Genomic DNA, 200,293 nt, shown 5'->3' with positions numbered 1-200,293 from the left:
TGGCCAATATCTTCAATTTCACTCAGGTCTGAGCCAAGTTTGCTGAATTTCCCCCAAAAATGGTGTTTTTCCGCCGTTTCAACTTCATTTTCTCTTGTGCGCCCGTCAAAAAGGCGCACTATGCCCTTGTCAGGTTTCACGGAGACTTCGCCCGGCTAGTGCGAGAGCATACAGATTGGCGCAGGCAAACATGGCATACAGCCGGTTTTTATTCTTTTTCAATCCGCGGTACCGGGTCTTTTGATACCCAAACTGACATTTGATAATGCGGAAAGCATGTTCCACTTTGCAACGTACAGAAGATTTGCGATGTTCGATCATACGCTCCCAGTCCAGAAAAGGCTCGCGATCCGGAGATGTACTAAACGAAGAAAGGATGGGTTCTTCGACAGTCTGAGAGCCCAACAGGTACCGCCTGTGGGACTCTTTTTATAATGGGACAAAAAATTCTTTAAATTTTCTAAACTTTTCAGAAATTGTACCGACATATATAAATGTAAGTAACTTACAGTAAAAGTGTTTTCACTTCCTCTTTGATGGGCCCGTCAAGAGGGGAAATGGAATCCCCAATAAGGAACAGGGAAGTTCTTTAAAACGCACACAGTTATACAACTGTGAACAAAAATTCAGGAGGAATTATTATGCGTATACAACACAATATATCTGCTTTAAATGCAAACAGAATGCTGGGCATTAATAACGATAAGGTCAGCAAGAACCTTGAGAAACTGTCTTCCGGTTACAAGATTAACCGCGCTGGCGACGACGCTGCAGGCCTTGCGATTTCCGAAAAAATGCGCGGCCAGATCCGCGGCCTTGACCAGGCGACCAACAACGCGAACGACGGTATCTCCCTTGTACAGACTGCTGAAGGCGCTCTGAATGAGACTGCTTCCATTCTGCAAAGAATGAAAGAACTGGCAACACAGTCTTCCAACGGTACCTATCAGAATGCTGTTGACCGTGAAAATATCAGCAAAGAAGTCGAATCTCTGAAGAGTGAAATTACCAGAATCGCTACATCGACGAACTTCAACAAGATTAACCTGTTGGATGGCTCTTTGGATTTAGGATCAACAGCTACAGCTACTATTGGGACAACGAAAGTTACTCTCAATGGTGTGGCGAAATTATCAACAACAACTCCTGTTACAGGAGCAAGTGCTGCAGCTACAGTAACATTTGCAGATGGTAAGGACAACGCTTCCGGTTCCATTACGGCGGCTTTCAACGATGCAACAGGCGGACTCACCATTACGCTTGGTACAAAAGACACGGAAGCTTCCTTTACCGCAGAACAGATTACAGCTGCCGTTCGTGCAGCAGCTGCTGCTTATGCAAATGGAGGTACAACAAATGCTCTTGAAATCTCCAAAGCATATAGCAGCTTTGAAGTTAAATTTGAAGGCACAATTACAGGTACTGCAGGTTCTTCATTAACTGCGGCTGCGGCTACGATGGCTGCAAGTACAGGTAATAACGGACTCACTCTGCAAATTGGGGCAAGTTATTCAGCGGATCAGCAGGTAAACCTGAAGATCGGAAATATGTCGACAGCAGGTTTAGGTCTTACTAGTGTCAAAGTCGATACACAGGAAAATGCGTTAGCTGCTATTTCTACAATTGACGCAGCAATCAACATAGTTTCTGGCACAAGAGCTGACCTTGGTGCTCTGCAGAACAGACTTGAGCACACCGTTAGCAACCTCGGCGTAACAAGTGAGAACTTGACCTCCGCTGAGAGCCGTATCCGCGATGTTGACATGGCAAAGGAAATGATGGACATGACCAAGAACAATGTTCTTGCTCAGGCCGCTCAGTCCATGCTCGCTCAGGCGAATCAGCAGCCGCAGAACGTTCTCAAGCTCTTACAGTAATTTGTTTTCAGTTTCAAACTGTATTTTTCGAAAGCCCATGCAGGGTTTCCCTGTATGGGCTTTCCTTATTGTATAACAAAAACTCCCGGCACAGCCGGGAGTTCCGAAGAGCATTAGCGCTGACCAAAATGCGGATTAAATCTTACCCACAATCCCGCTGTTTCGCTTTTGAAGAGAAGCTAGGCGGCATTCGAGAAACGGGTAGAGCTTGGTAAGGGGGAGGGGGGGCGCAGCCCCTTCCCGTATTGGCCGACTTCCGCACCGAAATGCTCTCGTTTTTTCACCTTGCTTTCGTGTGCAGAAAAGGACAAGGGGGGGAGTAGACCGTCGCAAGCGTAGGAAAAAAGCCCCCGAGCTACTTGAAGCGTTCCAGTAAGAACGCAAAGGATTTTAGCGCATAGAAAGCCCCCGGTTGTGCCGGGAGCAACGATTGGAGAATGTAAAAAAACAAAGGAGTTATTTTAATAGCTTCTTCAGCTTGTCGAGGGTCTGTTTTTGCGGGATAACGCTTGCTTCTTCGTTCAGATTACGCGTTTCCACAAGCTCTTTGCGGAGAATAGGGACTTCCTTTGGCGCTTTTATGCAGATTTTTGCACGGTCGCCGCTGATTTCGGACAGCATAATTTCTATATTGTCCCCGATAAGAATAGATTCGGAGACTTTTCGGCTGATTACTAACACCGGAAATTCCCCCCCTATTCTTTATCTTCTTGATCTTGAAATAATTTATAACGGATCGGATAATCTGAGTTTTCCAGAATGATCTGCTTTGCTTTTTTCGTATTTACGTCGATAATAATCGGCGCTTTTAGGTTGATTACGGAATCCTTTAGATTCGGTTTAATGACAGCCACAACCAGTACACATAGGTTGTTGGTGTCTGTTTCGCCGAAATAGCGCAAGTCATCCGGCGTAAGTTCCGGGCTGTAATTACTGACAATCGGATACGGGTCAATCACAACAAAGGATGGAATTTCGGAATTTGCGGCCTGCAGATTCCAGATAACGCCGTCATCGTCTTCGTGATAAAGAAGATAGTCCTTAATATCTTCAAAACCTGGAATACCTTCGTCAAAATGGATGATATTTTGTTTTGAAGTCTGATTTTCAATTTGATTATCCATTTAGAAACCTCCTCCATGAAGTTAGCGTTCTTGTAAAAAACGCAGCCTCCGAAAGGGGGCTGCGTTATTGTTTCAGGCTGTGGCATCCAGCTTCGGCGGTTCGTAATCCGGACTTGCTGAAGGCGGAATATATTGCGGCTTGCCAAGATATTTAAATTCCACATGGGCATAGCCTTTGATAACATATTCTATACTGGCCGGGATAAACTTCAGCTTTGCCTTATTTTGTGTCAACCAGTCGAAAGTCTGCCTGTCGGATTCATACTGATTTGAAACCTGTTGTGAATCCCAATGAAAATCGGTGGGGTAAGAGGGAATACCAATTGCACTTTGCAGGGTTGGCTGCACATGCTGAATCGCAAGGTCGACCAGAGAACTGGTTTTTTCCTGCGCACTCATGAGCAAACTTCCTTTCCATGTATAATCCGCAATATCTGTCATAGACGATAGAATTTGATATTCATTTGCATAGGTTGCATATTGGTAAGAGTCCGCTTCCGTCTTCGTTTTAACCTTATTTTTGTAACCGTTTGTTTCGATAAAAAGATGGTCGCTATAAGGTATCAGATAATTGGAATCCATCGGGTCTGGCTGTGAGGGTTGAAAAGACGTATCAACCTCAAACTTTGCACGATGGACAATCATCTCAATGGAAATCGGAACGACTTTCATATCCAGCAATGGTTCCATCATGATTCACCTCTTACAGGAATCTTATTTCATGAAATCAAGGAATGTTGGTTGCAAAATTTGGTTGCCGATTTTCAAAGCAGCATTATAAGCGAATGCCTGCATACTATAATTGATCCAAGCATCTGTAAAATCAATAAATTCCGTATTGTCGTCTTTTTCCAATATCCGGTCGCCAAGATCCTCCAAATTTGTTTGTGTTGTTGTCAGGAAAGTGAAGCTGCAGTCGGTTTCCGTCATTTTTGAAATGACCTTATTTTGTTGCTGTGTAAATTGATCAAGATAAGGCTGTATCGTGTCTATAGAATAGGTGTATCCATTTTTTCCCTCTAATTGATCGGCAATTTGCCCCATTAGGTTATAGATATTGTTTGACATTCCCGTTCCGGATCCATCTACGGTTCCAAAGCCAATTACAGAAATACCGGGAACGGCAATATTGAAGACGCTTTGCTCAGTAATTGCACTTTCATTCGCGCCTGCCCCTGTATTTACCCTTAACCCTAATCCGATGTTGGAAAAGACCTGTTCATCAGCAAGCTTTTGTAGCCCATCAAGACCGATGGTGTCCGTTGCGGTTTCTGTCTGAACTCCGGTATCAACCGGACGGTTTTGGTCGCCGGAAAGGGAAACTTTCGAAAGATTATAGGTAACTGTACCATCCGTGCTGGTTAGGGAGGGATTTGCTTTCAGCGCGGCAAGTACGTCGCTGTTTTTCGCTCCGGTTGGAAGATTTACGGTCAGGATTTTATTGGTTGCGTCTGCTGAAATGGAAGGGGTTACTCCATCAGCGGTTGTAACTTGGATCTTATAGCCGTTGAAATTGCTGTCGCCCAATGTGATTTGTGCGCCGTTGTAGCTTAAAGTAGATCCGGCTTCAATTTTTCCTGTGTTCACATCAATACCGCGGTAAAGTAAATTACCGTTCGCACCGACGCTGAAGGGGGGATTTTCCGTCTCGGCTCCTCCGAAGATATATTTATCACCAAATTTCGTATTTAAAGAAGTTAAAATAGTTTTTTGCAATCCGCGAATCTTTTCTGCATATATTTTGCGGTCGTCTGCGTTGTTCGTACCGTTTATTGCCCCAAGGCAGCTTCCGGACGATGCTTCCGAAAGTACTTTAACAATCGATTGGATGGTGCTGTGCACGGTATCCATCTGATCTTTTGCATCGCCGACTTCACTTTGGTAACTGTTGTTATATGCATATTCCATTCTGAGCCGTGCGGCTTTTGCTGCGGAAAACGGATCTTCGGAAGCTGTATCGTATCTACGCTGGCTTATTTCCCGGTCGCTTGCCTTGTTTAGCTCATCGAGCGAACTGTTTAAGCTGGTCGCGTATTTTTTCATAATCATGGACATTGTGATTCTCATTTTCCAATTACCTCCTTCTTATTAAATTATCTTCCGACGATGCCCATTCTGTTAATAATGGTATCTATTGCTTCATCTAAAGTAGTCATAAAGCGGGAAGAAGCAGTTAAAGCCTGATTATACATAATCAAATTAATTCCTTCTTCATTTACATCAACGGACGATGTAGCCGCACGTTTTGTATCAATTTCGTTCAGAGTGGCGTTACATGTAGCGTCGCGGCGATTAACATCCGCTTTTTGAAGAGCCAAGATCGAAACGGAAATATCCGAAACAAAAGATTGAATGGAAGAGGTTAAGAGGGTGTTCCCTCCAACGTTGTTGTCATTGGTTGTAAAGGTTTTTGTCTCGGCAAGTTTGCTTACCATTAATAAAATATTATCTTTTGAAGTGGTAGTATCCCCGCTGGAAGAAGTTTGTTTCGTAGGAGTTAAGTAATTGCTTGTTGCTTTATACCAGGCATTGGAAAGGGAAATGTTTGCAGCGGTGATTCCGGTTGTTGTCGTCCCGTCGGCCTGGGTGAAAAGAGGTTTATTGTCTCCTTCCGGATTTGTGCTGTTTAGCGCATTCATTGTGTCTGCAAAATAAGCGGCTAATTTATCTAAAACCTTTTCGTAGTAACCGATGCCGCGCTCTGCTTCGCCTGCGGAATCATATTCTCCGCTCTCGTTTAGCATGGACAAATAGGCAGAAAATGATCCTTGCGTAATATCTTTATTACTTATGGCGTCGGTTCCGTCCGTCACATCTGCTCCGGTGGAATCCTTGAGCGTCAGATTGATTGTGCCGTCCGCTTCGGTCGTTGTGCCGAAAGTACTGTAATTGTTGTTTGAAACCAAGTTGAACTTTTTGCTGCCGGATACGAGATCAATCTGTAATTCGGAAACCGTGCGGTTTGATCCGACAGACACGGTTTTAGTTGAAACCTCAATATTTACGTATTGGGACAATTCGTCGATCGCCGTATTGCGCTGATCCATTAGTTCCAGAGCAGGGGTGCCGGAAATATCCGCGCTCTTAATTTCTTCATTTAAATGCGCAATTGTCTGCAGAAGCTGATTCGCTTTCTTAATGGAATCATTTTGAAATTCCTCTGTTACTGTTTTGCGTATGGTTGACAACTGCTGCGATGCAGTATTAAAAGCATGCGCCAGGAGACGCGCGGAACTTTTAAGGGAATTTTCATCCATTGTACTGGAGGAAGCCAGTGAATTGAGCTGCTTTAGAAAATCGGTAAAATTTGTAGTGATACCATCTTTTTTGGTTTCATCAAAGATATTTTCCAGCTCGCCTAATATATTCGCTTCCGTACCGGTTTTTCCAGTCAATGCACGTTCGGTCCGGTAACGAATATCCAGATACGGGTCACGGATTTGGCTCACTCTGTCACAGCTAACGCCTCCGCCAATCCCGATTTCACCGCTTGCATAACGCATGTTGCTTGAGTTTGGCCCAACCGTTGAACAATCCACACGCTGCCTTGTATAGCCGGTAGTGTTCACGTTTGTCATGTTTTGGCCGGTTATCTGTAAACTTGCGCGAGCGGCCTGGATACCGCTTTTAGCAACATAATATCCCGAGAAAGTTGATGACATTTTGTAAGTTCCTCCTTAAATTTTCATTGAAAGGACACTTGGAGGGATTTTTCCTTCCTTGGCTTTTGCGTTGTACATATTTTGCAGTTCCGGGTTGTTTTTTATCTTATTAAGAGTTACCTCAACGTTATGCAATTTAATTTCCGTAAGGTAATTGCAGCGGCGGTTCATTTCTCTTAGATCCAGCAGCACATTGGAAAGCTCATCATATATTGCTTTTATTTCTTTACGGTATGGTTCGTCAAACAGAGGGATTAGCTGGCGGAAGGTCGTTTTCGGGTCGCCTGTTTTTCCGACCAGCTTCTCGCGTTCTATTTCCAACCCTCTTAATTTTAACAAATAGGCTTGTTCCTGCTTAACCCGATCATCTAACGAACGAAGGTTATTGCGGGATAAATCTTCAAATTTTTCTGCCTCGATTGAAAGAAACTCTTTATAAAACAGAAGATAGTTCTGAAAAAAATGAAGAAGCTGTTCTGAAAGTTGTCCATTTATCATAAGATTTCCACTTCCAATTGCAATTTATCATTAAAAAAGTACATCTGCATGCTATAATTATTTTCAATTATTTTCTGTACCATTTATAAGCATTGTTTTTGCCAATTCAAATGGATTTAAATCGTACTGATTGCTGCTAATTTGTACCTTCAGATACTCGAGATATTTCGGATCTTTATCGGTTTTTAAATCGGAAATAATTTTATCGCGTGTATCCGATAAGGAAGGAATATTTGCCGTTTTGCGTTTCGAGAGGTTTATTGTATCTACTTTATGGGCATTTGTAGCCTTGTTTAATTCATTGCTGAAAGACGAATTTATACTGCTTTGAAGGGCGTCTGCCTTCTCCGTTTTTTTACCGATATAAGGACTGGATATATAATTTAATTTCGAATTTACATTCTTAATAACCATACCTAATTCACCTCGAATAATATATCGGCAACTGATAGAAAATCTTTAGTTCCCAATTTTAAAATTGAGTTTATTAATTATTTTTTTTTAAAAAAATGTTGAAATATATATTTTTTTATTGACATTTGACTTAATTTGTATAATAATTATGTAAATATTACTAAACAATATATAAATTGTGACTCATTTTTTACCGGTCATAAAAACAATGTTTAGTAGATTTCAATAACAAAATAGCGAGAAAAGTAAGACTATAATTACACATTGAGAAAAAAGGTGTTAGAACATGGATTGGTTAAACAACGTAACCTCCAGCTTATTAAGCAAAGATTTGGATGGGCTTTGGGTGAGGCAAAAGGAGATTTCAAATAATTTGTCAAATCTCGAAACCCCGGGCTATAAAAGCCGTACCGTCAGCTTTGAAGATCAACTGCAATCGCTTATGTCGAATTCCGATAAAACCGACATGGAGCAGATAAACGAAATTAACAAGGTTCAGCCGCGGACAACCATATCCGACGACCTATCGATGCGATTGGATGGCAATAATGTGGATGTGGAAAAGGAAAATATAGAGCTGGCTAGAACGCAAATCAATTATTGGTATTCTTTAAGAACACTTTCCGATTATTTTGCACGTCTTAAAACAGCGATTGACAGTAAAGCTTAAGCTGTTTTACTGATGAATATAATAAGGAGGAATATGAGTGTCTTTTCTAAGTTCATTGAACATCAGCGGATCCGGTCTTACCGCGAGCAGATTGAGAATGGATGTCATTTCTGAAAACATTTCCAATGCTACCACCACCAGAACAGAGAATGGTGGGCCTTACCGCAGGAAGATGGTTATTTATGAACCTGCAGAGCAATCGCCTTTTCAGCGTATATTTGCGTCAAAGCTGCAGCAGAGCGGGGAACAGCGAGGGGTAAAGGTTACACAAATCGCAGAAGATCAAAGTGATTTTGTCCCTGTATATGACCCCAGCCATCCGGATGCGAATGCGCAGGGTTATGTGATGATGCCGAATGTCGATCCCATTAAGGAAACCATCGATATGATGTCGGCAACAAGGGCTTATGATGCAAACCTGACTGCTTTTAATGCCGTAAAGGGCATGGCTGTTAAGGCATTAGAATTAGGGAGGTAACAGAAATTGACGATTACACCGATTGAAAGTGTAAATTCCATTGCAAAGCTAAATGATTCCGATAAAGTATCCTCGTCCCAGTCATCCGGTCTACCGTTTCAATCGCTTTTTCAGGATGCTATCCAGAATGTGAAGGATACAGATTCTGTTTTAGATCAAGAACTAGTCAAGTTAACAACCGGGCAGTCCGATAATTTGCATGACATTATCATTGCTTCAACAAAGGCCAGTCTTTCCGTCCAAATGCTTGTTCAGCTTCGCAATAAAGCGTTAGATGCTTACAATGAGGTTATGAGGATGGGCGTATAGCCTCCAGCAGAAAGAAAAGGGTGATTGCGGGTTGAACGAATGAATATTCAAATTAATAAATACATAGAACCGGTTAAAAACTATTGGGGTTCTTTGACGAAGAAGAAAAAAATAATATCATGCAGCATTCTTGGCGGAATTGTCCTTGTTTCGGTTATTGCTGGAATTTTATTAAATAGACAGCCTTATGTGATCCTTTATCCGGGTTTGGACCACTCGGAAGCCGTAGAAGTGATGAACGAACTCAAGGAACGGAATGTAAGCTTTAAGGAAGACAATGGAACGATTTATGTACCGAAGGATCAGGAAAATGCGTTAAGAATGGATCTTTCGAATGAAGGGCACCCGAAAACAGCGCCGAATTACGATTTCTTCACGAAAAATATCGGAATCATGACAACCGATTATGAAAAGAAAATCATTGAGCAATATCAACTTAATCAGCGTTTGGAAGCGGTTATCAAAACGATTGATACCATTAAAAATGCAAATGTAACAATTAGTATCCCCGACAGCAGCGGATACGCTTTGGATGATAACGCGGAAAAGCCGACTGCTTCTGTCACCGTAACTTTAGACAATGGAAAGACCCTGTCGTCCTCACAGGTAAATGGAATTAAGCAATTGGTTTCGAAAAGTGTGCCGAACATGAAAGCAGAGGATGTTGCCGTTATTGACACGGCTACAGGAGATGAATTAAGCGGTAATTCAGAAAATGGAACGCAGATTAATATAACCCAGTTTAAGCTCCAAATTGAAAAAGAATATGAAAAAGATGTTGAAAAAAATATACTTAAAGTATTAACACCTGTTTTTGGAACAAACAATGTAAAAGTTACCGTAAAAAGCATAATGGATGTTGATAAAAAAGTACAAGAGATCATCACCTATAATCCATCGAAGGATAGCTCCGGAAATCCTACGGATAAAGGTGTGCTAAGCGATTCACATACGATAAAGGAACAGGAAACAAGCGGTAAAACGGCAGGAGGAGCGGCCGGAACCCAATCCAACGCCCAGACGACGACGTATCCCGGCGTTACTGTTAACGGAGATGTGATTTACACAAAGGATGATCAGACATACAAATATCTGGTCAGCCAGGTTAAGCAGCAGATTCAGGGCGATGCAGCTAGTGTGCAGGATATGACGATCTCAGTCGTAATAAATAAAGATATGATCGCCGACAGCCAAAAACAGCAGATTGCACAGCTAGTGGCCAATGCTGCAGCGGTTAAGCCGGAGAAGGTCGCTATTTATAATGGTACTTTTGCTACTTCAACACAGCCTACCAATGCACAGGCGTCCGGAACTCTGCCTTTGAATACGATTGTAATCATTGGAGGAGTTGTACTGCTTACATTATTTATTGTGGGGCTGATTATTTTCTTAGTGGCACGAGCAAAGAAAAAGAAAGAATTTGCCATGGGTTTGGCGGAACAGGAATTCCAGGAAGACGGTACGCCTTTGAAAGACCGTCTGCAGAATGAATTTTCTGAAGAAGAGCCCGAAAAGGAGAAAGTTGTTATCCCTGCAATAGAAGATGCCCGTGCGCAAAAGGCGACGAAGGAAGAAGCATTAACAAAGGAAATACAAGAATTCACTTCCCAAAATCCAGAAATCGCAGCTCAACTGATCCGATCCTGGCTGAAAGGAGAAGACAACGATGGCTAAAAATCAACTGAGCGGCCAGCAGAAAGCCGCTGCGGTTATTATATCCATTGGAGCTGAGACCGCTTCCAAGATTTATAAATATTTAAAGGAAGACGAAGTCGAACAGTTAACCTATGAAATAGCAAGAATGTCGCATATGTCTACCGAGCAGCAGGAAGAAATTCTGGAAAACTTCTATCAGATATGCCTGACGCAGAAGGTTATCACGGAAGGCGGCATAGAATATGCGAGAAATGTTCTTGAAAAAGCGTATGGCGCCCAAACGGCGGCTTCACTTCTTGAACGTGTTACGAAGTCGCTTCGAACCAAGGCATTTGAGTTTATCCGTAAGACGGACTATAAAAACCTCATGACGATGATTCAAAACGAACATCCGCAGACCATCGCGCTGATTTTGTCTTATGCAAGGGCGGATCAGGCGGCCATGATCATTGCGGAACTGCCGAAGGAAATCCGGCTTGAGGTAGTCGAGCGGATTGCAAATATGGACAGAACCTCTCCCGAAATTATTCATATTGTGGAAAGCAATCTGGAGAACAAATTCTCGTCCCTCATGTCTTTGGACTTCATGGAATTTGGCGGCGTAAACTACATTGCGGATATTATGAACAACATGGATCGTTCGAACGAGAAATATATCTTCGACGAACTCGCCCGCAAGGACGCAGAGCTTTGCGACGAGATCAAAAAGAGAATGTTTGTCTTCGAAGATATCACCTGTCTGGACGATATGTCCATCCAGCGCTTCCTGCGCGAGGTCGACTCCAAGGATCTGGTTTTCGCGCTCAAAGGCGCAAACAAGGAAGTTGCCGATGTTATCTTCAAGAATATGTCCAACCGTACAATGGAAACCATCAAATCCGATCTCGAATTTACGCATAATGTCCGTCTTAGAGACGTCGAAGAAGCGCAGCAGCGTATTGTGGGCGTTATCAGGCGTCTTGAAAGCGAGGGCGAGTTAATTATTTCGAAGGGCGGAAAGGATGAGGTTATTGCCTAAAATCATTAAGGCATCCGAATATGTCACAATTAAAAACGGCAATGCCTTTCCTTCCAATAACTCTTCTTTAAAGAAACCGTCTGAAGCTAAAGCGGCCAAACCGGACCCCGAAGAGGAACACAGAGCGATTTTAAACCATGCATTCCAAAAAGCGCAGCAAATCATGGAGGCGGCACAGAATTACAGCGCGAACAAGGTAAAGGAGTCCACTGAGCGCATGAATGGAGAGGCCGCTTTGTTGATGGCGCGGAGCAGGGAAGAAGGATATAGGAAAGGATTTGCCGAAGGAAGAACAAAAGGCAGCGAACAAGGTTACCGGGAAGGTTATCAGGATGGCTTTCAAAAAGCAGAAAATGATAATAAGGCAGTCTTGGACGAACTTTCCGGTATGCTTGAAACTGTGGAAGCAAGGAAGGAGGAAATCCTTCAGCGGTTTGAGAGCGATATAACGCGGCTTTCCTTAGCCATTGCAGAGAAGATTATTAAAAAGGAAATAAGCCTTGATGCAAAAGCGATCCAGTCGATCATAATCAAGGCGATTGATTCCTACCGGAATCAGGAGTGGGTTCGTATTTATGTTTCTCCCAACACCAAGACCTTGCTTGCCGACACTACCCTGATAAAGGATCTGCAGGAGGTATCTGATAATGTCAAAATTGAAGCATCCGCTGAAATGAAGGACGGCGACTGCAAAATTGAAATGCCGAACCAAATGATAGACGCGGGTGTGGATACACAGTTAAACAATATAAAGAACGAGTTGCAAATATAACCGAATTCAAAAGTGGAGCGTGAGACATTGAATTTCGAAGAAGCCTATGAAGTTTTGGCAAAAGTTAATCCGCTCTGTTACATGGGTAAGGTTAAAAATATTGTCGGGATGATGATTGAAACAGCCGGATTAAAAGCGAATGTCGGCGATATCTGTTATATTCAGAATTCCGACAATGAGAAAACCGTTATGGCCGAAGTTGTCGGTTTTAAAAACAGCGAAGTCCTCTTGATGGCATATGGCGATATTAAGGGAATCGGTCCAGGCAGTTTCGTTCGTTCCACCGGACGAAAGCTGCGGGTTCCCGTCGGCGACTTTTTAATTGGCAGGACGATTGATGCGACCGGAATGCCAATCGACGGGAAGGGAAGTTTTGAGGCCAAGCAGTTTTATGATGTGGATGCTACATACACGAACCCGTTGGAACGCCCTAGAATCAGCCAGCGTTTGACCTTTGGCATTAAGGCCATCGACGGAATGCTTACCATCGGCAAAGGGCAAAGAATGGGAATATTCGCAGGAAGCGGTGTCGGTAAGAGCACCCTGCTTGGCATGATTGCGAAAAATGTAAAAACCGATATCAATGTAATCGCGCTTGTCGGAGAAAGAGGCCGTGAAGTTACCGAGTTTATTGAAAAAGACTTGGGCAAAGAAGGGCTGGCGCGTTCGGTATTGGTTGTTGCAACCTCCGATCAGCCGGCTATGTACCGGGCAAAATGCGCAACGGTTGCTACGGCGATTGCTGAGTATTTCAGGGATCAGGGAAAGGATGTCCTGCTGATGATGGATTCCCTTACCCGGTTCGCAATGGCGGAACGGGAAATCGGGCTGGCTGCCGGGGAACCCCCCATCGCCAGAGGATATACGCCGTCCATCTACGCGGAACTGCCGAAGCTTCTGGAACGAAGCGGAAATTTCAAGGAAGGTTCCATCACCGGGATTTATACTGTGTTGGTAGAAGGGGACGATACCAATGAACCGATATCCGATACTGTCCGGGGAATTATCGACGGACACATTGTTTTGTCACGTACATTGGCACATAAAAACCATTATCCCGCCATTGACACGAACGCGAGCATTTCCAGACTGATGAACGATATCGTTACGGAAGAGCACCGGCTTTTGGCCGCCAAAATACGGGATATTCTCGCGATTTACAATCAGAATTCCGATCTAATATCCATCGGGGCGTATAAACCGGGTATGAATCATAAATTGGACGAAGCGGTGAAAAAGATGGATTCTGTCAACGCTTTTTTGTGTCAGAGAACCGATGAAAGTTTCTCTTTTGAGGAAACTTTGAATCTTATGGAAGGTTTATAAGAATGAAAAAGTTTATTTTTAGCCTTGAAAAGGTCCTTAGCTTCAAGCAGCAGACGCTGGATATTCAAAAAAATGAGCTTTTACAGATGCAAACAAAGTTGGCGGAAATTGAAAAGGAAATCAATACTTTAAATACTCTGTTTGCGGAGACGAATCAAAAGATGAAGAAAGAGCTGCAAACAGGCCTGAACGCAAGCGACATGAGCATTTATAAAACCTATTTTAATACATTAAATCAGAAAATATTGCGGTTGGTGGAAGACAAAAGCAAGATGTTGGAAGCCATTACGCAAAAGAAAGCAGATATCATAGCCTTGAACAGCGATATCTCCGGGCTTGAAAAATTACGCGACAAACAGCTCGAGGCATATTTAGAAGCCTTTAGGAAACGAGAAGAACTTGCAATCGATGAGTTCGTCAATCGCACACGCAGCGCAGCGAATTAAATGCTTATAAATTCTTTTATTATAGAATTTATAAAATAAATATTAAATAATGGAGGTGAAAATGTGATACAGCAAATAACTACGAACGTGGCCTCAAGCGCCGCTCTGCAGAAAACAAAAACGGCCCAAGCCAAAAAGGATGGCACAGGCAGTATTTTTGAAAGCTTGTTGCAGCAGTCTGGGAAAACAATAACCAAAGAGAATTCAAAGCAGACATCTTCCGTTCCCCCTAAGGATGAAAAAAATCTGGATAACATCACGGGAATGAATCAGCAAACGATCCAGCCGAACATAACGCCATTTGCACCAATCTGCCAAGCTCCTGCTTTTGCAGATGTCCCAGATGTGCTGCAGCCACAAGTCGGAACGCAGGCGGTGTCTTTCTTGCCCGCTTCCGGTTTACAAGCAGATTCGAAACAGGTTGTCATGGTGCACTCCATGGAAACGCAGCCAGCTTTCCTGCAATCCGTCGGAACACAGGCTGAAAATGCGATATCAGAAAAGGTTGCAGTCGGAAATGGATTTCTGCAGAGCAATGGAAAACCGGATGCCCCGGTTGCGCAGTTAGCAAGTTCCAATCCGACAGCCGCGAAAGCGGAAGTTCCGGTGCAGCCGTCAAATTCAGTATTTACCAACACACAGAATTCCACTTTGCAAAAAGAGCCGGCTGTAGCAATGGAGCCTTCCATGAATGGCTTTAATCGGCCTACGGCGGCGCAGGCCGAGCTTCCTAAACAGGACGGCAAAGTGCTTCCTAAGCAGGAATCCGCTTTTGCTGTTGGAAAATTGGATCAGGTTAAACCGGAAAAGCAAGCGGCAACGGAATTGCCTTCCGCTGAAAGCGATAAATTGCCGATGACAGCCGAGGACAAAAAAGAAACCATACCGATTCATACGGCGTCCCAGAGCAATGCGCGTCTTTCCAGTCTCTATGAGAATGGGAACGTGGTCATTAAGATTTCTGATGCAAAAGCTTCGGGGAAGGCCCTGTCCACTCAGCTTACTGACAAAGTCCTTTACAACTATAAGCAAGGGAACCATCAGTTTACAATGGAGCTTTATCCGAAAAATTTAGGCAAAGTTTCTATTAAGCTGGCGATGCAGGACGGTGTTCTGAGTGTGACCATTCAGGCGGCGAATCCCAAAACGCAGAGCTTGCTGTTGGAAAACAGCGCTGATATTAAAGCAATTCTGCAAACCTCTGTAAACCAGCCGGTTCAAATTAACGAAGCAGCACATGATCGCGCATGGTATGAACAAGGCCAGCAGAATCAACAAAATCAGCCGCAGCAGGAAAGAGAGCAAAAGCAGAACGTTCGGCTTCCATTGGATGACTCGAACGGCAGCACAGATGACTTTATAACTGTGATGCAGCAGCTCAGGAATCAGGTTTCAGCAATGTAAGAGAAAGGAGGAGTATTTTGAATCAGATTTATCCATATAGTCTTAGCGGGACCGCCAGAACTTCCATAAATACTACATCTGGCGCCACGGAATTAAAGACCGGTAAGTCCTCTTTGGAAATGACGGATTTTATGAAACTTTTAGCGGCGCAGATGTCTAATCAGGATCCGACAAATCCTACGGATAACAATGAGTTCATTGGCCAGATGGCACAATTTGCCTCGTTACAGGCTATGCAGGATTTAAGACAGCTTTCTTTAGAGCAGTACGGTGCTTCTCTTGTCGGGAAAAAAGTGGTTGTTGCCAGCTATGACGCCAATGGAAAGTATGTTGAAGATACGGGTGTTGTAGATTATGTTAACTATTCATCCGGTTCGCCTTGTGTGGTTGTGAACGGAAAAGCATACGATTTATATTCCGTTATGCAAGTCAATTCCGATACTTACAAGTCTCCGGAAACATCACCTGAATTGACAGTCCCGGAAGATTCAAATTAGGCTATCCGCTGTACGAACGGAATCGTCTTTACAGTTAGGAGTTTAGTCATGGATGATATTCAATTTAAAAAGAGCTATTCTGCGTTTATCAATCCGAATTACAACGTAACGCCGGCAAAAAGCAATCAGACCCCAAAGACAAACCCGGCTGATAGTGAATTCGGAAAGATATTCCAGAATGCTATTGAACAAAAGCAGCAACTTACGTTTTCCAAACATGCGCTGCAGCGAATGGATTCCCGGAATATTCCGGTATCCGGGCAGTTGCTGTCCCAAATTAACAGCGCAGTAACAAAGGCAAGGGCAAAGGGAATTAAAGACGCGCTGATCTTAAGTGGGCAGACGGCCTTTATCGTGAATATTCCCAGCAGCACAGTCGTTACAACTATGAATGGTCAGGAATTGACCGACAACATTTTCACAAATATTGATGGAGCTGTAATCATATAACCGGACCTCTTGAGGAAGTTATTTGAGTCTCGAATGACAGAAAGGCTCATGCGGTTCCAAATAGAAAAGGAGAGAATTGTTTTATGAGTACAGGAATGTACTGCGGTATCTCAGGCGTAAAAGCGTATCAGACCGGTATTGATGTCATCGGTAACAATATTGCAAACGTTAATACCTACGGTTTTAAATCTTCCCGCGTGACTTATCGTGATGTTTTTTATCAGACACTTGCGAGTTCTTCTAAATCCGATGCGACGAACAGTATCGGCGGCGCAAATCCCTCCCAAGTTGGTTATGGTGCTACTGCAGCAACAATTGATGTGCTGAATACCCGTGCCGGAATGGCAACCACCGGAAACAGCAAGGACTGCTATATTAACGGCGAAGGATATTTTGTAGTAAAGGATGGGAACGGTTACCTTTACACACGCGTTGGCTCCTTCGGGTTTGACGGAGATGGCAATCTTGTCGATGGGAATAAAAAATTAGTTTGCGGTACGAATGGGGCAACAAAACCGACAGGTGCGATAAGTACTTGCGAGCCGATTAAGGTTGAAGATTATTCAACTTATAAAAACATTTCAATCGGCAGCGACGGAGCAATAACTGGTGAAAAAGATGGAGAAATTAAAACCTTGGGCTATATAGCTTTAGCGAATATCCCGAACCCTTCTGGCCTTACACAGCAGGGCGGTTCGTACTATAAAGCTGAAAACAATGTTGCAAATGATAGTCATCCCATCAAGTATTATACTCCTGGAGTCGGTGAGACCGGGAGCTTGGTAACAAGCGCTCTGGAAGCTTCCAACACCGACCTTGCCACCGAACTGACCCAGATGATTATCAATGAAAGAGGATTCCAGGCGAATACCAAAATCATTACCGTTAGCGACGAAATGATGGAAACTCTCGTAAATATGAAGAGATAAGGATTCTATAGCTGCCGTTTCTGGAACTGAAAACGGTTTCAGAAACGGTCAGTTGTGAAAAAGGGGTATTGAGATGATAACTGTCACCAATTTGAACGGCACTTCTTTTGTCGTTAATTCAAACCTTATTGAAACAATCGAAAGTATTCCAGAAACAAAAATAACATTAACAACAGGAAAATATTTTTTAGTTGCGGAGAATAGTGAGGAAATTGTTCAAAAAGTAATTCTTTATAATCGTGAAATTTTTAAAAATACAGTTAAGCTGAAGGACTAAAAATTATTATTATCGCAAGGATGTGTTTGTGTGGATTTTACAAGCATCGTGGGGTTTATAGCCGGGCTTGCGCTGGTAATATTCGGCATTGTATTTGATCAGTCAGCCGGTGTTATTTGGTCTACAATTTGGAACTTTGTTGATTATCCAAGTATGGCGATTACTTTCGGCGGCACAATTGCGGCAACTGTTATTTCTTTCCCGATTTCCTATTTCAAGGGAATACCAAAGCATATGAAGGTTATTATGCGGGGAAATCAATACAAGCCACAGGAGTATATCGATACAATTGTAGACTTTGCGCAAGAAGCCAGACGAAAGGGATTACTTTCTCTGGAAGATAAAGCAAGCCAGTTAAAAGATACATTTATGCAGGACAGTATAATGCTGATTGTGGATGCGATAGACCCTGCAAAAGTAAAGGAGATTCTTGAAGACAAACTGAATGGCCTGGAAGACCGGCATTCGCATGTCTGGCAATTCTACGAGAGATTTTCAACTTATGCCCCCGCGTTTGGTATGATTGGTACGCTGATTGGCTTGATTAATATGCTTGCCAATATGGATATGAATTCCGACGGTGGCGCGACAAAAATGGCACGCGGTATGTCAACAGCGTTGATAACCACTTTCTATGGTTCTATGATTTCCAACCTTTTGCTGACTCCGCTGGCACATAAATTACATATGCTTCATGATGAGGAAATGGTTTGTAAAGAGATTGTTGTGGAAGGCGTTGTGGCAATACAGGCGGGCGATAATCCGAAACATATTGAAGAACGTTTGAATGCCTACGTCAATGAAAGCAAAAGGATCCAGAAGGTTGGGACTTTTGCGGGCGCTTCCTCCAGCAGCAACGATAAAAAAACAAAAGGAAAGCATTAATACAAAGCAATCCAGGGGAATTTTCCCGTAAGATATAAAACTGAAGGGGTGATGTAATGGCAAGAAAGCGGGCAAATCCCGGAAGCGGAGGCCCGAACTGGCTTGATACTTATTCCGATATGGTGACGCTTTTGCTTACCTTCTTTGTTATGCTGTTTGCCATGTCTACCATGGATGCCGGCAAATGGGAAAAGCTTGTCAAAGCATTTTCCGCTAATAAACAGGCTAGTGCAGTCACACAGGAGGCTGCGCAGGAAAATATCCAAATTGCTGCCAACAGTACAAGCCTGCCTTCTTCCGGTTCAGAATCCGAAACATCCAGTAGTAAAGCAGGAAATTCCGATGACGGGAAAGTCACAGATTTTGACAGTCTGTATAAATATTTGGTCGATTATGTAAATCGAAATGGTTTACAGGATTCTGTGCATGTACATAAAGGGAAAAACTACACTTTCCTTACGTTTCAAAACAGCGTGTTTTTCTCCGGAGATAGTGCGGAATTACGCGATCAAGGAAAAAAGATATTGGACTTTCTTTGTGACGGAATAAAAAATATACCGGATCAAATTGGAGAGATTCGTTTTTACGGGCATACGGCCCGCGCGAACAACTCAACTTCCGTTACCGCCCAAGCCTTCGACCGTGCACTTTCTTCGGACAGGGCCAAGAACGTCCTGCTGTATGTTCAGTTGAAAAATATTATCAATCCGGCTAAAATGGTTTCCGAGGGGTATGGAGAATACAGGCCCATTGTTCCCCATGATGGAACAGAAGCTACCCGGGCCAAAAACAGGCGAGTGGAAATTTATATTTCGAAAGCCGGACAGAGCAGTTCTGTTTTGGATCAGGTATATGAAGATATTAATAATGCAGACAAGAATACAGACAAAAAATAATCCAACGCAAATAACGAGCTCTTACGTAAGCAGCGTTTTGTTTTCCGCATAGGATGAAACGTTTTAAATTTTAATATGCGGGAGTAGGAGGTCCTATGGCAGAAGTATTGTCTCAAAAGCAAATTGACGAATTATTGGGAAGCCTGCAAAGCGGACATGTAGACTTTAAGGAAATCGAAGAACAAACCGCCGGCCCTAAAGTAAAAGAATACGACTTTATGTCCCCAAAGAAGTTCACAAAGGAGCAGTTGAAGCTACTGGACAACGTTTTTGACAGCGTTTCACGAATGTTCAGTCTTCAGCTCGCCGGAATGCTCCGCTCCGCCTGCCAAATGGAGATTTTGCAAGTGGAAGAAGAAGAGTTCCGCGAGTTCAACAATGCCCTTGGCGATTCCATACTGGTTGCCATTATCGGTATGAACAGCGAAGAAAACCGGATTGACGACAAACCCGTTTTGGTTGAAATGTCACGCCAGATTTCTTTTTCCATTATGGATCGATTGTTGGGCGGAAATGGCATGGGGTATGAAATTGAAAGAGATTATACCGACATTGAGCTTTCTTTATTGGAGTATGTGTTTAAACAGCTTTTACCCCTGATGGATAATGCATGGGGCAATTATATGGAAATCCATCATACCTTAGACATGATTGAAACGAATTCCAGACTGATGCAACTGGTGCAGCCCGATGAAGCGGTCGCAATCATTGCCATTGAAGTAACGATTGAAAATTTAAAAGGGAATATCAACGTTTGTCTTCCGGCTTCCTCGCTTGAGGAAGTATTCCGAGTTTTCAATTCGAAATATGTTAAATTGCCCAAGAAGGAAGATCCTTCAGTGGAACAACAGCGTAAGTTTGGAATTATGCACACACTAAAGAATTCTCCGCTGACTATTAGCGCAATGTTAGGTAAAACAGAAATCAGCCTGAAAGATTTGCTTAATTTGCAGGCAGGCGATATTATTCCACTCAATACCCGGGTGGATCAAGATTCAATTGTTTTGGAAGTAGAGGGCTTGCCATGGTTTACAGGTGTTATAGGAACAAAGCAGAAAAAATACGCCGTTAAAATCAACAAATCTCTACAATAAATAAGAAAGGTGATTTCTATGGAGCCGAATAACGAAGAAATCTTTTCTGCTATGGACATTGACGCTATAGGAGAAATTCTGAATATCAGTTTGGGTTCTTCAGCGACCTCCGTTTCGGAAATGCTGGAACAGCGTGTGAATATTACAACCCCCCGCGTTGAAGTGATGCCTTCGAAGGATGTTCATTTTGAATCGATGGAACCGGCAATTGCGGTTGAAATCAATTACGTAAGCGGATTGGACGGAAAGAATATTTTGATTTTAAAAGAATCCGATGTAAAAGTAATTGTTGGTTTACTGCTTCATACCGATTATTCTGAGCAGGAATTCGTGATGGATGAAATGAGTATTGGGGCAATTTGTGAAGTTATGAACATGATGATGGGCGCTTCCGCTACGGCGCTTTCACAGTTCCTGAACATGGCTATTAACATTTCACCTCCGACATCTTTCCCAATTAATGATTCCGAGCAGTTTAAAAGTAAATATTTTGAAACCGAAGAAAATGTTGTTACAGTACATTTCAATTTAATGATCGGCGATATGGTAAACAGCGAGTTTATCAGCCTAATGAAAGCAGATCTGGCGAAAGAACTCATCCGCTCCTTTAATTTTGGGGCGCCTGCCGCAGCAGAGCAACCGGCAGAGGAACCTGTTCCGCCAAAACCGCAGCCGGCTCCATCAAAGCCGCAGCCCGCGCCTTCCAAACCACAGCCGGTACAGCAGCAAAAACCGGCGCCGGTGGCAAGCAAACCTGCTCCTGTAGTAGAAGCAGTATCAAGTTACGAACAGCCGCAGAATTACAATGTGGGACATGTTGCGTATCAGAGCTTTGATGCGGAAGATACCGTGCTAACGAACGATCAAAACAATAACCTGAATATGATTATGTCCGTTCCGCTTCAAATTACGGTTGAAATCGGCCGTACCCAAAAGCCGATTAAAGATATTCTGGATTTTACATCAGGGACCATTATAGAATTGGATAAGCAAGCCGGTTCTCAGGTCGATGTCTTTGTAAACGGCAAACGTATCGCAAAGGGGGATGTTGTCGTTGTAGACGATTTTTATGGTGTACGAATTACAGAAGTATTAAGCAATAGTGAAATCATGAAATTAATTTAACACGCACCGCAGGGTGCAAATAGGAGGAACAGAAATGAGTAAGAAGATTATGTTGGTCGACGATGCAGCTTTTATGCGGATGATGATAAAAAACACCCTTCAGCAAAACGGTTATACGGATATTATTGAAGCCGAAAACGGGGAAAAGGCGATTGCGCTTTATAACGCGGAAAAGCCGGATCTAATCCTTATGGATATTACGATGCCTGTTATGGATGGGCTGGAAGCTTTAAAAAATCTGAAGGAGATAGACGAATCCGTACAGGTCGTTATGTGTTCCGCTATGGGCCAGGAGGCAATGGTTGTTGAGGCGCTGAAGCTTGGCGCAAAAGACTTCATCGTGAAGCCCTTTAAGCCGGATCGTATCATGAAAACAGTAAACGGAATTCTGGGATAATCCTGTTTGCCGTAGGGGAGGAAATGCGTTGAAATTTCTTATGGTGGCTGTTTTGCCGCTTCTGAGCTTTTTTAGTGATATATTACCGCTTTTCTTTTCTTTGGCTGCCATTATTTTGGTTTTATACCTTTGTTCTAAATTTAGCCAGTTTATGGTAAAGCGCGTGAACAATATATCAAATTCAAACAATATGAAAGTCATAGAACGCTTAGCTTTAACGCAGGACAAGGGCCTTGCAATTGTTGAGGTTTGCAAAAAGTTATATCTTATCGGCTTTTCGAGCAATTCCGTTGAAATCCTGAAGGAACTGGATGAATCGGAAATGCATATCTTGGAAACCGTCCCCAAGGATGGTTTTCTGGAAACTTTAAATTCAACGTTAAAATCAGGATGGGATGTGAAATTGAGTGACGCAGTTTTCAGCAAGGCCAGAAAAACTGACAATGCCGAAGATGAGAAAGAACAAAAATAAAATCGGTAAAAAAACCTTGCTTCTGGTTACACTGTCCCTCGTGATGCTTTTTCTTCTTCCCTTACAGGCTTCTGCGGCTTCCGTTGGTGTGAATGTGAATGGCAAGAGCATGAATACGCTCGAGATTATCGAGATGTTCACGATTTTGGCTCTGATCCCATCCATTCTCATTATGACAACCTGCTTTACCAGGATTGTGATCGTGCTTTCCTTTTTGCGGAACGCACTTGGACTTCAGCAAACGCCGCCGAATCAGGTTTTGATCAGCATTGCACTATTCCTGTCTCTGTTTATTATGACGCCTGTTGTGAATGAAGTGAATACGCAGGCGTACCAGCCGTATAAAGAACAGAAAATTACGCAGGAGCAATTTCTACATAAGGCAGCCGTGCCGATGAAGACGTTTATGCTGAAAAATACAAAGAAGGAGGATTTAAACTTATTTGTTAATCTTTCAAAAGCCAAGCCGGTAAAATCCGTGAATGAGCTATCCATTACGGTTGTTATTCCCGCTTTTATGACAAGTGAATTAAAAAGGGCGTTTCTGATTGGCTTTTTGATTTTTATTCCATTTTTAATTATTGACATGATCGTATCCAGCACCTTGATGTCAATGGGTATGATTATGCTTCCTCCATCCATGATTTCTCTTCCGTTCAAGCTTTTGCTCTTCGTGCTTGTGGATGGCTGGGGACTGTTGTTTAAAACCCTGGCCGCAAGCTTTAATGTTTAGTCGAAACAGGAAAGGATTACGCTGCTTATGACAATATCGCAGATTAACGAGGTTTTACAGGCGGCGATGCTTGTGGCGCTGAAGGTTGCCGCACCCATTTTGATCGTCAGTATATCATTGGGGTTGATTGTTTCTATTTTACAGGCGGCAACCCAAATTCACGAGCAGACGCTTACCTTTGTACCGAAGTTAGTGGCAATTGGCGTAATTTTGGTGATTTTGGGACCATGGATGTTTGAGACGATGAACGATTTTACCATGTATATCTTTCGCATGATCGCGAAATTAAGTTAAGAGATAAAAGTTGGAAGGTGTGATCATAAGCTTTTTATGAATATGGATTATGATTTTACCCTTCTGCTTTTCATATTTATGAGGATGTCGGGCTGTATCCTGTTCAACCCGATACTGGGCAGAAAGAACCTGCCGGTAATTCTCAAAGTCGGGCTTACCCTGATGCTTTCGTTTTTTTCTTATCATCTCGTCCCGGCACAGACCATCCATATCGCGTCCTTTCTCGTGCTCTCCATCAGTTTGTTAAAGGAATTGCTCATCGGATATATTGTCGGGTATATCATCCAGTTGTTTTTATCCGTCATCATGATCGGCGGTGAAAATATGGACATGCAGATCGGCATATCCATGTCGAGGATTTACGATCCGCAAAGCAATATTTCCATGCCGCTGTCCGCGTCCCTTATGAATTTGACGTTTGTTCTGATCTTTTTTGCGGTGAACGGGCACTTGACTTTGATTCAGATTTTTACAAAGTTAAGCGTGATGATTCCCTACGATCAGTTTGAGCTGAAGCCGGAAATGACGCAGCATCTGGTCAGCTTATTTTCCCTCATTCTGATTTATGCGGTTAAATTGGCGCTTCCTGTTCTGGCGGCGGAGTTCATTGCAGAAATCGCTGTTGGACTGATTATGAAAGCCGTTCCGCAGATTGATGTTTTTGTAATTAACATTCAGGTAAAAGTAATCCTTGGATTCCTGGTTTTTTTGATTATGGTGCCGTCTCTTTCTACCTTCCTTGAAAGACTGATTACTTTAATGTTCGATAATATCAGTCAGGTTTTTGTAATGCTGAAATAGCCTTCAGATCGACTTGCATCCGGTTTAAGGGGGGATGATATGGCGGACAGCAGCAAGACAGAAAAAGCCACCCCGAAACGGCGGGAAGACGAACGTAAAAAGGGGAATATTTTTCAAAGCAACGATGTAATCAGCGCACTTTCTATCCTATCGCTCTTTACAATACTAAAAATAATCTTTCCATTTATTTATCATTATCTTTCAAACTTTTTTTTCAGGTATATCACTTACACAAAAACCGTTCACGAACTTTCCGAATCCTTTACAACCGATGTCATGCGGGATGTTCTCATTTCCATCCTGTTATTGGCCGGTCCGGTAATGCTGACTTCCGTTGCGGTGAGTATCATTGGTACCGCCATGCAGACGAAACTGAAAGTTTCCAAGGAGAATTTAAAGTTCAAATTTTCCAGAATCAGTCCCATTCAGGGAATGAAAAGGCTTTTTTCCCTTCGTTCCATCGCGGAGCTTGTGAAAGCATTGATCAAAATATCGGTTATTTTTTATGTCTTATACACCGCGTTCACAGATATAGCGGCATCTTTCACAAAGTTAATGTTTCAAGATGTTTCCCAGGCGGTTTCGTTTATTTTGAATTCCCTGATGGATATTGTTATACGACTTTCCATCGCCTTTATTTTTATAGCGGCTTTGGACTATCTGTACCAGTGGTGGGAATACGAAAGAAGCATCCGCATGTCAAAACAGGAAATTAAGGAGGAATATAAGCAACTCGAAGGTGATCCGTTTATTAAGGGACAGATTAAGGAGAGACAGCGCAAGGCATCCATGCAGCGAATGATGCAGCAGGTGCCGACCGCGGATGTTATCGTTCGAAATCCAACCCACTTTGCAGTTGCTCTGAAATATGATATTGAAAAAAATAATGCCCCAATTGTTGTCGCGAAAGGGCAGGATTATATGGCGCTGAGAATTATTGACATCGCTGAAAAATACAATATACCCATGACGGAAAACCGTCCGCTCGCCCGGGCATTGTATGAAACTGTAGAGGTTGATAAGGAAATTCCCGAGCAGTTTTATGTAGTTGTTGCCGAGGTTATGGCGTGGGTTTACTCAATGAAGAAGGAGACGAAGCAATATTGAAGATCCGTGATAACGCAGTTGCGATTTTTGTAGTCATCATTATCGGATTTATCATCATTCCTTTGCCTGCTCCTTTGTTGGATATGATGTTTATCATAAATATATCCCTTTCCATTATGGTCCTTCTGATGACCATGTATGTAAAAAACGCATTGCAGTTTTCCATTTTCCCATCTATGCTGTTAATGACCACAATTTTACGGTTGGCTTTGAACATCTCCTCCACAAGACTCATCCTCACGCAATCCGGAAAAGCAGGCCAGGTGATTCAAACCTTCGGAGAATTCGTTTTAAGAGGAAACGTCGTTGTTGGTTTTATTGTCTTTATCATCATTGTTATCGTAAATTTTATGGTTATTACGAAGGGTTCCGAACGTGTTTCGGAAGTGTCGGCAAGATTTAAGCTGGATGCTATGCCCGGTAAGCAAATGGCGATTGACGCCGATCTGAATTCCGGTATTATCGATGAATCCATGGCACGCCAGCGCAGAGAAGATATCCAGCGTGAAGCGGAGTTTTACGGCGCTATGGATGGTGCTACCAAGTTTGTTAAGGGCGACGCCATTGCCAGTATCATTATCACCTTCATCAATTTTCTTGGTGGAACCGTGATTGGTATGGTGCAGGGCGGAAGCTCTTTTACAGAGGTTCTGAATATTTATTCGATTGCGACTGTCGGCGACGGCTTGGTTTCACAATTGCCCGCGCTGATGATCTCCACCGCAACCGGTATGATTGTTACACGCGCCGCGTCGGATTCCAGCCTGAGCATTGATGTTACCAAACAGTTTTTATCCCGTCCGATTGTCATTATCATTGCGGGATTTACGCTGATTTGCCTTTGCTTTATTCCTGGAATGCCGGTTGTGCAAATTCTGATTTTAGCCATCGGCCTGTTAGCGGCGGGTTTCAATTTGAAAAAGAGAAACGATATTGTTGCTGAAGCCCAGAAAGCCAATGTGCCGGAGGCAGCCGCGGCGGAGCAGGATGAAACCAGCTACTATAAAAATATTGACAACATTTATGACCTCCTACAAATTGATGCGATCGAAATGGAATTCGGCTACAGCCTGATTCCATTGGTCGATGAAAACAGCGGAAGCAGCTTTATTGAAAGGTTGGTTACCTTCCGCAAACAGTTTGCTTTGGAAATGGGCATGGTTATTCCGGCAGTCCGCCTGCGAGACAATGGGATGCTGAACCCGAACCAATATGTGATTAAAATTAAAGGAGAGGAAGTCAGCCGGGGCGAGATTCTGGTCGATTATTATCTCGCGCTTGACCCCGGGAATCTGACGGGAGAAATTGACGGAATTGAAACCATTGAACCGGCTTACGGAATCCCAAGTAAATGGATTACCAAGGACAAAAAGGAAATTGCTGAGATTTACGGCTACACGGTTATTGATCCGCTCTCCGTGGTTGTCACCCATTTATCCGAAACCGTGCGCAAACATGCGTATGAGCTGCTTTCCAGACAGGATTTGAACCAGCTGCTGGATACGATTCGGAAAACCGGTTCTACGCTTGTGGACGATGTTGTGCCCAATATGATTTCCTTTTCCGGTTTGCAAAAGATTCTTTGCAACCTGTTGAAAGAAGGCGTTCCGATCCGGGACATGGAAACAATACTCGAAACCATTTCGGATCATGCCGCGAATGTGCATGATCCGGAGGTCTTAACCGAATATGTCAGACAGGCGCTGAAGCGCACGATTACTCGCAAGTGGTCGGACGGCGGACAGATCAGGGTTATTACGCTGGACAGCGAGGTGGAGAGACTGATTGTAAATTCCATCAGCAAAAACGATCAGGGCACCTATCTTTCGCTTGATCCGCAAACAACGCAGAAGATCGTATCAAAGCTGCTTGACTGCATTACCAGGGTAAAAGAAGTGATCAATGTACCGATTATACTCACTTCGCCCGTTGTTCGAATTTATTTCAGCAAAATGCTTGAACAGTTCTATCCAAATGCAGTAGTTTTGTCATTCAACGAGCTGAATTCCGATGTACAGATTCAGGCGGTTGCGAATGTAACGATCGAATGATGGACATGCTGAAATCAATTTATCTTTGAAGGGAGGGACGGCTGAATTGAGAAATTTGGAAACAGAACAGGTTTCAACTGTGGATTTATGGAAGCAATACCATGAGACAAAGGATCAGGAAATCCGAAATCTGCTTGTTATACAATACAGCTATATCGTAAAATGCATCGCGCTCAAGACAGTTGGCCGCTACCAGTATTTTAACTACATGGAGGATATCGTCAATGAAGGTCTGATCGCGTTATTGGACGCGGTAGAAAAATTTGACGCGGAAAAGAATGTAAAGTTCGAAACCTACGCATCCATTAAAGTACGCGGTGCCATGATTGATTACATACGGAAGCAGGATTGTTTTCCAAGAAGACTGAAACGGATTGCCAAGGATATTAGCGAGGCGGAAAATGCTTTAAGCCATCGTTTAGGCCGTGGCCCGACCGATGAAGAAATGGCCGAATACTTGAATGTGAGTTTATCGGAATATGAAAAAATGCAGGCGGAAACCTGCGTATTGAATATGCTTTCCTTCGAAGAGATGATCTATGAAAAGGGAGTCGAAAATATTCAGGTAAGCCAGTCCAGCGATTCCATTCACGGCCCGGAACAGGTCGTAGCCGAAAAGGAGCTTCAGGATGTCCTTGCCGAGGATATTAAGCTTTTAAATCAGAAGGAACAGGTTGTCATTTCGCTGTATTATAAGGAACAGCTGAAAATCAAGGAGATATCGAGTGTCATGGAAATCAGCGAGTCGAGGGTTTCCCAAATTCATTCCAGCGCGCTCCGCAAATTAAAGAAATATTTGGCTGAATATTTGAATCAGTAAAGGAGAAGGAAAATGGACAGAGGTTTTTATTCCCTCGCTTCCGGTATGCTGACGCAGAGCAGGGTTTTAACCGGAATCAGTAATAATCTTGCGAATATTGAAACTCCCGGATATAAAAAGAAATTGGTAACCACTTCTACATTTGGGAATTTGATGATAAACCGGTTGGATACACAGCGGACAGAACTCGGAAGTGTGAGTTTAATAACTGTGGCAGATAAAACAAATACCATCCATACGGAGGGTGTTTTGAAGAATACCAACCGGGCGCTGGACTTTGCGATTAAGGGCGACGGATTTTTCGCGGTTCAGGGAACCAACGGTACGGTTTATACCCGCAACGGCAGCTTTAATGTTGACAGCGAGGGTTATCTTACCCTGAACAATGTCGGGCGGGTTTTAGGCGCCAACGGCCCGATTCGGGTGGGAACGGACCAAATCGAGGCGGACGAGCAGGGAAATCTGTTTGCGAATGGTAGAAATGTTGGCAGAATAGCGGTTTACAATTTCGCGGATTATACTGCTTTGCAAGCTGCCGGAGAAGGGATGTTTTCTTACACCGGCGGAGCGCCTGCGCTTATGCAGAATCCAAGCATTCTTTGGAAAACAGTAGAAGGTTCCAATGTGAATGCGGTGGAAGAAATGACAAGAGCAATTTCCGCGCAGCGGAATCTGCAAAATTGCTCTCAGGCGTTAAAAATGTATGACCAAGTACTTACCAATTCGGTAACCAATATTGCAAAAATATAAGAGCAGAGGGTGATATGGTATGATCAATTCTTTTTACACGGCCGCGGCCGGCACGATTAATTTGCAAAACGGGATTGACGTTACGGCAAATAATGTTGCGAATCTTGCAACAACAGGCTATAAGGCGTCTACTGCCACGTTTTCCGATCTCCTGTATACGAACATCCAGTACGGAAATCAGCAATTGAAAAGCGGGCATGGCACCAGGCTTCAGAAAACGGATACGCTGTTTGAACAGGGGGCTCCGAAGCAGACCGGCCGTGCCTTGGACTATTGTTTGATGCAGCCCGACGCTTTTTTTGCCGTACAGACCAAAGATGGCGTACAATACACCCGCAACGGGAATTTCCATATTTCTCTGGAACATGACAAGGGCTATCTCGTTGATTCCGCTGGAAATCATGTGTTGGACGCCAATGGGCATCCCATTTCTGTGGCAAGCGAAAATGAAAGCCCCACGGTTGGCGTCTTTTCGTTCTCAAATACAGGCGGACTTGAACGTGCGGGAAATACCTGTTTTAAGGCGACTACGCTGTCCGGAAATGCCAGCGTAGTGAGAAATCCGGAGGTGAAAAACGGATTTCTTGAGGATTCCTCCGTTGATAATGCAGATCAAATGGTTTCCATGATCGAATATCAGCGTGCGTTCCAGTTTAACTCGAAAATTGTACAGATTTCCGATGACATCATGCAGACGGTGAATTCTTTAAGATAAAATCATATGGGGATTGAGAGGAGATAAAAATGAGTTTGGATTCGGATTCGCATTTGGAAGAACAAGAAGCGCAAAAAGAAGAGCCAAAGCCTCAGTTTGATCTTACGGTTTCGGTTGACAGCATGGCTGCCTACTTAAGAGTAAAGCCGGCTGCTGCCGATCAAGTCGTTACATATGACGAAGTGCTCAATTACCTTACGGAAAAAGAAGTTACGTATGGCATCCGCGAAGCGGCAATACGCGATTTTTGCGACGGGAAAAAGTACTATATGGAACTCCTTTGTGCCCAGGGAGATCCGCCGGTGGACGGGGAAGACGGATATATTACCTACAACTTCGACACGGATACGGATTTTCGTCCGAAAGAAAGAGAAGACGGTACTGTGGATTTCCGTGATTTGGGTACAGTAAAAAATATCTCGAAAGGGGAAGAACTTTGCCGTATTGTTCCTCCGACTCCCGGAAAAGACGGAAGGGATGTTTATAACCGGGAGGTTTCTTTTAAGCCCGGGCGTTCTCCGGTCCTTCCTGCGGGACTCAATACCGAGGTTTCCGAAGATGGGCTCGCTCTGGTTGCCGGAGTGGATGGCTGCATCGAATTTAAAAAATCCAGAATTGATGTAAATGAAGTTTTTATTGTTCGCGGAGACGTTAATAGTGCTTCCGGGAATATTAAGGCGATCGGATCCGTAATTGTACAGGGAGATGTCCGGGAAGGGTTTTCCGTAACAGCGGGGAAAGACATCACCATCCGCGGCATGGCGGAAGGAGCCTTCATAGAAGCGCAGGGGAACATAACCATATCCAACGGCATGAACGGAATGGGAAGAGGGACATTAAAAGCCGGCGGTAACATTGTCGGGAAATATTTCGAAAATGCGGTTCTGGAGGCAGAGGGAGACATCTATGCGGATGTGCTGATGACCTGCAGGGCGAAGGCGGGCGGATCTATCATTCTAAAAGGGAGAAAAGCTTCCTTAATCGGGGGAAAATATGAGGCCGGTCAGAAGATCGTGGCACGAAATATTGGAACAGGAACCTCTGGAAAGACGGCGGTTTCCATTCAGTCGAGCACACTCAATGATTTGCTTACCGCCAATTCCGATCAAGAGAGTAAGGAAGCTTTGGAACAGCAGTTAACCAACGCGGAAAACGATCTGGAGGATTTCCAGAACAAGTTTTCAGAATTAAGGGTACATATTAAAGCGGATAGTCAGTTAAATCCGGAACAGAAAAACCAGATGATTAAGGCTGCAATTCTAAGGAAAGCAAAAATGGCTGAAGAAATACAGGAGATCAAGGATAAAATTAAACAGACAGACGAGAAAAGAAACAGCCTTTTCCAATTTAAGATTGTCGGAACTGGCGTTGTGTATATTGGTACAAAAATGTCAATCGGTCCCTATAATCTTACGCTGACGGCTGATTACAGCAATATGAAATTCTATATAAATTCTGACCAAATCGTATTTAACCCTGTTTTGCCTTCGGATTTCTGACTTTATATCAAATGCAGCCTCAGAAGGTTGGAAATTTTGGTTTATTGCCGAAATACGGCGGAATGGAGAAATGAGATGACAATTTTAAATTTAGAACAACTCAACGACATGCACATTGACGTATTAAAAGAACTAGGAAATATAGGAGCGGGAAACGCTGCTACATCCCTTTCGCAGATGCTGAATACAGAAGTGGACATGTCAACACCGATTGTTAAGATATTGGATATCAGCGATGCGGCAAATTTGCTGGGCGGTCCGGAGAATGTGGTTATTGGCATTTTGTCAAAACTGAGCGGCGATATTGAAGGGATTATGATGTTCATTATTGAACAGGATTTTGCTAAAACCATTTTGACATCCCTTCTTGGGGTCAAGGAAGTAAGTTGTGATAAGTTGTCGGATATGGAGCTTTCGGCCATTTCCGAAATCGGAAATATTATGATTGCAGCATATACCGGTTCAATTGGAACGCTGTCTCAGATGAATTTAAAAACGACGGTGCCCGCGATTACAGTTGATATGGTGGGTGCTCTTTTAAGCGTCCCGGCACTTGAAATGGGTTCTGTTTCCGATAAAATTATTTTTATCGAAGATGACTTCCTCAGTGGAACGAAAGACGTTACGGCGAATATGTTGCTGGTACCTTCGATCGATTCCTTAAATAGATTAATGGAGAAATTGGGTATTGCGTTATGAGTAATTTATTTACAATCGGGATATCGGATATGAAGATCGTAAAATTTGATGATTCGCTGGTAACTTATGCGCTTGGTTCCTGCGTAGGGATTTGTTTATATGATCCGGTGTTGAAAATCGGCGGCTTGGGGCATATCATGCTGCCAAATTATCCGGTTAATAATCCTAAAGAAAATCGAAACCGTTTTGCCGATACTTGTATTCCGGACATGGTGCAGCAAATGGAAAGATTAGGTTGCAGCCGCAGAAGAATCATTGCAAAAATAGCCGGTGGAGCAAAAATGTTCGACGTGGCGGGCGATTCCTCTTTCGGAAATATTGGCCAGCGCAATGTTGCCTCTGTTAAAAATTGTTTGGCGCAGCTTCAAATCCGAATTTGCGCGGAGGATACAGGATTAAATTATGGCAGGACGGTTTATTTTTATACAGAGGACGGACGTATGGTTGTCAAATCCTTTTCAAACGGCGTTAAGACGTTTTAAAAGGATACAAGGAAAGACTTTCTTGTGTAACAGGAAGAAAGCCTTTCCTTGTATTGCTTTTGCGAACAATAACCGCTGGCTTGGCCGGTGGGAAAGAAAACCTCCTTTTGCTTTTTATGCGGTTCAAACCTGCATATTTTCGCAAAAGGAGATTTTTGTTGCATGACCGGAATACAAAGCCTATCTCGTACAAAGCGGAGCACAGTTTATGGGCGATTAAAGGAAAGGGCTGTTGAGGTATAAGAATAAAAAGTCCTTAGTGTGGCTTAGCAGGTGGAATTATAGAAGGAAAAAAGGAATCTGGATTCTTTTTAAATTCTTGAACCAGGTCAATCTCTTCCTTTTTAGGTTCCGCCAATTTGTATTTCGGTGCATTTGAAATGTGGATTCTATTTGGATTTGTACAGTTGTATTTATTCATCTCCATGTCATTCTCTCCCGTACAATTTATTTCTATATGGTTAGTTACCGAAAATAGGATGCTCAATTGGAAAGGCATAAGCCTCAAAATCCCAACCCTTTATTTTCCGGTATAGACGATTTGGCCACAGGCTATTTTGGTTCCGGAATTTCCGGACGGCTGGGTTGTAAAATCATCCGGTTTCAAGTGCACAACGATTGTACGCCCGGTTACTTCCCGTATTGTGAATCGATCGGTAAAGAACGCCATGAAAGCGTACCCCATATTGCCGAACAGCGGCAGCAAATCACCGGCATGCGCGGGATGCGGGCAATTCCCTGGATTATAATGTGAACCTGTGTTTGCAAACGGGTCTTCGGCATTTCCGGTACAGGGGCTTCCTTCGTGAATATGGAAACCGTATATGTTCGCTGCACATTCTTCGGCATTGTGGGGCAAACCCTGCACTTCTGCTAACAATAAAACACCGGTACTTAACTGGTACATCAGCACGACGCCGTTTATATTGGGATAGCTCGCGCTGCCTTTTATAATAGCCTGAGCCTCCGGTGGACGATTCAAGATATACGCTAATTGACTGAATTGAGGATCTGAGTACAATGAAACCGCCTCCTGAGCTCATTGTATGATATAGAATATAGAATGGTTCCTACGGCTGAAATATCCTCATTGCCGGACAACCGATACGGGATTTTTCCATCAGGTAAGATGATTACGTATATAGAGGAAAACACATGGCAAACTACATTGACAAACATAGTAATATGTGTTATGATGTTCATCGAGGTGAGAAGCGTGGGCGGCAGGATTAGCAGCGATTTAATACGGGGGCATATTGATACAATGATCCTTCGTGTTCTGTATGAAAATGATAATTACGGATATGAAATCATGAAGGCGATTTATCGCAACAGCGACGAAAATTACGATTTAAAAGAACCCTCCCTCTATACAAGCCTAAAGCGGCTGGAATCGCAAAAAATGATTTCGTCCTATTGGGGGGATGAAAGCCAGGGAGGGCGCAGGAAGTATTACAAAATTACTCCGTTAGGGCTGAAAGCCTATCATTCGGCGGTTGAAGAATGGAATATTGCCCGGGATTTAATCGATAAGCTGATTAAAGGAGGAAACTGCAATGAATAAATTAAAAGAGTATGTTGACTCTCTATTTAGAAAATATCGCCAGACTTCAAAAATACGTGATTTAAAAGAAGAAGTCTACACAAACCTGGAAGCAAAAAGAATGGATTTAATTGCCGCGGGATTCAGCCCGGACGAAGCATTTGATCAAGTCCGGAACAGCATCACAGAGGTGGACAGCCTGATTGAAGGAAATATAAAAATTGACCGCTTTTCCTTCTGCCGCGAACGTATGCAGTGGATGTTAATTTCTCTTCTGTCGGTTTGGGTGATAACAATTCCTCTGCGCGTATTTTATTCTGTATTTGCATTATCCTATCTATTGGCTTTTGTCATTCTAATTGCGGGTGTCTATTATATCTATTTTTTAAAGCAAAGAGGAAAACAATGCCAAAAGCAAACGGTGTATGTAAACATACTGTATTACAGAAAAGTGAAAAGGGTTGTTTGGGTTCTTTGGTCGATGTATTTCCTGTTCTCTTTCGTTATGACCACCTGTGTTTATTTCGGAAGCAATTTATGGTTTTCAAGGCCGGTTCATATTGACGGCCCGTATGCTTTGGGAAATATGTTGGTAAATTATTTTTTGCCGCTTTTAACAATTGTCATTCCGTTCATTTTTGGCTTGAATGAACGGCTGGCATTAAAGTATGAGGTTGAGTGAAATGAAAACGAGAGATAGGATTATTATTGCGCTGGGGATTATCGGTATTCTTTTTGTTTTTGCAACTATACAAATCCGAAACAAACAGTATCAGGTGGAAAAAGCTTATGCTCAGGCGCAGCAGGAAGTAACTTCGCATGATTTGCAAAGCATTTTACCCTATAAAAATAAATATATGGGGAACGCTCCAAACAATATCAATCTGTTTTCTCATTTACCGCTTAGTGACTATCCCCGCAATTATAGCCAAAATCCGGATACCTTTACCTTTGAAATCCATTTTGAAGGAACCGCTTCGGGAATGGGAAAAAACAGGCTGCAAAAGGAGATTTTATACAGTTCCGTTGCCGGGTTCGCGTTGATTGACAATTTGCAGTCGTTAAAATATGACTTTACAGATCAGTGTTTTACGGTACGGCGAAAGGACATTGAAAAACAGTATGGGGACCTGAAAGTTCTGCTAAATGAATCGAGCTGGCACGCTATGCAGGAAAAGCTCAAGAAGACGGGCGATGTGGAAAGAATATTTACGGAAGTTACCCTTAGACAGAAAAAAGAAGGAATGTCCGGTTGACGGACATTCCTTTTTCCTTATAATTATTTCGTTTATACCTCGCAAGCACAGGATTCGCATCCCGGAATTTCACCGACAATTGGCAAGGGGTCAATCCCTTTCCTCTTATAATAATCGGAAACCGCTGCCTTAATCGCTTGTTCCGCCAATACGGAGCAATGTACTTTAACCGGCGGCAAACCATCTAGTGCTTCCATTACCGCCTTGTTGGTCAGCTTTAAAGCATCTTCAATTTTCTTGCCCTTAATCAGTTCGGTGGCCATGGAGCTTGTAGCGATTGCGGCACCGCAACCGAAGGTTTTAAACTTTACGTCGGAGATAACATCTCCGTTGACCTTGATGTACATGCGCATAATATCGCCGCATTTGGGGTTTCCAACTTCGCCGACACCATCTGCGTCCGGAATTTCACCAACATTGCGCGGGTTGGCGAAATGATCCATTACTTTTTCACTATATGCCATGATCGATTCCCTCTCTTACTATCGTAAATTTAAGCAAATTTCTTTTGCCCTTTGACAATTTCCTCCCAAAGAGGAGACATGGAGCGAAGGCGCTCAATAATTGGAGGGAGAACCTCGAGAATATAATCGATGTCTTCCTCGGTGTTTTGATCGCTGAGGGTAATCCTGAGCGACCCGTGGGCGATTTCATGCGGAAGGCCAATTGCGAGCAGCACATGGCTTGGGTCAAGCGAGCCGGAGGTGCAGGCGGAACCGGAAGATACGCAGATGCCCTGCAGGTCGAGGCTGAGCAGCAGGGACTCACCCTCTATGCCTTCGAAGCACATATTCACATTACCGGGTAGGCGCTTTACGCGATCACCGTTGACGCGGGAGCGTTCGATTTTCAGTAATCCGTCGATCAGCCTGTCCCGCATCTTTGAGAGGCGTTGCGCATTTGCGTCGATATTTTTGCAGGCTTCTTCAAGCGCAACGCTCATTCCTACAATGCTTGCGACGTTTTCCGTGCCTGCTCTGCGCCCGCGTTCCTGCGCGCCGCCGTCAATCAGATTCGGGCAACGGATGCCGCTGCGGATATAGATTGCTCCAATGCCCTTGGGACCGTGGAATTTATGTGCGGAAAGAGAAAGAATATCAATGTTCTGCTCTTTTACATTGATGTGAACATGACCGACGGCCTGAACCGCATCGGTGTGGAAAACAACGCCGTGCTTTTTGCAGATCGCTCCGATTTCCGGGATAGGCTGAATCGTTCCGATTTCGTTGTTCGCGTACATAATCGTGACGAGGGCGGTATCTTCACGGATGGCTGCTTCCAGCTCCTCTGGCCTTACCAAGCCGTTTTCATGCACGTCGAGGTAAGTAACTTCAAAACCTTCCCTTTCTAGTGCTTCACAGGAATGTAAAACAGCGTGGTGCTCAAATTTTGAAGTGATAATATGCTTTTTGCCCTTTTTGGACTGCTCGTGGGCTACGCCTTTGATTGCCCAGTTGTCCCCTTCACTTCCGCCGGAAGTAAAGTAAATTTCGTTGGGTTTCGCGCCAAGGCATTGCGCGACTTTCTCACGTGCGAGTTCAAGCGGTTTTTTGGCTGCCCGGCCAACCGAATAAAGACTGGAAGGGTTTCCATAATATTGCGTATAGAAAGGCTCCATCGCCTCTAAAACGGCTTTTGAGACAGGCGTGGTCGCGGCGTTGTCCGCGTATACAAAACGTCCCAATGTTATCACCTTAACTTATCTTGAAATTACAGATTTTCTGCGATTTATAATATACACCTTTTTGGTATATGTTTCAATAGGCAAACTTCAACTTACTTAAATTTTTCAATTGCGGCAACGGCAAGGCGGTCGCACCGTTCGTTTTCCGGGTGTCCCACATGCCCTTTCACCCAGTGAATCGTGACATTATGCTGCTCTAGAAGCTGTAAAAGGGTCTCCCACAAATCCGCGTTCAGAGCGGGCTTTTTGTCGGCTTTGCGCCAGCCGTTTCTGCGCCAGCTTTGCGCCCAGCCCTTAGTAATCGCGTCACAGACATATTTTGAGTCGCTGCAAAGCACCACTTCACAGGGCTCTTTTAAAAGACGAAGCGCTTCGATTACACCTCTCAGCTCCATACGGTTGTTGGTTGTGTTTGTTTCGCCGCCGCTGATTTCTTTTTCAACGCCGTTATAGCGAAGGATTGCGCCGAAACCGCCGGGACCCGGATTCCCGCTGCATGCGCCGTCGGTGAATATTTCTACGTGCTTCATTTTTATCACCCTTAATTTTTCCAAACTTATAACTTTTATTATAGCATGAGCGCTTTTTACAAACAATGCAAATTTTGTTTACGTAGGTCTTTTCGGGCAATAATATATTTGCCGGGAAAGGCACGGTATCTTGACAGTAGTTGTGAATCAAGGTACAATGGTGGTAATATTTGTGTCCGGATTTTTTTAAAAGCATTATATTTAGACATAAAATATACTTTGAACCGCAAATTATGCGGTTTCCTTTTGTCTTTTTGCAGCTGCCCGTGTAGTGCGAAAGGATAATGCAGCGATTTTACGACAATTTTATATGGATACGCCTATGCCCGCTTCGGCACCGTTTGCCGGCGGACTTTATTGGTTGTACCCTAATTAATAATGGAGGTTTATTACGTGACAGAAAAAAATCAAACAAAGTCCGCAGATTCCGAAAATTCAGGGAAGCTGCAAGTTGGCGCGATTGGAGAAGGCCACTCAACGCTTTATCAAAAGGTGGTGCTTCCCGTGGCACAGGGGCATAGAACGGAAACGGCAGAGGACAACAAAGCGCCAAAACCTGCGGAACAGGCAACGGAAGGCAGTGCCGCAGCTGTGGACGAACCGGCATCCCCGGCAAAACAGCACAAATCGCGGCGTCAGTCGCAAAAAAAGGCGCAGCAGTCAAAAGCCCCGCAAGTAATGGCGCAGTTGAGCAAGGCGAAATCTTCAAAATCGGCAGATCAGCCCGGGCAGCCGAAGCAGACGCGTGCAAAACGGCAAACACAGCGCCAACAGAGCAAACGCGGCAAACAGCAGAAACCATCGATCCGGGTTTATTTTTTGGGCGGCTTGAACGAGATCGGAAAAAACTTTACGCTGTTTGAATGTGAAAACGATATGGTTATTGTGGACTGCGGCATGGCATTCCCCGACGGCGATATGCTCGGGGTTGATCTGGTTCTGCCGGATTTCACTTTTGTGGAGCGCAATGTGGGCAAAATACGCGGCGTTGTGCTGACTCACGGCCACGAGGATCATATCGGTGCAATCCCTTATCTTCTGAAGAAAATCAATGTACCGGTTTATGGTACGCCGCTGACGCTTGGCCTTGTGGAAGGCAAGCTGAAAGAGCATGGTTTGCATGGAAAAGCAAAAATGCATGTGGTTCGCCCCGGCGGGCAGGTGAAGCTAGGCTGCCTGAATGTGGAGTTTATCCACGTAAACCATTCCATACCAGACTCTGTCGGACTTGCCATCCATTCTCCGGCAGGTACGGTTATTCATACCGGTGACTTTAAAATCGACTGTACGCCCGCACAGGGGGAAATGATTGACCTATCCCGCTTTGCCCAGTTGGGGCAGGAGGGCGTTCTTGCCCTGCTTGCGGATTCCACCAATGCGGAGCGGCCGGGCTATACGATGACCGAAAGCAAAGTCAATGATTCCTTTGAGCGCCTTTTTAAACGGGCGGAGAACAGCAGAATCATTATAGCAACATTTGCTTCCAATATCAGCCGCGTGCAGCAGATTATTAACTGCGCGGTGAAATACGGGCGGAAGGTTGCGCTTTCAGGCCGCAGCATGATCAACGTGATGGGTATCGGCGTGGAGATGGGCTATCTGGATGTCCCGGACGGCGTTTTAATCGATCTGGATCTCATTAACCGTTATCCGAAGGAAAAGGTTGTTTTGGTTACAACGGGTAGCCAGGGTGAGCCGATGAGCGCCCTGACGCGCATGGCGTTTGCCGACCATCGCAAGGTGGAGGTAGGCCCAGGCGATTTCATAATTATTTCGGCAAGACCGATTCCGGGCAACGAAAAAACGGTCGGAACGGTAATCGACGAGCTGATGAAACGCGGCTGCGAAGTTGTGTATGAATCCATGTACGAAGTGCATGTTTCCGGCCATGCCTGCCAGGAAGAATTGAAACTTATGCAGGGAATTACGAAACCGAAGTATGTTATCCCTGTCCACGGCGAGCAGAAACACCTGCGCAAGCACGCCAGACTGGCCTATGCGATGGGCAAAACAGACTCGGAAGTGTATATCGGCGATATCGGAGACGTATTGGAACTGAATCAGGATTATATGAAAAAGCTTCCTTCTGTTCCTGCCGGCCGTGTGCTGGTGGATGGCCTTGGAGTCGGAGATGTGGGCAGCATTGTCCTTCGGGACCGCAAGCACCTTGCGGAGGACGGGTTGATTGTCGTGGTTTGTACCATTGCGCAGGAGGACGGGCATGTTATTTCCGGCCCGGACGTGGTTTCGCGCGGATTTGTCTATGTGCGTGAATCGGAGCCGCTGATGGATGAAGCGAAGGAACTTGTTAACGCTGTTCTGGAAAATTGTGCAGACAACAATGTGCATGACTGGGGAACGCTGAAAACAAGAATTAAAGACGAGCTTTCCCGCATGCTTTATGACCGGACAAAGCGTAATCCGATGATTCTGCCGATCATAATGGAAGTTTAAGCACCAAAGGGGTAATTGTTTTGAAAAGAAGAGTATGGGTATCATCACCGGTATTCTTTGTAATCACCGCTGTTATGCTCATCATGGCCTGTATCAGCTATTTTTACAATCCGATTTTGTCTTACGCTGAAATGGCGCTTGCGGTCTGTTCCGTCGTTGCGGTCATCCTTTTGACGGAACAGTTCAAGGCGCATGTTGCTACCGCAGTAAAAAGCGCCCAGAAAATCCTTTCCGGGGATGAATACCGCGCGTTAATGGATTTCACCATGCCGGTGGCGGTGGTGGGAGAAGCGGGCGATATCATCTGGGTAAACAGCGCCTTTACCGCTAAAGTCGGAGGAAAGCATGAATGCAGGGGAGAAAATATTTTAAAATTCATTTACCCCAAAACCGTTAATCAGATCATGGGCAACAGCGGCACAGATATTACTGTCGGCGACCGGGATTTTACGGTCTTTGCCGCAAAAACCGAATACGGAAGTATTCTGTATTTTATTGATGACACGTATTACAAGGAAATCAACCGCGAATATATTGAACAGCGGCCGGTCGTTATGATCGCCTGCTTCGACAATCGGGAGGAGCTTGCTCGCGATTCCAGCGGAAGCGAAGACACCCGCATTGCCTCGGAGGTTGAAAGCGCCCTGATCAATTGGGCGCAGAATATGAACGGTTTCTTTAAAAAGCTGAGCGGCGCACGGTATCTTATTCTGGCAGATGAAGCCCATTTGCGGGAAGCGATGGGCAAACGCTTTGAAATTCTGGATACGATTCGCGGTATTAAAGCCGGGGAGCGCCGTAGTGCCACAATTTCCATTGGCGTCGGGCGCGGAGCCGATTCCTTGATGGAAGCAGAGGAATGGGCGCGCAAAGCGCTTGATATGGCGCTGGGACGCGGCGGGGATCAGGTAGCCGTCAAACAAAAGGACGATACATATGAGTTCTTTGGCGGCCTTTCCAAAGGAGTTGAAAAGCGCGACAAGGTGCGTACCCGCGTTATTGCCGCTACTCTTTCCGATCACATCAAAAACAGCGACAATGTTTTGATCATGGGGCATAAATATTCCGATTTGGACAGCGTGGGCGCGGCCGTTGGGCTTTGGAGCGCAGTAACGAAATCGCTGAAGAAGCCGGCTTTTGTGGTTTTAAACCGTTCCCAGACCCTTGCGTCGCCGCTTGTAGCATCAATGGACGCCACCGGGCAGGATGTCTTTCGCTCCCCGATGGACGCCATGGCTCTTGTAAACCCAAAAACCATGCTGATCGTTGTCGATACGCATTCGCAGGATTTTGTGGAAAGCGCGGAGCTTTTAAACGCGATCCCGCGGGTGGTGGTTATTGATCATCACCGGATGATGGTGAAGCATGTTGAAAATGCGCTCGTCTTTTACCATGAGCCCTATGCAAGCTCCACTTCGGAAATGGTTGCGGAGCTTGTGCAGTATATCGGCGACAATACGCTGGGTCAGACGGAGGCCGAAGGGCTTTTGTCGGGCATTATGCTGGACACCAAGAATTTCGTTCTGAAAACCGGTGTCCGCACGTTTGAAGCGGCCGCGTATCTGCGCCGGCGCGGCGCAGATACGGTGGAAGTAAAGCGAATGTTTTCCGACACAATTGATACTTATAAGGCAAAATATCAGATTGTTTCCGGCGCGGAGATTTTGAACGAGTGCGCGATAGCCTCCGCCGACCGGGAATTTCCGGATATCCGCATCACATCGGCGCAGGCGGCGGACGAGCTTTTATCCATTCAGGGGGTAAATGCGTCGTTTGTCCTTTTCCCGACCGGAAACGTTGTGAATGTTTCCGCCCGGTCGCTGGGCGAAATCAACGTTCAGCTCATTATGGAAGCGCTGGGCGGCGGGGGCCATCTTACAATGGCGGGCGCGCAGCTTTCCGGCATGACGGTTCAGCAGGCCCGTGAAAAGCTGATTTCCGTGATTCAGGACACCATGGCAAAAGCAGTTCAATAATATAGTGGAGGGAATAGAAATGAAAGTCGTATTGCTGGAAGATATTAAAGGAAGCGGGAAAAAAGGCGAGTTAATCAATGTCAGCGACGGTTACGCCCGGAATTACCTTTTCCCGCGGAAGCTTGCGAAAGAAGCGAATGCGCAGGCGTTAAACGAGTTGAAAAACGCGGAGGCGGCCAAAGCCTATAAAATAAAAACCGAAAAAGAAGCCGCGCAGAAGATCGCAGACACGATTAACGAAAAAAGCGTGAAGCTGTATGCCAAAGCAGGGCAGGGCGGCCGCTTGTTCGGCTCAGTAACGGCGAAAGAAATCGCAGAGGAATTGAAACGCCAGTATGGAGTGGACATTGACAAGCGTAAAATTGTGATGGACGGCGATATCAAGGCCTTTGGAACCTATGAATGCGAAGTAAAGCTGTATAACGGAATTACAGCTAAGATCTTCGCCGTTGTCGGTGAAAAAGAGTAAGTTTTAACATAGCGAGAGGAGGGAACAGGCATGAGTGAGACGGCAATAGGCGGATACAGTGCCTTGAATCTTCCTTTCAGCCCGGAGGCGGAACAATCCGTTTTAGGCGCTGTGCTTCTGGATTCTTCCTGTCTTGACCGTGTAGCGGAAATTCTGCCGCGTCCGGAATATTTTTATCAGACCAATAACAGCTTGATTTACGGCACGATGCTGGAGATGTTCACGGCGGGACAGCCGGTGGACTTTGTTACCGTTCTGGAGAAACTGAAGGAGAACGCAAGTTTTGATGAAGCGGCCGGGAAGACGTACCTGCTTCAGCTTGCACAAATTGTACCGTCTATTTCCAATGTGGAATCCTATGCGCGTATCGTGCGGGATAAATACGATATACGTACCTTAATCACCACCTCGCGCGATATCATTGAGGAAGCGTCGGAGGGGACGGTGGATGCCGCTACCCTTCTGGATTCCGCGGAGCAGCGGATTTTTGATATCCGCCGCGGGAAAAATATGCAGGGGTTGCAGCGTATTGACGAAATCATTGTGCAGACCTTTGACCGGCTGGATCTGTTGAATTCCCCCGACGCTGACCAATACAAGGGTGTGCCGACGGGCATTTCCGAGCTGGATGAAACGATTACTGGCCTGAACCGTTCGGACCTCATTTTGCTTGGCGCCCGCCCGGGTATGGGAAAAACCAGCTTTGCTTTAAATATTGCCCGGCACGCGGCGGTCAAGGCGAATAAAAAAATCGCCTTTTTTTCGTTGGAAATGAGCAAGGAACAGCTTGCTTCCCGCCTGCTTTCCACTGAGGCCATGGTTAGCGGTACGAAGCTGCGCACCGGCAAGCTGAGCGAGGACGAATGGGTGCGTATTGTAGAAGCTGGTGATATCCTTTCCAAGACCCAAATGTATTTTGACGATAACCCGTCGATTACCGTAGGGGAAATGAAGGCAAAAATTCGCCGGCTGAAAGACGTTGACCTGGTGGTGGTGGACTATCTGCAATTAATGAGCTCTGCAGGAAAAGTCGACAACCGTGTACAGGAAATCTCAAAAATCACGCGGAATATGAAAATTATGGCAAAGGAGCTGAATGTACCGGTTCTGGTGCTTTCCCAGCTTGCCCGTGACAGCGAAAAGCGTACTAACCACCGTCCGGTTTTGTCCGATTTGCGTGATTCCGGTTCAATTGAACAGGATGCGGATATCGTATTGTTTTTGTATCGTGAGGATTATTATCAGGACAGCGAAACACCGAATGAGAACGCGGACAGGAACAGCGGCGAATGTATCATTGCCAAAAACCGCCATGGCGAAACCAAGACCGTTCCGCTGCACTGGCAGGGCGAATTCATGCGTTTTACCGCACAGGAGGTAGTCCGCAGTGAATGATCAAATTCAAAGAATACAGAAAAAGATCGAAGGGGCAATCGCCGATTGGAACATGCTCCCGCAGGGATGCTCCGTTGTGGTCGGGCTTTCCGGCGGCGCGGATTCCATCGCGCTTGCTCATTTTCTTTTAAATTATGCTGCAAAACATCATATTCCGATTATGGCGGCACATATTAACCATGGGCTGCGCGGCGTGGAAGCGGACCGCGACGAACGTTTTGTTGCGGACTGGTGCCGGAAAAGCAATATGGAATTGAAGGTACTTCATGTGGACGTGCGTGCTTTGGCCGCGGAGAAATCCAAAGGAATAGAGGAGTGCGGTCGAAATGTGCGGTACACTTTTTTTCGGAGCCTTTGTGGAGAAAACACGAAAATTGCTACTGCGCACACGCTTTCCGACAGCGCGGAAACCGTCCTTCTCAATTTGGCGAAAGGCACGGGGGCGCGCGGCCTTTGCGGAATCCCTGCCGTCCGCGGGAATATTATCCGGCCCCTTATTTCTGTTACACGCGAAGAGGTCGAAGCGTACTGCGCTTACTACAATTTGGATTATGTGACGGATAGCACCAATTTTTCCGAGGATTATACGCGGAACAAAATCCGTTTAGGGGTCGTTCCGGTTTTGAAGGCGATTAACCCGGCCTTTGAAACAGCGGTTTTCACGATGACTTCGCATTTGAAAGAAGACGAAGACTGCCTGTGCTCCATCGCGGAGGAAAAATTAAAAGAGGCAGCTTGCCCCCACGGTTACTGGCTGTCCGTTTTGAATTCCCTTCCGGATGCGATTCTGAACCGCGCCGTTTCTGTTGCGATAAAGAAGGAAAGTCAGGCACGGCTGGCGGGAGGGCATATCGAAGCGGTTGCAGGAATTGTGCGTGCCGGTGCAGGATCTGTTACGGTAGCCGGAGGAATACAATGCTTTGCACAGGGCAATACTCTCTTTATTGCCAAATCCGATCAAAAATCGGCGGATCATCCGTGGTGCGTGCCGCTTAATTTGCCGGAAACCGTTTTGCCGGACGGAAGAAGGTTTACGGTAAGTCGGCTTTCGCGGCCGGAATTCGAAAAACGCCGTAAAATTAATAATTTGTTATTTAATAATTTCATCAACTATGATACAATAAACTGTACTACCTCGGTTCGAAACAGACGCTGCGGCGATATTTTCCGCCCATACGGACGCGGGGTTACAAAAAGCCTAAAAAAGCTTTTCAATGAAGCAAAAATTGCGCCAATCCTTCGCGGAAACTTGGCGATGCTTGAAAGCGGCGGAAAAATTATTTGGATTGAGAATTTTGGTGCCTCGCAGGATGCCTGTGTGGATGAAAATACGCAAAATGTAGCAGAAATTAAAATTATTTAAGGAGTACTAAACATGAGAAATGACATTCAATCGGTTCTATTCAGCGAAGAAAAGCTCGCTGAAATCGTACAGTCGATCGGCAAGCGCATTAGTGAGGATTACAAGGACAAAAACCTCCTGATGGTCAGCGTGCTGAAAGGCTCGGTAGTCTTTATGGCCGATTTGATGCGCGCAATCACTATCCCTTGCAGCATTGACTTCATGTCTGTTTCAAGCTATGGTTCCGGTACGAAAACCTCTGGGGTGGTAAAAATTATTAAGGATTTGGACATTAATCTGGAAGGTTATGACCTTTTGGTCGTTGAGGATATACTGGACAGCGGTTTGACTTTACACTACATACTCGAGCTGCTGCAATCCCGTTCCCCAAGAAGCATCAAGGTTTGTACGCTGTTCGATAAGCCGGATAGACGTACGGCAGATATTAAAGCGGATTACGTAGGAACGGTCGTTCCAGATGAATTTATCGTTGGTTACGGCCTGGATTATGCGGAAAAATATAGAAATCTTCCCTTTGTCGGTATTCTCAAGCCAGAGGTTTACCAGAAAGAGATGGAAAATTAAGAAGCAGCCCAAGTAAGGAGTGAACTTCATTTGGATAATAAAAAAACGCTCAAAAATATAGCTCTGTTTATCGGAGTTCCCATATTGCTGTTTATCCTGATCGCGATGATTTATGGCAGCCGCCCCCAGAAGACTTTTAATTACTCTGATATCCTGCACGATTTTAAAAACCAGCAGGTTACGGAATTTTCCATGGATATGGGTAGCGGCGAAATGATCATCAAGCTTAAGGATAAGACGCAGATTTCCTATGTGGCTCCGAATGCGGAACTGCTTTACAGGGATATTAAGCCATACCTTGAGCAATACGATAAAGACCATCCGGACAGCCCCATGATTTATAATCTGAAGCATCCGGCGGAGACATCCTGGCTTGCCAGCATGCTTCCGATGCTTGTCACGCTGGGCGTCATGGTTTTGTTCTGGTGGTTTATGATGAAGCGCCTGAACTCCAGCATGGGCGACGCTGGTAAGCAGATGAATTTCGGCAAGGCGAAAATCAAGCAGATGGCCGATGAAAAGCGTAAAACCACCTTTGCGGACGTAGCCGGTGCGGACGAGGAAAAGGAGGAGTTGCGCGAAATTGTCGAGTTTTTGAAAAACCCGAAGAAGTATAACGAGCTTGGCGCGCGTATCCCCAAGGGCGTGCTGCTCGTAGGCCCTCCGGGCACCGGAAAAACGTTGCTGGCCAGAGCTGTTGCGGGGGAAGCCGGCGTGCCGTTCTTCTCGATTTCTGGCTCCGACTTTGTCGAAATGTTTGTCGGCGTCGGCGCATCCCGTGTGCGCGATCTGTTCGAACAGGCGAAAAAAAATTCTCCCTGCATTATCTTTATTGATGAAATTGACGCGGTCGGCCGTCAGCGCGGCGCCGGGCTCGGCGGCGGGCACGATGAACGCGAGCAGACATTGAACCAGCTGCTCGTGGAAATGGACGGCTTTGGAGCGAACGAAGGCGTTATTATGATTGCCGCAACCAACCGCCCGGACATCCTTGACCCTGCTTTAATGCGTCCGGGACGTTTTGACCGTCAGGTTATGGTCGGTTATCCGGATATTAAGGGTCGCGAGGAGATTTTAAAGGTGCATGCCCGCGGCAAGCCGATTGCGCCGGATGTCGAGCTGAAAACCATTGCGAAATCTACTGCTGGCTTTACCGGTGCGGATTTGGAAAACCTTTTGAACGAGGCGGCGCTTCTGGCCGCCAGAAGGAGCCTGAAAGCCATTACGATGGCGGAAATTGAAGAAGCGACTATTAAGGTTGTCGTCGGTACGGAAAAGAAGAGCCACGTCATGACCGAAAAGGAAAAAAGGCTTACCGCCTATCATGAAGGCGGGCATGCGGTTGCCGCTTATTTCTGTCCGACACAGGATCCGGTTCACCAGATTTCGATTATTCCGCGCGGTATGGCGGGCGGATATACCATGCATCTTCCTACGGAGGATCGTTCTTACAAGACGAGGAGGGAAATGCAGGAAGAACTCATCAGCCTGCTTGGAGGGCGTGTCGCAGAAGCCCTTACGCTGGACGATATTTCGACCGGAGCTTCCAATGATATTGAACGTGCGACAAAGCTGGCTCGGGGCATGGTTACCAAGTACGGCATGACGGAAGCACTTGGCCCGATCACCTATGGGCAGGATGACGGAGAACCGTTCCTTGGCCGCGATATGGGTCACATACGGAATTATTCCGAAACAACCGCTTCTGCGATTGATCAGGAAATCCGAAAATTAATGATAACCGCTTACAACCGTACGGAAAGTATTCTCAAAGAGCATATGGATAAGCTGCATGAGGTAGCCCAGTACCTTTACCAGCACGAAAAGATGAGCGGCGAACAGTTTCGGGCTTTAATGGAGGAGCACAAGCCCGAAATTCAAGCTGAACTGTCCAAGGACGCACAGCCGGCGAATCCTTCAGAAGAATAGTGATCAGGGGGAATGTTACTGCATTTCCCCTTTTTGATGTGATTTATTATAAGCATATACCCGGTTTCTATTTGGCGTTCTGTTCGTTGTGGCAGTACGATGCTTGGCAATTCTGCCGGATGGCAGGATGTTTTCGATTATCCCGGGTGCTGCCGGACGGATCAGCCGCGGCTTAAGCTTTTAAGTTTTTGCGATGAAACCCTTTTGCCGGCGCGCCGTCCCGATTGGCGGCGCAATCCAGAAGCAAATGCGATATTTGACGGTGTTAAGATTCTTGCGCCGGAAACTGCAAAAGCCACATTGCCGTTTCTGGGCGGTTGTCCGTGTTCCGCGCAGCGGACGGACGATGTGTCGAAGCCGCTTTTCACCAAAGTATGCTTCGGTGTTTGACGGAGTGGAATTTCGATTATGCAATTTAGGAGCGAATAGTAAATGAAGAAAAAAGCGGAATATGGAAATGAAAGCATTTCATCCCTGAAAGGCGCCGACCGTGTGCGACGCCGCCCGGCGGTTATCTTTGGATCGGACGGAATAGAGGGCTGTGAACATTCCATCTTTGAAATACTGTCCAACTCCATAGACGAGGCGCGCGAGGGTTATGGCAAGCAGATTGTGATAACTCGTTTCAGCGACAATTCGGTTCAGGTGGAGGATCATGGTCGGGGATGTCCGGTCGATTTCAATCCAAAGGAGCAACGGTATAACTGGGAGCTGGCGTTTTGTGAGCTTTACGCCGGCGGAAAATACAATAATGATTCCGATGAGAGCTATGAGTATTCTCTCGGCTTAAACGGTCTAGGGCTTTGTTCAACGCAATATGCCTCCGAATACATGGATGTGGAGGTGCGGCGCGACGGTTTCCGTTACACCCTCCATTTTGAGCACGGCGAAAACATAGGGGGACTGCATAAGGAACCGTATCATAAAAAGGATACCGGTTCCATTATTCGCTGGAAACCGGATATTCAGGTTTTTACCGACATCAACGTCCCGGTTGAATATTACCTGGATGTCCTGAAACGGCAGGCGATTGTAAACGATGGTATCAGTTTTTTATTTCGAAACCAGGTGGGCGATAAATTTGAGGAAACCGAGTTCCTTTACCAGAATGGAATTGTCGACCATGTGAAGGAAGTTGCCGGGGAGGACAGCCTGACGCCGGTGCAGTTCTGGCAAACGGAGAAGAAGGTTCGCGACCGTGCGGACAAGCCGGAATATAGGACGAAAATCAATGTTGCGCTGGCTTTTTCCAACCGGAATAAAATGCTTGAATATTATCACAATTCCAGTTGGCTGGAGCACGGCGGCGCGCCGGATAAAGCAGTGCGCAATGCCTTTGTTTATCAGATCGATTCCTATTTGAGGCAAATGGGAAAGTACAATAAAAACGAGAGTAAAATTACGTTTCCCGACGTAGAAGACTGTCTGATCCTTGTTATTTCCTCATTCTCCAATCGCACCTCGTATGAAAACCAGACAAAGAAAGCGATTACGAACAAGGGAATCCAGGAAGCAATGACGGAAATGCTTCGCCATCAGCTTGAAGTCTATTTCATTGAAAATCCGGCGGACGCGGAAAAGATTGCGATGCAGGTGCTCATCAATAAGAGAAGCCGCGAGGATGCGGAGAAAACGCGCCTGAACATAAAGAAAAAGCTTACCACCAATATGGATTTTACCAACCGCGTTGCGAAATTCGTGGACTGCCGTTCCCGCGACGTAAACGAGCGGGAAATTTTCATTGTGGAGGGCGATTCCGCTCTCGGCGCGTGCAAACAGGCGCGTGACCCGAATTTTCAAGCGATTATGCCAATACGCGGCAAAATTTTGAATTGCCTGAAGGCGGATTACAATAAAATTTTCAAGAATGACATCATAACGGATTTGATTAAGGTACTGGGCTGCGGCGTACAGGTGAAATCCAAGGCGAACAAGGACCTTTCCTCTTTTGATATGTCCCTGTTACGCTGGAATAAAATTATCCTGTGCACGGATGCCGATGTGGACGGCTTTCAGATTCGGACGCTGCTTTTAACGATGCTTTACCGCCTTACGCCCGCGCTGATTGAACAGGGGAAGGTGTTCATTGCCGAATCCCCTCTGTTTGAAATTACTACGAAGGACGAAACCTACTTTGCTTATACGGAGAAGGAAAAGGAAGAAGTTCTAAAGAAGCTGGGAACGAAGAAGTTTACGGTTCAGCGTTCCAAGGGACTTGGCGAAAATGAGCCGGACATGATGAATTTAACCACGATGAATCCCGCCACGCGCCGCTTGATTAAGGTTATGCCTACCGATGCGAAGCGGACAAGCGAAATGTTTGATTTGCTTTTGGGTGATAACTTGAGCGGTCGGAAGGATTTTATTGCGGAAAACGGATACTGTTATATTGACACAGCGGATGTCAGCTAAATTGAATACGGAAAAATAGTAATGAATGTGGGTGTATTTAGAGGATGCCGAAAAAAAGAAATGAACAGACAGATGCTCCACGGGCACGCGGCGTGATTGAAGGCGCAGGAGCGATCGTTGAGCAGAAAATCACCGATACGCTGGAAACGAACTATATGCCGTATGCGATGAGCGTTATTTTATCCCGTGCGATTCCGGAGATTGACGGCTTTAAGCCGTCCCATCGCAAGTTGTTGTATACCATGTACAAAATGGGGCTTTTGGGTTCCGCACGAACCAAAAGCGCCAATATCGTAGGCCAGACGATGAAGCTGAATCCGCATAGCGATTCCGCGATTTACGATACCATGGTGCGCCTGAGCCGCGGATACGAAGCGCTTTTGCATCCATATGTGGATTCCAAAGGGAACTTCGGTAAGTTTTTCTCCCGCGATATGGCGTGGGCGGCCTCCCGTTACACGGAGGCGCGTCTGGACAATATCTGCGAGGAACTTTTCCGCGATATTGATAAAGATACCGTCGATTTTGTCGACAATTACGATAATACCTTAAAGGAGCCGAAGCTTCTGCCGGCGGCATTCCCGACGATTCTGGTGAATGCTAACACAGGAATCGCCGTTGGCATGGCAAGCTCCATCTGCCCCTTTAATTTGAACGAAGTATGCCAGACAACCGTTGCCTTGTTGCGCAATCCGGAGCATGAAATTTCCTCCACGCTTTTGGCGCCGGATTTTCCCGGCGGCGGGCAGTTGATTTACGATCGCAAAGCCATAGAGGAAATTTACCGCACAGGACGCGGCAGCGTGCGTATCCGTTCGCGTTATTCCTACGATAAAAGCGCAAACTGCATTGATATTACACAGATTCCGCCGACAACCACAGTAGAAGCAATCGTGGAAAAAATCGTCGATCTGGTAAAGCAGGGGAAAATCAAGGAAATTTCGGATATTCGCGACGAAACGGGTCTTGGCGGACTGAAAATTACCATCGACCTTAAGCGCGGTACGGAACCGGAAAAGCTTATGCAGCGCCTTTTCAAGCTCACTCCCTTAGAAGACAGCTTTTCCTGCAATTTCAACGTGCTTATCGCCGGGACACCGCGTGTCCTGGGCGTGCGCGAGCTGCTGGAAGAATGGACGGCCTTCCGGATTGAATGTGTTCGCCGCAGAACCTTCTATGATTTGACGAAGAAAAAAGATAAGCTCCATTTGCTTAAGGGCCTGCGGTCAATCCTGCTCGATATCGACAAAGCGGTTGCGATTATCCGCAAAACCGAAGAGGAAGCGGAGGTCGTGCCAAACCTGATGATCGGTTTCGGAATTGACGAATTACAGGCGGAATATGTTGCGGAAATCAAGCTCCGCCATTTGAACCGGGAATACATTCTGAAACGCACGGAAGAAATCAGCCAGCTTGAAAAGGATATTGCGGAGCTACAGTCCATTCTGGATAGTAAATCCAAAGTGAAAAACGTGATTATTTCAGAGCTGGGCGAGATCGCAAAAAAATATGGCCAGCCGCGCAAAACAATGATTATTTATCAGGATGAAATCGAGGAATATTCCGAGGAAGAGGATATACCGGATTATCCTGTAAACCTGTTCTTCACAAAGGAAGGCTATTTCAAGAAAATTACCCCGCAGTCCCTGCGCATGAGCGGGGACCAAAAACTGAAAGAGGACGATGAGGTAACCCAGCATTTGGAGGATACCAATACCGCTGACCTTCTTTTCTTTACCGACCGTTGTCAGGTTTATAAAGCTAAGGCCAGCGATTTTGGCGATACCAAGGCAAGTGTCCTAGGGGAGTATATTCCGGCGAAGCTTGGGATGGACGAAGGGGAAAATGCGGTTTACATGGCGGTAACCCACGAATATAACGGCTATATGCTGTTCTTTTTTGCAAACGGGAAGATTGCCAAGGTGGATATGTCCGCTTATGCCACCAAAACCAACCGCCGCAAGCTCTTAAATGCGTATAGTGATAAATCCCCTCTGGTAGCAATCGAATATGTAGAGGAAGATTGCGAATTCCTTCTCACGTCCTTACAGGGGCGCATCCTTTTGGTGCACACCGGGGCCATTCAAAGCAAAACCATGCGCAATACGCAGGGTGTATCCGTTATGACGCTTCGCAAAGGCAGCAGATTGCTGAAGGCGGAACGTTTCCACGAGGATATGCTGGTAAATCCAAACCGGTACCGTAAAAATATCCCGGCGGCCGGTTCCATTCCCGCCGCAGAGGAAACAGCGGGGGAACAACTCAAACTGTAAACGGGAACGGGCGGGTAAAAAAAATAAAACGCCGCTGAAAAGCCAATAGCAATCCAGCAGCGGGTCCTGTCAAAGCAGCAAACGCAAACACTTCGGCAGGTCCATCAATAGATTACCCGTTATTTCGCCCGATATGCATAAATCTCGCCGTATCACATAAAATATGCTTGCAATGAAGCGCATTATGTGATACTATAAATAAAGTTGTTATGTAGTATTTTCGGAGGTGCGCTATGACAGTCGTTGAAGTCATATTCGGAGTTATTCTATTATTATTTTCACTTGCAATAACAGTAATCGTTCTTCTTCAGGAAGGGCATCAGCAGCAACTTGGGGCAATTACAGGCGGTGCGGATACTTTCCTTTCAAAGAATAGCGCCCGTTCGGTGGATTCGTTCCTTGCCCGATGGACAAAAGTGATTGCGATTGGCTTTTTCTTACTTGTAATCGGCGTGAACGCTTACATGTATTTTAAGTAAAATTGTTAAAAGCCCCGCTTTGTGCGGGGCTTTTCTTGTTTAAATCAGGGCGGACAGATGCCGGAACGTTTTGCTTGAGATGGGGGAAAAGAGTGGAAGATTTAAAAATTAAAATACTGGAGCATTTCCAGCACTATCCAGAAAGTATTACTTCCCGGGGACTAATGAAAAAGCTGAAGATAAAAAATAAAAAAGGCTTTTACAATGCCCTGAATCAATTGAAATGCGAGGGGGCGGTTTCGGTTAGCAAAAAACACCGGATCCGGCCTGTGGAAAAAAAGAAAACCATAAAGGCGAAGATTGTTTCTTTGTCGAAGGGCTTTGCTTTTGCGCGCCCGGAAGACGGCGGCGAGGACCTGTTTATCCACGTGAATCATTTAAATAAAGCCTTTATTGGGGATACGGTTTTATTGAAAAATGTTAAAGAAAGCGCAAAAGGGCCGAGCGCCGACGTTCATTCGATTTCGGAAAAGAGCAGCCGTACCATTACCGGAACATTGTCCTGCGGTGCAGGCCTTTGCGAATTGATCCCGGACGGCGCCATACGCTACCGTCTGCCGGTAGAGAAAAATTCCGCGAAGCATTTGAAGGATGGGGATAAGGTACAGGCAGAAATCCATCGGACGCCTAAAACTTCCCGGTTGTCTGCCCGGATTGTCAAAGCTTACGGCAGTTCTGGAAGCGCCAAAATCTGCGCGGACGCAATTATTGACCAGTACGGAATCAAAAGCCGTTTTCCCGAAGAGGTTCTGGAAGAGGCAAGAAAGATTTCCGGTCAGGTTATTACAGAACAGGATTTAAAGGGAAGGCTGGACTTAAGGAAAACCAATATCTGTACAATCGACGGCGCGGATGCAAAGGATCTGGACGACGCAATTTTTGTAAGCAGGACGAAAAAGGGTTACAAGCTTGGCGTGCATATCGCGGATGTAAGCCATTATGTCAAGGAAGGCAGCGCGCTGGATACCGAGGCGCTGGAGCGGGGTACGTCTGTTTATTTTGCCGACCGTGTGATTCCCATGCTCCCGAAAGAGCTTTCCAACGGCGTGTGCTCCCTGAACGCAGGGGAGGACAAGCTGACGTTTTCTGCGATCATCGAGCTGGACAAAACAGGGACGATTTTATCTTACCAGTTTAAAAAGAGTGTGATTAATTCTAAAGTACGCGGCGTTTATTCCGAGGTGAATCAGTTATTTAATAAAACTGCCGATGCGGAATTGCGTAAAAAATACGCGCCGGTTATCCGTTCCTTGAATGCGGCGCGAGAATTGGCCAATATTCTGAAAGCGCGTTCTATTAAAAACGGCACAGTAGATTTGGAAAGCACGGAATCGAAATTCACGCTGAATGAAGAAGGCATCTGTATTGGTGTGGAATCGCGTGAAACGGGCGAGGCCGAACAGATGATTGAGCAATTGATGATTACGGCCAACCAAGCGGCCGCGAAGTTTGCAAAAGAAAACGGAATCCCGTTTGTATACCGCGTGCATGAACAGCCGGATCCGGAGCGCGTGGCAGCTTTGGCGGATCTTGTCGGCGCGCTCGGATTGAACGCACAGCGGCTGAAGAAAGACGGGGAGATAAGGACTGCCGATTTTGCCGATATTATGCGTCAGGCAAGCGGGACGCCCGCACAAAAGGTGATTTCCCATCAACTTCTGCGAACCATGGCGAAAGCGCGCTACGATACCGCGCCAATCGGCCATTTCGGGCTTGCGCTTGCGGATTACTGCCATTTTACCTCGCCGATCCGGCGGTATCCGGATACCGCAATCCATCGCATCCTTTCCGCTATGTTAAAAACGAAAGATAAAAAGGAGCTGGTTCGGCGGTACGAGGCGTTTGCAAAGGTGGCGGCGTCAGAATCTTCGGCAGCGGAAGTGCGGGCCATGCAGGCCGAACGAAGCGCGGAAAGCTGTTACATGGCGGAATATATGACCCAGCATATTGGTGAATGCTACGACGGCATTATCAGCGGGGTAACCCAGCGCGGCGTATTTGTCGAGCTTCCGAATTCCGTCGAAGGCTTTGTTCCGGTTGACAGCTTTGAGGGGGCAAAATTCCATTTTGACGGGGTGATTACGCAGGTTGATGAAAACACCGGCCGGAGGCTTACCATCGGCCAGCCTTTATCCGTGCAGGTTGTGGCGGCGGATGTCGCGAGCGGTAGAATCGACTTTGTTCCTAATATTGGAGCGACGGAATAACAATAAAAGGATAAAAATAGAGTAATTGGTATATTTTTTGGAATAAATGCTCATCATACTAACATAATATTAACCGAAAGGCGGTAATGTTGGTATGGAATCTGTTTTAAAGCTTGTACAGCATGTTGACTGCACAGCCGTTCAGGAAAATCAAGATAAAGACAGAATCATGGATGAAATCAAGGAAGTATGCCGTCTAATGGCCTGCAACGAAAGCTGGTTTGCATTAGAAAGCGATGAGAACCTGATTGAAGCCTGTATTTATCAACGGGAATCGCTGAAGTCCCGTTACCGTTACTTACTGAAACAGGCGCGGCTTAAAGGTATCAATGCGCCCCTTATCTGCAAGGGACAGGGGGGATAACCATTGCCTAACTGGGTTGTTCCGCTTAGCTTGTGCGGTGTTTTCGCGCTTTTGGTACTGATTCAGGTCATCGTAAAAGCGCCCAAGCCGGTGCAGCGTGCCGCCGGAGGAGTCCTGACAGGGCTTTGCGCCCTTGCGGCTGTGAATCTGACCGGATTTTTTACCGGTGTCAGCCTGCCGTTAAGCCCGCTGACCATTGGCGTTTCGGGAGCCGCAGGTATTCCCGGGGTTACCATGCTCCTCCTGCTCAATTTAATTATCAAATGACGGTAAAAAAAGAACGGGCGATTTTGCCCGTTCTATTTTTGTGCAGGTTTTAGCTTTGCGCCGAGGATGCCTGCAGCCATTTCGCGGTCATTTGTGACCAGCGCCAGCAGCATCCGGTATACGTCTTCGGGGGATTGGTGAAAATTATTCTTAACCATGTTTGCTTGGTACAGATCGGGAACATGCAGGGTAAAATTCATTAAGTCCATTTTTCCGCCGGAGATATGGCAAGTTACGTTATAACCCCGTTCCGTTTTTATAATTTCTACTTTGTTTTCGCGTTCTCTTTTTGTCTTTGCCAGCAGGCGGATTGCCGCCGCGACTGCTTTGTCCCGTACCACCGGGGGAAGATCCTTATCGAGCTGTTTGGCTATTAAGCGCCCGGTTTGGCTTACGGAATACAGATCGTTGTTTTCTCCGCTTATAACCAGGTTTCCCTTTTCCACAAGTTCGGCCAGCGAGTCCGTTACTTCAAAATAATTTGCCAACCCATTATCCTGTATTATATTTAAAATATCGGTTTTAGACAGGGGGACATCCACGCTTGACAGAAGATAACAGATTAAAATACGAATTTCATTTTTATTTCTGAGTCCGCCCGGCTCGATACCTCCGGTAAAGGCGTTATAATCCATAACAAGCACCTCCGATTTGTTTCTATGCAAAAAAAGCCAAAGCGACCTAGCTCCGCCAATTATCGGAGCAGGGATATGCTTTGACTCCTATTTTCACACTATTCTTATTTTATCATATTAACAAAGTACTTTCAATCTTGTTTTTTGTTATGTGGCTTCTTTTTCAATATGTTTTTGATGTAAGCCATAATCTTTTTCTGCCCTTCCACAGAGCATGATCGGAAAGCCCCGACGAGAATTCGTTCATCACTAGAAAGTTCGTAAATATGACTCGAATTTTTTTTGCTTTGGATGTAATTCGTTTTCAATTCGCTGTCAGATACAATTTCCTGTGAACCCTCGTCGGAGAGTAAGTTTTCAATTGGAATATTGAATACTTTTGCTAGCGTTATTAAGACGGTCACATCGGGCGTTGTCTTACCAATTTCATAATAAGAGTATGTAGAACGGTCAATATTTAATATCTCCGCAATTTGCACCTGCGTGTAACCGCTTTTTATTCTTAGCTCTCGAAGTCTTTCATTAATATGAATCTTTTCAATAATTGGTAACACCACTTTTCTAAAGTAATGAAAGTAATGAAAACGTCTGTTCATTTTAGATTATATAATTTTATACATGAATAATAATAATAACGTGACAATAATTCACCTTAATTAACGTTTTTCTGCTTAAAATCTAAAAAGGGGCTTGACGATTCCGATTTGATTTTGTATAATAACTTAGTCAGCGATTGAGACAGATGTTAAAATCTCACATTTTGCTACTGTGGCTCAATGGTAGAGCAGCTCATTCGTAATGAGCAGGTTGTCAGTTCGATTCTGACCAGTAGCTCCAGACTCCCGTTTTTCGAAAACGGGAGTCTTTTTATATATTTTTATATACCATAAAAATAAAATTTGTTTCTTACTCAAATATAATTATGTTTATTTCATTCGAGTTTTTACAATATATCATATATTTGCAGTTATAGTTAAAATTATTAGAAATTTGAGAAAATTTCCAGAATACTTCGTTTGAATACAAAAATGTGCTATAATCGGGTTGAAAAATCGCATACTGGAAAAACTATTTTCAGTGAAAAGGGGCGACGGAATGACAACGTTTAATGAATTGTACAATCGTCTTGTAAAAGCGTCCGTAGAAAACAGACAGTCTGAAGAACTTGAAAATCTTCACAAGGAAGATTTTGACCCGCATCATCTGGACTGCCTGTTATATCCCAAAAAGTATGCGCCGGTCATACGGATCAACGACTGCGACTGTCCTGAATACGGTCAGAATTGCGGGGTAAAATGCCTTTTTGACGCACTTTACCGAAATGATAAGGGCAATTTGGAGATTGATCCCAGCCGTTGCGTGGGCTGCTCCGAGTGCATCGATCAATGTAAGATGAAAAACCTTACAGCCAGCCGCGATATTCTTCCGGCGCTGGCGGCCGTGCATGCTTCAAAGGCGCCTGTGTATGCAATGATCGCCCCGGCTTTCATCAGCCAGTTCAGCAAAGAGGTAACACCCGGAAAGCTCCGCACCGCTTTCAAAATGCTTGGGTTTGCCGGAATGATCGAGGTAGCTCTTTTTGCGGATATTTTGACTTTGAAGGAAGCGCTTGAGTTTAACAAGAATATTGTGAAGGAAAGCGATTTTCAGCTTACCAGTTGCTGTTGCCCCATGTGGATTTCGATGATCCGAAAGGTTTATCATGAATTGCTTCCGCATGTTCCGGGCGCAGTATCGCCGATGGTTGCGTGCGGCAGGGCAATTAAGCTTCTTCATCCCGACGCGCTTACGGTTTTTATCGGTCCCTGCCTTGCCAAAAAGGCGGAAGCGCGCGAATCGGATGTGTCCGATTCGACCGATTATGTACTTACCTTTCAAGAAATGAAGGATGTGTTCGATTTTGCCCAAATAAACCTGGCGGATTTACCAGAGGATGAACGTGACCATTCATCACGGGCGGGCAGAATATACGCGAGGAGCGGGGGAGTTAGTGAAGCGGTTCAAAGTACATCCAAGCGTCTCAGCCCCGAGCGCAAAATTACGGTACGCGCGTGTAAGGCGGACGGCGTACCCGCCTGCAAGGCAATGATTAATGATCTGCTAGCCGGCAAAATCGATGCGAATTTTCTGGAAGGGATGGGCTGCGTCGGCGGCTGTGTCGGCGGGCCGAGAATTTTGATTTCCCGCGAGGAAGGTAGAGAAAACGTAAATAAATATGGTGAAAAAGCCGCGTATCAAACGCCGATCGACAATCCCTATGTTATTGAGCTTTTGAACCGGCTTGGCTTTGATACAGTAGAAAGCCTGTTGGAAGACAATCGTATTTTTACAAGGAAATTCTAAAATACAGTTGAATTGCTGGGAATGCCCCCGAATCTATGTTATAATGAGTCCAATTAATAATTTAAAGTTGAAAGCGGAAGCAGCCGTTGCTTTGCCGGGCTGAAATTGGGAAAGCAGCGGGCAGCTTGGAAATTATTAATTCGATAATTTACAACATACATATGGGGGCATTTTCATGGGATTTAAGGAAGAGTTTGAAGAAATATATCGGTCGAAAATTACGCGTCCGGGTAGTGCGGAGCTACTGGAATGGCTAAAAACGACGGACTTTTTTACCGCTCCGGCCAGCACGAAATTCCATTGCGCCTGCTTGGGTGGCCTTGTCCAGCACAGCCTCAGCGTTTATCATGTAATGATGGAAAAGCACTTTCAACCGGAAACGGATAATGAAGAAAGCTTTGCAATCTGCGGGCTCCTGCACGATGTATGTAAGGCGCAGTTTTACAAAGAAAGCACCCGTAATGTGAAAAATGAGGAAACCGGTGTGTGGGAAAAGCGCCCCTATTATTCGATTGAGGATAGCTATCCTTACGGGCATGGCGAAAAGTCCGTATTTTTGATTGAACGCTTTCTGCGCTTGAAAACCAGCGAAGCGATCGCGATCCGGTGGCATATGGGCGGCTTTGATGAATCTGTGCGGGGTGGAAGCTTTTCCATTGGTTTGGCGTGGCAGAAGTATCCAATCGCCGTAAAACTGCATCTTGCAGACTTGGAAAGTACGTATTTGCGTGAAAAAGGAACTTCCGTAGTACACGGGAAATAGAAAAGGAAGGAGTCGGGAAGAAATTCCCGGCTCTTTTTTGCGCGTCAGAAATAAAAAAGACTTGACAAATGCAAAAAATGATATATTATTGTATTAATCGACTAGTACATCAACACAATAATACAGTTTATACGGAGGTTAGATAAATGTTCGAATGAATAATAAAATGCACGGGCTCAGCAAAAACGCGGCGCTTTCGTGCGGCAGACAATACGACCGCTAACTTGCTGTGTCCCGCTCGAAGTCTTCGCTCGGTTCCTTTACGCGGCAGGTAATAAATCAATAAAAATTAAAAAAACTTCAGAAAACAGGTTGACAAAAAATAAAAAAGGTGTATTATTGTATTAGATTATTAGTACAGTAATACAGATGAGGGGGTGGATTTATGGCTTGGAATCTCAAATCCGACAGGCCGATTTATTCGCAGTTGGTTGAGCAAATTGAATTGCTGATCGTATCTGGGATATACCCTGCCGGCTCAAAACTGCCGTCGGTGAGGGATCTGGCCGGGGAAGCGTCGGTGAATCCAAACACGATGCAACGGGCGCTGGCGCAATTGGAAAATGACGGGCTACTTTATACGCAGCGAACAAGCGGCAGATTTGTAACAGAGGATGTGGAGCGGATCATGCAAATCAAAAATAACCTTGCTCAGGGGCTGATTAAAGAGTTTATAGAGAATATGCGGAATCTCGGCTATGATACAAAGCAGGCGATACAACTTCTTGAGAAGACAGCAGAGGAGGAAGAATGATGGAGAATATTCTGGAGTGTCAGAACCTGGTCAAATTTTATCCCAAGTGTCTGGCACTAAATTCAGTAAATCTGACCGTGCCGAAAGGGAAAATCGTCGGGCTGCTCGGCCCGAACGGAAGCGGCAAAAGTACCTTGATTAAACTGGCGAACGATCTTATTCAGCCAACAAGCGGAAAAATTTTAATTGCCGGTATGGAGCCGGGGATCGAAACGAAAAAAATCGTTTCTTATCTGCCGGAGCGTACTTACCTGAACGATTGGATGACGGTAAACGATATGATCGGCTTTTTCAGCGATTTTTATCAGGATTTTAACAAGGGCAAGGCTTATGATATGCTTGCAAGGCTTGGCGTGAATCCGTCCCTGCGGCTGAAAACGATGAGCAAGGGAACCAAAGAAAAGGTGCAGTTGATTCTGGTTATGAGCCGGGAAGCCCAACTTTATCTTCTGGATGAGCCCATCGGCGGTGTGGACCCCGCGGCAAGGGATTACATTTTGGACACGATTATCGGCAATTACAATCCGGAAGCTACGGTTATCATTTCTACGCATCTGATTGCGGATGTTGAAAAAATTCTGGATGAGGTCATTTTTATTAATCAGGGAAACATTGTTTTGGTCTCCACTGTTGATGATATCCGTGAAAATGAAAACAAGAGCGTGGACGCGTTGTTTAGGGAGGTATTCAAATGCTAAGAAAGCTTTTAAAATACGAAATAAAAGCGACCAGCCGGATATTTCTCCCAATGTATGCGCTTTTAATTGTCTTTGCATTGCTTAATAAATTTTTTATGGCGGTAAATTCCGAATTGCTGAGAATCCCGCGGGCAATTGCCGCAACGGTTTTTGTTTTCATCATTATTGGCTTATGTGTGGTGACGCTGGTTGTAACCATACAGCGGTTTAACAAGAGTCTTTTAACCGATGAGGGATACTTGTCCTTTACCCTGCCTGTAAGGATTCACAGCCATATTGACTCGAAAATGCTTGTGACCCTCATGTGGACCATCTTAAGCTTCTTAGTTTCCATGGTTTCAATCTTTATTATGTCGATCGATAAAACAACCATATGGTCTTTACATCGGTTTGTGAATGAATTGATGAGAGTATTAAATAAGATTGGTTTCAACGGATATGTTCTAGTTTTGGAATCCATTCTTTTTGTCATAATTGGAATTCTTAGTGTTACGCTTGAAATCTACGCAGCGATTACGGTTGGCAATATGAGTTCCAAACATAAGCTTTTGGCCGGCGTAGGCGCATACCTTGGCTTCGGTGTCATCCAGCAGATCATAATGTCGATTATCATGTCTACATGTGAAAAAAGTATTTCGCAATATTTTGATTCAATGATAAGAGCGGGAGAACTCGCTCAGGTGCAGTTGGCGCAAACAGTTTTGTTTGGTTTAATAGCCTATATGGTGGTGATGGGCGTGGTTTTCTATTTCTTTACGGAATGGATGCTTCGGAAGAAATTAAATCTGGAATAATGGAAACGACTTTAGGCGCGTTGCAAAACGCGCCTTTTTTTAAGAAATTTGTCCTTATAAAGCTTCGACTGCTCACTTTTCCTTTGTGAATTCTGCCTTTCGGCCGGATAATGCGCGTGAACCGCTGGAAATGCTTGATTTATATTGAAATATCATTGTAAAAAATTTATAATGAAAGAGCATGAAAGGCACAAAATAAAGGCTTTACTGCGGCTCCCGGCGGTGCATATCGGTAGCCAATATAGAACGAAAGGATGACAGATTTGGAGATTACGATATGTGTAGGAAGCTCCTGTCATTTGAAGGGATCGCGTGACGTTATTAAAATATTGGAACGGCTGATTACTCTGCACCGTTTGGAGGATAGAATAACCCTGAAGGGATCCTTTTGCATGGGGGAATGTTCGAAAAACGGTGTTTGTGTCTGCGTGGACAGCGACCGTTTCAATGTCGCCCCGCTCAATGCGGATTTGTTTTTTAACGATGTAATTCTGAAGAGAATTAATTAAAGGCGGAAAGGGGTGGATCGGATGGCAATTATCGGACTGAAGGCGGCGAACTGCAAAAATTGCTATAAATGCGTGAAGGTGTGTCCTGTCAAATCTATTAAGGTTGAAAACGCACAGGCACAGATTATCGAACGGAGATGTGTCTTGTGCGGTACCTGTCTGGAGCAGTGCCCGCAGAATGCGAAGACATTGAACAGCGATATCGCATTGGTAAAAGAACTGATTCGGAAGGGCGAAAAGGTCATTCTTTCCATTGCCCCTTCTTATATTGGTTCGTTTGCGTTTGATGAGGCGAAAAAGTTTGCCGGCGCAATGAAAGAACTGGGGTTCTACGGAGTTGCCGAAACCAGCATGGGGGCGGCGTACGTAACCGCAGAATATCATAAGCTGATGCAGAAAAACGAAATGAAAAATATTATTACAACCTGCTGTCCATCGGTGAACAGGCTGATTGAGCTGTACTATCCTTCTCTGATTCCACAAATGGCTCCGGTTGTTTCCCCCATGATCGCCCATGCGCGGCTATTGAAGAAAACCTATGGCAGCGGGGTGCATGTCGTTTTCGCCGGCCCATGCATTGCCAAAATTGATGAAGCCGCCGACCTTCGCCACAACAGCGAGGTAAGCGCCGTGCTCACCTTCGATGATTTGGCCAACTGGCTGGAGCAGGACGGGATTCAGATTATGGATGCGCCGGTAGCATCCTTTCTGAATTCCAGTTCAAAAATCCTGCGCATGTATCCGATTTCCCAAGGAATCCTGGCTTCCTTGCGTGCGATTGGCGATACCGGCGAATGGAAAATGCTCAGCGTGAGCGGTTCGGGGGAAGTTATCGATCTTTGCATGGCATTGGAACGCGGCGAATTGAACCATTGCTTTATCGAAGTCAACATGTGTACGGATGGCTGCATTAACGGGCCGATCTCCCTAAAAGATTCTGCATCCCGTTTTTCATCCCTTATCAAAGTCCGGAACTACGCAAAACAGGACGAAGGGGATTATCCCGGTCTGCCGGAAGTTATCCCGTTAAAAAAGCGCTTTTTGGATCGCTCGATCAAAGAAGAAATTCCGGACGAAGAAACCATTCGCTTGATTTTATCCAAAATAGGAAAAGAATCGCCGGAAGATGAATTGAACTGCGGTTCCTGCGGCTACCCCACCTGCCGCGACAAGGCGATTGCGGTTTACCAGAACCGGGCGGAGCTGACCATGTGTATGCCGTATATGAAGGAGCGCGCCGAATCGCTTTCCAACTGTGTTTTGACGGAAACACCCAATATTACGCTGATTGTGGATAAAGACTTAAATATCATTGAGTTTAACGCCGCGGCGGAAAAGGCGTTTAAAATGACAAGGCATGAAGCTTTGCAGAAATGTATTTATGAAATTATGGATTCTTACGATTTTCAGAATGTGTTTGATGAGAAGAAATCCTTACCAGATAAAAAGGTCCATTTTAAAGAGTACGGAATCACGACGATGCAGACCATTGTTTACATAGAAAAGGAAAACATCGCAATGGGCATTTTCAAGGATATTACCCGTGAGGAAGCGGAGCTGGAAAATAAGTACCGGCTCCGGAAGGATACCATGGAAATGGCCCAGAAGGTTATCGACAAACAGATGGTCGCTGCCCAGCAGATTGCCAGCCTGCTTGGTGAAACCACAGCGGAGACGAAGGTGACGCTGACGAAACTGAAAAATATGATTGTGTTTGATGGGGATAATCAATGAAGATGCATATTGACGCGGCATATCGGAGCTTGAATAAGTACGGCGAAGAACTTTGCGGCGACAAGGTTCAGATTCGAAGGACAAAGGACGCGATCATCGCTGTGCTTGCGGACGGGCTTGGCAGCGGGGTGAAAGCGAATATCCTTTCCACATTGACAAGCAGTATCCTTTCCACCATGCTGGAAGAGGGCGCGGCTTTGGTCGAGGCAGTAGAAACGGTTGCCAAGACACTGCCTGTGTGCAATGAGCGCAAGCTTGCCTATTCTACCTTCAGCGTGATTAAAATAACGGACAGCGGCAAGGCTTCACTAGTCGAGTTTGACAACCCGCCCTGTATCTTTGTACGCGGCGGAAAAGTGGTTTCTCTGCAGGATTGCTCCGAAGTCATGGAATGTGCCGGGAAAAATGTTACAGTAAGCCGCTTTTCCGTGCAACCCGGTGATCTGATTTCTCTTGTCAGCGACGGAGTGATTTATGCCGGAGTGGGGCAGGCGCTGAATTTTGGCTGGAACTGGGATAATGTATCCACATGGCTTGCCAGAACATCGCAGAAAGAGACCTCCGCGCCCCGGCTGGCGGTTTCGCTGTCGGAGGCTGTGAATGAATTCTATCTTGGAAAGCCGGGAGACGATTCCACCGGTTTGATTTTGAAGATCGAACCGCGCAGCGTACTGAATTTGCTTTCCGGGCCGCCTGTCCGAAAGGAAGACGACGGCCGCATGGTGCATGATTTTATGACCACTCCGGGCAAACGGATAGTCTGCGGAGGGACAAGCGCAAATATCGTCGCCAGGGTGTTGAACCGCAAGGTGGAAACTACAGTCAACTATACCGATCCAGATATCCCGCCGACCGGAAGGATTGAAGGGATCGACCTTGTTACCGAAGGTGTTTTAACGCTGACCCGGGTAGTGGAGATCCTGCGAAATTACATATCAAAAGAGCCGGATTCCTATTATTTCCGCAGGCTTGACGAACCGAACGGAGCCGCTATGCTGGCAAAGATGCTTTTAGAGGATTGTACGGATTTAACGGTCTATATCGGAAAAGCGGTGAATCCCGCGCACCAGAACCCCGGCCTTCCGGCTGACCTGAGTATTAAGGTCAAGCTTATCGAGGAGCTTTGTGGTTTGGTTCAGCAGCTTGGAAAGAATGTCGAGAAAAACTATTACTAATTCTGAGCCGGGAAATGTTTGAAAATATGCAAGAACCGCCATAGCTTTCCTAAGATTAAAATGAATGGTAATTCCCAAGAATATATAAAGAGAGGGGGAATTCTCTTGGCTGCGATTCATATGGAAAACCTTACGAAAACCTACGATGGAAAAATAACCGCTCTGAATGGATTAAGCCTCGATATCCCGCAGGGTGGCATCTTTGGCTTTTTGGGCCCGAATGGAGCGGGAAAAACAACAACGGTCAAGCTGCTTACAGGGCTTTTGAAGCCTACGAAGGGTACGTGTACCGTGTTTGATATGTCTCCGATGGAACGCCCCTGCGACGTTCACCGGATTTGCGGAGTAATGACGGAAACGGCGAGGATGTACGGCCAAATGACCGGAAGGCAGAATCTTCAGTTTTTTGCGCAGGCAGCTGGCATGGATCGGCAGGAGGGCGACCAACGGGCGGACGAATTGCTGAAAAGCTTGGATTTGTGGGATGCCCGCGACCAGAAACTGAGTGAATATTCTACTGGTATGGCGCAGCGTTTGTCGCTCGCGCGCTCCCTGGTTCACCGTCCACGCGTTCTTTTTTTGGACGAACCCACCAGCGGGCTGGATCCGGAATCCGCCCAAACCGTAAACGCAATGATCCTATCCTTGGCGCGGAATGCCGGCGTTACGGTTTTTCTGTGTACACACCAGCTCCGTTACGCGCAGGACCTGTGCGATGCTTATGGGATTCTGGAAAGAGGAAATCTGCTGGCGGCGGGCGATCTTCCCACGCTTTGTAAAAGCATCGGTTGCCGTATTACCGCGGAATTCCGCCTTGCGCAGGGGCAGGCGCCAAAGGGATTTCAAAAAGCCGGGGAATGGTGGCGCACCGAAGTCCGCAGCGATGAGGAAATGCCCGGGCTTGTCCGGAAGCTGATCGACTCCGGACACGACCTTTATGAAGCGCGTCTTGTAAGGCCTACGCTGGAGGATGTTTATTTTCAATATACGCAGCGCCGGGAGGTGGAACAATGAAATTGCTGACGTTGCCGGAACAGGCGGTTGTAAAAAAGGATTTTGGCGCGATTTGGAGCACAAAGATGGTTCGCAATACAATGATTCTTGTGCCGGTGATTATGGCCGTTTTTCTCCCGGTTCTGTATGTTGCGATTATTTGTTTTGTTCCGTCCGATCAAATAAACGGCGCGGATCAGATGCTGAAGCTGCTTCCGAAGGAAGCGGCCGGTTATACATTACAGCAGAGTATGTTCTATGTAATGACGAATATGATCTGCCCGATGTTCTTTTTAATGATCCCTTTAATGAGTTCAAGCGTGTCGGCGGCGTGCAGCTTTGTAGGGGAAAAGGAACGCAGTACGATTGAAACCCTGCTTCTTACACCGATGAGTTTAAAATCGATTTTTAAAGCAAAAGTTTTTGGTTGTATTTTCCTTTCGGCAATTTGCACCGCCATTTCCTTCGTCGCCTTTTCCATTGTGATTTCGGTAGGCGATATTCTTCTGCAAATGCCGTTTTTCCTGAATTGGAACTGGCTGATCCTGATTTTTTTGCTTGCTCCGGCCATTACCGTATTCGGCGTCGTATTCATGGTTCTGGTTTCCGGAAAAAGCAAAAGCTACATGGAATCCATTCAAACGTCGGGCTACATTGTTCTTCCCTTGATTCTTCTTTTTGTCGGGCAGTTTACAGGGCTGTTTCAGTTAAATGCGCTGTTTCTTTTGCTTGCAGCGGCCGTAGTCATCGCCGCCGACCTTCTTCTCTGGCTTTTTGCCGCGCGGTTATTCACCCCGGAAAAGCTGTTGAAATAAGACGGTATTTGCCTTAATCCGTAGAATGTATTATAATATATTTGTAATACATAGAAATAGATTAAGACTGGAAGGTGATTAAGTGGCCGCAGATTTGCATTGTCATACCAAGATGTCCGATGGGTCAGTTGGTATTGATGAGGTTGTTCTACTTGCCAAAACGCATGGCATTCCCACGATTGCCGTTACTGATCATGACACATTTGCGGGATCCACGAGAGCAAAGATTTTTGGAGATAGACACGGGGTTGAAGTACTTTCCGGGGCGGAATTTTCTACGGTAGACCCAGCTACAGGGAGAAAGGCGCATATTTTATGTTATTTGTGTGATAATACGGATCGCTTGGAAGGACTGTGCAAACGGATAAGCGACCGTCGGCGCCGTGCTTCGTGCATTATGATCCAGAAGGTTATGCGACTTTATCCGATCACTGCGGAAATGATAATGCGCCGCGCGCAGGGCAGCACGAATATTTACAAACAGCATATTATGCATGCGCTTGTTGACGCTGGATATGCGAGCGATATTTTTGGCGAAACTTATTATAAACTATTTAATTCCAAAGTAGGCTTGGCCTATTATCCTGTTCGTTACCCTGATGTCCACGATGTGATCCGGCAGGTGCATGAGGCAGGCGGTGTTGCCGTTTTGGCCCATCCGGGCGAATACGACAGCTATGATTTGCTGGAGCAGCTTGCCAGAGACCATGAAATCGAAGGAGTAGAGGTTTGGCATCCCCGCAACAAACCGGGCGATGAAGAACGTTTTATGGCGACTGCGAAAAAATATAGTCTGGTAATGACAGGCGGCACCGATTTTCATGGCATGTACACAAAGAACAAAACCCCGATCGGAACTTGTTTAACACCGGACGAACAGATCAACGAATTAAAAAAAGCAAAAGTAAAATTGAGTAAATAACAGCGGGTGATTTATTTGAACTATCGCTATAAAACTAGAGGAACCTGTTCCACCGAAATCGTGCTTGAGTTGAATGGCGACATTATAAAATCGGTAGAGTTTGTAGGCGGCTGTAACGGGAATACAAAGGGCGTTGCTGCGCTTGTAAAAGGAATGAAGGCTGAAGAGGTAATTGATCGGCTGAAAGGGATCAAGTGCGGTTTTCGACCAACCTCCTGCCCGGATCAGCTTGCAGTAGCATTATCTCAGGTGATGGGGAAGAAGGAGAAATAAGAATGGATAAGGGGCTGCGATTTTCGTCGCAGCCCCTTTTTGCGCTTTTAGCAGCAACTGTTGTTGTTGCATCCGCATCCGTTATTGTCACCACAGCAGCAGAAGATAATGAGGATAAGGATGATAATCCAAGAGCAGCCGCCACCGAAGCCAAATCCATTGTTACACATAATTGTTTGCCTCCTTTCAGTTTACAGTATATAATATTGCGTAGGAACAAAACGTGTTACAATTTTTTATTCCTTTTGTGGAGAGCTATCTGTGCTTTGTAATTCTTATAAAATTTTATGGATATTTTATAATATAATATGAGGTGGTTTTATGCTGTGTGAATCCTGCGGGAAAAATCCTGTTATAACTCACGTGAAAAAGATCATAAACGGAAAATTAACGGAATACCTGCTTTGCGCGGAATGCGCGCAAAGGTTGGGGTATGGGAACCTTTTAACGGAATTGGGATGCAATTACGGTAGCCTTCTGGGTGAATTTTTCGGCGAATTCGAACGGACGGATCTTGTTCGGTGCGAATGCTGCGGCGCTTCTTTTAATGATATTGTACGCAGCGGGAAAGTTGGCTGCGCAGAGTGCTACCATACTTTTTACGACAGGCTCATCCCCTTAATCCAGCGCGTTCACGGCAATACGAAACACCGGGGAAAAATGCCGTGCGGAGGTATGATAAGAACGCCTCCGCAAGAGCAGCTCAGTTTAATGCGCCGTGAACTGCGCGAGGCAATCCGAATGGAAAATTTCGAACAGGCTGCAAATCTGCGTGACCGGATTAAGGAATTGGAAGGGGGAGAAAGGCGTGGATAATTTACGGGAAAACGAGTACGATAGAGATGTTGTAATCAGTACGTGCGTTCATCTTACGAGAAATCTGAACGGAATCCCCTTTCCTGCCCGCATGAGCCGCAGCGACCGGTTGAACGTGGTGCAAAGGGCAAAGGAAGCGGTTAAAGAAAACAAGGCGCTCGCGCATATCCTTCGCTATATTGATATGGAAGGTCTGTCCAAAACGGAAGCGGTTTCGCTTGTGGAACGGCATCTGGTCAGCGCAGATTTCATTTCGGATTGCAGCGGCCGCGGGGTTTTTATAACAGACGATGAATCCATAAGCATTATGGTAAACGAGGAAGACCACATCCATATTCGGGTCTATTTATGGGACCATGACCTTGAAAATGCGTACCAGAAGGCGGATATATTGGATGACATTTTCAATCGGAGCCTTCATTTTGCGTTTCATAAAGACCTGGGGTACTTAACGCAGAACCCGATTCTTCTTGGCACAGGTATGCGTGCATCTTTAATCCTGCACCTACCGGCTCTTCATGAAAGCGGCGGCATTACCCGGCTTTCCTCGAACCTTTCCAAACTGGGCCTCTCCCTTAGTGGTATTTTCGGAGCGGGGGAAGGCCCCAAAGGGGCGGTTTATCAGCTTTCCAACCAGGTGACGTTTGGGCTTTCCGAGCAGGAGGCAATCGCAAATTTGAAAAGCATTGCGACACAGCTTGTCCATCAGGAACGAGGCTTATGGGAAGAACTCGTGGAAAAACCGGAAATACAGGATGCTGTCAGCCGCTCGTTTGCCCTTTTGCAAAGCGCGAAAATGATGGGATATGAGGAATTTTTGCAGCTTGCCTCCAACGTCCGTTTCGGTATTTCCACAGGTCTGATTGAAGATGTTAACAGCGATCAGCTTAACCGGCTGATGATTGCGATGCAGCCCGCCACGCTTACATTACGGAGCGGAAGAAAACTGACGCAGAACGAACGACGGATCCTGCGTGCAGATCAAATTCGTAAAATATTAAAAAAATGAATATTTCCTTTTATGTAAAAGTGCGATATAATAGAAATGAGGAGTGTGACACGAAATTCAAAGATAAGGTGGGGTAGGTTATGTCAATTTTAAAAAAAGAAAATGCAGATTTGGCTGCGGCACTATTTTCCCTTTTAGGGGAAGCGATACCACACCGCCGCGCATTTGAAGAAGAAGCAAAGCGCTTGATTCACCAAATTCGTGACAGGGAAAAAATTTTGCTGAAAATCATCGAGCTTTGCGGCGAACCGAAAACACCGAAACATCTCTATCTAATTGAAAAAGCATACAGCTGGCTAGGGAAAAAATATTATAATGAAACAATAAAGTATGCTGGAGAGTATTTGCGTACTGCCAGTTGGAACGAACTTCCGAACCGGATTAAAGTGGAAAACGGGATTACGGTGAATTATGCTTCCGCACAACGGGCTTCCGTTTTGGTTGATCTGGCAAAAGCACAGGAGGGGCTTGGCCATTTGGATGCGGCCCTGTTGAATTTTATGGAAGCGTACCGTCTTGCCCCGTACAGTGCAATGAATGCGATCAAGGTGGCGGATGTAATCGCGAAAAAACATGGCAGGGAAGAAGCGCTCCTGTTTTTGAAACAGCAAAAAGAAAGCCAATATTATGTTCCCGTTCAATATAAGGATTTACAGGGAAACGTGCGCAAAAATGATTTGTTCAAACAGCTTTTGGATGCGCATATTTTGAAATTACAGCAATCAACTTAAAATCGTAATGTAAAAGCGGAGCTGCGAGAGCGGCTCCGCTTTATTAAAAAACCGCCGGAGAAGGGTTTCTCCGGCGGTTGAAATTCTCTTTATCGGTAGAATCAATACTTGCTGCCCGTTTGACTTTGTATATCGGTATTCGATTCCAAATTTTCCGGAACTTCCGTCTGTGAATTGCCGGCAGGTAATACGGCGCTGCCGGATGATTTGCGGATTTTGAAATTTCCGACAAGCTGTTTCAAAACCTTAGCCTGGTCGGAGAGTTCCTGGCTGGAGGCAGCGCTTTCCTCAGCCGTTGCTGAGTTTGTCTGTACAACGCTGGATATTTGTTCTACGCCGAGGGTTACCTGGTTAATTGCATCGGACTGGCTGGTTGTTGCATCTGCAATTTTGGCAACCGTTTTCGATGCCTCTTCTGAGCTCTTGACAACCCGTTGGAGGGATTGTGCGGTTTCGTCTGCTATTTTTGTTCCGCTTTCTACCTGCTGGATGGAGTTTTGAATTAAAATAGTTGTGTTTTTCGCGGCTTCTGCGCTTTTGCTTGCCAGATTTCGGACTTCATCCGCAACAACGGCAAAGCCCTTTCCGGCGGCCCCTGCCCTTGCCGCTTCCACAGCTGCGTTCAATGCCAGTATGTTTGTCTGGAAGGCGATATCTTCAATTGTCTTAATAATTTTTGAAATTTCATTGGAAGATTCGCTGATTCGGTTCATTGCCTCCAGCATTTCCTCCATATGCTGATTGCTGACTTCTATTTCATTGCTCACTTCATTCACATTTTTGCTTGCATTGGCGGCGTGCTCGGCATTCTCTTTTACATGGGAAGAAATTTCTGAAATGGAAGCGGAGAGTTCTTCTACGGAACTTGCCTGCTCCGTTGCTCCCTGTGCGAGCGCCTGTGCGCCGCTGGCAACTTGATCTGCGCTGCTGGCCACCTGTTCCGATACCTCGTTGATTTTTACCAGCGTATCGTTAAAAAAGGCCAGAATCCCACCCAACGACTTCTTTAAATTTGAATAATCTCCAATGTAATCCAGCTTTGACCGTACGGTAAGGTTCCCCTGTTCCACTTCGCGAAGGCAGTTTTCAATATCCGATATGTACATTTTAATGGATGAAACCGATTTTGCAAACGCTTCTCCCAACATTCCGATTTCATTTTTGGAATGGATGTTTATTTGCGCGTTTAAATCACCGGAAGCCATTCTTTGAGCAGCTTTTTCCATTTCTGTAAGCGGTTTGCTGATGCTTCTGGAAATTCGGAATGCGATCAGTACAGAGACGATAAAGCTTAAGATAATGGTGCAGATAATGGCAATCTGCGCAGTCTGCATTTGTTTTGCCAGCCGTACTGCAAGCATGTCGCCCTCTTCTGTTTTGGTGTTCATTAAATTATTGATACTGGTGCTTATTTTTGTGGCGATAGGACCTGCTTCATTTGTCAAAAGATCCTGCGCTTCCTCTTTTTTGTTTTGTTTGGCAAGCGCAACACCGCGAGCCCGAATTTCGTTGTAGGAAATGATATCCTGATTAATGGATTTAAAGTAAGCTTTTTCCTTTTCATTAACCATTTCTTTCTGTATTTGTGCTAAATAATGGTTAATCAGCGTCGTGGATTCATTTAATTTTGTTTCGGTTTCCTGAATTTTGTAAATTTCCTTATAGATCACAACATCCCTCGTGATGGCTCTGGCAGAGTTAAACTCCGCGGCAAGGCGTCCGATGTCACCTTGGGCAAAACCGTAGCTTTCCAGGGCTTCAGTGTATTCGGCGTTCAGACGGTTCATTACGCCAAAGCCGACACAGCCACCGATCGCAGAAACAAGGGCCACCAGAACAAAAGTTAGAATTAATTTTTTGCCGATTTTCATGTTTCTTAACATCATTCTACCTTCCTTACTGTTTATTATATAAATGAATTCGTTCCAGACCATCTATATAAAATGTAAAATATTTTCATAAATAGTTAATGAAAGGATATTCTATGTAAACAATAATATTAGGGAATATAGCAACATTTAATAGTATACTCGAATAATGTCGATTTTTCAATACTTATAGTCCCTTTTATTAAAGTATCTATAGAAATTCTCTTTAAAGGTTATTTCCTGTGACCGAGGTATGGTGTTTTCAAATGGAAAAATCGAAGTATGATATTATGTATAAAACAGCAAACCAAATCCGTAGTTATCGGACATCCGCGGGGTTAAGCCAAAAAACATTGGCGGCTATGGCGGGCTTGGATCCTGCTTTTTTAGGCCATGTTGAACGCTGCCTGAAGTGCCCTACCATCGACACTCTGAATAAGATTTCCAACGCGTTGAATATTACCCTTTCACAACTTCTCGATTTTGACCATCCACCGAAAGAGACCAAAAACGTAGACCTCTTAAAGAAGATTACAGTCCTTTTTAATCAGCTTACACCGGAAGAAGCCAATCACCTTACCAATATCATTTTTAAAATTGTAGAGTTTAAAAAGCATTAAAAACAGGCTAAGGATGATTACAAAGGGCTTCCTTTATAAACACCGCTAGCCTGTTTGGTTATTTTGATGCAAATTCGGTTACAATTTCCTTTTCGCTGTCCGGGGGAGAATATACGAACCGGTCGATCCGGTTCCCGCTGTAAAAGTATCTTGGCGCCGCCGGTCGGTAGGAATAGTCGAATGTATCGATAATCACAAGTTTTACTTTCATTCTTGAAGAAATAATGCTTTTGATGTAAACGCTGGCCTGCTGGCCCGGTACAACGTCTTCCTTTGTTTCCGCCAGCCCTGCCAAATTAGGGGACAGCTCTACGAAGATTCCGTAAGGTTCCACAGAACGGACGATTCCGGCAACTGTTTCGCCGGCTTTAAACATAGCTACGTTTTCTGCCCAAGTACCAAGCAGTTCCTTGTGGCTCAGCGTAATCCGCCCGTTTTCAATCGATTTGATAATGACCTTAACATCCATCCCGACGGTAAAACGTTCACGGGGATGGTCGATTCTTGAAACGGAAATCGCGTCAATCGGCAACAGGGCAATAATTCCACAGCCAATGTCCGCAAAGGCTCCGAAGCTTTCAAGATGGGTAATCCTCGCGTTTATGATATCACCCGGCGTGAGTTTCTTTACATATTCCTCCATGCATTTTTCCTGCGCGGCCCGCCGCGAAAGCAGCGCGGTTAAATGCCCTTCGGAATCCTTTTGGAAACTCGTTATCATAAAGCAAACCGGTCTGTTCACCCGGGAAATGATAGCTATGTCGCGCACCGTCCCCTCACGAATGCCTAAAGCCCCCTCGTCATGCGGGATAATTCCTTTCATGCAGCCTAAATCCACCAGTAAGTTGTGCGAGCTGTCACAAATCAGCGCACGTCCTTCCAAAATTTGTCCATCCCGGCAGGCATCGTTCAGCGCGGAGATGTTTTGCAGCGCCGCGCGGTTTTCCGGCGTATCGTTAATCCAACCTTCAGGATAGTAATCAAACATTTTCCTACCTCCTTTATGTGTCTGATTATCTATATGCTTAAAACGGGTAGGTAATACTATCCGCAATTAATTATTAACTTGTTAATTTCATATATCGTAGCTTGAATATTGTCCCACATTATTATAAAATATAGGTTATCTATGAAGAGAGGAAGAGTTAAAATTATGCAAAAAAGCAGACGGATCATTGGCATGATTGCCCTTCTTGCAGTTACATTGAATTTAGCCGCGTGTTCCGGCGGAAGCGCCGAAAGTCAGGTGCCCTCTACGGCAACGTCAGCCGAAAGCAGCACGGTTTCCCAGGCTTCCGATGACGCAAGAATACGTCCGGATGATGGAAAGAAGCTGGGGTATCAGTTGGAAAAACCCGCAAACGGGGAAGAAATTGCGGTTTTAACGACCAATATGGGCGTTATAAAATTACGTCTGTTCCCGCAGGCGGCTCCGAAGGCGGTAGAAAATTTTAAGGGACTCGTTCAAAAAGGATATTATAACGGAATAACCTTTCACCGCGTGATTAATGACTTTATGATTCAGAGCGGTGACCCAAAAGGGGACGGAACCGGCGGGGAAAGCATTTGGAATAAGCCGTTTGCAGACGAATTTAATGCGAATTTGGTCAATATCCGCGGTTCGGTTGCCATGGCAAATTCCGGGAAGGATACGAACGGCAGCCAGTTCTTTATTAATCAGAAGGGGACAAAGGCGGCGATCGACTGGAGCTATTACCAAAAGGCGTTTGATGTGTACAAGGAGTCCCCGGAGGCATTTATCCAGCAATACAACACCTATTGGCTCGACATGAGCAAGGTGACGGACGCATATAAAAATATCTATAATCAGTACGGTGGTAATCCAACTTTGGACGGCGCGTACAATATTGTGGAGAAAGGACATACCGTCTTTGCGCAGGTGTTCGAGGGAATGGACGTTGTGGATAAAATAGCGTCCTTGCCCGTCGTAGCAAATGATCTGGGAGAGAAGAGCAAGCCTGCATCAAAGGTTTACATTGAAAAAGCGGAAATTGTTCCGTATAATTCCAAGTAGAACCGATAGGAAATGGAGGTTTTTTATGAATCAGAATGGTTCGGAAACAAACAGAAACCAGCACGATCAGCAGCCCTTTGACTATCAGGAGCATTATTGGCGGCAGAACCAGCAATACCGGAATCCGCCGCCCCCTTATACCCAGTATCCTCAGGATCCATGGCAGCAGTCGCCCATTCCGCCGAAGCCGCCGGTTCGTCCCAGCTATAACCCTTACGGCATGTCGGCGGACAATACGAAAGTCTTTTGCATTATGTCTTATATCAGCATCCTTTGGCTGGTGGGCCTTTTAGCGGATAGGTACAATCCCAAGGTTCGCTTCCATGCGAATCAGGGGATCATTCTCACAATCTTTTATGCCATTTTAAGATTTGTACTGATTCTGCTGACCGGTTTCGTAAATTCCATCTTTGTCATTCCCTTTTCCGGGGTTGTGTTGCTGCCTCAGATTGGCGCCGCGTTAAACGGGCTGCTGACTCTGCTTGTGTGGGGCATTTACCTTTCCTTTGTGATTATCGGCATTATGCATGCGGTACACGATCGGGAAGAACCGCTGCCGATTATTGGTACATTGTTTCAAATCTTAAGATAACATATAAAATTACCGCCAATTGCATTGACAAGCCCTTGCAATTGGCGATATAATTAATTTGTTTGTTGTTTTTTTAGTGGCAGATATTGTATAGCTATGGAGGGGAACTATGTCAGCAAAATATATCTTTGTAACAGGCGGGGTTGTTTCCGGTTTAGGAAAAGGGATTACAGCGGCATCCTTAGGGCGTTTATTGAAAGCGCGCGGCCTGAGGATTACAATGCAGAAATTTGATCCGTACCTGAATGTGGATCCGGGTACGATGAATCCGTTTCAGCATGGAGAGGTATTCGTCACGAACGACGGGGCCGAGACGGATCTCGACCTTGGTCATTACGAACGCTTTATTGATGAAAGCCTGACGCAGAACAGCAATATTACTTCCGGCAGAATTTACTGGAATGTTCTGCAAAAGGAGCGCAACGGGGATTATGACGGTGGTACCGTTCAGGTTATCCCTCATATTACAAATGAAATCAAGTCCCGCATTTATGAAGGCAAAGATAATGTTGACGTAGCGATTATTGAAGTGGGCGGTACGGTTGGCGATATTGAAAGCCAGCCGTTTTTGGAAGCGATCCGCCAGTTTGCAACGGAGGTCGGCAGGAATAACTGTCTGTTTATCCATGTTACGCTGGTGCCTTACCTTACCTGTTCCCATGAACATAAATCCAAGCCGACGCAGCATAGTGTGAAGGAACTCCTTTCCATAGGCATTCAGCCGGATATAATCGTCCTGCGCTCCGAAAAGTCGGTTGGAGACGACATTAAAAAGAAAATTGCATTATTCTGTAATGTAAATGAAAATTGTGTGATTGAGAATCTTGACCTTCCGCTTTTGTATCAGGTGCCGCTGGCGCTGAAGGAAGAGCGTCTGGATGATATCGTATGCAAACGCTTTGGGCTGGACACGCCCGGCGCGGATTTAAGCGACTGGATAGCCATGGTGAATACGGCAATGTCCGTTATGCAGAGCGTGACCATCGGCCTTGTCGGGAAATATGTTGACCTGCACGATGCCTATTTGAGCGTTGCCGAAGCGCTGACACACGGCGGAATCGGCAACAATGTGAAAGTGAATATTAAATGGATTGATTCCGAAACGATCGAGCCGGAGAATGTCGCGGATATTCTTTCCGACGTAAACGGTGTAATTGTTCCCGGCGGCTTTGGTCAAAGAGGAATCGAAGGGATGATTACGGCGATTCATTATGCAAGGGAGCACAAGATTCCGTGCCTTGGAATTTGTTTGGGCATGCAGCTTATGATTGTAGAGTATGCCCGGAATGTGCTTGGCCTTGCGGACGCCAACTCCGCGGAATTTGACCCGCAGAGCAAAAACCATGTCATTGACTTGATGCCGGAACAGAAGGACGTCGTTCAGATCGGCGGAACCATGCGCTTGGGGCAGTATCCCTGTAAGCTTTTACAGGGTACAAAAGCGGCGGCGCTCTACGGCGACACACCGCTGATTTCCGAGCGCCACCGTCATCGTTTTGAAGTGAACAATGTTTACCGTGAGCGTTTGGAAAAGGCCGGAATGGTTTTTTGCGGAAAATCCCCGGACGAGCATATTGTGGAAATGATGGAGCTTCCGGATCATCCGTGGTTTATGGGCTCTCAATTCCATCCGGAATTCAAATCCCGCCCCAACCGCCCGCATCCGCTTTTTAAAGGGCTTGTAGGCGCAGCAGTTGCATACCGCGACCTCTCCCATCATTAAGAACATGATTAAAGGGTCTCCGGCAAAGCCGGAGACCCTTTTTGAGAGCATAAAGCGCCGCTTTGTGTTGTCCTTTTGTTTATGCTTTTCTTCGGGTCAAAAGGCAGCGCAAAATTATACTGAGAAAACAAAAGGGAACCTTCCGCAAACCAAAGATCCCTTTTTTATGGCTTAAGGGGGTTAGCGGACGCCACCGCCTCCGCCTGCGCCGAAGCCGCCGCCTCCTCCGCCAAAACCGCTGCCTCCGAAACCGCCGCCTCCAAAGCCGCCAAAGCTGTCGCTTCCGGATGCCGGGGGATGGGCTAGCCTCGTGGCCGAAGTGCTGATATTGCTGATTGTGGTACCCAGGTAAGTGCCGAAGTCGCTTCCGGCGGACTGGAATCCGTGCGCGCCGGACGAATGGCCCAACATATAGTAAAGATAGCTTGTGCCGAAGTTGGTGTTCAGATAAGCGTCGTCATTTAACTGAGGATAGACCATTTTCAGTTGTTTGCAAACTTTTTTCGATATGCCCATCATGGTCGCGTATACCAGATATTCCTCCCACAAAGCAAGCTCTGGAACGCCATACTCCGTCATACGCGAAAACTCAAGCATGTATTTTTTCAGGCCCTGCCATACGGCGTAATCGTATTCGCCCTTCTGGCTGAGGCGGGGTCGCCGGTTGGAAGCAATCAGCAGCAAAATGCCAGAAATCAGCATACCGATTGACAGATAGAGCAGCCATCCCTGTGTAAAAAACAATATAAGGATTGCCGCCACAATGCTGAAAATTCCTCCGAGTGTAGCAGCTGTTAAATAACCGGGCTTGCGCTCATAATACCCCCGGTCGGCAATTTCCTTTTTGGTCTGCTGCAGGAAATTCTGAATACTGGAGTCGATATACTGATAATGTTTCTTTGCGTATGCCTTGAATTGGCGCATAGTGAAACTGCCGCCGGTTTCCGACGCGACGGAGGATATCATCTCATAGAATTTCTGTTCGCTTAATGTAAGAGGGACGTTTTTTTCATTTCCGGTAATTTCAACCAAAAAATCTTTCTTTTCAACGGATTCAAAACGCACGTAACCTTTCCACGCAAGGCTCATCAGTGTAGCGCTGAAAATCCGTCCCTGCACCTGCTCGGTTACGCCGCCGCTGTAAAAGTAAAACAAGTTTGCGATCCCACCCGGCGAGTTGCTTTCCGGTATCTTCCGTGTGTATTCGGGGGCGTTTGTCTCGTAAGGTTTTGATTTCTTATTTAACAATAGGAAAAGCAGGATGCCGCCGATTGCAAGTATCACTCCGGATACGGCGTCCACGATGCCGACGATATATGCCAGTTTTTGTTTTTGCGCCCACTGGGCTGCCCAAGTTTCTTCTTCTTTTTTAATATTTTCAAGGGCTTTTGAAGCAAGCTTATTATCAGAATCGGGGAATAGGGAAACAGGCATGCAGATGCGCGTTTCGACCATTGTTTTCGGCGGGACTTCCTTTGCTGTAAAGGTGATCCGGCTGGAAGAAACCGTGAGATTGCTTTGCGCCGTGCAGTGCAGCCAGGCCATTACCGGACCCGCTTTTGCACCGGACGGAATTGCAACGGAACCGTGCAGTTCAGTAATCGGCAGCGTAAAGTTCTCTCCGACAAACGCATTGTAGAATACAGAAGTATCCTGATAAACGCTGACAATGTTTTTGATGGTGTAGGAAATTTTAAAATTGCGGATCCCACTTTTGATTTGCGGCATGAACCAGCCGATTTCCGTTTTATTTCCGGAATTATAAATATAGCATACATTCTCTAATCCGGTTACGGCTTCGGGATGAATATCGTCGCGAAATGCATACTTCGTTTTATTGTCCAAGTCATATACGGCGAAATCGGTTATGCTGTTTGGGCAGATATTTTTCTCAAATGTTTTATAAATGTTCGAATATGTTTTTTGTCGCTTTTCTAAATTGACACACCAGGTTTCTGTTACCCGCAGATCCCCGTTTGTTAAGAGCTCCGAAGCAATATCCAGCTTTTCTAGTGTCTGTTTCGAATTGCGCTTGTAACTATCCGAACAGCCGGCAAGGGTGAAAAAGATAAACACTACGGCAAGAAAAGCCGCGGCGCTCCTCTTCCTTGCATTTCTGCACAAATTGCCCATGGTTTCCTCCAAAAGGGATGTATTAAAATTTAACCTGCGGTACCGCTTTGTCTGCTTCCGCAATTTCAAAGTATTTTTTCTGACCGAAATGGAACATAGAAGCGATGAGATTTGACGGGAAATGCAGGATATACTCGTTATACTTCATGGCTGTATCGTTATAGAATTGGCGAGCCATGGCAATTTTGCCTTCAATATCCTTTAATTGCGACTGAAGATCAAGAAAGTTTTGGTTTGCCTTTAAATCCGGGTACTGTTCCGCGGTTGCAAACAAATTGACGATCGCACGGGAAAGCTTCGCGTTGTTTTCCATTGCTTCCTCGGGTGTTTTTGCGTTTATTGCCGCGCCGCGCCACTTTGTCACTTCCTCAAGCGTTGTTTTTTCATGGGTCGCGTACCCTTTTACGGTTTCCACTAAATTTGGAATCAGGTCGAACCGTTTTTTAAGCTGTACATCCACCTGGGCCCATCCGTTGTCCACCCGGACGGACAGGGAAACCAGCCGGTTATACATACCGACTGCCCAGAAGAGCAGAATCAGGACGATGGCTATTAGAGCGATAATTATTGGATTCATTAGAATACCTCCTTAATAATCACGAACATAGTACCATAATTTTATCAAAAAGAAAAGATGAAAATGAGAACAAATTCGCCTGAACAAAAAAGGGAAGGACATAAGCCCTTCCCATAAGTATTGTTAAGTATTCTATTATTTGTTGTTCGGGTTGGAAATCCGGTAGCAAAGCGTCATTAAGCTGTCGTTCAGATGTACATTTTCAACCACCGTATCCTCATAACGCATGGAAATGTCATAATGGCTGAAATTCCAAAAGTTTCGAACTCCTAGGCTGTAAAGGCGCTCCAGAATCGAATGTACGCCCTCGCGCGGGATACACAGGATTGCCATGACCGGTTTTTCTTTTTCACAGAAATCCTCCAGTTCCGTCGTATCCATAACGATTTTCCCGTTTATCCGAGTGCCTGTTTTGCTGGGGGAACTGTCGAAAATGCCAATCAGCTCAAACCCCTCTTCCTCAAACTGCATATGGGTCGCAATCGCTCTTCCAAGGTTGCCGGCACCGATCAGAATCGTTTTATAGCGGTTGGAAAGCCCGAGAATATTTCCAATCTCATCACAGAGCTGATCCACAATATAGCCGTAGCCCTGCTGGCCGAAACCGCCGAAGCAGTTCAGATCCTGCCGGATCTGGGAGGCGGTAAGCCCCAGCTTTACGGACAATTCGGTAGAGGAAATGCGGGTTACCCCTTTTTCCTTCAAATGCGTTAAAAAACGATAATACCGCGGCAATCTTCTGATTACCGACATTGAAATATTTTCACGTTTTGGCATACGTTAACCTCCGTAGTGTGCTGTATCAAATTATAAAAGCTTTAATAGGCTTTTATTGACTTCCTGTAAAAACGTTTCGGTATCGACCGTCGTTTTCTTAGGCAGCGTTGAAAGACCGGCAAGATCGCCAGTCATGATACCATTTTCAATTGTCTGAATGGAGGCTGTTTCAAGCTTTTCCGCAAAGCTGACAAGCTCGGGAAGATGATCGAGCTCGCCGCGCTTTTTCAGCGCGCCTGTCCAGGCAAAAAGCGTTGCCATTGAGTTGGTGGATGTTTTTTCACCCTTTAAATGCTTATAATAGTGGCGCTGTACAGTCCCGTGCGCCGCTTCATATTCGTATACTCCTTCGGGAGATACAAGAACGCTCGTCATCATGGCAAGGCTTCCAAACGCGGTTGCGACCATATCGCTCATTACATCGCCGTCATAGTTCTTGCAGGCCCAGATATAGCCGCCTTCCGAACGGATAACGCGTGCGACCGCATCGTCAATTAAGGTGTAGAAATAAGTGATGCCGGCTTCTTCGAATTTTTGTTTGAATTCCGCTTCATACAGGTCGTTGAAAATATCCTTAAAGCGGTGGTCGTATTTTTTCGAAATCGTATCCTTGGTGGAGAACCACAGATCCTGTTTTGTGCTCAGTGCATACTGAAAACAGGCCTTTGCAAAGCTTTCAATGCTTTGGTCAATATTATGCTGTCCCTGAAGGATACCGGGCGTTTTAAAATCGTGAACCAGCGCGCGATCTTCGGAGCCGTCCTCTTTTGTCACGACCAGCTCCGCCTTTGCACCGGCAGGAACCGTCATTTCCACATTGCGGTAAACATCGCCGTAAGCGTGGCGCGCGATGGTGATCGGTTTTTTCCAGTTGCTTACCAGAGGATCGATTCCTTTTACCACGATAGGGGCGCGGAACACGGTGCCGTCCAAGATGGCGCGAATCGTACCGTTCGGTGATTTCCACATTTCCTTCAGATTGTATTCTTTTACCCGGTCGGCGTTCGGCGTGATGGTTGCGCATTTTACGGCAACACCGTATTTCTTTGTGGCCATTGCAGAATCATAAGTTACTTTATCGTTTGTTGCATCGCGGTTTTTCAAGCCGAGGTCGTAATATTCCGTTTTCAGGTCAACATAGGGGAGTATTAAAATATCTTTTATCATCTTCCAGATGATTCTTGTCATTTCATCGCCGTCCATCTCGACCAGCGGCGTTGACATCTTAATTTTATTCATTATGAAAACCCTCCGTTATTTTCGATTTCGGCTTTATTTGCCGCTGTTTTCCCGGGTATAATTCAGCAGGCCGCCGGCAAGAACCATTTTTCGCTGGCGTTCGCTTAACACAGCTTCTGCTTCAAAAGTGGTTCCCTTTGTACGGTTTTTCACTAAAACCGTTGTCCCGCTTTCAATTTCCTTGCGGATATCCGGAAGCTCCAACTCGTCCATCTGGTCGACGGCGTCATAATCTTTTTCGTTTTTGAACATTAGGGGGATAATACCCGCGTTGGCCAGATTCGCGCAATGGATCCGCGCGAAACTTTTCGCAATGACCGCTTTGATGCCGAGGTACAGCGGAACCAGCGCCGCATGCTCACGGGAAGAACCCTGCCCGTAATTCGCGCCGCCGATGATAATGCCCTTTCCGTTGTGCCTGCACCGTTCGGGGAATTCCTTATCGCATACGGCGAAACAGAAATTGGAAAGGTAAGGAATATTGGAACGGTACGGAAGAATTTTTGAACCGGCGGGCATGATATGATCGGTCGTAATGTTATCGCCGACCTTTAAGAGGGCTTTTGCCGCAATGCTTTGCGGAAGCGCTGTTGTTACGGGGAATTCCTTGATATTTGGCCCGCGAAGGATTTCAACATCCTTGGCTTCGCTTTCGCTGGCAGGCGGAACAATCAGATTATCATTTATATAGAAATGTTCGGGCATTTCTACGGGCTTTTCTTTTCCAAGTGTACGCGGATCGGTCAGCACGCCAGTAATAGCGGAAGCCGCGGCGGTTTCCGGGCTGACCAGGTAAATCTGCGCGTCGGCCGTACCAGAGCGGCCTTCGAAATTTCGGTTAAATGTACGAAGGGAAATACCGGCTGAGTTCGGGGACTGCCCCATTCCAATGCATGGTCCGCACGCGCATTCCAGAATACGCGCACCGGCGGAGATTAGGTCGGCAAGCGCGCCGTTTTGCGCAAGCATGGTGTAAACCTGCTTGGAACCGGGCGCAATTGCAAGGCTGACATTGGGATTGATTGTTTTCCCTTTCAAAATAGAAGCAACGAGCATTAAATCGCGGTAGGAAGAGTTTGTGCAGGAGCCGATGCACACCTGATCAATCTTCATTTCACCGAGTTCCTCGACCTTTTTCACTTTGTCAGGGCTGTGCGGGCACGCCGCCATCGGCACGAGCTTGGACAAATTAATTGTAATGGTTTCGTCGTAGACCGCGTCGTCGTCCGGCTTCAGTTCAATCCAATCTTTTTCCCGGCCCTGCGCCTTTAAAAATTCTCTTGTGATTTCATCCGACGGAAAAATAGAGGTCGTCGCGCCGAGCTCCGCGCCCATATTCGTAATGGTTGCGCGCTCCGGAACACTCAAGGTGGCGATGCCTTCCCCGCCGTATTCTACCACTTTTCCCACGCCGCCTTTTACGGTCAGTATCCGCAGAACCTCCAGAATAATATCCTTTGCGGAAACCCATGGGGAAAGTTTTCCGGTCAAATTAATCCGCAGCATTTTCGGCATAGTAATGTAATATGCGCCGCCGCCCATGGCAACCGCGACGTCAAGGCCGCCCGCGCCCATGGCAAGCATTCCGATGCCGCCTCCGGTCGGGGTATGGCTGTCGGAGCCGATTAATGTTTTTCCCGGAATGCCGAACCGTTCCAAATGGACTTGGTGGCAGATGCCGTTGCCCGGCCTAGAAAAATAAATTCCGTGCTTTTTCGCAACGGATTGAATAAAGCGGTGGTCGTCGGCGTTTTCAAAGCCGGTCTGGAGGGTATTGTGATCGATATAGGCCACGGAACGTTCCGTTTTTACACGAGGAACGCCCATCGCTTCGAATTCCAGATAAGCCATCGTTCCGGTGGCATCCTGCGTCAGAGTCTGATCTATTTTTAAACCGATTTCACTGCCTGGTGTCATTTCTCCGCTCAAAAGATGAGACTGAATGATTTTTTGTGCTAGTGTCAGGCCCATTATCTTAATTTCCTCCCAATCGTTATGTTAAATATATAACTATTATCTAATAAAAAATTGGAATTGTCAATGTATCCGTTCATATTGGGTCATATTACTTATTATTTCTTGCGCCTTTCTTTTCTTGCTGAATACCGCAACAAATGTTATAATAAAAACTGATATTCTGAAAGAAATATTTTCGTGTATGAGAATCGCCTTCTTACGGTACAATAATGCAGTAGGGAGGTGCGGAATTTGAATCCGAAAGATCGTTCAGAAAATGAAAAGGATATCAAAGAAGCGGAAAAAAATGAAAAACAAACCAACCAGATCGTCGATACCGGTTCCGTCATTACCGGAAACGGAAAGTACCGCATTCACTGCCTGACCATTATTGGGCAGATCGAGGGGCATTTTATTCTTCCTTCTCAAAATAAAACAACAAAATACGAGCATGTCATTCCTTTGCTTGTCGCAATAGAGGAAGATCCCGCCATCGACGGTCTTCTTATCATATTAAATACGGTGGGCGGCGACGTGGAGGCAGGCCTTGCTTTGGCGGAGCTGGTGGCCGGGATGCGCAAGCCGACTGTTTCGCTGGTGCTTGGGGGAGGGCATTCCATCGGGGTGCCGCTTGCCGTTGCGGCAAAGCGCTCTTTTATTGCGCCGAGCGCGACAATGACCATTCATCCGGTGCGCATGAACGGAATGCTTCTGGGCGTGCCGCAGACGCTGGAGTACTTTCAGCGCATGCAGGAACGCATTACCCGGTTTGTTACAAGGAATTCCAAAATTACGGCGGAGCGGTTCCATGAGCTTTCCATGAATACCCAGGAACTGGTAATGGATGTCGGCACCATTCTGGACGGCAACGATGCGGTTGCCGAGGGATTGATCGATTCGCTTGGAAGTCTTTCGGATGCGATTGACTATCTTTACGGTATGATTGATCGATATAAAGCGGATAAAATACAGGGAAGCAAACCGCAGCGGAAAAAAGCGGAAGTGAAAACCAGAAGAGTACGCGAAAAGCGAAGCGAATCGCCGGCTGCAGATAATATGGAATATCTTTCCTGACCATGGATGAAGAATGAAAATGAGAAATTCAATATTCATTCTTCATCTTAAATTTACATAGGGGGATTATTGTTCATGACGGTACTGCAAGCAATCATACAGGGAATTATACAAGGTGCAACGGAATTTTTGCCGGTTTCCAGCAGCGGGCATTTATCACTTGCACAGCATTTTATGGGCGTACAGGTACCTGGCCTCTTTTTTGATGTTATGTTACATATTGGTACGCTGTTAGCGGTTCTGGTGGTTTATTACCGGCTGGTCGGCCGGCTTATCTGCGAATTTTTTCTTACAGTCCGCGACCTTTTTACGGGTCGGTTCAAATGGAGTAAAATGAATCCGGACCGACGGATGCTAATTATGCTGATCATTGGCCTTATGCCTCTCTTCCTTTTGTTTTTACCTGTTCCCGGAACAAGCATGAAGCTAAAGGACTTTGCGGATCGATGGGCGTCCGATAGTGACATCGTTATCGAAGGCGCTGCGTTGGTGATTACGAGCATTTTGCTGACATTTGGCATTATGACAGGCGACCGTTCGGACGCTCGTCATGCGAGGAACGGGCGCACCGGCGGCAGAAAACAGTTCAATGCACCGGATGCGCTTACCGTTGGACTGGTCCAGTGCGTTGCCGCCGTATTTCCCGGACTTTCCCGCTCCGGTTCCACGCTTTCTGCCGGACTGATACGCGGCGTGAATCGTCAGACGGCTCTCGACTATTCTTTTGTAATCGGGATCCCCTCCATTCTGGCTGCGGCGGTTCTAGAACTGAAGGACGCGGTGCATGAGCCAATGGGAATTTCCATGGCGGCGATCCTTGCGGGCGTGATTACGTCCGCGGTTGTGGGCTTTCTGGCAATTAAGCTTCTTCGCTGGATGGTTACTACCAATAAATTACATATCTTTGTTATGTACACGTTTGTTTTAGGCGTTACCGTTTTGGTACTTGGCATTATGGAGCATCACACCGGTGTGAACGCAATTACCGGTGCGGCTCTGCAATTTTAAGGGTATACGGAAAACATACGGAATACTAAAATTATAAGGTGAGAAATTAGTGGCAAATCGGAAACATAGTGTAAAAAAGAAAGCACCCGCCCGCGCGGGCCGTACGCCAAAAGCGCAGCATATGGCCAAAAACGCGGAAAAAAAACCGACTAGGGATCCAGAATATAAAAAGCAGCGCAATCAGATTAACGCGATTGTGATATTTGCTGCGTCCATTTTAATGGCTTGCCTTGTCCTGATCCCGGGCGACCATATCTGGCTTTGGTGCCACAACGCGCTCTTGGGTTTGTTTGGAAGCTGCGCCATTATCTGGCCGATTTTATTGTTTTACATATCGATTGTCACCGCTTTAGAACGTCAGAACCATTGGCTTGGCGGCAGGGTCGTTCTAATGGTGGTAATCATTACCCTGTTTTGTTCGGCGGTCTATATTTTTTCCGCTTCGGATAAAGCGTCGCTGCAATCGCTGCAAAACCAGCTTGTGAAACTTTATAATTTGGGGATGCAGCGCTCCGGCGCGGGCCTATTTGGTGGTTTGTTCGGAATCCCCATTGTCGCGGCGCTCGGTTCCGTCGGCGCGAAAATTGTGATCATCTTGGCCCTTTTCGTAGCGATTATGATTTTAACCGGAACCAGCCTCATACAGCTCTTCCGTGCGATAACGAAACCGGCCGACATGGTTGCCGCGAATCTTAGCAATGCATATGAGCAGCGGGCGATTGAACGCGCCCGTAAGGAAAATGCGTATATTGACATTCCTCTCGACGAGGAGGATATTACGCAGCGCCTGAAGGCAAAGAACAAAAAAGGGAAAAATGAAAAGCTCGATCAGCTGGAAAAAGTGTTCGGGGTGAAAGAACCGGTTGTCGAGAAAGTGGAAAACAATCCGGCTTCCGTGCCGGATTCCGGCGAAAAACCAGAGCCTTCGGCGGCTGTTCTTGAAGCGGTGAAGAAGTCCGCGCCCAAGCCTGAAAAAGCAAAGCCACCTGTCGGCGCTTCCATGCAGATGACGATGTTTGCCGACGAACCGCCGCAGGACGGATCGTACCATTTCCCGCCGATCACGATGCTGGAAACAACGAAGGTGACAAACGAACAGGAAATTGCAGAGGAATTGAAAACCAATAGCCGGATGCTGGTGGAAACGCTGAAAAGCTTTGGTGTTCAGACAAAAATTGTGGACATCAGCCGCGGACCGGCGGTAACGCGTTATGAACTGCAACCTGCCGCAGGTGTGAAAATCAGTAAAATTACGAATTTATCGGATGATATCGCCATGAATCTGGCCGCTTCGGGCGTGCGTATTGAAGCGCCTATTCCGGGCAAGGCCGCCGTCGGAATTGAGGTTCCGAATAAAAAAGTCAGTATTGTGCGTATGCGGGAGCTGATCGAATCCAACAGCTTCTGTACCGCCAAGAGCCGCCTTACCGTCGTCCTAGGGCGCGATATTGCGGGCGAGGTAGCGACGGCGGATCTGGCAAAAATGCCCCACCTGCTAATTGCCGGCTCAACCGGTTCGGGAAAATCGGTATGCATCAATTCATTTATTATCAGTCTTTTATATAAGGCCACCCCGGAAGAAGTGCGGTTTTTGATGATCGACCCGAAGGTTGTTGAGCTTGGCATTTATAATGGAATCCCGCAGCTTTTGGTTCCGGTTGTCACCGATCCGCGCAAGGCGGCGGGTGCTTTGGGTTGGGCGGTGAACGAAATGCTGAAGCGTTACAAAATTTTTGCAGAGAAAAATGTCCGCGATCTGAACGGTTACAATACGCTGGCTGCTTCCAACGGGTATAAGGACGAAAACGGCCAGCCCATGCCGCGTCTTCCGCAGATTGTAATTATTATTGACGAGCTGGCGGATTTGATGATGGCTGCGCCGAATGAGGTGGAGGATTCCATCTGCCGTTTGGCACAGATGGCGCGCGCTGCGGGCATGCACCTCCTGATTGCGACGCAGCGTCCGTCCGTCGATGTTATTACGGGTATTATCAAAGCGAATATACCAAGCCGGATCGCGTTTGCCGTATCCTCACAGGTTGACTCCCGCACCATTCTGGATATGGGCGGAGCGGAAAAGCTGCTGGGCCGGGGCGATATGCTGTTTTCACCGGTCGGTTCGCAAAAACCGATTCGTATACAGGGGTGTTTTGTAAGCGATAGTGAAATTGAATCCGTGGTTAACTATGTCAAGAAAACACAGGAAGCCGGGTACGATAAGGATATAGCGGAGGAAATCGAGAAAAACGCCGTTGCGGAAAAGGACAGTAGTTCCGACGGCGCGCTTGGAGAAGATACCGACCCGATGATACCCGAAGCCATAAAATGCGTTGTGGAAGCTGGACAGGCCTCCACCTCCCTCCTCCAGCGTCGTCTGCGCCTTGGTTACGCTCGGGCAGGCAGATTGATCGATGAAATGGAACAAATGGGAGTTGTGGGTCCTCACGAAGGCTCAAAGCCGCGCCAGGTGCTAATTACCTATCAGCAGTGGCTGGAAATGACCATGCAACAGGCCGACAAAAAAGAAAGCGAAGAGCAAAAATAAAGCTGTTTGTCGGCAGCGCGGCGTTCTGATGGCGGGCAGGCTTGTTTACGCAGCTTTTGATGTGGTGCGCTATACGTTCAAAGCGGGAGGAAGCGCGGAAATGGAGCAGCAAAAAAACAGCAAAAAAGTGCTGAAAATAACCCTGCTGGTATTTTTGGCGGTTGGCCTGCTTGTTTCCTTCCTCCCGTTTGGCACGGAGGCTTCCTGGCGGCATATCTTCCGTTTCTTCGGTTTAACGGATTTTGCCGCGGCTGCGGACAATGCTCCGCTTTCCATACATGTGCTGGACGTTGGGAAAGCGGACAGTATCTTTGTTGCCTGCGAAGGGAAATATATGCTTGTTGACGGAGGAACGCAGGACTGCGGCGAGGGGATTGCGGAGTATCTCGATCGGCGGGATGTGAAAAAACTGGATTTCGTTTTTAACACGCACCCGGACGCAGACCATATCGGCGGCCTTGGCTATATCATCCGTCATTATCAGGTCGGAAGCTATTTTGCTCCTGATGTTCCCCAAAACCTTATACCGCAGGGGGAGGAATATGCCGCTGTGCAGACTGCCCTCAGGCAAACGGATACTGCGGGGCGAAGCCCTTTCTGCGGCGAATCCATGCAGTTAGGGAGTTTAAAAATAAAAGTGCTCGCGCCGGTTAAAACCGGGGACAGCACGAATAACAATTCGATTATTTTAATGCTTACTTTTGGAAAAAACCGGTTCCTGTTAATGGGCGATGCGGAGAAGGAAGAGGAGCGGGATCTTATGGAAAAATGGGAAAACCTTTCCGCAAATGTGCTGAAAATTGGCCACCATGGCAGCTCCACTTCCACTTCGGAACCGTTTTTGCGTGCGGTTCAGCCGAATTTTGCGGTGATTTCCGTGGCCCGCGATACCAGCCGCCTGCCCAAAAGGGATGTGCTGAAAAGATTGTGGGACGCGAACATTCCGGTGTATCGGACTGATGTAAGCGGTACGCTTGTTTTTATGAGCGACGGGGAGAAAATTACTGTTTTAACAGAAAAGTAGTTTAATAAAAGAAAATAAAGGGGAATGTGTTATGAGAACCTTGATCATCGACCGTTTTGAAGGCACCTATGCTATTTGCGAGGACAAGGATCAGAAATTTTTTGCAATCGAGGTTTCCGAGCTGCCGGAGGGGGTGCGTGAGGGTGACGTGCTCGACGTAAACGATGCGGAGGGTACGGTGAGCATTAATGCGGAGGCAACCAAGCAGAGGCGCTCAAAGGCCAAAAAATTGCAGGACAAGTTGTTTTCTTAATCAATTGCTTATTGATCGTTTATGGGGCTCTTATACAATAAAAAGGGGAAACTATGCGAGTAATGAAACCGATCATAAATTATTTTAAACAAACCGATAAATTGTATTGGCTGATTATGCTATCCATTTCGGCTTACAGCCTTTTACTGCTGAAACCCATCCCGCCGAGTTCTTCGGGTAGATCCTATTTTACGGTACAGCTTATCGCTATCGTAATTGGGTATTGCGGAGCAATTTTTTTAACGTTGATTGATTACCGGGAAATTGCGAATTATTGGTATCTTGTAGCCGGGTTTTGCCTTTTTCTAATTGTTTATACCCACATCTTTGGTGTGGCGGTTACAAGCAGCGGCGGCATCAATGCGAAAGCTTGGATTAAGCTGCCCGGAGGAACATTCCAACCCAGCGAACTGGTTAAAATCGGTTTTATGATTACCTTTTCCAAGCACCTGTCGGAATTAAAGAAACGGGAACTGCTCGAGTCTTTTCCGCAGGTTATTCTCCTTGCCTGCCATGCAATGGTTCCAATTCTTTTAGTCCATTTTCAAGGGGACGACGGAACAGCGGTTATTTTCTTTTGTATGTTCCTGAGCATGACTTTCGGAGCCGGGGTGCAACTTCGCTATTTTGCAGCGGTTTTTGCTGCAATTGCCATTGGTTTTCCCATTGCATGGCAATATATATTAAAAGACTATCAGAAAATGCGGCTTACTTCCTTTCTTCATCCGGAAAATGATCCTCTTAAAGATGGGTACCAGCAGTACCGCGGGATGCTTTCCATTGGCAGCGGCCAGTTTTGGGGACGCGGTTTGTTTAATAGTGATACCCGTGTCAGCAAAAAAGTTGTTCCGGTACAGGAAAAAGACTTTATTTTTTCTGTAGCAGGAGAATTGCTCGGATTTGTTGGCTGTATGCTGATTCTTCTTCTTCTGACTCTTCTCCTTTTCCGTACTCTGCGAATTGCGAGGAAATCGCCGGACTGCCTTGGAAGTTCTATCTGCTTCGGCTTTTTCGGGATGGTTGCGGCACAGGCATTGTTCAATCTGGGGATGTGCCTTAGTCTACTTCCGGTTATGGGCGTTACCCTGCCATTCTTCAGCGCGGGCGGTTCGTCGGCGTCCTGTCTTTACTTTGGTTTTGGATTGGTAATGAGTGTTTATATGCATAAAGTAAGCCCCGATAAAGTGTCGCTTCAGCATAAATTCTAGCGGAGAATCAATGCTACCTGCATTACATAGTTTGATATAATTCTTTAGAAACCTCCTTTGCTGACTGTTGGCTGCAAAACCACAGTATAAGCAACTGGAGGTTTTCTCACGCCGTTTGCTCGAATTCTCTCGGTGCCATAGCCGTGGTAGTGCAAATAAAAAACCGGTAGATAAATTGTTTTAGCAGGCATGAATCAACTGGAGCTTTTTTCATATGATAAGAGAAATATATGGAATTTGGCGCCTGCTGTTTTCCGGGAAAATTCAAAAATTGCCGCGGTATGGTTCTTTTTTATCGAAAAATATGCTATAATTTTGACATATTTTTTGTGAGGAGATGCACGAATGCTAACTGACATCGAAATAGCGCAGCAGGCAAAGCTTTTACCGATTGCACAGGTTGCTTCCGAACTCGATATTCATGAGGAAGAGCTAGAACCTTACGGCCGGTATAAAGCGAAGCTGAATGACTCTCTCTACAACAGACTTGCCTCCAAGAAGGACGGCAAACTCATCCTGGTAACGGCGATCAACCCGACTCCGGCGGGCGAGGGAAAAACCACGACAACGGCCGGTCTTGGGGAAGCAATGAAAAAAATCGGCAAAAAAGCGGTTATCGCCCTGCGGGAACCAAGCCTTGGGCCAGTATTCGGCATCAAGGGCGGGGCCGCCGGCGGCGGTTACGCGCAGGTAGTGCCGATGGAGGACATCAACCTGCATTTTACCGGTGATTTTCATGCGATTACCTCCGCGAACAACCTTCTCTGCGCCATGCTCGACAACCATATGCAGCAGGGGAATGTCCTTGGAATTGACCCGCGCAGGATTTTAATCAAGCGCTGCCTCGATATGAACGACCGCGCTTTACGGAATATTGTGATTGGACTCGGCGGGAAAATGAGCGGGGTTCCGCGTGAGGATAGCTTCTGCATTACGGTTGCGACGGAGGTTATGGCGATTTTCTGCCTTGCTTCCGACTTGCTGGATTTGAAGGAACGGCTTGGAAAGATTTTGATTGCCTATACTTATGAGGGCGCGCCCGTTTATGCGCGTGATTTAAAAGCGGAAGGAGCGATGGCCGCGCTTTTAAAGGATGCGATTTATCCGAACCTGGTGCAGACGCTGGAAGGAACGCCGGTTATCATGCACGGTGGGCCGTTTGCGAATATTGCCCACGGGTGCAATTCCGTAAGGGCGACGCGTCTGGCGCTTAAGCTTGCCGATTACTGCATTACGGAGGCAGGATTCGGTTCCGACCTCGGTGCGGAAAAGTTCCTCGATATTAAATGCCGCCTTGCGGGATTAAAGCCTAACGCGATTGTGATTGTAGCCACCGCGCGCGCCTTGAAATACAACGGCGGCGTTCCAAAGGATAAAACTGCGTTGGAAAACCTCGATGCGCTGAAAAAGGGAATTGCCAATCTGGGCGCGCACATTTCCAACATGAAGAAATACGGCGTCCCGGTTGTTGTTGCGATTAACCGCTTTAACAATGATTTCGAAGCGGAACTGAGCTATATCGAGAACTACTGCCGTGAGAACGGTGCGGATTTCGCGCTGTCCGAGGTTTTTGCAAAAGGCGGCGCAGGCGGCGTGGATTTAGCGAGAAAGGTGTGCGAAGCGGCTGAGAAGCCGTCCAATTTCCAGCCGATTTATTCGGCGGATTCCACCATTAAACAGAAAATTGAGTGCATTGCAAAAGAGATATACGGCGCGGACGGTGTGGATTATACAAGTCAGGCGGAAAAAGCCTTGCGGGATATTGAAGCGCTCGGCGGGGATATACTGCCGGTCTGCATTGCGAAAACGCAGTATTCCTTATCGGATAACCCTGCTTTGTTAGGCAGGCCGGCCGGATTCCGAATTACCATCCGCGACTTGCGCCTTTCGAACGGGGCCGGTTTTGTCGTGGCCTACGCGGGTGATATTCTCACAATGCCCGGACTGCCCAAGGTGCCTTCCGCCGAAAAAATCGATGTGGATGCACAGGGAAGAATTTCAGGATTATTTTAAGTTACAAGGGGACTGCTATGCGGGACATAATGACATCTTCGTTGGCTGAAACAGAAGCGCTCGGCGTGAAAATAGCGGAAAAGCTTTCCGGCGGCGAGGTGATTGCGCTTTTCGGCGGAATGGGCATGGGAAAAACAGCCTTTACGCGCGGGCTTGCAAGGGGATTGGGAATTTCCGAAGGGGTTTCCAGCCCGACGTTTGCGCTGGTTCATGAATACCATGGCAGGTTGGACGTTTACCATTTTGATATGTTCCGCGTGTCCGGTTGGGACGACCTGTACTCTACCGGTTTTTTTGATTATCTGGAGAGCGGGGGCGTTCTGGTAATCGAATGGAGCGAAAATATTGAAGCCGCGCTTCCGCAGGATGCAATCCGCATTGAAATCCGGCAGGGCGAAGGCGAAAACGAACGCATTTTTCATATTGAGGGGATGGAACTATGAGAATACTGGCGATTGATTCGTCGGCGACCGCGGCGTCCGCGGCATTGGTTGAGGACGGAAAAGTGCTGGGTGAATTTTATATTAACACGAAGCTGACACACAGCCAGACGCTGATGCCGATGATTGATAATGTGCTGAAATGCACGCGCGCGGATTTACAGAGCGTGGATCTGTTTGCGGTCAGTTCCGGCCCCGGATCCTTTACGGGAGTCCGTATCGGCATCGCGAGCGTCAAGGGCCTTGCCATGGCGCAAGACAAGCCCTGTGTGGGCGTGTCCACGTTGGAAGCAATGGCGCGGAATCTTGAACATATGGACTGTACGGTATGCGCGGTTATGGACGCGCGCTGCGGGCAGGTTTATAATGCGGTTTTTAGTGCACACGACGGAAGAATGGAAAGAATTACGGAAGACCGGGCGATCTCCATTCTGGATTTGGCGGAGGAATGTAAAAAATTCGCAAAACCGCTGATGCTTGTTGGAGACGGCGCAAAATTGTGCTATAATAATGAACGGTTTCAAAGTCTTCATGCGCTTTTGCCGCCCGAGCCGCTGCTGTACCAGCGCGCCTGCGGCGTTGCGAAAGCCGCGTGCAAAGTATATGAGCAGGGCGGAGCAGTATCTTCCGCAGCTCTGATGCCGGTTTATCTACGCCCGCCGCAAGCGGAGCGCGAACTTAAAAAACGTATAGAAGGAGAAAACAAATGATAGCTTTAGGAGCAGATCATGGCGGATTGCAGTTAAAAGAAGCGATCAAAAAGTATTTGGAAAACGAGAACATCGAATATAAAGATTTCGGAACGTTTGACGAAGCTTCCGTTGACTATGCGCCGATTGCGGCGAAGGTTGCACATTGTATTATAAATGGAGAAGCGGAACGCGGGATCCTTTGCTGCGGGACAGGCATTGGAATGAGCATTGCCGCCAATAAGGTGAAAGGAATCCGCGCCTCTGTTTGCTCCGACACATACTGCACGGAAATGACGCGTCGTCACAACAACGCGAATATCCTCTGCCTGGGCGGAAGAGTTATTGACGAAGCAAAAGCAGTTGAGCTTGCAAAGATTTTCCTGCATGCTGAGTTTGAAGGCGGCCGCCATCAGCGTCGTCTCGACGAAATCGCAGCGATCGAGCGCGGCGAGCTGTAATTTTAAATTTGGAGGCTGTCAGATATGAATAAACAAGTCTTTATTATGGATCATCCCCTCATCCAGCATAAACTTACGTTTTTGCGTGATAAAAATACGGGCTCAAAGGAATTCCGCGAGCTGGTAGGCGAAATCGCAATGCTGATGTGTTATGAGGCCACAAGGGATTTACCCTTGGAGGAAACGACGATCGAAACACCGATCAGCAAAACAAAAACGAAGGTTATCGCGGGCAGAAAGCTCGCGTTTGTCCCGATTTTAAGAGCGGGCCTCGGTATGGTGGACGGCGTGCTCCGCATGGTGCCTGCCGCGAAGGTTGGTCATATCGGCCTTTACCGCGATCACGAAACCCTGCAGCCGGTCGAATATTACAGCAAGCTTCCGCTGGATATTAACGAGCGCGAAGTGATCGTGCTGGATCCGATGCTTGCAACCGGCGGTTCGGGAATCGACGCTGTGACAATCATTAAGCGCAGCAACCCGAAGAGCATCCGCTTTATGTGCATTATTGCAGCGCCGGAAGGGGTAAAAGCATTTACGGCTGCCCATCCGGATGTAGAGCTTTATTGCGCTGCCGTAGACGATCATCTTAACGAAAACGGCTATATTGTTCCGGGACTTGGCGATGCCGGTGACCGCATTTTCGGAACACTTTAATATGAATAAAATCGGGGGCGGCTTTGGCCGTCCCTTTTGTTATCTGGAGGTTAAAGAATGGAACTGGAAGAAATGATCCGGTTTTTTACAGCGCGGGTGGACGAATACAACAAGCATATGCTAAGTTGTGGGCTCGAAAAGAGCCCGATATTCCGTTAAGATAGGATTCGAAAAGACAAAAACACAGTTCTGGTTGGTAGTCCAGACGCGGCAATCAGCCGTCAGTAACCTGCCTCCTAAGGTTGTCCAGTCTTTGTTAAGTTGTTTTTTGGGAGGAACTTCAGATGGACAAATGCAGAATTACGGTGTTTTTTGAGAACCCTTTCTGGGTTGGTGTAATGGAACAGCTGATCGATGGAAAGCTGGAAGCTGCGAAAGTAACGTTCGGTGCGGAATCAAAGGATTATGAGATTTACAGCTATTTCTACTGGAAAATCAAAAGATTGAATAAAAGAAAATCAATCCAAAACGGTTGCAGTAGCTTATCAACCGCCAATTATTGCAAAGCGGAATCGGCACAAGCACAGCAGGCCCTGAAGCTGCAGCAGGAGCAAGGGAAAACTGGAACGGAAATCTTTTAATCGGAAACAGTCGGAAGAGGAAGAACAGCGGCGGTTTGAACTGCGCCAGAAAAAGAAAAACACAGGGGCAGATAACTGCATATGAAGATGGCTTTGAACCATTAAGGTTCAAAGCCTTTCTCTATAAATTCAATTCCTGTACAAATTTTTGGACACTATCTTCATTTAAAGGGTCGAATATAGCTGGTGTTTTCATCAGGAACAGGTTTTCCACGTGCCGGATGCCTTCTCCGGGCTCAAGACTGTACAGCGGGCTTAGCGTCTGCATTTCTATAAAATCCTTACACAGATAGGTTTCGGAAGAACAGCCGTAATCCGGGTAAGGGGCCGACGGGCTGTGCACATATCGCTTGACCAGCGTGGTATCGCCGTTCGCATAGCAGGCCCAGCCGGGGAAATTATTCAGCCCGATTTTAAGGGGCTTTTCATTCTCTTTTTCATGCCGGACGGTGATGAACCGATGGCCAAAGCAAAGCCGGTTATCGTGGAAATCCGTATTGGGCCAAAGGGATAGGGTCCGGTTGGGGGAAATCAGATTTTCGCCATCCGCATTGAAAGGAAGAATTTCCGTTCCGCCTCCATTCAGCATGGTGACTGCCCATAGCGCGCAGGCACGCTTTTCTTTCGAATCATTCTTCGCGCTGTGTACGACCATAATATCGGTTGTGCTTTCGCTCATAATAATTTCAAAGCTAAGCTGCATATCCGTTTGCTTTTGTCGGGGTGGAGTAAAGGTAACCCCTTCCGGCAAAATGCCGTAAACCACCGGTTCATTGTCCGGGTAATAGGTGTCCGGCATCTTTTCCGGGCTTAGCCAGATACGGTGTCCCCCGTAATATAAAAAGGCGGCGTCCCTGCCGAAACGCTCTTCAATTTTTTCGTTCTGTACAGTATATTTCCGTTCCAAATCATTATAAAGGATATTCGATCCGCCCGTAAAACCGAAACGCACAATCCGCGGTCCAAAATTGATTGTAACGACAACATCGATTAATCCATTGCTGATCTCCAAACATTTCCCATAGTTCTCGTATTTGATTTCCTTTATTTCAACAGACAATTAAGACACATCCTTTCAGCATCAAGACGAAATGGATAGAATACCTGTTGTCCGGTCGCGCCCACAGGGCGCCGCCTGCGAGGAACAAAGGGAATACAGGTCCGTTGCCCTGCTTTCTAATTCAAGCACACTTTTCCCATCATTGTCAAGGGACAATATGTCTGATGTGTTGGTAACAATAGGGAGTTTTACAGAGGATTTTCGCGAATGCAGAATTTCCGTCCCCCGTTTGTTAAATCCAAGGACGCGAAGATAGGGGGGGACTCTTTTATTCAAAGAAGAATCTAATTCTAAAAAAGCGGAAAGCACAATCCTGCGGATGCGTGCGTGCGTATACCGTTTGGATTTAATAAGCGAATACAATTCGTCAAGGGAGCAGGCTTGGCGGGAAGCATCGTATATGCGGTTTTCCAGGCCTTCGCTAATGTCCGGTAGGGAAGCGAATTCTTCGCGGCTCATACCCCGCAGCTTTGCGAGGATGGCCCGTTCCACCGTCCCAATAGAAACCGGCGCGCTGCCCGCCTTGATTTCCCGCAGCGCGATTTCCGCCGCGTTCTCCGGCATCCATGCGGCAAAGCTTTCCCCGGTATGCATGCATTTCCGTATCTTTGAAGCGGAGGCAATGTCATTCACGGCATCCTGCGCATCATGTGCAGCCCCAATGCGTTGAATCGTAAAAGGGATCACTTTGGAATGTAGGCGGTCTACTGCCTTTAGATATTCAATCGCGAGAATATTGTTGGGTTCCCGAAGAAGGCGGGAGGCTTCGCCGTCGATTTGGCTCATGGCGTTCTGCCTTGCTTTTGCGAAGGTCGCCCCGTTTTTGATTTCGTTTTTTATCGCGTCGCGGAAACTGGAGGAGTTCAGCGCTTTTGCCGCACTTTGCAGCTCGTCGATCCGGCCGCACTCGCTTCCAAAACTCAATATGTCGACACCAAGCGCATCCAGAAGGAAAACCCCGCCGAACGCAAAGGTTTCCGCGCCGGAAAGCGCCCATGGAAGCGGGAGCTCCAATACAAGATCAACGCCGTTCAAAAGCGCCTGTCTGGTTCTGGCCCATTTTGAAAGGATAGCTGGTTCGCCACGTTGGACAAAATTGCCGCTCATGACCGCAACAATGTGCGTAGCACCTTCCTCACGGGTACGCGATATGAGTGCGGCGTGTCCGCGGTGAAACGGATTAAATTCAGAAACAATCCCCGCAGTAAGCATTTTTCATAAACTCCTTGAATTTCCGAAGTGGTAGTACTATTATAGTATATGGTGTTATTTATGTCGATACAAGCATAAAAGTAATTTTAGGAGGAATAAGTATGAAGATTCTGGTAATCAATGCCGGCAGCTCTTCTTTAAAGTATCAGTTAATTGATATGGATACGGAAGAAATGCTTGCAAAAGGCAATTGCGAAAGGATAGGCATTAAGGGAGGAACATTCAGCCATAAAACTGCGGATGGCCGCAAAAAAGATTTGAATGTGGAAATGGCTAGCCATATCGATGCGTTTAAGCTGGTAACGGCTGCCTTAACGGATAAACAGGTTGGGGTAATCAAGGATTTGTCGGAGGTTACGGCAATCGGCCACCGTGTGGTTCAAGGTGGTGCAAAATTCAGCAAATCCCTTTATGTTAATGATGATGTTATTGAAGGAATAAAAGAATTAATTCCTTTGGCTCCCCTTCACAACGGCCCGGAGCTACAGGGAATTCTTGCTTGCCAGAAAGTTTTCGGAAAAGATGTGCCGGAATGCGTTGTCTTTGATACCGCTTTCCATTCGACCATGCCGAAAAAGGCATATATGTTTGCTATTCCTTATGAATATTATGAGAAGTATAAAATTCGCCGCTACGGTTTCCACGGCACATCCCACCGTTACGTCAGCTCGCGCTGCGCGCAGTTGATGCATCAGCCTCTTGAGGATATCGATATGGTTACCTGCCATATTGGGAACGGTTCTTCTATTGCGGCTATCCATGGCGGAGAAGTAATCGATACCAGCATGGGCCTGACTCCGTTGGACGGTTTCATGATGGGTACGCGTTGCGGATCGCTCGACCCGTCCATTGTAACCTTTATTATGGAAAAAGAGGGCCTTACCCCGGAACAGATGAACGAAATTCTGAACAAAAAGTCCGGCCTTCTCGGTATTTCGGGTTACAGCGATGACCGTGATGTAACAAAGGCGGAAATTGAAGGAAACAAAAGGGCCATTCTTGCGCATGAAATGCTGAGCTACCAGATTATTAAATTCATCGGCTCTTACGCGGCGGCGATGAACGGCCTTGACTGCATCGTGTTTACAGCGGGCCTTGGCGAAAATCAGACCCACCTGCGTTATTCGATTTGCCGCGGGCTGAAATACTTCGGTGTAAAAATTGACCCGGTTCTGAACGATAAAATGATACATGGGCGCGAGGGTAAGATTTCCGCATTTGATTCCAAGGTTGCTGTATATGTTGTACCGACAAATGAAGAGCTTCTGATTGCACGCGATACAAAAGAAATTGTTGAGAAGCTGACATATGCTTCCACAGAGGATAAGACGGTTGTTGATCTGGAAGACATCTAATCCAAAATAGAACGGTGCTCTCGTAGATAAGAATAGAAAAACATAGAATTTTCATATACTTAAATCATAACAAGCGTTCTGCGCTATACAAAAGCCCTCCTGCCACTTCACAACATTACGGCAGGAGGGTTTGTTTTGTTGATCTGAAAATCCGACTGAACGATCATTTTTGCAATTTTTGTTTTTTTATGACTTTAAGTCTTGAGAACTCCTCGCGATCCTTTTCTTCTAGTGCGTCCGTGATAAACTTCACTGTAGTCTCAAACCATGGGATCATAATATTTTTCAGAGCATTTGCTCGTTTCTGCGTCTTTTTAATCGCGACGGCCAGCCGGTAAACGCTGTTTTCCACTTCGGCCAGTTCTGCGGTGAGGCGCTTGACTTCTTCAAATTTTTTGTAGGCGTCGTCCAGCATAATATTGGTGGAATTCAGCCCGAACGGAATCGGAATGCTGACCGGGTCGTACGAAACCATGGGAATCTCCACGCCCATAACGCTTCGATAAGCCACATTCAGGCTATTATCGAGCGGAACAGTACGGGACAGTTCGTCGCAGATGCCAAGGGTAATATTTGCCCTTTGAAGCGCGGCATATGCCGCATCGTACGTATCATCAATTTTTCCTTGAATTTTCGCCGCCCGCTCAATCAGGGCCATCATTTCCCGTATTAAAATGTTCCGTTTCCGGTCAAGAAGCTCAAAACCTGTGCGTGAAAGCGCAAGGGACTTTTTTGTGGCGAGCAAATTTCCTTTTGTCGGAACGATTTGGTTGCTCAATGCGGCACACCTCCTTCGGTTGGTAAAAATTGCGCGGTGAAAATGCGGTGCAATTTTCTATGTGCTATCCTGCGCTTTCATACTATTCGTCAATGCTTTTTTCGGGTTCCGTCACAGAGGAATCCGACTGAATCGCTTTTTCATAGTATTTATCAAGAATCACGTCGTCCACACGATCGAGTTCTTCACGCGGCAGCGTGGAAAGAAGCTTCCAGCCCAAATCCAAACTTTGTTCGATGGAACGGTTTTCATTAAAGCCCTGTGCTACAAACTGGGATTCAAACCGTTTACCGAATTCAATGTATTTTTTATCGACAGGGGAGAGCTCTTCTTCACCGATAACAGAGGCGAGCGAACGGGCGTCCATTACTTTCGCATAAGATGCGAAAAGCTGATTGGAAAGCGCCGGATGGTCTTCACGCGTAAAGCCTTCGCCGATGCCGTCCTTCATCAGACGGGAAAGGGAAGGAAGGACGGAAACCGGCGGATAAACACCGGAATTGTCCAGAACGCGGTCAAGCACGATCTGTCCTTCGGTAATGTATCCGGTCAAATCCGGTACCGGATGGGTAACGTCGTCGTTCGGCATTGTGAGAATTGGGATTTGGGTTACAGACCCTTTTTTGCCGCGCACCATGCCCGCGCGTTCGTAAAGGGAGGCAAGGTCGGAATACAGGTAGCCCGGGAATCCCTTTCTGCCCGGAATTTCGCCTTTGGAAGAACTGAACTCACGCAGCGCTTCCGCATAGGAGGTCATATCCGTCATAATGACGAGGATATGCATATCCAGCTCAAAGGCAAGGTATTCGGCAACCGTCAGCGCGCAGCGCGGGGTCAGAATTCTTTCAATAATCGGATCGTTAGCAAGGTTCAGGAACATAACAACCCTTTGCAGAACACCGGATTCCTCGAAAGAACGCCGGAAGTATTCGGCAACGTCGTTTTTAACGCCCATTGCGGCAAAGACAATTGCAAAATTATTGCCGCTGTTGTCGCTGATCTTTGCCTGCCTTGCAATCTGAACGGCAAGCTCGTTATGCTTCATACCGGAGCCGGAGAAAATGGGGAGTTTCTGCCCGCGAATCAGCGTCATCAACGTATCGATGGTTGAAATGCCGGTATTGATGTAGTTTTTCGGATATTCACGGGATACCGGGTTAATCGGCGTTCCGTTAATATCTGCCTTCTTCACCGGAAAAATGTTTCCCAGCCCGTCAATCGGCCGGCCCGCACCGTCGAATACGCGGCCGAGAATTTCCGGGGAAAGCGGCATTTGCATTGGGTGGCCTTTCAGCCTGGTGCGCGTGTTGTCCAGCGAAATGCCGCGCGTACCTTCAAATACCTGAATGACTGCCCGCTTACCGTCCAACTGAACGATTCTGCCCTGGCGCATAGTGCCGTTTTCCAGACGGATATCGACAACCTCTTCAAACGACGCGTTTTCAACGTTGTCCAGCACAATCAGCGAACCGTTTATTTCCTTTAGACCAATGTAATCAAGAATCATGGTGTAACCACCTTCTTAGGTAAAATTAGTATCCGTCCGAATCAGGATTCGAGAATGGCGGACAGAGCCTCATCAATTTCGTTGATGTAATTATCGAATATTTCTAGTTTATTGTTGGGAATATCATACTTCATTTTCACTATTTTATCGAACAACCCGGTCTGTTTAATCACCGAAATCGGAACGGAAGCGGTTACAAGCTGCTTCGATTTCTTATAAAGATGAAGGATAACTTCCATCATCCGCTTTTGCTTTTCAAGCGGCACATAGGTGTCTTCCGCATGGAATGCGTTCTGCTGCAGGAAACCGACGCGGATAAGACGCGCAATTTCAATGATCAGCTTCTGATCGTCCGGTAGAACATCCGAACCAATCAGCTTTACGATTTCCATTAACTGGCTTTCTTCCTGTAAGATGCGGTTAACCTGTACGCGGTATTTTAAAAATTCTTTGCCAAGGTTTTTTTCGTACCATGGGTCAAGATCGCTAAAATACTCGCTGTAGCTTTGCGTCCAGTTGATTGCCGGGTAATGTCTCGCGTAAGCGAGGGCTTTGTCCAGCGCCCAGAAACAGCGGGTAAAACGCTTGGTGTTCTGCGTAACCGGTTCGGAAAAGTCCGAACCCTGCGGGGAAACGGCGCCGATTATCGTAATGGATCCGTCTGTGTTATTCAGATTCTTTACCATTCCTGCGCGCTCGTAAAATTCAGATAAGCGGCTTGGCAGATAGGCAGGGAAGCCTTCTTCCGCCGGCATTTCTTCCAAGCGGCCGGAAATTTCACGTAGTGCTTCTGCCCAGCGGGACGTAGAGTCCGCCATAATGGCAACATGGTAACCCATATCGCGATAATATTCGGCAAGCGTAATGCCGGTGTAAATAGAAGCTTCGCGCGCCGCAACCGGCATGTTGCTCGTATTTGCGATCAAAACGGTACGGTCGGTCATCGGCCTGCCCGATTTCGGATCCATCAGCTCCGAAAATTCGTCCAAAACCTGACACATTTCGTTGCCGCGTTCGCCGCAGCCGACGTAAATGATGATATCGGCGTCGCACCATTTCGCAAGCTGGTGCTGCGTCATGGTTTTTCCCGTGCCGAAACCGCCCGGAATCGCCGCTGTGCCGCCCTTGGAAATGGGGAACAGGGTGTCAATTACACGCTGACCGGTTATGAGCGGAACTTTTGTCTGGAGCCGCTCGGACACCGGGCGCGGCGTACGGATCGGCCATTTCTGACAAAGAGTGAGCTTGTGTATTTCACCGTGCTGATCCTCCAGCTCAAGGATGGTATCGTTTACCTTATACTTCCCGTTCCCAACGACTTTCTTTACGATGCCGGAAAGCAGGGGAGGAACCATGCATTTATGTGTTATGATGGTTGTTTCCGGGCACTCGGCGTAAATATCGCCGCCCTTAAGCTGGTCGCCTTCGTGCACCTTGATAGTTACATCCCAAAGGCGTTTTTCGTCCAGCGCGGAAACGTTGCTGCCGCGCGCGATGAACGCACCGGATTGCTCCGCAACTCTTTTGAGCGGCCGCTCGATTCCATCGAATATATTATCGATGATTCCAGGACCTAAAGTTACGTTCATAGGGCTCCCAGTACCGTAGATCGGTTCGCCGGGCCGCAGCCCGGTCGTTTCTTCGTAAACCTGGATGGTAATAAATTGGTCCGTAATACCGATGACTTCACCGACAAGGCGTTCATTGCCGACATAAACCATCTCCATCATCGAGAAGCTGCGTGAGTTTTTAACGGTTACAACGGAACCATTAATGCCGTATATAATATTCTGATTCTCCATCTTCTTCATCTCCGATATCACTAGGTATAGGTCAGACTACGGCCAAGCCTGAGTTTTCCTCAAACCACTCACGCTGATCCTCTAACTGGGCGTCGAGCGTTTCGTCCGCTGCAATACCCATCCCAGAGTTATAGGCAAGAATGCCGCCGATATGGATATCGTCGCTGATCCTAAATTCGCAGTCGTTTCCAAAAGCTTTTTGAATCAGCTCTTTGTACTGCTCATCCTCTTTACGGATACACAATACAGTACCCGGTTTACGGAAGGTCTTCGACAATATCTTTGCTTTCTTAACCAGCAAATCCTCGTAGCCTTTTTCCTTTGTAAATTCGGAAAGTGCTTTTTTCGCCCGTTCGAACACCTCGTCCGCAATTTTTCTGCGTTTTGAAAGAAGCTCTTTTCGAACGTTCATTTCCCGCTGCGCCATTTCCTGAGCAATGCCGTTTCGCATCTCGGCCATTTCTTTTTGGATCAGCCGGTAAGCTTCGGTTAATACGTCAACCTCCGCTTCTTCAAGCTCTTTCTTCTTAAATGCTTCTATTTCTTGTTCGATTTTTTTACGCTGTTCTTCAGCATAGTGATTGATTGCTACATAAAATTTGTTTATTTTATCATCGTTGACAGCCATAACAACCCCCCGTTTCGCCGTCAAGCGGCTTAAATATTCAGCCCGATTGCCTCGCGGACATAACGGGTAATCGAATCCTTTGTACGGCCGTTGCCGTGTCTGTCCGGAATTTCCAGGATAAGCGGGCGCTTTTGGTTGAGCTTCAGGTCATAAACCATGTCCGGGCAAAGGGAGATCAGGGTTTCGGTCATCAGAATAACCGCTACGTCCTCCATCGCCATTGCCTCTTTCAAGGCTTTCTGCACTTCGGCGGCTTCATGCACGACAACGCCTTCAATACCCGCCAAGCGAAGCCCAACCTGCGTATCCACATTGTCGCTGATTAGATAAAAGCGCATAAAACATGCACCTCTGCTTTCAATGGGTTAAATCTTGTTCAGGATAAGAATAGAAATCAATAGTCCGTACAATGCGATACCTTCGCCCAAAGCAACGAAAATCAAAGCTTTACCGAAAACCTTCGGTTCTTCGCTTGTTGCACCGATAGCCGCAGGAGCAGCCGCCGCAACAGCGATTGCACCGCCTATACCGGAAATTGCCGTAACGGCCGCGGCGGCGATTAAGCCAAGGCCTTTACCGGAATCAGAAGCAGGAGCTTCTTGAGACTGGGAAGTAGGTGCTGTTGCGTTTGCATCAGTTCCGGTTGCTGCGGAAGCGACGACAGGAACCGCAAACGTAAGAAGGCAAACGGCCAGGAAAGCGAAGATCTGCGTAGCTGCGGCTTTGCTAGGCTTTTTTCCATCTTTAACGGAACGGATTGAAAAAACAACAGATGCTACTAAGAAAATTACCGGTAAACAAATTAATACTTTAGTCATAATACTTCCTCCAACTATTTATTAAAATAGAATTTTAGTCGTAAAAAACATTACTGCTCTTTACGAACAACAACTGGGTTAAACGGACGGCCTCCGCCGTCGAAAAAGCGGCTGAACATCTCATAAAATTCAAGCCTTAAAACCTGAATGCCGACGAGCAGGCCCTCCAGCGCCATTACAAACGCATTGCCGATTACGACAATAAGGAGGTAGCCAATGCCGCTGGACATTTCAGCAAGTGTAAAGACAACCAGCATCATGCCGGCATGAACCAAAACAAAGGCGCCCACACGCAGGAAACTCATCGTATTGGTGGCGTAACTCAACATGAATTCGAATAGTTCAAAGAAATTCTGCATAATGTAATCGCCCCATGCTTTTGGTTTCCAGTCGGGCTTGCGCTTGAGCAAATCCCCCAATATATCGCGGAAAAACATAAAGATGATGGGAACAATAAGGAAGAAAATAATAAAGGCTCGATTTACAATCTGCCTGCCAAACGTAATTTGCCCGCCAAAGCCGACAACCAGCGAGGAATAGAAAATTAATCCTGCAAGGCCGCTTGGCCCGAAAAATGCGTTTCCGTAGTCCTTCCTTTTTAAAGAGGAATAAATATTGACCAGCATCGCAAGGATTACCAGTAAAATGCCGATTCCAACAGCCGAGTATACAATCATGCTGGTGGTTTCGGGTTTCAAAACTTCAACCGGCTTTTCTTCAAATCCAATCGCTCTATATAAAGGATCCAGCGCATGTTCGAATCCGAAAACCGAGCCGAATATGATCCCGAAAATGCCGGCGGAAATACCGCAGGCAACCATAACCTTGCCGAGCTTCATTTTCTTTTTTTTCCACATCAGCCAGCCGATGAGCGAGACACAAAGCCCCTGTCCAAGATCCCCGAACATGATGCCAAAGAGCAGAAAGTAAGTGATGGCAACAAAAGCGGTGGGGTCAACCTCGTCGTAACACGGGAGCCCGTACAAATCAACGAAGAATTCGAAGGGGCGGAAGATGCTCTTGTTTTGCAGCTTTACGGGCGGTGAATGGATTAATTCATCTTCGCCGCCGTCAAAGGTGTAAGCAAGGGACTCCACCTTATCAAGTTCTTTCTGAAAGTCCTCCTCTTTGTCCGCCGGAATCCAGCCGGTAAGGATAAAACTGTCATTATACCTTGCGGCATACCGCCGGATATCGAAGTAAACGGAGCGCTCGGTCAGCCAGGAATAAATCTTTTGGCACATAGGCAATTCTTTTTTCCAGAGCTTTTCAAAGCGCTTTTCCGTGTCTTTTAGCTGCTTGACCGCAGCATCACGCTGCGCCTGCAGCGATGCAAGTTCCGATTCGGGGCTGCCGGTCAGCTCGGTTAACTGCGTCCTTTCAAAATAAAGACTTGAGAAAATTCTATCCACTTCCGTTATGTTTTCAATTGGGGAGAAGTACACGCCCCAATATCGCAGGTCGTCGCTTGTGGACGGGAAAAATACAATGTATGGATTCTGTTTGTAAGAATTCAGCTTCTCATAGCTTTCTTTTGGAAGAGAGCCGAAGCGAACGCGTATATATTTACAGGCGTGAATTTCGCTGAGATCTAAATCCAGACCGACAAAGTGGCTGATTTTATCGATTTCAACGGACAATTCACGGATTTTATCTTGCGCTTCTTCGCGTTCTTTCTGCAACTGACTGATCGAAGCGGATAGGGAATCCACATAGGCAAACATATCCTCCGGACTCATCGTTATTTTTTCGACTTCCTCCGAACTTAACAAATCCATTTTATAATGAAAACTTGCCAGAACATCGGATAACTGCTGCAAGGGTTCGGCATAAGGATTTTCTTCATTTATCAGAGGAGAAAACTCCGATGTATCCGAGAAAAAGGACAATGCGTTGTCCGGATGGAAATAACAGGATTTCCCGCATAGCATGGTAGCCCGATCCAAGTCAGCCATTAATCCGAACATACTTACTACTTTAACTTTTATAACAGCCAAATATTAATCACCCCTTTCCTTATAATTGTATATGATCAGCAGTTTTATAATCTCGTCAGGAGGTAATTTGTATCTGATCCCCTCTATGATTGTGATAATATCCATAAGCTCAATCTGCATAAGGAAAGTGTAAGACATTAATACAACGGAAGGATGCGTGGAATACCGTATGTTGTGGCGGCTTATGCTATATTTTGCAAATTTTGGTATTTCATCCACATAAGAATGTTTAACTTTTAAAAATCGCTTACCAATGGATGTCTTTTCCATGATTTCTGTGATTTCTTCTAAGCTGTTCGCCGCTAGCATGTCAGAGTAGAACTTTCTGTCGACATTTCCGAAAGGCAAAAGCGAACTGCGAATAAAATCAGGGCTTGCGTTATAAGATACCTTCAATCGTACGATTCGGGCATAGTTGGTCAAATCGATATACGTTGTGAAAATTTCATAAAGCTGTTTGCGGGTTTCGAAATGCGTGTGCTTATTAATAATATCGAATACTTGTTTATACAGGTACGTGTAAAGCACGTTTTCGATACCGGTATAGTTTAGGGGGGTGCCGGCGACAGGCCGGAATCCCTCCAGCAGTTTCCGGTACGGGGTTTTGTCCAAAGCATTCAGCAGATCGTCGAAATTTTCAATTTGACTCAGCGCCGCAAGATCCAGTTGCGTATGCCTTGTAATATACATCGGAAGGTTGAAATCCCCCGGCGTATCGGTTTGGAGCATGAGCAAACTGTGCAGAATCTGCTCAATTTCACTTTGCTCAATCAGGTACCGTGCGAAATGCTCGCCTACGGTAATTTCATATCGGCACAGGGATGAGTAATCCTCAAGAAGCTTTTGCTTGAGCTTTGCTTCCAGTTGGCCGCGGTGAACACTATTTTCGTCGATACTGACAAGTGCTTTTTTGTATACTGTCCTTGTCTTCAAGTATGAAGCAACCTCGCTTACATTGCGGCAGGCCAGCAGGTCCTTGTAATTTTCCATTGTCAGGCGTCTGCCGTACATTGCGCGCGCTTTTGCCAGAATGACATTGGAAGAGAGGGTGGAAATCATTTCAATCACTCCCTAAAACGCGTTCTACAATTTCCTTCACCCATTTATCGCCGTTTTCGGTATAAAGTTTATCCAGCTTTTGGAAAATGAATTCGTTTTTCTTTTCCTTTTCTTTCCATTCCTTTTCTGCGGCCTCGCGTTCTTTTGGTTCGTTTAAGGCGATACGCCTTCTTGCCCTCTCAAGATACTCATTTCGGATCTGCTCCCGCTTTGCGGCAACTTCTTTTTCGGAGTTGACTTTTTCCATCTGCGCAGCATCGGTAATTTCTCTGGCTTTCCGATCCATGTCGACGATTTGTTTAATTAAGTCTTCCATTGATCCGCACCTCCTTGTAATAAATTAAACAATTTATTTTCTAAATTTTGTTTATTATCGATTGAGTGACACCTATTATAATCCCTTTTGTCGATACTTACAATATGCAATTGTAAGTAATGGCCAAAATTTTTCTCTTAAATATTAGCGATAGTGTTAAAGATCTGTTTAAAAATGAATAAAAGTCATTTTTAATTTTAAAATAACGCGCCCGGCAAAAACTGCCTTGGCGCTATGGATTTTATGGCCTTTGATTCGTGCGGAACGGTTCGCCGAACAAAAGAAACTTATCAAGAAGAATAAAGTTTCCCTTATTATAACGCCTGCTACACGCATTTACAATTGGAATTATGTGCAATGGATAGCAATCTTTTCTTATTATACTTATATAATGTGTTATAAATGTGATTAAATTATGAATAAAAGTCATTTTTTTGATTCGAAAAATATCGCGCCCAAAATCTGGGAAAATTCTGGGCGCGATGAATTTAGTTTTTAAGACTTTGCATTGGCGCCGGAATACGTCCGCCGCGTCGGATGAATTTTAGCGGGGAGTAGCGGTTTACTTCCATAACGGGTCCGCTGCCCAACAAGCCGCCGAAATTCAGCTCGTCGCCAGCTTTTTTGCCAATGGCCGGAATCAGGCGGACCGCGGTCGTTTTGGAATTTACCATACCGATGGCGGCTTCGTCCGCAATAATGGCAGAGATGATTTCCGCCGGCGTATCCCCCGGAACCACAATCATGTCAAGGCCGACCGAGCATACGGCGGTCATTGCCTCCAGCTTTGTGATGCTCAGGGATCCGCATTTTGCGGCGTCGATCATGCCTGCGTCCTCCGTCACCGGGATGAACGCGCCGGAAAGCCCGCCGACGTGGGAAGACGCCATGATGCCGCCTTTTTTTACGGCATCGTTCAGAAGGGCCAAGGCAGCTGTGGTTCCGTGCGCGCCGCAGCTTTCAAGCCCCATTTCTTCCAGAATATGCGCTACCGAGTCGCCGACAGCCGGGGTCGGTGCAAGGGATAAGTCCACAATACCGAAGGGCACAAACAGCCTGCGGGAAGCCTCGCGGGCGACAAGCTGACCCATACGCGTGATTTTAAACGCGGTTTTTTTTACAATATCTGCAACGCTCGTAATGTCGCAGTTGCCCGCTTTCGCAAGGGCAGCGCGCACAACACCCGGGCCGGAAACGCCTACGTTGATGACGCAGTCCGGTTCTCCCGCACCGTGGAATGCGCCCGCCATGAAGGGGTTATCCTCCGGTGCGTTGCAGAACACCACCAATTTGGCAGGGCCAATGCAGTCACGGTCGGCAGTCATTTCGGCAAGCTTGCGCACAATAACGCCCATTTTGGCAACGGCGTCCATATTGATGCCCGCTTTGGTGGTTCCGATGTTCACAGAGGAGCAAACCAGTTCTGTTTCACTCAAAGCTTCCGGAATGCTTTCAATCAATGCATAATCGCCGGGGCCGAATCCCTTATGGACAAGCGCCGAGTACCCTCCAATAAAATTAACGCCGGTGGCCTTTGCGGCGCGGTCAAGGGTTTTTGCAAAATGTACAGGGCTTTTCGTGGGGCAGGCCGCAGCAATCATTGCGATGGGGGTGACGGCGATTCGTTTGTGGATGATCGGAATACCGTATTCCTTACTGATGTCCTCGCCGGTCTTTACCAGATTCCCTGCGTAGCGGCAGATTTTATCGTAAATTTTATCACAGGATTTTCCAATATCCGAATCGACACAGTCAAGAAGGGATATCCCCATTGTAATGGTTCGGACATCCAGGTTTTCGTTGTCGATCATATTGATTGTTTCAAGTATGTCATGAGAATTTACCATTTGCTTCGACCCTTCCGTTATTTTCCGTTATATTATTTTATCATATCCTGTGCATAGAGTTAAAAATGTCCTCATGCATGACATGAACCGTCAGATTCATGTCTTCCCCAATCGCCGTTAATTTATCCGCAAGCTCACTAAATGGAATCGTAGATTTTGATATGTCCACCATCATGATCATAGCAAATAAATCCTGTAAAATGGACTGTGTCACTTCGACGACATTTACTCCGTTGTCCGCGCAGATAGCCGAAACGCGGGCGAGAATACCCACCATATCTTTGCCGATTACCGTGATTACAGCGCGCATATTTTTAACCTCCGTATGAAATTAGAATTGCACAAACTTATTTTGTAATTATGAGGGAAAATATTAACGTTGTCAAGTGTTGAAGCGGCGAGCAGCCGGGCAGAATGGTAAAACTGTTTAAAAATAATCCTACAATGCCTTTTGAAATAATTTAGGATAACATCTATAAATATGCCGCATTATATGCTACTATATAATATTATAAATGGCGGACCGGAGAAAACTTTCACCGGTTTTGCCGGGAGGTATTCTATGAAGTATCCTTTAATATCTGACAGTCATGTTCATTCGGATTCTTCACGCGACGCAAACGACCCGGTCATGATGATGTGCGAAAGCGCGGCAAGGCTCGGCTTTTACTCAATTACCATAACGGATCACTGTGAGTGTAATGTTTACCATTCGGAATTTTACGACAGAAGCACCCGCCAGTCCTATTTTGAAACGCACAAGGCCGCCATGGTTTTTAACAGCCGCCTGCGTGTTTATGCCGGGGTTGAACTGGGACAGGCCGTACAGGATCCGGCCGCCGCAGAGGATATCCTGAACGCATGCGATTTTGATTTTGTTCTGGCTTCCGTACACAATATTCGAAATTTCCCGGACTTTTATGAAGTAGATTACAATCAGGTGGATGTGGATAATGTCCTTAACCGTTATTTCGATGAATTGCTGGAGACCATTGCGTGGGGAAAATTTGATTCCCTTGCTCACCTTACATACCCGTGGCGCTATTTGAATGCGAAGAAAAAACTTCCTATCAATATGTACAAAAAAAGAATCGACGAAGTTTTAAACGCGCTGATTGCAAAGAATAAAGCTTTGGAAGTGAACACTTCCGGCCTGCGCCAGAAATTAGGAACGACCTTGCCCGACTTGCCGATCCTGACCCGTTACCGTGAGCTGGGTGGGAAGCTTATTACCATCGGCTCCGACGCGCACCGCTGGGCGGATGTTGGCGGAGGAATCGAGCAGGGGCTCGGGGATTTATGCAGCGCCGGGTTCCACCATTTTACTGTTTATCAGCACCATGAACCGATCATGCTGCCGATCGAATAAATTAAGTCATTGAGAGGAGTTCTATTATGGATCGCTTATTAAACCTGTTGGACGAAAATGCCCGCCTGTCTACCGAGCAGCTTGCGGTAATGCTTGGGAAAACACCGGATGAGGTTGAAAACGCAATTGCAGAATATGAGAAGCAGGGAGTTATCCGTGGCTACAAGGCGCTGATCAACTGGGAGAAAGTCGATCAAAACAAAGCAAGCGCGCTGATTGAACTGAGGGTATCCCCGAAGCGCGACCGCGGCTTTGATGAGATTGCGGGACGCATTATGCAGTTCGAAGAAGTGGAAAGCGTTTACCTGATGTCCGGTGGTTACGATCTGGCGGTAAAGGTTCACGGGAAAAGCATGCAGGAAATCGCCATGTTTGTTATGCGCCGCCTTTCCACCCTTGACTCCGTCCTTTCAACAGCGACCCATTTTATCCTGACCCGCTATAAAGACGGCGGTATTATCCTTAGCTCTGAGGATGAGAAGGACGAGAGAAGGAGTGTTCTCTGTGATTGATTATCAGTCCATGCTCAACGACGAGGTCAAGAGGATAAAACCGTCCGGCATCCGACGATTTTTTGATATTGCAAATGAAATGGATAATGTTATTTCCCTGTCCATCGGCGAACCGGATTTTTCCACCCCATGGCATGTTCGCCAGGAAGGAATCCGAACGCTGGAGGATGGGAAAACGTGGTATTCCCCGAACCGCGGCTTTATAGAGCTGCGGGAGGAAATCTGCCGTTGGCTGAAACGCCGTTACCATCTTGAATACGAACCGAAAACCGACGTGGTGGTGACGGTTGGCGGCAGCGAGGCAATCGATTTGTGCATCCGCTGCCTGGTAAAGCCGGGGGAAGAGGTGCTGATTCCGGAACCAAGCTTCGTCTGTTACCGGCCCCTTACCGAAATGGCGGAGGGCATCCCCGTAACAATACAGACAAAGCAGGAGGATAAATTCCGTCTGACTGCAAAGGCGCTGCGTGAAAAGATTACGCCGAAATCAAAGCTTTTGATTCTCCCGTTTCCCAATAACCCGACAGGCGCGGTTATGCGCCGGGCGGATTTGGAGCAAATCGCCGAAGTAGTAAAGGAACACAACCTGATGGTACTTTCCGATGAGATCTACAGCGAGCTCACATACGGCGAAACCCGCCATGTTTCGTTTGCTTCGATCGACGGCATGAAGGAGCGCACCATCGTCGTCAACGGCTTTTCCAAAGCCTTTGCCATGACGGGCTGGCGGCTTGGCTATGCGGTTGGCCCCAAGGAGATCATCGGGCAGATGACGAAGCTGCACCAGTACGGTATTATGAGTGCCCCGACCATGGCGCAGTATGCGGCGATTGAAGCAATGAAGAATGGGGACAGCGACATCGATTATATGCGCGAGCAGTACGATATGCGCCGCCGTTTGATTGTTGACGGGCTCAATTCCATGGGGTTAGCCTGTTTTGAGCCGGAGGGGGCATTTTATGTATTTCCCTGCATCAAAAATACGGGCCTGTCCTCCCAAGAGTTTTGTGAGAAGCTGATTTACGCGGAGCATGTTGCGGTTGTTCCTGGCGACGCGTTTGGAGAATGCGGCGAGGGGTACCTTCGTGTGTCCTATTCTTATTCCATTAAACATATTACGGAAGCATTGTCCCGTATTCGGCATTTTCTCAAAACGCTGAATTAAAAAATAATGGAAAGGAAAACACGCCATGCCTGCTTCTGCAAAAGCCTATGCAAAAATTAACTTAGCACTCGATATCACCGGAAAACGCGAGGACGGTTACCACCTTCTTCGCATGGTGATGCAGTCGGTTTCGCTATATGACGAAGTTGAAATTCGAACGGGGGAGGCGGGGCTCCGCGTGGTGTGCAGCCACAGGAGCGTCCCTTGTGATGAAAGCAATGCGGTTTATAAAGCCGCGGCGGCATTTTTTAAACACACCGGGCTTGAGCCGGATGTTGCGATCCGTATTCATAAAACAATCCCTTCACAGGCGGGCTTGGGTGGTGCAAGCGCAGATGCGGCCGCCGTGCTGCGCTTGCTGAATACGCTGAAGGGGACAGCCCTATCCAAAGAAACACTTTGCGCTCTGGGACTTCAGGTCGGCGCAGACGTACCATTTTGCATCGCGGGGGGAACCGCTTTGGCAGAGGGGATCGGGGAAAAGCTGACTCCCCTTACGCCTCTGCCCTCCTGCCGCATTGTGATTTGCAAACCGGCGGTCAGCGTAGATACAACAAGAGCCTATGCGCTGGCGGACGCGGCCGCAAAAACAGGAAGCGGGTATTGCGATGCCGTGCTGGATGCGGTGCGTGCTTCGGATATCCGCGCGGTTGCGGCAAGCCTTGGGAACGAGTTCGAACAGGTAATGCACCTGGCCGAAGTAAAGCATATTAAAGATGCCATGAGGGATTTGGGCGCGCTTGGTGCCTGTATGACGGGCAGCGGTTCTGCTGTCTTCGGCATTTTTACTGATTTGCAGGACGCCGCGCGCTGCAGGGCAAAGCTCCAGGAATATTATTCTGAGGTTTTTTTATGCGAGCCTGTCCATGAAATAACGCTGTAATTCGCGGACAAAAGGGTTCAATCCCCTTATGCTTGTACTGGGGAAATTACCGGAATTGCCCGGGCAATCAAGGAACTTTCCCGGAAATTACGCTGAAATCTGGACGGTGATTGCAATGGAACCCGGCGGGGCTGGGGTATGCTTTACGCTGCCGAATTTGTGAAGCCCGGCCGGTATTGTGTAATGTGAGAGCAAGGGGATTGGAAAGCTTACAATCCCATAAAATAAAAGGGAACCGCATACCCAAACCAGGAGTGCGGTTCTTCTGTAAAACCGGGAGGCTGTACAATGGAGAAATTCCTTTATTCGGATGATAAAAAAGAAATGTACGCACTTTTGAAAAAGCAGTTAAAAGCACTGCTGGAAGGGGAGCACCATGTGCTTCCCAACCTGTCAAACGTGTCCGCGCTGTTAAACGGAGCGCTTCGGAATATCAACTGGGTTGGCTTTTACCTTCGCTACGGAGAAGATCTTTTGCTGGGCCCGTTTCAGGGAAAACCCGCGTGTGTGCATATCGCGCGGGGGAAGGGCGTATGCGGAACAGCCTTCGCCAAAGATGCAACACAGCTTGTAAAGGATGTGCACCAGTTTCCGGGGCATATTGCCTGCGACTGCGCCTCGCGCTCTGAACTTGTCGTTCCGCTGCATCAGGGCGGGAAGGTAATCGGCGTGTTGGATATTGATAGTCCGCTATTAGGCCGCTTTGATGAAACGGACGCTCGTGAACTGGAAGAAATTGCTCGCATACTTGAAAAATCCTGCGATTGGGCAGAATGGCGTTTTGCCTGACGTTTAGGTGCGTTGTTTTGCAGTACGCTTTGGACGGAACAGCTTGCGCAAACCTGCAAAAATTAAATACGCAGTCAAACATCCTGCCGCATTTAGTACGACGTCCTCCATCTCCACACTTCTGGCAACCGAGCCGACGAGAATATTATGCAAAAGCTGCAAACCCTCGATCCCGATGGGAACGAGCAGCGATACCGCGATCATACGGCCCAGGCGGAACCGGGGATTGATTAACGGAACAAGGACGCCGAGCGGCATCAGTAAGACAAAATTCCCGCCGATCACCCGCAGGAACTCCTTGAAGCTGCCAATGCGGATGGAGTTTTTCAGGATATTTCCCGCCGACTGAAACGGAATCCATTGAATCTGGCTGATCGCCCACGCTGTGGTTTTCGCGCGGATATGCCAGAACTGCGGCAAGGTCAGGGGAATTGTCAGATGAATTACTGCGGCGAGGTATAGAAACAAAATAGCGAGCCAGAATTTCTGAACCGGCTTTTTCCGCCGGAAGAAAAGGACAAGGCAAATGAGATAGACGACCAACCCGGCCAGCATCGGTGGACCAAAGCGGGAAAGAAATGAAAAAAATACGGTTTTCAGCATATTGACCCTTCTTTATGTAAATTATTATGATTATATAATACGAATGTGCGAAATACAACGAATAAAAAGAAATTATTGCGCCAATAATCCTCCTGTAACATAATTACCGGAGGATTTACTTATGAAGTTGATAGAAAAGTCTCTTCTTTTGGCGTTTATTCTGACCGTACTGTTTTCGTTTACCGGCTTTGCCGCCGGCTGTGAGGATATACCGAATCATGTTCTCCGCCTGCATGTCCTTGCAAATTCCGATTCAAAAGAAGACCAGGATTTGAAGCTGAGGGTGCGGGATCGGATTTTAGCGGAAAGTTCCCGTATGATGGATCATGTCACGAATAAAGAAGAAGCGCAGAACGCAGTCCGCGCGGCGCTGCCGAAACTGAAATCCGCGGCTGCGGATGAAATCCGGAAGCAGGGGTATCATTACCCGGTGGATGTGAAAATGGAGCGTATGTACTTTTCAACAAGGCAGTATAAAACCATAACGCTGCCGGCGGGCGAATACGATGCGCTGCGCGTGAGCATCGGTAAAGCCGAAGGGCATAACTGGTGGTGCGTCATTTTTCCACCGATGTGCCTTCCCGCTGCGGAAGAGCCCAAGGAACTCCGGGACGTTCTGAACGAAAACCAGCTTCAAATTGTGGAGGGCAAGGGTGATTTCGAAATAAAATTCAAAACGGTCGAACTGTACGAACAATTTAAAAATTATATAAAACAGAAATAGAAGGATCGGTTTCCTTCTCTTCGCAATTCTTTTCTCAGCGCAGTATCTATGCTATAATGATCTGTAATTAAACTACGGAAATGGGAGGCATACGATGCTGCGTTTTATTTTGGGCCGCGCGGGCAGCGGGAAAACCGAATTGCTTCGAACCGAACTGGAAAATATGGCAAAGAATTCCCGAAAGAAATTAATGCTGATCGTGCCGGAGCAGTCCTCATTTGAAAATGAGCGTGCCATGCTCCACCGCCTCGGCGCGAAGGACGTGCAGCGTGTTTCCGTTACAAGTTTTTCCCGCCTTGCCGACGAAGTTTTCCGCCGCTACGGCGGCGGAGCCGGCCGGCGGCTCGATGATGGCGGGCGGAGCATGTTTATGAGCCTTGCTTTGGAACAGGTGAAGGATCAGCTCCGTTTTTACCGCAAAAACGCGGACAGCGCCGAGCTAGTCGGGCTGATGCTTTCGGTGTCCGCGGAGTTTAAAATGTGCGGGATATCTCCGTCCGATATGGAACGGACCGCGCAGGAACTGCAGCAGGATTCGCTGAAACAGAAAATGACAGAGCTTTCCATGATCCTTTCCGCATACGATGCGCTTGTCGCGCAAAGCTACGTCGATCCCCTTGACGACCTGACAAGGCTGAAAAAGGTCCTGCTGAACCACTCATTTTTCGAAGGCTATACCGTTGCGCTGGATTCCTTTCAGAGCTTTACGGTGCAGGAATACGATATTATCCGCTTGATCTTGGAGCGGGCGGACGACCTCTATGTAACGCTTTGCACAGATGGCCTTGACGATCCGGAACACGGGACAGGGCTTTTTTCCCTTGTGCGCCGCACGGGGAAGAATCTGATGTGGCTTGCAAGGGAGAGCAATGTGGGCATTGCCGCGCCCGTCAAGCTGGAAAGCGGACGCCGTTTTCAGAATGCGGCCCTGGCTGCGCTGGAAGCAGGCGTGTACCGCGGAGAGCATAAACCCTGCGATTGTGATTGTGAGAATGTGGTTCTTTATGAAGCGGAAAACGCATATGACGAAGCCGCTTTTGTTGCCGCAACTATCCGCAGGCTTGTCATGGAAGAGCATTTTCGGTACCGCGATTTTGCGGTCATTGCGCGAACGCCCGACGATTACCGGGGAATTTTGGATACGGCGCTGGAGCGCTGGGAAATTCCGTATTTTATGGACAAGCCGCAGGCAATTGACGCGGAACCGCTCATGCGGCTCGTGCTTTCGGCGTTCCGGATTATCCAGACCGGATTTTCCTCCGATTCCGTTTTCAGCTACCTGAAAACCGGCCTTGCGGGCCTTGGAACGGACGAAATTGCCCGGCTTGAAAATTATACCTTTGTTTGGAACATTTCTGGGTGTCGGTGGAAGGAAGAGTGGAAGGAGCATCCGAAGGGTTTCGCTGAAAAGCTGACGGCGGAGGATGAAAAACTGCTGGAGGAAATCAACATCAGCCGAAAAGCCGTAATCGCTCCGCTGCTCCGTTTTGCCGCGGGTATCCGCTCGGCGGACGGCGAGGGGATGGCGGCGGCCGTTTACACGCTGCTGCAGGACGTTGGCGCGGCGGAACATCTGAAAGCGCTTGCGCGCCATTTATCGGACTGCGGTGAGCCGGAGCTTGCCGACCGCCAGCTCCGGCTGTGGGATTTGCTGATGAACATCCTTGACCAAACGGCGCTGGTGCTCAGCCACAATCCGGTCAGCCCGGCGCGGTATGCCGAGCTTTTGCACCTTGTCATACTGGCGAATGATATGGCAAGCATTCCGCAGGGGCTGGACGAGGTCACCGTCGGGTCTGCTGACCGCACGCGGACCGGCGCGCCGAAGGTGGTGTTCCTGCTTGGGACGGTCGAAGGGGGATTCCCGCTTTCGCCGGGCGGGAACTGCGTATTCAGCGATCGGGAACGCCGCGAACTCATCCGACTCGGCCTGCCGCTGAACGACACCTTTGAGGGTGTGGCGGTGCAGGAACGCTTCTTAGCATATACCGCGATGAGTGCCGCTTCGCACCGGTTATACATATCCTATCCCCTTTCGGGGAGCTCCGGAGAACCGAATACCCCTTCCTCAATTCCAAATGAAGCCTGTGCTGTCCTGAAAAATCTGAAAGTCCTCAGCGCGCTTCTCCTGCCGCAGACGTATTTTGCAAATGCCCCGGAACCCGCGTTTGAGCTGATGGCACAGCAGTGGAACCGCAATACGGTGCTTTCCGCTACGCTGAAAGATGTATTTGCTGCGCGCGGTTGCGGTTACCGCCTTGAAGCAATCGCCCGTGCGGCGGAAAACCGCCCCGCGGTGTTTGCTTCGAGTGAAAAATCCCGCGCCCTTTTTGGGAAAAGCATGCAGGTTTCCGCAACGCAGATTGAAAAATTCTATCAATGCCGGTTCCAGTATTTTTGCCGCTTCGGCCTGAACGCGAAGGAGCGCAGGCAGGCGGAGCTTGACGCGCTGGAATACGGGAGCCTGATGCATTACCTGCTAGAAAAACTGTTCTGCAATATCGGCAGTACGGCTATTCTCCAGATGAAGCCGGACGAACTCCGTCAGGAGATTTTCCGGTTGCTGAAGCTTTACACGGAAACGAAGATGGGCGGCATACAGAATCCGTCGTCGCGCTTTCTTTACCTGTTTCAGCGCATGGCCGATTCCGCGCAGGTGATCGCGCACCATATTGCGGAGGAACTTTCGCAGAGCGAATTTATGCCTGCTGATTTTGAGCTTCCCGTCGGAAACGACGGCGTCCCTCCGCTGACCATTCCGCTTCCGGATGGCGGAAAGGTTGTGGTCGAGGGGAAAATCGATCGCGTGGATATTCTGAAGCGAGCGGACACCTGTTACGTGCGCGTGGTCGATTATAAAACCGGCCATAAGGAATTTAAACTTTCCGACTTGGTCTACGGTATCAATATGCAGATGCTGATTTATCTGGCGGCACTACTGGAAAACGGGGATGCCCGCTACGGGAAAGTCTGTCCCGCCGGCGTGCTGTATATGCCCGCGAACCGTCCGATTCTTTCGGCAGCGCGGAATGCGGCGCAGGAGGAAATTGAGCGGGAAGCCGCAAAAAAGCTGCGTATGGACGGCCTTGTACTGGATGACCCCGCACTCATCCATGCCATGGAGAGGAAGGGAGAGGGCAAATATATCCCGGTCGCCCTGAAAGATGGCGCGCCGGGCAAGCGCGACCATGTGGTAAGCTCCGCCGAATTGTCCGGTATACTGCTGCATATGGAAGAACTTGTCCGTGAAATGGCGGTTGAACTGCATGGCGGTGACGTGTCCGCGTTGCCGCTTTCCGGGGACTTCGACGCGTGCGCGTGGTGCCCCTATCATGACGTGTGCGGCCATGAAGCGGACAGCCCTTCCCGAGAAATGCAGAAGTGGGACAGGGACGCGGCTGTGAAAGAACTTTTAAAAGGCAGGGACGGTGAGAAGAAGTGAGCGGACGGAAATGGACGCAAAGCCAAAAAGACGCGATTACCGCAAGGGGCGGCACGCTGCTGGTTTCCGCCGCCGCTGGTTCCGGGAAAACCGCCGTGCTGGTTCAGCGCGTCATTGAGCGCATCACGGACCCGGAGCATCCTACCGACGCGGACCGGCTTCTGGTTGTAACCTTTACAAAAGCAGCCGCCGCCGAAATGCGCAGCCGTATTGCGGCTGAAATTTCAAATCTTCTGGAAGCGGACCCGTTCAATGTGACTCTGCGCCGCCAGCAGATTTTGCTTACCCGCGCGCATATCAGCACGATCCACAGCTTTTGCAGCGATTTAATCCGGGAAAATTTTTATAAATTAGGCATTTCGCCGGATTTCCGGATTCTGGAAGAAAATGAAATGAATCTGCTGCGTAGTGACGCGGCCGCCGCCGCATTGGAAGAATTCTACTCGCAAAAGGACCCCGTTTTTTTTGAACTGTCGGACACGTTTTCCTCCGGAAGGGACGACAACCGCCTAATACAAACGGTTTTCACCCTGTACGACTTTATCCGTTCGCATCCTTTTCCAAGGCGCTGGCTGAAAGAAAAAGCGTCCATGTATACTTCTGGTATTTCTGCGACGCAAACCATGTGGGGACGCACGATTCTTTCCTATGCCGCGGAAGCGGTGGCTTACAGCATTTCCCTAACTGAAAATTCGCTTTCGCTTATGAATGAGAACCCGAAGATAGCGGACGCTTACGGCGACGCCTTCCGCTCCGACCTTGCGGGGCTTATCGCTTTGAAGGAAGCCGCCGATGCGGGAGAATGGGATAAAATTGCATTTCAAAGCAAAAACTTTCAATTTATGAGGCTGAAAGCCCTGCGCGGGTATGGCGACGCCCCCTTGAAGAACAAACTGACGGCAAGCCGCAAAGAAGTGCAGGGAACCGTAAAAAAACTGGCGGAGCTTTTCTGTTCCGATTCCGATCAATGCAAAGAGGAAATTGAACGTCTTGCGCCGCTGGTGCGGAAACTGTTCCAAGTTACTGAACGATTTGGCGAAATTCTTGACGGGATGAAAAAAGAGCGCCGTGCCGCCGATTTTAGCGATCTGGAGCATTACGCCTTAAAATTACTGGTAAGGGATACGGAAAAAGGCTTTGAGCCGACCGAAGACGCGATCGAGCTTTCATCGCATTTCGACGAAGTCATGGTAGACGAATATCAGGATACGAATGAAGCGCAGGACATGATTTTTCGCGCGGTTTCCCGCGGGGAAGAAAACTTATTTATGGTCGGCGATGTGAAACAGAGCATTTACCGTTTCCGCCAGGCCATGCCGCAGATTTTTCTGCGCCGCCGCAGCCAGTATCCGAATTATGACCGCACAGCGGATGCCTATCCAGCCTGCATTGTTCTGGACCGGAACTTCCGCAGCCGCCGCGGCATAACTGAAGCCGTCAATTTTGTGTTCCGGCAGCTGATGAGCAAACAGACCGGCGAATTGGATTATACCAAAGCGGAGGAACTGAAAGCGGGTGCGGATTATCCACCCTGCGAGGAACCTGCCGCGCAGCTTGAAATTATTGATCTTTCCGCCTGTGACAATGAGGAGGAAACGGTAACGGCGGAAAGCCGACATATTGCGGAGCTGATTTATCAGATGACCGCAAATGGAACCACTATTACCGACAAGGGGAAGCAGCGCCCGGTTATGTACCGCGATATCTGCATCCTCCTCCGCAGCGCTAACAAATACGCGCAGGAGTACGCAAAGCAGTTGTCAGCTTTGGGCATTCCGGCTTGGGCGGATACCGCCGGAGGGTTCTTTGCGGCTGCGGAGGTAGGCGTTGCCATTTCGTTTCTCCGCGTAATTGACAATCCGATGCAGGATATCCCGCTCCTTTCGGTGCTGATGAGCCCAATTTACGGCTTCACGCCGGACGACATGGCGGATATCCGTATCCCCTCGCGCAGAACCCCGCTTTACCTTGCGCTCGTTTCCTCGGCGCAGAGCGGCAATGAACGCGCGTCTGCGTTTTTGAATGATATCGATTCATACCGCACCCTTGCTGCGACCATGCCGTCCGACCGGCTGATCCGCATTCTGTATGAAAAGACCGGATACCTGAATTTGGTTCAGTCCATGCCGAACGGCGAACTGCGCCTTGCCAATCTGCGCCTGCTTCTGGAATATGCGAAGAAATACGAAGCGTCCGGTTATAACGGGCTTTCCGGGTTCATCCGCTTTATTGACCGCCTTCAGAAAAACAATGCCGATCTGGCGGCGGCGTCGACGATCAGCGAGGCTGCCAACGTGGTAAAGATTATGAGTATCCACCGCTCCAAGGGGCTGGAATTTCCCGTGTGCATCCTGGCGGGCTGTGCCAGACGATTCAATAAGGAGAAGGGAGATGTCCTTTTGCACCCTTCCCTGGGGTTGGGCGTAAAGCTGAAAAGTGAAAACGGGCTTTCCCGTTACACGACGATGCCGCGGGAGGCCGTCGCGCTGGAGCTTGACAGGGACGAAATGAGCGAGGAGCTTCGCATTCTGTATGTCGCTATGACAAGGGCCAAGGAAAAGTTAATTATGGTGACCGCCGTAAAAAACGCGTCGAAAACGCTGGGAAAGCTTGCTACGCGTCTGACGGCGGAAAAGCGGATACAGCCCTATGTTGTACGTAGCGCAGGCTGTATTTCCGACTGGCTCCTGCTTTGCGCCCTGCGCCACCCAAGCGGCGGAAGACTTCGCGAACTGGCGGGTGCGCTTCCGGGAATCACCGCGGAGTCCGGCGAACCTTGGAGCATTCACCTGATTGCTTCCCAAGCCGCGCCGGAAGCTGCTGTGCAGACGCAAATTGCGGCCCCGGCCGCACCGGACGTTTCCCTTCGGGAAGAAATTGAAAAGAAGCTTGATTTTGTGTATCCATTTGCCGATTTGAAGGGCGTTCAGGCGAAGGTGGCGGCGTCCGACCTTGCCGCACGCGAATTTTCTGAACAGTATGCAACAGTATCCCGTCCCGCTTTCCTGAGCAAGTCGGGCTTAACGCCTGCGGAACGCGGCACGGCGCTGCATGCCTATATGCAGTTTGCCGATTACCAAAAAGCTGCCCAGTCGCCGGAAAGCGAACTGGAACGCCTGGTCGCACAGGGCTTCCTGACCCGGGAGCAGGGCGGAGCTGTCGAGCTGGAGCGCGTGCGCGCTTTCTTTCAGAGCCCGCTTGCAAAGCGGATTCTCTCGTCCGGGCATGTTGTGAGGGAATACCGTTTTACTGTGGAAATTAACGCGGGCGATCTTCGCCCCGGACTCCCGGAGGATCTGAAAAATGAACCGGTTGTGCTTCAGGGCGCGGTTGACTGTGCCTTTGAGGAAAACGGCGCCCTGATTATCGTCGATTATAAAACCGATAAGACACGGGACCCGGCGGAATTATGGAACCGCTATCGCGAACAGCTTTCGCTGTACCGGCTTGCGATGGAGCAGTGCACGGGGAAAAAAGTCGGGGGCTGCCTGCTTTATTCCTTTAGCTTGAACGCCGCAATTGAAAATTAATGCTTGACAAACCGATCAAGGGCTGATAAAATAATCCAGTAAAACAAAGCGGGGCATTTTATGCTCACACCTGTGGGGTTTCGTCCGTCATGGGTCAATACGAAAACTACTTCCGGAAAGCAGTTTCCGGATGGCATTGGATGTATTGGTGCGCGGGCGGATATTCTGCCCGCGTTTTATTATTTGAGTGAACAACGTGTTTTGGAGGTGCTTAACAATTAGCAACAAGGAACTGCAGATTAATGAAGAAATTCGTGACAAGGAAGTGCGTGTTATTGGCTCGGACGGTACCCAGCTTGGGCTGATGTCAGCGGCTCAGGCTTTGGAAAAAGCCTTTGAACAGAATCTCGATCTTGTCAAGATCGCACCGCAAGCCGTGCCGCCGGTGTGTAAGATTATTGATTACGGCAAATATCGTTTTGAACAGGCAAAGCGAGATAAAGAGGCAAAGAAGAACCAGCGCGTAGTCGATATTAAAGAGATTCGTTTGTCTTTGAACATTGACACACACGACTTCAATACGAAAGTAGGTCACGCAACCCGCTTCTTGAAGGATGGCGACAAAGTTAAAGTTTCTATCCGCTTTCGCGGACGCGAAATGGGACATCCGGAGCAGGGCTATGTCATTATGAAAAATTTCGCCGAGGCCCTCAGCGAGATTGCTAATGTTGAAAAGCCGGCAAAGCTAGAGGGACGGAATATGCTTATGTTCCTTGCTTCCAAACCCGCTAAGTAATTATAAACAAGGAGGACAATACCATGCCTAAAATTAAGACTCATTCGGGTGCGAAAAAGCGCTTCAAGATTTCAAAGAACGGAAAGGTTATTCGCGCTCACGCAAATAAATCCCATATCCTGAACAAGAAAACGACCAAACGTAAGAGAGGACTCAGAAAGACCACAGTTGCCGACAAGACAAATGTGGCGCAGGTGAAGAGACTGGTTCCTTATAAATAAGGCCGGTCGAAATTAAGAAATAACCATTTATTGGAGGTAACATAATGGCACGTGTAAAAGGCGCAATCATGACGCGCAAAAGAAGAAAAAAAGTTTTAAAGCTTGCTAAAGGCTACTGGGGTTCTAAGAGCAAACATTTTAAAATGGCCAAACAGGCCGTTATGAAATCTGGAAATTATGCGTTTATTGGCCGTAAAGCCAGAAAGAGAGATTTTCGTCGTCTGTGGATTACCCGTATTTCCGCTGCATGCCGCGCAAACGACGTGAGCTACTCCGTATTTATGAACGGGCTTAAAAAAGCGGGCATTACATTGAACCGCAAAATGCTTGCGGAAATCGCTGTTGCTGATGAAGCTGCTTTTAAGAGCCTGATCGAAAAAGCAAAGGCAGCACTATAAAAAGCTGTAATTGCGCCCGGAAGATGCCCGGGCGCAAATTTTATATGGAGAGAACAGAATGCCCGACCAAATTACAAGCCGTAAAAATGAAATCATAAAGCAGGCCGCCCGGCTTTGCACTAGTGCGGAAATCCGCAGAGAGCATGGGTTGTATCTTGTTGAAGGCGCCCGGCTTTGCCGCGATGCCGCCCAGAGCGGAGTAAAGATAGAAACCTTGTTTTATACCGCTCAGGCGGAAGAAAAATATAAGGAATATATCGCTTCCGCCGCCGATTCGGCACAGACTGTTTACGAAGTTGCGCCCCATGTTGCCGCGCTTTTGTCCGAAACCAAAACACCGCAGGGCGTTTTTTGTGTTTGCAAAATGAACCGCGCGGTGCGCGAAGTGCGGACAATTCCCGTCGGCCGGCATTATCTTGCGCTTGAAAACCTGCAGGATCCGGCAAATCTGGGCGCAATTTTGCGTACGGCGGAGGCGTTGGGAATCGGCGGGGTGATTCTGGGCGGAAGCTGCTGCGATATATATTCCCCGAAGGCGTTGCGCGCAAGTATGGGGGCGGTATTCCGTCTGCCGTTTTTTCTTGCGCCCGACATGCTTTGTGCGATCAAGCTCCTGCGGGACATGAATTTTGCCTGTTTTGCGGCTGTGCCGGATGCTGCGGCGCAGCCGGTGACCGCGGTTAATTTCCACAATCATCCCACCGTGCTCATTGTGGGAAACGAGGGGAATGGGCTTGCGAAAGAAACGATACAAGCCTGTTCGGGGCGGGTGACTATTCCGATGCTTGGAAGGGCGGAATCGCTGAATGCGTCCGCTTCCGCCGCAATCCTGATGTGGGAAATGATGCGGGCAGAGTCTGGAGGCGTTTCGGTTGGCAATTGATAAAAGAGCGTACTGGGTTTGGCTACAGCATGCGCTTGGAGCGGGAAGCTCAAAGCAGAACCGTATTCTTACCAATTACGGAAATTTGGAGGAATTTTATGCCGCGGGTATCAAAAACTGGCGTTTGGAAGGTTACTTTACCCAAAATGAACTGGGAAAGCTGGGGTCGTATTCTGTTTCCGATGCCTCGGCTCTTATTGAATATTGTGAAAAAATAGGCCAGAAGGTTCTTACGCCGGACTGTGGAGACTATCCGGAACCGCTCAGGCAGATTCACAATCCGCCCTGTGCCCTTTATGTAAAGGGAATACTGCCGGATTTCTCCTCGAACCCGGCTATCGCGGTTGTTGGAACGCGAAAGGCAACCGCCACCGGAGTCGCTACGGCGCGGTCTTTCGCATATGAACTGGCGAAACGAGGGGCTGTTGTTGTCAGCGGTGGCGCGCTGGGAATTGATACGGCGGCGCACAAGGGCGCCCTGCAGGCGGGAGGAAAAACGGTTTGTGTACTTGGCTGCGGAATCGATTATAATTATCTGATGAGCAATGCTTCTCTTCGCGAATCCATCGCCCTTTCCGGGGCTGTCCTTTCCGAATATCCGCCGAACACACAGGCGGTCAACTCGAATTTTCCAATCCGGAACCGGATTATTTCCGGACTGACTTTGGGTACACTGGTGATTGAAGCCGCCGGGAAAAGCGGTTCGCTGATTACCGCACAGTGCGCGCTGGAACAAGGACGGGACGTATTTGCCGTTCCCGCCGGAATTTACAGTCCGGTTTCACAGGGGGTAAACAGTCTGATCAAAGCCGGTGCAAAACCGGTTTCGAACGCGGGCGAAATATTAGAAGAATATCTTTACCGTTTTTCTGATAAAATTGATTTAAATGATATCGAAAGCAATGTGATTCTGACGAATCAGCCAAAGCCGGAACCAAAAGCGGCGAAGATGCCGGAAAATTGTTCCGCGGATGCGGCGTCCCTTTATGCCGCACTTACGGAGGAACCATGCCATATTTCAGAACTGGAAAGAAAGACAGGGATTCCAACCCCGCGGCTGCTTACCGCCGTGACGGAACTGGAGCTTTCCGGCTGCATCCGCTCCTATTCCGGCCGGCGCTACCGTTTGCCGGACTGAATATTGTTAAAAACTGCCGGCTTGTGCGGCGGGTTTTAACAATGTTTATGATTCTTCTATAGTAGATTCCCTTTTGAATAAGATACTATATTTTTAAATAACGAAGAATGAGGTGATTTCCATGTCAAAGCTAGTGATTGTCGAGTCACCGGCCAAGGCCAAAACAATCAAAAAGTTTTTAGGTCCGGATTATGATGTAATCGCGTCTATGGGTCATGTTCGTGACTTACCGGAAAACCGTTTAAGCGTTGACATTAAAAATAATTTTAAACCGAAATATGATATTATAAAAGGAAAGGAAAAGCTCGTTCAGGAATTAAAGGAAAAGGCGGAGAAAAGCGATACCGTTTATCTTGCGACCGACCCGGATCGCGAGGGAGAGGCCATCTCCTGGCATCTTGCATATATTCTGGGGTTAGATATTACGGAAAACAACCGCGTTACGTTTAATGAAATTACGAAAGCCGGCGTTTCCAAAGGGATGGAGCACCCGCGCAACATTGATCTTGACCTTGTCAATGCGCAGCAGGCGCGCCGGATTCTCGACCGCTTGGTCGGTTATAAGCTCAGCCCTTTTCTTTCGCAGAAAATCCGCAGGGGCCTTTCGGCCGGGCGCGTGCAGTCCGTAGCGGTGCGGCTGATTGTTGACCGCGAGGAGGAAATCCGCGCTTTTGTTCCCGAAGAATATTGGACAATCGATGCAAAATTCACTCCGCAGGGTTCCCGCAAGGCATTCGGCGCGACCTTCTACGGTAACACCGAAGGGAAAATGAAAATATCGAGTAAAGAAGAGGCCGACAAAATCCTTGCTGACCTGCAGGATGCGGAATACTGCATTGTGAAGCTGAAAAAAGGGACTAGGAGAAAGTCCCCCGCGCCTCCGTTCATCACTTCCACTTTACAGCAGGAAGCGTCGCGCAGGCTTGGTTTTCAGGCTCGCCGCACGATGAAGGTTGCGCAGGAGCTTTACGAAGGAATTGAGATCGGGGAAATGGGTGCGGTCGGTCTGATTACGTATATGAGAACGGACTCTCTGCGTTTGTCGGAGGAGGCCATCCAAGACGCCGCTGAATATATCCGGGAGCGCTGGGGCGAAAAATATCTCCCAAGTACCCCGCGCCATTTTAAAACCAAGGCAAATGCGCAGGACGGTCATGAAGCGATCCGTCCCACCATGCCGGAATTGTCTCCGGACAAGGTGAAGGACAGCCTTTCCAGCGACCAATATAAATTGTATAAGCTGATTTGGGAGCGCTTCATTGCGTGCCAGATGGCGAATTGCATACAAAGCACGACACAGGCGGAGATTCAGGCGATGGACTATATTTTTAAGGCTTCCGGCTATACCGTTACGTTCGACGGCTTTACGGTTCTGTATGAGGAAGGCAAAGACGAGGAGACGGAAAAGGAGGCAACCCTGCCGCCGCTGGAAAAGGATATGCTGCTGAAGCTGAAGGAAATTACAGGGAATCAGCACTTTACGCAGCCGCCGCCGCGCTATACGGAAGCTTCCCTGATCAAGGCGCTCGAGGAAAACGGGATTGGGCGTCCGTCCACTTACGCCGCCACCATTTCTACCATTACCAGCCGAGAATATGTGATACGGGAAGGAAAGGCGCTGAAACCGACGGAGCTTGGCGAGGTTTCGACCAAGCTGATGAAGGAGCGCTTTCCGAAAATCGTAAATGTCAAGTTTACCGCGCAGGTTGAAAATGATTTGGACAGCGTTCAAAGCGGAAAAACCGACTGGGTGGAAACGCTTCATGATTTTTACGGCGATTTTGAAAAGACCCTGAAACAGGCAAAAGAAGAAATGCAGGGGATGAAAATCCAGCTTAAGGAAGATGAAACCGATATCATCTGTGAAAAATGCGGACGCAAAATGGTAATCAAAACCGGGCGGTACGGCAAATTTATTGCATGCCCAGGGTATCCGGAATGCAAAAACGTGAAAAAGCTGGTGCAGGAGACCGGGGCGGAGTGCCCGAAATGCGGCGGCAAGGTCATTGTAAAAAAAACCAAGAAAGGGCGCACTTTTTACGGCTGTTCGGAATACCCGAACTGCGACTTTGTATCCTGGGATGAGCCGAGTGTGGAAAAATGCCCGCGCTGCGGCAAAACCCTTTTGAAAAAAAAGGGGAAGCATCCGAAACTCTACTGCATTACGCCGGACTGCGGCTATGAAAAGACGGAGGAAGAATGAGTATCAAAGTGATCGGGGCCGGTCTTGCCGGGTGTGAAGCCGCGTGGCAGATCGCACAGGCCGGCGTGGAAACCGAGCTTTATGAAATGAAGCCTCAAAAGTACTCGCCGGCACATCATAGCCCAAATTTCGCCGAACTGATCTGCTCAAATTCCTTAAAGGCCGAACGTGTGGAAAGTGCGGCCGGCCTTTTAAAAGAAGAAATGCGCCGTTTGGGTTCCCTCCTTATGTCCTGCGCGGATACCTGCCGTGTGCCGGCGGGCGGGGCGCTTGCGGTTGACCGCAATGCTTTTTCCGAAGCGGTTACCAAAAAGATTACGGAGCATCCGCGGATCCATATTCATCATGAAGAAATTCAGGATATTCCGAAGAATGGCATTGTAGTTATTGCAACGGGGCCTTTAACCGCCGATGCGCTTGCCGAAAAAATAGCTTTCCTCTGCGGCGGGAGCCTCAGCTTTTTCGACGCGGCCGCGCCGATTGTAACTGCGGAAAGCCTTGCGATGGACAAAGTTTTTGCTGCTTCCCGCTATGGAAAGGGAGAGGACGACGCTTATCTGAACTGCCCGTTGAATAAAGAGGAGTATGAGCGTTTCTATAACGCGCTGATTTCCGCTGAACGCGCCCCCCTTCACGAATTTGACGCAGCCGACCCAAAGGTTTACGAGGGATGTATGCCGGTGGAGGTTATGGCGGGCCGCGGGCCGGATACCCTTCGGTTTGGTCCGCTGAAACCGGTAGGGCTGCGGGATCCCAGAACCGGACATCGTCCGTGGGCGGTTGTGCAGTTGCGGCGCGAAGACAAAGACGGCACGCTTTATAATTTGGTGGGTTTTCAGACCAATCTGAAATTTGGTGAGCAAAAGCGGGTTTTCGGAATGATACCGGGGCTGGAAAACGCGGAATTTACCCGGTACGGCGTTATGCACCGAAACACTTTCCTTAATTCGCCGAAGGTTCTTCAATCCGATTACAGTCTACGCGCTAAACCGAACCTGTTTTTCGCCGGTCAGATTACCGGTGTGGAGGGGTATATGGAATCGGCTTCCTCCGGCATTATGGCCGGAATCAACGCGGTTCGGCGCTTGAAGGGGAAACCCACGCTGACCCTGCCGCAGACGACGATGATCGGTTCGCTGAGCCATTACATTGCAAACGGCGGCGAGGCGGATTTTCAGCCAATGGGAGCAAATTTCGGAGTCATGCCGCCGCTGGAGCCTGCGGTTCGAGATAAAAAAGCGCGCTATGCCGCATTTTCAGAGCGTGCTTTACGGGATTTGGAGCAAATCATCGCGGCGTTTGGGTTATGAAGTAATTTAGAGGTGTTACAATGAAAATCATAGTGGATGCTTTCGGGGGTGACAATGCCCCGCTTGAAATATTGAAGGGCTGCGCGCAGGCGGTTGACGAGCTGGATATAGATATCCTTCTGACGGGCCGCAAGGATGAGATCCTGCGTGTGGCAAAGGAAAATGAAATTTCTCTGAACCGTATGCAAATCATTGACGCGCCGGATGTTATTACCATGGAAGACCACGCGGGGGAAATCATGAAATCGAAAGTCAATTCCTCTATGGCGGAAGGCCTTCGCCGCCTTGCGGCCGGGGAAGGGGACGCTTTCCTGTCCGCGGGCAACAGCGGCGCCCTTGTTGTTGGAGCAACCCTGCTGGTTAAGCGGATCAAGGGAATCAAACGGATTGCCTTTGCACCGGTGATGCCGAAAAAGGATGGCTGCTTCATGCTGATTGACAGCGGGGCAAACGTGGAATGCAAGCCGGATATGCTGCGCCAGTTTGGCGTGATGGGTTCCATCTATATGGAGAAGGTTATGAAGATTCCGGACCCGCGTGTCGCGCTTGCCAATATTGGTACTGAGGAGCACAAGGGCGGCGAATTGCAACACGAAGCCTATGCTATGCTGAGTAAAACGGATCTGAATTTTATTGGAAATGTGGAGGCGCGCGATATCCCGATTGACGGAGCCGACGTAATTGTGGCGGACGGTTTTACCGGAAATACGATTTTAAAAACCTATGAAGGCGTTGCCATTTTATTGCTTGGCAAACTAAAAGGGATTTTTACAAAAAATATAATAAATAAAATCGCGGCGGGAATTTTATTAAAAGATATAAAAGCGCTGATGAAGACGATGGATTACAATGAGTACGGCGGCGCTCCGCTCATGGGCTGTGCGAAACCTGTATTTAAGGCGCACGGAAGCGCAAAGGCGAAAACATTTTTTAACGCTCTGCGGCTTACAAAAGCCTATGTGGATGGGGGCGTGGTAGATGAAATTGCCGCTTCCATTGCAAACTACCGGAAGGATCGTGGGCAAGAACCTGTGGAAGATGTTTCAGAGGAATAAATTTCATTCGCAGTAGGAGCATATGTTATGAAAGAATTGGAAGAGAAGTTAGGATATCATTTTAAAAATAAAAGCTATCTTAGAACGGCGCTCACGCATTCCTCCTATGCCAATGAAACCAAGGCGCCCGGAGGCAGCAATGAACGGCTGGAATTTTTGGGCGATTCTATTCTGGGTTGGGTAGTTGCGGATTATTTGTTTAAGCATTTTCCGGATCTTCCGGAAGGTGACCTAACGAAAAAAAGGGCGGCGCTGGTTTGTGAAAAGGCATGCTGCGGCTTTTCCACCCAACTCAATGTGGGGAAATATCTGCTTTTAAGCCACGGGGAACAGAATTCCGGCGGGCGTACCCGTTCGTCGATTCTTGCCGACGCATTCGAATCGATCATTGCGGCGATCTACCTAGACGGCGGATTGGAAGAAGCGCGGAAATTCATCCTCCGATTTGTGCTTCCGCTTATGCAGTCGGCGAAGCCAAAGGCATTTAAGGATTATAAAACGATGCTTCAAGAAATTATTCAGCAGAATCCCGAAGAGCGTCTGGAATATGTGCTGACTGGGGAATCCGGACCGGATCATGACAAGCATTTCACGGTGGAGGTGCATCTGAACAGCAATGTGATTGGCAAAGGGGGCGGACGCAGCAAAAAGGAAGCGGAGCAGCAGGCCGCCCGTGAAGCTCTGGAGCTGATGGGCTATTGAAGCACGCGAATGTGGCGCTTTTCGTACCCCATAACGGCTGCCCGCATAAATGCAGCTTTTGTAATCAAAAGAGCATTACCGGGCAGCAGTCGCAGCCTTCGCCGCAGGATGTGCGGAATGCTGTGCGGATTGCAAAGGACAGTCTTGGGGACGAAACGAAAAATGCGGAGATTGCTTTTTTTGGCGGAAGTTTTACCGCAATCGAACGGGGCTATATGCTTTCGCTTTTGGAGGCGGCGTCGCCGTTTGTAAAGGACGGGACGTTTGCCGGAATACGGATTTCCACAAGGCCGGACGCTATCGATTACGAAATTTTGACGACATTAAAGCAATACGGTGTAACTGCAATTGAACTGGGCGCACAGAGCATGGATGACCGTGTGCTCGCGCTGAACGGCCGCGGCCATACGGCAAAACAGGTGGAAGACGCGGCGGAATTGCTTCGGTCGTATCATTTTACCCTTGGGCTTCAAATGATGACCGGGCTTTACGGTGATACCGCAGAGGGCAGTATGGAGACAGCGCGTCGCCTGGCGGCGCTGCATCCAGAGAATGTCCGCATTTACCCGACGATCATTATGCGCGGTACAGAACTGGGCGAACGGTACCGCAGAGGGGAATACCGGACGCTCAGTTTGAACGAAACCGTAGCGCTCTGCGCCCGGCTGCTTGATTTCTTTGAAGAGCAGGGCATTTCGGTCATCCGGCTCGGGCTGCATGATTCGCCGGAGCTGAAAAGGGACATGCTCGCGGGTCCATGGCACCCGGCTTTTCGCGAACTGTGTGAAAGCGCCCGTATCCTTCAGAAAATCGTCGGCTATTTAAAGGAACATCAGATACCGAAGGGCAACTTATTGATAAAGGTCCATCCAAAATCAATTTCAAAAGCACTGGGGCATAAAAAAAGCAATCTGAATGCGCTTTTAGAATTGGGCTATCCGACAACGATGGTACAAGATACCGGCGTAGCGGAAAACCGCTTTACGATAGAAAAACTGGGGTGAGTATATGCTGCTGAAGTCACTGGAAATTCAGGGTTTTAAAACATTTCCGGATAAAACGACGCTCAGCTTTGACAAAGGAATAACCGTGGTCGTTGGCCCGAACGGCAGCGGAAAAAGCAATATCAGCGACGCGGTGCGCTGGGTTTTTGGCGAACAGTCCACCCGGGTACTTCGTTGCACAAAAATGGAGGACGTTATTTTCAATGGGACGCCTACACGCAAAGCGCAGGGATTTGCCGAAGTTACGCTGAATATCGATAATACCCTTCGCCAGCTTCCATTCGATGGCGACAGCGTGGCGATTACCCGCCGCTACTACCGCTCGGGCGACAGCGAATACTTAATCAATAAGGCCGCAGTACGGCTGAAGGATATTAACGAGCTGTTCATGGATACCGGTTTGGGGTGCGATGGGTATTCGATTATTGGACAGGGCAAAATTGACAGTATCGTTGCCGCGCGTTCCGAAGACCGCCGCGAAATATTCGAAGAAGCCGCGGGGATTTCCCGTTTTCGTTACAGAAAGGAAGAATCGGAGCGCAAACTGAACCAGGCGCAGGAAAACCTGCTCCGGTTGAACGACATTCTGTCCGAGCTGGAAAGCCGAGTGGGACCGCTAAAGGAGCAGGCGGAAAAAGCGGAACAATATCTGGAATGGGCCGGAGAAAAACGCACGCTGGAAATTGGGCTGTGGCTCAATACGCTTAAAAAATTCGGTCAGATTCTGCGGGAGCATGAGGATAAAATCCTCATTGCCAGAAACCAGCACGAAACGTCCGAGCAGGAACTGGACGATATCGACCGGCAGATTGAAGAAAATTACAGGAAATCGGGCGAGTGCACCGCAAGGATGGATGAAATTCGCCAGCAAGCGGCGCAATTGGAAGAAAGCGCCGCAAAAAAAGACGGAGAAGCTTCCGTTTTGCAGAACGATATCCTTCATCACAACGAAAACATTGAGCGAATCCGAAGGGAAATCGAGCAAAGCAATCTTTCCGGCCAGGATATGGACCGGGATATTCTTGAAAAAAACAGGCATATTGAAGAAAAAAGCCAATACATAAACGATCAGGCGGCACAGGCAAAAAAGTTTGAAGAACAAATTGAGCAAATCCGGAAGAATATGAGCGAAACAGCGGAAAAGATCGACGATTACACGCGTCAGATTGCTAAACTTACCGCGCAGGCAACCGAAGCAAAGGTTGCGAAAATGACCGCTGTTTCCTCGATTGCCGAAATCCAGCTCCGAATCTCCCAGATTGCTGAATCCGTCCGTTCAAAAAAGCTTCAGACCGAAAAGCTGCAAAATGCGGAAAAAGAAGCGAAAAAGAAGCTTGCCGAAGTCGACGAGCGCATCCATGCGCTTTCGAATTCGGTTAAGGGCTACGAAATGCGGCTTGCAACACGCCGCAAACGAATGGAAGACCTGAAAAAACAGAGCGACGCCCTGTATCTGGATGCACAGGAGCATTCCCGACGCGCTCATCTTCTCGAAGAGTTGGAACGCAATCTGGAAGGATTCTCCCAAAGTGTCAAGGTGATTATGAAGGAAGCGCGCCGCGGTACGATCAGCGGGATTCACGGGCCGGTTTCTCGCTTAATCAAGGTGCCGCACCAATACGCGGTTGCAATTGAAACAGCGCTCGGCGCGGCAATGCAGAACATTGTCGTCGGCAATGAGCAGGATGCAAAACGCGCAATCCAACTTTTAAAGCAACGCGATTCCGGTCGTGCAACCTTTCTTCCGCTTTCCACAATCCGCGGCAGGGAGCTGCAAGAGACGGGACTTGAAGAATGTCCGGGCTATATTGGAACTGCGGTCAGCCTGTGCGGCTGCGATGAAAAATATAAGGATATTTTGAATTCCCTTCTGGGGCGCATCGCCGTTGCGGAGGATTTGGACAGCGCCGTTGCCATGGCAAAACGTTATGGGTATCGTTTCCGGATTGTCACGTTGGACGGGCAGGTTGTCAACGCGGGCGGCTCGCTGACGGGCGGTTCGCTTGTGAAAAATGCCGGCCTTCTCAGCCGTGCTTCGGAGATCGAGCGGATGAAAGCGCAGGCTGCCGAACTTCAGGCGAAGGCGCAGGAAGCTGCGGCGGCTCTCAAATCCGCAACGGAAGAGGTTTCCGCTGCCGAAGCGTCGCTTTCCGCTTCAAAGGGTGAGCTAGCCACAGCGCAGGAGGAACGTTTCAAAATGGACGCGGAACGCGGCAGGACGGCTGCGGATTTAACCGCCGTCCGCAACGACCTCCTTGCATTGCAGGAAGAAGAAAAGGCTGCGACACTCCGGCTTAACGGCCAACGGGAAGCGCAGACAGACGCACAGGCACGGGAGGAGGAAATTTCCCGGAAGCAGGCTTTCTTGCAGGCGGAGCTGGATAAAATCAGCGGCAGCCGCAGCGGATTGAACCGAACGGTGGATGAGCTGAACGCCCGGCTGCAGGAAATCCGGATGGCCTGTTTGTCCGCAGAGAAAGACGTGGAGTCCCTGCGCGCGGCAATTGCGGATATTGAACGCCGCAAGCTTGATCACGCAGGGAGGGAGCAGTCGTTAAAGGAAGAAATAAAGGCCGCGCAGGAAGAGTGCGTCAAGCTTCGCGGTCAGATAGAAAGCCTGAGGCAGGAAGCGCAGAATATGCGTGAAACGGCTAAAAAATGCAGCGGTCAGATTGAAGAATTGAACGCGAAACGCATGGAATATGAACGCCTGTCGGTTGAACTGCGCGCGAAAGAGCATGAGAAATCGGCCGAAAAGGAGAAAATCGGCCATGAACTTGCCCGTTTGGAAGAGCGCAAAGAAAACCTACAAAAGGAATATGATGAAATAATCAGCCGCCTATGGGAAGAATATGAATTGACGCGCCGTGAAGCGGAGGAAGTCGGCGCGAAAATTGAAAACCCGCTGCAGGCACAGAAACGGCTGAATGAACTGAAAAGCAAAATCAAGGCGCTGGGTACGGTCAATGTGGCCGCGGTTGAGGAATACAAAGAGGTTTCCGAGCGCTATGAATTTATGAAGGCACAGGTTGCCGACGTGGAAAAGAGCCGCGAAGAGCTGAAAAAGCTGATTGGCGATCTCACCCACCAGATGCATGAGCTGTTCCTTTCCCGTTTTAAGCAGATTAACGAAAACTTCAAAAGCACCTTCCGTGAGCTGTTCGGCGGCGGCAACGCGGAGCTTTCGCTCTGTGATCCGGAAGATATTTTAAATAGCGGAATTGATATTTCCGTTCAGCCTCCGGGCAAAATCATTACGCACCTGGAATCCCTTTCCGGCGGGGAAAAAGCGCTGGTAGCAATTGCGCTTTATTTCGCTATTATGAAGGTAAAACCGCCGCCGTTCTGTGTTCTGGATGAAATCGAGGCCGCGCTGGACGATGTGAATGTCAACCGGTTTGCCGCTTACCTGCGGCGCATGACAAAAAATACGCAGTTTATTGCAATTACTCACCGCCGCGGTACAATGGAGGAGGCCGACGTGCTGTATGGCGTGACTATGCAGGATGAAGGAATCTCCAAGCTGCTTGAATTGCGAATTTCGGAAATCGAAGCAAAACTCGGCATGAAGGAATAACATTAAAGAAGGAGAAATAAGATGGGCTTTTTTTCAAAAATAAAAGAAGGATTAAAGAAAACAAGAGAAAAAATGAGCTCTTCGGTGGAGTCCATGCTGCACTCCTTTACAACGATTGACGAATCGCTGTTTGAAGAACTGGAAGAACTGCTCGTTATGGGCGACGTAGGCGTTCCCACAGCGGAGCATATTTGCCAGGAGCTTCGGAAAAAAGTAAAAGAAAAAGGCGTTACCGACCCGAATGAAATTATGGGGATGCTGCGGGAAACCGTAGCGGAAATGCTTCGGGGCGGGGAGGAGCTCCAAATCGGAACAAAGCCGTCCGTCATTCTGGTAATCGGCGTGAACGGTGTAGGCAAGACCACGACAATCGGCAAAATCGCTTCCCGCCTGACAAAGGACGGGAAAAAGGTGATTTTGGGCGCGGCGGATACTTTTCGCGCCGCCGCAATCGAGCAATTGGAAGTATGGGCAGAACGCTCCGGTACCGATATGATTAAGCAGGCAGAGGGTAGCGACCCTGCTTCTGTTGTGTTTGATACCATTGCCGCAGCAAAGGCGAGAAACGCGGATGTCATCATTTGCGACACAGCCGGCCGCCTTCATAATAAAAAGAACCTGATGGACGAACTTGCGAAAATCAGGCGTATAATCGACCGGGAACTGCCCGATGCCGATAAGGAAGTCCTTCTCGTCCTTGATGCAACCACAGGCCAAAACGCTGTGAGCCAGGCCCGTGAATTTCAGGCGGCGGCAGGGATTACCGGTATTGTACTTACGAAGCTTGACGGAACCGCGCGCGGTGGCGTTGTGCTTGCCATACGTGAAAGCCTTGGAATTCCGGTGAAATTTATTGGCGTGGGCGAACAGGTGGACGACCTTCAGCCGTTCAATTCGGATGAATTTGCCGAAGCCCTTTTTGCCAGACAGGAGGACTGAATGACCACATTTGTACTCGCTTCCCATAATCAAAACAAGTTGAAGGAACTGGAGCGCATACTGGCTCCGCTGCATATTTCCGTATCCGCCGTACAGTTTGACGAAGTAGAGGAGACCGGAAAAACCTTTGCGCAGAATGCGTATTTAAAGGCAGAGGCGGCGTGCCGCAAAACCGGTTTGCCGGCTGTGGCGGACGATTCCGGCCTAATGGTGGACGCATTGAACGGTGCGCCCGGCGTTTATTCCGCCCGTTACGCCGGAGCAAACGCAAGCGATATGGATCGTATTGAGAAGCTGTTGGACGCGTTGAGAGGCGTTCCGGAGCAGGCGCGCAAGGCAAAGTTTGTCTGTTCTATTTGCTGTGTATTCCCGGACGGTACGAAAATTACCGCGGAAGGGGAGTGCCAGGGGAAAATAGCGTTCGAGCCTGTTGGAAACGGCGGGTTCGGTTACGATCCGGTTTTTCTGGTGGACGGAAAATCCTTTGCACAGCTCGGCGCACAGGAAAAAGATCAAATCAGCCACCGGGGCAAGGCACTTCGTGCATTTGCTGCCGAACTGGAAAAAAGAAAGGAAATTTACCGATGATTACAAGTAAACAGCGTGCTTACCTTCGCTCCCTTGCAAACGAACTGGATACCATATTGATGATTGGAAAATCTGGCGTCGGCGAGGATGTTATCAAACAAGCGGACGATGCATTAACCGCACGCGAAATTATAAAAGCAAAGGTCTTGGAAACTTCTCCCGTGCCCGTGCGGGAAGTTGCCGAGCAGATTGCCAGGCGGACAAATGCGGAAGTGGTACAGGTAATCGGCGCGAAATTCGTTTTATACCGTAAAAATGAAAAGAATCCCAAAATTACGCTTCCCAAAGTCCCCAAAAAGGAATATGATATAGGGTGAAACTATGCAAAAGATAGCTGTGCTGGGCGGAACCTTCAACCCGATCCATAACGGCCATCTGCATATTGCAAGGCAGTATGCACAGCGGCTTGGTGTTGACAGGGTTTTCCTGATACCCACCTATCAGCCGCCGCACAAGCAGGCACCGAACCTTGCGCCGGCCGAAGACCGGCTTCAAATGTGCCGCCTTGCGGCGGAAGAAAGCAAAGTATTCGAAGCCTGCGGGATGGAAATTTGCAGGCGGGGCAAAAGCTATACCTCAGATACCCTGCGCGAGCTGAAGGCGCTGTACCCGGATTCCGAGCTGTATCTGATAACGGGGGAGGATATGTTTCTCACCTTCGAGCAGTGGCACGAGCCCGAAACCATTTTTCAGCTTGCCGTGCTTTGCGCCGCGCCGCGCAGCCCGAACGGCCTTGCGCCGCTCCTGCGGTATGCACGCCGGCTGAAACAGAAGGGTGCGAAAACAGTCATACAAAATATCGAATATCTTCCGATCTCATCAACGATGGTCCGCGACGCTGTAAAAAACGGTCAGAGCATAGCGGGGCTTGTACCGCCGTTGGTGGCTAAATATATCATAAAGAACAAGTTGTATTTGGAGCGGTAAAATGAATAGAACGGATTATGAAGCAATTATAAAGCCATTTTTAAGCCAAAAGCGTTATGAACATTCGCTTTGCGTTTGTGATGAGGCGGTTCGTCTGGCAAAGATTTACGACGCAAATGAACAGAAAGCGGAAACTGCCGGGATTCTTCATGATATTATGAAGGATATACCCCCGGATGAACAGCTAAAAATGATGATGCGTTATCACATTTTACTTACCGACGTGGAGCGCAGCGCGCAAAAACTGTGGCATGCCATGCTCGGAGCGACTTATATTGAAAATGAGTTACATATTTCTGATACAGAAATATTGAACGCGATACGGTATCACACGACGGGGCGGGGGCAAATGACAATCATGGACAAGATCGTTTTTGTGGCCGATTTTATCTCTGCAGACCGTGATTATGATGGAGTTGAGGAATTGCGGAAGGCTGCCGCCATAAGCTTGGATCAGGCTGTGGTTGACGGGCTTACCTTTACCATTAAGGATTTGGTTCAGGCTGGAAAACCGATTCATCCGGATACCATTGACGCGTATAACCATGCAATACTGAATTTACAACAAAACTGATAGGAAAGGTTAGGTTGATGAGTATGACGCCACTTGAACTTGCGAAAAAGGCTGCAAAAATCCTAGATGACAAAAAAGCGATTGACCTGAAAATTATCAGTATTAAAGATATCTCCGTATTGGCTGATTATTTTGTACTGGCGACCGGAACAAGTAGCACCCACGTAAAATCCCTTGCGGACGAGATCGAGTTTCAGCTTAAACAGCTTGGCAAAAGCCCGGACCATGTCGAAGGCTACCGTTCCAATTCCTGGGTGCTTTTGGACTATGGCAGTGTTATCATTCATGTCTTTACGTCCGACGCACGTGAATTTTACAACCTTGACCGCTTGTGGCAGGATGGGGAAATCGTAGATATTTCCGATATTCAGAAATGATCGAAATGAACAGGAGCGAAAGTAAAAATGAAATACGACCATAAACCCATTGAGAAAAAGTGGCAGGAAAAATGGGAACAATCCGGTGTTTTCCATGCCTCCAACAACTCCGATAAACCAAAGTATTACGCGCTGGTCGAATTCCCCTATCCTTCCGGGCAGGGGCTGCATGTCGGCCATCCGCGTTCCTATACTGCTCTTGATATCATCGCGCGGAAACGCCGCATGCAGGGGTATAACGTCCTTTATCCGATCGGCTGGGACGCGTTTGGCCTGCCGACAGAAAATTTTGCAATTAAAAACCATGTGCACCCGGCGGAGGTAACGAAGAAAAATATTGCCCGCTTTAAGCAGCAGCTTCAATCCCTCGGCATTTCTTTTGACTGGTCACGTGAAATCAACACGACGGATCCCGAATATTATAAATGGACCCAGTGGATTTTCCTCCAGCTTTTTAAGCGCGGCCTTGCCTATAAGAAAGAAATGGCGGTCAACTGGTGCACTTCCTGCAAATGTGTGCTCGCCAATGAAGAAGTGGTCAACGGCGTTTGCGAGCGTTGCGGAAGCGAAGTGATCCGCAAGGTAAAGTCCCAGTGGATGCTTAAAATTACCGAATACGCCCAGCGCTTGATCGACGACCTTGACCTTGTTGATTATCCCGAACGCGTGAAAGCGCAGCAGATTAACTGGATCGGGCGTTCCACAGGCGCAGAGGTCGATTTCCGTACCACTACGGGCGACAAGCTTACGGTTTACACAACCCGGCCCGACACGCTTTACGGCGTGACCTACATGGTTGTTTCACCGGAGCATCCCATGCTTGAAAAGTGGGCGGACAAGCTCCGCAATATGGAGGAAATCCGGGCTTATCAGGCGGAGGCCGCCAGAAAATCCGATTTTGAACGCACCGAAGTGGCGAAGGACAAGACAGGTGTGCGCCTGGATGGCGTTTCGGCCATCAACCCGGTAACGGGGAGGGAAATTCCGATTTTCATTTCCGATTATGTCCTTGTTTCCTACGGAACGGGCGCGATTATGGCTGTTCCGGCTCACGATACCCGCGACTGGGAATTTGCGAAGAAATTCGGCCTTCCGATTATTGAGGTTGTAAAAGGCGGTGATGTGCAGAAGGAAGCCTTCACCGACTGCGCAACCGGGGTAATGGTGAATTCCGGTATCCTTGACGGCTTGACAGTGGAAGAAGCGAAGAAAAAGATTATCGAATATCTGACGGAAAAGGAAATCGGCCATTCGAAAGTGAATTTCAAGCTTCGTGACTGGGTGTTCTCCCGCCAGCGCTACTGGGGCGAACCGATTCCGATTGTTTACTGCGAAAAATGCGGGTATGTTCCGTTGCCGGAAAGCGAGCTTCCGCTGAAGCTTCCGGAAGTGAAATCCTACGAGCCAACCGATAACGGCGAATCGCCGCTTGCCTGCATGACGGATTGGGTAAATACGACTTGCCCGCACTGCGGCGGTAAGGCAAAGCGCGAAACGGACACCATGCCGCAGTGGGCCGGTTCATCTTGGTATTTCTTGCGCTATATGGATCCGCACAACAGCGAGGCGTTTGCCGGAAAGGACGCTTTAAAGTACTGGACGCCGGTTGACTGGTATAACGGCGGAATGGAACATACCACACTCCACCTACTTTACAGCCGTTTCTGGCATAAGTTCCTCTACGATATCGGCGAAGTTCCGACGCCGGAACCGTATGCGAAACGTACAAGCCATGGGATGATTCTGGGCGAAAATGGGGAAAAGATGAGCAAATCCCGCGGAAACGTTGTAAACCCGGACGAAATTGTGGACACCTACGGCGCGGATACCATGCGCCTCTATGAAATGTTTATCGGCGACTTTGAAAAAGCGGCGCCGTGGAGTTCTGCGGGAATTAAAGGCTGCCGCCGCTTTTTGGAGCGTTACTGGAATTTGCAGAACATACTTACCGATGAAAAGGGCGTGCGCAAAAGCCTGGAAATCGCTTTCAATAAGACGATCAAAAAAGTCGGCGAAGATATCGAAGCCCTGAAATTTAATACCGCGATCGCAGCGCTGATGGCTTTGATGAATGATATTTCTGACGCAGGTTCCATTACTTCGGATGAACTGAAGATTTATACCATCCTTTTGAATCCCTTTGCCCCGCATGTAACGGAGGAAATTTGGGAAACGTTGCAGCTCGGGAGCGGAATGGTTTGCCAGCAGGAGTGGTCGAAGTACGATGAGGCAAAATGCGTAGAAGACACCATTGAGATTGCTGTTCAGGTGAATGGCAAGGTGCGTGCGCACTTGAGTGTTGCGGCAGACATCGAGAAAGACGCGGCTCTTTCTGCGGCAAAGGCAGAAGAAAAAATCGCCGCAGAAATTAGCGGCAAAAAGATTGTTAAGGAAATTTATGTTCCGGGCAAATTGGTTAATATCGTAGCAAAATAAATGAAGAAATAAAAAAATCGACACCGGTTAAAAGCCGGTGCCGATTTTATTATGTCCGTTTTCAAGTTCCTAAAAGCAATTTCTTGCAATGCCCCAACAATAAAATTGCCGCCGGCGAAAAGACGCCGCGGCGCATAGGTAAGACTTTTGATAGATTATTATTCCGATAGATCCCCGTGTTTCTGTTTGATAAGTGCATTAATACGGTCAATAAGCATATGGAGCGCAACGAGATTCTGTCCGCCGCGGGGAATGATGATATCCGCTTTCTTTTTATAGGGTTCAACAAATTGCTCATGCATGGGCTTTACGGTCTTTATGTATTGTGTAATAACAGAATCAAGGGTTCTTCCGCGTGTTTTGACGTCGCGGGAGAGACGCCGGATCAGACGGATGTCGGCATCCGTATCGACAAACACTTTGATATCCATTAAATCGAGCAGGTCCTTGTTTTCAAAAATCAAGATACCCTCAACGATAATTACTTCCGCCGGTTCCACATGTACGGTCTCGTTCGTGCGAGTGTACGTAACAAAAGAATATTGCGGATGGTCAATTGGTTTTCCGTTTTTCAGCTTTTTGATGTCTTCAACCAGCAATTCGGTTTCAAAAGCATCGGGATGGTCATAATTCATTTTTATACGCTGCTCATATGGAATATCCGTGTTGGCACGATAATAGAAATCATGCGATAAGATAATGACATTACCGGCGATTCCCTGCTTGAGCTTTGTTGCGAGCGTCGTTTTTCCGGAACCGGTGCCGCCCGCAACACCGATTACTAAGGGTGAATATTCCATAGCTGCCTCCCGAATTATATGTTCATAAAATATTTATAATTAAAAACTTTATCACAAAAACCGAAAATCATGATTCTTCTGCGAATATTTGCCGCAGAGATAAAGACTTTTCAAAACCCCGTTTAACAAGTATTGAAAAGCCTTTTTTACTGCTAACTTTCATAGTCTTCAATAATGCTGTTGAGACGGTCGGTATCCGTAACTTTTATCCCTTCCTTTAAGAGCTTGCGATCCGCTTCCGGAAGGGAGGATACATCCACCTGTATTTCCTCATAGGGCTTGCTTTCATCGTTAAAAAATATGCCGATATGCCCCTTGTATTCTTTAACAATATATACGTCGCTCTTGCTTGTCATGGTTATAATTTCGCTGCTTCCTTGACTTGATGGCGCTTTTGGGGTAGAATTATCTAATATATCTGAGCTTGACGTCACAGGTGTACCAGATATATGGTTCTGTGAAAAAACGATTGCCAGTCCAGCAATCATTATAATAACAGCGCACAGCAGCACAATCCAGTTCTTTTTCAAATGGATCACCTCTTAGGTATTATTTGAAAAATATGGAAATCTATTCACTTCTTAGTTATATTTAAGAAATTTTTCCCGAAAAGGTGGGGCCGATGAGAAAAACCGATATTAATAAGTACGCTGGTTCACACGGAAGCGGCGCATCGAAATCAATCGGCAGAATCGTTTCCAAAAGCCTTCTTACAATTTTCACCATAGTATTCATTACCGGCCTGATTGTTTCCATTTCGCTTTTTTCATTTATTTTCAGCTTGAAAAATGAAACGATGGATTATGATCTGCGTAAATTGCAACTGAACTATACCAGTTTTATTTATGTAAACGGCCCGGGTGACGACAGCGCTCATCCGGTGCAGTATCAGAGCCTTTACAGCAACGAAAACCGTGTATGGGTGAACTATGACAAGATTCCGAAGGCGATGAAGGATGCGATTGTTGCCATTGAGGACAAGCGTTTCTGGGAGCATAGAGGTGTCGACTGGAAACGAACCTTAGGCGCAGTTACAACCCTGTTTTCAAAAGGGAGCAGCTACGGCGGCTCCACCATTACCCAGCAACTTATCAAAAACGTTACCGGGGATAAGGACGTGAGCCTTACCCGTAAGGTTAAGGAAATTTTCCGCGCGCTGAATCTGGAAAAGAAGTATTCGAAAGAGGAAATCCTCACCGCTTATCTGAATATTGTTAATTTCGGAAGCGGCTGCAACGGAGTGCAGTCCGCAGCGAATCTGTATTTTGGAAAGAATATTCAGGACTGTGATATTGCGGAATGTGCTGCGATAGCCGGCATTACGCAAAATCCGTCCAAATATTCACCGCTTGTTCACCCGGAACTGAATAAAGAGCGTCAGCAGACGGTATTAAAAGAAATGCACGATCAGGGACAGATTACCGATACGGAATACCAGACGGCTATGAAAAAATCGGAGCATATGACGTTTGTAGGAAAGAAATCCGAGAATGTCGTGAATAATGTCCCGATCTGGAACTGGTATGTCGACACCCTGTTTGAAGACGTAAAAGAGGCCTTGATGGAGCATTACAACTGTTCCAGCGAAAAGGCGGTGGACATGCTGTATCATGACGGATTAAAGATTTACGCTGCAATGGATCCGGATATGCAGGCGGCTGCGGAGGAAGTTCTAAAATCCGATAATGTTTTTGGCAGCGATAAAAAGCTTCAGGCCGGTTATATCGCGATGGATTATAACGGGCGGGTGTTGGCTGCCATTGGTTCGAGGGGCGAAAAGAAGAGCAACCGCCTTCTTAACCTTGCAACAACCTCCAAAAGGCAGCCCGGTTCTACCATTAAGCCTTTGGCTGTTTACAGCCCGGCGATCGAATCGGGAAAATATACCTTTTCCTCCTTGGTGAATGACAGTCCGCTACCGAACTGGTTCAGTGACGGCAGGCCCGGCCCAAAAAACTGGGGCCCGGGCAATACCAGCGGAAAATACTGGGGAAAAATACCTTTGACGTGGGCGTTGGAACGCTCCCTGAATGCTTCTGCCGCTCAGATCGGGTCTGCGATTACGCCAAATGTCAGCTATAATTTTTTGAGGGACAAATTATCCTTTACAAGCCTTGTCCCTGCCGATAACGACCGTGCGCCAATGGCCGTAGGCGGTCTCAGCGAAGGTGTGACCGTGCGCGAAATGACGTCGGGATTTGCAATGTTTGGAAACGGTGGGAAATACTATAAGCCTTATACCTTTTATCATGTGGATGACCATGACGGAAACGTCATCCTTGATAATCGGGGGCAAATTCCCACGCAGGCAATTCGTTCAACAACCGCTTCGATTATGCATCGGCTTTTAAATAATGTTGTAACCGGTGCGCACGGTACCGGGCGCGGGGCGGCAATCAGCGGCTGGGAAGTTTTTGGAAAGACCGGTACTACCAATGACGAAAAAGACAGTTGGTTTATCGGCGGCACACCCTATGCGGTAGCTGGTATCTGGACAGGCTATCTGACGCCTAAGCATCTTACAAATACGACCTATGCAGTATCGACATGGAAAAAGATTATGTCGAAATATTTGCAGAATAAGCCCAAAGTGAAATTTACCTATGATCCCAATGTCGTGTCCGCTTATTTCTGCACGAAAACCGGTTTGCTTGCAAATCCTCATTCGGATGGGGATACACAGCTTGGGTGGTATGACAAGAATAATATGCCTGCAACTTGTGATGGTGTCCATGCGGGAGTCGGTTCTGCATATACATCACTTTCGAATGAATCAAGTTCCAATGGCGAACAGGAAAATCTGTCCGATCCCGGCGACGATTCAGTTCCTCCGGAAGGATCACAAAATTCTGTTCCGAATGAGGACTCTCGAGCGTCCTCCCCGCCTAATTCCCGTAAGGAGCAGCAAACGCAGAATGAACGTACCACGCATTCAATTGTTCCGGCTGGATAAAATTTCTGACAAACTTATGCGGATGCCTTCTTTAAGGCATCTGCATTTCGTTTAATTTGCAAGTTGAATGTTGCGCTAATTCATGGTAAACTGTTAAAGTGCTTATTACAATTTTTAAATTTAAGTGGAAATAACAGGAGGTGCTACATATGGTAAAAATAGCAGTAATGGGGTATGGCGTAGTTGGCTCCGGTGTGGTGGAAGTATTGACCAATCACTCGGAAAATATTGCAAGACGAGCGAAAGAAGAAATCAGCATTAAATATATACTGGACTTGCGGGATTTCCCCGGAAGCCCGTTTGGAAGTAAATTTACAAAATCTTTTGAGACCATTCTTAATGATCCCGAGGTTAAGATTGTGGTAGAAGTGATGGGCGGACTCCATCCTTCCTTTGAATATGTGAAAGCCTGTCTAGAAGCGGGGAAGAGCGTTGTTACCTCGAATAAAGAGCTTGTTGCTGCAAAAGGTGCCGAGCTACTGAAAATTGCACAGAAAAACAACCTGAACTTCCTGTTTGAAGCAAGCGTCGGCGGCGGTATTCCGATTATCCGGCCGATCAGCCAATGCCTTGCTGCAAATGATGTAGTGGAAATTGCAGGTATTCTGAACGGTACGACCAATTTTATACTGACGAAAATGATCCGCGAACAGATGACCTTTGAGGACGCTTTGGCTCTGGCGCAAAAGCTTGGCTATGCGGAGCGCAATCCCGCTGCGGATATCGAGGGTTCCGACGCCTGCCGCAAAATTTGTATCCTTGCTTCCCTGGCGTATGGGAAGCACGTTTACCCGGAGCAGGTGCACACGGAGGGCATTACCAAAATCGCGCTGGCAGATGTGGAATATGCAGCGGCGTGGGGCGGTGTGGTCAAGCTGATCGGGCAGGTTCGCGCGTTGGAAAATGGAAAACTGCAAATTATTGTTTGCCCGATGTTTATTCCAAGGGAAAGCCAGCTTGCTACGGTGGACGACGTATTTAACGGCATAATGGTGCGCGGAGACTCCACCGGCGACGTTGTGTTTTATGGCAAGGGAGCCGGCAAGCTTCCGACTGCAAGCGCTGTCGTAGCGGATGTTATTGACTGCGTGAAGCATTTTAAGGCAAGAAAATATCTGTATTGGGAGGACGGTTCCGAGGATTATGTTGAGGATTACCGCCTCAATGTAATTTCCATGTATGTTCGTGCGAAAACCGAAGACGAAGCGGTCGCTCTGAAAAATGTCAAGCAGATTTTCGGCGAAGTCACGCGGCTTTCACGTAAAAACGCGGAAAACGGGGAATTTGCGTTTGTAACCAACAGCATGAAGGAAGAAGAAATCCTGACAAAGCTGGAAAAATTGAAATCAATGGGAATTTGTGTGGAGAATACAATCCGCATAGGAAACTTATAAATTCAAATATAGGATGTTGATGAAATGATAAGAATTCAAGTGCCGGCAACCAGCGCAAATCTTGGTTCCGGATTTGACTCGCTGGGAATAGCTTTGAATTTATATAATCAGGTTTGGATGGAAGAATCCGATACCATTGATATTTCCAGCAAGGATACTATTGAAATACCAACCGATGACAGCAATCTGATTTACTGGGCGGCAAAACAGGTTTACGAAAAATGCGGGAGGAAACTTCCCGGACTCAAAATCGTACAGTTGAATAATATTCCGATGGCGCGCGGCCTTGGAAGCAGCTCGGCATGTATTGTTGCGGGCATTCTGGGCGCGAACCGCCTTTTGGGAAGCCCTCTTTCGCAACAGGAACTGATCAACCTAGCCGCTGCAATCGAGGGGCATCCGGACAACACGACCCCCGCTATTGAAGGCGGGCTTGCCGCCTCGGCTATGGAAGCGGGCAGGGTTTACAGCGTAAGTGTTCCTGTTTCGGAAAAAATCCGGTTTGCGATTTTTATTCCACCCTTTGAATTGAAAACAGAAAAAGCACGCTCCGTTCTTCCGCAGGAGTATTCGCGGAGCGACGCGGTATACAATCTTTCCCGATCCGCGCTCATGGCGGCCTCTCTGTTTTCCGGAAAGCTTGAAAACCTGCGTGTAGCGGTTCAGGATAAAATCCACCAGCCCTACAGGGCAAGCCTGATCGACCATTTGGACGACGTTTTTCGCCTGAGCTACGAACTCGGTTCGCTGGGAACCTACGTCAGCGGGGCGGGGCCCACCATTGTTTCGATGATTGATGCGGCGGATACAGATGTATTTGCGAAATATGCGGCAAACCATCTGGAGGAAAAGGGGATTACCGGCTGGCAGATTAAGGTATTGGCCACCGATTCCGACGGAGCGCAGATATCCATTGAATAATTCTTAATTGATATGGGAGATGGAACCTAATGAGTCTAATAGTACAGAAATTTGGCGGCACTTCCGTTGCAAATGCCGAGCGGCTATATAATGTGGCGGATATTGTTACAAAGACCTATTCACAGGGGAACAACGTGATTGTGGTTGTCTCCGCTCAGGGCGACACAACGGACGATTTAATTGAAAAGGCAAACGAGATTAATCCCAATGCATCAAAGCGAGAAATGGATATGCTACTGACTTCAGGCGAACAGATTTCGGCTTCCCTTTTGGCGATGGCGATTGAAAAGCTGGGATATCCGGTTGTGTCGCTTTTGGGATGGCAGGCTGGTTTTTATACCAGTTCGGCATATGGCAGCGCAAGGATTAAACGCGTAGTGCCGGATCGTATTCAAAAGGAACTTGATAAGAGAAATATTGTGGTTGTAACAGGATTCCAGGGCATTAACCGCTATAATGATATGACGACGCTGGGGCGCGGTGGTTCGGACACCAGCGCGGTTGCAATCGCAGCGGTAATGAAAGCGGATCTATGTCAGATTTATACGGATGTGGAAGGAGTTTTTACAGCCGATCCTCGTAAAGTGAAAAATGCAAGAAAGCTTGATCATATTTCATACGACGAAATGCTGGAGCTGGCGACGCTTGGAGCGCAGGTGCTTAATAATCGTTCCGTTGAAATGGCAAAGAAATACGGTATCCAGCTTGAAGTTCTTTCCAGTTTGACAAAAAAACCAGGCACAATCGTTAAGGAGGCAACAAAAGTGGAAAAAATGCTTATCAGCGGTATCGCAAAGGACGACGACGTCGCCCGTGTTTCAATTATTGGTGTTCCGGATCGTCCGGGCCTCGCTTTCAAAATTTTCTCAAAACTCTCTGCGAAAAATATTAATGTCGATATTATTCTTCAATCCGTGGGCAGAAACGGTACAAAAGATATCAGCTTTACGGTCAGCCAGGCAAACCTGAAAGAAACCATCGACATCCTCAACCCGTATGTGGAACTCATCGGCGCGAACAGTGTGGTATACGATGAAAATGTGGCCAAGGTCTCCATTGTCGGCGCAGGAATGGAAACGCATCCCGGCACAGCCGCCGAAATGTTTGAAGCGCTGTATGAGGCCAATATCAATATTCAGATGATTGCGACGAGTGAAATTAAGATTTCTGTTTTGATTGACCGCTGCGATGCAGACAAGGCTGTTACGGCGGTTCACAACAAATTCTTCAGCGAAGCAATCGATGTTTGATTACCTGTAAATGACGAATGGCATGTAAGGGAATTTCATGAACTGAGATTCTTTTGCATGCTTTTTTTCGTTTGTTTTTGCAGCTTCTCAAAACGTCCTGTCAGGAATATTTTAAGGAAACAAATACGCTTTTCAAGTAGTTAAAAACAACCTACCGCCCTGTCACAGGGTGGTAGGTTGGGCAGAAGAAAGAGTTTAATTTCATTTTCTGCTGCAAAGAAGCCTTTCAATGATGTCTTCCAGTAAGCGCAAGTCATCATTGTTGAGATTATCTAGCAAACCAAGAATCCGTTTTAATGCCCTTGCGCTTTCCACGCCGCAGCCCTTGCTTTCACAATTATTGCTGCTGGCAGCGGCAATATCGGAAGAGTTTGTATAACAGGTTAGACTCATATGGGACATTCCTTTCATGTGTGATGTCCCATAGTATGACCATGGATTTGAAACTGTCAATATCGTGCATTGGAATGTCAAGTAGTAAAAAACAGCAGCTCAAGCCGCAGGCAAAAGCCGCGAAAGCACAAATTCTGTAATCGTTTTGCAAATGTAATACTGGAAATGAAAAACCGCCCATTGCTGGGCGGTTTTCTCAAAAGTGATTTCATTGTGCAGGATTATTACCTGCACGGTGACGCGTGTGAATGGAATGATTCAACTATAAACAAGGAATGTGAAGATTATGTGAACAAACGTGTGACAATTTATGGAAATTTTTCTGCAGGAAGGCTCCGTAATCCGCTAAACAGCAGAATACGAAGCCCTTATCATTAGAACCAACAGCAACGGCACCGGTTTTGGCATCCCCGTCGATTGCAGCAGCCGAACCAACGGCGGCAGTTAAAGAACCCACAGCATCCGGATTGACCAAACCAGCCGCAGTACCTGCACCATCCGCAGCGGCGGCAACGATTCCAACACATATCTTTTATCACCTCCTGTTGAAAATAAAGGGGTAATACATGATATGTGTGGAAGAGGGAGCTTGTCAATTTGAGAGATTAGACTTGATATTAACTCATTATTGCCAAAGAGCCCGCTGCCAAGAGCCACCGCAAAGCGCGTATACCGCAGTTTAAACCCGGCTTCATTATTTTGTTTCGAAACAGAACGTCACGGGCGGTTTTATTTAAAATACTGAAATAAAAAAATACGCTGATATTCTATACGGCTTAATAATATATTTACTACAAAGGCAGGTGTTGGATACGTGTACATTACAATTGGGAAAAAACAAATAGCAATTGTGTTGGTGTGCTTTGTCCTACTTTTGGCAGTGGTGATAAGGTTTAACCGTCCGCAGACGACGGCTACCGTGGAAACCTTAGCTGCGAATACGAACTGGGGGCTTGGTTATAGCGAAAATGGAAAACAGCCTACGGGGAATGCTTCGTCCGATTTTTTGAAGCAATATAACGCATATTTTGTAGGTTCGGCAGACAAAAAAGTGATCTATCTGACATTTGACGCCGGCTATGAAGCCGGGTATACGCCGGCAATTTTGGACGTTCTGAAAAAGCACAACGTGAAGTCGGCCTTTTTTGTCGTGGGAAATTATCTCAATACAAGCCCGGATTTGGTGAAACGGATGATTGCGGAGGGCCATATTGTAGGGAATCATACCAATACGCATCCGGATATGTCGAAAATATCGGATATGGAGGCGTTTAAAAAGGAAATATCCGCCGTGGAAATCAAATTCAAGGAAATTATCGGAAAGGATATGCAGAAATATTATCGGCCTCCCCAAGGGAAATACAGCGTTGATAATTTGAAGCAAGCCAATAAACTTGGGTATAAAACGATCTTCTGGAGCCTTGCCTATGTGGATTGGTACAGGGATAAGCAGCCTACAAAGGAGCAGGCCTTTAATAAGCTTCTACCGCGGATTCATCCGGGCGCGGTTGTGCTGCTTCATAGCACGTCCAAAACCAATTCGGAAATCTTGGATGAGTTGCTTTCCAAGTGGGAAGCGATGGGGTATACCTTTGGAACCTTGCACGAACTGGCCGGGTGATAAAGCCGGAAAGCACCGGCACGGAAATCCGGGCGAGTGCCTTGTATTGTAAAATATGGAATTGTAAATTATAATGGTAATCAATAAAAAGGAGTGGGGAAAATGGCCAGAATCATGGATATACGCAAATGTGACCGGGAAATTCGGATGAACAGCAGAACGGTTATGGATGTTCAGTACAATGATGAATATTTCTCAATGTGGGTATATAAAGCGGGGCAGGAGCGCGGCTTGGATCTTTGTCCGCTCAGTATTCAGTTGGATGCTGAAATTGCCGGACGCCTTGTAAACTATCTCAATCAGTTTTTAAAAAATAAAAATTAACCAATTTTAATTGTTACATACTTTCCGCGCAGCAGCAAATAATGTTTATTAGACTTTATGGAAAGCGGGCGTAAAGAATGATAAACATTATTTTGTGCGGCAAATTGATCGACACAGCTGTTTCATGCACTCTGCTTCCCACATTGGAAAGATATGGCGGCGCTCAGTATTTCAGTGAAAAAAGCCTGAAAAAGTATGGGGGCGAAGGGATAAAATACCTTGTATATGATTGCGAAAAACTTCCGCAGATTGAGCTTGGAAAGGGAATTATTCTATTTAAAAACAGCTTTATTTCCTCGGAAAAAATGAATATTCCGAACGGCTTCTTATGTATTCTTGAAATGAAAAATTCCCATGCTGCGGAGATCCTGAACGGAACGCAAGCCGCGGCGATCACTTGCGGCACAAGCGCAAAAGACACCCTGAGTATTGCGGGTCTGGATGAGGTGAGCGCTACTTTAAGCCTTCAGAGAAGTGTTCCGACAATTGACGGAAAGATTCTGGAGCCGCATGATTTTACAGTAAAGCTGCTGTCAAAGTTAAGCCCGACGAGAATCCTGGCCGTATGTGCGGCATTGCTTCTTTCCGGCGAGGACTCGACAGTAGGATATGTCATTTAATTTTCAAAATATTTACACTCATAAATGCTTTTACGGTACACAAAATAGGAATGCAAACGCAAGACAGAAAAAAATTTGAAATTAATTAAATGAACTAAGGAGTGTTTTGATTATGTCTTCCAGAAGTAATAGGAATGTTGTTCCTGAAGCACGAGAAGCCCTTGATAAGTTTAAGATGGAAGCCGCTTCCGAAGTGGGCGTTAACTTAAAGCAGGGTTATAACGGCGATCTGACTTCTAAAGAGGCTGGATCTGTCGGTGGCCAGATGGTCAAAAATATGATTAAAAGCTACGAACAGAATATGAAGTAAATTTTCTAAAAATAAGCGTCACGCCCAAAAGCGTGGCGCTTTGTTTTATTTGTTCTATATTATTTATACTTGACAGTAATGCCCCAAAGCCCGATTAAATCCGCCGCTTGGAACATATTGATTATGGCTCCCTTTAATTCAACGGGAGGGGTGGATACGATTGGCGCGGCAAACTCATTTTCGGTAAAGTCCATTGCTGCCAGCATTGTTTTGAAGAAGTTATTCTTAACAAATTTCGATTGATTTGCAGTAAATTTTTTTAGATTGCATTCCGCCATAGACGATTCGGTAAAATCAATATGGTCGAATGAAACTTCTGTTAATTTGGCTTTGTTAAAGTTAGAATATTGCACTTTTGATTTTTCAAGAACCGTCTGTTTCAGAATTGTTTCGTTCATATTAATTCCAATGCATTTACAGGAAACAAACCGGCATCGTTCAAAATAGGCTCCCGTAAATCTGCTGTTGGACAGGTCGCAATTTTGGAATACAACGTCGACAAAGCTTGCATTTTCAAAATCACAATTGCGCAAGGCGCAGTTTTCTAAAACGCAATTCTGCATTTCTATTTTATAAAAATCAGCAGTTTCCAACTGCTCTTTCGAACATTTTATGCCGGAAATCACGGATTCTTCTAACAGGAAATCTCGGACGTAAGCAGAAAAATCACGAATGGGAACAAGCTCTTTTGTTATTTGCGGATTTATATTCATTTTGATATTCCTTTTGTTTTTTGTTTTGAAATACTTTCATAGAAAAACAGTTACCAATATTTCCTACAATCAAGTATACAATACCTTTCCGGTATTATCAAGTTAATCTAAATCAGAAAAATATTTATAAAAAAATAGGGAGCAAATTTTCTATCTGCTCCCAAATGAGATTTTTTTACCCCGTTTGTTAATCGAATTGCCTCTTAATGCCTTTTGCCATATAATCCGCCATCATTAAGGCTTGGTCTTCGATAATGTCATACAACGCGATATCTTTCGCATATTGGCCCATAAGCCGGTTAGTTGCTTCATCCTCCGTCAGCTTCAAGTGTTCGTGCAGCATGATCTTCCATTGGTTTTCCGACCAGTACGGGTTGATATTTGCTAAGAATCTGGCAATTTGATCTGCATTCGAATACCATTTTCTTCTTTCTTCGTTGGCCGTTTCCGAATCGCCGGCTTTTGCGGACTTCACCAGTCTGCTGGCTATTAGAAGATGATCCGTCAAAAGCTTTTCAAACCTTCTTGCTTTTTCTTCGCCATAATGAGGTTTTAAAGCATTATAAAAATCGGTGGGATTCCGTAAAAGCCTTTTTGTAACGTATTGCAGATCCCCTAAATCCGCCGCAGTACTGATAATAAATGATCTTGTCCATTGAATATGATCTTGCCATAATTTTCGAAAAAGATTTGTAAATTCGCAGTTATCGTTCATATACTTTGTCCCCTTTATGGTATTATACTGGTACTATATTATGCAGTTCGTATGTTTTGATCGACTGTGATTGCAAAAACCGGACTGGCATTTGGTGATAAAAAAGCAGAGGTTTAACCCTCTGCAACAATATTTTCCAGGCATTTAATTAAATCCTGAATGGTATATAGCTTGACGTCCCGTTTTAAAATTTCGTTTTTTAAGTCGATTGATAAGGATTCAAACTTGCTGCGAAGTTTTGGATCAATATAGGACATAAAATCACCTCTTGAATAGATTGCCCAGCCCGCGTGGTTTCATACCGTTTGGCAAATCAAAAAGCGGGACGTTTCCGTTCCGCTTTGTTTAATATTCGCGAGGAGGCCTTGGCTGAATTGGGGGACGGTGAGGCCTTGGTGGGGGAGGAGCCCCAGGCGGATAAGGATGCCTTGGCGGGCAGGTCAATCCGTGCTTTCTGCACCTGAAATTTAAAAAGTCCGGCCAATGTGGATGGAAAAACTTTATAGGATTTTATTCACTACTTTTTCGTAATTGCTAAAGGACACAACATTGAGAGCAATTCTCATTAAGATGAATGCTGCAGGCTGATTAAATACAGTAATCGTAAAGCATGAACATTTTCATCCATCTTGGCTCGGTAATAGGCGTTTTTCAATGTGTCGTTTTGGGTGGTCAGCAGATACTGTTCACCATATTTGCGGAAATCCCCGCTTTCATCCAATACCCTGTCCCTTAAAATATCATAATAAGGATTTTTCAATACAATCGGTTGAACGATGGGGTTATAGCTCCTCCCTGTCATAGCGCGATAGATCCGTTTGAATTCGTCCGCATGGGATTGCTCGTCTTCTGAAAATTCTATCAGGAGCTGACGATCCGTTTCGCTTGGTGCTATTTTAGCAAGCTCTTTATATAGTGTTGCATCGTTTTCTTCCGCGTTAATATATGTTTGCAGTTTTTGAATTACAGACATTTCCATAATGAAATCCTCCTTCCATGCCCGCTTTTACAGTATATGTGCCGCAGAGTAAATGTGTTATTGAGATAGATCTTAGAAATTTTTTATTTTTTTACAAAAGCACTTGAAATGTTCTTAAAAATATGATATTATAACAAAGCTGTTTCAAAACAGTCACGAGTACACGGGGTATTAGCTCAGCTGGGAGAGCGCTACACTGGCAGTGTAGAGGTCAGCGGTTCGATCCCGCTATGCTCCACCAATGCAAGATTAACGCGAATCAGTTCGTCGTAAAGATGGATCGGTTTGCGTTAATCATTATCAGGCCGCATAAAGAACGGTATGTTAAAATAGCCTTATGTAAGCAATTCCAACGCTTGCATAAGGCTATACGTTTTAATGAATAGTAGTCTGAAAGCAACATGCTATTTTTGATTCTGGGAACTTTGTAAAATGCCATCTTTATAGCTGTTGCTCTGATGGAGTATGCGAAGGACACGAGCAAAGCCGGTCATGCCACACAGGTGGCAACGGAGAAATAGTTTTTAATATTTGAAAGGTATCCCTTTCGGAGCAAAGCGCCGAAAGGGATACCTTTTCTTTGTAACAAGCCATTTATTATTGTGGCTGAACGAACATAAAAATGAAGGTGAGGATGTCTTTTTTAAAATAGATGTATAATGCGAAGAGATCAAAATATTGTATTCAATATTACAAATTAGTAACATAATATTACAAATGATAACAAAAAGTTTATGTTTTGTGCTTTAATATACAAGGTTCATCAATTATATCGACTTAAACTTTATCGATTAGTGATTTGGAGGGTAGGGCGTTGTCCTTTGTCTCAATCGGTTTTCTCGTTTTACTTTTTGTTACAGTATTCGTATATTATGAAATTCCACACCAGTATCAATGGGCTTGTTTGCTTGTGGCCAGTTACGTCTTTTATTTTTTTTCCGGTCCGGTGTACGCCATATTCTTAATTGCCTCTACTGTGGTGACCTATAGTAGTGGGCTGCTGATCGGACGGGTAAACAGCGGAACAGGAAATCCTAAATATAAGAAGTTGATTGTTGCACTCAGTTTGTTGTTCAATATTGGAATTTTGGTGGCTTTTAAATATGCGGATTTCTTACGTAAGACATACTCCCACCTGCTAGCTCTGTTCGGGTTTAGTGTTGCTACCGAAGCGGTTCATTTGATTTTACCGGTCGGGATATCCTTCTATACGTTTCAGTCACTGAGTTATACAATCGATGTCTACCGCGGTGATGTGGAGCCCGAAGCCCATCTTGGCAAATACGCCTTGTTTGTTTCTTTTTTCCCGACTTTAATCTCGGGGCCAATCCAAAAATCAAAGGATTTTTTAAAAAAGATCGATGAGGATCATCCCTTTGACTATATTGGTGTCAAAAAGGGCGTCCTTCGCATGCTGTGGGGATATTTTGAGAAAATGGTAGTAGCGGACCGTCTGGCAATTCTGGTCAATACGGTATATGAAAATCCGGCTAAATACCATGGATTGGAATCTGTTTTGGCCAGCCTTTTTTATACGTTTCAGATTTACAGCGATTTTTCCGGCTATTCCAATATTGCAATTGGTGCGGCGGAAATGATGGGATTCCATTTGGCGGAAAACTTTAATTGCCCGTATTTTGCAAAGTCGATTCAGGAGTTTTGGCGCAGATGGCATATTTCCCTGAGCACGTGGTTCCGCGATTACCTTTATTTTCCCCTTGGCGGGAGCCGGTGCTCGAAGTTTCGCCGCTGCCTGAATGTGCTGATTGTGTTCACGGTCTGCGGTTTCTGGCACGGCGTGTCCCTTACGTTCCTGTTTTGGGGACTGCTTCATGGAATCTACCAGGACATCGGTCTATTGCTGAAGCCGCATAAAGAGCGTGCGCAGGAAGCGCTGAGGATCAACAAACATTCTTTCGCATATCGTATCGCACAGATAGCCATCACCTTTCTGCTCGTCAATTTTGCATGGATTTTCTTCCGTGCGGATACCATGGAGAATGCCTTTTTGCTAATCGGAAATATGTTCCAGTTTGACCCGGTCGTACTTTGGAACGGAGCACTCTTCCAACTTGGATTGACGGAGCCGGAGTTTATTGCGGCGATTCTGGGTGTAGCGATCGTCCTGTTGGTGGATATTCTGAAAAAACGGATCGATTTGAGGATGGCTTTCATGCGTAAAAACGTTGTTGTGCGTTGGACAGCTTATTTGGCTGCGGTGCTTATTCTTGTGTTGTTCGGGGTGTACGGGTCGGAATATAGTGCACAAAATTTTATCTATTTTCAGTTTTAATGGGGTATGTGCTTTGAAAAGATTCATACGAAAAGGTATCCTTTTTCTGGTTTTGCTGTTTACTATCTTCGGCTTGATCAGCCCTGTTTTTGTGTACAAAACGCAGCATATGGGTAAGCTGAAAGAAGGACTTTATTTGTCCGATGACCAGTATGATGTTGTTTTTATGGGCTCAAGCCATATGAACGGAGGCATGGATCCCAACGTGCTTTGGAAACAGCATGGAATTACCAGCTTTAATTATGCCACCGGCGGTCAGCCGATTAACGTTACATATTACTTGTTGAAAGATGTCCTGAAAAAACATCAGCACCCGATTGTGGTTCTGGATGTTTTTTACCTTGGAATGACGAATCAATATGGGGAACGGGGGTTGGTGAGCAATGCGATTGACAATATGAAATTCTCGTTTAACAAGCTGGACGCCATTTGGAACTGCACTCCCCCGGAAGACCGGATTTCGTATCTTTTTCCCGTCTTAAAATATCATTTTCGGTGGTCGTCGCTGGAGTGGAAGGATTTTGGTTTCGATTGTTCTTCTGTTTATTATACTAAGGGGTTTGTGGCCGGTACGGATAAATACGGGAAGCCGATTTCAAAATGGGAAGATACGGACAGCCGGATTGACATTCCTCAAAAGTCTTTGGAATATCTGAATAAGATTATCGAACTTTCCAAAACGGAAGACTTTCAGCTGATACTGGTGAATATGCCTTGCGATTACAGCGGACCGAATCAGCAAAGCGGCTGGATCAATGACTGCGAGGCGCTGTTTAATACAGTGGCAGACTATGCAGAAAGCAATCAGATTCCTTTTCTGGACCTGTATGATCTGGCTGAAGATATCGGTATTGACTTTGCCAACGATATGAACAATTCCGGCCATCTGAATCTTTGGGGAGCCTATAAGGTCGGCACTTATTTCGGTGATTACCTGGCGCAAAACTATGATTTGACCGATCACCGCTCCGACAGCGCTTATGCCCAGTGGAATGAAGATTACAAGTATTCGCAGGTCGCTACTATTCTGAAAAAATAAGCGCCCGTTTTCGGACAGGCCGCTTATTACCTACTGCTTTACGAACGATCCCGGTCGCCAAGCGCCGCCGGATCATTCGTATTTGAAATGCTTCGCTCTACCGAAGAAAAGTTCAGACAAGTATTTTCTCTGGCGGAAACAAGAAGGGTTGGATCGCTGATTCTTTACTGCTAGTCCAGCGCCCTCCAAATGAGCGAATACCCCTAGCCTGTTGAAACGGCAACAAAAATCCCGAAAACCGTTCGGTTTTCGGGATTTTTTCGTTATATGCCTACAATTTTACAGATAAATTATGTTCACGGCGATGAACATTTGGCAATTTCGGATTATCGCTCTGCTTTGTGGAATCCGGACCGGGGAGATGCCGTTTCCACAATTGCAGCAGTTCGTGATTTGCCTGATTGTTTTTCTGGTTTGCCGTGTTTGAAACAAACAGGTTTCCATAGATTGCAGGGAATTCCCCACAGATGTCCATTCCTACCACCCTGTGGCTTTCGGCAACCGCGCAGAAAGCCTCCGAAAACTGGTGGAGCTCCATGATACCTTGATTCCAGTTTGTCCATGCCGCGTTTTTGCTGAATACGTCCTTATCAACAGAGAAGTAGACCGGATAAAGAATGGCCTGTTCCAGTTCTCTAACCCAATTTGTGCCCCCGGAAATCGTGCCTCCGGGGAAAAGCGTTATCTTCTTTGAATTTGGCAGTTCAGCCAATTCGGCGTCGTTCACGCCCACCAAAACGATCTGTTTCAGATGTGGCAGATGTTCCGCAGCCTGCCGTAACCAGTTTCCGCAGGAAAGAAGGTTGCCGAAGGCAGGGCGCTTCATGTCGCTGTGATGGTCGCACAAAACAAGTGCAAAATCTTCCCGGATCTTTTCCGCCAGAAAAAAAGTTATATAGTGGTAGTTCCCGGAACCGAGAAAGGCAAGTACCGGCCGGCCTATGTCTTTGATACGCTCGCGCAATTGATTTCGCGCTTGCGGATCGCAATATGTACAGACTCCGGGCATATGTTTTTTATGAATCCATCGGCATTTTTCCCGGCTGTAGAAATTTTGCGTCCGATAGACCCCGTCGAAGTCAAACAGCAATATGGTGCTTTCCATTCCTGATCAGGCCTCCAAACAAAAGCGCCGGGAAGCATATCGGAGGGACCGACGATATGCTTCCCGGCATTGCGGTGTAATTTGACCAATGTTTGCATTGAACATGTGGGTCGGCCGAAACTTCCTTCGGATATCCCGGACGAAAAGTCCCCACCAGCCCGTCCTATAACCAATTGGATATCCCTGTACAAAACACCCGGCATTTCGGCCTTGAAGATGATTCCATGTTGGGCTAACTGCAACATGCCCTCGAAAAGTTCTCGTGTGAAAGGGCTATCCGAAAGCAGAACAGTTGCTTCCCATTACATCGGGTTTCAAAGCAATCATAGGCAACAACTCCTTGCTTTCTATTTGATTATATATCCAGAGGATAGCACTCACAGCCCACAAGTGCTAACTTTCTATTATTTTATATAGCACTGCTTTTTAAAAATGTCAATACCTTTTTTCATGGAGTTGTTTCAGAAAAATTTTGCCTGCAAATCATTTTTATAAATTGTATTGAAGAAATCGTGAGTTTTTAAGAGGTTTATTGGGATAATTTAACATAATAGCTCTATTTCAAGAATATTAGCCAAATTTCAATATTGCCAACGGCAAAATATCAGGTTAACATAATTATATTAGCACTCAGTAATATTGAGTGCCAAGTGAGAATGGCTTATGCTTTGCTAACGTATAAATTAAAGGAAAGTCGGATTGATAAAGAAAAAGCGGCACTTCAAACAAACACCTTAATGAAGCGATCCAGAACACCGGGTTTTACAGTTGCTGTATGAAGTGACCGTAAGGCCCGGTAATTTTTAACCATTCGTACAGAAGCCTAGACGAAGGAAAGGAGAATGAAATGAACCATTTTGAAACGCGGCTGAGGGCCGGACACAATACTTACAAAGAACTTTTCCGGCGCTATCCCTTTAACCCGATCCTTACGGCCAAGGACTGGCCCTATCCGGTGAACGTAGTGCTCAACCCGGCGGCAACGATGTTCAACGGAAAGGTGCTGCTGCTTGCCCGCGTGGAGGATCGACGCGGGTTCTCCCATTTGACGAAAGCGGTTAGTGACGACGGCGTCAGCAATTGGATTATTGACAAGTCTCCTACCATGGCACCGGACCCGGATCATCCGGAAGAAGCCTGGGGCATTGAAGACCCACGCATTACCTACATACCAGAGCTGAAAAAATATGCCATTGTCTACACGGCCTATTCGAAATCCGGCGCAGTTGTGAGCATGGCAATGACGGAGGATTTCGAACACTTCGAGCGGCTGGGTGCGATCATGCCGCCGGAGGATAAGGACGCGACGATTTTTCCGCGCCGATTCGGAAATCGCTGGATGCTGATCCACCGACCGATCGAGCGCGGTGCGAACATCTGGATTTCCTGCTCTGAAAACCTCCGGTATTGGGGCGACCATAATATTCTGATCAATTCCCGCGGAGGAAGCTGGTGGGATGGCTGGAAGGTGGGCGTCTGCGCACAGCCCCTTGAAACTCCGGAGGGCTGGCTGCTCATGTACCATGGCGTCCGGCAGACAGCTTCCGGTGCGGTTTACCGCTTGGGCCTTGCACTACTGGACCGGGACGATCCGCTGAAGGTGCTCCACCGCAGCGACGAATGGATTTTCGGTCCGCAGGAGGTTTACGAAAAGGAAGGCGACGTGCAGGATGTTGTCTTCCCCTGCGGCTGGGTGTTGGACAAGGAAACCGGCAAGATCAAGATGTACTACGGCGCTGCGGATACCTGCATCGCGCTGGCGACCGCATCTTTGGACGAGGTGCTCGACTATATCCTCAGTTGCCCGGTGCCTTAGCGGCCTCGCATGATCGAATTAATTAGTGGGACGTAAAAGGAGGAATACTTATGAAAGCACTATTTCTGGTGGGCGGCCTGGGAACACGGCTTCGCCCCTTGACCGACCGGATGCCGAAACCGATGGTGCCGGTGATGGGCAAACCACTACTGGAGCGGAACATGGAAGCTCTGAAGCTGCACGGGATACGTGAAATCGTGCTGAGCACCTGTTATCGGCCGGAGGTTATCGAACAGTATTTTGGCAACGGGTCGGATTTCGGTTTGAAAATCCACTATGTCTGTGAAGAGTCCCCGCTCGGGACGGGCGGCGCTATCAAAAACTGTGAGGAATATTTTGATGATACGTTCCTGGTGTTTAACGCCGACATCCTTAGCAACATCAATTATAGCGAAATGCTCCGCTACCATAAGCGGAAGAAAGCGGACGTTACAATCGCAGTCACACAGGTTGAAAATCCCTCCGCCTATGGCGTGATCGAATATGACGAGGACGGATATGCTTATCTGTTCAAGGAAAAGCCGGCCCCGCATGAGGTCGTTTCCCATTTCATCAACGCGGGCGTTTACGTCTTTGAACCCTCGGTGCTCCGGAAGATTGCTTCCGGAAGGCCGGTTTCGGTCGAGCGGGAGGTCTTTCCGAAGCTGCTCGAGCAGGGGCGGAAGATCGCCGTTTACAAGGGCTGCAATTACTGGCTGGATATTGGAACGCCTGAAAAATACATCCAGGCCCACCGGGACGGCTTCGAAGGACGGCTGCACCTGCCGGAGATCAATTTCCATGAGCGCGCCGTGTACAGCGCCTCAGACCCCCATATCAGCGGAACGGCCGTGCTGCGGGGCCCGGTCTGCCTTGGTCGCAACGTGCGCATTGAAGCCGGAGCGGCCGTTGGCCCCAACGTGGTAATTGGGGACAACGGCCAAATCGGGAAAAAATGTAAAGTTGCCAATAGCATTCTATGGAACAACGTGGTTCTGGAGGACGGAGCCGAACTGTCGGAATGCATTGTGACCGATGGGAGCACCGTGGAAGGCGCGTCGAAGCTTAAGCATTCTATCTACACGCCCGATATGATTAAATCGGCCAAACACCTGGCTGTCTGATGATTCGGCCGAGAACGGAGGAATGAATTTGGAATCGAAGGAAAAACGTTTACATATTGCCTTTTTAAGCACCTATCCGCCGCGCGAATGCGGCATTGCCACCTTTACGCAGGATCTTGTTCGGGAGTTGAAAAAGAAAGATAATCTGAAAACCAGCGTTATTGCAATCAGCGACGGGAAGTATTCCTATGACGGCGATGTGTTGTTCGACTTTCCGCAGCAGAACTGCACAAGCTACCTGAAAGCTGCGGAGCGGATCAATGCCTCCGACATTGATTTCCTCGTCGTGGAGCACGAATACGGTATCTACGGCGGCAACTGGGGGGATTATCTGCTGGAACTGGCCAAACGGGTGAAAAAACCAATCATCTCCACCTTGCATACCATCCTGCCTGACCCGAGCGAGAAACAGCGGGAGGTTTTGCGGGAGCTATGCCGCAGGAGCAAAAAGGTTGTGACGATGGCGTCCAACTCGTGCAGGATTCTCGAGGAAGCCTATGGGGTTGATTCCTCCAAGATTGTGATGATTCCTCACGGCGTTCCCTCCTTTGACCTGCCGCCGAGAGAGGCGCTGAAAAAGGAACTGCATCTGGAAGGCCGTACGGTCATCAGCACTTTCGGACTGATCAGTCCCGGCAAGGGTTTGGAATACGGCATTGAAGCAATCGCCCAGGTTGTGCAAAAGCATCCCGATGTGCTGTATTTCATTCTGGGTCAGACCCATCCTGTTGTGCGCAAGCAGTACGGTGAATCCTACCGCGAGAGTCTGGAAAAGAAGGTTCGGGAATTTGGGCTGGAAAACAACGTCCGGTTTGTGAACAAATATCTGACGAAGGAGGAAATCGTCCGGGGGCTGCAGCTTTCTGACATCTATATGACGCCGTACCTTAACCGCGATCAGGCGGTCAGCGGAACCCTCGCCTATGCGGCGGGATACGGCAGGGTGATCGTTTCCACACCCTACCTCTACGCGGAGGAAATGCTTGCGGACGGCCGCGGCCTACTTGCTGATTTTAAGGACTCCCGGTCACTTGGCGAGGCTATCAATTTTCTGATCGAACATCCTGAAAAACGGAAGGAGATGGAGGCAAAGACCCTGTGCTTCGGTAAAACAATGCGCTGGGATGCCGTTGCGGATCGTTACGCCACAACCTTCCGTCAGACGCGCCAAGAAGCTTGCGAAAGGAGCGAGGCTGAGCATGAAAGACTTAAGATTGCCGAATGACGCCTATATCTTCCGCATGACCGACGACACCGGCATGTTTCAGCATGCAAAACGTTCCGTACCCGATCCGTGCAAGGGCTACACCACCGACGACAACGCGCGGGCGCTCATCATGGCTTCGTTGCTCTACGAGCTGACAAAGAAACAGAAATATCTGGAACTGGCGGTCCGCTATCTCGGCTTCCTGCTCTATGCCAAAAACGGAGCATGGTTCCGCAACTTTATGGATTATGACCGCCGCTTTTCAGAGGAAAAAGGCTCGCAGGACTGCTTTGGGCGCTGCATGTGGGCGCTGGGCTTCACGACGTCCCGATCCGACCTGCCGGAAGAAATTCGCGGTGTGGCGGATGACCTTTTGCGCCAGACGGTATCCGGTTGCAACGAGCTTACATATCTTAGGTCGAAAGCCTACGCTGTGATCGGATTGAATTACTGGAAAGACAGCGGTTCCCGCGAACTCGTGATCCGTCTTGCCTGCGAAATCAGCGATGCCTATGAGCACTGTGCCGCTCCGGACTGGAAATGGTTTGAGGATAAAATCACATACTGCAATTCCATCCTGCCATGGGCGATGCTGATTGCATATGAAACAACAGGGGAAAAAAGGTACCGCGAAATCGGCTTTGAAAGTCTCGACTTTCTTCTGGAGAAAACCTTTGTCGGAGATATCTTTCGTCCGGTGGGCTGCAAAGGCTGGTTCCTGAAAGGGCAGCAGCCGGCTGAATACGACCAGCAGCCGGTAGAGGCATGCGAAACGCTTCTCGTCTGCCTGAAAGCCCATGAGTTGACCGATGAGTCACGCTACCTGGATCGAGCCAGGCAGTGCCTTGGCTGGTACACCGGGCAAAACATCCGGAAGGTTTCCCTCATTGATCCGGACACGGGCGGCTGCAGGGACGGTATTACCGCCGGAGAGCCAAATCAGAACGAGGGCGCGGAAAGCCTTGTTTCATGGATAATTGCATCGCTTACGTGGCTGATTCATTCGGGATAGGAAAACTAGAAAACTCAATAGCAATCAATAACGCCAATGAAAAATGAAGCGTAAAAAAGGCTGCAACTATTGAACTGGTTCAAGCAAATAGACACAAAAATCGTAGAATAGCAATGGATTTAAGCCGTCTGGCTCTATTTTTTCAAAGGAGTCAGGCGGTTTTCGTTTAAAACGTGCGCAGGGTATTCACGACCAGTTAATAATTATCGTGTAGAATAAAAAAATAGCGAATACATTCGAAAAATAGTACGAAAGCAAGAAGGAGTGTCTTATTATGCAAGAGATCATTTTAAATGCGATGGAAAGAAGCGAAAGCACAAAGAAAGTGAGGAGTGCCGGTTTTGTCCCGGGTGTTCTTAATGGACCGGGGGCCGTTTCCACCCCAGTAAAGTTTGAATATTCCGCGATGAACAAAATAATCGCGAAACATGGGGCAAACGCGAAATTGTGGGTTGCGTTCGGGGACAAAAAAGAATTTGGTTTTATTAAGGAAGTACAAAAACACCCCGTAGACAATAAAATTCTGCATGTTTCCGTTCAACTGGCCGAGAAGGATCAAAATGTTCGAATGATTTTGCCGATTCATTTCAATGGCCAATCGGAATTGGAAAGCAGATTATTACAGTTACAGGTTCTTAAACCGGAAGTTGAGGTGGAAGGAAAGACTGCGCTGATACCGAACGAGGTAGCCGCGGATATCTCAAAGAAAAATTCCGGAGAAAATGTCACCGGCGTTGATTTCAACCTGCCCGCAGAGGTTAAAATACTCGATCCGGAAGATGAAGTTTATGCGGTTATTAAGACCGACAAAAGAAAATTATCAGGGAACAATGAGAATGAAGCGGGCTAATGCCGGCTTCTCCATAGAAGAGCCCAAGCTTTGCGATTTCCAGTTCTTATTCCAGCATAGCCATTGGGATTTCTCCAAAATCAAAAATCCAAGAATAAAACTCAGCCATGAAAAAGCCGCCCTTGACGGACGGCTTTTTCATGGAAATTAAGCAATATTTCAAAAAAGGTTCTTGTAATCGATTGAATTATATTTATTATATCCCTTTTTCTGTTTGGTTGGTGATTTATGGCAATAATACGATAATTTAATAAAAAATTAATGAAGGAAATATAGATTTGCAATATTTCCGACCGTTGCAGGAAAAAACGGGATTTGCTGGAAATTTACATGGATTGGCATTGCGTCGCGCATTTATCACATTCTTCCGCACATTTGATACAATGTTCATCCTTAAACAGTTCACATTCGTTGCCGCATCCCTAAAGCACACAGCCTGCACAGGCCATGGCATATGGCAGGAATCCATAGCCATGAATGAAGCTGATTCCCTGCAGATGCATGCACATTCGTAAAGCTTAGAAATTTTTTGCGTTCCTCAACATCCGGTTCAAGCATAAATTATGAATGAATTTTAACTTTAGAATTAAATTTTGAGTTAGTCGTGATACACATATATTGAAAAAAATGGAAATTGCTGTTAAAATGATAACTAATGTTACCTGTTGCTTACCAATCTTCTACAGGAGTATAAAAATGTCTGATTCACTGATTACCAAAAATGCAATAGCGGCATCAATCAAGGAATTAATGCGGAAAAAGCCGCTTGAAAAAATATCGGTTTCCGATATTATGCAAAACAGTAAAATAAACCGGCAGACTTTTTACTACCATTTTAAGGATAAGTACGATCTGGTAGATTGGATCTATTATAATGAAGTGGTTTCCGTCCTAACGCAGCACCGTACCTTTAAAGAATGGGATGAAGTGGTGCTGGAAATACTGAAGACTATGAAAAGCGAGCAGTATTTTTATACGAATGCATTAAGCGTGACAGGGCAGAATGCCTTTCAGGATTATTTTTTCAAGGTGACAAAGGGGCTTCTGGAAGAAATTATCGATGTTCTTTCCCAGGGGCAGATTGATGGTGCGGATAAGGAGTTTACCGCTGACTTTTATTCCTTCGGGCTGGTAGGGATTGTGGTCCAGTGGGCGCGTGGGGGCATGAAACAGCCGCCCGAAGAGATTGTCCAACGGTTGATGCATTTTGTGAACGACAGCAAATATAACGCCGCCGCCCGTTATTTAAAAGAGCACGAAGAGGAAAAAATTGACACTCCCGTTTTTAAAAGCGATTTTGACTGAAAGAATTTGAGAAAATAGACGGATATCCGGCAGTTTTCATCTTTAAAAAAAGGAACATTATGATATAATTATATGCACAGGGCAGACGCAGGAAAGGAGTTCGGCGATGCAGATTACGAAACTTTCTGTCATTATTCCAGTCAAAAATATCGAACGGGAAATAACGGGGGTTTTGCGCTTTGTTGCAGCGCAGGTGTCCGGGCTGGAAGCGGAATTTATCGTAGTCGATATGGGCTCGTCGGATAAAACGGTTTTGGCAGCGGTTCAATTTATAAAAGAAAAAAAGCTTCGTGGCTTTGTAATCCAGAACGGGGACGGGCCGGTTGCCGCGGCTTTGAATACGGGCCTGCAAAAATCGGGCGGCGACTATATTACTTTTATATTTGCACGAAGGCTCTACCGTGATTTCCTTCAGGGTTATCTTGAAACCGCTGCCCGCACTTCTGCTGATTTTGTTTTCGGAAGTTTGAATGAAGAAGAAGCCAATGCGGCGGAACGCCGAATGAGCAAGGCAGTTTGTACTGAGCCGGGCACGCAATATATAAAGAATATTATAAAAAATACCATTCACATTGATATATCGGCAATATTGATCAAACGAAAATTCCTATTCGAACGGAAGATCCGCTTTTTTGATACCTGCTCGCACGGTTACGCGGAAGAGTTTGTTTACAACTGTTTGCTGTCCGCTGAGGTTATTGTGCAATCGCCCACAATTTTAAAACGCGACAATATTATTGAATTAAAAAGGGGCAAACTAAAACCGGTTGGTAAGAATATTTTTCAGCATACCGACGCTATGTTGCGCATCTACGATATCCTTAAGACAAATTATCGGGACGATGTCGAGTTGATACGGCTGTTTGAACGGCAAAAGCTTCCGCTTACCATTATGAACGGGGTGGATATCCTTCTGCAAGAGGGAATGGGTTATAACGCGATTCGCGGGTATCTCCGCGTGGCGGGGTACGACAAGCTTCTGGTCACCGGGAAGCAGACGGATAAGGATTTGAAGCGCAGGATTACCATTTGGCGGGCGATTCCCTGGATGTACAAAGTAAAAAAGATAAAGTGAAAAGATTATGTGGCAAATCGCCCTGCGGTTCGGTGAGCCGCGGGGCTTTGTGCATTTTGCCTTGAAGTGATTTCCGCAACATGGTATAATAGCCCAAACGGCAATTATGCAATTTATAAATATATCGCAGCGGCACTTTGCGCCTGTGGTATAATAATATAAAAACCATATATTGTAGGAGGTAAACCTTTTTGTCAGAACATTTTCCGGTTCAAATGCCGCCGCAGACCCGGTCGCAATCCGATTATATCCGCGATTTGGCGCAAATTATGGCGGTCAGGAAGCGCGGCCCCGTCCCCATGGCGCTCGTGCACACGTACGGCTGCCAGCAGAATGTGGCGGACGGCGAAAAAATCAAGGGCCTTCTTTCGGAGATGGGCTTTTCTTTTACGGATAAAGAGGAAGAAGCCGATCTTATACTCTATAATACCTGTGCCGTCCGCGAGCATGCGGAGAACCGGGTTTTCGGCAATGTGGGCGCCTTAAAAAATGTAAAGCGCCGCAATCCGTCGCTCATTATCGCGCTTTGTGGCTGCATGATGGAACAGGAACATGTTTCCAAACGGATACGCAAGAGTTTCCCGTTTGTCAATCTGGTTTTCGGCACGCATGTAATCCACCGGCTGCCGGAGCTTTTGTACACCGCGATTACCGACGGTCGCCGCGTGTTTGAACGCGGGGACGAAAGCGAGGATCAGCAGATTGTGGAGGGCTTGCCGGTCCGCCGCGACGGAACCGTTAAAGCGTGGCTTACCGTTATGTACGGATGCGATAATTTTTGCTCCTACTGCGTAGTGCCCTATGTGCGCGGGCGGGAGCGTAGCCGGACGCCGGAAGCGATTTTTGATGAGTTTTCCGCTCTTGTTAAGGAAGGCTATAAGGATATCACCCTTCTTGGGCAAAATGTCAATTCGTATGGCAAAAATCTTAAAGAGCCGGTGAATTTTTCGCAGATACTCCGGATGCTTGACGAGGTGGAGGGCGATTACCGCATCCGCTTTATGACTTCGCACCCGAAAGACGCAACGCATGAGCTGATCGACACCATTGCAAACGGGAAGCACATCAGCCACCATCTGCATCTGCCGTTCCAATCCGGGAACAACCGGGTGCTGCGGGAAATGAACCGGGGATACACCCGGGAAAAGTACCTTGAACTTGTCGAATACGCAAAGGAGAAAATTCCCGACCTGTCCCTTACTTCCGACGTGATCGTCGGTTTTCCTGGGGAAACGTATGAGGAATTTTTGGATACGGTTGACTTGATTCAAAAGGTTGGCTTTACGTCGCTTTATACATTTATCTATTCGCCCCGCGTGGGTACAAGGGCGGCGAAAATGCCAGACCCCGTTCCGGCGGAGGAAAAATCAAAGTGGTTTGCGCAGCTTTGTAAGACACAGGAGCAAATCGCCGCGCGGCGGTGTACCGCCATGGTTGGCACCACTCAGCGTGTGCTTGTCGAGGATCGGAATCCCAAAACGGGACTTTTAGCCGGTCGAACCGACGGCAACATTATCGTGGATTTCCAAGGGGACGAAAGCCTAATCGGCAGCTTCCAAAATGTACGCATTACCTCCGCGCGCAACTGGGTTTTAAGCGGAGAGCGAATAAAATAACTTTAAGGAGTTTCAACATGGACATTATCAGCCTCGCGAGAGAAATCGGCAAGGAAATTCAGAAGGATGACCGGTATCTGAACTGGCAACTTGCAAAGCAGAACAGCGACGACGATCAGGAACTTCAAAGATTAATCGGCGAATTTAATTTAAAGAGAATCGCAATAAGCAACGAAGCGTCAAAGCCGGAGCAGGACACCGAAAAAATGAAGCTGCTTAATCAAGAGCTGCGCCACATTTATGCCAAGATTATGCAGAATCCGAACATGACTGCTTACAATAAAGCAAAGGAAGAAATGGACGCCCTTTTGCAGCGCATTGAAGCAATCATCCGGCAGTCTGCCGATGGCGAAGACCCGGAGACAACCGATTACGAGCCGTCCTCCTGCGGCGGGAACTGCTCGTCCTGCGGCGGGTGCCATTAAATTGAAAGATTTATAAGGAGATGAAGTGCAGGCGATGGCAAATCTGTCACCAATGATGCAACAGTATTTTGAAATAAAAAAACAGAATCCCAATACAATATTGTTTTTCCGACTTGGTGATTTCTATGAAATGTTTTATGATGACGCCAAGCTTGCATCGAAAGAACTGGATTTAACGCTGACGGGGCGCGACTGCGGACAGGAGGAACGCGCCCCCATGTGCGGCGTGCCTTTTCACAGCTATGAAAGCTATGTGGCCCGCCTTGTTGCCAAAGGGTACAAGGTGGCGATCTGTGAGCAGATGGAAGACCCCGCCTCAGCCAAAGGTTTGGTAAAACGTGATATTGTCCGCGTCATTACGCCCGGTACCGTGCTGGAAAGCAGCATGCTTGACGAAACGCGCAATAACTACATTTGCTCGCTCTGCGTTGAAGGCGCGGAGGCGGGCATTTGCTTTGCGGATATATCCACCGGGGAACTGCATGCCACCACCCTCAGCGGCGGAGATTTATCCGAAAAGCTAAAAAATGAGCTAGCGCGCTTTTCTCCGCGGGAAATCCTGATTAACCCGAATGTCCTAGGTTTTTCGGAGCTCCCGAAGTTTATCCGGGAACGCCTTTCCGCCAGCATGGAATTGCTTGACCACGAGGACTTCGAAAAGGAGATCTGTTCGTCCCTGGTTCTACAGCATTTCCATGAAGAAAATCTGGAAGCTTTAGATCTTTCCGGTAAGGAGAATATCGTCCGCGCCCTCGGCGCGCTGTTCTGCTATTTGAAACAGACGCAGCGCACCGGAATCGAACGGATTAATACGATAGATCTTTACACCGGAAAACAATTTATGCATTTAGACCTAAATACGCGCCGCAACCTGGAATTGCTTGAAACCATGCGTAACAAGGAAAAGCGGGGTTCGCTTCTTTGGGTGCTCGATAAAACGCGTACGGCTATGGGTAAGCGTTTAATCCGGAATTGGATTGAGCAGCCGCTTTTAAGTCCGGCTCAAATCAGCAGGCGGCTAAACGCGGTCCAGGAACTGGTGGACGACCCCATTCTGCGCGGCGGTATTTCCGAACAGCTGACTGGAATCCATGATCTTGAACGCCTGATGTCCCGTATTGTTTACGGTTCTGCAAACGGAAGGGAGCTTCGTTCACTTTCCTCTGCGGCGGCAAGGCTTCCGGGTTTAAAGAATATGCTGAAAGAGGTAAAGTCGAATCTCCTTGCGGAAATTTATCAGGACATTGATGTGCTTGACGATATTTCGCAGTTGATTGAACGTTCCATCGTGGAGGACCCGCCGTTTTCCATCCGGGAGGGCGGTATCATTAAGCCGGGCTACAATGAAGAACTGGATCTTCTCAAGGGGGATATGAGCGACGGACGTGGGATTATCGCCCAAATCGAAGCACAGGAACGGGAACGGACCGGAATTCCAAAGCTGAAAGTTGGATATAACCGCGTTTTCGGTTACTATATTGAAATCAGCAACAGCTATAAGAACCAGGCGCCGCCGGAATACATACGAAAGCAAACGCTTACAAACTGCGAACGGTTTATTACCCCTCAACTGAAAGAGCTGGAGGGAAAAATCCTCGGCGCGCATGATAAATCCGTACAGCTCGAATTTCAGCTTTTCGACGCGATACGGAAAGAAGTCGCCGCACAGCTTACCCGCGTGCAGAAAACGGCGCATGCTGTGGCACGGCTTGATGTTCTGGCTTCCTTTGCGCAGGTGTCGGCGGACAACCATTATGTTCGCCCGATTGTGAATCTGGATGGAAAGCTGATTCTGAAGGAAAGCCGCCATCCGGTGGTGGAAGCTTTGCTCGACGCTCCTTTCGTTCCAAACGACGTTATGCTCGACAAAAACGAAAACCGCGTGGCTATTATTACCGGACCGAATATGGCGGGAAAATCCACCTATATGCGGCAGGTGGCGCTCATTGTTATTATGGCGCAGATCGGGTGCTTTGTTCCGGCTTCTTATGCGGAAATCGGCATTACGGACAGCATTTTTACACGTGTGGGCGCATCGGATGATTTGGCGTCGGGACAGTCCACTTTTATGGTAGAAATGTCCGAGGTTGCCGATATCCTGAAAAATGCAACCCCGAACAGCCTGCTGATTCTGGATGAGATCGGACGCGGCACGTCCACCTTTGACGGAATGAGCATTGCGCGTGCTGTTTTGGAGTATGTTGCCGATAAAAAGCTTCTTGGCGCAAAAACGCTTTTTGCAACGCATTATCATGAGCTTACCGAGCTGGAAGAGCTGGTAGACGGCGTGAAAAATTATAATATTGCCGTGAAGAAGCGCGGGGACGATATTACCTTTCTTCGCCGGATTGTGCGCGGCGGAGCGGATGACAGCTTCGGCATTGAAGTTGCGAAGCTTGCCGGCGTTCCGGAGAAAATCGTGAACCGTGCGAAGCAGGTTCTGGCGGAGCTGGAAAGCGGCCAGGAGGTTTCGATGCCGAAAAAACGCGGCAGGCGCAGTACACAGGATGAACAGGAAGAAATACAGCTTTCGATTACGCCCCCAAATGAAGCGGAAGTGTTGGATAGGCTGAGAAGGCTCGACGTAAACACGCTGACGCCGATCGAATGCATGAATACGCTGTTTGAGCTGACCGCCTTGGCAAAAGAATAGGCAGTACTGCCTTCGTATTTGGAAACAAGGGTGTTTTAAAAATGCGATCGCGTGCAGCAGTAAAGCTGTTCAAAGACATCAATTTCGAGGAATTCTTTGATAAATTCGTAAAGGAGGGAAAGAATGGGGATAATCAACGTACTGGATAAACATGTCGCCGAGCTGATTGCGGCGGGTGAAGTCGTTGAGCGCCCTGCCTCCGTCGTTAAAGAGCTGGTTGAAAATGCAGTTGACGCGGGTGCCTCTGCGGTTACTGTGGAAATAAAAAACGGCGGAATAACCTATATGCGGGTTACGGACAACGGAAGCGGTATTTTTCGCGACGATGTCGCCGTTTCCTTTTTACGCCATGCCACCAGCAAGGTACACAGCCAGGATGATTTGGATACCATTTCTACCCTGGGTTTTCGCGGTGAAGCGCTAGCTTCGATTGCGGCGGTATCCCATGTGGAGATGCTGACGCGCACGAAGGACGAGCTTGCCGGTACGCGCTATGTCATTGACGGCGGCGTTGAACAAATCTGTGAGGATGCCGGCTGCGCGCAGGGGACGACCATTGTGGTGCGCGACCTGTTTTATAATACTCCGGCGCGGATGAAATTTCTGAAAAAAGATGTGGTGGAAGCCAATGCGATCGCCTCGATCCTTGACCGGATCGCGCTTTCCCACCCGGAGGTTTCCCTGCGTTTTCTGCGCGACGGAAAAGAAACGCTGCACACCCCCGGGGACGGAAAACTGAAATCCGCCATTTACGCGGTTTATGGGAAAGAATTTACGTCAGGGTTAATCCCCGTCGATTATGAACTCAACGGGGTGGCGCTTTCGGGTTTTGTCAGCAAGCCGTCTGCAGCGCGCCCCAATCGGAGCATGCAGCAGTTTTTTATCAACGGCCGTTATGTGAAAAGCCGCACCGCAATGGTTGCCTTGGAAGAAGCTTTCAAGGGGTTCATTATGGTTGGAAAAGTTCCGGCATGTGTGCTTCATTTAAAAATTGCTTTTCATGCAGTGGACGTGAATGTTCACCCCACGAAAATTGAAGTCCGTTTTATGAACGAAAAGCCGGTTTTTGATGTGGTGTACCATGGCGTAAAAACCGCATTGAATCAGGGGGATACGCCGAATGTAATGACCTTGCCGAAACCGGCAGTCCCGGCATTTGAACAGCCGAAAGCGCCTGTTCAGATGGAATGGGGGATAAAGCCCCCGGTGCGGCCTTTTCAAAAAACAGAGGAATCTTCACGTCGGCTTGCCGTCAGCGACGTTCAGGTTCCACTTTACAATACCCTTTTTAAAGTGAAGAAGATTGAGGCTCCCGAGCCTGCGCCGGCTGAACCGGCTTCCAATATGCCCGCTGTGCAGAAAGCGGACGAAATTCCCGTCGAGCCGAAGGCGCCGCCGGCGGAGGAAATATCGCCGAAACCGCAAAAGCCGGGAAAGCTGGTTGGGGAGGCGTTCAGCACCTATATTCTTGTCCAGCGCGGGGAGGACGAGTTGGTCTTTATTGATAAGCACGCTGCCCATGAGAGGATGCTTTATGAAAAGCTGAAAGCAGAGGGTGGCCAGGCGGTTCAGCAAATGCTTCTGAAACCGGTCACGGTTACGTTGGAAAAAAACGAGTATGCTGCGATTCTGGAATCCCTTTCCCTTTGCGCCGAAGCGGGTTTTGAAATTGAGGATTTTGGCTCTGGTACCGTGCTGGTTCGTAGTGCGCCGATGATTTTAGAAGAAGATGTTGCCTCCGCAGTCATGGAAATTGCCGGATATTTGCAAAACGCAAAAAATGATATTATGACCGAAAAGCTCAACTGGCTGTACCATAATATTGCGTGCCGCGCGGCGGTGAAGGCCGGGAACGAAAGCTCGCCGCAGGAGCTGGCCGCACTTGTTCAGCGGTTGGAGGATGAGGATATCCGCTATTGCCCGCACGGGCGGCCGGCGTATATCATCATGAAAAAGAAAGATTTGGAGCGCCAGTTTGGGCGGATACAATAGCCATGATGAACCGAAATGAAAAAATACCCGTCGTTGCGGTTGTCGGGCCGACCGCTTCCGGCAAGAGCCGCTTAGCGGTGTGGATCGCGCTGCAAACGGACGGCGAAGTCATATCCGCAGATTCCATGCAGATTTATAAAGGAATGGATATTGGAACGGCAAAGCCAACCAAAGAGGAAATGCGGGGTGTACCGCATCATCTGATTGATTTTGCCGACCCTTCCCGGCCGTTCAGCGTTGCGGATTACGTTTCGCTTGCTTCGGAATGCATTAGCGAAGTGTATTCGCGCGGGAAACTGCCGATTCTTGTCGGCGGAACCGGGCTTTATATCCGTTCCCTCCTTCGGAATATTCAATTTATCGAAGCCGACAGGGATGAGAAATTACGGGAAGAACTTACCCGCAAGGCAGAAAGGGAAGGTCCCGAAGCGCTTGTTGCCGAGCTGGAAAGCTTTGACCCGGAATCCGCGAAGCGGATCGATCCGCATAATATCGTCCGCCTGGTCCGGGCAATTGAAATATACCGAACATCGGGCATAACCATGACGGAGCAGCTAAGACGTTCGAAGGAAGCGCCCTCTCCGTACGACGCCTGTATGATTGGGCTGGACTTCAAGGATCGCCAAACGCTTTACAACCGGATAAACCTCCGCGTAGACAAAATGATGGAGGAAGGTTTGCTGCAGGAAGCGAAAGAGGTTCTGAGCCAATCGGGTTCGCAGGCCGCGCTGCAGGCAATCGGCTACAAGGAGCTGCTTCCGTATTTTAACGGCCAGTATTCTCTGGAGGAAGCGGTGGAAAAAATTAAACGGGAAACCCGCCGCTATGCAAAACGCCAGCTTACCTGGTTTCGACGCGATACGGATGTTCATTGGATTATAATAGACGAGTCCATGGATTTTGATTCGGTTGTGGAACAGGCCATGCAATTTATCTATCGGAAAGGATGGTTCCATGAATAACCAGTTTTTAAGAAGAACCTCGTCGGTTATTTTAGCCATCCTTTTATACATTTATTTGGGGTACCAAATTTATAACGCACATTATGAGCCGGTGCAGACGGAAACGGTTTCCTACGCCAGCACTTCTGATACCGTGCAGGTGAACGGTACGGCGATACGCAAGGAACGCCCGATTACCGCGCAGGTAAACGGCATTCTTACTTACGTCATCAACGACGGCGGAAAAGTCGGGGTGGGCGGAAAGGTTGCGCAGATTTATGCCAATGCACAGAGCGCTGCCGTGCACCAGGAGCTTGAAAATCTGGACAGCCAGATTTCCGAACTGAAAAAGCTCAGTACGCCGGGTGATACGTATGCGGCAAATCCGGATTCCATTGGAAAGCAAATTAATCTGAAGCTTACGGAGGTTCTTTTCAATTTGAATGCGGGCGAAACCGCTAAGCTTTCTAATGCCCGGAACGATTTGCTTTATTTAATGAACGAGCGGCAGATTGTTACAAACCGCTCTGTGAATTTCAGCGCCCGGATTGCGGCCTTGCAGGCGAAACGGGCCGCGCTCGCCGCATCCGCAGGAGCGGCTACGGGCTCCATAACCGCTCCTGCTTCAGGCTATTTTATTCGTTCTACCGACGGCTATGAATCCGTGTTTGATTACAACAATGTCCTTTCCCTTACGCCTGCCGCACTGGAAGCAAGTTTGAAAAAGGGGTCGGTTCCGCAAAATGAGGCGATCGGGAAAATATGCGAAAATTTCGACTGGTATTTTGCGTTTGTTATTCCGGGGAATCAGATTGTAAAATTTAGGCTGGGCAATAAGGTTACAATTAATTTCCCGTTTGCCTCTAGTGAAGCGGTTCCCGCGACCGTTGTTGCGGTTAATCAGCCGAATAAGGATTCGGAAGCGGTTGTTGTGTTAGAAAGCAATTTTATGAACTCCTCCATCGCTTCCATGCGCAACGCAGCCGCCCAGATACAGATCGGGCAGTATTCGGGGATACGGGTCAGCCAGAAAGCCGTCCATTTTGCTACGGTGACAAAAACGGTAAAAGACAAAAACAATAAAATGTTTACTGTAAAAAAAGAAGTTAAAGGCGTTTATACAATGCGCGGTAGTGAACTGGTGTTTAAACAGATCTTTCCGCTTCTCAGCACAGGGGATTATGTCATCTGTGACGCCGACCCGCCGAAGGACGAGCTGATGACAGCTTCCACTGTGAAACTGTTTGATGAAGTGGTTATAGAAGGGACAGATTTATATGATGGAAAAGTCGTTAAATGAGTTTGAACAGCGTTTTCGCAGTCTGGAAGAAAACTATAAGGTAATTCAGAATACGATTGCCGAGGCGGCGGTGAAATCCGGTCGCGACCTCAAGGATATTACGTTGCTTGCCGCAACAAAAACTGTTCCGGTTGAAGTGATAAACCATGGGATTGAGCTTGGAATCGACCACATCGGCGAGAACCGCGTGCAGGAACTTTGTGAAAAATATCCTTCCTATGATCTTGCCCATTGCGAGCTTCACTTTATTGGTCATTTGCAGACGAACAAGGTGAAAAAACTAATCGGGAAAGTCAGCATGATTCAATCGGTGGACAGCGTGAAGCTGGCGGAGGAAATTTCGCGGGTCTCCCTTTCCCGCAATCTTACAACAGATATACTGGTCGAAGTAAATATCGGTAAAGAAGAGAACAAATCCGGTGTTCTTCCGGAAAATCTGAAAGATTTAATCGAGCAGATCGCTGTTTTACCGTCTTTGCGCACGCGCGGTTTGATGGCAATACCGCCGGCAGATACGGATGAAAAGGAAACGCAGGGTTATTTTACAAAGATGCATCAATATTTTGTTGACATAAGGGCGAAAAATATAGATAATGTTAATATGGAGTTTTTATCCATGGGTATGTCGTCAGATTATTCTTTGGCAATTTTATCAGGAGCCAATATGGTTCGGGTAGGCTCCGCGCTGTTTGGCTCAAGAATATACAAATAAAATCATCATAGGAGGGATATCTATGGCAGGCATTGTAGAAAAAATCAAAGATATGTGGAATCCACCGGAGGACGAGTACGATTACGATTATGACGGGGTGCAGCAGGAAGAAGCGCCGGTTCGCCAAAATGAAGAACCGGAAATTCATGAACGCGACACAATTAAGCGCGCATTTGTTCCGAACAACAATAACAAGGTTGTTAACATTCATGCCACAGCGCAGTTGCAGGTGGTTTTATTCAAACCCGAACGTTTTGGCGAAGAAACCTGCGCAGTAGCGGACGAGCTTTTAAAAATGCACACCGTGGTATTGAATCTTGAAAACACGAACAAGGATATTTCACGCAGAATCATTGATTTTATAAGCGGCGTTGCCTATGCAAACGGCGGAAAAATCAAACGGGTCGCCACAAGCACATTCATTATCACTCCATATAATGTCGATCTTACCGGTGACGATGTTTTAGATGAATTAGAAAATAACGGTGTTTATTTTTGATGGACAAACAGTCGGAGGACGTATTACTCGAGGCAAAGCTTAACGATGCGGTGCGTCTGGCGCAGAACGGAGGAAGGCCGCGGTTTGTCGGCTTTTTGGATGAGCGTCAGGCGCGCATAGCGGAAAACAGAATGGCCCGTATTCATTTTGAAAACTATATGCTCTTTGGCGGTCAGGAAGACGCGGAGCGTGTAGTTTTTGGCGCATTTCCGGACTTTCTTGTGCCGGACGCCGGTATGTTCCCAATCAGCGCGGTAACGGCGTGCTTTCGGTCCTGCGACCGCCTTGGTCACCGGGATTTTATGGGCGCGATTCTCGCAACCGGAATTCAGCGGGAAGCTCTTGGCGACATTTTGCTCGAAACGGGAAGATGCGTTTTTTTTGTTCGCAGCGAGATTTCCGATTTCCTTCTGTCCCAGATAAGTAAGATCGGAAAAGTAGGCGTTACAATGAAAGAAGGGGCTGAAGAACCCTTGCCGCCACGCGGGCAGTTTGCGAATTTTTCTGCTGTGGTTGCTTCCCCCCGGCTGGATTGTATTGTTGCAGCCGTTGTCGGCACAAGCAGGGAAAAATCCTGTGAAATGATTCGTTCCGGCATGGTTATGCTAAACCATGAAGAAATTTTGTCAGTAAGCGCTGCCGTAACGCCGGGCAGTAAATTATCGGTCAGGGGAAAAGGCCGCTTTGTTATTGACCGCCTTGGTCCCGTTACCAAAAGAGGCAGGCTGAGCATTGCAGGCAGGAAATATATTTAATGGAGGACTCCCAAATGTTATCTTTGAATGATATTATCAACGCCAGTTTTCGCAAGTCCGGCTTTTCCGGTTACCGAACCGATGATGTGGATCAGTTTATCGACGAGGTTAAGGAATCCTATGATACCCTCCTGAAAAAACAAGTGGAACAAAAAGAAGAATACGAAAAGCTGAAAAGCGAAAATGAACAGCTAATTGAAAAGCTTAAGATTTTAGCTGCGAAAGTGGAAGATTACCGCAAGGAAGAGAATGAAATCAAAAATGCGCTTGTTAGCGCCCAAAAGCTGGGGGACGCCTCGATCCGCGAATCGCGCCATAAGGCGGAAATCATTATTAAAGATGCCAATCTAAAAGCGGAACGCATTGTCAGTACCGCAAAGCAGAGTGTTATTGAACAGCAGAAAGAGCTGGAAAATCTGCAAAAGTCCGTTTCTGATTTTCGTTCCAAACTTTTGAGTCTCTATAAAGAACATCTTACATTAATTGACGCGCTGCCGACTCATAAGCCTGCGCAGGAGAACCCGGAACCGCCGAAGCACGCCGCGAAAGAAGATTTTCCGGAGCAGGAGGAACTGTCTCCCGCGCCAAAAACAGAGGAACAACCGCTGGAAGAGGAAGAGACCGCTCAGCAGCCGGATGATTTCCTGCACGCAGAGGTTTCCATTTTTGATGAAGATCCGCAGGATCCCTCTTTTTCCTATGCTCCGAAATACAGCGAGGAATTCCATGCTTCCGACGACCCGATTTCTCCGGAAAATGACGCAGATTAAGACAATTCGTGTTGCCTAAGGAGAATAAAAACCAATTGCAAACAGCGATATTTTCATGATACCGCTTTTCATACGATGTGAACGGCTTAAAATTATTTTGAAAAGGGCGGGCTGATCGGTTCGCCCTTTTTTATGACAGAATAGGAGAGATACCTTTGGCAATCATTGCTTTACTGCTATCGGCGGCGGCAGTTGTCGTTGACCAGATTATTAAGCTTCTTGTTACGGCAAATTTAAAGCCCAGCAGCGGGTTTACGGTTATAAACGGTATTTTCAATATTTTTTATATTAAAAACAAAGGTGCGGCTTTTGGAATTTTGCAAAATCAAAGATGGTTTTTCATTACCGTAACTTTAGCGATTAGCATTTTGCTAATCATTTCGCTGTTTAAATATCAAAATCATACGGTATTTTCCTATATCGCTGTGATTTTAATTGTAGGCGGGGGATTGGGAAATCTGATCGACCGCATTGTTTATGGCTATGTTATTGACTACCTCAGCTTTTCTTTTTTTTCGCCGATCTTTAATTTTGCTGACTGCTGCGTTACGGTTGGGACCGTATTCTTAATCATTCACATTCTGTTCTTTTCGAATCTGGATTCCAATGCCGAACGGGTGATTCGTAGAAAGTAATGGACAGGGAATTGAAAATTGTTATCAATCCGGAAGATGCCGGAATTCGTTTGGATAAACTGATCAGTATGAAGACGGAAGGTCTCACCCGTTCTGCGGCGGAGAAGCTGATCGATGGCGGATATGCAACCTGTAATGGCAAAGCCCTGAATAAAAGCTACCGCGGCGCGGAAGGAGACTGCATTTTCTTACTGCTGCCGGAGCCGGAAAAGACGGATGTGGAGCCGGAAGCGATTCCGTTGGACATCGTTTATGAGGACAGCGATCTTCTTGTTGTCAATAAACCGAAGGGGATGGTTGTCCACCCGGCTGCGGGAAATCGCACCGGCACGCTGGTCAACGCGCTTCTGGCGTATTGCGGGGATTCCCTGTCCGGAATCAACGGCGTAATTCGCCCCGGCATTGTGCACCGGATTGACAAAGACACGAGCGGTTTGCTCATTGTTGCAAAAAATGATTTCGCGCATCAAAAGCTGGCGGCACAGATTAAAGCGCATAGCTTCACGCGCATTTACGAAGCTGTTGTCCACGGCAATGTAAAAGAAGACGACGGGATGGTTGACGCCCCTATTGGGCGGCATCCGGTCAACCGCAAAATGATGGCGGTAACAGAAAAAAATTCGCGCAGCGCGGTCACGCATTATCATGTCCTTGCGCGCTATGAAGGCTTTACCCATATCCAGTGCAGGCTGGAAACGGGCCGGACGCACCAAATCCGGGTGCATATGGCCTATATCGGCCACCCGGTGGCCGGCGACCCGGTTTACGGGCCGAAAAAGCCGGTCCCGAATCTGAACGGGCAGTGCCTTCACGCTCGAGTGATTGGCTTTGTGCATCCGCGCGACGGCCGCTATATTGAAATTACGAGCGATCTTCCCGCATATTTTACTGGGTTTCTCGCAAAGCTTCGGCAGAAATAACAGGGAATAGGAAGGTTTTGTTTATGGATGAGGGCGCACTGCAAACACGATATTTAATTGTGATAGCGGCATTTCTGTGCGCGCTGATTATTGGGTACAATGCTTTTTATGTACCGGAAGCCATGAATATTACCTTTGAAACCGATGTACTTTCTTCATCACAGGATGAGGCTTACACGCCGTCGCCTGTTTTTAGCACCGTTTCTCAGGAACCCCAATGGGGGAACGGGCAAAGCAAGGCGGAAAGCCAAGCCGGAAAGGTGAATATCAATACTGCTACCGCGGAGCAGCTGTGCGAATTGGATGGGGTAGGCCCCGTTATGGCCAAACGAATTCTTGATTACAGGCAGCAAAAAGGAAAATTTCACTCCATTGAGGAACTGAAAAATGTAAGCGGGATCGGCGAAAAAACCTTTGAAAAATTGAAGGAGCATGTAACCGTTTAATTAAGTGAAATAAATACGAAAAAGACAGGCACCATTAAAATGCCTGCCTTTTTGTTTTGCTTCCGGTTATGTTTATTCTTCTGTTTCCTCCGCATTCTTCTTTTGATATAGCCGCGCAGCCTTTTCCATTTCGGGAAGGGCTTTTTGCGCCGTATGAATGCAGCGGAGCAGTTTTACGGACAAACAGGCGCTGTAGACGGTAAAAGCCACGGTCAAGGCGGCGGAAACCACACCTGCGGCCGCAAATGTTTTCTTCCAGGATGCATGCGGATTCTTTCTGATTTTCATGATACTCCTTCTTTCTGTCAGTCACCAAAGCTGATTCCGATATCACGTGCGGTTTTTATTATGTCGCTGTCTACGGGGACGCCTTTTAATTTGCCGGCAACCTCGCTCAGCGGGACGGGTACAATCGCATTGTTTTGAAGCGCCGCCATAAATCCGTATTTTTTCTCCGCAATTAGTTTCGCCGCCGCCGCGCCGAACCGGGTCGCAAGAAGACGGTCGTACGGGCAGGGGCTTCCTCCGCGCTGGAAGTGCCCCGGTACGGTAACGCGGATTTCCTGATTGGTTCGTTCGCTGATTTCCCTGGCCAGGCGATAGGAAATCGATGGGTAGGCCATCTTCGCGCGAGCCGCTTTAAACTCTTTTTTGCCCATGCTTGCTTCTTTCTTGGATAGTATGCCCTCGGCAACGGCAAGAATGGAAAAACGTTTCCCGCTTTTGTTTCGATGCTCCAGCGTTTTTACAATGCTGTCGATATTGTATGGGATTTCCGGAATAAGAATAATGTCCGCTCCGCCGGCAATTCCGGAGTGCAGGGTCAGCCATCCGGCTTTATGTCCCATAATTTCCACGATGAATACTCTGCTGTGTGACGTTGCCGTAGTATGAATGCAGTCTAAGACATTCGTCGCAATTTCCATTGCGCTGCTGAAACCAAAGGTCATTTCGGTGCCCCAAATGTCATTGTCGATCGTTTTGGGCAGCGTTACAATGTTCAGCCCCTCTTCGCTGAGCAGGTTCGCGGTTTTGTGTGTGCCGTTTCCTCCTAGGATGACCAGACAGTCCAACTTCATTTTTTTGTAGTTTTCCTTCATGTTCTTTACTTTGTCGACGCTGTTGTCCTCTACCACGCGCATAAGCTTAAATGGCTGGCGGGAGGTTCCAAGGATTGTGCCCCCAAGAGTAAGAATCCCGGAAAAATCGTCCGGTTTCATTTTCCGGTAGCTGCCATTAATCAGTCCTAGATAGCCGTCGTTAATGCCATAGATTTCCACATTGTTTCCGAATTCCACATAAAGCCCCTTGGCCACGCCGCGAATCGCCGCGTTTAAGCCCTGACAATCGCCGCCGCTTGTTAAAATTCCTATTTTTTTCATAACGTTCCTCCCGTTTTAAACCGGTTACTTCATTTGTTCCGCATTGTATATTGGCCGGAACGGCTTGCTGCCGTCCTGTTCAGTAAATTGTTTTACCGCATCCTGCGCCAGGAGTGAAAATTGAATCTGGCAGTTGCAGGGTGCTTTTCCCCGCTTATCGATATGGGTATAAACGGTATTCGGCTGCATAACGCGCGCGTTGATATTGTCGCTGAGCATAAGATTTAGAATATCGAACGCCCGTTGGCGCAGCTCCTCGTCTTCCACAGGAAAAACAAGCTCCACGCGCCGGTCAAGATTGCGCTGCATCCAGTCGGCGCTGCCCATGTAAATTTTCGGATTACCCGCATTTTCAAACCGGTAAATCCGGCTGTGCTCCAGCAGCTGTCCGACGATGCTGTAGACCGCAATGTTTTCACTAATGCCCGGCAATCCGGGAATCAGACAGCAGATCCCCCGGACAATCAGCCGGATCGGAACCTTTGCCTGCGACGCCTTATAAAGCAGGGCGACCAGGTCTGGATCTGTAAGGGAATTTATTTTTACGGTGATGCCGCAGGGAAGGCCCTTTTCGGAATTTGCAATTTCGTTTTCGATCATCCGCACAAAGAAACTGCGCATGCCCTGCGGGGCGACAACAAAGCGATTGTATTCCGGCGGGCGGGAATAGCCGGTCAGAACATTAAACAGGGAAGATGCGTCCGTCCCGTAAGGTTCCTTGCAGGTGAAAATACCGATATCCGTATAGATTTTTGCGGTGGAATCGTTGTAATTTCCCGTACCCATATGCAAATACCGGCGGATGCCGTCTTCATCGCGGCGTACCACGAGGAGGATTTTGCAGTGGGTTTTTAGGCCGGCAAGGCCGTAAATAACATGGCAGCCCGCTTCCTCAAGCTTTTTTGCCCAGATAATATTGTTTTCCTCGTCAAACCTCGCTTTCAACTCGACCAAAACGGTAACCTGCTTGCCGTTTTCCGCGGCGGTAATCAGTGCGTCGATGATCGGGGAGTGGCCGCTTACCCGGTAAAGCGTCTGCTTAATGGCAAGCACATTTTTGTCCTCTGCGGCCTTTCGGACGAAATCAACGACAGTTTCAAAGCTTTCGTAAGGGTGGTGTACCATCCGGTCTTTCTCGCGGATTGCTTCGAAAATGTCGTCGTATCCCCAAAAATCGGCCGGCGGATAAACCGGCGTAATGGGTTTAAAGCAAAGGTTTTCAAAATCCGGAAGAGATGCAAACTTGGAAAAGAAGGTTAAATCCAGCGGGCCGGGCAATTGATAGATGTCATCGGGCTGGATATCCAGCATATCGATTAGGAATTCCTGCGTTTCCGCGTCGCTTTTTTGCAGCAATTCCAAGCGGACGGGTTTCCCGCGCTTTCGCTTCTTAATTGATTTTTGGATTTCGATTAACAAATCCTCCGCTTCTTCGTCAATATCGAGGTCGGAGTTCCGGGTGATGCGGAAGGGGCAGGCTGCCCGGATATCGCTCAGTTCAAACAGTTCTCCCAATTTATAAATAATGACGTTTTCCAACAACACATATGATTTTCCGTTTTCACACGGAATTTCCAGGAAGCGGGAAAGAATCGACGGTACCTGCACCACGGCAAAATAGGAATCCTCTTCGCCCTTCAGCCGGACCGCAATATTCAGGCTTTTATTTGCCAAAAGGGGGAACGGGCGGCTGCGGTCGACGGCAAGCGGCGTTAAAACGGGGAACAGGACTTTATCAAAATAATCGGAAATATACTGTTTCTGTTTTGCGTCCATTTCTTCCGGCGTTAGAAAGGTTATCCCTTTTCTTTTCATTGCCGGAACAATCGAGCGGTGCAAACAGGAATACTGTTTCTCTGTAAATGCATGTATTTTTTCAGAAAGCAAGGGGAGGAGCTGCTTCGGCGTAAGCCCGGAAGTGTCCTCGACGCGGTAATCGGAATTTACCTGTTCCTTTACTCCGGCGACCCTTACCATAAAAAATTCGTCTAAATTGGAGGCGGTTATGGATAAAAAGCGGATGCGTTCCATCAAGGGATTCCCGCGTTTAAAGGCTTCTTCCAGAACGCGCGCGTTAAAATCCATCCAGCTTAATTCCCGATTGATAAACGGTATTTTTATTTTTTCGTTTTTTTCACTCATTTATTACCACGCCTTACGTTAAATTAGGGACGAGCGCACAGTCAGAACCGGTTTATAGCCGAAAACTTCCTGAAAGAATGGTGCGCATTGCTCGAACGCCCATTTTTCAAGGTAACAATTTTCGTTGCTGTCGGCTGTAATTAAAAGCCTGTCGTTGTTCAATTTTACCCGGATGTCGCTCAGCTTCTGCTTCTGCGCCTTGTCGAGCGCGTTTGCAAGCCGGAAAATCGCTACGAGTTTGGAAACGATCAGCCGGTTTTTGTCGCTCAGCCGAATAAATTCAATATCGTCATAATTGGGCACGTCGTATTCATTGTAGCGCGAAACATAGGCGGTCAGCAGCATTTCTTCGTCAGTCATGCCATAAACGTCAATATCCTTTATCAAGTCAAACGTGCTCAATAAATGCTGTTTGGCAGTTACGTAATAGCCGCAGTCGTGCAAAATAGCCGCCAGCTCCAAAAGCAGCCTCTTGCGATGGTCAAGCCCATGAGCGCCTTTCATCTTATCAAAAATCCGGCAGGCAAATTTCCGGACATTTTCGGAATGCAGGTGGTTGCAGTGATAGGTCTTTGCGATTTCATACGCACAGCTGATTGCGTTTTCGCGGACATGTTCAAAATATTCCTCGCTGCTTTTTGGAAGGAGCATGTGGCGCATTAAAGCGTCCCACAGTTCCACTTTTGGCGCAATAATGACATCGGATTCTGAAAATTCAATCAGCCGGATATAGATAGCAAGTGCCGAGTACAGCAGCTCCGCCGTATCTTCGCTGATGCCATAGTGGTTGCTGATTTTTTCCTGTGACATCGAGCGTATCTGCTTAAACAGGTCGGTGAGCATCTGCGCCGGAATCGTGTAGCAGCCGTTTTCAGGCATTACGCCGCAGATGTGCGCAATCAGCTGAATTTCGTTTCCCGTCAGAACCAGGTTGGAAACAAGCCCTTTGCTGAACGGGATACGGATATGGCCGATAATGGAATTCAGGTATTCTTCAACAACGGTGTAGAAATCCTCCGTAAGCTCCTGAATATTTCCAAGCATATCGTGCAGCTTTAAGGCTCCCATCGGAATGTTCTGCGAAAAGATCATATGCTTCCCGTTATAAAGGGAAAAGCCGATGGTCCCGGCGCCGATATAGGAAATCAGCGCATTTTCGCCCTTTTTATTTTCCATTTTGTCAAGCGTATTTAAAATCTCTGAATAAATCAGCGTTTTTTCCTGATCGTCTTCCAGTACCTGAACGGTCATGTCATTCTGTATTTTTAACTGGTCAATCACATAGGAACGGTTTTTCGCTTCCCGGAAAGCGGTGGTTGCCACTACTTTATATTGATTGACTCCATATTCTTTTAGAATTCCGCGGTATCCATGCAGGATACCGGAAAGCTCACGAAGGCTTTCGAAGCGGATTTTTCCTTCCGTAAAGACCTCGTGGCCAAGATTTAAAGGGTATTCCAGTTTTTCAAGGTCGGAGATTTCTCCTTTTTTTAGCTGCGAAATCCTCATTTTTAGCATATTTGAGCCGATATCAATTACCGCTGCTACCTTGATGCTTTTTTTACGGTTCAAATTGTCACCACCCATACGGAACTAAGATTATTATAGCAAATGCCTTTTATTTCCACAACGATTCTTACTATATTACAGAACTTATCGGTTTATGAATGCCTGAAATTTAGAAGTTTTAAAATATTCATTTCAAAATTTATATTTTTCTAATTAACGGTATAACTATATTCGAATTTAAAAATTTACAGTTTTGCAATAAATCACTTTCATAGTCATATGGTTTCGAAAATATACTTAAAAGAGCGGACAGAATTGAATTGTCAAACTGTAAAGGGAATGAATATAATGAATTACGAACAAAAGAGCATCTTAAAAAGCTTAAAAGATTTTTGGTTTGCTTTATTCTCGAACTGGGTCTTTCAGCAGGTCGTCTACTTCCTGTTCCCATTTATCATTTCAGGCGTTATGGAAAATTCGAACAAGTCTTTAAGCCCAGCTTCCTTTTATTCGTATCCGCAGGTGGTTTATTTTTCTCTGTATATTTTGATTTTAATAGGATTTTCCGCCGCAAATAAGCATATATTAAAGCAGCAAAAAAATTCCGAGTTAAACCGGGCGGTAATTGATGAACTGCAAAATAACATAACCAGTTTAACACGGTATATGTCCACGCTTAGCTCGGATGAAAAGGAGGAAATTTTTGCCTCTTTGTCGCAATTCGTCTGTAATTCACTCTATACAATTTTTTCTGATCAATATGAAGACCGGAATTTTCGAATTAGCGTTATTAAACAAATTCTGCATCAAAACAAATTAATGTATACCATGCCCGGCTATAAATCGAACAGTTTAAGCAAGGGCGACAACCGTCCGCAGCCGGTGTCAAATTGTGAGAAATTTTTTAAGAATATACTCATGACGTCCGTAGAGAAGATTTATATTTTAGACGAAAAAGGGATTAAAAAGAAATTTGGTTCCACACATGAAAAAATAGCTGAATATATTGCGATTTCCCACAAAGGAGATTTTGATAATATTTGTTTTATCCTTCAGATTGATTGTACAAAGGCTGGAAGCTTTGGAAAAGACAAAGAAGAAATTGAGGACTTTGTTCAACAATACATAGAACCTTTTATCAAACTCCTTGAAAACGCCTATGTTCAGGAGAGAATGAAATTTATTAATAGAGGGGTCGACAGCATTGAAACACGAACCGTTGACATTGATTGAGGGTAATAACGAGATTGACAGCGAATCGTTTTACGAGAAAATTAATAAAATTATCGAAGAAGAGCGAAAAAAAAACGCGGATATACGAGCTTTTCAAAATAGTCATAGGGATGAAGTGAAATTTTCCTCCTGATGAAAAGTAAATAAATGACCCTGTCTCCACAAGTTCCGGACAGGGTCATGTTTCATTCTGCTGAAAATATTGGGAAATGAGGAAGCCGCCCGTTATGAGGCGGCCTTCTCAAAAAAGGATTGTAAAATATGAGAACTCTCCGTGAGAGACATATAAGCAATTTTGTTCAGAATTACGGCTGATTCGACAAAGGGGATAAATAAAATATAAATGACCTATGTGACAATCAAGTGAAAAAGAACGGGAGTTTTTGAAAATATTTCATGTGGTCCTTCATCGTATATGAGGTGGTTTATAAAATGGCAACACAGATTGCCGACCGATAGACTCGACGGATGAAGTAACGCGGACAAGAATAACGAAAGAATCCCCGCTTTCCTTTCGGAGAGTGGGGATTCCCTTGTCGTTTTACTTCTTCGGTATGAAGAAGTCCAAAAGCAACATTCCGTTCGGTAGGAACAAAATATTGTTTCCGGTTCTGAATGGCGGAGAGGATGCGACTCGAACGCACAATGCCTTGCGGCACACCACATTTCCAATGTGGCTCCTTACCAATTAGAATACCTCTCCGTATGGTTTATCTGCCTTGTTACCAGAGACAGCTTTATTATTATATCGAATGTTTCCACAAAAATCAACCCCTATTTTGAAGATTTTTCAATTTTTCACATTTTGCTGTGTATTGGTGTTGCATAGAGGAAAATCGTGTTATAATATAAACATATTCTGGAAGCATGCAGGAGGTATTCCGATTGAAGAGAACTGAAATAACCGAGTTGTATTCTAAAACGGCGGAGCTTAGCGGTAAAGCGGTAACGGTTTGCGGCTGGGTTCGCACAATTCGCGATTCCAAAGCGTTGGGATTTATTGATCTGAATGATGGCAGTTGTTTTAAAGGAGTCCAGATCGTTTTTGAAGCGAATCGGATTTCCAATTTTACAGAGGTTACGAAATTGAACGTCGGTTCAGCCCTTGTGGTAACCGGCGAGCTGGTTTTAACACCGCAGGCGAAGCAGCCGTTTGAAATTCACGCGGATAAAATTGAGGCAGAAGGGCTTTCCTCTCCGGATTATCCGCTGCAGAAAAAGCGTCATTCGCTGGAATTTTTACGCACAATTGCGCATTTGCGCCCGCGCACCAATACGTTCAGCGCTGCGTTCCGCGTGCGTTCGGCCGCGGCCTTTGCCATTCATAAATTCTTTCATGAAAATGGATTTGTTTACGTCCACACGCCGCTTATTACCGGTAGTGACTGCGAAGGCGCCGGCGAAATGTTCACCGTGACTACACTTGACGCGGAGAACCCTCCGCGTAAAAAGGATGGAACGGTTGATTATTCGCAGGATTTTTTCCAGAAACACACCTCCCTTACGGTTTCCGGCCAGCTTGAGGCGGAGTGCATGGCGATGGCTTTTGGAAAGGTCTATACTTTCGGGCCGACGTTCCGCGCTGAAAAGTCTTACACGCAGCGTCACGCGGCGGAATTCTGGATGATCGAGCCGGAAATTGCGTTTGCGGATTTACAGGACAACATGAAGCTTGCCGAAGCGATGATGAAATACGTTATCAAATATGTTATGGATACCTGCCCGGATGATATCGCATTTTTCAACCAGTTTATTGATAAAGGGCTTGTTGATCGCTTAACGAATGTCGTCAATTCGGATTTCGCCTGTGTCACCTATACGGAAGCCATTGAAATTTTGAAAAAAAATAATGACAAATTTGAATATAAGGTAAGCTGGGGAAGTGACCTGCAAACGGAACATGAAAAGTATTTAACAGAGCAGGTATTCGGAAAACCTGTTTTTGTAACCGATTATCCGAAGGAAATCAAAGCCTTCTACATGCGTCTGAATGATGACGGAAAAACAGTTGCCGCAGTAGATTTGCTTGTGCCGGGTATCGGCGAGATCATCGGCGGCAGCCAGCGTGAGGAGCGCATAGAAATTCTTCAACAACGGATGAAGGAATTTAAGCTGAATGAGGAAAATTATTGGTGGTATCTGGACTTAAGGCGTTATGGCGGAACAAAGCACGTAGGCTATGGCCTTGGCTTTGAACGCCTTGTAATGTATCTAACCGGGATTGCAAATATCCGGGACGTACTGCCGTTCCCGCGTACAACGGGAACCGCGGAATTTTAGAAAGGATGTGTTTTACTTATGGCAATGTGGAGAGATAATCTGAAAATCGGTGTATCGGTGATTGACAGCCAGCATAAAGAGCTGTGCGACCGGATTGACCAGCTCTTTGCCGCTTGCAATCAGGGCAAGGGAAGGGAGGAAATTATTAAGACGTTAGAATTCCTTGAAGGGTACACCATTAAGCATTTTTCCGACGAAGAGAAGTTGCAGCTCAGCAGTACTTACCCGAAGTACAAAGAGCATAAGGAAATGCATGAATTTTTCAAGAAAAAAATTGCGGATTTAAAATATGATATTACAAAAAACGGTGCTTCCATTGCGGTTATATCCAAAACCAATTATTTCCTTATGGACTGGCTATTGAATCATATTCAGAAAGTAGACGTCGAATTAGCAAAATACATAAAATAACATAAGAATGTCTTCTTTATCTTATATGCAAGATTTGTGTTTTTAACTTGCAATATTATCTATTATATATTAGAATAGTACTTGTTTTTAAACATCATTTGCATTTTAAGATAGGGAGATGCTCATATTGGACTTTCGGTCAATGTCAGAAAAGGAATTAAGCGATGTCAGGGCGGATTTACAGGAACGTTATAACCAATTCAAAGCAAGGGGCTTAAAATTAAATATGGCCCGTGGGAAGCCGGAAACAGAACAGCTTCAGCTTTCGATGGGTATGCTGGATGCTTTAAACTCCGCATCCGATCTTTATGCCTCCACCGGAGACGACTGCCGCAACTACGGCATGCCGTACGGCCTTCCGGAAATGCGGGAACTTTTTTCCCATATGATGGGGGTCGACGCTTCCAATATCATTGCGGGGGGCAATTCCAGCTTGAATATGATGTTTGATACCGTGTCCTGCGGGGTTACCCATGGCTTTTCGGGCTGTCTGCCATGGGGCAGGCAGGGCGCCGTAAAGTTTTTGTGCCCGTCGCCCGGCTACGACAGGCATTTTGCTGTTACCGAATACTTCGGTTTTGAACTGATTACGGTTCCAATGCTGCCCACAGGACCGGACATGGATGTTGTGGAAAAGTTGGTTTCAAACGATGAATTGGTGAAAGGAATCTGGTGCGTTCCAAAGTATTCCAATCCGACGGGTATTACCTATTCCGATGAAACTGTTCGCCGGTTTGCCGCTTTGAAGCCCGCTGCAAAGGATTTCCGGATTTTTTGGGATAATGCCTATTGCGTACACGATTTAACCGATACGCCGGATCAGCTTTTGAACTTGTGGCTTGAGTGCAAAAAGAATGGCACGGAGGATTTGCCGGTCTTTTTTGTATCCACAAGTAAAATTTCTTTTCCAGGTGCCGGCGTAGCGGCGCTGGGTGCAAGCGACAACAACCTGGCTGTCCTGAAAAAGCATTTTTCGTATGAGACAATCGGACCGGATAAGTTGAACCAGTTAAGGCATTTATATTTCTTTAAAGATTACGACGGTATTCTGGAGCAAATGAAGAAACACCGCAAGCTGCTTGCGCCGAAGTTTAAAGCGGTAGCCAATAAGCTGGAATCCGAGCTTGGGGGAAAGGGCGTGGCCTGTTGGACGAATCCAAACGGAGGATATTTTATCAGCGTTGATGTTTTGAACGGCTGTGCAAAGCGGGTTGTTTCCCTTTGCAAGGAGGCTGGCGTTACCCTTACGAATGCGGGTGCGACCTTCCCGTATGGAAAAGATCCGAACGACAGCAATATCCGTGTGGCACCGACCTATCCTCCGGTGGATGAACTTGAGGTCGCTATGGATTTGTTCTGTATTTGCGTTCAGCTTGCTGCGGCGGAAAAATTGTTAAATAAGTGAGAAAGGGAGCTTGTCTCCCTTTCTTTTTGGCTGTCTTTACGAATAATCTCGTCAAACTAATTGACTTTTTCATATGTAAACAATATAATTGATTGTACACGTCTGCGAGGAATCACAGAAAACCAAAATTGGAGGATTTACGAATGAAGCGAGTAGGAAAACCTGTATTTTTCATCGTCGCCCTCCTCATCCTGTTTTTAACTTATTCCGCAACCTTCGGAATTAAGGGTAAAAACGGGGATAATTCGACCACCTACATAAAAGGTGTCAGCGACATTAGATGGGGAATAGACATTAACGGCGGCGTCGAGGCAACATTTAGCCCGGCAACTTCAAAAAAAGCGACTAAGGAACAAATTGATTCCGCAAAATCGATAATTGAAGTCCGCTTAACTACGAATCATATTACGGATTATGAATTGTATTCCGATTATAACAATGATCGCATTATTGTACGTTTTCCTTGGAAGAACGACGAAAAGACATTTGACCCCGAAAGCGCAATCAAAGAACTTTCCGCAACTGCAATGCTCACCTTCCGTGCGGGCGATGAGTATACAACCGTGACAACCGGTTCGGATGGACAACCTGTCTACAAAACGCCTAAGGGCGAGACGGCAAGCAACATTATTTTAACCGGCAGCGACATTAAAAGCGCTAAGTCTGAGATGTATCAGGATCAGACGACCGGCAAAGCAACCTATCAGGTTGGTTTGGAACTGACTGAGAGCGGCACCAAAAAATTTGCCGAAGCAACCGAAAAAATGCAGGGTGAAATCATTTCCATCTGGATGGATGACGTTCGTATTTCCAATCCGAGGGTAAATGAGGTTATTACGGATGGAAAGTGCTCCATTCAGGGCAATTTTACAGCGGCGGAAGCTTCCTCTCTGGCAAACAAGATTACAGCCGGTGCGCTTCCGTTTAAGCTTACGACGACAAACTTCAGCACAATCAGCCCGACGCTGGGATCATCTTCTTTGCATGCAATGCTGATTGCGGGTATTATCGCCTTTGCAATTATCTGCGTGTTCATGTTGGTTCAGTTCAGACTTCCGGGCTTTATCGCGATTATCGCTCTGCTTGGGCAGATTGCTTTGTCTTTTGCGGCGGTTTCTGGATACTTCCCGTTTATTCAAAGCTTTACGCTGACCCTGCCCGGTATCGCTGGTATTATTCTTTCCATCGGTATGGGTGTTGATGCGAATATTATTACTGCCTGCAGAATTAAAGAAGAACTCTGGGCAGGCAAAACCCTTGACGGGGCAATCCAAAAGGGTGACGACAACAGCTTCTGGGCAATTTTCGACGGTAATATAACGGTTGTTATTGTCGGCGTTATTTTGATGGCTGTATTTGGACCAACCAATATTCTTTCAATGCTGTTCGGAGCATCCACTACCGGCTCGATCTATTCCTTCGGCTACACGCTGTTAATCGGTATTGTCGGTAACTTCCTCTTCGGCGTAACGGCTACCCGTTTGATGACAAAATCGATTTCCGGGTTTAAGTTCGCGCGCAATAAATGGCTGTACGGAGGTGCCGCAGAATGAAAACCTTTAACATTCATTTCTTTGAAAACAGAAAGATTTACTTTGGAATTTCCATCACGGTCATGCTGATTGGCTTACTTTTCAATATTCTATTTGGCACTCAGTTGGATATCCAGTTTAAAGGCGGCGCCGAAATCAAATATTCTTTTGACGGCAAGGTTGTTCAGGAAGAAGTCGAAAAAATTGTCCAGGATACTACGAAAAAGGATGTTAGCGTTCGCATCTTGGAGGATGTAAAATCTGCTGACGGCAAAAAAGTAAAAAATAATGTTTCCATTTCTTTTGCGGGTTCGGAATCTATTTCCGTTGATACCCAGCAGGCAATTGAAAAAGCGCTTTCCGCAAAATATCCGAATGCGCATTTCGAGGTTGTTTCATCCAGCTCGGTTAATCCGACCATGGGCCGCAACTTCTTTATAAAATGCCTGACGGCTGTTTTCATTACCTGCGTACTGCTTGTTCTGTATATTGCATTCCGGTTTAGAAAAATCGGCGGTATGTCCGCTGGCGTAATGGCTGTTCTCGCACTATTGCATGACGTTATCATGGTTTATTTTACATTTATCATCTTCAGAATACCGCTGAATGATAACTTTATTGCAGTTGTATTGACGATTCTGGGCTATTCACTGAATGATACGATTATTATTTATGACCGTATCAGAGAAAATCGCAGACTGATGGGGCCGAAAACGCCTTATTCTTCTTTGGTAAACACGAGTATCAACCAGACATTTACCCGTTCTCTCTTTACTGCGGGTTGCACATTTTCTTCAATTGCAACCGTCTTCGTCGTTGGGCAGCTATATGGAATTACGAGCGTAACAACCTTTGCTCTGCCGATGATGGTCGGTGTTGTTACCGGTTGTTATTCCTCCGTCTGCATTGCAGGCCCCCTTTATGTTATGTGGCAGAACCATAAAGCAAAACAAAGAGAAACAGAAGCAAAAGCTTAAATTCAAAACACGATATTATGAAAGCCGCCGATGTTCTTTTGCATCGGCGGCTTTTAAGTGTCGTGCGCCCGGGGCAACCGGGGTGTGGAAATTTGTGCCTGCAGAAATGAATAAAAAATATCTGAAATTGTAAGCAGCGGATAATATCGTTGGATTATCCGCTGTTTTCTTCCGTTTTTTGTATCTGGGAAGAATAAATGTTGAATATTATTTGTCAAAATGATACAATAAATAATTATGGGGTAGGTGGGGTTTGTGAGCTTAAAGAAATGGGAAGTATTTCAGAGTGATCCGGCTGTAACAAAGCAGATGACACAAGAAATGAATCTGCCTGAGATTCTTGCAGTATTGCTTCAAGAACGGGGCATTGTCGACATAGTACAAATTGAAAAATTTTTTCATTCTGATGAAAATTTATCAAATCCTTTTCTTTTAAAAGATATGAAAAAAGCGGCCGACCGTATTATACGTGCGATTGAGGAATTCGAAAAAATAGCTGTTTACGGGGATTACGATGCTGACGGAGTGACAGCGACCGCCATGCTGTATTCTTATTTGGAATCCTGCGGCGCAAATGTAATTTTTTATATTCCCGAACGGGAAGGGGAGGGCTATGGCCTGAACTGCAATGCGATTGATACCCTGCATGCGCAGGAGATCAATTTGATTGTCACCGTAGATAACGGGATTTCCTCTATTGCGGAAGTAGCCCATGCGAAAGAATTGGGAATGGATGTGGTGGTGACAGACCATCACCGCCCAAGGGCGGAATTGCCCGATGCATGTGCCGTTGTTGATCCTTACCGCGAAGACTGCGATTGCCCGTACAAGGACTATTCCGGTGTTGGCGTTGCCTTTAAACTGATTATGGCATTGGAAGGCGAGGACTGCAGCCCCGATGCCTTGCTCGATAATTACGCCGACCTCGTTGCAATCGGTACCATCGGGGATGTTGTGCCGCTCACCGGGGAAAACCGATGCTTCGTAAAAGCCGGGCTGAAAATGCTTCCACAGACGGACCGATTGGGTCTGAAAGCGCTGATGGAGCTGGCCGGGGTGGAAGGAAGGCGTCTTACCGCCGGGAACGTCGCTTTTACGCTGGTTCCGCGTATCAATGCGACAGGGCGGATTGGCTCTCCGGAACGCGCAGTTCGTCTTTTGGTTTCCGAGTATCCGGATGAAGCATGTGCGTTGTCCACAGAAATCAATGATGACAACGAATACAGGCGTCAGATTGAGAAAGAAATATATGAAAAAGTAATGCAAAAGCTTCATGATGAACCGGAGCGCCTTTACGATCGTGTTTTGGTGATTGAAGGCGAAGGATGGCACCATGGGGTCATTGGCATTATTTCCTCCCGTATTACCGAGCAGTTTGGGAAACCGAGCATTATTATTTCTTATTCCGGAGAGGAGGCAAAGGGTTCCGGCAGAAGTGTCGAAGGCTTTTCTCTCTTTCAGGCGGTCAACACCTGTAATGATTTACTGTTGCGGTATGGCGGACATCCCATGGCCGCCGGTTTATCCTTATTAACCGCGAATATTCCCGCGTTTCGAAAAGCAATCAACGATTATGCTGCTTCCTTAGGTGATCCTATGCCCGTACCGGTGTTGAAAATTGATTGCCTTCTCAATCCACGCGACCTTTCCGTGGATATTCCGAATCAAATTCATGCCATGGAACCTTTTGGAATGGGAAATCCGTCCCCACTATTCGGCCTGTACCATGTGACTTTGGCGGACATTACGCCGGTTGGCGGAGGAAAACACCTCCGTATCAGCGTTATGAAGGACGGATATATGATCCGTTGCATGAAATTCAATACAACGCTTGAAGAATTTCGTTATCATGTGGGGGATGTTCTTGACCTTGCGGTAACGCTTGACGCAAGGGAATATAATGGGAAAAATACGCTTTCTATTTATATTCGAGATATAAAATTATCAAGTATGGATGTGGATGCCGTCCTGTCGGACATAGCCCTTTACGAAAAAACCAAAAGAGGGGAAACGCTCTCCCAAATGGAATTGGAAAGGCTGTTCCCGAACCGTGGCGCGTTTGCGGATGTTTATCGGGTTATCCGGAATCTAAACGGCTTTTCTGGGTCTCCGGAAATCCTTTTAAGCCGAACCAAGGACGTGGGCAACATGGCTATGCTTTTAACCGCGCTCGATGTTCTGGCGGAATATCGGCTCATCACTTTGGAAAAGTTCGGCGATTGGCTGAAGGCGGAAATTGTACATACAACGCATAAAGTCGACTTGTTCGGCTCGAAGATATTAAAAAAACTGAAATTACTGGAAAAGGTGGGTGAAGGATATGGCATGGCCGCTGAAAACATATGACGACCTGATCGCTTTAATTAACGAAAGCGAACATGATTACGATATGTCGGTGATCGACCGTGCCTATCAGCTCGCTCTTACTTCCCACCAGGATCAAAAACGCCTTTCCGGAGCACCCTATATCTCTCACCCTGTGGCGGTAGCCTGTATTCTTGTTGAGCTCGGTATGGATACCGAGTCCCTTGCGGCCGGCCTTCTGCATGACGTTGTCGAGGATACGCCGGTGAATTTGGAGCAGATTCGGAAAAGCTTCGGGTCGGAAATTGCGAATCTGATTGACGGTGTGACAAAATTAGGCCGTATCCCGTATTCTTCCCGTGAGGAACAGCAGGCAGAAAACCTTCGGAAAATGCTGATTGCAATGGCGGATGATATCCGTGTAATCATCATTAAGCTAGCCGACCGCCTGCACAATATGCGTACAATTGAATTCATGCCCCCGCAGAAACAGCGCGATAAAGCGCTGGAAAATATGGAGGTTTACGCGCCGATTGCGCATCGCCTTGGTATCCGGGCCGTTAAGGAAGAACTGGAGGATTTATCCCTTCGGTGTCTGGATCCGATTGCCTATGAGGAAATCGAAAGCGGGCTGGCTCTTAGGCAGAATGAGCGCAAAGAGTTTATTGAACTGACAAAGAAAAATATTTACGAACGGGTGTCGCCGCTCATTCCGAATGTTTATTTGGAAGGACGCGTAAAGAGCATTAACGGCATTTTCCGCAAAACCTTTATCCAAGGCCGCTCCATGGAAGAAATTTATGATATTTACGCAGTTCGCGTAATCGTCGATACGGTAAACGATTGTTATAACGTTCTTGGCATAATCCATGATATGTACCGCCCGATTCCGAACCGGTTTAAAGATTATATTTCCACGCCGAAGCCGAACCTGTATCAATCCCTCCATACTACGGTCATAGGAAAGGACGGCATTCCCTTCGAGGTTCAGATCCGCACATGGGAAATGCATCACACTGCGGAATACGGTATTGCCGCACATTGGAAGTATAAACTGGGAATCGGGTCGAAAAGTGGCGATTCGTTGGAGCAGCGTCTTGCATGGATCCGCCAGATGCTGGAGAATCAAAAAGACAACGAGGACGCGACCGATCTTGTCCGCACGATCAAATCGGATTTGGTTCCGGAGGAAGTGTTTGTTTTTACTCCGCGGGGCGATGTGATCAGCCTTCCTTCCGGCTCGACGGTGATTGATTTTGCCTATGCCATTCATAGTGCTGTCGGGAACCGTATGGTGGGGGCGAAAGTGGACAAGCGTATTGTTCCCATTGATTATAAAGTCAAAACGGGGCAGATTATCGAGATTCTGACATCCAAAGAAACGCACGGGCCAAGCCGCGACTGGCTGAAAATCGTTAAAACAAGTGAAGCGCGCAATAAAATCCGCGCGTGGTTCAAGCGTGAAAAGCGCGAAGAGAATATTATAGAGGGCAAGGCGGAACTCGAGCGTGAATTGCGGCGCAACGGCATTGAATTAAACGAAGCGGAGCTTACCGCTCTTCTTGAAAAAATCGGCGCTAAGAGGAACTGCACTAGTGCGGACGATGTTTACTCCGCAATTGGATACGGCGGTATCCAGCTCTGGAAGATCATGCCGAAAATCAAAGAAGGTTATATGAAGGAAAAGCGTCCTGCACCGAGCTCGCCGGCCCAGGCTCCCGCGAAGCAGCCCCCGAAAAAGCCGTCCAGCGGTGTTATCGTTGACGGAATGGACAACTGCCTGATTAAGTTTTCGCGTTGCTGCAACCCGCTTCCGGGCGATGAAATTATTGGTTTTATCACGCGCGGCTTCGGCGTTTCCATCCACAAGCGAACTTGCTCCAATGTGCCGCAGAATTTAAGTGAAGCTGCAGAGCCGGAGCGTTGGATTAAGGCGCATTGGGCGGGCAAAGTAAAGGAAGAATTCAAATCCACGTTGGAAATTGTGGCTTTGGACCGCTCCGGCCTGCTTGCCGATGTAACCCAGCAGCTTTTCAACATGCATATTTTCATTCATTCTTTGAATTCAAGGGAGACCAAGGACGGCAATGCGGTCATTTCCGCTACGATCACGATTAACGGGCTGGAGCATCTGAACAGCATTATTTCCCGCCTTTCCAATATTCAGGGTATTATTTCGATCAAACGTTCCTAAAACAAGTTGGAATAGAGGTGTCTTCTATGGAGATAACAGAAATTACCGGGGGTATGGTTCCTACAAACTGCTATATAGTAACCGATGACGCTACGGGCTATGCGGCGGTCATTGATCCGGGCTTTGAAAGTCCGGAACTGACAAAGGCCGTTCTGAAAGCCGGTGCGGACAAGGTGGAAGCGATTTTGTTAACGCATGGTCACTTCGACCATATACTGGGTGTAAATGAGATCAAAAAGCTGACCAATGCAAAGGTCTATATTTATAGTGACGATATGCCCTTCATAAGCGACAATTCCTTGAACTTATCGACCGTGGTCGCTTCGCGGCCTCTGAAGACATTCAAAGCGGATGTCGCACTAAACGACGGCGATATTATCCCACTCGGAAACTTGAAAATCCGTGTCCTGCACACACCGGGGCATACAATTGGAAGCTGCTGTTACCTCGTGGAGGACGCGATTTTCACGGGGGATACATTAATGCAGATGAGCTGCGGCAGAACGGATTTTCCCACCGGCAGCTATACCCAGATACTTCAATCCCTGAAACGGCTGGGAAACCTTGAAGGGAATTACCATATCTATCCGGGGCATGAAGGGAAAACCACGCTCGACTTTGAAAGAAAAAACAATCCGTTTATGGGGAACAGCGCTTATGACCCTTATCATTGACGGCCATACCTTCCATTATGAAATGGAAAATCTATGCCGGTTATTCTTTCCATATCAAAAAATCAAGGTGTTGACAGAAATCCCGGAAAACAGCG

At 47.0% G+C, this 200,293-nt stretch carries 194 protein-coding genes, 3 tRNA genes and 1 pseudogene (1 of these 198 running past the window's edge); 149 read left to right on the top strand and 49 right to left on the bottom strand.

Annotation, left to right across the window (positions count from 1 at the left end; all coding sequences use genetic code 11):
• Positions 1–129 precede the first annotated feature (129 nt).
• Positions 130–318: pseudogene (locus P9B68_RS02385) on the bottom strand (transposase); the annotation flags it as partial.
• Positions 319–641: 323 nt separating this feature from the next.
• Here P9B68_RS02385 and P9B68_RS02380 point away from each other — a divergent pair.
• Positions 642–1,877 carry a flagellin N-terminal helical domain-containing protein gene (locus P9B68_RS02380; protein ID WP_135656934.1) on the top strand — a complete coding sequence of 412 codons (1,236 nt, stop codon included), beginning with the start codon at positions 642–644 and terminating at the stop codon, positions 1,875–1,877.
• 456 nt (positions 1,878–2,333) lie between these two features.
• Here P9B68_RS02380 and P9B68_RS02375 read toward each other — a convergent pair whose 3' ends face one another.
• The 7 genes from P9B68_RS02375 to P9B68_RS02345 all read right to left on the bottom strand — a co-directional run bounded on the left by P9B68_RS02375 (position 2,334) and on the right by P9B68_RS02345 (position 7,575).
• Complete coding sequence (locus tag P9B68_RS02375) at positions 2,334–2,558, bottom strand: carbon storage regulator (RefSeq protein ID WP_135656936.1); 225 nt, start codon at positions 2,556–2,558, stop codon at positions 2,334–2,336.
• A 14-nt stretch (positions 2,559–2,572) separates the two neighbouring features.
• Positions 2,573–3,001: a flagellar assembly protein FliW gene (fliW, locus tag P9B68_RS02370; RefSeq protein ID WP_135656938.1), complete on the bottom strand. Its 429-nt coding sequence runs from the start codon at positions 2,999–3,001 to the stop codon at positions 2,573–2,575.
• Between the two features lie 72 nt (positions 3,002–3,073).
• Complete coding sequence (locus P9B68_RS02365; RefSeq protein WP_135656940.1) at positions 3,074–3,694, bottom strand: DUF6470 family protein; 621 nt, start codon at positions 3,692–3,694, stop codon at positions 3,074–3,076.
• 21 nt (positions 3,695–3,715) lie between these two features.
• Positions 3,716–5,068 carry a flagellar hook-associated protein FlgL gene (gene flgL / locus P9B68_RS02360; RefSeq protein ID WP_277668382.1) on the bottom strand — a complete coding sequence of 451 codons (1,353 nt, stop codon included), beginning with the start codon at positions 5,066–5,068 and terminating at the stop codon, positions 3,716–3,718.
• Positions 5,069–5,094: 26 nt separating this feature from the next.
• Positions 5,095–6,663, bottom strand: a complete 1,569-nt coding sequence (gene flgK / locus P9B68_RS02355) for a flagellar hook-associated protein FlgK (protein ID WP_277668381.1) — start codon at positions 6,661–6,663, stop codon at positions 5,095–5,097.
• A gap of 15 nt (positions 6,664–6,678) precedes the next feature.
• A complete protein-coding gene (locus P9B68_RS02350) occupies positions 6,679–7,161 on the bottom strand; it encodes a flagellar protein FlgN (protein ID WP_135656945.1) in 483 nt (160 codons plus the stop codon).
• Between the two features lie 63 nt (positions 7,162–7,224).
• The gene (locus P9B68_RS02345; RefSeq protein WP_135656947.1) at positions 7,225–7,575 is read right to left on the bottom strand and encodes a hypothetical protein; all 351 of its coding nucleotides are present in this window, start codon (positions 7,573–7,575) and stop codon (positions 7,225–7,227) included.
• A gap of 286 nt (positions 7,576–7,861) precedes the next feature.
• Here P9B68_RS02345 and flgB point away from each other — a divergent pair, with 286 nt between their 5' ends.
• From flgB to P9B68_RS02195, 30 genes are all read left to right on the top strand, one after another.
• On the top strand, positions 7,862–8,245 hold the full coding sequence (gene flgB, locus P9B68_RS02340; protein ID WP_277668380.1) for a flagellar basal body rod protein FlgB: 384 nt from the start codon (positions 7,862–7,864) through the stop codon (positions 8,243–8,245).
• A gap of 37 nt (positions 8,246–8,282) precedes the next feature.
• Positions 8,283–8,723: a flagellar basal body rod protein FlgC gene (gene flgC, locus P9B68_RS02335; RefSeq protein ID WP_135656951.1), complete on the top strand. Its 441-nt coding sequence runs from the start codon at positions 8,283–8,285 to the stop codon at positions 8,721–8,723.
• 6 nt (positions 8,724–8,729) lie between these two features.
• Positions 8,730–9,032, top strand: a complete 303-nt coding sequence (gene fliE, locus P9B68_RS02330; protein WP_135656953.1) for a flagellar hook-basal body complex protein FliE — start codon at positions 8,730–8,732, stop codon at positions 9,030–9,032.
• Positions 9,033–9,071: 39 nt separating this feature from the next.
• Positions 9,072–10,706 carry a flagellar basal-body MS-ring/collar protein FliF gene (gene fliF, locus P9B68_RS02325; RefSeq protein WP_135656955.1) on the top strand — a complete coding sequence of 545 codons (1,635 nt, stop codon included), beginning with the start codon at positions 9,072–9,074 and terminating at the stop codon, positions 10,704–10,706.
• Positions 10,699–11,706 (top strand): flagellar motor switch protein FliG, encoded by a 1,008-nt coding sequence (gene fliG, locus P9B68_RS02320; RefSeq protein WP_135656957.1) that lies wholly within the window; start codon positions 10,699–10,701, stop codon positions 11,704–11,706. The genes fliF and fliG overlap by 8 nt, the downstream gene beginning before the upstream one ends.
• Positions 11,699–12,478: a FliH/SctL family protein gene (locus tag P9B68_RS02315; RefSeq protein ID WP_167875127.1), complete on the top strand. Its 780-nt coding sequence runs from the start codon at positions 11,699–11,701 to the stop codon at positions 12,476–12,478. The genes fliG and P9B68_RS02315 overlap by 8 nt, the downstream gene beginning before the upstream one ends.
• A 27-nt stretch (positions 12,479–12,505) precedes the next feature.
• On the top strand, positions 12,506–13,804 hold the full coding sequence (gene fliI, locus P9B68_RS02310) for a flagellar protein export ATPase FliI (RefSeq protein ID WP_135656960.1): 1,299 nt from the start codon (positions 12,506–12,508) through the stop codon (positions 13,802–13,804).
• Positions 13,805–13,806: 2 nt separating this feature from the next.
• On the top strand, positions 13,807–14,250 hold the full coding sequence (fliJ, locus tag P9B68_RS02305) for a flagellar export protein FliJ (RefSeq protein WP_277668379.1): 444 nt from the start codon (positions 13,807–13,809) through the stop codon (positions 14,248–14,250).
• Positions 14,251–14,313: 63 nt separating this feature from the next.
• Positions 14,314–15,654 (top strand): flagellar hook-length control protein FliK, encoded by a 1,341-nt coding sequence (locus tag P9B68_RS02300; protein ID WP_135656964.1) that lies wholly within the window; start codon positions 14,314–14,316, stop codon positions 15,652–15,654.
• A 17-nt stretch (positions 15,655–15,671) separates the two neighbouring features.
• Positions 15,672–16,151 (top strand): flagellar hook assembly protein FlgD, encoded by a 480-nt coding sequence (locus P9B68_RS02295; protein ID WP_277668378.1) that lies wholly within the window; start codon positions 15,672–15,674, stop codon positions 16,149–16,151.
• Between the two features lie 48 nt (positions 16,152–16,199).
• Positions 16,200–16,601: a TIGR02530 family flagellar biosynthesis protein gene (locus tag P9B68_RS02290; protein WP_135656968.1), complete on the top strand. Its 402-nt coding sequence runs from the start codon at positions 16,200–16,202 to the stop codon at positions 16,599–16,601.
• 83 nt (positions 16,602–16,684) lie between these two features.
• Positions 16,685–17,530 carry a flagellar hook-basal body complex protein gene (locus P9B68_RS02285; protein WP_277668377.1) on the top strand — a complete coding sequence of 282 codons (846 nt, stop codon included), beginning with the start codon at positions 16,685–16,687 and terminating at the stop codon, positions 17,528–17,530.
• A 73-nt stretch (positions 17,531–17,603) separates the two neighbouring features.
• Entirely contained in the window at positions 17,604–17,807 is a 204-nt protein-coding gene (locus P9B68_RS02280) for a flagellar FlbD family protein (protein WP_135656972.1), read from the top strand.
• Between the two features lie 30 nt (positions 17,808–17,837).
• Positions 17,838–18,692 carry a motility protein A gene (locus P9B68_RS02275; RefSeq protein WP_277668376.1) on the top strand — a complete coding sequence of 285 codons (855 nt, stop codon included), beginning with the start codon at positions 17,838–17,840 and terminating at the stop codon, positions 18,690–18,692.
• Between the two features lie 56 nt (positions 18,693–18,748).
• Entirely contained in the window at positions 18,749–19,588 is an 840-nt protein-coding gene (locus P9B68_RS02270) for an OmpA/MotB family protein (RefSeq protein WP_135656976.1), read from the top strand.
• A 95-nt stretch (positions 19,589–19,683) separates the two neighbouring features.
• Positions 19,684–20,682 carry a flagellar motor switch protein FliM gene (gene fliM, locus P9B68_RS02265; RefSeq protein ID WP_135656978.1) on the top strand — a complete coding sequence of 333 codons (999 nt, stop codon included), beginning with the start codon at positions 19,684–19,686 and terminating at the stop codon, positions 20,680–20,682.
• An 18-nt stretch (positions 20,683–20,700) separates the two neighbouring features.
• Positions 20,701–21,807 (top strand): flagellar motor switch phosphatase FliY, encoded by a 1,107-nt coding sequence (fliY, locus tag P9B68_RS02260; RefSeq protein WP_135656980.1) that lies wholly within the window; start codon positions 20,701–20,703, stop codon positions 21,805–21,807.
• Between the two features lie 34 nt (positions 21,808–21,841).
• Positions 21,842–22,204: a response regulator gene (locus P9B68_RS02255; RefSeq protein WP_135656982.1), complete on the top strand. Its 363-nt coding sequence runs from the start codon at positions 21,842–21,844 to the stop codon at positions 22,202–22,204.
• A 28-nt stretch (positions 22,205–22,232) separates the two neighbouring features.
• A complete protein-coding gene (locus P9B68_RS02250; protein ID WP_135656984.1) occupies positions 22,233–22,676 on the top strand; it encodes a FliO/MopB family protein in 444 nt (147 codons plus the stop codon).
• Positions 22,657–23,409, top strand: a complete 753-nt coding sequence (gene fliP / locus P9B68_RS02245; RefSeq protein WP_135657407.1) for a flagellar type III secretion system pore protein FliP — start codon at positions 22,657–22,659, stop codon at positions 23,407–23,409. The genes P9B68_RS02250 and fliP overlap by 20 nt, the downstream gene beginning before the upstream one ends.
• A 27-nt stretch (positions 23,410–23,436) precedes the next feature.
• Positions 23,437–23,703, top strand: coding sequence for a flagellar biosynthesis protein FliQ (fliQ, locus tag P9B68_RS02240; RefSeq protein WP_135656986.1), 267 nt, complete (start codon positions 23,437–23,439; stop codon positions 23,701–23,703).
• Between the two features lie 36 nt (positions 23,704–23,739).
• Complete coding sequence (locus P9B68_RS02235; protein ID WP_277668375.1) at positions 23,740–24,504, top strand: flagellar biosynthetic protein FliR; 765 nt, start codon at positions 23,740–23,742, stop codon at positions 24,502–24,504.
• Positions 24,505–24,543: 39 nt separating this feature from the next.
• Positions 24,544–25,611: a flagellar biosynthesis protein FlhB gene (gene flhB, locus P9B68_RS02230; protein ID WP_135656990.1), complete on the top strand. Its 1,068-nt coding sequence runs from the start codon at positions 24,544–24,546 to the stop codon at positions 25,609–25,611.
• Positions 25,608–27,662: a flagellar biosynthesis protein FlhA gene (gene flhA / locus P9B68_RS02225; protein WP_135656991.1), complete on the top strand. Its 2,055-nt coding sequence runs from the start codon at positions 25,608–25,610 to the stop codon at positions 27,660–27,662. Before flhB ends, flhA begins: the two co-directional genes overlap by 4 nt.
• Positions 27,663–27,708: 46 nt before the next feature.
• Positions 27,709–28,482: a sigma-70 family RNA polymerase sigma factor gene (locus P9B68_RS02220; RefSeq protein ID WP_135656993.1), complete on the top strand. Its 774-nt coding sequence runs from the start codon at positions 27,709–27,711 to the stop codon at positions 28,480–28,482.
• A gap of 12 nt (positions 28,483–28,494) precedes the next feature.
• The gene (locus P9B68_RS02215; protein WP_277668374.1) at positions 28,495–29,232 is read left to right on the top strand and encodes a flagellar hook-basal body protein; all 738 of its coding nucleotides are present in this window, start codon (positions 28,495–28,497) and stop codon (positions 29,230–29,232) included.
• Positions 29,233–29,251: 19 nt separating this feature from the next.
• The gene (locus P9B68_RS02210; protein ID WP_135656997.1) at positions 29,252–29,947 is read left to right on the top strand and encodes a flagellar hook-basal body protein; all 696 of its coding nucleotides are present in this window, start codon (positions 29,252–29,254) and stop codon (positions 29,945–29,947) included.
• A gap of 29 nt (positions 29,948–29,976) precedes the next feature.
• Positions 29,977–31,446, top strand: coding sequence for a FapA family protein (locus tag P9B68_RS02205; RefSeq protein WP_135656999.1), 1,470 nt, complete (start codon positions 29,977–29,979; stop codon positions 31,444–31,446).
• Positions 31,447–31,521: 75 nt separating this feature from the next.
• A complete protein-coding gene (locus tag P9B68_RS02200; RefSeq protein ID WP_243112898.1) occupies positions 31,522–32,145 on the top strand; it encodes a chemotaxis protein CheC in 624 nt (207 codons plus the stop codon).
• 29 nt (positions 32,146–32,174) lie between these two features.
• Positions 32,175–32,627 carry a chemotaxis protein CheD gene (locus tag P9B68_RS02195; RefSeq protein ID WP_243112899.1) on the top strand — a complete coding sequence of 151 codons (453 nt, stop codon included), beginning with the start codon at positions 32,175–32,177 and terminating at the stop codon, positions 32,625–32,627.
• Between the two features lie 256 nt (positions 32,628–32,883).
• On the opposite strand, the gene P9B68_RS02190 is transcribed toward P9B68_RS02195, so the two are convergent.
• Together P9B68_RS02190 and P9B68_RS02185 are read right to left on the bottom strand one after the other, a co-directional pair.
• Complete coding sequence (locus tag P9B68_RS02190) at positions 32,884–33,054, bottom strand: hypothetical protein (protein ID WP_167875129.1); 171 nt, start codon at positions 33,052–33,054, stop codon at positions 32,884–32,886.
• A gap of 93 nt (positions 33,055–33,147) precedes the next feature.
• Positions 33,148–33,648, bottom strand: coding sequence for a superoxide dismutase family protein (locus P9B68_RS02185; protein ID WP_135657003.1), 501 nt, complete (start codon positions 33,646–33,648; stop codon positions 33,148–33,150).
• Positions 33,649–33,756: 108 nt separating this feature from the next.
• On the opposite strand from P9B68_RS02185, the gene P9B68_RS02180 reads away from it, so the two are divergent.
• From P9B68_RS02180 to P9B68_RS02170, 3 genes are read left to right on the top strand one after another with little or no spacing between them, the layout of a single operon-like run.
• Positions 33,757–34,191, top strand: coding sequence for a PadR family transcriptional regulator (locus P9B68_RS02180; RefSeq protein WP_330686039.1), 435 nt, complete (start codon positions 33,757–33,759; stop codon positions 34,189–34,191).
• Entirely contained in the window at positions 34,184–34,852 is a 669-nt protein-coding gene (locus tag P9B68_RS02175) for a permease prefix domain 1-containing protein (protein ID WP_135657005.1), read from the top strand. Before P9B68_RS02180 ends, P9B68_RS02175 begins: the two co-directional genes overlap by 8 nt.
• 1 nt (position 34,853) lies before the next feature.
• Entirely contained in the window at positions 34,854–35,426 is a 573-nt protein-coding gene (locus P9B68_RS02170; RefSeq protein ID WP_277668373.1) for a DUF4825 domain-containing protein, read from the top strand.
• A gap of 32 nt (positions 35,427–35,458) precedes the next feature.
• Here the strand turns inward: P9B68_RS02170 and nifU are convergent, their stop codons facing one another.
• From nifU to rnhA, 3 genes are all read right to left on the bottom strand, one after another.
• Entirely contained in the window at positions 35,459–35,890 is a 432-nt protein-coding gene (gene nifU, locus P9B68_RS02165) for a Fe-S cluster assembly scaffold protein NifU (protein WP_135657009.1), read from the bottom strand.
• A gap of 29 nt (positions 35,891–35,919) precedes the next feature.
• Entirely contained in the window at positions 35,920–37,110 is a 1,191-nt protein-coding gene (gene nifS, locus P9B68_RS02160) for a cysteine desulfurase NifS (protein WP_277668372.1), read from the bottom strand.
• A 92-nt stretch (positions 37,111–37,202) separates the two neighbouring features.
• Complete coding sequence (gene rnhA, locus P9B68_RS02155; protein ID WP_135657012.1) at positions 37,203–37,640, bottom strand: ribonuclease HI; 438 nt, start codon at positions 37,638–37,640, stop codon at positions 37,203–37,205.
• A gap of 678 nt (positions 37,641–38,318) precedes the next feature.
• On the opposite strand from rnhA, the gene P9B68_RS02150 reads away from it, so the two are divergent.
• From P9B68_RS02150 to P9B68_RS02085, 14 genes are all read left to right on the top strand, one after another.
• Positions 38,319–40,094, top strand: a complete 1,776-nt coding sequence (locus tag P9B68_RS02150; protein WP_167875136.1) for a ribonuclease J — start codon at positions 38,319–38,321, stop codon at positions 40,092–40,094.
• A 20-nt stretch (positions 40,095–40,114) separates the two neighbouring features.
• Positions 40,115–42,070, top strand: a complete 1,956-nt coding sequence (locus P9B68_RS02145; RefSeq protein ID WP_135657016.1) for a DHH family phosphoesterase — start codon at positions 40,115–40,117, stop codon at positions 42,068–42,070.
• Positions 42,071–42,089: 19 nt separating this feature from the next.
• Positions 42,090–42,539, top strand: coding sequence for a 50S ribosomal protein L9 (rplI, locus tag P9B68_RS02140; RefSeq protein WP_135657018.1), 450 nt, complete (start codon positions 42,090–42,092; stop codon positions 42,537–42,539).
• Positions 42,540–42,569: 30 nt separating this feature from the next.
• Positions 42,570–43,934, top strand: a complete 1,365-nt coding sequence (dnaB, locus tag P9B68_RS02135) for a replicative DNA helicase (protein WP_277668371.1) — start codon at positions 42,570–42,572, stop codon at positions 43,932–43,934.
• On the top strand, positions 43,927–45,297 hold the full coding sequence (tilS, locus tag P9B68_RS02130; RefSeq protein WP_277668370.1) for a tRNA lysidine(34) synthetase TilS: 1,371 nt from the start codon (positions 43,927–43,929) through the stop codon (positions 45,295–45,297). Before dnaB ends, tilS begins: the two co-directional genes overlap by 8 nt.
• A 12-nt stretch (positions 45,298–45,309) precedes the next feature.
• On the top strand, positions 45,310–45,861 hold the full coding sequence (hpt, locus tag P9B68_RS02125; protein ID WP_135657024.1) for a hypoxanthine phosphoribosyltransferase: 552 nt from the start codon (positions 45,310–45,312) through the stop codon (positions 45,859–45,861).
• 30 nt (positions 45,862–45,891) lie between these two features.
• On the top strand, positions 45,892–47,790 hold the full coding sequence (gene ftsH / locus P9B68_RS02120) for an ATP-dependent zinc metalloprotease FtsH (protein ID WP_277668369.1): 1,899 nt from the start codon (positions 45,892–45,894) through the stop codon (positions 47,788–47,790).
• 99 nt (positions 47,791–47,889) lie between these two features.
• Positions 47,890–48,180 (top strand): hypothetical protein, encoded by a 291-nt coding sequence (locus tag P9B68_RS02115; protein WP_135657028.1) that lies wholly within the window; start codon positions 47,890–47,892, stop codon positions 48,178–48,180.
• 42 nt (positions 48,181–48,222) lie between these two features.
• The gene (locus P9B68_RS02110; protein ID WP_277668368.1) at positions 48,223–50,202 is read left to right on the top strand and encodes a DNA gyrase/topoisomerase IV subunit B; all 1,980 of its coding nucleotides are present in this window, start codon (positions 48,223–48,225) and stop codon (positions 50,200–50,202) included.
• 44 nt (positions 50,203–50,246) lie between these two features.
• Positions 50,247–52,475: a DNA gyrase/topoisomerase IV subunit A gene (locus P9B68_RS02105; RefSeq protein WP_277668367.1), complete on the top strand. Its 2,229-nt coding sequence runs from the start codon at positions 50,247–50,249 to the stop codon at positions 52,473–52,475.
• A gap of 233 nt (positions 52,476–52,708) precedes the next feature.
• Positions 52,709–52,954, top strand: a complete 246-nt coding sequence (gene secG, locus P9B68_RS02100; protein WP_135657034.1) for a preprotein translocase subunit SecG — start codon at positions 52,709–52,711, stop codon at positions 52,952–52,954.
• Positions 52,955–53,046: 92 nt separating this feature from the next.
• The gene (gene rnr, locus P9B68_RS02095) at positions 53,047–55,161 is read left to right on the top strand and encodes a ribonuclease R (RefSeq protein ID WP_277668366.1); all 2,115 of its coding nucleotides are present in this window, start codon (positions 53,047–53,049) and stop codon (positions 55,159–55,161) included.
• A gap of 94 nt (positions 55,162–55,255) precedes the next feature.
• On the top strand, positions 55,256–55,525 hold the full coding sequence (locus P9B68_RS02090) for a DUF2508 family protein (protein WP_135657038.1): 270 nt from the start codon (positions 55,256–55,258) through the stop codon (positions 55,523–55,525).
• A 3-nt stretch (positions 55,526–55,528) separates the two neighbouring features.
• Positions 55,529–55,792, top strand: coding sequence for a pro-sigmaK processing inhibitor BofA family protein (locus P9B68_RS02085; protein ID WP_135657041.1), 264 nt, complete (start codon positions 55,529–55,531; stop codon positions 55,790–55,792).
• A gap of 32 nt (positions 55,793–55,824) precedes the next feature.
• Here the strand turns inward: P9B68_RS02085 and P9B68_RS02080 are convergent, their stop codons facing one another.
• Positions 55,825–56,427: a DUF4364 family protein gene (locus P9B68_RS02080; RefSeq protein ID WP_135657043.1), complete on the bottom strand. Its 603-nt coding sequence runs from the start codon at positions 56,425–56,427 to the stop codon at positions 55,825–55,827.
• Between the two features lie 131 nt (positions 56,428–56,558).
• The gene (locus P9B68_RS11710) at positions 56,559–57,023 is read right to left on the bottom strand and encodes a helix-turn-helix domain-containing protein (protein WP_135657045.1); all 465 of its coding nucleotides are present in this window, start codon (positions 57,021–57,023) and stop codon (positions 56,559–56,561) included.
• 166 nt (positions 57,024–57,189) lie between these two features.
• On the opposite strand from P9B68_RS11710, the gene P9B68_RS02075 reads away from it, so the two are divergent.
• The 17 genes from P9B68_RS02075 to P9B68_RS01995 all read left to right on the top strand — a co-directional run bounded on the left by P9B68_RS02075 (position 57,190) and on the right by P9B68_RS01995 (position 70,756).
• Positions 57,190–57,264: transfer RNA gene (locus P9B68_RS02075), tRNA-Thr, on the top strand.
• Between the two features lie 258 nt (positions 57,265–57,522).
• On the top strand, positions 57,523–58,770 hold the full coding sequence (locus P9B68_RS02070; RefSeq protein WP_277668365.1) for a [Fe-Fe] hydrogenase large subunit C-terminal domain-containing protein: 1,248 nt from the start codon (positions 57,523–57,525) through the stop codon (positions 58,768–58,770).
• Between the two features lie 175 nt (positions 58,771–58,945).
• Positions 58,946–59,533 (top strand): hydrolase, encoded by a 588-nt coding sequence (locus tag P9B68_RS02065; RefSeq protein ID WP_135657049.1) that lies wholly within the window; start codon positions 58,946–58,948, stop codon positions 59,531–59,533.
• Positions 59,534–59,918: 385 nt separating this feature from the next.
• Positions 59,919–60,287: a GntR family transcriptional regulator gene (locus P9B68_RS02060; RefSeq protein WP_135657051.1), complete on the top strand. Its 369-nt coding sequence runs from the start codon at positions 59,919–59,921 to the stop codon at positions 60,285–60,287.
• Positions 60,287–60,985, top strand: coding sequence for an ABC transporter ATP-binding protein (locus P9B68_RS02055; RefSeq protein WP_135657413.1), 699 nt, complete (start codon positions 60,287–60,289; stop codon positions 60,983–60,985). Before P9B68_RS02060 ends, P9B68_RS02055 begins: the two co-directional genes overlap by 1 nt.
• Positions 60,979–61,779 (top strand): hypothetical protein, encoded by an 801-nt coding sequence (locus tag P9B68_RS02050; RefSeq protein WP_277668364.1) that lies wholly within the window; start codon positions 60,979–60,981, stop codon positions 61,777–61,779. Before P9B68_RS02055 ends, P9B68_RS02050 begins: the two co-directional genes overlap by 7 nt.
• A gap of 263 nt (positions 61,780–62,042) precedes the next feature.
• Positions 62,043–62,288, top strand: coding sequence for a (2Fe-2S) ferredoxin domain-containing protein (locus P9B68_RS02045; RefSeq protein ID WP_277668363.1), 246 nt, complete (start codon positions 62,043–62,045; stop codon positions 62,286–62,288).
• A gap of 21 nt (positions 62,289–62,309) precedes the next feature.
• Positions 62,310–64,022, top strand: a complete 1,713-nt coding sequence (locus P9B68_RS02040) for a [Fe-Fe] hydrogenase large subunit C-terminal domain-containing protein (protein WP_277668362.1) — start codon at positions 62,310–62,312, stop codon at positions 64,020–64,022.
• Positions 64,019–65,197 (top strand): SpoIIE family protein phosphatase, encoded by a 1,179-nt coding sequence (locus P9B68_RS02035; RefSeq protein WP_135657061.1) that lies wholly within the window; start codon positions 64,019–64,021, stop codon positions 65,195–65,197. Before P9B68_RS02040 ends, P9B68_RS02035 begins: the two co-directional genes overlap by 4 nt.
• 105 nt (positions 65,198–65,302) lie before the next feature.
• Entirely contained in the window at positions 65,303–66,211 is a 909-nt protein-coding gene (locus P9B68_RS02030) for an ABC transporter ATP-binding protein (protein WP_277668361.1), read from the top strand.
• The gene (locus P9B68_RS02025) at positions 66,208–67,005 is read left to right on the top strand and encodes an ABC transporter permease family protein (protein WP_277668360.1); all 798 of its coding nucleotides are present in this window, start codon (positions 66,208–66,210) and stop codon (positions 67,003–67,005) included. Before P9B68_RS02030 ends, P9B68_RS02025 begins: the two co-directional genes overlap by 4 nt.
• An 82-nt stretch (positions 67,006–67,087) precedes the next feature.
• A complete protein-coding gene (locus P9B68_RS02020; protein ID WP_277668359.1) occupies positions 67,088–67,927 on the top strand; it encodes a PHP domain-containing protein in 840 nt (279 codons plus the stop codon).
• Between the two features lie 15 nt (positions 67,928–67,942).
• On the top strand, positions 67,943–68,200 hold the full coding sequence (locus P9B68_RS02015) for a TIGR03905 family TSCPD domain-containing protein (RefSeq protein WP_135657070.1): 258 nt from the start codon (positions 67,943–67,945) through the stop codon (positions 68,198–68,200).
• Between the two features lie 2 nt (positions 68,201–68,202).
• A complete protein-coding gene (locus P9B68_RS02010; RefSeq protein WP_167875132.1) occupies positions 68,203–68,472 on the top strand; it encodes a hypothetical protein in 270 nt (89 codons plus the stop codon).
• Positions 68,473–68,521: 49 nt separating this feature from the next.
• The gene (locus P9B68_RS02005) at positions 68,522–69,016 is read left to right on the top strand and encodes a UvrB/UvrC motif-containing protein (protein ID WP_135657072.1); all 495 of its coding nucleotides are present in this window, start codon (positions 68,522–68,524) and stop codon (positions 69,014–69,016) included.
• Positions 69,009–70,025 carry an ATP--guanido phosphotransferase gene (locus P9B68_RS02000; RefSeq protein WP_277668358.1) on the top strand — a complete coding sequence of 339 codons (1,017 nt, stop codon included), beginning with the start codon at positions 69,009–69,011 and terminating at the stop codon, positions 70,023–70,025. Before P9B68_RS02005 ends, P9B68_RS02000 begins: the two co-directional genes overlap by 8 nt.
• A gap of 80 nt (positions 70,026–70,105) precedes the next feature.
• Positions 70,106–70,756: a hypothetical protein gene (locus P9B68_RS01995; RefSeq protein WP_135657077.1), complete on the top strand. Its 651-nt coding sequence runs from the start codon at positions 70,106–70,108 to the stop codon at positions 70,754–70,756.
• 101 nt (positions 70,757–70,857) lie between these two features.
• Here the strand turns inward: P9B68_RS01995 and P9B68_RS01990 are convergent, their stop codons facing one another.
• Positions 70,858–72,642, bottom strand: a complete 1,785-nt coding sequence (locus tag P9B68_RS01990) for a methyl-accepting chemotaxis protein (protein ID WP_277668357.1) — start codon at positions 72,640–72,642, stop codon at positions 70,858–70,860.
• Positions 72,643–72,890: 248 nt separating this feature from the next.
• Here P9B68_RS01990 and P9B68_RS01985 point away from each other — a divergent pair, with 248 nt between their 5' ends.
• A complete protein-coding gene (locus tag P9B68_RS01985) occupies positions 72,891–73,244 on the top strand; it encodes a helix-turn-helix domain-containing protein (protein WP_135657082.1) in 354 nt (117 codons plus the stop codon).
• 58 nt (positions 73,245–73,302) lie between these two features.
• Here the strand turns inward: P9B68_RS01985 and P9B68_RS01980 are convergent, their stop codons facing one another.
• Complete coding sequence (locus P9B68_RS01980; protein ID WP_135657084.1) at positions 73,303–74,232, bottom strand: S1 RNA-binding domain-containing protein; 930 nt, start codon at positions 74,230–74,232, stop codon at positions 73,303–73,305.
• A 165-nt stretch (positions 74,233–74,397) separates the two neighbouring features.
• Here P9B68_RS01980 and P9B68_RS01975 point away from each other — a divergent pair, with 165 nt between their 5' ends.
• From P9B68_RS01975 to P9B68_RS01965, 3 genes are all read left to right on the top strand, one after another.
• The gene (locus P9B68_RS01975) at positions 74,398–75,279 is read left to right on the top strand and encodes a peptidylprolyl isomerase (protein WP_135657086.1); all 882 of its coding nucleotides are present in this window, start codon (positions 74,398–74,400) and stop codon (positions 75,277–75,279) included.
• 25 nt (positions 75,280–75,304) lie between these two features.
• Positions 75,305–75,871, top strand: a complete 567-nt coding sequence (locus P9B68_RS01970; protein WP_135657088.1) for a hypothetical protein — start codon at positions 75,305–75,307, stop codon at positions 75,869–75,871.
• Positions 75,872–75,980: 109 nt separating this feature from the next.
• Positions 75,981–77,594 (top strand): CTP synthase, encoded by a 1,614-nt coding sequence (locus P9B68_RS01965; RefSeq protein ID WP_135657090.1) that lies wholly within the window; start codon positions 75,981–75,983, stop codon positions 77,592–77,594.
• 180 nt (positions 77,595–77,774) lie between these two features.
• On the opposite strand, the gene P9B68_RS01960 is transcribed toward P9B68_RS01965, so the two are convergent.
• The 5 genes from P9B68_RS01960 to P9B68_RS01940 all read right to left on the bottom strand — a co-directional run bounded on the left by P9B68_RS01960 (position 77,775) and on the right by P9B68_RS01940 (position 84,291).
• Positions 77,775–79,727 carry a DUF2207 domain-containing protein gene (locus P9B68_RS01960; protein WP_277668356.1) on the bottom strand — a complete coding sequence of 651 codons (1,953 nt, stop codon included), beginning with the start codon at positions 79,725–79,727 and terminating at the stop codon, positions 77,775–77,777.
• 22 nt (positions 79,728–79,749) lie between these two features.
• Entirely contained in the window at positions 79,750–80,304 is a 555-nt protein-coding gene (locus P9B68_RS01955) for a LemA family protein (RefSeq protein WP_277668355.1), read from the bottom strand.
• Between the two features lie 135 nt (positions 80,305–80,439).
• Entirely contained in the window at positions 80,440–81,081 is a 642-nt protein-coding gene (locus P9B68_RS01950) for a redox-sensing transcriptional repressor Rex (protein WP_135657098.1), read from the bottom strand.
• A 30-nt stretch (positions 81,082–81,111) separates the two neighbouring features.
• The gene (locus P9B68_RS01945) at positions 81,112–82,320 is read right to left on the bottom strand and encodes an NADP-dependent isocitrate dehydrogenase (protein ID WP_135657100.1); all 1,209 of its coding nucleotides are present in this window, start codon (positions 82,318–82,320) and stop codon (positions 81,112–81,114) included.
• A gap of 33 nt (positions 82,321–82,353) precedes the next feature.
• Positions 82,354–84,291, bottom strand: a complete 1,938-nt coding sequence (locus tag P9B68_RS01940; protein WP_277668354.1) for an aconitate hydratase — start codon at positions 84,289–84,291, stop codon at positions 82,354–82,356.
• Between the two features lie 237 nt (positions 84,292–84,528).
• Here P9B68_RS01940 and P9B68_RS01935 point away from each other — a divergent pair, with 237 nt between their 5' ends.
• The 12 genes from P9B68_RS01935 (at position 84,529) to P9B68_RS01880 (ending at position 96,229) form a co-directional block, all read left to right on the top strand.
• Positions 84,529–85,350 (top strand): ClpP family protease, encoded by an 822-nt coding sequence (locus P9B68_RS01935; RefSeq protein ID WP_277668353.1) that lies wholly within the window; start codon positions 84,529–84,531, stop codon positions 85,348–85,350.
• Positions 85,351–85,425: 75 nt separating this feature from the next.
• Positions 85,426–86,358, top strand: a complete 933-nt coding sequence (locus P9B68_RS01930; RefSeq protein ID WP_135657107.1) for an undecaprenyl-diphosphate phosphatase — start codon at positions 85,426–85,428, stop codon at positions 86,356–86,358.
• 49 nt (positions 86,359–86,407) lie between these two features.
• Complete coding sequence (locus tag P9B68_RS01925; RefSeq protein ID WP_330566950.1) at positions 86,408–88,903, top strand: FtsK/SpoIIIE family DNA translocase; 2,496 nt, start codon at positions 86,408–86,410, stop codon at positions 88,901–88,903.
• 28 nt (positions 88,904–88,931) lie between these two features.
• Entirely contained in the window at positions 88,932–89,927 is a 996-nt protein-coding gene (locus P9B68_RS01920) for a ComEC/Rec2 family competence protein (RefSeq protein WP_135657109.1), read from the top strand.
• Positions 89,928–89,958: 31 nt separating this feature from the next.
• Positions 89,959–90,180: a DUF3006 domain-containing protein gene (locus P9B68_RS01915; protein ID WP_135657111.1), complete on the top strand. Its 222-nt coding sequence runs from the start codon at positions 89,959–89,961 to the stop codon at positions 90,178–90,180.
• Positions 90,181–90,233: 53 nt separating this feature from the next.
• Positions 90,234–91,388 carry an FtsW/RodA/SpoVE family cell cycle protein gene (locus P9B68_RS01910; RefSeq protein WP_135657113.1) on the top strand — a complete coding sequence of 385 codons (1,155 nt, stop codon included), beginning with the start codon at positions 90,234–90,236 and terminating at the stop codon, positions 91,386–91,388.
• A gap of 345 nt (positions 91,389–91,733) precedes the next feature.
• Complete coding sequence (locus tag P9B68_RS01905) at positions 91,734–93,401, top strand: formate--tetrahydrofolate ligase (RefSeq protein WP_135657115.1); 1,668 nt, start codon at positions 91,734–91,736, stop codon at positions 93,399–93,401.
• Positions 93,402–93,418: 17 nt separating this feature from the next.
• Positions 93,419–93,844 (top strand): tRNA (adenosine(37)-N6)-threonylcarbamoyltransferase complex ATPase subunit type 1 TsaE, encoded by a 426-nt coding sequence (gene tsaE, locus P9B68_RS01900; RefSeq protein WP_135657117.1) that lies wholly within the window; start codon positions 93,419–93,421, stop codon positions 93,842–93,844.
• On the top strand, positions 93,841–94,551 hold the full coding sequence (tsaB, locus tag P9B68_RS01895; protein ID WP_135657119.1) for a tRNA (adenosine(37)-N6)-threonylcarbamoyltransferase complex dimerization subunit type 1 TsaB: 711 nt from the start codon (positions 93,841–93,843) through the stop codon (positions 94,549–94,551). Before tsaE ends, tsaB begins: the two co-directional genes overlap by 4 nt.
• Positions 94,548–94,991 (top strand): ribose 5-phosphate isomerase B, encoded by a 444-nt coding sequence (gene rpiB, locus P9B68_RS01890; RefSeq protein WP_135657121.1) that lies wholly within the window; start codon positions 94,548–94,550, stop codon positions 94,989–94,991. Before tsaB ends, rpiB begins: the two co-directional genes overlap by 4 nt.
• Positions 94,992–95,015: 24 nt before the next feature.
• The gene (upp, locus tag P9B68_RS01885) at positions 95,016–95,648 is read left to right on the top strand and encodes a uracil phosphoribosyltransferase (protein ID WP_135657123.1); all 633 of its coding nucleotides are present in this window, start codon (positions 95,016–95,018) and stop codon (positions 95,646–95,648) included.
• Between the two features lie 284 nt (positions 95,649–95,932).
• Complete coding sequence (locus P9B68_RS01880; protein ID WP_243112903.1) at positions 95,933–96,229, top strand: DUF2992 family protein; 297 nt, start codon at positions 95,933–95,935, stop codon at positions 96,227–96,229.
• Between the two features lie 121 nt (positions 96,230–96,350).
• On the opposite strand, the gene P9B68_RS01875 is transcribed toward P9B68_RS01880, so the two are convergent.
• Together P9B68_RS01875 and P9B68_RS01870 are read right to left on the bottom strand one after the other, a co-directional pair.
• Entirely contained in the window at positions 96,351–97,289 is a 939-nt protein-coding gene (locus P9B68_RS01875) for a hypothetical protein (RefSeq protein ID WP_277668352.1), read from the bottom strand.
• Between the two features lie 21 nt (positions 97,290–97,310).
• The gene (locus P9B68_RS01870) at positions 97,311–98,501 is read right to left on the bottom strand and encodes a nucleotidyltransferase (RefSeq protein WP_135657127.1); all 1,191 of its coding nucleotides are present in this window, start codon (positions 98,499–98,501) and stop codon (positions 97,311–97,313) included.
• Between the two features lie 101 nt (positions 98,502–98,602).
• Here P9B68_RS01870 and P9B68_RS01865 point away from each other — a divergent pair, with 101 nt between their 5' ends.
• The gene (locus tag P9B68_RS01865; protein ID WP_135657129.1) at positions 98,603–99,856 is read left to right on the top strand and encodes an acetate/propionate family kinase; all 1,254 of its coding nucleotides are present in this window, start codon (positions 98,603–98,605) and stop codon (positions 99,854–99,856) included.
• A 163-nt stretch (positions 99,857–100,019) separates the two neighbouring features.
• Here P9B68_RS01865 and P9B68_RS01860 read toward each other — a convergent pair whose 3' ends face one another.
• The 11 genes from P9B68_RS01860 to P9B68_RS01810 all read right to left on the bottom strand — a co-directional run bounded on the left by P9B68_RS01860 (position 100,020) and on the right by P9B68_RS01810 (position 110,918).
• Complete coding sequence (locus tag P9B68_RS01860; protein WP_135657131.1) at positions 100,020–100,634, bottom strand: V-type ATP synthase subunit D; 615 nt, start codon at positions 100,632–100,634, stop codon at positions 100,020–100,022.
• An 82-nt stretch (positions 100,635–100,716) separates the two neighbouring features.
• Positions 100,717–102,141, bottom strand: a complete 1,425-nt coding sequence (locus tag P9B68_RS01855) for a V-type ATP synthase subunit B (RefSeq protein ID WP_277668351.1) — start codon at positions 102,139–102,141, stop codon at positions 100,717–100,719.
• 41 nt (positions 102,142–102,182) lie between these two features.
• Positions 102,183–103,943 (bottom strand): V-type ATP synthase subunit A, encoded by a 1,761-nt coding sequence (locus P9B68_RS01850; protein ID WP_277668350.1) that lies wholly within the window; start codon positions 103,941–103,943, stop codon positions 102,183–102,185.
• 31 nt (positions 103,944–103,974) lie between these two features.
• Entirely contained in the window at positions 103,975–104,571 is a 597-nt protein-coding gene (locus P9B68_RS01845) for a V-type ATP synthase subunit E (protein WP_135657137.1), read from the bottom strand.
• Between the two features lie 29 nt (positions 104,572–104,600).
• A complete protein-coding gene (locus P9B68_RS01840; RefSeq protein WP_135657139.1) occupies positions 104,601–104,909 on the bottom strand; it encodes a V-type ATP synthase subunit F in 309 nt (102 codons plus the stop codon).
• Positions 104,910–104,936: 27 nt separating this feature from the next.
• Positions 104,937–105,389, bottom strand: coding sequence for an ATP synthase subunit C (locus P9B68_RS01835; RefSeq protein ID WP_135657141.1), 453 nt, complete (start codon positions 105,387–105,389; stop codon positions 104,937–104,939).
• A gap of 50 nt (positions 105,390–105,439) precedes the next feature.
• Positions 105,440–107,386, bottom strand: a complete 1,947-nt coding sequence (locus tag P9B68_RS01830; protein WP_135657143.1) for a V-type ATP synthase subunit I — start codon at positions 107,384–107,386, stop codon at positions 105,440–105,442.
• Between the two features lie 3 nt (positions 107,387–107,389).
• Entirely contained in the window at positions 107,390–108,445 is a 1,056-nt protein-coding gene (locus P9B68_RS01825) for a V0D/AC39 family V-type ATPase subunit (RefSeq protein WP_135657145.1), read from the bottom strand.
• Position 108,446: 1 nt separating this feature from the next.
• Entirely contained in the window at positions 108,447–108,761 is a 315-nt protein-coding gene (locus P9B68_RS01820) for a hypothetical protein (protein WP_135657147.1), read from the bottom strand.
• Positions 108,762–109,249: 488 nt separating this feature from the next.
• The gene (locus tag P9B68_RS01815) at positions 109,250–110,608 is read right to left on the bottom strand and encodes a PFL family protein (RefSeq protein WP_135657149.1); all 1,359 of its coding nucleotides are present in this window, start codon (positions 110,606–110,608) and stop codon (positions 109,250–109,252) included.
• A gap of 40 nt (positions 110,609–110,648) precedes the next feature.
• Complete coding sequence (locus P9B68_RS01810; protein WP_135657151.1) at positions 110,649–110,918, bottom strand: ACT domain-containing protein; 270 nt, start codon at positions 110,916–110,918, stop codon at positions 110,649–110,651.
• Positions 110,919–111,170: 252 nt separating this feature from the next.
• Here P9B68_RS01810 and P9B68_RS01805 point away from each other — a divergent pair, with 252 nt between their 5' ends.
• From P9B68_RS01805 to P9B68_RS01785, 5 genes are all read left to right on the top strand, one after another.
• Positions 111,171–111,977 (top strand): histidinol-phosphatase HisJ family protein, encoded by an 807-nt coding sequence (locus tag P9B68_RS01805; protein WP_135657153.1) that lies wholly within the window; start codon positions 111,171–111,173, stop codon positions 111,975–111,977.
• 26 nt (positions 111,978–112,003) lie between these two features.
• Entirely contained in the window at positions 112,004–112,489 is a 486-nt protein-coding gene (locus tag P9B68_RS01800; protein ID WP_135657155.1) for an Lrp/AsnC family transcriptional regulator, read from the top strand.
• Positions 112,485–113,654, top strand: a complete 1,170-nt coding sequence (locus tag P9B68_RS01795; RefSeq protein ID WP_407932251.1) for an aminotransferase class I/II-fold pyridoxal phosphate-dependent enzyme — start codon at positions 112,485–112,487, stop codon at positions 113,652–113,654. Before P9B68_RS01800 ends, P9B68_RS01795 begins: the two co-directional genes overlap by 5 nt.
• A gap of 25 nt (positions 113,655–113,679) precedes the next feature.
• Positions 113,680–114,537, top strand: coding sequence for a 4-(cytidine 5'-diphospho)-2-C-methyl-D-erythritol kinase (ispE, locus tag P9B68_RS01790; protein WP_135657159.1), 858 nt, complete (start codon positions 113,680–113,682; stop codon positions 114,535–114,537).
• Between the two features lie 288 nt (positions 114,538–114,825).
• On the top strand, positions 114,826–115,326 hold the full coding sequence (locus P9B68_RS01785) for a GAF domain-containing protein (protein WP_277668349.1): 501 nt from the start codon (positions 114,826–114,828) through the stop codon (positions 115,324–115,326).
• A 3-nt stretch (positions 115,327–115,329) separates the two neighbouring features.
• Here P9B68_RS01785 and P9B68_RS01780 read toward each other — a convergent pair whose 3' ends face one another.
• Positions 115,330–115,929 (bottom strand): VanZ family protein, encoded by a 600-nt coding sequence (locus tag P9B68_RS01780; protein ID WP_135657163.1) that lies wholly within the window; start codon positions 115,927–115,929, stop codon positions 115,330–115,332.
• Positions 115,930–116,050: 121 nt separating this feature from the next.
• On the opposite strand from P9B68_RS01780, the gene spoIIR reads away from it, so the two are divergent.
• The 21 genes from spoIIR to leuS all read left to right on the top strand — a co-directional run bounded on the left by spoIIR (position 116,051) and on the right by leuS (position 142,693).
• Positions 116,051–116,653: a stage II sporulation protein R gene (spoIIR, locus tag P9B68_RS01775; RefSeq protein WP_135657165.1), complete on the top strand. Its 603-nt coding sequence runs from the start codon at positions 116,051–116,053 to the stop codon at positions 116,651–116,653.
• 94 nt (positions 116,654–116,747) lie between these two features.
• Entirely contained in the window at positions 116,748–120,095 is a 3,348-nt protein-coding gene (locus P9B68_RS01770; protein WP_277668348.1) for a PD-(D/E)XK nuclease family protein, read from the top strand.
• Positions 120,092–123,625, top strand: coding sequence for a helicase-exonuclease AddAB subunit AddA (addA, locus tag P9B68_RS01765; RefSeq protein ID WP_277668347.1), 3,534 nt, complete (start codon positions 120,092–120,094; stop codon positions 123,623–123,625). The genes P9B68_RS01770 and addA overlap by 4 nt, the downstream gene beginning before the upstream one ends.
• Before the next feature lie 196 nt (positions 123,626–123,821).
• The gene (infC, locus tag P9B68_RS01760; protein ID WP_135657172.1) at positions 123,822–124,361 is read left to right on the top strand and encodes a translation initiation factor IF-3; all 540 of its coding nucleotides are present in this window, start codon (positions 123,822–123,824) and stop codon (positions 124,359–124,361) included.
• Between the two features lie 23 nt (positions 124,362–124,384).
• Positions 124,385–124,582, top strand: a complete 198-nt coding sequence (gene rpmI, locus P9B68_RS01755; protein WP_135657174.1) for a 50S ribosomal protein L35 — start codon at positions 124,385–124,387, stop codon at positions 124,580–124,582.
• 44 nt (positions 124,583–124,626) lie between these two features.
• A complete protein-coding gene (gene rplT, locus P9B68_RS01750) occupies positions 124,627–124,980 on the top strand; it encodes a 50S ribosomal protein L20 (RefSeq protein ID WP_135657177.1) in 354 nt (117 codons plus the stop codon).
• A 58-nt stretch (positions 124,981–125,038) separates the two neighbouring features.
• Positions 125,039–125,863, top strand: a complete 825-nt coding sequence (locus P9B68_RS01745) for a TrmH family RNA methyltransferase (protein WP_135657179.1) — start codon at positions 125,039–125,041, stop codon at positions 125,861–125,863.
• Complete coding sequence (gene dprA / locus P9B68_RS01740) at positions 125,853–127,001, top strand: DNA-processing protein DprA (RefSeq protein ID WP_243112904.1); 1,149 nt, start codon at positions 125,853–125,855, stop codon at positions 126,999–127,001. The genes P9B68_RS01745 and dprA overlap by 11 nt, the downstream gene beginning before the upstream one ends.
• Before the next feature lie 121 nt (positions 127,002–127,122).
• Complete coding sequence (topA, locus tag P9B68_RS01735; RefSeq protein WP_277668346.1) at positions 127,123–129,204, top strand: type I DNA topoisomerase; 2,082 nt, start codon at positions 127,123–127,125, stop codon at positions 129,202–129,204.
• Positions 129,201–130,514: a methylenetetrahydrofolate--tRNA-(uracil(54)-C(5))-methyltransferase (FADH(2)-oxidizing) TrmFO gene (trmFO, locus tag P9B68_RS01730; protein WP_277668345.1), complete on the top strand. Its 1,314-nt coding sequence runs from the start codon at positions 129,201–129,203 to the stop codon at positions 130,512–130,514. Before topA ends, trmFO begins: the two co-directional genes overlap by 4 nt.
• A 20-nt stretch (positions 130,515–130,534) precedes the next feature.
• Positions 130,535–131,569 carry a phosphate acyltransferase PlsX gene (gene plsX, locus P9B68_RS01725; protein ID WP_277668344.1) on the top strand — a complete coding sequence of 345 codons (1,035 nt, stop codon included), beginning with the start codon at positions 130,535–130,537 and terminating at the stop codon, positions 131,567–131,569.
• Between the two features lie 27 nt (positions 131,570–131,596).
• Positions 131,597–132,271, top strand: coding sequence for a ribonuclease III (gene rnc, locus P9B68_RS01720; RefSeq protein ID WP_277668343.1), 675 nt, complete (start codon positions 131,597–131,599; stop codon positions 132,269–132,271).
• Positions 132,268–133,275, top strand: coding sequence for an elongator complex protein 3 (locus P9B68_RS01715; RefSeq protein WP_277668342.1), 1,008 nt, complete (start codon positions 132,268–132,270; stop codon positions 133,273–133,275). The genes rnc and P9B68_RS01715 overlap by 4 nt, the downstream gene beginning before the upstream one ends.
• A gap of 4 nt (positions 133,276–133,279) precedes the next feature.
• Positions 133,280–136,852, top strand: coding sequence for a chromosome segregation protein SMC (gene smc, locus P9B68_RS01710; protein WP_277668341.1), 3,573 nt, complete (start codon positions 133,280–133,282; stop codon positions 136,850–136,852).
• 21 nt (positions 136,853–136,873) lie between these two features.
• The gene (gene ftsY, locus P9B68_RS01705; RefSeq protein ID WP_135657193.1) at positions 136,874–137,791 is read left to right on the top strand and encodes a signal recognition particle-docking protein FtsY; all 918 of its coding nucleotides are present in this window, start codon (positions 136,874–136,876) and stop codon (positions 137,789–137,791) included.
• Positions 137,792–138,379 carry an XTP/dITP diphosphatase gene (locus tag P9B68_RS01700; RefSeq protein ID WP_277668340.1) on the top strand — a complete coding sequence of 196 codons (588 nt, stop codon included), beginning with the start codon at positions 137,792–137,794 and terminating at the stop codon, positions 138,377–138,379.
• Positions 138,376–138,696, top strand: coding sequence for a ribosome assembly RNA-binding protein YhbY (yhbY, locus tag P9B68_RS01695; RefSeq protein WP_135657197.1), 321 nt, complete (start codon positions 138,376–138,378; stop codon positions 138,694–138,696). Before P9B68_RS01700 ends, yhbY begins: the two co-directional genes overlap by 4 nt.
• 4 nt (positions 138,697–138,700) lie before the next feature.
• A complete protein-coding gene (gene nadD, locus P9B68_RS01690; protein WP_135657199.1) occupies positions 138,701–139,306 on the top strand; it encodes a nicotinate-nucleotide adenylyltransferase in 606 nt (201 codons plus the stop codon).
• A gap of 1 nt (position 139,307) precedes the next feature.
• Positions 139,308–139,880: a bis(5'-nucleosyl)-tetraphosphatase (symmetrical) YqeK gene (gene yqeK, locus P9B68_RS01685; RefSeq protein ID WP_135657201.1), complete on the top strand. Its 573-nt coding sequence runs from the start codon at positions 139,308–139,310 to the stop codon at positions 139,878–139,880.
• A 23-nt stretch (positions 139,881–139,903) separates the two neighbouring features.
• On the top strand, positions 139,904–140,257 hold the full coding sequence (rsfS, locus tag P9B68_RS01680) for a ribosome silencing factor (RefSeq protein ID WP_135657204.1): 354 nt from the start codon (positions 139,904–139,906) through the stop codon (positions 140,255–140,257).
• A gap of 27 nt (positions 140,258–140,284) precedes the next feature.
• The gene (leuS, locus tag P9B68_RS01675; RefSeq protein ID WP_135657206.1) at positions 140,285–142,693 is read left to right on the top strand and encodes a leucine--tRNA ligase; all 2,409 of its coding nucleotides are present in this window, start codon (positions 140,285–140,287) and stop codon (positions 142,691–142,693) included.
• 158 nt (positions 142,694–142,851) lie between these two features.
• Here the strand turns inward: leuS and udk are convergent, their stop codons facing one another.
• Complete coding sequence (gene udk, locus P9B68_RS01670; RefSeq protein WP_135657209.1) at positions 142,852–143,493, bottom strand: uridine kinase; 642 nt, start codon at positions 143,491–143,493, stop codon at positions 142,852–142,854.
• 152 nt (positions 143,494–143,645) lie between these two features.
• Positions 143,646–144,023, bottom strand: a complete 378-nt coding sequence (locus tag P9B68_RS01665; protein ID WP_135657212.1) for a BofC C-terminal domain-containing protein — start codon at positions 144,021–144,023, stop codon at positions 143,646–143,648.
• Positions 144,024–144,115: 92 nt separating this feature from the next.
• Here P9B68_RS01665 and P9B68_RS01660 point away from each other — a divergent pair, with 92 nt between their 5' ends.
• From P9B68_RS01660 to P9B68_RS01645, 4 genes are all read left to right on the top strand, one after another.
• The gene (locus P9B68_RS01660) at positions 144,116–146,446 is read left to right on the top strand and encodes a transglycosylase domain-containing protein (protein WP_135657214.1); all 2,331 of its coding nucleotides are present in this window, start codon (positions 144,116–144,118) and stop codon (positions 146,444–146,446) included.
• Between the two features lie 149 nt (positions 146,447–146,595).
• Complete coding sequence (locus P9B68_RS01655; protein WP_135657216.1) at positions 146,596–147,840, top strand: homoserine dehydrogenase; 1,245 nt, start codon at positions 146,596–146,598, stop codon at positions 147,838–147,840.
• A 24-nt stretch (positions 147,841–147,864) separates the two neighbouring features.
• Positions 147,865–148,761, top strand: a complete 897-nt coding sequence (gene thrB, locus P9B68_RS01650; protein WP_135657218.1) for a homoserine kinase — start codon at positions 147,865–147,867, stop codon at positions 148,759–148,761.
• Between the two features lie 29 nt (positions 148,762–148,790).
• A complete protein-coding gene (locus tag P9B68_RS01645; RefSeq protein ID WP_135657220.1) occupies positions 148,791–150,011 on the top strand; it encodes an aspartate kinase in 1,221 nt (406 codons plus the stop codon).
• Positions 150,012–150,212: 201 nt separating this feature from the next.
• Here the strand turns inward: P9B68_RS01645 and P9B68_RS01640 are convergent, their stop codons facing one another.
• On the bottom strand, positions 150,213–150,404 hold the full coding sequence (locus P9B68_RS01640; protein ID WP_243112905.1) for a hypothetical protein: 192 nt from the start codon (positions 150,402–150,404) through the stop codon (positions 150,213–150,215).
• Positions 150,405–151,218: 814 nt separating this feature from the next.
• On the opposite strand from P9B68_RS01640, the gene pdaA reads away from it, so the two are divergent.
• The 4 genes from pdaA (at position 151,219) to P9B68_RS01620 (ending at position 153,279) form a co-directional block, all read left to right on the top strand.
• Positions 151,219–152,025, top strand: a complete 807-nt coding sequence (gene pdaA / locus P9B68_RS01635; RefSeq protein ID WP_407932246.1) for a delta-lactam-biosynthetic de-N-acetylase — start codon at positions 151,219–151,221, stop codon at positions 152,023–152,025.
• A gap of 102 nt (positions 152,026–152,127) precedes the next feature.
• Positions 152,128–152,349: a hypothetical protein gene (locus P9B68_RS01630; protein ID WP_277668339.1), complete on the top strand. Its 222-nt coding sequence runs from the start codon at positions 152,128–152,130 to the stop codon at positions 152,347–152,349.
• Between the two features lie 77 nt (positions 152,350–152,426).
• On the top strand, positions 152,427–152,969 hold the full coding sequence (locus P9B68_RS01625; protein ID WP_135657229.1) for a hypothetical protein: 543 nt from the start codon (positions 152,427–152,429) through the stop codon (positions 152,967–152,969).
• A gap of 112 nt (positions 152,970–153,081) precedes the next feature.
• The gene (locus P9B68_RS01620; RefSeq protein ID WP_135657231.1) at positions 153,082–153,279 is read left to right on the top strand and encodes an alpha/beta-type small acid-soluble spore protein; all 198 of its coding nucleotides are present in this window, start codon (positions 153,082–153,084) and stop codon (positions 153,277–153,279) included.
• A 59-nt stretch (positions 153,280–153,338) separates the two neighbouring features.
• On the opposite strand, the gene P9B68_RS01615 is transcribed toward P9B68_RS01620, so the two are convergent.
• The 4 genes from P9B68_RS01615 to P9B68_RS01600 form a co-directional block, all read right to left on the bottom strand.
• Positions 153,339–153,992 carry a pentapeptide repeat-containing protein gene (locus tag P9B68_RS01615; RefSeq protein ID WP_135657233.1) on the bottom strand — a complete coding sequence of 218 codons (654 nt, stop codon included), beginning with the start codon at positions 153,990–153,992 and terminating at the stop codon, positions 153,339–153,341.
• A gap of 187 nt (positions 153,993–154,179) precedes the next feature.
• The gene (locus P9B68_RS01610; protein WP_135657235.1) at positions 154,180–154,707 is read right to left on the bottom strand and encodes an acetylglutamate kinase; all 528 of its coding nucleotides are present in this window, start codon (positions 154,705–154,707) and stop codon (positions 154,180–154,182) included.
• A 113-nt stretch (positions 154,708–154,820) separates the two neighbouring features.
• On the bottom strand, positions 154,821–154,964 hold the full coding sequence (locus tag P9B68_RS01605; protein WP_167875134.1) for a hypothetical protein: 144 nt from the start codon (positions 154,962–154,964) through the stop codon (positions 154,821–154,823).
• A gap of 308 nt (positions 154,965–155,272) precedes the next feature.
• Complete coding sequence (locus tag P9B68_RS01600; RefSeq protein ID WP_135657237.1) at positions 155,273–155,686, bottom strand: ferritin family protein; 414 nt, start codon at positions 155,684–155,686, stop codon at positions 155,273–155,275.
• A 165-nt stretch (positions 155,687–155,851) separates the two neighbouring features.
• On the opposite strand from P9B68_RS01600, the gene P9B68_RS01595 reads away from it, so the two are divergent.
• The 3 genes from P9B68_RS01595 to P9B68_RS01585 all read left to right on the top strand — a co-directional run bounded on the left by P9B68_RS01595 (position 155,852) and on the right by P9B68_RS01585 (position 159,018).
• Positions 155,852–155,927 (top strand) — tRNA-Ala (locus tag P9B68_RS01595).
• A gap of 573 nt (positions 155,928–156,500) precedes the next feature.
• The gene (locus P9B68_RS01590; RefSeq protein ID WP_277668338.1) at positions 156,501–157,979 is read left to right on the top strand and encodes an MBOAT family O-acyltransferase; all 1,479 of its coding nucleotides are present in this window, start codon (positions 156,501–156,503) and stop codon (positions 157,977–157,979) included.
• Between the two features lie 13 nt (positions 157,980–157,992).
• Positions 157,993–159,018, top strand: coding sequence for a hypothetical protein (locus P9B68_RS01585; RefSeq protein ID WP_135657239.1), 1,026 nt, complete (start codon positions 157,993–157,995; stop codon positions 159,016–159,018).
• 271 nt (positions 159,019–159,289) lie between these two features.
• Here P9B68_RS01585 and P9B68_RS01580 read toward each other — a convergent pair whose 3' ends face one another.
• Positions 159,290–160,123, bottom strand: coding sequence for an arginase family protein (locus P9B68_RS01580; protein WP_277668337.1), 834 nt, complete (start codon positions 160,121–160,123; stop codon positions 159,290–159,292).
• An 847-nt stretch (positions 160,124–160,970) separates the two neighbouring features.
• On the opposite strand from P9B68_RS01580, the gene P9B68_RS01575 reads away from it, so the two are divergent.
• The 20 genes from P9B68_RS01575 (at position 160,971) to P9B68_RS01480 (ending at position 182,155) form a co-directional block, all read left to right on the top strand.
• Positions 160,971–161,939 carry a glycoside hydrolase family 130 protein gene (locus tag P9B68_RS01575; RefSeq protein WP_135657276.1) on the top strand — a complete coding sequence of 323 codons (969 nt, stop codon included), beginning with the start codon at positions 160,971–160,973 and terminating at the stop codon, positions 161,937–161,939.
• A 50-nt stretch (positions 161,940–161,989) separates the two neighbouring features.
• Positions 161,990–163,042 carry a nucleotidyltransferase family protein gene (locus P9B68_RS01570; RefSeq protein WP_277668336.1) on the top strand — a complete coding sequence of 351 codons (1,053 nt, stop codon included), beginning with the start codon at positions 161,990–161,992 and terminating at the stop codon, positions 163,040–163,042.
• A 28-nt stretch (positions 163,043–163,070) separates the two neighbouring features.
• The gene (locus P9B68_RS01565) at positions 163,071–164,267 is read left to right on the top strand and encodes a glycosyltransferase family 4 protein (RefSeq protein WP_277668335.1); all 1,197 of its coding nucleotides are present in this window, start codon (positions 163,071–163,073) and stop codon (positions 164,265–164,267) included.
• Complete coding sequence (locus P9B68_RS01560; protein ID WP_277668334.1) at positions 164,242–165,261, top strand: glycosyltransferase; 1,020 nt, start codon at positions 164,242–164,244, stop codon at positions 165,259–165,261. The genes P9B68_RS01565 and P9B68_RS01560 overlap by 26 nt, the downstream gene beginning before the upstream one ends.
• A gap of 274 nt (positions 165,262–165,535) precedes the next feature.
• On the top strand, positions 165,536–166,111 hold the full coding sequence (locus P9B68_RS01555; protein ID WP_135657285.1) for a 50S ribosomal protein L25: 576 nt from the start codon (positions 165,536–165,538) through the stop codon (positions 166,109–166,111).
• 696 nt (positions 166,112–166,807) lie between these two features.
• Positions 166,808–167,416: a dihydroxyacetone kinase transcriptional activator DhaS gene (gene dhaS / locus P9B68_RS01550; protein ID WP_135657287.1), complete on the top strand. Its 609-nt coding sequence runs from the start codon at positions 166,808–166,810 to the stop codon at positions 167,414–167,416.
• Between the two features lie 106 nt (positions 167,417–167,522).
• On the top strand, positions 167,523–168,491 hold the full coding sequence (locus P9B68_RS01545) for a glycosyltransferase family 2 protein (RefSeq protein ID WP_135657290.1): 969 nt from the start codon (positions 167,523–167,525) through the stop codon (positions 168,489–168,491).
• 191 nt (positions 168,492–168,682) lie between these two features.
• The gene (gene miaB, locus P9B68_RS01540) at positions 168,683–170,107 is read left to right on the top strand and encodes a tRNA (N6-isopentenyl adenosine(37)-C2)-methylthiotransferase MiaB (RefSeq protein WP_277668333.1); all 1,425 of its coding nucleotides are present in this window, start codon (positions 168,683–168,685) and stop codon (positions 170,105–170,107) included.
• 17 nt (positions 170,108–170,124) lie between these two features.
• The gene (locus tag P9B68_RS01535) at positions 170,125–170,532 is read left to right on the top strand and encodes a YlbF/YmcA family competence regulator (RefSeq protein WP_135657292.1); all 408 of its coding nucleotides are present in this window, start codon (positions 170,125–170,127) and stop codon (positions 170,530–170,532) included.
• 34 nt (positions 170,533–170,566) lie between these two features.
• Positions 170,567–173,185, top strand: coding sequence for a DNA mismatch repair protein MutS (gene mutS, locus P9B68_RS01530; RefSeq protein WP_135657294.1), 2,619 nt, complete (start codon positions 170,567–170,569; stop codon positions 173,183–173,185).
• Positions 173,186–173,308: 123 nt separating this feature from the next.
• A complete protein-coding gene (gene mutL, locus P9B68_RS01525) occupies positions 173,309–175,177 on the top strand; it encodes a DNA mismatch repair endonuclease MutL (protein WP_277668332.1) in 1,869 nt (622 codons plus the stop codon).
• Positions 175,178–175,182: 5 nt separating this feature from the next.
• Positions 175,183–176,139, top strand: a complete 957-nt coding sequence (miaA, locus tag P9B68_RS01520) for a tRNA (adenosine(37)-N6)-dimethylallyltransferase MiaA (RefSeq protein ID WP_407932250.1) — start codon at positions 175,183–175,185, stop codon at positions 176,137–176,139.
• Complete coding sequence (locus P9B68_RS01515) at positions 176,132–177,418, top strand: HlyD family efflux transporter periplasmic adaptor subunit (protein WP_277668331.1); 1,287 nt, start codon at positions 176,132–176,134, stop codon at positions 177,416–177,418. Before miaA ends, P9B68_RS01515 begins: the two co-directional genes overlap by 8 nt.
• Positions 177,396–178,130, top strand: a complete 735-nt coding sequence (locus P9B68_RS01510) for a YggS family pyridoxal phosphate-dependent enzyme (RefSeq protein ID WP_135657303.1) — start codon at positions 177,396–177,398, stop codon at positions 178,128–178,130. The genes P9B68_RS01515 and P9B68_RS01510 overlap by 23 nt, the downstream gene beginning before the upstream one ends.
• Positions 178,131–178,152: 22 nt before the next feature.
• On the top strand, positions 178,153–178,629 hold the full coding sequence (locus tag P9B68_RS01505; protein WP_135657305.1) for a cell division protein SepF: 477 nt from the start codon (positions 178,153–178,155) through the stop codon (positions 178,627–178,629).
• Complete coding sequence (locus P9B68_RS01500; protein ID WP_135657307.1) at positions 178,629–179,384, top strand: YlmH family RNA-binding protein; 756 nt, start codon at positions 178,629–178,631, stop codon at positions 179,382–179,384. The genes P9B68_RS01505 and P9B68_RS01500 overlap by 1 nt, the downstream gene beginning before the upstream one ends.
• Before the next feature lie 14 nt (positions 179,385–179,398).
• Complete coding sequence (locus tag P9B68_RS01495) at positions 179,399–180,154, top strand: DivIVA domain-containing protein (protein WP_135657309.1); 756 nt, start codon at positions 179,399–179,401, stop codon at positions 180,152–180,154.
• A gap of 155 nt (positions 180,155–180,309) precedes the next feature.
• Entirely contained in the window at positions 180,310–180,789 is a 480-nt protein-coding gene (lspA, locus tag P9B68_RS01490) for a signal peptidase II (RefSeq protein WP_277668330.1), read from the top strand.
• Positions 180,789–181,709, top strand: coding sequence for an RluA family pseudouridine synthase (locus tag P9B68_RS01485; protein WP_135657313.1), 921 nt, complete (start codon positions 180,789–180,791; stop codon positions 181,707–181,709). The genes lspA and P9B68_RS01485 overlap by 1 nt, the downstream gene beginning before the upstream one ends.
• A 23-nt stretch (positions 181,710–181,732) precedes the next feature.
• On the top strand, positions 181,733–182,155 hold the full coding sequence (locus P9B68_RS01480; protein ID WP_277668329.1) for a ComEA family DNA-binding protein: 423 nt from the start codon (positions 181,733–181,735) through the stop codon (positions 182,153–182,155).
• 72 nt (positions 182,156–182,227) lie between these two features.
• Here P9B68_RS01480 and P9B68_RS01475 read toward each other — a convergent pair whose 3' ends face one another.
• From P9B68_RS01475 to P9B68_RS01460, 4 genes are read right to left on the bottom strand one after another with little or no spacing between them, the layout of a single operon-like run.
• Positions 182,228–182,443 (bottom strand): hypothetical protein, encoded by a 216-nt coding sequence (locus P9B68_RS01475; protein ID WP_135657316.1) that lies wholly within the window; start codon positions 182,441–182,443, stop codon positions 182,228–182,230.
• 17 nt (positions 182,444–182,460) lie between these two features.
• Positions 182,461–183,537 carry a 6-phosphofructokinase gene (locus P9B68_RS01470; protein ID WP_277668328.1) on the bottom strand — a complete coding sequence of 359 codons (1,077 nt, stop codon included), beginning with the start codon at positions 183,535–183,537 and terminating at the stop codon, positions 182,461–182,463.
• A gap of 24 nt (positions 183,538–183,561) precedes the next feature.
• Positions 183,562–185,679, bottom strand: a complete 2,118-nt coding sequence (locus tag P9B68_RS01465; protein ID WP_135657319.1) for an RNA degradosome polyphosphate kinase — start codon at positions 185,677–185,679, stop codon at positions 183,562–183,564.
• An 18-nt stretch (positions 185,680–185,697) separates the two neighbouring features.
• Positions 185,698–187,251 carry a Ppx/GppA phosphatase family protein gene (locus tag P9B68_RS01460; protein ID WP_277668327.1) on the bottom strand — a complete coding sequence of 518 codons (1,554 nt, stop codon included), beginning with the start codon at positions 187,249–187,251 and terminating at the stop codon, positions 185,698–185,700.
• An 855-nt stretch (positions 187,252–188,106) separates the two neighbouring features.
• On the opposite strand from P9B68_RS01460, the gene P9B68_RS01455 reads away from it, so the two are divergent.
• Positions 188,107–188,421: a hypothetical protein gene (locus tag P9B68_RS01455; RefSeq protein WP_135657324.1), complete on the top strand. Its 315-nt coding sequence runs from the start codon at positions 188,107–188,109 to the stop codon at positions 188,419–188,421.
• Positions 188,422–189,037: 616 nt separating this feature from the next.
• On the opposite strand, the gene P9B68_RS01450 is transcribed toward P9B68_RS01455, so the two are convergent.
• Positions 189,038–189,124: transfer RNA gene (locus P9B68_RS01450), tRNA-Ser, on the bottom strand.
• A 182-nt stretch (positions 189,125–189,306) separates the two neighbouring features.
• Between P9B68_RS01450 and asnS the strand changes: the two genes are divergently transcribed.
• The 9 genes from asnS to hemZ form a co-directional block, all read left to right on the top strand.
• Positions 189,307–190,701 carry an asparagine--tRNA ligase gene (gene asnS / locus P9B68_RS01445; RefSeq protein ID WP_277668326.1) on the top strand — a complete coding sequence of 465 codons (1,395 nt, stop codon included), beginning with the start codon at positions 189,307–189,309 and terminating at the stop codon, positions 190,699–190,701.
• Positions 190,702–190,719: 18 nt separating this feature from the next.
• A complete protein-coding gene (locus P9B68_RS01440; RefSeq protein WP_135657328.1) occupies positions 190,720–191,112 on the top strand; it encodes a bacteriohemerythrin in 393 nt (130 codons plus the stop codon).
• Positions 191,113–191,254: 142 nt separating this feature from the next.
• Positions 191,255–192,517, top strand: a complete 1,263-nt coding sequence (locus P9B68_RS01435; protein WP_243112912.1) for an aminotransferase class I/II-fold pyridoxal phosphate-dependent enzyme — start codon at positions 191,255–191,257, stop codon at positions 192,515–192,517.
• A 143-nt stretch (positions 192,518–192,660) separates the two neighbouring features.
• Entirely contained in the window at positions 192,661–194,070 is a 1,410-nt protein-coding gene (locus tag P9B68_RS01430) for a preprotein translocase subunit SecD (protein ID WP_135657332.1), read from the top strand.
• On the top strand, positions 194,067–195,026 hold the full coding sequence (secF, locus tag P9B68_RS01425) for a protein translocase subunit SecF (RefSeq protein ID WP_135657334.1): 960 nt from the start codon (positions 194,067–194,069) through the stop codon (positions 195,024–195,026). The genes P9B68_RS01430 and secF overlap by 4 nt, the downstream gene beginning before the upstream one ends.
• Before the next feature lie 255 nt (positions 195,027–195,281).
• Positions 195,282–197,372: a single-stranded-DNA-specific exonuclease RecJ gene (gene recJ, locus P9B68_RS01420; RefSeq protein WP_277668325.1), complete on the top strand. Its 2,091-nt coding sequence runs from the start codon at positions 195,282–195,284 to the stop codon at positions 197,370–197,372.
• Positions 197,347–199,524, top strand: coding sequence for a RelA/SpoT family protein (locus P9B68_RS01415; RefSeq protein WP_277668324.1), 2,178 nt, complete (start codon positions 197,347–197,349; stop codon positions 199,522–199,524). The genes recJ and P9B68_RS01415 overlap by 26 nt, the downstream gene beginning before the upstream one ends.
• 26 nt (positions 199,525–199,550) lie before the next feature.
• Positions 199,551–200,198, top strand: coding sequence for an MBL fold metallo-hydrolase (locus P9B68_RS01410; RefSeq protein WP_135657338.1), 648 nt, complete (start codon positions 199,551–199,553; stop codon positions 200,196–200,198).
• Positions 200,182–200,293, top strand: the start of a protein-coding gene (hemZ, locus tag P9B68_RS01405) for a coproporphyrinogen dehydrogenase HemZ (RefSeq protein WP_135657340.1). Its footprint extends 1,394 nt past the window's final position; the window shows 112 of its 1,506 coding nt (coding positions 1–112); the start codon lies at positions 200,182–200,184; its stop codon lies beyond the right edge, outside the window. The genes P9B68_RS01410 and hemZ overlap by 17 nt, the downstream gene beginning before the upstream one ends.

Origin of the sequence: Caproiciproducens galactitolivorans (assembly GCF_029266045.1) — a bacterium.
In the GTDB taxonomy this organism is placed as follows: Bacteria; Bacillota; Clostridia; order Oscillospirales; family Acutalibacteraceae; genus Caproiciproducens; species Caproiciproducens galactitolivorans.
The sequence above is the reverse complement of the archived record's forward strand: the minus strand, read 5'-3'. Positions and strand labels throughout refer to the sequence as shown.

Bases quoted from the DNA above. Each gene is read 5' to 3' on its own strand.
- P9B68_RS02380 (WP_135656934.1), top strand. From the start codon at position 642: ATGCGTATACAACACAATATATCTGCTTTAAATGCAAACAGAATGCTG.
- fliW (WP_135656938.1), bottom strand. From the start codon at position 3,001: ATGGATAATCAAATTGAAAATCAGACTTCAAAACAAAATATCATCCAT.
- P9B68_RS02365 (WP_135656940.1), bottom strand. From the start codon at position 3,694: ATGATGGAACCATTGCTGGATATGAAAGTCGTTCCGATTTCCATTGAG.
- flgL (WP_277668382.1), bottom strand. From the start codon at position 5,068: ATGAGAATCACAATGTCCATGATTATGAAAAAATACGCGACCAGCTTA.
- flgK (WP_277668381.1), bottom strand. From the start codon at position 6,663: ATGTCATCAACTTTCTCGGGATATTATGTTGCTAAAAGCGGTATCCAG.
- P9B68_RS02350 (WP_135656945.1), bottom strand. From the start codon at position 7,161: ATGATAAATGGACAACTTTCAGAACAGCTTCTTCATTTTTTTCAGAAC.
- P9B68_RS02345 (WP_135656947.1), bottom strand. From the start codon at position 7,575: ATGGTTATTAAGAATGTAAATTCGAAATTAAATTATATATCCAGTCCT.
- flgB (WP_277668380.1), top strand. From the start codon at position 7,862: ATGGATTGGTTAAACAACGTAACCTCCAGCTTATTAAGCAAAGATTTG.
- fliF (WP_135656955.1), top strand. From the start codon at position 9,072: ATGAATATTCAAATTAATAAATACATAGAACCGGTTAAAAACTATTGG.
- fliG (WP_135656957.1), top strand. From the start codon at position 10,699: ATGGCTAAAAATCAACTGAGCGGCCAGCAGAAAGCCGCTGCGGTTATT.
- fliJ (WP_277668379.1), top strand. From the start codon at position 13,807: ATGAAAAAGTTTATTTTTAGCCTTGAAAAGGTCCTTAGCTTCAAGCAG.
- P9B68_RS02290 (WP_135656968.1), top strand. From the start codon at position 16,200: ATGGATGATATTCAATTTAAAAAGAGCTATTCTGCGTTTATCAATCCG.
- P9B68_RS02285 (WP_277668377.1), top strand. From the start codon at position 16,685: ATGAGTACAGGAATGTACTGCGGTATCTCAGGCGTAAAAGCGTATCAG.
- P9B68_RS02280 (WP_135656972.1), top strand. From the start codon at position 17,604: ATGATAACTGTCACCAATTTGAACGGCACTTCTTTTGTCGTTAATTCA.
- P9B68_RS02270 (WP_135656976.1), top strand. From the start codon at position 18,749: ATGGCAAGAAAGCGGGCAAATCCCGGAAGCGGAGGCCCGAACTGGCTT.
- fliM (WP_135656978.1), top strand. From the start codon at position 19,684: ATGGCAGAAGTATTGTCTCAAAAGCAAATTGACGAATTATTGGGAAGC.
- fliY (WP_135656980.1), top strand. From the start codon at position 20,701: ATGGAGCCGAATAACGAAGAAATCTTTTCTGCTATGGACATTGACGCT.
- P9B68_RS02255 (WP_135656982.1), top strand. From the start codon at position 21,842: ATGAGTAAGAAGATTATGTTGGTCGACGATGCAGCTTTTATGCGGATG.
- fliP (WP_135657407.1), top strand. From the start codon at position 22,657: ATGAGAAAGAACAAAAATAAAATCGGTAAAAAAACCTTGCTTCTGGTT.
- fliQ (WP_135656986.1), top strand. From the start codon at position 23,437: ATGACAATATCGCAGATTAACGAGGTTTTACAGGCGGCGATGCTTGTG.
- P9B68_RS02235 (WP_277668375.1), top strand. From the start codon at position 23,740: ATGAATATGGATTATGATTTTACCCTTCTGCTTTTCATATTTATGAGG.
- flhB (WP_135656990.1), top strand. From the start codon at position 24,544: ATGGCGGACAGCAGCAAGACAGAAAAAGCCACCCCGAAACGGCGGGAA.
- P9B68_RS02215 (WP_277668374.1), top strand. From the start codon at position 28,495: ATGGACAGAGGTTTTTATTCCCTCGCTTCCGGTATGCTGACGCAGAGC.
- P9B68_RS02210 (WP_135656997.1), top strand. From the start codon at position 29,252: ATGATCAATTCTTTTTACACGGCCGCGGCCGGCACGATTAATTTGCAA.
- P9B68_RS02205 (WP_135656999.1), top strand. From the start codon at position 29,977: ATGAGTTTGGATTCGGATTCGCATTTGGAAGAACAAGAAGCGCAAAAA.
- P9B68_RS02200 (WP_243112898.1), top strand. From the start codon at position 31,522: ATGACAATTTTAAATTTAGAACAACTCAACGACATGCACATTGACGTA.
- P9B68_RS02195 (WP_243112899.1), top strand. From the start codon at position 32,175: ATGAAGATCGTAAAATTTGATGATTCGCTGGTAACTTATGCGCTTGGT.
- P9B68_RS02190 (WP_167875129.1), bottom strand. From the start codon at position 33,054: ATGGAGATGAATAAATACAACTGTACAAATCCAAATAGAATCCACATT.
- P9B68_RS02180 (WP_330686039.1), top strand. From the start codon at position 33,757: ATGATTACGTATATAGAGGAAAACACATGGCAAACTACATTGACAAAC.
- P9B68_RS02175 (WP_135657005.1), top strand. From the start codon at position 34,184: ATGAATAAATTAAAAGAGTATGTTGACTCTCTATTTAGAAAATATCGC.
- P9B68_RS02170 (WP_277668373.1), top strand. From the start codon at position 34,854: ATGAAAACGAGAGATAGGATTATTATTGCGCTGGGGATTATCGGTATT.
- nifU (WP_135657009.1), bottom strand. From the start codon at position 35,890: ATGGCATATAGTGAAAAAGTAATGGATCATTTCGCCAACCCGCGCAAT.
- rnhA (WP_135657012.1), bottom strand. From the start codon at position 37,640: ATGAAGCACGTAGAAATATTCACCGACGGCGCATGCAGCGGGAATCCG.
- P9B68_RS02150 (WP_167875136.1), top strand. From the start codon at position 38,319: ATGGCGCAGTTGAGCAAGGCGAAATCTTCAAAATCGGCAGATCAGCCC.
- rplI (WP_135657018.1), top strand. From the start codon at position 42,090: ATGAAAGTCGTATTGCTGGAAGATATTAAAGGAAGCGGGAAAAAAGGC.
- dnaB (WP_277668371.1), top strand. From the start codon at position 42,570: ATGAGTGAGACGGCAATAGGCGGATACAGTGCCTTGAATCTTCCTTTC.
- hpt (WP_135657024.1), top strand. From the start codon at position 45,310: ATGAGAAATGACATTCAATCGGTTCTATTCAGCGAAGAAAAGCTCGCT.
- P9B68_RS02115 (WP_135657028.1), top strand. From the start codon at position 47,890: ATGCTTGGCAATTCTGCCGGATGGCAGGATGTTTTCGATTATCCCGGG.
- P9B68_RS02110 (WP_277668368.1), top strand. From the start codon at position 48,223: ATGAAGAAAAAAGCGGAATATGGAAATGAAAGCATTTCATCCCTGAAA.
- P9B68_RS02105 (WP_277668367.1), top strand. From the start codon at position 50,247: ATGCCGAAAAAAAGAAATGAACAGACAGATGCTCCACGGGCACGCGGC.
- secG (WP_135657034.1), top strand. From the start codon at position 52,709: ATGACAGTCGTTGAAGTCATATTCGGAGTTATTCTATTATTATTTTCA.
- P9B68_RS02090 (WP_135657038.1), top strand. From the start codon at position 55,256: ATGGAATCTGTTTTAAAGCTTGTACAGCATGTTGACTGCACAGCCGTT.
- P9B68_RS02080 (WP_135657043.1), bottom strand. From the start codon at position 56,427: ATGGATTATAACGCCTTTACCGGAGGTATCGAGCCGGGCGGACTCAGA.
- P9B68_RS11710 (WP_135657045.1), bottom strand. From the start codon at position 57,023: ATGAACAGACGTTTTCATTACTTTCATTACTTTAGAAAAGTGGTGTTA.
- P9B68_RS02070 (WP_277668365.1), top strand. From the start codon at position 57,523: ATGACAACGTTTAATGAATTGTACAATCGTCTTGTAAAAGCGTCCGTA.
- P9B68_RS02065 (WP_135657049.1), top strand. From the start codon at position 58,946: ATGGGATTTAAGGAAGAGTTTGAAGAAATATATCGGTCGAAAATTACG.
- P9B68_RS02060 (WP_135657051.1), top strand. From the start codon at position 59,919: ATGGCTTGGAATCTCAAATCCGACAGGCCGATTTATTCGCAGTTGGTT.
- P9B68_RS02055 (WP_135657413.1), top strand. From the start codon at position 60,287: ATGGAGAATATTCTGGAGTGTCAGAACCTGGTCAAATTTTATCCCAAG.
- P9B68_RS02050 (WP_277668364.1), top strand. From the start codon at position 60,979: ATGCTAAGAAAGCTTTTAAAATACGAAATAAAAGCGACCAGCCGGATA.
- P9B68_RS02040 (WP_277668362.1), top strand. From the start codon at position 62,310: ATGGCAATTATCGGACTGAAGGCGGCGAACTGCAAAAATTGCTATAAA.
- P9B68_RS02035 (WP_135657061.1), top strand. From the start codon at position 64,019: ATGAAGATGCATATTGACGCGGCATATCGGAGCTTGAATAAGTACGGC.
- P9B68_RS02025 (WP_277668360.1), top strand. From the start codon at position 66,208: ATGAAATTGCTGACGTTGCCGGAACAGGCGGTTGTAAAAAAGGATTTT.
- P9B68_RS02010 (WP_167875132.1), top strand. From the start codon at position 68,203: ATGGATAAGGGGCTGCGATTTTCGTCGCAGCCCCTTTTTGCGCTTTTA.
- P9B68_RS02005 (WP_135657072.1), top strand. From the start codon at position 68,522: ATGCTGTGTGAATCCTGCGGGAAAAATCCTGTTATAACTCACGTGAAA.
- P9B68_RS01995 (WP_135657077.1), top strand. From the start codon at position 70,106: ATGTCAATTTTAAAAAAAGAAAATGCAGATTTGGCTGCGGCACTATTT.
- P9B68_RS01990 (WP_277668357.1), bottom strand. From the start codon at position 72,642: ATGATGTTAAGAAACATGAAAATCGGCAAAAAATTAATTCTAACTTTT.
- P9B68_RS01985 (WP_135657082.1), top strand. From the start codon at position 72,891: ATGGAAAAATCGAAGTATGATATTATGTATAAAACAGCAAACCAAATC.
- P9B68_RS01980 (WP_135657084.1), bottom strand. From the start codon at position 74,232: ATGTTTGATTACTATCCTGAAGGTTGGATTAACGATACGCCGGAAAAC.
- P9B68_RS01975 (WP_135657086.1), top strand. From the start codon at position 74,398: ATGCAAAAAAGCAGACGGATCATTGGCATGATTGCCCTTCTTGCAGTT.
- P9B68_RS01970 (WP_135657088.1), top strand. From the start codon at position 75,305: ATGAATCAGAATGGTTCGGAAACAAACAGAAACCAGCACGATCAGCAG.
- P9B68_RS01965 (WP_135657090.1), top strand. From the start codon at position 75,981: ATGTCAGCAAAATATATCTTTGTAACAGGCGGGGTTGTTTCCGGTTTA.
- P9B68_RS01960 (WP_277668356.1), bottom strand. From the start codon at position 79,727: ATGGGCAATTTGTGCAGAAATGCAAGGAAGAGGAGCGCCGCGGCTTTT.
- P9B68_RS01955 (WP_277668355.1), bottom strand. From the start codon at position 80,304: ATGAATCCAATAATTATCGCTCTAATAGCCATCGTCCTGATTCTGCTC.
- P9B68_RS01950 (WP_135657098.1), bottom strand. From the start codon at position 81,081: ATGCCAAAACGTGAAAATATTTCAATGTCGGTAATCAGAAGATTGCCG.
- P9B68_RS01945 (WP_135657100.1), bottom strand. From the start codon at position 82,320: ATGAATAAAATTAAGATGTCAACGCCGCTGGTCGAGATGGACGGCGAT.
- P9B68_RS01940 (WP_277668354.1), bottom strand. From the start codon at position 84,291: ATGGGCCTGACACTAGCACAAAAAATCATTCAGTCTCATCTTTTGAGC.
- P9B68_RS01930 (WP_135657107.1), top strand. From the start codon at position 85,426: ATGACGGTACTGCAAGCAATCATACAGGGAATTATACAAGGTGCAACG.
- P9B68_RS01920 (WP_135657109.1), top strand. From the start codon at position 88,932: ATGGCGGGCAGGCTTGTTTACGCAGCTTTTGATGTGGTGCGCTATACG.
- P9B68_RS01915 (WP_135657111.1), top strand. From the start codon at position 89,959: ATGAGAACCTTGATCATCGACCGTTTTGAAGGCACCTATGCTATTTGC.
- P9B68_RS01910 (WP_135657113.1), top strand. From the start codon at position 90,234: ATGCGAGTAATGAAACCGATCATAAATTATTTTAAACAAACCGATAAA.
- P9B68_RS01905 (WP_135657115.1), top strand. From the start codon at position 91,734: ATGCTAACTGACATCGAAATAGCGCAGCAGGCAAAGCTTTTACCGATT.
- tsaE (WP_135657117.1), top strand. From the start codon at position 93,419: ATGCGGGACATAATGACATCTTCGTTGGCTGAAACAGAAGCGCTCGGC.
- tsaB (WP_135657119.1), top strand. From the start codon at position 93,841: ATGAGAATACTGGCGATTGATTCGTCGGCGACCGCGGCGTCCGCGGCA.
- rpiB (WP_135657121.1), top strand. From the start codon at position 94,548: ATGATAGCTTTAGGAGCAGATCATGGCGGATTGCAGTTAAAAGAAGCG.
- upp (WP_135657123.1), top strand. From the start codon at position 95,016: ATGAATAAACAAGTCTTTATTATGGATCATCCCCTCATCCAGCATAAA.
- P9B68_RS01880 (WP_243112903.1), top strand. From the start codon at position 95,933: ATGGACAAATGCAGAATTACGGTGTTTTTTGAGAACCCTTTCTGGGTT.
- P9B68_RS01870 (WP_135657127.1), bottom strand. From the start codon at position 98,501: ATGCTTACTGCGGGGATTGTTTCTGAATTTAATCCGTTTCACCGCGGA.
- P9B68_RS01865 (WP_135657129.1), top strand. From the start codon at position 98,603: ATGAAGATTCTGGTAATCAATGCCGGCAGCTCTTCTTTAAAGTATCAG.
- P9B68_RS01855 (WP_277668351.1), bottom strand. From the start codon at position 102,141: ATGATTCTTGATTACATTGGTCTAAAGGAAATAAACGGTTCGCTGATT.
- P9B68_RS01850 (WP_277668350.1), bottom strand. From the start codon at position 103,943: ATGGAGAATCAGAATATTATATACGGCATTAATGGTTCCGTTGTAACC.
- P9B68_RS01845 (WP_135657137.1), bottom strand. From the start codon at position 104,571: ATGGCTGTCAACGATGATAAAATAAACAAATTTTATGTAGCAATCAAT.
- P9B68_RS01840 (WP_135657139.1), bottom strand. From the start codon at position 104,909: ATGCGCTTTTATCTAATCAGCGACAATGTGGATACGCAGGTTGGGCTT.
- P9B68_RS01835 (WP_135657141.1), bottom strand. From the start codon at position 105,389: ATGACTAAAGTATTAATTTGTTTACCGGTAATTTTCTTAGTAGCATCT.
- P9B68_RS01825 (WP_135657145.1), bottom strand. From the start codon at position 108,445: ATGATTTCCACCCTCTCTTCCAATGTCATTCTGGCAAAAGCGCGCGCA.
- P9B68_RS01820 (WP_135657147.1), bottom strand. From the start codon at position 108,761: ATGGAAGACTTAATTAAACAAATCGTCGACATGGATCGGAAAGCCAGA.
- P9B68_RS01815 (WP_135657149.1), bottom strand. From the start codon at position 110,608: ATGGTAAATTCTCATGACATACTTGAAACAATCAATATGATCGACAAC.
- P9B68_RS01810 (WP_135657151.1), bottom strand. From the start codon at position 110,918: ATGCGCGCTGTAATCACGGTAATCGGCAAAGATATGGTGGGTATTCTC.
- P9B68_RS01805 (WP_135657153.1), top strand. From the start codon at position 111,171: ATGAAGTATCCTTTAATATCTGACAGTCATGTTCATTCGGATTCTTCA.
- P9B68_RS01800 (WP_135657155.1), top strand. From the start codon at position 112,004: ATGGATCGCTTATTAAACCTGTTGGACGAAAATGCCCGCCTGTCTACC.
- ispE (WP_135657159.1), top strand. From the start codon at position 113,680: ATGCCTGCTTCTGCAAAAGCCTATGCAAAAATTAACTTAGCACTCGAT.
- P9B68_RS01785 (WP_277668349.1), top strand. From the start codon at position 114,826: ATGGAGAAATTCCTTTATTCGGATGATAAAAAAGAAATGTACGCACTT.
- P9B68_RS01780 (WP_135657163.1), bottom strand. From the start codon at position 115,929: ATGCTGAAAACCGTATTTTTTTCATTTCTTTCCCGCTTTGGTCCACCG.
- spoIIR (WP_135657165.1), top strand. From the start codon at position 116,051: ATGAAGTTGATAGAAAAGTCTCTTCTTTTGGCGTTTATTCTGACCGTA.
- P9B68_RS01770 (WP_277668348.1), top strand. From the start codon at position 116,748: ATGCTGCGTTTTATTTTGGGCCGCGCGGGCAGCGGGAAAACCGAATTG.
- rpmI (WP_135657174.1), top strand. From the start codon at position 124,385: ATGCCTAAAATTAAGACTCATTCGGGTGCGAAAAAGCGCTTCAAGATT.
- rplT (WP_135657177.1), top strand. From the start codon at position 124,627: ATGGCACGTGTAAAAGGCGCAATCATGACGCGCAAAAGAAGAAAAAAA.
- P9B68_RS01745 (WP_135657179.1), top strand. From the start codon at position 125,039: ATGCCCGACCAAATTACAAGCCGTAAAAATGAAATCATAAAGCAGGCC.
- topA (WP_277668346.1), top strand. From the start codon at position 127,123: ATGTCAAAGCTAGTGATTGTCGAGTCACCGGCCAAGGCCAAAACAATC.
- trmFO (WP_277668345.1), top strand. From the start codon at position 129,201: ATGAGTATCAAAGTGATCGGGGCCGGTCTTGCCGGGTGTGAAGCCGCG.
- plsX (WP_277668344.1), top strand. From the start codon at position 130,535: ATGAAAATCATAGTGGATGCTTTCGGGGGTGACAATGCCCCGCTTGAA.
- rnc (WP_277668343.1), top strand. From the start codon at position 131,597: ATGAAAGAATTGGAAGAGAAGTTAGGATATCATTTTAAAAATAAAAGC.
- smc (WP_277668341.1), top strand. From the start codon at position 133,280: ATGCTGCTGAAGTCACTGGAAATTCAGGGTTTTAAAACATTTCCGGAT.
- ftsY (WP_135657193.1), top strand. From the start codon at position 136,874: ATGGGCTTTTTTTCAAAAATAAAAGAAGGATTAAAGAAAACAAGAGAA.
- P9B68_RS01700 (WP_277668340.1), top strand. From the start codon at position 137,792: ATGACCACATTTGTACTCGCTTCCCATAATCAAAACAAGTTGAAGGAA.
- yhbY (WP_135657197.1), top strand. From the start codon at position 138,376: ATGATTACAAGTAAACAGCGTGCTTACCTTCGCTCCCTTGCAAACGAA.
- nadD (WP_135657199.1), top strand. From the start codon at position 138,701: ATGCAAAAGATAGCTGTGCTGGGCGGAACCTTCAACCCGATCCATAAC.
- yqeK (WP_135657201.1), top strand. From the start codon at position 139,308: ATGAATAGAACGGATTATGAAGCAATTATAAAGCCATTTTTAAGCCAA.
- rsfS (WP_135657204.1), top strand. From the start codon at position 139,904: ATGACGCCACTTGAACTTGCGAAAAAGGCTGCAAAAATCCTAGATGAC.
- leuS (WP_135657206.1), top strand. From the start codon at position 140,285: ATGAAATACGACCATAAACCCATTGAGAAAAAGTGGCAGGAAAAATGG.
- udk (WP_135657209.1), bottom strand. From the start codon at position 143,493: ATGGAATATTCACCCTTAGTAATCGGTGTTGCGGGCGGCACCGGTTCC.
- P9B68_RS01660 (WP_135657214.1), top strand. From the start codon at position 144,116: ATGAGAAAAACCGATATTAATAAGTACGCTGGTTCACACGGAAGCGGC.
- P9B68_RS01655 (WP_135657216.1), top strand. From the start codon at position 146,596: ATGGTAAAAATAGCAGTAATGGGGTATGGCGTAGTTGGCTCCGGTGTG.
- thrB (WP_135657218.1), top strand. From the start codon at position 147,865: ATGATAAGAATTCAAGTGCCGGCAACCAGCGCAAATCTTGGTTCCGGA.
- P9B68_RS01645 (WP_135657220.1), top strand. From the start codon at position 148,791: ATGAGTCTAATAGTACAGAAATTTGGCGGCACTTCCGTTGCAAATGCC.
- P9B68_RS01640 (WP_243112905.1), bottom strand. From the start codon at position 150,404: ATGAGTCTAACCTGTTATACAAACTCTTCCGATATTGCCGCTGCCAGC.
- P9B68_RS01630 (WP_277668339.1), top strand. From the start codon at position 152,128: ATGGCCAGAATCATGGATATACGCAAATGTGACCGGGAAATTCGGATG.
- P9B68_RS01625 (WP_135657229.1), top strand. From the start codon at position 152,427: ATGATAAACATTATTTTGTGCGGCAAATTGATCGACACAGCTGTTTCA.
- P9B68_RS01620 (WP_135657231.1), top strand. From the start codon at position 153,082: ATGTCTTCCAGAAGTAATAGGAATGTTGTTCCTGAAGCACGAGAAGCC.
- P9B68_RS01615 (WP_135657233.1), bottom strand. From the start codon at position 153,992: ATGAATATAAATCCGCAAATAACAAAAGAGCTTGTTCCCATTCGTGAT.
- P9B68_RS01610 (WP_135657235.1), bottom strand. From the start codon at position 154,707: ATGAACGATAACTGCGAATTTACAAATCTTTTTCGAAAATTATGGCAA.
- P9B68_RS01605 (WP_167875134.1), bottom strand. From the start codon at position 154,964: ATGTCCTATATTGATCCAAAACTTCGCAGCAAGTTTGAATCCTTATCA.
- P9B68_RS01600 (WP_135657237.1), bottom strand. From the start codon at position 155,686: ATGGAAATGTCTGTAATTCAAAAACTGCAAACATATATTAACGCGGAA.
- P9B68_RS01580 (WP_277668337.1), bottom strand. From the start codon at position 160,123: ATGGAAAGCACCATATTGCTGTTTGACTTCGACGGGGTCTATCGGACG.
- P9B68_RS01575 (WP_135657276.1), top strand. From the start codon at position 160,971: ATGAACCATTTTGAAACGCGGCTGAGGGCCGGACACAATACTTACAAA.
- P9B68_RS01570 (WP_277668336.1), top strand. From the start codon at position 161,990: ATGAAAGCACTATTTCTGGTGGGCGGCCTGGGAACACGGCTTCGCCCC.
- P9B68_RS01560 (WP_277668334.1), top strand. From the start codon at position 164,242: ATGAAAGACTTAAGATTGCCGAATGACGCCTATATCTTCCGCATGACC.
- P9B68_RS01555 (WP_135657285.1), top strand. From the start codon at position 165,536: ATGCAAGAGATCATTTTAAATGCGATGGAAAGAAGCGAAAGCACAAAG.
- dhaS (WP_135657287.1), top strand. From the start codon at position 166,808: ATGTCTGATTCACTGATTACCAAAAATGCAATAGCGGCATCAATCAAG.
- P9B68_RS01545 (WP_135657290.1), top strand. From the start codon at position 167,523: ATGCAGATTACGAAACTTTCTGTCATTATTCCAGTCAAAAATATCGAA.
- P9B68_RS01535 (WP_135657292.1), top strand. From the start codon at position 170,125: ATGGACATTATCAGCCTCGCGAGAGAAATCGGCAAGGAAATTCAGAAG.
- mutS (WP_135657294.1), top strand. From the start codon at position 170,567: ATGGCAAATCTGTCACCAATGATGCAACAGTATTTTGAAATAAAAAAA.
- mutL (WP_277668332.1), top strand. From the start codon at position 173,309: ATGGGGATAATCAACGTACTGGATAAACATGTCGCCGAGCTGATTGCG.
- miaA (WP_407932250.1), top strand. From the start codon at position 175,183: ATGAACCGAAATGAAAAAATACCCGTCGTTGCGGTTGTCGGGCCGACC.
- P9B68_RS01515 (WP_277668331.1), top strand. From the start codon at position 176,132: ATGAATAACCAGTTTTTAAGAAGAACCTCGTCGGTTATTTTAGCCATC.
- P9B68_RS01510 (WP_135657303.1), top strand. From the start codon at position 177,396: ATGATGGAAAAGTCGTTAAATGAGTTTGAACAGCGTTTTCGCAGTCTG.
- P9B68_RS01505 (WP_135657305.1), top strand. From the start codon at position 178,153: ATGGCAGGCATTGTAGAAAAAATCAAAGATATGTGGAATCCACCGGAG.
- P9B68_RS01500 (WP_135657307.1), top strand. From the start codon at position 178,629: ATGGACAAACAGTCGGAGGACGTATTACTCGAGGCAAAGCTTAACGAT.
- P9B68_RS01495 (WP_135657309.1), top strand. From the start codon at position 179,399: ATGTTATCTTTGAATGATATTATCAACGCCAGTTTTCGCAAGTCCGGC.
- P9B68_RS01485 (WP_135657313.1), top strand. From the start codon at position 180,789: ATGGACAGGGAATTGAAAATTGTTATCAATCCGGAAGATGCCGGAATT.
- P9B68_RS01480 (WP_277668329.1), top strand. From the start codon at position 181,733: ATGGATGAGGGCGCACTGCAAACACGATATTTAATTGTGATAGCGGCA.
- P9B68_RS01475 (WP_135657316.1), bottom strand. From the start codon at position 182,443: ATGAAAATCAGAAAGAATCCGCATGCATCCTGGAAGAAAACATTTGCG.
- P9B68_RS01470 (WP_277668328.1), bottom strand. From the start codon at position 183,537: ATGAAAAAAATAGGAATTTTAACAAGCGGCGGCGATTGTCAGGGCTTA.
- P9B68_RS01465 (WP_135657319.1), bottom strand. From the start codon at position 185,679: ATGAGTGAAAAAAACGAAAAAATAAAAATACCGTTTATCAATCGGGAA.
- P9B68_RS01455 (WP_135657324.1), top strand. From the start codon at position 188,107: ATGACGTCCGTAGAGAAGATTTATATTTTAGACGAAAAAGGGATTAAA.
- P9B68_RS01440 (WP_135657328.1), top strand. From the start codon at position 190,720: ATGGCAATGTGGAGAGATAATCTGAAAATCGGTGTATCGGTGATTGAC.
- P9B68_RS01435 (WP_243112912.1), top strand. From the start codon at position 191,255: ATGTCAGAAAAGGAATTAAGCGATGTCAGGGCGGATTTACAGGAACGT.
- P9B68_RS01430 (WP_135657332.1), top strand. From the start codon at position 192,661: ATGAAGCGAGTAGGAAAACCTGTATTTTTCATCGTCGCCCTCCTCATC.
- secF (WP_135657334.1), top strand. From the start codon at position 194,067: ATGAAAACCTTTAACATTCATTTCTTTGAAAACAGAAAGATTTACTTT.
- P9B68_RS01415 (WP_277668324.1), top strand. From the start codon at position 197,347: ATGGCATGGCCGCTGAAAACATATGACGACCTGATCGCTTTAATTAAC.
- P9B68_RS01410 (WP_135657338.1), top strand. From the start codon at position 199,551: ATGGAGATAACAGAAATTACCGGGGGTATGGTTCCTACAAACTGCTAT.